Raw genomic sequence first — 230686 nt, forward strand, 5'->3', positions numbered from 1 at the left:
CCCCGACGCTCTGCGCGCCCGCGCGCCCCGACGCTCTGCGCGCCCGCGCGCTGCAGCAGGCTCCGCATGATGTATTGGGCACGCTCGGTGCCCTGTTCCCTGATCAACGCGTCCAGGGACTCAACCCACTCCGCAGTCTCTTCCGGATCACGATCAGGCAGCTGGTTAGTCAACCCGCTGAGGATATGGGAGGTATCTTCTCCTGCAGCCACGTCCAACCTCTCTTTGCGCGCATGAATCGGCGCACTCAGGCCAGGCAGGGTGACTGCCCGGCGTACATACGCCGTGTGCGACGTATCGGTTACAACAGCCCGGGCATGTGTGCCGGGCAGCTTCCTAGCGCTCCTATGCCTGCACGAAAGTCACAAGGTTGTCGTCCCGCAGCCATAGTTGTCATCAGCCACTCTAGCCCTGACCGCTGCACGATGCGTAGCTGCGGGCCAGGTGCTGCAGTTGTATTTCGTTCGTCATACTGGTTGTGTGGCAAAAAGCCCCTTCCACCGGGATGCCGCAGCCGGATGTGACGCAGAATATGCGCAGTCCCGGGGGCGGCAGCTTGAAGCGCAGGCACAAAGGGTGTTGGCTTGGGGAGTAATGGAAATCACTATGCGCACCGCATGTATGAGGTATTGGAGGAACACGTGAGCGAGGCCGACGCCGCCACTTCGGTAAATGTGGCGGAAAAATTGGGTTTCAAAAACGGGGATCTGATTCAGGAGTTCGGTTACGACGATGATGTCGATTTCGACTTGCGTGACGATATTGAGGACCTCACCGGTTCCGAGTTGCTGGACGAGGACGACCACGAGGTAGCGGACGCCGTCATCCTCTGGTGGCGCGACGGCGACGGTGACCTGGTGGACAGCCTGATGGATTCCCTCACTACCCTGAGCGAAACCGGCGTTGTCTGGGTCCTTACCCCCAAGTCGGGCAGGGACGGCTACGTTTCGCCCGCGGACATCCAGGAAGCTGCACCCACCGCCGGCCTGCACGTCACCACATCAGCGGGAGTGTCAAAGGACTGGAGTGCAACCCGCCTGGTCAGCAGGAAGAACAAATGACGGCAGCGGTTGAAGCCGCTTCTGCAGCTGCTCCTGCGCTGGGGACAACAGCGCCTGACTTTGAGCTTGCCAACCAGTACGGCGAGCCCGTGAAGCTGTCATCCTTCCGGGGCCAAAACGTTGCGCTGGTCTTCTATCCGTTTGCTTTTTCCGGGATCTGTACCGGCGAGCTGTGCGAGATTCGGGACAACCTGGGCACATTCGAGGATTCAAACGCAGTGGTCCTGGCGGTGTCGGTGGACAGCAAGTTCAGCCTTCGTGCCTACGCGGCACAGGAAGGCTACACTTTCGACCTCCTTGCCGACTTCTGGCCGCACGGAGCCGTGGCCAGCGCCTACGGTGTGTTCGACGCCGACAGCGGTATGGCCAAGCGGGCCACCTTCATCATCGACAGGGACGGCAGGATCCGCTACAGCGTTGTGAATCCCCGCGGCCAGGCCCGGGACTTTGGGGAATACCGCGCAGCCCTGGCGGATTTGAAGCAGGACTGACAGGACTGGGCGCATGGCGGAGCAGCGGCGGGGGACAGGCCTTACCGGCTTTGCAAGCATGCCGCCGGTAGCCCCTGCTCCGCCCTCAGGTGATGACCTGGAAGTCTTGGCCAGGATCCGCGACCTTCTTGCCGGCGCACCCTTCGCGTTGCTGACAGGCGCCGGCCTGAGCACTGATTCCGGCATCCCGGATTACCGTGGCCCGGACTCGCCGCCCCGGCGCCCCATGACCTACCAGGAGTTTATCCGGGATGCCGGCAACAGGCGTCGCTACTGGGCCAGGAACCATATCGGGTGGTCCCACATGCGGCACGCGGACCCGAACCAGGGGCACTATTCAGCGGCGGAGCTGGAACACCGGGGTTACCTCACCGGCCTGATCACCCAGAACGTTGACCGCCTTCACCAGGACGCGGGCAGCTCCAACGTCGTGGACCTCCACGGCCGGTATGACCAGGTGATATGCCTGGACTGCGGGCGCACCTACACCCGGCGCCTGCTGGCCGGTGTCTTTGAAGAACTTAACCCCGGATTCCTGGAACGGGCAGCGGCCTCCGGGCTGGTGGAAATGGCCCCGGACGCTGACGCTACCGTGGAGGACCAGGCCCTCATCGGCAGCTTCGTGGTGCCTGTCTGTCCTGCCTGCGGCGGGACCCTGAAGCCGGACTTTGTGTACTTCGGGGAAAATGTGCCCAAGGACAGGGTGGAGCGTTCCTACGCCATGGTGGACCGTGCGGCCGCGCTGGTGGTGGCCGGCTCATCCCTGACGGTCATGAGCGGCCTTCGGTTCGTGCGGCACGCCGCCAAGGAGTCCAAGCCGGTGGTGATCATCAACCGGGGCACCACGCGGGGTGATGACAAGGCGACCATCAAGCTCGAAACCGGAGTCAGCCAGGGGCTAAGGTACCTCGCCGCTGAGCTTCCCTCCCTATAGGGCCGCCCGAACCGCTTCGGGGCCACGGATTCGCGTTTCAGGTCCACTGTCGGGTAGAGTTTATGTTCGTTGGTTGCGGCGTTACCGCCGGAAACCGCGTGTTTTGGGTCTTTAGCTCAGCTGGTAGAGCGCCACGTTTACACCGTGGATGTCATCGGTTCGATCCCGGTAGGACCCACCAAAACACACCCCGCTGTCCCAGCCTTTCCGGCGCGGACGGCGGGGTTTTTTGTTGGGCGCCTCCTGCCCCGTTGTCAGACCCCTGCCATAGCTTTCAGGGATGGAACACGTCATAGTGCACACAGACAGCAACGGCATGCCGACGGCGGTGTTGAGCGGGGGCAGGGAATGGTCAGTGGGTGCCGAGCCGGTCAGATGGTTTGAGCGCATCAACTGGTGGGAAACCAGCCGGCGGATGCCGAAGGGCACCAGCGGTGTGGATGTCGAGGTCCTGCAGCTGCAGGTGAGGCTCGGTAGAAACAGCAATTCAGCTTTGACCACCCTGTACCTCCAGCGCGATGGACTGGGTGGGGGCTGGCGGCTCAGGGAAACGGCGGCGGGTGCGGCCTGACCAACCCGCAGCCGGGCTGTTTTCCCGGTCACCCTGGCTTTGGGTGCTGCTGTTTTCGGGCATTGGAAAACCCTCCACCGCGACTATTGGGGGATGCCGCGGTGGAGGGCCTGGGACGAATATACCGTGAACTGCCGGAAACAAAAAGTCATGCGGCGGATCGGAACGTCGCAATTCGTCCGCTTACGCAGGGCGCGAGTGGCCGGCGGGGATCTGCGGACCTGGGCGAGATTCACTTAATGGCAAGGACGCCGCTACCAGGAGGCAAGAGTTCACCATGCTGAATTGTGACTAGAATATTGAACGATTCGGTTTTGGGCACGATGATGTGGGGGCTGGGCATGGAGGACAAACGGGCAGGCTTCGTTGGCCTGGGGCTGATGGGCAACCTCATGGCCGCCAATGCCATCAGCGCGGGATGGCAAGTCAGCGGCTGGAACCGGTCGCCGGACGCGCTCACCCGGCTGCAGGACCTCGGCGGCGTTGCCGTGGCGCGGATCGCAGACATGCGCCACCTTCCCACCATCGTTTTCATGCTGCCAGACCTGCCCCACATCGAGGAAGCGGCACGTGGGCTCCTGGAAAGCTGGGAACAGAATCCGCCGGCGCCGCATACTGTCCTGCTGGTCATGAGCAGCGTCTCGCCCACCGGCATCCAGGAGTTCGGCCGCCGCGTCCGGGAGGTCAGCGCGGGCAATGCGCAGGTGGTGGATGCGCCCGTCAGCGGTGGCACCAAGGGCGCCGCAGACGGCACGCTGGCCATCATGGCCGGCGCCGATGACGAAGAGGCATTCCATCGCGTGGAGCCCCTGCTGGGGTCCATGGGCACCATGGTGCGTCACCTTGGCCCCCTCGGCGCAGGGTCACTTGCCAAGGCCTGCAACCAGTTGGTGGTGGGGACCACGACGGCGGCGCTTGCCGAAGCTGCCGAACTTGCCGAACGTTCAGGGCTCGACCCGGCGGCACTTTTCGAGGTCCTGGCCGGGGGCCTTGCTGCCAGCAGGGTCCTTGACATCGTGGGCCCGCGCCTCGCTGCCAAGGATTACACTCCCACCGGACCGGCAAAATTCATGCACAAGGACCTTTCCTTTGTGCTGGCCGCTGCAGGGGCGGTGGGCGCGGTGACCCCCATGGCGGCCGCATGCGTCGAACTCTACGGGGAGCTTAAGCGCCAGGGCCTCGGCGGCCAGGACCTCGCAGTGGTCCGCCAGGCAATTTCCAACCTCAGTCACGGAGCTGCGCAAGCGGCGGAAGGAACCCTTGCACCATGAGTTCTATGTTTGACCTAACCGGAAAGGTTGCCCTTGTCACGGGTTCCAGCCGGGGGATCGGTAACGCGTTGGCCAGGGCGTTGGCCGACGCCGGAGCAACAGTTGTGTTGAACGGCATCAGCGAGGAACGGCTTAAGGCCGCCGTGGCGGCGATGGCTGCGGACTTCGCACCGGGCAGGGTGCACAGCGTTGCCTTTGATGTCACTGACGATGCCGCGGCTGCCCGTGGGGTGGCGTGGGTGGAGGAGCATGTGGGTCCGTTGGAGATCCTGGTGAACAACGCCGGGATCCAGCACCGGGTGCCCATGCTGGACCTGGACGTGAAGGACTGGGAACGGGTGATTTCCACGGACCTCACCAGTGCCTTCCTGGTGGGCCGGGAGGCTGCCCGGTTCATGATCCCGCGCGGGCACGGGAAGATCATTAACATCTGCTCGGTGCAGACGGACCTGGCCCGGCCTACCATCGCGCCCTATGTTGCGGCCAAGGGTGGACTGCGGAACCTCACCCGGGCCATGACCGCGGAGTGGGCCGGGTCCGGGCTGCAGATCAATGGGATCGCACCCGGGTACATCCACACCGAGATGACGCAGAACCTGGTGGATGACGAGCAGTTCAATTCCTGGATCCTGGGCCGGACCCCGGCGAACCGGTGGGGGACCGTGCAGGACCTGGCCGGGCCGGCGGTGTGGCTGGCCTCGAGTGGGTCTGACTTCGTGAACGGGCAGACGATCTTTATCGACGGCGGAATGACGGTGGTGGTCTGATGGCACAGCAAAACCCGGTCCTTCCCGTAACCGGCCCGGCCGTGGTGGCCCACGCCAAGGGCGACCTGCGGATCGATGACGTGACCCTCGCCGCTCCGGCCCCTGATGAGGCCGTGGTGGAGGTGGGCTACGGCGGGATCTGCGGTTCGGACCTGCATTACTGGCTGCACGGCGCCGCGGGCGAGTCCATCCTGAAGGCCCCGCTGGTGCTGGGTCATGAGATTTCCGGGACCGTGGTCCGTGCCGCCGCTGACGGCAGCGGGCCGGCCGCGGGTATTCCGGTGGCGGTGCACCCGGCCACACCCGGGCCCGGTGCTGCCCGGTACCCGGCGGACCGGCCCAACCTATCGCCCGGCTGCACCTACCTGGGCAGCGCCGCCCGGTTCCCGCATAAAGACGGCGCATTCAGCAGGTACGTGAACCTCCCGGCCCGGATGCTCCGGCCTGTGCCGGACAGCATTGATTTGCGCACCGCCGCCCTGATCGAGCCGGCCTCCGTCGCCTGGCATGCGGTGGCCAGGGCCGGGGATGTGGCCGGCAAGTCCGCGCTGGTAATTGGCAGCGGCCCTATCGGCGCCCTGGCCGTCGCTGTCCTGAAGCGGGCCGGCGCTGCCCGCATCACCGCCGTCGACATGCACGACAAACCCCTGGACATCGCCCAGGCCGTGGGAGCGGACCAGGTGATCACCGCCGGCGACGCCGAGGCAATCGCCGCAGTGGAGGCCGACGTCGTGATCGAGTCCTCCGGCAACCACCACGGACTCGCCTCCGCCATCCAGGGCGCCGCCCGGGGCGGCACCGTCGTGATGGTGGGCCTGCTGCCCGCCGGACCGCAGCCGGTACTGATCTCCCTGGCCATCACCCGGGAACTCGAGCTCAAGGGTTCGTTCCGGTTCAACGACGAGATCGACGACGTCATCGCCGCCCTCGCTGACGGCTCGCTCCACATCAACCCCGTCATCACCCACGAATACCCGGTTCAGGACGCGCTGGAAGCCTTCGCCGTGGCCCGGAACTCCGCAGAATCCGGCAAAGTCCTACTCAGCTTCGGCGGCAGCTGATCACTGCCGAACAGGGATGAAGACACGTGGCTGCTCCGTCCAGGTGTCGGCCATCTGCGACATGGTCCGCCGCATGATCCGGTCCGAGGCCTGACGCGCAGAGACGGCATCGCCGCTGGCAATCGCCTGGGCCACATCCTCGTGCCACTGGAGTGCGGCCTGGTGCGGATGGTCCGGCATCAGCCCATGGACGGTGCGGCCCGTCAGGGTCTCGGCCACCTGCCCCATGAGGTTGGCGAACATCTCGTTGCCGGAGCCCGAAAGCAGCAGGGAGTGGAACCGGATGTCCAGTTCCAGGAAGCGCGCAACTTCACCGTTGTTGCCGGCCTCGCGCATTGCACGCGCCACGTCCACGAGCTCCATCCGCAGCGCGGCCGGGGCATTCTGGGCGGCCAGTTCGGCGGCTGCGGGTTCCACCGCAGCGCGCAGTTCGGCGAGGGAACGCAGCTGGGCGCCACGGGCGTCGCTCGCAAGCCGCCAGCGGATGACCTGCGGGTCGAAAGGATTCCAGCGGCTTGCCGGCAGCACCCGGATGCCCACCCGCTTGGTGGTTTCCACCAGGCCGAGCGACTGCAGGACCCGCACGGCCTCCCGGATCACGGAGCGGGAAACCTTCAGCTCATCCTCCAGCTGCTCGGCGAGCATGACGTGGCCGGCAGGGAGATCCCCCGAGATAATGCGGGTGCCAAGGTTCTCGATGGCACGGTGGTGGAGGCTGCTGGTCATGCTGCTAAGCCTAGTTGCTGGCACCCGCCCGGTTTCGCCTGTACCGCTGCCGGCGGGCTATCGGAGGGCCCAGCCCTAAACTGGCACCGACACAATATGTTCCATTACGCCGCCGTTACTTTCGCGTCACCGCGAGAATATATATGCTTTATTCCGACCCCCTGATACGTCCCGGCGTCTTCCCGCCTGTGGAACCGGCACCCGGGGCTAACAATGAATTGGAGTTATTGATGTCTGCACACATCGGTGTCACCGGCCTCGCCGTCATGGGCGCCAACCTTGCCCGCAACCTTGCCCGCAACGGATTCACCGTTGCCCTGCACAACAGGTCGGTGGAGAAGACGGACGCGCTGCTGGAGAAGCACGGCTCGGAAGGAGACTTCATCCGGACCGAAACCCTCCAGGAACTGGTGGACTCCCTGGAGAAGCCCCGCCGCGTGCTCATCATGGTCAAGGCCGGCAAGCCCGTGGATTCGGTCATCGAGCAGCTCGAGCCGCTGCTGGAGCCGGGCGACATCATCATCGATGCCGGCAACTCCCACTACGAGGACACCCGCCGCCGGGAAGCCGCGCTGGCCAAAAAGGACCTGCACTTCGTGGGCGTCGGTGTCTCCGGCGGCGAAGAGGGCGCGCTGAACGGCCCCTCCATCATGCCCGGCGGCTCCAAGGAGTCCTACAAGGCCCTCGGCCCGCTGCTGGAAAAGATCTCCGCAAAGGTCGACGGCGAGCCCTGCTGCGCGTGGATCGGCACCGACGGCGCGGGCCACTTCGTCAAAATGGTCCACAACGGCATCGAATACGCCGACATGCAGGTCATTGGTGAGGCCTTCGACCTGCTCCGCTCCGGCGCCGGCATCGAGCCCGCCGAGCAGGCAAAGATCTTCTCCGAGTGGAACCAGGGCGAGCTGTCCTCCTTCCTGATCGAGATCTCCGCCGAGGTCCTGGCACATGTGGACGCCAGGACCGGCAAACCGTTCGTCGACGTCGTCGTCGACGCCGCCGGCCAGAAGGGCACGGGCCGCTGGACCGTTATCTCCGCCCTGGAACTGGGCTCGCCGGTTTCCGGCATCGCCGAATCCGTCTTCGCCCGGGCCCTCTCCTCCCAGGCCGCGCAGCGCAAGCTGGGCCAGGAACTGCTGGCAGGCAACGAGGCCGACGTCGAAATCCCCGAGACGTTCGTTGAGGACGTCCGCCAGGCGCTCTACGCCTCCAAGCTGGTCTCCTACGCCCAGGGCCTGGACATGCTGACCTCGGCAGCCCGGGAATACGGCTGGGAGCTGAAGCTGGACGAGATCGCCTCCCTGTGGCGCGCCGGCTGCATCATCCGCGCCGAGCTCCTCAAGGACATCACCAAGGCATACGCCGCGGACGAGAAGCCGGCAAACCTGCTGTTCGCCCCGGCGTTCACCAAGGCCATCGCCGACGCCCTGCCGGCCTGGCGCCGCGTTGTTGCCACCGCGGTCCAGCTCGGCATCCCGGTGCCGGTGTTCTCCTCATCGCTGGCGTACTACGACGGCCTGCGCCGCAAGCGCGTGGCCGCCGCCCTGATCCAGGGCCAGCGCGACCTCTTCGGTGCGCACACCTACGGCCGCATCGACACCGAGGGAACCTTCCACACCCTCTGGGGCGAAGACAAGTCCGAAATTGAAGCGGTGGACACGCACTAGGTTCCGCTGCAGGTACGCAAGAGGCGGGCAGTTTCCGGTGATCCGGAAACTGCCCGCCTTTTGTTGTCATGCGCTTGCTGGACGGCCCCAAGCCTGATCAGCGCGGTTAGAGATGGTATTCGATCTCGTACTCAGCCGGGTCCACGGCGGGCTTGGTTTCCCGCTGCGCGTCCCGGTGCCTCCATTTGGCAGGAACACCGGTAAGGATCGATTCCGGCGGCGCGTCCTTGACCACGACGGCGTTGGCCCCCACGGCACTGTCCCGGCCGATGGTGATGGGCCCCAGGACCTTCGCACCCGCACCGATGGTGACCCGGTCCCCGATGGTGGGGTGGCGCTTGATCCTCGCCAGTGAACGCCCGCCAAGGGTGACACCGTGGTAGATCATCACGTCCTCGCCGATCTCTGCGGTCTCGCCGATCACCACACCCATGCCGTGGTCAATGAAGAACCGCCGGCCGATCGTGGCCCCGGGATGGATCTCAATGCCCGTCCAGGACCGGCCCAACTGGGACAGGAGGCGCGCCGGGAACCGCAGCGACGGGTTTTGCCACATGCGGTGCGTCAGCCGGTGGATCCAGATGGCATGCAGGCCGGAATAGGCGAAAAAGTTCTCAAAAGAACCTCGAGCCGCCGGGTCGTGGGACCGGGCGGCGTCGAGGTCTTCCTTCAGTCTTGCGAAAAAGCCCACAAAGTTCTTTCTACAGGAAACGGGCGGAGGGCGGTCTGATCAGCCGCGGATGTCGTCATAGAGCACGGTGGAGATGTAACGCTCACCGAAGTCGCACACGACCGCCACGATCAGTTTCCCGGCGTTTTCCGGGCGCTTGGCCAGTTCCAGGGCGGCCCAGACGATTGCTCCGGAGGAAATGCCGCCCAGGATGCCTTCCTTGATGCCAAGCTCGCGGGCTACGCGGACAGAGTCCTCAAGGGTGGCGTCGATGACCTCGTCGTAAACGTTGGTGTCCAGCAGTTCCGGGATGAAGTTGGCGCCCAGTCCCTGGATCTTGTGCGGGCCGGGGGCGCCGCCGTTAAGGATGGGGGAGTCCTTGGGCTCCACGGCCACGATCTGCACGCCGGGCTTGCGTTCCTTCAGCACCTGTCCGACGCCGGTGATGGTTCCGCCGGTGCCGATGCCTGCAACGAAGATGTCCACGGCGCCGTCGGTGTCTTCCCAGACTTCCTCGGCGGTGGTCCTGCGGTGGATCTCCGGGTTGGCTTCATTCGCGAACTGCTGGGCCCAGATGGAGTTCTCGGTGTTGGCCACGATTTCCTGGGCCTTTTCCACGGCGCCACGCATGCCCTCGGAGCCCGGGGTGAGAACGATCTCGGCACCGAAGGCGCGCAGCATGACCCGGCGCTCGGTGGACATGGTCTCGGGCATGGTGAGGATGACCTTGTACCCGCGGGCGGCACCCACCATGGCCAGGGCGATGCCCGTGTTGCCGGAGGTGCCTTCGACGATGGTCCCGCCGGGCTTGAGGGCACCTGACTTCTCCGCGGCGTCGATGATGGCAACACCGATGCGGTCCTTGACGCTGTTGGCCGGGTTGTAGAACTCCAGCTTCACGGCAACGGTGGCGTCCAGCCCCTCGCTGAGCCGGTTCAGCCGGACCAGCGGGGTCCCGCCCACCAGTTGCGTCACATCGTCATAGATCCGTGCCATGTACATACGCCTATCTCTAAGGGGTGGATACTGAGGTCAGCCTAACGAGGCCGTGTAACGACAGGCTAAGCGTTAAGCCATGCAGAGTAATATTTCCGGGCCTTGGCCAGCTTGGGGTTGATGATCACCTGGCAGTACCCCTGCTCCGGGTGCTTGGCGTAGTAGTTCTGGTGGAATTCTTCGGCAACGTAAAACCGCGGCAGGCGGCTGACCTCGGTGACGATCGGGTGCGGCCACAGGGCCTGGTTCCGTTCGATGGCTTCCTCGAACAGGATCTTCTCCTCGGTGGTCTCGTAGAACATCGAGGAGCGGTACTGGGTGCCCACGTCGTATCCCTGCCGGTTCAGCGTAGTGGGGTCATGCAGGGCGAAGAACATGTCCAGGATGACTTCCGCAGGGATGACCTCCTCGTCGAACGTCACCGCCACCACCTCGGCATGGCCCGTGGTTCCGTTGCAGACCGAGTAGTAGTCCGGGTGGGGATCGTGCCCGCCGGTGTACCCGGACACCACAGAGGTGACGCCTTTGGTTTTCTGGTAGACGGCGTCAAGGCACCAGAAGCAGCCTCCGCCAAGAACAAAAGTTTTCATGACCTCTTCAATGGTTGGCGGGCCCGGATGATTCCCGCGCCGGCCGGCGCAATGATCGCAAACTGCGGCGGCCGGAAGCCGATGGGGTAAAACTAAGACTATGGAACCTGTGGACACCGACGTTACCGGCCAGGCAGATCACGACGGCGAAGCCTCCCCGGACACGCCGGCTCCGGCCGGTTCCGCAGGCGCCCCCACCTTGGCCGAACTGCTTCTGGCGGTAGAGGAACTGTGGCCGGAGTCGCTGGCGGAAAACTGGGACGAGGTGGGGCTGGTGGCAGGACACCCGTCCGCCCCGGTGACCAAGGTGATGTTTGCGGTGGATCCCACACTGGAGGTCATCGACGAAGCCGTTGAGTGGGGAGCCGAGCTGCTCATCACCCATCACCCCCTGTTGCTGAAAGGCGTCACGTCGGTCGCCGCCACCTCCGCGAAGGGCCGCGCTGTCCACCGGCTCATCGAGTCGGGGACGGCACTGCTGACGGTGCACACCAACGGGGACTCCGCCGTCGGAGGCGTTTCCGATGTCCTGGCCGACGCCCTGGGCCTCCAGGACGTCGCGCCGCTCACGGTGGCGGCCAACGGACTGCCGGAGGAAGGCATCGGCAGGGTGGGCGACCTTGCGGACGCCATGAGCCTGGGCGACTTCGCGGCCCGGGTCTTCGGAATCCTCCCGTCCGTTGCCGGCGGAGTGCGGGTCTCCGGCGACAAGGACGGACTGGTGCGGCGCATAGCGGTATGCGGCGGTGCCGGCGATTCCCTCTTCAACGAGGTGCGGGCAAGCAACGCCGACGTCTATGTCACCGCGGACCTCCGCCACCACCCGGCATCGGAGGCGCGGGAGGCCGCCCTCAATGGACGGCCCTATTTGGTGGACGTCTCGCACTTTGCCAGTGAGTGGCTGTGGCTCCCGGCGGCCGCTGCAGCCCTGGGCAACGTCCTGGCCGACCAGGGCCATGAAGTGGAGATCCAGGTCAGCACCACCAACAGTGATCCGTGGGACTTCATCCTGACCCCCGGCTAATCGGACGGCGGGGATGCGGCACGGCGGGGGAGCAGGCCACGCGCTAGAGTCTAGGAAGCGCCGGTTCGGTGCCCGGCTGCGGCCGGAAGGGATTTAGCGGAGGTAACAGTGGCCAAGGCAGCACCGGCGGAACAGTTGAAGTTACTCGAACTGCAGGGGCTGGATGCCCGGCTGAAGGGCCTCGCCAACCGCCGCCGCACGCTGGAAAACGATCCCCGCATCACGGACCTTGAGGCCGCCCTGTCCGTTGCCAACGGGGAACTGGGCGCGGCCAAGGTGGCTGTGCACGACGCCGAGGCAGAGCTGAAGAGGGCCGAGGCGGACGTGGAACAGGTCGCCTCGCGCATTCAGCGCGATGAGGCCCGGCTGAACAGCGGCACGGGTCTGTCCAAGGACCTGGTGGCCCTCCAGAAGGACATCGCCTCACTCAACAAGAGGCGCTCGGACCTGGAGGACATCGAACTCGAGGTGATGGAGCGGCTCGACAGCCTGCGGGAACGGCAGGCAGCCCAGCAGCAGATTGTCGACGACATCCAGGGCTCCTTCGCCACCATCAGGGCAGAGCTGGACGCTGCCCTCGCCGAGGTCGAAACCGAAGCTGCAGGCCTTCGCGCCCAGCGTGCCGACTTCGCCGCGGCTTTGGATGCGGGCATGCTGGGAGTTTACGAAAAGACCCTCGCAAGACGCGGAGTGGGTGCCGCTCGCCTCTTCCACGGCACCTCCGAGGCCTCCGGCATGAAGCTCAGCCCCGGCGATCTCGCGGAGATCAAGGCCGCGGCCGCGGATGACATCGTGTTCTGCCCGGACTCAGGCGCCATCCTGGTCCGCTCCGACGAATGGTCCTGACCGGCTGATCAGCCCGGCAGGATGATGTTCAGGGCGTGCGGCTTGCGCGCTGTGCCCGGCACCAGTTCGGCGTCCCATTTCTCCCGGGCAGCCTTCAAAAGGTCCGACGGCGCCGCCGGGGCTTTCCCGCGCCGTGTCAGCAGGTGCCGCGCCAGTTCGCCCCGGGTGTGCTTGGCAAAGTGGCTCACCACTTTGCGGACCCCACCGGCTTCCGTGAATACATTCACCGTCACGGTCCGTTCCGGCGGCGGCGCCCAGGCGGCCGCGTAGGTGCTGGACCGGCAGTCCACCAGCAGGTGCCCCTGGGCCAGGGTGCCCAGTGTCTGACCAAGCTGTGCCTTCCAGAATGGAGCCAGCCGGCCGACGTCGGGCAGGGCGGTGCCCATGGAAAGCCGGTAGGCGGGGACGCTGTCGCCGAAGCGAAGGGCTCCCCACAGTGCGGAAATCACCAGGACGGACGCGTCCGCCTTGCGCCGCTGGGCCGGTGTCAGGCTCCGGTAGCCCAGCGCGTCGTAAAGGACGCCCGAGTAGATGCTGTGTGCAGGGGCGGCCGGTTCGGCATGCAGGCGGGTGTTGCGTTCAACATCTTCGCGCAGCGAGGCCCCCACGCCCAGCAGGGCCAGGGCGTCCTGGTGGGCGCTGGCCGTTCCCAACGCCTCGAGGACCTTGGCGCGGTACGGGTTGAGTTCCGGGAAGCCCAGCGAAGACCAGTCGACGGCGGGCCCACGGAGCGCGGGTGTCTTGCCTTCGGAAGGGGGAAGCAGAATCAGCACCGTCCGATCCTACCGGCGACAAAAGCGGCGTGCGGGCGCCGGTAGACTGGACGTGGATGGGACAGCCAGACGGCCGCGCGTCACGTAAGTGACTCGAGGAACGTCCGGGCTCCGCAGGGCAGGGTGGTGGGTAACGCCCACTCGGGGTAACCCGCAGGCCAGTGCCACAGAAAACAGACCGCCTGCATGTCCGGCTTTGGCCGGCAGGGCAGGTAAGGGTGAAACGGTGGTGTAAGAGACCACCAGCTTCCCGGGTGACCGGGAAGGCTAGGTAAACCCCACCCGGAGCAAGGCCAGACAGGACACGTTCGAGGGCTGCCCGCCCAAGTGTCCGGGTAGGCCGCTGGAGGGTGCCGGCAACGGTACTCGTAGATGGATGGCCGTCGCTCCCTTTTCCGGTAACGGGAGGGGAGAACAGAACCCGGCGTACCGGCTGTCCCATCCGCACACCGGGTTTGACCCTGGGCGCCGTGTTGGGGATGCTGGACCGTGCCCGTAATCCCTGATCCCCGTCGTGCGGCCCGGGCGGGCGTTCCCGGCGTCCGTTCCCAGATCTTTGCACTTGGTGGGTTCCTTGCGCTGTCCGCCGTTGCATGGCTTCTCGCATCGGTTCCGATCATCCTCAATTCCAACGGCTGGTTTGCCGGTTCGGTGAAAGCACCGTGGATGCCGCCGGCGTGGATGTTCCGGACCACCTGGATGCTGCTGTACATCGGAGTGGCAGTAGCCGCGTGGCTGGTTTGGCGCAAGGGCGGCCTGACCGGAGGCACCCGTGCGGGCTACGCTGTCCAGCTGGTGCTCAACGCGGCGTGGCCGATGGCGTTTTTCGCCCTGTATCCAATGCTCGGTGCTGCCGCCCTCTGGGCCGCCTTCATGGTCATCTTCGCACTCGCAGCAACCCTGGCCTTCCTGGTCCTGCGGTTCGGGCCGGTGGACGCCGCCGCCGGTTTCCTGGTGCTGCCGTACTTTTCCTGGGTTGTCTTTTCCGCCAGCCTGAACCTCTATTCAGCCGTCCACAACTGAGGCCCGGCAACGGCAGGGGCCTCTGCAGGTCTGCGGCCATGTGAGTGAATTCACGCAGCGCAAGCGTGTTCCCTGCAGCGGGCCAAATTAGAATAGTTCACGGACGCAGGAGTTCTACCGCCGAAAGTTGCGCCCGCAGCCGGCGGTTTTTCTTTGCACGCGATCCAGGCGCCTGGGGGCCATCCCTGCAGGCGCCGGTGCCCCTGGACATCATCAGGTGGCCTACATCCGTGTACGAGGACGTACACGGCTGAACCGAGGAAGGTATTTCTGTGAGCCAGACGTCTGATTCTTGTCTTGATACGTGGATGGGCCGGGAGGCCCTCGCCGAGGCCATGATCCCGGTTATCGGCAGGCTGTACCGCGAAAACAACGTGGTGACCAGCATCCACGGCCGGAGCCTGATCAACAAGTCCACCATGAACATCCTCAAGGCACACCGCTTCGCGCGCCGCATGAGCAAGGACGAACTGCTCCTGGAGGACACCGCACCCCTGCTGAACACGCTGGCCAACCTCGAGCTGGGCGCTGCCGCGATCGACATTGCCCGCCTGAACCAGAAGTTCAAGGAAGAAGGCAACGGCGCCACCCTTGAGGAATTCCTCCGCGCTGAGCTCGCCGAGATCGTTGGCAAGCGGGGCGGCGATGACCGCACCAGCACCGACGTCGTGCTCTATGGCTTTGGCCGCATCGGCCGGCTCCTGGCACGCATCCTCATTGAAAAGGCCGGTGGCGGCCACGGACTGCGCCTGCGCGCCATCGTTGTGCGCCGCGGATCGGACAACGACCTCTCCAAGCGCGCCAGCCTGCTGCGCCGCGACTCCGTCCACGGGTCCTTCGAGGGCACTATCCGGATTGACGAGGACGCCAACACCATTACCGCCAACGGCGTGCAGATCCAGGTGATCTACTCGAACGACCCCGCCACGATCGACTACACCGCCTACGGCATCAACAACGCCCTGGTGGTGGACAACACGGGCCGCTGGCGCGACGCCGAGGGGCTTTCCCAGCACCTGCAGAGCAAGGGCGTGGCACGCGTGCTCCTGACCGCGCCCGGCAAGGGCGAACTGAAGAACATCGTCCACGGCATCAACCACCGCGACATCACCGATTCAGACCGGATCGTCTCCGCGGCGTCCTGCACCACCAACGCCATCACTCCTGTGCTGAAGGCCATCAACGACAAGTTCGGCGTGGTGCACGGGCACGTGGAAACCGTCCACTCCTTCACCAACGACCAGAACCTGATCGACAACTTCCACAAGGGTGACCGCCGCGGCCGCTCCGCAGCCCTGAACATGGTCATCACCGAAACCGGTGCCGCCAAGGCCGTGGCCAAGGCCCTGCCCGAACTGCTGGGCAAGCTGACCGGCAGCTCCATCCGCGTCCCCACCCCGGACGTTTCCCTGGCCATCCTGAACCTCAGCCTGGAAAACGGCACCACCAAGGACGAGGTCAACAACTACCTGCGCGAAATGTCGCTGCACTCGGACCTCCGTAAGCAGATCGACTACATCGACTCACCCGAGGTTGTTTCCACTGACTTCGTCGGCTCCCGCCGCGCAGGGATCGTCGACGGACTCGCCACGGTCTCCACGGACAAGAACCTGGTCCTCTACGTCTGGTACGACAACGAATTCGGCTACAGCTGCCAGGTGGTGCGCGTCATGGAGGAAATGGCCGGCGTGAACCCGCCGTCCTTCCCCGCCAAGGAAAGCGCCGCCGCCCTGGCCGCCATCGCCGTCTGACCAATTCCGCCGCCGTCCCGCGAATTCCCGGCTGGTTCTCTGGAATCAGCCGGGAAACGGGACCACACTGGTGGCATGGACAACGAATCGACACTTCAGCACGACACCACCCTGGAACACGCCCTGGACGTCGCCAAGGCGAACCATAAGGAAGCAGTCCGGCTGCTCGAACGCGCCCGCGCCGCCCATAAGGCCGGCGATGTCAGCGAGGAACGGGTGCGCCAGCTCGAGGGACTGCTCGCCATTGCCGAGGAAGACCTTCGAAGGGTCACGAGGGAGCAGTAACCCAACGGCGTTGGGCACGGACGTGTGAGACATCACCGGTCCTCAACAGTGTGGATATCAGAGGCCGGGCAAGACTTTTATCCTAGGCTCTTGGGGTGCCTGAAATTCCCCTGCCGGCGTCAACGCCATGACCGTCAGCTGGTCTGCCTACCGCCGGGCACGCCGCCGTTCCCGCCAGGCGTGGGCGCTGCTCGTGACGGCTGCCGTCTGCATCGTCGCCGCCCTGTCCTGGTTCTTTACCGCAGGACAGTTCGCGGCTGCCGGGCCGGCGCCGGAGGGACCGACAGAGGCGCCCGTCTTCAACGCCGCCTGGATGAAACCGGTCCAGGAACCCAACCCCGTGCCGGCGGGCACGGCCCTCGCCGCCCTCGACGGCCTGGCCGTGAAGGGCCGTGCACCGAACACCGATTACAGCCGGGAGGCTTTCGGCCAGGCGTGGCTGGACGTTGACAGGAACGGCTGCGATACCCGCAACGACATCCTTCGCAGGGACCTCGCCGACGTGGTCTTCGCCGAAGGCTCCACGTGCAAGGTGACGGCGGGTCACTTCCGGGAGCCCTACACAGGCGCGGATGTGGACTTCCGCCGCGGTTCCGAGAGCAGCCGTGCTGTCCAGATCGACCACGTGGTGGCACTGGGTGACGCCTGGCAAAAGGGAGCCCAGGGCCTGGGGCCGAAGGAGCGCCAGAGCCTGGCCAACGATCCGCTGAACCTCATCGCGGCGGACGGCGCGGCGAACCAGCAAAAAAGTGCGGGTGACGCCGCCACCTGGCTGCCGAAGAACACCGCGTTGCGCTGCCACTACGTTGCCCGGCAGATCTCCGTGAAGGCCGCCTACGGGCTGTGGGTGACGGCGGCGGAGAAGGATGCCATGAAGAAGGTGCTGGGCTCGTGCCCCGGGCAGGAAACCATCACAGCCCGCTGACGGTCCGGGCCCGCGATGGGAAGGGGCAGTGACGCCTGGGGCCCTTTCTGAATGCGTCAGTGGCCGAACGGGTCCGGGTCCACTCCCGGCATCCACGTCAGCCCCGGCACGCCCCAGCCGTTCTTTTTGGCCTGCTTCATGGCCTTGCGGGAATAGCGGTCGATCAGCCGGTTGACATACAGTTTGCCGTCCAGGTGGTCGTATTCGTGCTGGATTACCCTGGCGAACCAGCCGGTTGCCTCGAACTTCACCGGGCTTCCAAAGCCGTCAAACCCTTCGACCCGCGCCCACTCGGCACGCTTGAGCGGATACTGCTCACCGGGAAAGGACAGGCAGCCCTCTTCCTCCTCGTCGGGGTCGGGGGCGGCGCCGGAAACCTTGGACAGGGTCAGGACAGGATTCACCAGCACCCCGCTTGGGGGAGCGCCGTCGTCGTTGGCGTACTTGTACACGAAGATTCTCTTGCCCACGCCGATCTGCGGGGCGGCGAGGCCCACACCATGGGCCGCCTCGTTGGTTTCGAACATGTCGGCAATAAGGGTGCGCAGTTCGTCGTCGAAAACTTCCACCTCGGCGGCGCGCCGGTGCAGGACAGGCTCGCCCCAGATGGTGATTGGCAGAACGGTCATATCAGTTGTCCTTCGAACTTTCGCGGTGTGCCCGGTTTTCCTGCGCGTACCCCCGGTGGGGCACAACAAAGGAGGCCGCACCGGATATCCGGTGCGGCCTCCTTTGTTGACGGCTGCATGTGCCGCCTCGTGAGGGTGAGCGACGGGGGTTGAACCCGCGACCTCCTGGACCACAACCAGGCGCTCTGCCAACTGAGCTACGCCCACCATGTGCCTCAAGGGAAATCCGCTTTACCGGCTCCCTGGAAACGCAACTCAAATAGCTTACCTGCTCGGAAGGGGTGCTTTGTCCACTTTCAGCGTTTTGAAGCAAAATTTCATGGGAACATGGCGCAGATCACTTGCCCGGCTCCTCAACGGACCCGCCGGCGGTGATCCCCCGGGCGATCTTCTGGGCCGTGGCACTGTCGGGTCCGGGCGCGGGCACGAACACGGCTTCACGGTAGTACCGCAGTTCATCGATCGAATCCTTGATGTCCCCGAGTGCGCGGTGGCCACCCTTCTTGGCGGGCGACTGGAAGTAGGCGCGCGCGTACCAGCGGCGCGACAACTCCTTGATGGTGCTGACGTCGATAACCCGGTAGTGGAGGTGTTCCACCACGGCAGGCATGTCCCGCGAGAGGAACACCCGGTCCGTCCCCACCGAGTTGCCGCCCAGAGGTGCTTTGCGCGGGTCCGGAACCCAGGCGGAGATGTACTCCATCACCGCGGCCTCCGCCTCCGCCATCGTCCTGCCGTGCGGAAGCTCCGCCAGCAGCCCCGACTTGGTGTGCATGTCCCGTACGAAGTCGGACATCTGGGCCACCGCTGCGTCGTCAGGTTTGATGACCACATCAACGCCGTCGCCCAGGATGTTCAGTTCCGAATCGGTGACCAGGGCTGCCACCTCGATGAGGGCGTCGTTCTTGATGTCCAGACCGGTCATTTCGCAGTCGATCCAGACGATTCGTTCGTTAGATATAGGCACCGGACCAGCCTACCGTTACACCTCCGGGCGCCCTGCCGATGCTAGGATTTCGGGTACGCGGCGGGTCGCCCCTCCGCCCTGAACCACCTTCCGCCGGCCCCGCCCGGTCCGCCGGGCAAACCGCGGGAAACGCAAACAAGATTGGACGATCCTGAGATGACGGCGCCTGTGCCCGCAACGGGGGAGATGGCGGCGGCCGGCATTGCCGGAACGGGCAGTGCCGAGGTGGACAATCCACGCTCATCCCTGCTTGCCGGTTTCCTGGGCTCCATGTTCATGGTCCTTGGGTCCTTCGGCGTGGGCTGGCTGGCCCCCGTCTCGGAACTGCGGCGAATGCCCTTGTTCATCTGGATGCGCACTGAGGCCCCCGGCGTGGCGCTCTCCATTGTCCTGGTGGCGGCTGGGGGCATGCTGCTGGTCCGCGCCTGGCTGCGGCTCGGCCAGAAAGTCCGCGTATGGGGACCGCAGTCCCGGCGGGTCACCTTGGCTGCATTGGTGGCGTGGGGCCTCCCCATGATGTTCACCGTGCCGCTCTTCAGCCGGGACGTTTACGCCTACATCGGGCAGGGCCGCCTGATGGTGGAGGGTTTCAACCCTTACGAGAACGGCATCTCCGCCCTGTCCAATTACTTCCAGCTCGGTGCAGACAAGATGTGGACCGAAGCCCCGGTTCCCTATGGGCAGCTGTTCCTGTGGATCGAGCAATTCGTGGTGTGGGCCACCAATGTCCAGCCCGAGGTCTGCGTCATGCTGTTCCGGCTGGTGGCAGTGGCCGGTGTGGTGCTGTGCGCCATTTACGTGCCCCGGCTTGCCGAGCTGCACGGGGTGAACCCGCACAGGGCCCTCTGGCTGACCGTGGCAAACCCGCTGTTCCTGACGAATTTCATCGCCAGCGTCCACAATGACTCGCTGATGATAGGGCTGGCCCTGGCCGGATTGTATTACTCCGCCACCCGGCGGGAGGTCCGGGGCATCGTGCTGGTGACCCTGTCCATCGCCGTCAAGCCCATCACCATCGTTTTCCTGCCGTTCATCGGCCTCCTGTGGGCCGGGAAGAACGCAGGCTGGCTGCGGAAGGCTGCCTTCTGGGCCTTGACGGCCGGCATCAGCCTGGCGCTCCTGGCCGCGATGAGCCTGGTCAACGGGTTCGGCTTCGGCTGGATCAACGGATTGTCCGCCCCGGGCAGCATCTCCATCTGGTACGCCCCGGTGGGGCTGCTCGGCATGGTGGTGGGGTCCCTGGCCAACGCGTTCGGACTGGACGGGTCCGTGCCCGCAGGCTGGGTGTTCGACGCCGGGAAGCTGCTCGCCGTGGGCATCGTCGCCTGGCAGATCTTCAAGGGTGACTACGACCGCCTCATGCGCCGCCTTACGCTGGCCCTGGCCGCGGTAGTCCTGCTGGCCCCCATCATCCAGTCCTGGTATGTCGTCTGGCTGATCCCGCTCTTCGCCGTGACCGGCATCCGCAACGACTGGCAGGTCAAGGCCCTGTACTTCGTGGTGTCCTTCTTCATGATCTACGCCATCTCGGACCAGCTGGACGTCTTTCCCTACCTGCAGACCCAGGATCTCGGCTTCGCCCTTGCCCTGGCCCGGATCGCCGCGGCACTGACGGCCCTCCTGTTCGCCCTGTACCTGATCTTCTGGGACCCCGGAACCCGTAGCCTGTTCCGCAAAACGCACGAGCCCGTCGTCGAACGCCCCGTGATCTAGCAGTAGCCTGCACAGCCGGCGTGCCTACTGCGGCGCCCGCCAGGCGGCGATCCTGCGCAAGGCCTCCCTGCGGGACAACGGGTTCATGGCGTCCCCGTGCCGGACGACGAAGGCTTCCACCCACCCCGGATCCGTCTTGGCGTATTCACGCAGGGCCCAACCGATGGCCTTCCGGATGAAGAACTCCCGGTCCGCCAGGTTCGGTTCGATCACGGCGGCGAGCAGCGTGGTGTCGGTGGCCCCTTTCGCGCACAGCTGCGAGGTGATGGCGGCTCTGCGCATCCAAAAGTCCGGATCGCGGCTCCACTGCCTGATGGTTGCCGATACCGCTACCGGGTGCGCCTGCAGCAGGCCGCAGATGCGGGCGGCCACGCCGTCCACAAAGTCCCACCACGCGCCGGTGCGGATGATTTCCACGTAGACGGGCAGCATGTCCGGATCCTTGGCCACCAGCCGGATTCCGGTCAGGTCGATGGCCGCATACCGCTCCTCGCGGAATGTGGAGGTGCGCCACAGCTCCAGCACCGTGGCGCGCAGCTGCCCGGGTGACGCGGGCGGGAATTCTGCTGCAGCCCGCGCAGCAATGCGCCGCACGTCGGGAACGCGGACGCCCAGGGAGGGAATCGCGGACTTCATGTAGGCCTGGGCGCCGGCGGCGCGTTGCGGGTTGGCGAGTTCCCGCAGGCCACCCCTAACGGCGGCGATGAGGTCCTGGTTGGCAGCCGTTTCCATAGCGCAACTCTAGCCATCCGTAACCGGTCAGGGTGGGGTACGCTAGTGAGCGCTAACACACACCAAACCTGGGGGAATGCATGCCCGGCACCGACGTCCATCTGGCCCACGGACCCTATTCCGCCGTCGTCACCCGGCGCGCCGGCGCCCTGCGCGAACTGCGCCACGGGAACCGGGACCTGGTGGTGGGCTTTGGGCCCGAAGGCGCTGTTCCCGATTACCGGGGCGTTATCTGCGCGCCCTGGCCCAACCGGCTGGCCGACGGTAGCTATACCTACGCTGGCAAGTCCTATTCCGCCGCCGTTAACGAACCCGAGCGTGGCGCCGCGCTGCACGGCCTGGCCATCCATCAACCGTGGGACGTGCTTGAGGCGGGAGCGGACAAGGCAGTCCTGGGTTGCCGGATTCCCTCCGGCCCGGATTATCCCGGCGAGCTGGAGCTTACCGTTACCTACTCGCTTTCCGATGACGGACTCCATGGCGCTGTCCGGGCCGTCAACACGGGTTCCGCCGCCGCGCCATACGGGGTGTGCCCCCACCCCTACCTGGTGGCCGGGCCGTCCGCGCTGGATGACTGGTCCCTGGAACTTCCGGCCGATGCCTATCTGGCGGTCACGCCGGACAGGCTCCTTCCCGTGGGCATGCGGCAGGTGGAGGGGGGAGTCTTCGACTTCCGCTCGCCCCGGCGCCTGGGGGACGTGAAGATCGACCACGCCTTCACCGACATCTCCCGGGATCATGCCGGCCTGGCGCGGGTTCGCGTGCTGGACCCATCGGGAACGGGGGTGGAACTGGAATGGGGCGCCGAGTGGCCCTGGGTCCAGGTGCATACCGGGGACAAGCCGGTGGGTCCGGACCGCCTGGGCCTGGCCGTCGAGCCTATGACCTGCCCGCCGGATGCACTGCACTCCGGCACCGACCTGGTCCACCTGCAGCCCGGGGCATCGCATTCGGCGGCCTGGACCATCCGGGCGTTGTCCTAGCAGCCCGGGTAGCCCGGCTGCGTACTGGACCTTCAGTTGCCTGCTGCTCCAGCAGCGGAATTGGCCCACCCCGCACGCTCCAGCCACGCTGCGCACAAAGAGGTCCACTGCGCCGGCCCCGGTTCGCCGCCCGCCAGTCCCAGCCCATGCCTTCCTTCCGGGAAGACGTGCAGTTCCGCCGGAACGCCCGCGGCAATCAATGCCCTGGCGTAGTTCAGGCTGTTGCTGACCGGGACTGCCTCGTCGTCGGCCGTGTGCCAGAGGAACGCCGGCGGCGTGCCGGGCGTGACGTTCAGCTCCGCGGAGAGTGCCGTGAGGAGGGCCGACGGCGGCGAGTCGCCAAGGAGGTTCGCCACCGATCCCTCATGGGTTTCGTGCGTCAGGGAAGCGACGGGGTAGCAAAGCACCGAAAGGTCCGGCACGGCCGCGGGAACGTCGAGGTCCCGGCTTCCGGTGGCCGCCGCCGTGCTGAGGGTGGCGGCCAGGTGCCCGCCGGCGGAGAACCCCAGGACGCCAACGCGGTCCGCGTCCACGGTGAGCCCATGCTGCCCGTTCCGGATGTGCAGCATGGCTTCCTTGGCGTCCTCAAGGGGGCCGGGGTGCCGGTCCGGGGCTACCCGGTAGCGGAGCACAAAGGCATGGATTCCAAGGGAAGCAAGCCACTCTGCCACCGGCTCCGCCTCATGGTCGGCCTGGCGGGCATAGCCCCCGCCCGGCAGCACCAGGATGGCAGGACGTGCTTCTGCGGCGTCCGGACGTGCGCGGACCGCTGTCAGCCCCCGTGGTGCCATCAGGCTGCCGCTTCGGTGCTGCGCCGCAGGGTGACCTCGCCGGTGATGCCGTCCGCAGCGGCGCCTTGCGCCTCTTCGGTGTGGTTCCCCGGCCCGGTGGACCGCGTGGCAATGCGCCCGATGTCCTCCAGGGGCAGCCGGACCGTGGAAAGCGCCGGCCGGAAGTCGCGGAGCGTTTCAATGTCGTCAAAGCCGGCGATGGCGGCATCGCGCGGAATCCGCAGCCCCTCGGACCGCAGCGCCGCCGCGGCACCAATGGCCATCACGTCGTTGACGGCGAAGATGCACAGCCTGGGTGCAGGCGCCTCCCCGGACCGGGCGGCCTTGATCCTGGCGGCCAGTTGAAGTCCGGCGTCATATCCACCGGACCGGTTGAATCCTGTCCGGAGCACCTCTGCCGGCCGGCGTCCGGCGCGCTCCAGTCCTTCCTGGAAGCCGCGGACCCGGTCATCCGATGTCAGGAGTCCCTCAGGGCCGCCCACAACGACGAAGTCACCGTCCCAGCCCTCCGCGAGCCCGCTGGCAAGCTGCCGCGCAAGCTCCTGGTTGGGGACTTTGACCACGTGGTATCCCTCCGTTGCGGTTGCACCCACCACGGGATGTCCCACCACGGCAACCTGCCCTCCGTTGCGGCAGTACCGGTCAAGTTCGGCCGCCAGCTCGGTGTTGCCGTCCCGGTCCTCGTCGCGGCAGGAGCGCGAGCCGGCGATCACAATGGAATCTGCGCGGCGCGCCGCGAAAGCAGCCACCGCTTCCTTTTCTTCGGCCGGGCCGCCGCCGGTAGTGGCGAGCAGCACCATTTTGCGTTGTTCCCGGGCGGCTTCCTGCACGCCCCTGGCGATGGCCGCGAAGTAGGGGTCGGCGATGTCGTGGACTATCAGCCCGATCAGGCCGGAACTGGACTTCGCCAGGCCCTGCGCCTGCGCGTTGGGGATGTAGCCCAGCGAATCCGCTGCCTGCCGTACGCGTTCGGCAATGTCCTTGCCCGGTTTACGGGCCGAGCCGTTCAGCACGCGGGAAGCGGTGGCGGGCGAGACTCCGGCCAGGCGCGCCACCTCGGTAAGGGTACTTGCAGCCACTGCATCTCCTGGTCGTCGAACGGGCTCAAAGGCTAAGCACATTATGGCAGTTCAAACTACTTCCGGAAAGCGCTTGCCAACTGAAAGCGCGCCGTGCATCATTGAAGCAGTGGGAACGCGCTTTCCCAGACAGCTTGAATACATTGCTCACTCACCGTGGAGGACACATGGGCTTCGAAACCAAAACAATCCGCATCGCCATGAACGGCATTACCGGCCGGATGGGCTACCGCCAGCACCTGCTGCGCTCCATCCTTCCCATCCGCGACGCCGGCGGCTTCACCCTCGAGGACGGCACCCGGGTCCAGGTTGAACCCATCCTGGTGGGCCGCAACGAGGCCAAGATCCGCGAACTGGCGGAAAAGCACAAGGTCTCCGAATGGACCACCGACCTGGACGCCGTGATCAGCGACCCCACTGTCGACGTCGTCTTCGATGCCTCCATGACCAGCCTCCGCGCCGCCACCCTGAAGAAGGCCATGCAGGCCGGCAAGCACATCTTCACCGAAAAGCCCACGGCCGAAACCCTCGAGGAAGCCATTGAGCTGGCCCGCATCGGCAAGGAAGCCGGCGTCACGGCAGGCGTCGTCCACGACAAGCTGTACCTCCCCGGCCTGGTAAAGCTCCGCCGCCTGGTGGACGAAGGCTTCTTCGGCCGCATCCTCTCCATCCGCGGCGAGTTCGGTTACTGGGTCTTCGAAGGTGACATCCAGGCGGCCCAGCGTCCGTCCTGGAACTACCGCAAGGAAGACGGCGGCGGCATGACCACGGACATGTTCTGCCACTGGAACTACGTCCTTGAGGGCATCATCGGCAAGGTCAAGAGCGTCAACGCCAAGACTGCCACCCACATCCCCACACGCTGGGACGAGGCAGGCAAGGAATACAAGGCCACCGCCGACGACGCCTCCTACGGCATCTTCGAGCTCGAAACACCCGCAGGGGACGAGGTCATCGGCCAGATCAACTCCTCCTGGGCGGTTCGCGTGTACCGCGACGAACTGGTGGAGTTCCAGGTGGACGGCACGCTCGGTTCCGCCGTCGCCGGCCTGAACAAGTGCGTTGCCCAGCAGCGCGCCCACACCCCCAAGCCCGTGTGGAACCCGGACCTGCCCGTCACCGAATCCTTCCGTGACCAGTGGCAGGAAGTGCCCGCAAATGCCGAACTGGACAACGGCTTCAAGCTGCAGTGGGAAGAGTTCCTCCGCGACGTGGTGGCAGGCCGCGAGCACCGCTTCGGCCTGTTGTCCGCCGCGCGCGGCGTCCAGCTGGCCGAACTCGGCCTGCAGTCCAGCGACGAACGCCGCACCATCGACATCCCGGAGATCACCCTCTAATGACCTCACTCATCCTTCCCTCCGAAGACGGCGGCACCAGGGAGTACCGCCTCCAGGGCGGCACCAGCTGGGCCCGGCCCGCCGCGCCCCTGACCGCACGGCGCGCTTACGCAGCCGCCCACGTCATCCCCGAGGTCCTGGCTGACAACACGCCCGGTGCCCCTGCCCGCCTGGACTGGGACGCCACCATGGCGTACCGCCACGAACTGTGGTCCTACGGGCTGGGCGTAGCCGACGCCATGGACACAGCCCAGCGCGGCATGGGCCTGGACTGGGCTGCCACGCAGCAGCTCATCAAGCGCACGGGAGTGGAGGCCGCCTCGGTGGTTTCCGCCAACAACCCCGCCACCGCCGGCAAATCGGTCCGGGACCTGGTCTCCTGCGGCGCCGGCACCGACCAGCTGGACATCGACGCACTGCCCTCCGGCGAAGCGGGCATCAAGGCGGTGCTCGAGGCCTACCGCGAGCAGATTGCCGTCATCACCGAGGCCGGTCCGAAGGTCATCCTCATGGCCTCGCGCGCCCTGGCCAGGGTGGCCAGCGGACCGGAGGACTACCTGAAGGTTTATTCCACCCTGCTGCAGGAGGTGGACCAGCCGGTCATCCTGCACTGGCTTGGCACCATGTTCGATCCAGCGCTGGCCGGCTACTGGGGCTCCGATGATGTTCCCGCCGCCACCGAAACCTTCCTTGGCCTCATCCGGGACAACGCTGACAAGGTGGACGGGGTCAAGGTCTCGCTGCTGGATGCAAGCCACGAGGTTGCCCTTCGCGCGGCCCTGCCCGGGGGAGTCCGCCTCTACACGGGCGACGACTTCAACTACCCGGAGCTGATCGACGGTGACGGCAGCCATCACTCGGACGCCCTGCTGGGCATCTTCGCGGCGATCTACCCGGCCGCGTCGGTGGCCCTGCAGAACTACGACGCCGGCAACCCCGGGAAGGCGCGGGAGATCCTGGATTCCACCCGGGAACTGGGCAAGCACATCTTCAGCGCCCCCACGTTCTATTACAAGACCGGCATTGCGTTCATGTCCTGGCTCAACGGCAAGCAGCCCGGCTTCCAAATGGTGGGCGGCCTGCACTCGGGCCGCTCGGTCTGCCACCTGGCCAGGACCTTTGAACTGGCCGACCAGGCGGGCCTGCTCAAGGACCCCGCCCTCGCTGCATTCCGGATGTCCGACTACCTGCGGATCAACGGGGTGGGAGTATGAGCGAGTTCTCCCGCCTGTCCATCAACAGCGCCACCACCAAGAAGTGGACGCTTGCCCAGGTGGTGGAGGGCTGCGTCAACGCCGGGATCCCTGCCATCGGCCCGTGGCGGGACCGGGTGGAGGAAGCCGGACTGGACAAGGCCGCCCGCCTGATCAAAGACGCCGGGCTCCGGGTCTCCTCGCTGTGCCGCGGCGGGTTCCTCACTGCGGCCGACGCCGAAGGCCAGGCCGCCGCGCTGGCTGACAACCGCGCCGCCATCCTCGAGGCAGTTGCGCTGGACACCAAGGAACTGTTCCTGGTGGTCGGCGGGCTGGCGCCGGGGGAGAAGGACGTGGTGGCGGCACGCCGGCGCGTGGCGGACCGGCTGGCCGACCTGGTTCCCTTCGCGCAGGAAAACGGGGTGCGGCTTGTGCTGGAACCGCTGCACCCGATGTACGCGGCGGACCGGGCGCTCATTTCCACCCTGGGCCAGGCCCTGGACCTCGCAGCGCCCTTCGACGCTTCAACGGTGGGCGTCGCCGTCGATACCTTCCACGTCTGGTGGGACCCCGAACTGAAGGCGCAGATCGAACGCGCCGGCAGGGAAAACCGCATCGCCTCCTACCAGGTGTGCGACTTCAACATGCCCATCGCTGCAGATCCTTTGCTGTCCCGCGGCTACATGGGCGACGGCGTGGTGGACTTCGCCACGATCGGCAGCTGGGTGCGCGACGCCGGCTACACCGGCGACATCGAAGTGGAAATCTTCAATCAGGAGATCTGGGACACGGACGGCAACACCGTCCTGGCCACAGTGAAGGAGCGCTACGCGGAGCTTGTCCTCCCGTACGCCTGACACGCCCTGGATGTCCTGTCCAGACCGCGGGCTCCTGCTACGTCACGGCAGGAGCCTGCGCCCCACATGGAAGGACCCGGACCTGCGGTGGATGCACCACCGCTGGTCCGGGTCCTTTTTACTCTCTGCTACTTATTGCCGTCCTGGGTGTACAGCGAGGCGAACCGCCGGTACCTGGCCAGCACGCCGCCGTCGTCCGTCCCCTGCGGAAGGTCGACGGCGTCAGCCGCCCAGGCGGGGAAACGTCCGGTGAGTGCCGCGGCTGCCTGGCGTGCGGCGCCGTCGGCAACATACTCACCCGGCTGCGGCACCGTGATGACGGTTCCCAGCAGGGCCCCTGCGGCTTCCTGCACGGCGGTGGACTGTGCCCCGCCGCCCACCAGGATGATGCGGCGGGCTTCAACGCCCTGGGCCTGCAGTGCTGCCAGGCCGTCGGCCAGGGAGCAGACCACGCCTTCGACGGCGGCGCGCGCCAGGTTGGCGGGGGTGTAGTTGGCCCGGGTGATGCCATGCAGGGAACCGGTCGCATCGGGCAGGTTGGGCGTCCTCTCCCCGTCCAGGTAGGGCACCAGGGTAAGCCCTCCGGCGCCGGGGCCGGCCGAAAGGGCCAGCCGGTTGAACTCCGGCAGGTCCACGCCCAGCAGGGCAGCCGTGGCATCGAAAACGCGGGTGGCGTTCAGGGTGCAGACCAGCGGCAGGTAATGCCCGGCAGCGTCGGCAAACCCCGCCACGAGGCCCGACGGGTCTGCCGCGGGCGTATCCGAGACGGCAAAAACGGTCCCGGACGTGCCCAGGGACATCACGACGTCGCCCAAGCCCGCACCGGCACCGAGCGCGGCTGCCGCGTTGTCCCCGGCTCCGGCAGCCAGGAGGGCGCCTGCCTTCGTCTTTCCCGCTGCTTCCAACGGCCCGAGGACCCTTGGGAGGACGGGCACGTGCCCAAGGGATGCGGTGAGGACGTCCGGAAGGTAGCTGCCGGACGCCGCCGAGTAATAGCCGGTGCCTGAAGCGTCGGAGCGGTCGGTGGCCAAGGCGGCCAATCCTTCTTCTCCGCTGCCTGGACCGTAGCCTGCGAGCCGCCAGGTAAGCCAGTCGTGCGGAAGGCAGACGGCGGCCACCTTTGCGGCGTTTTCCGGTTCGTGGGCTGCCAGCCAGCGCAGCTTGGTCACGGTCAGGGATGCGACCGGCACCGTGCCGGTGGCCTTGGCCCAGTACTGCGCGCCGACGGCGGGATCGCCCCCGCCGGCACTTTCGATAAGTTCCGCCGCTGCGCCGGCGCTGCGGGTGTCGTTCCAGAGCAGCGCCGGACGGATGACCGCACCGTCACTGTCCAGGCAGACCATCCCGTGCTGCTGGCCTCCGATGGAGACGGCGCTGACGTCGTCCAGCCCGCCGGCGTCGGCCACGGCCTTTTGCAGGGCAGTCCACCAGTGGTCCGGGTGGACCTCGGTGCCATCAGGGTGGGCGGCGCGGCCTTGGCGGACGAGCGCCCCGGTGTCCGCATCGCGGATGACTACCTTGCAGGACTGGGTGGAGCTGTCTACTCCGGCTACGAGCGGCATGGTGTTCTTTTCTTTGTGCAGGAATGGAAACGCTGCGGGGCCTGGATTGTCTCCCGGCCCCGCAGCGGGTCTTGGACGGCTAGCGGGCGCCCAGGAGGTGCTCGATGGCGAGCTGGTTGAGGCGGACGAACGCGAAGGAGCGTTCGGCGGCCTTGTCGGCGTCGAAGTCCTCAAATGCCGTGGTGTCGCCCAGCAGGTCGGCGGTGGTTTCGCCGGCGCCGAGGGTGGGCTCGCCGAGCTCGAAAACGCCGGAGGTCTTGAGGGCTTCCTGGACCTGGGGGTCCGCCCGGAAGGCCAGCGCCCGTTCCTTCAGCAGCAGGTACATGGCCATGTTGGACTTCGCGGATTCCCACACGCCGTCGTAGCCATCCGTGCGTGAGGGCTTGTAGTCGAAGTGCCGGGGGCCGTCGTACTTCGGGCCACCGCCCGGGAAGCCGTTCTCGAGGAGGTCCACGGTGAAGAAGGCGCTGGTGAGGTCGCCGTGGCCGAAGACGAGGTCCTGGTCGTACTTGATGCCGCGCTGGCCGTTGAGGTCGATGTGGAAGAGCTTCCCGGCCCACAGGGCCTGGGCGATGCCGTGGGTGAAGTTCAGCCCGGCCATCTGCTCGTGTCCGGTTTCGGGGTTCAGGCCCACGATGTCGCCGTGCTCAAGCTGGGCAATAAAGGCCAGGCCGTGGCCCACGGTGGGCAGGAAGATATCGCCGCGGGGCTCGTTCGGCTTGGGCTCCAGTGCGATCCGCAGGTTGTAGCCCTTGTCCTTGATGTAGCCGGCGGCGGTGTCCACACCTTCCTTCATGCGGTCCAGGGCGGCGGCGAGGTCCTTGGAGCCGTCGTATTCGCTGCCTTCCCGGCCGCCCCACATCACAAAGGTTTCGGCGCCGAGCTCAGCGGCCAGGTCGATGTTGCGCAGGACCTTGGACAGTGCGAACCGGCGGATCGACCGGTCGTTGGAGGTGAAGCCGCCGTCCTTGAAGACCGGGTGGCTGAAGAGGTTGGTGGTCACCATGGGAACTTTCAGCCCGGTTTCTGTCAGGGCTGCGCGGAAGTTCTTGAGGATGAGGTCGCGCTCCGAAGCGGAGGCCTCGAACGGGACCAAGTCGTTGTCGTGGAAGGTGATGCCGTAGGCGCCGAGCTCCGCCAGGCGGTGGACGGCTTCCACGGGGTCAAGCGGGGAGCGGGTGGCGACGCCGAACGGATCGGCGCCGGTCCAGCCGACGGTCCAGAGGCCAAAAGTGAATTTGTCGGCAGGGGTGGGCGAGAGAGTCATGATGCGTCCTTGCGATCGGGCGCTCCGCGGGGTTGCGAAGCTTTAGTTCATTGCCTGAACTATATGAGCGGACGTAGGCTGGGGTCAAGAGTCAAGGCTGGGATCAGCCGGAAAATGTGCGAGAAGCCTTACCTGTGGAGGTTTGTGATGGTGATGGCGGCGCCTGCAGTGGCGGGGCCGGGAGGCTCGGCCCCCGGAAGCGTGGGCGATGTCCGGCGCAGCAACCTCGCGCTGGTCCTGGGCGCGATCGCCGAGTTCCCGCCCGGGACCCACCCCAGCCGCGCCCAGGTGGCCGGTGCCACCGGCCTGACCAAGGCATCGGTGTCCAGCCTGGTGCTGGACCTCCTGGACGCAGGGATCATCCGGGAGATAGGCCTCAACCCGCAGGGGCGCGGCCGGCCGGGGGTGGGGCTGGAACTCAGCCCCAGCCGGGCCGTCATGGGGATGGAAATCAACGTGGACTACATCTCCGCAGCCGTGGTGGACCTCTCCGGGACCGTCCTGGTCAGGGAGGAACAGGAACGCGACAACCGCAACGGCCCCGACGGGCCCGTGCTGGCCGCGCTCGCAGCCCTGGCTGCCCGGGTCCGGAGTGGGGCGGGGGAGCAGGGCGTCGAGGTCCTGGGCGGCGGGCTGGCTGTGCCCGGACTGGTTGACCCTGCCCAGGCGCGGGTGCTCACCGCACCCAACCTGGGCTGGGTCAACGTGGACCTCGACCTTGAAGCACTGCTGCCCGAGGCTCCCCTGGGCGTGGAACTGTTCAACGAGGCCAATGCCGCAGCCCTTGCCGAACTGCGGCACCGGCCGGACGGCGCGTCTGACTTCCTCTTCGTCTCCGGCGAGGTGGGCGTCGGCGGCGGGATTGTCATCGGATCCGAGCTGTTCACTGGACCGCACGGCCACGCCGGAGAGGTGGGACATATCGTGGTGGACCCTAACGGAGGGCATTGTTCGTGTGGGGGAACCGGCTGCCTGGAAACGGTTGCCGGCCAGGACGCCATCTTCGCCGCAGCGGGACTGTCCCCGGATGGGGGTTCACGTTCGGCCCATATGTCCGCTCTTATGCGTGCGCTGCAGGCCGGGGAGCCCCGGTCAGTATCTGCGGTCGAACGGGCCGGCCGCTCCCTGGGGATAGCACTTGCCTCGGCCGCGCGGGTGGTCAACATAGAATCCGTGGTCCTTGGCGGACACTTCGCTGTCCTCGAGCCGTGGCTGCGCGCCCCGTTGCTGGCGGGGCTGGAGAAGTATGCGCCCGGCAAATATGACTCCAGCCAGGTGGCGGTGTCCCTGGTGGGCGAGTCGGGTGCCCTGCTGGGGGCCGCCGGCAGCGTGATCCGGTCCCTGGTGGAAGCACCGCACCGGCTGCACGCATAGCCGCCAACGCGCAGCGCCCCGGTCCAAAGACCGGGGCGCCAGGCACCGCGGTGCCCCAGGAGGGAATCGAACCCCCGACCGGCGGATTAGAAGGCCGCTGCTCTATCCCCTGAGCTACTGAGGCGTTGGCTTCCGGCCTTCAGGCCGGCGCCTCAAAAAGTTTACATTGCCCGGATGCGGGCCGTGTCATCCAGTGGCCACTCCTCCTCCACATTCGATGTCCGGATCGGCGTTGTCCACATAGGAAAACCCATACCTCCTGCCCGCTGTTGTCCCGCGCGATGCTGGTCTTGCCTGCTACAGGCGCCACCATCCAGACAGGACGTAGACATGAGCGAATCGATCACCATCCGGGGCTTCGTTGCCACCGAGATAACCAGTTCAACCACGCCGGGGGGAGTGGCAACCGCTTCCTTCCGCCTCGGCTCCACCACGCGTCGGTTTGACCGTGAATCCAGGACCTGGGGTGACGGACACACCAACTGGTTCACGGTGCAGGGCTACCGGCAGCTCGCGGGAACCCTGGGCTGCAGCATCAGGAAGGGCCAGCCGGTCATTGTGGTGGGCAAGCTGAAGATCCGTACCTGGGAGAAGGACGGGCGGGTGTACCACTCCACCATCATCGACGCCGATGCTGTGGGGCACGACCTCACCTTTGGATCGGCAAACTTCATCCGTACCGCTGCCAGGCCGGCGCTCTCCCTTGTGGAGCAGCCACCGGCCCCGGAGGACATCTCCGGAGTGGATCAGGAGCCGGACGAGCCGGAGGACCGCGAAGACGAAAACCCCGACGACCACGGGCATGCAGCCGTTGTCGTCGAGGACAACGACGGTGGCCTCGCCTCCCTTGACCTGGAAACGGGGGAACTCGCCGAAGTCTAGGAAAGAAGCATCAGGTATCAACGTTCCCATCCAGTCCCGGACGGGCGGAGCGGCGGCACCCCCGGCCGTCCTCCGCCCGCCCGGCCAATCCAGGACGCCGCCAAACCGGTTGCCGGCTTGCCGGCTGACGTGGAAATCCCAGCCGACGTTTCCCGGCGCTCGACTGGCCATCCACGCCCGCTGTACCCGCGGCCACTGCGGATCCCAGCCGCCCCGCCCCTCCGGCGGCACCATGGCACAATGACACCATGCATCCCACCCCTTACCGCTGGCAGAACAACCGCGCCGGTGCAGCACTGGCATGCGCCGTCCTGGCCAGTCTCCTGTCAGGCTGTGCTGCCGGTCCCTCCGGGGACGGAGCGGCAATCGAGGGCGGCAGCGGCGGGACATCGGCTCCCGCCACGGCTGCCGGCCCTGATGCGAACGGGCCAACCGTGCCGGCCACAGACCCTGCGGTGCAAGGCGCCGGCGCCAGTGGTGAACCGCTGGCCAACACATCCCACGGTGCGTCAGCGGCCGCTGCCGCAACCGACACGGTGAAACAAACGGTGACGGATACCCTGACCAAACTCGCCACGGGAACGCCGAAACCGGCCACTGCACAGGTCAGTGACGCCCTGACCGGAGCCGGCATCGCACCGGCAGTGCTGCAGGTCTCGCAAAGCCGGACTCCCACCGGGCTGGAGGCGGATGCCATCGAAGCGGCGGTGCTGCAGGGCAAGGACTGCATCATTGGGCAGGTGCGTGAAGGCGCGGTGACCGTTACAGTCCTTCCGGTACTGGCCAACGGCAAGTGCTTCGTGGGCTCCTGATCCAGCCCACCGGTCCGCTGCAAATGTGAGATCTGCCCGCCAACCCACTAGATTTGAGACCATGGCGGAATTTATCTACACAATGACCAAGGCCCGCAAGGCCGTTGGCGAAAAACTCATCCTTGATGACGTAAGCATGTCCTTCTTCCCGGGCGCCAAGATTGGTGTTGTGGGCCCGAACGGTGCCGGTAAGTCCACCATCCTCAAGATCATGGCAGGGCTGGACCAGCCCTCCAACGGTGAGGCCCGGCTCAGCCCCGGCTACAGCGTGGGTATCCTGCTCCAGGAACCGCCCCTGAACGAGGAAAAGACCGTCCTGGGCAACGTCCAGGAAGGTGTGGGCGAAATTTACGGCAAGATCCAGCGCTTCAACGAGATCTCCGAGGAAATGGCCAGCCCCGATGCTGACTATGACACCCTCCTTGAGGAGATGGGCAAGCTGCAGGAGGCCATCGACGCCGCCGACGCCTGGGATCTTGATTCCCAGCTGGAGCAGGCCATGGACGCCCTCCGGTGCCCGCCGGCCGATGCCGATGTCACCAACCTGTCCGGCGGTGAGCGCCGCCGCGTGGCGCTCTGCAAGCTCCTCCTGCAGAAGCCAGACCTGCTGCTCCTCGACGAACCCACCAACCACCTGGACGCCGAGAGCGTGCTGTGGCTTGAGCAGCACCTTTCCAGCTACCCCGGCGCCGTTCTCGCCGTCACCCACGACCGGTACTTCCTGGACCACGTCGCGGAATGGATCGCCGAAGTGGACCGCGGCCACCTCTACCCGTACGAAGGCAACTACTCCACCTACCTGGAGAAGAAGCGCGCCCGCCTGGAGATCCAGGGCAAGAAGGATGCCAAGCAGGCCAAGCGCCTCGCAGAGGAACTTGAGTGGGTCCGGTCCAACGCCAAGGGCCGCCAGACCAAGTCGAAGGCCCGCCTGGCCCGCTACGAGGAAATGGCCGCCGAAGCGGACCGTACCCGCAAGCTTGACTTCGAGGAGATCCAAATCCCGCCGGGACCCCGCCTGGGCGGCCTGGTGCTGGAGGCGAAGAACCTCCAGAAGGGCTTTGAAGACCGGACACTGATCGACGGGCTGTCCTTCACCCTGCCCCGCAACGGCATCGTGGGCGTCATCGGCCCCAACGGCGTGGGCAAGACCACGCTGTTCAAGACGATCGTCGGCCTGGAACCGCTGGACGGCGGCGATCTCAAGATCGGCGACTCCGTCAAGATTTCCTACGCCGACCAGAGCCGCGGCGGCATCGACCCCAACAAGACCCTGTGGGAGGTCGTCTCCGACGGACTCGACTTCATCCAGGTGGGCAACGTCGAAATGCCGTCCCGCGCCTACGTGGCCGCCTTCGGCTTCAAGGGCCCGGACCAGCAGAAGAAGGCCGGTGTCCTGTCCGGTGGTGAGCGGAACCGGCTGAACCTGGCCCTGACCCTGAAGCAGGGCGGAAACCTGCTGCTCCTCGATGAGCCCACCAACGACCTCGACGTCGAAACCCTCAGCAGCCTGGAAAACGCGCTGCTCGAGTTCCCCGGCTGCGCCGTGGTGGTCTCCCACGACCGGTGGTTCCTGGACCGGGTGGCCACCCACATCCTGGCCTATGAAGGTGACGAGGAGAACCCCTCCAAGTGGTACTGGTTCGAGGGCAACTTCGAATCCTACGAGGAGAACAAAGTGGAGCGCCTGGGTCCCGACGCTGCCAAGCCGCACCGCGTCACCCACCGCCGCCTGACCCGGGACTAGCCGACCGGCGACCGGCAGCGGCCGTAAAGCATATAGAGGAAGGCCGGCACTTGATCTGGACTGATCGGGTGCCGGCCTTTCCCGTGCAAGGATGCCCCGCCGGCGCCAGCCGTGGGGCCAGTGGCGGGGCGCGGGTCCTACGTGTCCGCCGGGTCGGCGGGAACGCGCACCATTCCCTCCTGCGCCACGGTGGCCACATGCTGGCCGTCCCGGCTGAAGATCCTGCCGGTGGCCAGGCCGCGTGCGCCCTGCGCGCTGGGGGACTCCTGGACGTAGAGCAGCCATTCATCCACGCGCGCCGGGCGGTGCCACCACATTGCATGGTCCAGGCTGGCAACGTTCATGCCCGGGGTGATCCAGCTCAGCCCGTGCCGCCGAAGGACGGACTCGAGCAGGGTGTAGTCGCTGGCGTAGGCCAGGGCGGCGCGGTGCAGGTTGGTGTTGTCCGGCATGGGGCCGAACGTCTTCATCCAGACGGCGTTGCGGGCCTCCCGCGGTCCCTCGGCCGAAACGTACAGCGGAGGATCGACGTGCCGGATGTCGAAGGGCCGCTCATAGGCCCAGTGCCGCGCCACGGGATGGTCGAACCTTCCCAGCAGGTCAGCGGTGCTGGGCAATGATTCGGGGTCCGGGATTCCTTCCGGCATTGCCAGCGAATGCTCAATCCCTGCGTCCTCGCCCTGGAAAGAGGCAATCATGGACAGGATGGGTACCCCGTCCTGGTAGGCGTGGACGCGCCGGGCGGAAAAGGACCGGCCGTCGCGCAGCCGCTGCACACCGAAGGTAATGGGCTTGTTGGCGTCCCCCGGCCGCAGGAAATACCCGTGCATGGAGTGGACAAAACGTTCAGGATCCACTGTGCGGATGGACGCCACGAGTGACTGTGCCAGGACCTGCCCGCCGAACACCCTGTGGTGCGGCTGCTGCTGTGAGGGGCCCAGGAAAATGTCCTCGTCCGTCCGGGCGCCCTCAAGCTCACCAAGGTCCAGCAGTTCGATCAGCGATGAGGTGGGGTCTCCGCTTGGCGGGGCCAGGAGTCCGGCTTCGGCTTCAGTCATGGTCCGACTCTAGACGGCGCCCGGGGAGCCACTCAACCGGAGCGCAGCCGGTAGTGTTTAGGTGTGTCTGAACTTCTCACCTCGTCCTTCCGTTTCGCCGATCCCCGGGATCTTGCCGACCTGAGGACGTTCGCCACCAGGGCCAAGGCCATCGACGACGGCGCCATCCGCCTGCAGGCCGCCGGTTCCGTGCTGGCCGCCTACGTGTGTGTCCTCCGGCCCCGGCTGCTGGGCGAATCGACCCCCACCATCCTGGGCCTGCGCACCATCGCGCTTGCGGAATCATCCGCAACGGATGTCACCGTTGCCCTGTCCGCCGTCCTGGACCGGCTGGCACGGGCGGGGGAGAACGACGTCGAATTGCCCGTTCCGCCCACCACCGTCACCGAATCGTGGACGGGAGTGGGCGCCCCACGGGGCGGATGGGAGTTGCTGGGGGCTGTCAGTGACGCTACCCTGCGGGCAGCGGCTGAAGGCGGCATCGCGGAAGTCGCGGGCATTGTGCCGGACAAACCGGGCGCACTCATCGTCAACAATGCCCGGGCTGCCGTTTGGGGCCGGGAACTGGACGGCACAGGCCTGCCCGCGGGAGCGGCTTTTGCAGCTTTCGCGCTGGGCTTCCTGGCCGACGGCGACCAGAAGCTGTACCGCGCCGGCCGCTGGTTCCGGCTGACCGGTTCACGCGGGCACGTCCTGGCACGGACCGGCAGCGGCCTGCTGTAGCTCAAGGCGGCCAGGACCATTCCAGGCCGCGGTCCGGGAGGGGTTCAGGCCTCCGAGGCGCTGTTCACCATGGACAGCGCCGCCCGCTCCATATACTCCCACAACGTGCCCTCGTACAGCGGCGGCAGCTCCAGGGCGTCCACGGCGGTGCGCATGTGGAAAAGCCAGCGGTCCTTGGCCTCGGGCGTCACCTTGAACGGCATGTGCCGCATGCGCAGGCGCGGGTGGCCGCGCTCCTCGCCATATGTGGTGGGACCGCCCCAGTACTGCTCCAGGAACATCAGGAACCGGCGCTTTGCCGGGGCCAGGTCCTCCTCCGGATACATCGGGCGGAGCAGCGGATCGGTGGCCACGCCGTCGTAAAAGACATCTATGAGCTTCACGAACGTCTCGTGGCCGCCCACTGCATCATAGAAGCTGTCGGTGTAGCCCGGCTTGCTGAAGGGATCGTTCTGCATCAACTGGGGCCGCTGCCCCGGGCGCGGTTCGATGGGAAGTGACATGCTATTCCCCGGCTTTCTGGTCTGTCTTCTTGGTATCAACATGGGCCGAGCCCTGGTCGGTGGTCCCGTCGTCGGACTCGTGCAGCGGAACATACCGTCCCTGCGAGCGGTTGCCCACCCGGAGGATCTCACCGTTGCGCAGGTACCAGATGGCGCCGTCGTCGGAACGGACGCGGGTGATCCGCAAACCCATGGACTCCACCACGCCCACCACTTCGCTGGTTTCGATAATGTCGCCGATCCCGTACTGGTCTTCAATGGTAATAAAGATGCCGGCCAGGAAGTCGCGGATCAGCTGCTGGGCGCCGAAGCCAATGGCAACACCCAGGATGCCCACACTGGTCAGCAGCGGAGTGATGTCGATGTCGAGGTTCTGCAGCACGTACATCCCGGTGATGATCACCACCAGCACGCCCACCACGCTGTTCAGCAGCGAACCGATGGTTTCGGCGCGCTGCACCCGCCGCTCATGGTCCAGGGCGCGGATGGCCGGCGCCACCCATTTGAACATGGGCTTCTTGAAGAAATTGCTGCCGGTAGCGATGCGCCTGGTGATGCGCGAGATGATGAAAGTGGCTACCAGCCAGACGGCGACGCCGATGCCCAGACTGATCACAATGCCCGGGACGCTGATGCCGTCCGGCTGGGTGTTGGCGGGGGGAAGGATGGACAACATGCTGACCATGGGTGGAAATAGCTCCTAGCGATATTGCTCTGTTCTCTTTCAACCCTAGCCCCCGTAGCGTAGGGCAATGCGCATTCTCATCCTCGGCGGAACCGCCTTCCTCTCCAGGGAAATCGCCGGCAAAGCGGTTACCGCAGGCCATGACGTGACGTGCCTGGCGCGGGGAACATCGGCCGAACCGCCGCAGGGCGCCCATTGGGTCAGGGCGGACCGCTCAACGGGTCCGGCCGCCTACTCGGAAGTCGCCGGCGAATGGGATGCGGTGGTCGAAGTGGCGCGGGATCCCGAACCTGCCCGGCAGGCACTGGCCGGCCTCGCGGAGAAAGCGGGGCATTGGACCTTTGTTTCCAGCTGCTCGGCGTACGCTGACCACTCCCTCCCGGGAGCGGCGGAAGACGCGGAGCTGCTGCCGGCGCTCGCTCCAGGGGAGACGTCCACCCCGGAAAACTACGGCGAGTCCAAGGTGGCCATCGAAGAGGCAACCCGCAATGCAACAAACGGCAGGGCGCACCTGTGCCGGGCGGGTCTGATCAGCGGCCCGGGCGATCCCACCGACCGCTACGGCTACTGGCCTGGCCGCTTTGCCTGCAACTCCGGGCCGGTGCTGGTCCCGGCTATCGGGCACCGCCCCACGCAGGTGATCGACGTCCGTGACCTGGCGGCCTGGATCCTGCTCGCGGCGGAGGAGGGGATCACCGGCCCCCTGAACGCCATGGGGGATCTAGTGCCTTTTGCCGAACTCATCAGCGCCTCCCACCAAGCGTCCGGCACGAACAGCACCATCATCACCGCCGATGAAGAGTGGCTGGTGGAACAGGGCGTCAACTACTGGTCCGGACCGGAGTCCCTGCCGCTCTGGCTCCCGCCCGGCCACGATGGCTTCATGGCCCGCAGCAACCGGAACGCCAAGGCCGCAGGAATGGTGCTTCGGCCCTGGCGGGAAACCCTGGCCGCCACGTTGGACGATGAATGCAGCCGCGGGCTGGACCGGCCCCGGAACGCCGGCCTGTCACCCGCCACGGAACGGCGCCTCGTGGAGATGCTCCACACCGGAGGCAGAGCCTAAGCAGCCACCGTCACCGGCTGGTGCTCCACCGGGAAATTCACGCTGCGCGCGATGAAGCAGACCTGGTTCGCCTCGTGGTGCAGGGACGCCGCCAGGCCGGCCTGGCCGGCGTCGGCCACCGTAACGTGCGGATGCAGCACCACCCGCTCGAACTGGCCGCTGCCGTCCCGGTTCAGCCGCATCAGCCCGGTGGCCTCGTCCCGGTAGTCCGTGACCACTACCCCGTGCTTCACCGCCACATGCAGATAGGACAGCATGTGGCACTGCGCCAGCGCGGCCAGCAGGAGCTGTTCGGGGTTGTAGCGTTCCCCGTCCCCGTGGAACGTCGGATCCGCGGAGCCCCGAAGGACCGGCAGGCCCGGAATGAGAACGTCGTGGTCCCGGGAGTAGGCCCGGTAGGACGAGGTACCGTCACCCCGGTTGCCGGTCCACTGGACCGTCAGCGCATACCGGTGCTGATCAAGACTCACTGCGGACTGCCGTCCTGGACAACATCGGCGGCCCGGGCACGCAGGGCGCGCGCAACGCCGTCGCGGTTCTCCAGCATCATCCGCCGCAGCGCGGCGCTTTCCGCCGGCAGCGACGCCAGGAACCCGTCCGTCCGGTCAATGGTGGCCTGCGTGGTCAGCAGCGCCGGGTAGAGGCCGACGACGATCTGCTGGGCGAGTGCGTGGGTCCGGGTTGCCACGATGCCCGGCACGGCCGCGAAGTACTTTTCCGAGTACGGTTCCAGCAGCGTGCGGTCCAGCACGCGCATGAAGCCCGCTACCGCCGATCCCTGCAGCGCGTTGGACAGCTCGCCCTTGACCACGATGGACTCCCAGGCCGCGGCCTTCGCCTCCGGGGTGGGGATGGCCGCCTTGGCCAGCGCCGCCGCATTCTGACCGCTGGAGGTGTTGTCCCGCGCCAGCTCGGCATCGATCCCGTCCTGCCCCATCCGGCCGCCAGCCACCAGGGATGCCACGAGTTCCCACCGCAGGTCCTGGTCCACGGCCAGCCCGTCCAGGACTACCGAACCGTCCAGGAGGCCTGCCACCCGGTCCAGCTGGGACGCGCTCCGCGCCAGCAGCGCAAAGGACTTGATGAACTGCAGCTGGGCGTCGGACCCGCCGGGAACCGTCGAAGCCAGGTCCCACAGCCGATCCACGGCGGCAACCGCCGTGGCTTCCCGGTGGTCTTCGGCCACATAGAAGTTGAGGGTTGTGGCCAGCTGGCGCAGCTGGACCAGGATCACGGAGGAGTCCGTTTCCGCGGCGACGTTGGACAGGATCAGCTCCACGTACTTCCGGGCAGGAGTCTCGCCGTCACGGGCGGCGTCCCAGGCGGAGTTCCACACCAGGGTCCGGGGCAGGCTGTCACCGAAATCCTTGAGGTGGGCGGTGGCGGTGGCCAGGGACTTCGGATCAAGCCGCACCTTGGCGTAGGCCAGGTCGTCGTCATTGATGAGGATGAGGTCCGGCTGTGCCATGCCGGCCAGTTCCGGCACTTCGGTGCGTTCGCCGTCGACATCCAGTTCCTCACGGTGCACCCGGGTGAGCTTGCCGCCGTCGTCCAGGTTGTAGAAGCCCACGGCAAGGCGGTGGGGGCGGATGGTGGGCCACTCGGGCACCGCGGACTGCAGGATCGCGAAGGACCGCAGCGCGCCAACCGGGTCCACGTCCAGCTCCGGGCTCAGCGTGTTGACGCCAGCGGTTTCCAGCCACTGCCGGCCCCAGTCGTCCAGGTCCCGGCCGCTGGCCTTCTCCAGCTCCACCAGCAGGTCCTGGAGTTCGGTGTTCTGCCAGGAGTGCTTGGCGAAATACTCGCGGACGCCGGCCATGAACTGTTCGGGGCCAACCCAGGCCACCAGCTGCCGGAGCACTGAGGCGCCCTTGGCGTAGGTGATGCCGTCAAAGTTAACCTCAACGTCCTGCAGGTCGTTGATCTCGGCGAAGATCGGGTGCGTGGTGGGCAGCTGGTCCTGTCGGTACGCCCAGGACTTCTCCACCGAGGCAAAGGTGGTCCAGGCGCTGGTGAAGGAGGTGGCTTCCACCGCTGCCAGGTGGGACATGTACTCGGCGAAGGATTCGTTGAGCCACAGGTCGTTCCACCACCGCATGGTCACCAGGTCGCCGAACCACATGTGCGCCAGTTCGTGGAGCACGGTGATGGCGCGGCGCTCGATCTGGGCGCCGGTGACCTTGCTGCGGAAAACGTAGCCTTCCAGGATGGTCACGGCCCCGGCGTTCTCCATGGCGCCGGCATTAAATTCCGGCACGAACAGCTGGTCGTACTTTTCGAAGGGGTAGGGGCAGCCGAACTGTTCCTCGAAGAACCCGAAGCCCTGCCGCGTGAGTTCGAAGATGTTCTCTGCATCCAGGAACTGCATCAGCGACTTCCGCGCAAAGACGCCGAGCGGGATGACGCGCCCGTCCGAGCTGGTGACCTCGCTGCGGACGGACTGGTACGGACCGGCAATCAGGGCCGTGACGTAGGAGGACAGGCGGGGTGTCGGCGCGAACGTCCACACGGACCTGGCCGTGCCGTCCTCGCCGGGAGTGGCCGGCACGGGCTCCGGGGTGGGGGAGTTGGAGACAACGTCCCAGTGGGACGGCGCCGTGACGGTGAAGGCGAAGCTTGCCTTCAGGTCCGGCTGCTCGAAGACGGCGAACATCCGGCGCGAGTCGGGAACTTCGAACTGGGTGTACAGGTAGACCTCGTTGTCCACCGGGTCCACGAACCGGTGCAGGCCTTCGCCGGTGTTCATGTAGGGCATGTCGGCCACCACGGTCAGTTCGTTGTGCTCCGCCAGGTCCGGAAGCTGGATCCGTACTCCGTCGGACACGGTGGCGGGATCGAGGCTGGTGCCGTTCAGGGTCACGCTGTGCACGGCCCGGGTCACGGCATCGATGAAGCTGGCTGCGCCGGGCGATGCCGTGAATTTCACGGTGGTGGTACTGCCAAAGACCTCTCCGCCGCGGGTCAGGTCCAGGCTGACATCGTAGGACTCGACGGTGATCAGTTCGGCGCGCTCACGGGCTTCGGCGCGCGTCAGGTTCATACCTGGCAAAGGAGGGCCTCCAGAAAAGTTCGGCTGCCGGCCGGTGGTCCCGGTTCCGGCACTGTGATGCATTCTTTCATCCTTGGGATCCTTGGCAAGTTGCGCAGCTCACAGCCGCCTCCGTTGCCCTCAGGACGGTTGGCCGGGCGGCCGCAGGGGTAGCGTTAAATACATGGGAAAGCTGCTGGATTCGGTGGATACCAAGGCCCTGCGCTTCGCCGTCGGGTTCCCCCTCGTCCTGGCCGCCGCCTTCGTCTACTGCGCGTCGCTGCTGCGCCCGGACCTTCCGGAGCCGCTCGCCATCCAGTGGACGGACGACGGCGGTGCCAACTTCGCGCCCTTCGGCGCCTACGTGGGCGTCGGCGCCGCATTCATTGTGCTCGCGGGCTGGCTGGTCCTGCTGCAGGCCGTCCCGCTGGGCAGGCCGGTGATGATGCGCAGGATCATGATGGGGGCCGGGCTGTTCCTGAGCCTGTTCATTACCTCCGCCCTTGCCGCAGGGCTGATCGGCCAAACCGGGCTGGACGACGCCCGGCAGTCCCACGTGGACATGACAGTCCTCGCCCTCGGCAGCGGCGCGGCCGTGTCGCTGGGCGTCGCCATGGCCATGGTCTACAAGGCCGACCGGCAATGGTCGCCTGACGACGACCGGGCGCTGCAGGCCGCCATCACCAGGGAACTCGATCCCGACCTTGCCCGGGACAGTATCCGGCTCTGGGTCCACGCCAGGAGTTCGGTCTTTGTCATGATCGCCATTGCCTCTCTCTTCCCGGCGGCCCTCATCGCCCTGGCGGTGCCGTGGCTGGGAATCCTGCTGGTGGCCCTGGCCCTCATCGGGGCCGCGTTCCTCTTCGCCCGGATCCGGGCGGACCGGCGCGGGCTGAAGGTCCTGCTGGCCGGAGTAGTCCCCGTCATGGATGTGCCGGCCGGTGCCATTTCGGATGCCAGCGCCGCTGAAGTGCGGGCTGCGGACTATGGCGGGTGGGGCTACCGGCACCACCGCGGGACCGCCGCCATGCTGGTCAGCAGCGGCCCCGCCGTCGTCGTGAGCAAGACCGACGGCCAGCGCCTGGCCGTCAGCGGCGGCAGCCGGGACTCCGCCGCGCGGCTGGCCGAAGTCCTCACCCGGGTGGCCGCCCGGGCCCGCGGCGGCGGGAACACTCCACCCGCCGCAGGGCTTCCGGAGTCCTGAGCGGGGCCGTTCCTAGTATCCTTATCGGTGTCGTTCCGGCCTCCACACGGCGGGCCGCCAGCTCCCACAACCGAACGGACTTTGCACGTGACTTCTTCCCCTGCCTTCCCGCGGGTCCACATCGCCACCGACCACGCAGGCATGGAGCTCAGCGCCCATCTGGTGTCCCACCTGACCGGCAAGGGATACGAGGTGGTGGACCACGGGCCCAAGGTGTACGACGCCCAGGACGACTACCCTTCCTTCTGCATCAACGCTGCCCTCGCTGTGGTCGCAGACCAGCAGGCGGGTGTCCACGCCCTTGGCATCGTGCTGGGCGGTTCGGGCAACGGTGAGCAGATCGCGGCCAACAAGGTCAAGGGCGTCCGCGCAGCCCTCGCGTGGAACCTTTCCACCGCCACACTGGCCCGTGAACACAACGATGCCAACGTGGTGGCTGTTGGCGGACGCCAGCACACGGTGGAAGAAGCCACCGAGCTGATCGAGGCGTTCCTGTCCGAGCCGTTCAGCAATGACGAGCGCCATGTGCGCAGGATCGGCAAGATTGCGGCCTACGAGGCAACCGGCGAGGTCATCGAGTAGTGCCTGAGGGCCATTCCGTCCGCAGGCTCGCGCGCCAGTTCGGCGACGTCTTCGCGGGTGACACGCTTGCCGTTTCCAGCCCCCAGGGCAGGTTCAGCGGGGGAGCGGCGCTGCTGGACGGGCATACCCTGCTCGGTGCCGAGGCGCACGGAAAGCACCTGTTCCTGCATTTCGACAACGCGTTGGTGCTGCACGTCCACCTTGGCCTGTACGGCGCCTGGAGCTTCGGCGGCGACAGCACCTTCACCGGGGCCTCCAGCATTGGTGCGCCGCGGCGCGTCGGCGAGCAGGAGGCCTTCGCTGACGGGGACGACGGCGGGGGCGCGCCTTACGCGGGCCCGCCGGCGCCCGTCGGGGCCGTGCGGGTCCGGCTCGCCGGGAGCCACGGCTGGGCAGATCTTCGGGGGGCCACTACCTGCGAAACCATCACTGCGGCAGAAGCCGGAGCCGTGCTTGCGCGGCTGGGACCTGATCCGCTGCGCAACCTCCGCGGCGACGCGGGCCGCTTTGCTGCCAACGTCCAGGCGCGGAAGACGCCGCTGGCCGCCCTGCTGATGGACCAGAAGGTGATTGCCGGCGTCGGGAACGTCTACCGCGCGGAAGTCCTGTTCCGCCGTCGGCTGGACCCCTGGCTGCCCGGAACGTCACTCCCGGACAGCGACGCCCGGAAGCTGTGGCGCGACATTGTTGCCGTTATGGGCGACGGCGTGGCGGACGGCCGCATCATCACCACGCCACCGAAATACTGGGCCCTCGATGGCACCACCGCGGCCAAGGCCGCCGCAGCCGGGGCGCCGGTGCCGGCCAAAAGCGCCCACTTCCCCGGCCGGGATGACGCCCACTTCGTCTACAAACGGCACGGCCTGCCCTGCAGGGTGTGCCGCACCATCGTGCTCATCGCCGACCTGGCCGGGCGGAACCTCTACTGGTGCCCGTACTGCCAACAGCCGCGGGACTAGCCAATCTCCTTCATGCACGCGGAAACGGGGCACTTCGACACGGACACGCCGCCCGCCGTCGTACATTCTTGCCCTGGCGCTGCCAAAGCGCCCCACGACGGCTCCTGCCTGAACACGAAAAGGCCCCTCCGCGGAGGGGCCTTCATGTTCTCTATGGAGGGGACGACGGGAATCGAACCCGCGTAATCAGTTTGGAAGACTGAGGCTTTACCATTAAGCTACGTCCCCGAAGGAAGATCCGTTTTTCGCGGAAACTCCGGGCTGGCTGTTCAAGCCGGATACAACTAAACCTAATCCATGGCCTACGTGTCAAATGTGCATTCGCGGCGCGTATCACCGTAGACTTGCCTGTGCACTTACGGGGTGTAGCTCAGCTTGGCTAGAGCGCCTGCTTTGGGAGCAGGAAGTCGCAGGTTCAAATCCTGTCACCCCGACTCTGCGTGACCAGGTCCGGTAGGCCTGGAGATCCATTGCGTTAGCAGAAACCAATCCCACAACCCAGGAGTACTTAGACCGTGAAGAGCGCTGTCGAGAACCTCACCCCCACGCGGGTCAAGCTCAATGTTGAGGTCCCCTTTGAGGAACTGAAGCCCAGCATCGACTCGGCCTACAAGACTGTTGCGTCGCAGATCCAGGTTCCCGGGTTCCGCAAGGGCAAGGTTCCTGCCAAGCTCATCGACCAGCGCGTCGGTCGCGGCTACGTCCTGGAGACGGCCATCAATGACGGCCTCAACGGCTGGTACCAGGCCGCCGTGCAGGAGTCGGGCATCCGCCCCCTCAGCCGCCCCGAGGTTGAGATCACCGAGGTTCCCGATCCCTCCGCGACCGACGGCGGCCTGAAGTTCGCCGCTGAGGTTGACGTCCGTCCCGAGATCGAGCTCCCGGACTACGCCGGCATCGAGGTCCAGGTTGCGGCTGCGGAATCCTCCGAAGCCGACGTGGACAAGGCCCTGGATGAACTGCGCGGCCGCTTCGGCACGCTGAAGTCCGTGGACCGTCCCGCAGCCGACGGTGACTTCCTCACCATCGACATCACCGCCACGATCGACGGCGAGGAAGTGGACTCCGCTGCCGGACTGTCCTACCAGGTTGGCGCCGGAACCATGCTCGAAGGCATGGACGAGGCCGTGACCGGCCTCAGCGCCGACGAGGACGCCATCTTCGACACCACCCTGGTTGGCGGCGACCACGCCGGCGAAGCCGCCCAGGTCAAGGTTGTGGTGAAGGCCGTCAAGGAGCGCGAACTGCCCGAGGCGAACGATGACTTCGCCCAGCTCGCCTCCGAATTCGACACCCTCGCCGAACTCCGCGAGGACCTGGCCAAGCAGGCCGCCGACTCCAAGATCGTGGAGCAGGGCGTTGAGGCCCGCGACAAGGTCCTGGACAAGCTGGTTGAACTGGTTGAGGTTCCCGTTCCGGACTCGGTGGTCGAAGAGCAGCTCGAAGCCCACTTCCAGGAGGGCAACGGCCACGGAGACGGCGAGCACGACACCGAGGAGCACCGCGAAGAGGTCCGCGCCAACACGGCCCGCGCTTTCCAGAACGAGATCATCCTTGACGCCATCGCCGAAAAGGAAGAAGTCAACGTCAGCCAGAACGAGCTGATCGACTACATCGTCACCACCGCCAGCCAGTACGGCATGGACCCCAACCAGTTCGCCCAGATCATCGACCAGAGCGGCCAGGTCCCCATGATGGTTTCCGAGGTCCGCCGCCGCAAGGCACTGGCTGTTGTCCTGGGCCAGGCCACGGTGACCGACACCGAGGGCAACACTGTTGACCTCAGCGACTTCGTCCGCCCCGGCGGCGAGGAAGCCCCCGCTGCAGAGGCAGCCGACGCTGACGCAACCGAAGCCCCCGAGGCCGAGGTTGTCGAGGCTGAGGACGCCACGGCAGAGGCCAAGGCCTAGTCCTTAACACCCGCAGTGGCGGCCCCCGGATCCTTCCGATCCGGGGGCCGTTCGCGTTGGACCTGAAACCGCACGGTGGGGATTCGGCCATCGTGCGCCGTCAGCGAACAGCCGTCGGTGCGCGAACAAATCGCCGGGGAAACCGGTTAGTGTCCAAGTAGTGATTTTCAGTGATGTCACCGTCACCAGTGAGAGGTAAGTAAACATGTCACAGCACTCAGAGGCCCCCCGGATGGCGACCGTCGATCCTGCAGCCCAGGACAACTACATTTACAACCGCCTTCTCAAGGAGCGGATCATCTGGCTGGGCTCGGAGGTGCGTGATGACAACGCCAACGCGATCTGCTCGCAGCTGCTCCTGCTTTCGGCCGAGAACCCGGAAAAGGACATCTACCTCTACATCAACTCGCCCGGCGGCTCCGTCACCGCGGGCATGGCCATCTACGACACCATGCAGTTCATTCCCAACGACGTCGTAACCGTCGCCACCGGCCTGGCCGCTTCCATGGGCCAGTTCCTGCTTTCTTCGGGCACCAAGGGCAAGCGGTACGCCACGCCCAACGCCCGCGTCCTGATGCACCAGCCCTCCGGCGGCATCGGCGGCACGGCCTCGGACATCAAGATCCAGGCCGAGCTCATCCTGCACATGAAGAAGGTCATGGCGGAACTGACGGCGGAACAGACCGGCCAGTCTGTTGAGACCATCCTCAAGGACAACGACCGCGACAAGTGGTTCACCGCTACAGAGGCCCTCGAATACGGCTTCTTCGACAAGATTGCCGCACACGCCGGCTCTGTGTCCGGCGGCGGCGGAACGTCCAACGGATCGTCCGGCGACTCAGCCTCCCAGAACTAACCGGCAACCAGAACACTTCGATCAGGAGCAAAGACAATGAACTACAACTTCGGGTGGTCCGCCGGCAATCTTCCGTCCAGCCGCTACGTCCTGCCGCAGTTCGAGGAGCGCACGCCCTACGGCTTCAAGCGCCAGGACCCGTACACCAAGCTGTTCGAGGACCGCATCATCTTCCTCGGAGTGCAGGTTGACGACGCCTCGGCCGACGACATCATGGCCCAGCTGCTGGTCCTTGAGTCCACCGACCCGGACCGCGACATCACCCTCTACATCAACTCCCCGGGCGGGTCGTTCACGGCCATGACGGCGATCTACGACACCATGCAGTACATCCGTCCCGAAATCCAGACCGTCTGCCTGGGCCAGGCCGCCAGCGCCGCTGCTGTCCTGCTGGCCGCCGGTACTCCGGGCAAGCGCCTGGCACTGCCCAACGCCCGCGTCCTGATCCACCAGCCGGCATTGTCCGGCGGCCAGGGCGGCCAGGCCTCCGACCTGGAGATCCAGGCGGCCGAGGTCATGCGCATGCGGTCCTGGCTCGAGGACACGCTGGCCCATCACTCCGGCCGCACGTCGGAGCAGGTCAACAACGATATTGAGCGCGACAAGATCCTTACCGCCGAAGAGGCACAGGCCTACGGCCTGATCGACCAGGTGCTTGATTCACGCAAGATCAAGCCCCAGGCAATCACGAGGTAGCAGTACCCAAAGCCGGTGCGGCCCAGTTCATTTGGCCGCACCGGCCTTTTCTTTCCACCCTTGAGGGCGAATGTGACCTAGAGTGGATGTTGTCACAAACCGGCTCACTGGGGCCGGTCAACGATTTCAGCAACGGTGCAGGGCTGCCTGGCAGCAGGATACTAAGGGGTTCACATATGGCTCGGATTGGCGAGAGCACGGATCTGCTGAAGTGCTCTTTCTGTGGAAAGAGCCAGAAGCAGGTGCGCAAGCTCATTGCCGGGCCCGGTGTCTACATCTGTGATGAGTGCATCGAGTTGTGCAACGAAATCATCGAAGAGGAGCTCGCGGAGGTCGCAGACCTCGGCAGCTTTGAACTGCCCAAGCCGCGTGAGATCTTCGACTTCCTGCAGGAATACGTCATCGGGCAGGAGCCCGCTAAACGCTCCCTCGCCGTCGCGGTCTATAACCACTACAAGCGGATCCAGGCGGGCCACGCACCCAAGTCCGGGAGCCTGGGGGACGGCGCGCACCACGACGACGTCGAAATCGCCAAGTCGAACATCCTCCTTATCGGCCCCACCGGCTGCGGCAAGACCTACCTGGCCCAGACACTTGCCCGGCGCCTGAACGTGCCGTTCGCCGTCGCGGACGCCACCGCCCTGACCGAGGCCGGCTATGTGGGCGAGGACGTGGAGAACATCCTCCTCAAACTCATCCAGGCCGCTGACTATGACGTCAAGAAGGCCGAACAGGGCATCATCTATATCGATGAGATCGACAAGATCTCCCGCAAGAGCGAGAACCCCTCCATCACCCGTGACGTTTCCGGCGAAGGAGTGCAGCAGGCGCTCCTGAAAATCCTGGAGGGCACCGTTGCCTCCGTCCCGCCCCAGGGCGGACGAAAGCACCCGCACCAGGAATTCATTCAGATCGACACCACGAACGTACTGTTCATCGTGGCCGGGGCTTTCGCAGGCCTCGAAGAGATCATCGGCTCCCGCTCCGGCCGCAAGGGCATCGGCTTCGGCGCGCCACTGAACGAGGCCAGCAAGAAGATAGACTCCTACGGCGAAGTCATGCCTGAGGATTTGCTGAAATTCGGCCTGATCCCGGAATTCATTGGCCGCCTCCCGGTGATCACCACGGTGTCCAACCTGGACCGGGACGCCCTGATCCAGATCCTCTCCACGCCCAGGAACGCGCTGGTGAAGCAGTACCAGAAGATGTTCCAGATCGACGGCGTGGAGCTGGTGTTCGACGACACCGCGCTGGAAGCCATCGCCGACCAGGCCCTGGAGCGCGGCACCGGCGCCCGTGGCCTCCGCGCCATCCTGGAGGAAGTGCTGCTTCCCGTCATGTTCGATCTGCCCAGCCGCGAGGACGTGGCCAGCGTGGTGATCACTGAGGACGTGGTCCTGCGCGGGGCCGAACCTACCATGATTCCGCACGTGGCCAAGCGCCGTAAGTCTGCCTGACCGAGAGGACCTTCGTGACTGCACCTGTAAAGAACAAAGCCGACTTCTGGTTCGATCCCCTCTGCCCGTTCGCCTGGGTCACCTCCCGCTGGATTGGTGAGGTGGAAGCCGTCCGCGATATCGAGACGGAGTGGCACGTCATGAGCCTCGCCGTCCTGAATGAGGGACGCGACCTGGAGCCCGCCTACCGGGAGTCCATGGACAACGCCTGGGGCATGGTCCGCGTGATCATCGCCGCCAGGGAAGAGCATGGCCCGCAGGTCATCAAGCCGCTTTACGACGCCATGGGCACGCTGATCCATAACCAGGGCGAAAAGGACCGCACACAGGTCATCACCAAGGCCCTGGCTGAGTGCGGCCTGCCCGCCTCCCTGGCCGATGCCGCCACCACCGATGCCTATGACCGGCAGCTGCGGGCCAGCCACGATGAAGGCATCTCGCTCGTGGGCCAGGACGTAGGCACGCCAGTGGTCGCGTTCAACGGAACCGCGTTCTTCGGGCCCGTGCTGACCCGCATTCCCCGCGGCGAGGAAGCCGGCAGGATCTGGGACGCCACCACGGCCATCGCCGCGTACCCGCACTTCTTCGAGCTGAAGCGCAGCCGCACGGAGAGCCCTGAATTCGACTGATCACCTACCCGCCGCTTGGCGGGTGAGTCCACAAGGGCCCCGGAAGAAGTACCAGCGTGTAGTTCCTCCGGGGCCCTTGTGCATGCCATGGGGCAGGAGAACAATGGTTCTTACCCACTTCGAAAGAAGCGGGACGCAGGAACCAAAGATCCAGTGATATGTAATTTGACGCAGCCATCGGCAAAGTTGAATGCAAGCTACCAGTGACGGTGTAGCAAGACCTGGAGTTCAGAGGATCTTGCCAGACCATCGAGATAACGTCACAAGATGGCCGAAAGTCGAAGCCCCACCAACGGCAAAACGCTGATGGGGCTTCCCCTTTGCCCGGAAATGGGACTTGGCTGAATCCGTACGGCTGTCAGGCCTTGGCGGGTTCGTCGCTCGGAGCGAGGGCGACATCGGTCACCGACAGGTCCCCGTCACCCACCACCAGCGTGATCTCGCGCGCGTTGGACGCCGCCTTCAAGTCAGCCAGCCCTGCCTGCAGCTGCGCTGTCAGTGCCTCCGGGGCCGTGATGGTTGCGGACAGAACCTCCGTGCGCTGCTTGACCTTCGCCTCGGACTTGGCCTTGCGGACACCGCTGAGGGCCACGCCCACGGTTGCCAGCATGGTGGTGTCCCCGCCCGGGATCTCCAGCGCAGCCGGCCAAGCGGCCCGGTGCACCGACCCGTTGCGCCACCAGCTCCAGACTTCCTCGGTGGCGAACGGCAGGAACGGCGCAAAGAGCCGCAGCAGGGTGTCCAGGGTGGTGGCCAGGGCAGCCAGCACGGATGCCTGTTCGGCTTCGCCGGCCGCTCCGTAGGCGCGGTCCTTGATCAGCTCCACGTAGTCGTCCGTGAACTGCCAGAAGAACGTCTCCGTAAGCTGCAGGGCACGGGCGTAGTCGTAGTTGTCGAACGCCTTGGTGGACTGGGCCACGACGTCGGCGAGCTGGGCCAGCAGCGCCCGGTCCAAGGAGTTGGTGAGGGCGGAGAGGTCGCCGCCGAGCACCGAGTTCTCGGTGGCGCCCAGGTTCAGCACGAACTTGGAGGCATTGAGCAGCTTGATGGCCAGGCGGCGGCCGATCTTCATCTGCGCGATCTCGTAGGCGGTGTCGGCGCCGAGGCGTGCCGAAGCGGCCCAGTAGCGGACCGCGTCCGAACCGTACTCGTTCAGCACATCGGTGGGGACCACCACGTTGCCCTTGGACTTGGACATCTTCTTCCGGTCCGGGTCCAGAATCCAGCCTGAGATGGCCGCGTGCTTCCACGGGGCGCAGTCCTGCAGGGCGTCGGCGCGCACCACCGAGGAGAAGAGCCAGGTCCGGATGATGTCGTGGCCCTGGGGGCGGAGGTCGAACGGGTAGACCTTGGCGAAGAGGTCCTCGTCACGGCTCCATCCGCCCACGATCTGCGGGGTCAGCGAGGAAGTGGCCCAGGTGTCCAGGACGTCGGCGTCACCAGTGAAGCCGTTGGGCTGGTCGCGCTGTGCCTCCTCGAATCCGGGGGCAGCGTCCGCTGCGGGATCCACGGGCAGCATCGCGTCGGAGGGCAGGATGGGATTGTCGTAGTCCGGGTTGCCCTCCGCGTCGAGCGGGTACCAGACGGGGATGGGCACGCCGAAGAACCGCTGGCGGGAGACCAACCAGTCACCGTTCAGGCCTGCGATCCAGTTTTCGTAGCGGGAGCGCATGAAGGTCGGGTGGAAGTCGATCTCCTTGCCCCGGCCGATCAGGCGTTCGCGGCGGTCCTCGTCGCGGCCGCCGTTGCGGATGTACCACTGGCGGGAGGTGACCACTTCCAGGGGCTTGTCGCCCTTCTCGAAGAAGTTTACCGGGTGGGTGATCTTCTTGGGCTCCCCGTCCAGCAGGTCGGCTTCCTTGAGCAGTTCCACCACGGCTTCCTTGGCGGAGAAGGCAGTCTTGCCTGCGATCGCGGCGTACGCTTCCTTGCCGGCGTCGCTGGTGATCCATTCCGGGGTCTCGCCGATGATGCGGCCGTCGCGGCCCATGATGGCGCGGGTGGGAAGCTGGAGTTCACGCCACCAGGTGACGTCCGTCAGGTCGCCGAAGGTGCAGACCATGGCGATGCCGGAGCCCTTGTCCGCCTTGGCCAGCGGGTGCGCTTTGACCTCGAGCTCGACGTCGAACAGCGGGGACTTCACGGTCTTGCCGAACAACGGCTGGTACCGCTCGTCGTCGGGGTTCGCCACCAGTGCGGCGCATGCGGCCAGCAGTTCGGGGCGCGTGGTCTCGATGAAGACCTTGTCCCCGTCTTCTGTGAAGAAGGGGTACCGGTAGTAGGCGCCGGGAACCTCGCGGTCCTCGAGCTCAGCCTGCGCCACCGCGGTGCGGAACGTGACGTCCCACAGCGTGGGCGCCTCGGCCATGTACGCGTCGCCGGCGGCCAGGTTGGCCAGGAAGGCGCGCTGGGACACAGCGCGGGAGGTGTCGTCGATGGTGCGGTAGGTCAGGTCCCAGTCAACGGACAGGCCCAGGGTCTGGAACAGGTTTTCGAAGACCTTCTCGTCCTCAACAGCCAGTTCCTCGCAGAGCTCGATGAAGTTCTGGCGTGAGACGACGTCGAAATCGCGCTGGTTCTTTGCCGGCTGGGCGGGCGGCTGGTAGTCGGCGTTGTAGGGAATGGCGGGATCGCAGCGGACCCCGTAGTAGTTCTGGACGCGGCGTTCGGTGGGAAGGCCGTTGTCGTCCCAGCCCATGGGGTAGAAGACGTTCTTGCCGGTCATGCGCATGTAGCGCGCCTGGACGTCCGTCTGGGTGAAGGAGAACATGTGGCCTACATGCAGGGATCCCGACGCGGTGGGCGGGGGAGTGTCGATCGAGTAGACCTGCTCCCGCGTGGTGTCGGGGTTGAACTTGTAGGTTCCCTCGGCCAGCCAGCGCTGGGTGAGCGCTGTTTCGAGGCCTTCGAGGGCCGGCTTGTCCGGAACGTTGATGGGGGCGGTGGTGGGCGTGTCTGTACCCTGCGTGTCTTCAGCCATTGGGCAATTCTTTCATGCCTGCTTCCATCCCACCCAACCCGTCCCGCCCCGCCGGATGTGAAGGCGGGTAGCATGCGGCGTATGGTCCAACGGCACGGCACTTTTGGCATCAAGCGCATCTACAATCCACCGGCGGACGACGACGGCTGCCGGGTGCTGGTGGACCGGCTCTGGCCGCGGGGGATGCCCAGGCAGGATGCGGCCATCGACCTCTGGCTCAAGGACGTGGCCCCGTCCGCAGGGCTGCGCAAGGACTTCAACCACCGCCCCGAACGGTTCGCCGAATTCAGCGAACGCTACCGGCAGGAACTGGATTCAAATCCCGCGGTGGAGACGCTGCTGGAGCTGGCCGCCGGACACCCCAGGGTCACCCTGCTCTACGCCGCCCGCAACACCGAAGTGAACCATGCCCTCGTCCTGCTCGATTACCTCCGGGGACGTCCTGCCGGCTGATCCCGTTAGGGTGGTGCCATGACGAAGGACTTGCAGAAAAAGGCAGCACTTGTGACCGGCGCGAGCAGCGGAATTGGTGAAGCGGCGGTACGTGCGCTGCGCGCCGACGGATGGACGGTCTTCGCCGTGGCGCGCCGCGCCGAACGCCTCGCGTCCCTCGAAAGCGAAACGGGCGCCGTCGCGCTTCCAGCTGACATTGCAGAGGACGACGACGTGTCCCGGCTTGTGGCGCAGGTTACCGGCGCCGGCGGCATCGATACCCTCATCAACATCGCCGGCGGCGCCCGCGGCGCCGACAGGATTGGTGACGCCAGTACGGCTGACTGGGAATGGATGTACCAGGTCAATGTCCTGGGCACCATGAAGCTCACCCGCGCCTTCCTGCCCATGCTGCGCGCCACCGGCGAAGGAACAGTCCTGAACCTCACGTCCACCGCCGGGCTGGACGCCTACGAGGGCGGCGGCGGCTACAACGCCGCGAAGTTCGCCCAGCACGCCATGACCAACGCGCTCCGGCTTGAAGAGGTGGAGAACAATGTCCGCGTCATCGAGGTGGCGCCGGGCCTGGTGCAGACCGAGGAATTCGCCCTGAACCGCCTGGGCGACGCGCAGGCGGCGGACAAGGTCTACCAGGGCGTTGAGAAGCCGCTGACCGCAGAGGACGTTGCCGATGTTGTCCGCTACGCCGTCACGGTTCCGCACCACGTCAACCTGGACCAGATCGTCATCCGGCCGGTGGCGCAGGCCGCCAACCACAAGCTGATCAGGAAAGGCTGAGCCGCCAAGGAGGTGCTAGGGGACCCGTACGTTAAGCGTGGCCGCCACTGCGGCGTGGTCCGTCCCGCCAATCCGGTGGACCGAGTAGCCGGAAGCGCTGATGTCCGGGCTGGTCACCAGATGGTCCAGCGCGATGCCCGGCAGGCGGTAGCCGCGCATCGGCCAGGTAGGCGCCAGCCTGCGGCCAGCGGCAGCCGCAACGTCCACCAGGGGCCGGGTGCCGCCCTGTCCGGACAGCAGCCTGCGGAACTCCCGATGGTCATAGGTGGCGTTGAAGTCGCCCGCCATCAAGACGGGACCAGATCCGTTATCTGCCCTCGCCACTGCAGCCAGGTCGCTGCGCCATTGATCGAGGCCGTCCCCCACCGGGGCCAGGGCATGGACGGCCATCACCCGCAGGCTGGTGCCGTTGGCGTCGCCGAGGTCGAGGCGCGCCACCGGCATGGCGAACCGGGTGTCCGGGAGCACTCCGCTGGCTGTCAGCTTGTATGAGGAGTAGATGGCGGAGCCGCCGGCGCGCTCCCTGGCATGGGCAACGCGGTGGGGGAGCAGTCCGTCCAGTCCCGCCGCCGTGAGTTTTCGCGCCAGGTCAGGCGTGTACTCCTCAACCGCCAGCAGGTCCACCTGCAGGTGACGCACCAGCGCCACGATGTCGCCTGCGTCCGCGCCGCCCAACTCAGCGTTGACGCTCATGGCAACCAGGGAGGCGGACGTTCCGGCGGCCTCGGCGGCAGGTTCGCGGATGTCCAGCGGGAAAAGCCAGAAGACCTGGCAGCCCGCCAGGACTGCGGCCAGGACCTGCTGCCATCGGCTCCGCCCCGCGAAGGCCAGGAACAGGGCAGCGGCGGCGGGCACCGCGAGCCACGGCGTGAAGGCCACCAGCTGGACACCCAGCACAGGCCAGTCGGCAGGGACCGCCCGGACCGTTGACACCGCTGCCACCGGCAGGGCAAGAGGAATGAACAGCCACCTGCACACTGTCGCTGCACGCCGCCGGCCGGGGGGACGTCCGGAAGCTGTCATGACGCGAGTCTAGGCAATGCGGCCCCGCGGCGTCAGCCCGGGACTGGCCCGGTCCGCTGAAAGCGCCCACATCCCTGGAATGGCACTGGACCCTGCGGCGATAGTAGACTCTGGAGTGGCTATGACCCGGCAATCACCGGTGAGCTTCCGGAAGAACGCGCGGCCGCGCCTTGCAGGGCGGTGGGCGTCAGTAGAACCGGACGGGTAAGCCCGTCACAGCAGTAATGAGAGGCCGGAGCCAGCGGCCGTTCCCCAGGGAACACGCAGCGCCGGTAAGTGAGGTGGTACCGCGGTCAAGTGCAGTCTTCGGACGGCACGGCAGCCGTCCTCGCATCCTGAACGGAACGTCCGGCCCTGCCGGGAGTTCACCCACGCTCAACCCAGGATGTCGAAAATGACGTTTTACCCCAAGGCCTCAGCCTCCAGCACCTCTTCCAACGGCAGCAGCGCCGGTGTTACCGCCTCCGTGAAGTTTCCGGAGATCGAAGAGCGCATCCTGAAGTACTGGGACCAGGACGGCACCTTCCAGGCCAGCATCGACCAGCGCAGCGCCGACGTCCCCGGCGGTGAGCCCGGCAGCAACGAATTCGTGTTCTACGACGGACCTCCCTTCGCCAACGGCCTGCCGCACTACGGCCACCTGCTCACCGGTTACGCCAAGGACCTGGTGGGCCGCTACCAGACGCAGCGCGGCAAGCGGGTGGAACGCCGCTTTGGCTGGGACACCCACGGCCTGCCTGCCGAGCTGGAGGCCATGAAGCAGCTGGGCATGACGGACAAGACCCAGATCGAGGCCATGGGCATCGACAAGTTCAACGACGCCTGCCGCGCCTCGGTGATGAAGTACGCGGATGAGTGGCGCAGCTACGTCACCAGGCAGGCCCGCTGGGTGGACTTCGACAACGACTACAAGACACTGAACGTCGAGTACATGGAGTCGGTCCTCTGGGCATTCAAGCAGCTGCACGACAAGGGCCTGACGTACAACGGCTACCGGGTGCTGCCGTACTGCTGGAAGGACGAGACGCCGCTGTCCAACCATGAGCTGCGCATGGACGACGACGTCTACAAGAACCGCCAGGACCAGACCGTCACCGTCACGTTCCCTATCCTTGCCGGGGACTCGGAACTGTCCAAGGAGCTTGCCGGCGTGCAGGCGCTGGCCTGGACCACCACCCCCTGGACGCTGCCCACCAACGCCGCGCTCGCCGTCGGGCCTTCCATCACCTATGCCGTGCTGCCGGCCGGCCCCAACGGCATCAAGGCCGCCTCTGCGGACGCCCCGGTCACGGGCAGTTTCCTGCTCGCGGCGGACCTCCTGGGTGCCTATGCGAAGGACCTCGGATACGGGAGCTTCGAAGACGCGGAAGCCGCGGTGGTGTCCACCCACACCGGCGCCGAACTGGAAGGGCTTGAGTACCAGCGGCTCTGGGACGACTTTGCCGACAACGAAAAATACGGCATGGAGAACGCCTGGCGCTTCGTGGTGGCCGACTACGTCACCACCACCGATGGCACCGGCATCGTGCACCAGGCGCCGGCCTACGGCGAAGACGACCAGAAAGTCTGCGAGGAGGCAGGCATCCCTGTGGTGCTCTCCGTGGACGAAGGCGCCAAGTTCCTGCCATTGTTCAAGCACGGCGACCTCCACGACATCGTGGGCCTGCAGGTCTTCGAGGCCAACAAGCCCATCACCCAGGTGCTGCGCGCCCAGGGTCGGCTGGTCCGGCAGGCCAGCTACGAGCACAGCTACCCGCACTGCTGGCGCTGCCGCAACCCGCTGATCTACCGTGCGGTGTCCTCCTGGTACGTGGAGGTCACCAAGTTCAAGGACCGGATGTCCGAACTGAACCAGGAGATCAACTGGATCCCCGGCAACGTCAAGGACGGCCAGTTCGGCAAATGGCTGGAGAACGCGCGCGACTGGTCCATCAGCCGCAACCGTTTCTGGGGCAGCCCCATCCCGGTGTGGCAGTCAACCGATCCCGAATACCCCCGCACCGACGTTTACGGCTCCCTGGCCGAGATCGAGGCGGACTTCGGGCGGCTCCCGCTGAACAAGGACGGCGAAGTGGACCTCCACCGGCCCTTCATCGACGAACTGACCAGGCCCAACCCGGATGATCCGCGCACGCCCGAAGAGGGCCAGTCCGTCATGCGCCGCGTGGAAGATGTCCTGGACGTGTGGTTCGACTCCGGCTCCATGCCCTACGGCCAGGTGCACTACCCGTTCGAAAACGAGGCCTGGTTCAACACCCACAACCCCGCGGACTTCATCGTGGAGTACATCGGCCAGACCCGCGGCTGGTTCTACATGCTGCACATCCTGTCCACCGCGCTGTTTGACCGGCCCGCCTTCCGCAACGTCATCAGCCACGGCATCGTGCTGGGCTCCGACGGCCAGAAGATGTCCAAGAGCCTGCGCAACTACCCGGACGTCTCAGAGGTCCTGGACCGCGACGGTTCCGACGCCATGCGCTGGTTCCTCATGTCCAGCCCCATCCTCAGGGGCGGCAACCTGATCGTCACCGAGCAGGGCATCCGCGACGGCGTCCGCCAGGTCATCCTGCCGCTCTGGAACGTGTACAGCTTCTTCACCCTGTACACGAACGCCGCGAACGGTGGCGCCGGCTACGACGCCAAGCTCCGCTACGAGGGCTACCGGGACACCCTTGACCAGTACCTGCTGGCCAACACCGGTGACCTGGTCCGCACCATGACGGCGCAGCTGGACACCTATGATATTTCCGGCGCCTGCGACTCCCTGCGCAGCTACCTGGACATGCTCACCAACTGGTACGTCCGCCGCAGCCGCCAGCGGTTCTTTGACGAGGACCAGGACGCCTTCGACGCGCTGTTCACCGCGCTGGAGACCGTGACCCGGGCGGCGGCATCGCTGCTGCCGCTGGTCTCCGAGGAAATCTGGCGCGGCCTGACCGGCGGCCGGTCCGTGCACCTTGCCGACTGGCCGGACGCGGACCTCTTCCCCGCGAACCCGTCCCTGGTGGAAGCCATGGACCGGGTCCAGCAGATCTGCTCCACCGGTTCCTCGCTCCGCAAGGCAGCCAACCTGCGGGTCCGGCTGCCGCTGCAGGAACTGACAGTCGTGGCACCCGGCGCGGACGCCCTGCAGGGGTTTGCCGCCGTCGTCGCCGATGAACTGAACCTCCGTTCCGTCCGCCTGCTGGACGCCGCCACCGCTTCACCGGAGGAGTTCGGGATCCAGCAGAAGCTGGTGGTCAACGCCCGCGCTGCCGGGCCGCGCCTGGGCAAGAACGTCCAGGTTGCCATCAAGGGGGCCAAGTCAGGGGACTGGTCCGTAAACGACGACGGCGTGGTCACCTCCGGGGGGCTCCAGCTGGAGCCCCAGGAGTACACGCTGGAGACAGTGGTGGCCGAGTCCGAGGGGGCCTCGGCAGCTGTCGCCGTGCTGCCCGGCGGCGGGTTCGTCGTCCTGAACACGGAAGTCACCCCCGAACTTGAGGCCGAAGGGCTGGCCCGCGACATGGTCCGGGCCATCCAGCAGGCCCGCAAGGATGCCGGGCTCAACGTCAGCGACCGGATCCGTACCACGGTCACCGCACCGCAGAACGTCGTGGATGCCCTGCTGGCCAACGCCGAACTGGTCAAGGGCGAGACCCTCACCGTGGACCTCACGGCAGAACCGGGCACAATGTCTGAACCCGCCGTCGCGGTTGAAAAAGTGGAGGCCTAGGACATGACTGACGAATTTTCCGTGGAGAGCGTCTACGCCGAACTGCTGGGACGGGCGCCGGAAAACAAGATGGAGCCCCGTCTGGCTCCGCTGTTCCGGGCAATGGACGTGCTGGGTGAGCCCAACAAGGCGTTCCCGATCATCCACGTGACCGGAACCAACGGCAAGACGTCCACGTCCCGGATGATCGAATCGGTGCTCCGCGCCCACGGCCTGAGCACCGGACGCTACACCAGCCCGCACCTGTCCAAGGTCACCGAGCGGATCAGCATTGACGGCCATCCGGTATCCGACGAGACATTCGTCAGGATCTGGGACGAGATCAGGCCCTATCTGCAGATCGTGGACTCCGAGCTCGAAGCCGAGGGGCAGCCGCGCCTGACCTACTTCGAGTGCCTCACCATCCTGGGCTTCGCCATCTTCGCCGACCAGCCAGTCAACGTGGCCATCATCGAGGTGGGCCTGGGCGGGATCACCGACGCCACCAATGTGGGTGATGGGCAGGTATCAGTCGTCACGCCGATCTCGCTGGACCACACCGAGCTCCTGGGGGACACCACCGAGGACATCGCCCACGAAAAGGCAGGCATCATCAAGCCCGGCGGCTACCTCATCAGCGCTGCCCAGCCCCTCGATGCAGCCCAGGTGCTGCTGGAGAAGGCGAAAGAGGTGGGCGTTCCGTTCCGCTTCGAGGGCGTGGAGTTCGGCGTCGAGTCGCGGACAGTGGCTGTTGGCGGGCAGATGGTGACCATCCAGGGCATCGCCGGCCGCTATCCGGACCTCCTGGTGCCGCTGCACGGTGCACACCAGGCGCAAAACGCTGCCGTGGCGGTGGCCGCTTTGGAGGCATTCTTCGGCGGTGAAAAGGAGCTCGACCTCGAAGTGCTGCAGGAAGGCTTCGCGGAGGTAACGTCGCCCGGCCGCCTGGAGGTGGTCCGGACCGCGCCCACCATCATCGTGGACGCCGCCCACAACCCCGACGGCATCAAGGCCTCCGCCGCCGCACTGCAGGAAGCGTTCACGTTCACCAGGCTGGTTCCGGTGGTTGGCGTCCTCAAGGAGAAGGATGCCGAGGAGATCCTGCGCGAAATCAGGGAATCGCTCGGGGACATGGCGGTGGAGTACTGCTTCACCCAGTCCAACTCTCCGCGGGCGGTTCCGGCTGCGGAGCTCGCCGAACTGGCGATCGACCTGGGATTCGGTGAGGACAACGTTCACGTCGCCGAAAAGCTGGATGATGCGCTCGAATGGGCCGTGGAACGCGCCGAAGCCAATGACGACCTTTCCGGCGGCGTCCTGGTCACGGGTTCCATCACCCTGGTGGCAGAGGCGCGGATCCTGCTCGGAAAAACGGAGGCGTGACCGTGGCCAGACTGACCAAAGCCCAGCGCGAGTGGCGCCCCGGGATGCCAAAGAAGCGCCGGTCCACCAAGGTGATGTTCGCCTCCACCGTGCTGCTCCTGGAAGCGTTCGTCATGTTCTTTGCCACCCTGGTGGTGTTTGGCCTGCGCCGCGGAGAGTTCCCGCCGGCCCTGATCCTGGGCGTGGGCATCGCCCTCAGCGTGGTCATGATCTTCGCCTGCGCGGTCCTCAACAAGCCCTGGGGGATCGGCCTGGGATGGATCCTGCAACTGGTCCTGATCCTCACCGGCATCTTCGAGCCCGCCATGTTCCTGGTGGGGGCGCTCTTCGCGGTGGCCTGGTGGTACGGAATCCGGACCGGCATCCGCCTGGACCGGGAGGCCGCGCAGCGCGCCCGCGAACAGGCAGAATGGGAAGCCGCCCATCCGGACGGGGCCGCTGGTCCCGCCCAGCCGCAGTCCCCGTAGCCTGTCCCTTTAGACTTATCCCGAAACCCCACCAACGCATTGGAGCAGTTGTGACTATTGAGCGCACCCTCGTCCTGATCAAGCCCGACGGCGTCGCCCGTAACCTGACCGGCGCCATCCTGGCCCGGATCGAAGCCAAAGGCTACAGCCTTGTTGAACTGAAGAAGGTTGACGCCACCCGCGAACTGCTGGAGCAGCACTACGAGGAGCACGTGGGCAAGCCGTTCTACGAGCCGCTGGTGGAGTTTATGCTGAGCGGAACCGTAGTGGCGGCCATCTTCGAAGGCCACCGCGTCATTGAGGGCTTCCGGTCTCTGGCCGGTACCACGGACCCCACGACGGCGGCCCCGGGCACCATCCGCGGCGACTTCGGCCGGGACTGGGGCCTGAAGGTCCAGCAGAACCTGGTGCACGGCTCCGATTCGACCGACTCCGCCGAGCGCGAGATCAAGATCTGGTTCCAGGGCTGAGCCCACCGAAATGACAGATAAGGCCAATGTTCTTCGCGAACATTGGCCTTATCTGTCATGTGGCGGTGTGGGCTAGAAGCCGGAGGTTCCCGCAAAGACCTGGATGAACGCGAAGAAGATGGTGGCCACGACGGCAACGTACAGCAGTGCCGTGATGATCCAGCCGGAATCACCCAGCACCCGGGCGGCCCCCGCGGGCATGGGAATCACTCCGGCAGTGATGTTCCTGATGGTGGTCCACACGAAGAGCGGAATCATGGCCGCCCAGACGATCATGCAGAACGGGCACAGGATGTGGATGGAATACAGCGCCTGCGACCACAGCCAAACGACGAACGCGAAGCCGAGCGTGACGCCCACCTGCAGCCCCACCCAGTACCAGCGGGCGAAGGCGGCGCCTGACAGCAAGGCCATGCCCACCGTGATGGTGATGGCGAAGGCCACGATGCCAATAAACATGTTGGGGAAACCGAACAGGGAACTCTGCCACGTCTGCATGACCTGGCCACAGGAGATCCAGGGGTTCACGTCGCACACTGTGGTGTGGTTGGGGTCCTTGAGCACCTCGAGCTTTTCCAGGACCAGGGTTCCGGAGGCCAGCCAGCCCACGATTCCGGTAATGACCAGGAGCCAACCGAACGGCCGGTTCCGGGCCATCCGCGGAACGCCTGCGGCAGCAGTGGTCTGCGGATTCGTGGCCCTTTCCTGCTCATGGGCGCTGACGGGGGAGATGCTGGGCATGGGTGTTGCGTCCTTTTCGTCCGGTGCTCCTGTGCCTGATTGTAACGCCGCAGGCTGGAGCCACTACACAGCAACGGGATCAGCATCCCCTGCTTCCGCGGCGATCCGGCCCGGATGTGAGAGAATGAACGTGGCTGGAAGCCGATCCACATTCGGACTCCGGTCCGGTGGTATGTTCCCAAGACCGCCAATGATGGGCAGGGCAGGCTTCGGATTCTTCCGGCACTCCCGCCACTCCATTGGGCGGCACCTGGTTGTGGCACGCAGAACAACGGGTTTTCAGAACATCCGCCGGCTCCCACGGGCTGCCGCACCCCACTGACGGTGCGAACCTGGGAGTATCCACTTGACTTCTGTCAACGCCTGCGGGTTTTGACAATATGTGCCCCAATGGGTGCCGGATGTGGCGGTACGTCAGGGGCAGGAGTGTTGCCACATATGGACAATGATCAGGAACTGGCCGTTAACGAAGATGCAGCGGCTGCCGGGGCTGCCGCTCCCAAGAGGGCTGTACGCACCCGCCGCAAAGCGGCTCCCAAGACCGACGATGCGGTGACGGATGCAGTGGCCACGGCCCCGGAGGCCGCTGTCCCCGAAGCAAGCGGCGACGCGCCGGTGGAGGAAGCGGCCAAGGCGCCGGCGCGGCGCACACGCGCCCGCAGGAAAGCGGACGCAGCAGAACCCCTGCCAGCCTTTGCTGAGGAACCAGAAGCGGTGTCCGCCGATGCTGCGGCCCCCGACACTGTTGCAGTGGAACCGGCCGCAACCGCTGAAAGCCCTGCCGCAGCCCTGGCCACTACCGCCACGGCAGAGGCCGAAACCAGGCCCGTTCGCCGCCGTCGGGTAGCCACCCGCAAGGCTGCGTCCCCCGCCGCCGCGACTGCAGCGGAATCCGGAGCAGCGGACTCCGCGGGTGCAGAATCAGCGGCTCCGGAAGCCGCAGCCCAGGTCGCCGCCCCGGAACAGGGTGCGGTACAGGAAGACGTTGCAGCGCAGGAGCAGGTCGCCGGGCAGGAAGCCGTTGCCGCCGCCAAGCAGACCCAGGAGCCCAGCGCGGCCCCGGACATTGCGGCCCCGGAAGCTGCCGGCACCCACGAGCCTGCCCAGGAAACCCCGGCCGGGGACAAGGGCGAGGCCGCACCTGCCGCGGCTGCCAGCCCCTTTGGTTCCCTCTTCCTGGAACCTGCATCCCCCACGTCCGTGCTCTTCCAGGCACCGGACCTCAGCACCGTGGTCCGTCCCGCAGCCCCCGCCGTCGAGGAGCCTGAAGAGGAAGAAACCGAAGACGGCGACGATGCCTCCGGCCGCCGCCGGCGCCGCAGCCGGGGCCGCAGGGGCCGCAGCCGCATCGGCGACGGTACGGACCAGGACAGCGAGGGCGGCAGCGCCGAAGCTGACGCCGAGGACGAGGCGGACGAGGACAACGCCACGCAGCCGGAGGACGGTGTGACGTCCCGCCGCCGTCGGCGCCGCCGCCGCGGGGACCAGGACCTTGAACTCACCGGCGGCGGGGATGACGATCCGCCCAACACGGTCACGAGGGTCCGTGCGCCCCGTGCCGTCACTGAAGCACCGGTCAGCAACCGCGTCACCAGCGTGAAGGGCTCCACCCGTTTGGAGGCCAAGAAGCAGCGCCGCCGCGAATCCCGCGACACGGGCCGCCGCCGCACGGTGATCACCGAGGCCGAGTTCCTGGCCCGCCGCGAATCCGTTGACCGGCAAATGATCGTCCGCCAGCGCGACGACAGGATCCAGATCGCCGTCCTCGAAGACGGCGTCCTGGCCGAACACTTCGTGTCCAAGACACAACAGGACTCACTCATCGGCAACGTGTACCTGGGCAAGGTCCAGAACGTGCTGCCGTCCATGGAGGCGGCGTTCGTTGACATCGGACGCGGCCGCAACGCCGTGCTGTACGCCGGTGAAGTGAACTGGGAAGCGGTCAACCTTGAGGGCAAGCAGCGCCGGATCGAGAATGCGCTGAAGTCCGGCGACACCGTCCTGGTCCAGGTGACCAAGGATCCCGTGGGCCACAAGGGCGCCCGGCTCACCAGCCAGATCTCCCTTCCGGGCCGCTACCTGGTGTACGTGCCCGGCGGCTCGATGACCGGCATCTCCCGCAAGCTGCCCGACGTCGAACGCAACCGCCTCAAGCGGATCCTCAAGGACCGCCTGCCCGAGCACGCGGGCGTTATTGTCCGCACCGCCGCGGAAGGCGCATCGGAGGAAGAGTTGACGCACGACATCAACCGGCTCCGCGCCCAGTGGGAAGGCATTGAAAGCCAGTCCGCATCCACCAAGATCCTGGCGCCCGAGCTGCTCTACGGCGAACCCGACCTGACCATTAAGGTGGTCCGCGACGTCTTCAACGAGGACTTTTCCAAGCTCATCGTGTCCGGTGAGGAAGCCTGGGACACCATCGAGGCCTACGTCACCTACGTGGCGCCGGACCTGGTGGGACGCCTGGAGAAGTGGACCAAGGACCAGGACATCTTCTCCGCCTGGCGCATCGACGAGCAGATCCACAAGGCCCTTGAGCGCAAGGTCTTCCTGCCCTCCGGCGGCTCCCTGGTGATCGACCGCACCGAGGCCATGACGGTGGTTGACGTCAACACCGGCAAGTTCACCGGCAGCGGCGGCAACCTTGAGGAAACCGTCACCAAGAACAACCTGGAAGCTGCCGAGGAAGTGGTCCGGCAGCTGCGGCTGCGTGACATCGGCGGCATCATCGTGATCGACTTCATCGACATGGTGCTCGAATCCAACCGTGACCTGGTCCTGCGCCGCCTGGTGGAGTGCCTGGGCCGCGACCGGACCAAGCACCAGGTTGCCGAGGTCACGTCGCTGGGCCTGGTCCAGATGACCCGCAAGCGGATGGGTACGGGCCTGCTGGAAGTCTTCGGCGAGCAGTGCGAGGCCTGCGCGGGCCGCGGGGTAGTTACCCATGACGATCCCGTGGAGCACCGGCGTGCCAACATCGTGGCGGCCGAGCACCACGTCCAGCGCACGGACAACCGCCCCGAAGCCCGCGGGGAAGCCCACCGCACCGAGACGCAGCGGCCCGACGCCGGCCAGCCCGGAGTCCGTCCCGAGCGGAAACGGCGGCGCGGACGCGGCGGCCAGCAGCCCGAGGCTGTGCCGGCGCCTGCAGTGCACGTCCACACCGTCCTGCCGGACGCTGCGGATGCTGAGCGGCACGCCAAGGCAGAGGCCACCCGGCTTGCCCTGGCGAATATTGCGGCTGCGGCCCACGCCGCGCACCTGCATGACGATGAGGTGGCAGCAACCCGGCAGGCACCGCAGGCTGAGCCTGCGCCGGCTCCCGCAGAGGAGAAGCACGACGCCGATGCCCCGGCACGTCCTGCAGCTGTCCTGACCTTCGGCGGCGAGGAAGTCCCGCTTCCGTTCGTGGAGCACGCCGAGGAGCAGCATCCCAAGCCCGCCCTCACCCTGGACCGGCTGGCGGAAGCGTTCGCCCACCTGGGCCAGCCGGCTTCGCCCATGGTGGATGCGCCGGCCAAAGCCGCAGAGGACGTAAAGGCAGCCGAACCGGCAGCGCCCCAGCAGGCAGGGGGAGCGGCAACCCGCGCCACCGTGGAAGCGCCGGCGGACAAGGACTACTCCGACCACACCCTGGAGCAGTCCCGGCAACGCAGGCCGCGGCGCCACCGCGCTGCCAGCCGTGCCCAGGGCGCAGCCAACGAGACAGCTGTCCAGCACCACGAGAACGTCCAGTCGACGGGGGCGGGGCATTCACACGCAGCCAAGGCCCCCGACACCGCCAAGGCTGAAGCCGCCAAGCCGGCAGATGAACCCATCATCCTCGGCGTCGGAGTCCCTGCCTCGGAGCTCTAAGCCAAGACAGGACCAACGTGTCACCAAGGAAGTCCCCGCCATGTGGTCCATTCCCCCCGAAATTCGCGGGGGAGTGGACCACAAGGCGGGGACGTCCTGCATGAACAGGTGCTGTCACCTTTCCGCCGCGTAGGCCCCAGCAGCTACGCTGGACAGCGACACGGGGTGCCGCGCATAAGGCCGGCTGAGATCCAGACCCGTTGAACCTGTCCGGCTAGTACCGGCGAAGGGATGTCTCTTGTCTTCGACCCTTTCCATGCCCCTGCCAACCGCGTCCCGCGTTCCTTTCGGGCTTCCCGCGGGCCGTGACGTCCCGCGGGTCCTCTCCATCGCCGGTTCCGATCCGTCCGGGGGAGCCGGAATCCAGGCGGACCTCAAAAGCATTGCCGCGCATGGCGGATACGGCATGGCAGCGATTACTGCCCTCACCGCCCAGAACACCCGCGGCGTGCAGTCCGTCCACGTCCCTCCCGCCGCGTTCCTGGCCCAGCAGCTGGATGCAGTCAGTGATGACATCAGTATCGACGCCGTCAAGATCGGCATGCTGGGCGACGAATCGGTGATCCGCGCCGTCCGCGAGTGGCTCGGAAAAGTCCGGCCCGCCGTCGTTGTCCTTGACCCGGTGATGGTGGCCACCAGCGGGGACCGGCTGCTGCAGGAGTCCGCCGAAGCCGCGCTCCGGGAGCTCCTCCCGCTTGCCCACCTCCTCACCCCCAACCTGCCCGAGCTCGCGCTGCTGCTTGGCACGGAGCCGGCCCAAATCTGGGATGCCGCCCTGGACCAGGGCAGGCGCCTGGCCGATGCCACCGGAGCCACCGTGCTGGTCAAGGGTGGCCACCTGGCAGGCCTGGACTGCCCGGACGCGCTGGTGAACACCGCGGGCCTTCTCGGCCAGGAGGTGGTGGAAGTGCGGGGGAAGCGGATTTCAACGCGCAACAGCCACGGCACGGGATGTTCCCTGTCCTCCGCCATGGCAACCGTCCAGGCCCGCCTGGGTGACTGGGAGGCGTCGCTGCGGACCGTTAAGCCCTGGCTGGCCGGCGCGCTCGAGAACTCCGGCCAGCTGGAGGTGGGGCAGGGGAACGGACCCGTGCACCACTTCCACCACGTGCCGCCGGTCCTGGCGGAAGGCATCTTCGCGGCCCGGCTGTGGGCCGAAGCCCGGCAGGACCTCGACGACATCTATGCGCTGGACTTCATCGGCGGACTGGCCTCGGGCGATCTTTCCGAGAAGGACTTTGCCTATTACCTGGCGCAGGATGCCCTCTACCTGAACGGCTATTCCCGCGTGCTGGCACGGGCCAGTGCCCTGGCCCCCTCGGAGGCCGAGCAGCTGTTCTGGGCACGGTCCGCGCAGCAGTGCCTTGAGGTGGAAACGGAACTTCACCGCTCGTGGCTCAGCACCCGCCCGGCCCCGGACGGGCTGGGCCCCGTCACCAGGTCTTATGTGGACCACCTCACCGCAGCGTCGGCGTCGGGCAGCTACGCGGTCCTCGCCGCCGCCGTCCTGCCCTGCTTCTGGCTCTACGCAGAGGTTGGTGCCACACTGCACGCCCGGTTCCTTGCCTCCGGGGAACCGGCCGGGCATGCTTACGCGGACTGGCTCCGCACCTATGCAGATGAAGGCTTTGCCGAAGCCACGCGCCAGGCCATTGCCATCGTGGATGCGGCCGGACGGCGGGCTTCCGACCATGAGAAGGCCGCGATGGTGACGGCGTTCAAGCAGTCCTGCCGGCTCGAGGTGGACTTCTTCGACGCACCGCGCCTGCACTCCTGAACCCGGGCCGGCGGGTGTGCCGGTACTATGGTGGGGCATGGTGCGGACGCCGGACCTGAGCTGTGGTACCTATCACAGCAACCCGCCGGGAACCAGCCTCATTTGCGGCCGAAGACAAAATTAGCGTAATCTAGATCTTCGGTGCTTACGCCAACACTTGGGTTATGACCCCACGGCGTTGAGGCACAGCGAGAAACCAGGCTTTTGATAGTCGGTTCCGCACGCAAATTTAGTTATAAACGTCGAGAGAAGTGAGTTCCCAAGTGGTGTACGCGATTGTCCGCGCAGGCGGCCGCCAAGAGAAGGTTTCCGTTGGAGACTTCGTTACCCTGAACCGCGTCGCCGGTGGAGCCGGCAGCACCATTGAGCTGCCCGCACTGCTCCTGGTTGATGGTGACAAGGTCACCTCCGCCGCCGCCGACCTGGCCAAGGTAACTGTTACGGCTGAAATCCTCCAGGACCTGCGTGGTCCTAAGATTGTCATCCAGAAGTTCAAGAACAAGACCGGCTACAAGAAGCGCCAGGGTCACCGCCAGGAACTGACCAAGGTCAAGATCACCGGCATCAGCTAACCTCTGGTTAGTGTTCAGGCATTTCAACAGATTCCCCAGAATTTAGAGGCAGGCATTTCAGATGGCACATAAAAAGGGCGCGAGCTCCACTCGCAACGGTCGCGATTCCAACGCTCAGTACCTCGGCGTCAAGCGCTTCGGCGGCCAGGTTGTCTCCGCAGGCGAGATCATCGTCCGCCAGCGTGGCACCCACTTCCACCCGGGCGCCGGCGTTGGCCGTGGCGGGGACGACACCCTGTTCGCACTGACCCCGGGCGCCGTTGAATTCGGTACCCGCCGCGGTCGTCGCGTGGTCAACATCGTTGCTGCTGCAGCTGCAGAGTAACAACAAGTTCTGAAGCGGTGGAGCGGGCCTGAGGGTCCGCTCCACTGTTCTTTTAACCGCATTACAATCGATGTGGCGCCCCGCGGTGCCAGGTAAACAGTTTCTGAGGAGATCCACGTGGCCAGCTTTGTAGACCGGGTAGTACTGCATGTATCCGGCGGAACCGGCGGCCACGGTTGCGTCTCCGTCCACCGTGAGAAGTTCAAGCCCCTGGGCGGGCCCGACGGCGGCAACGGCGGCAATGGCGGCGACGTGATCCTTCGCGTTGACCACCAGACCACCACGCTCCTTGACTACCACCACGCACCGCACCGGCACGCCAGCAACGGCGGGCCCGGCATGGGTGACTGGCGCGGCGGCAAGAACGGCGAAACCCTCATCCTGCCCGTCCCGGACGGCACCGTGGTCAAGTCCAAGGACGGCACTGTACTGGCTGACCTCGTGGGTGAGGGCGCGGAGTTTGTGGCAGCTGCCGGCGGCATCGGCGGCCTGGGCAACGCAGCCCTCTCCTCGCAGAAACGCCGTGCCCCCGGCTTCGCGCTGCTGGGCATCGAGGGCGAATCCCGCGACGTCGTCCTGGAACTGAAATCCATCGCCGATATCGCCCTGGTGGGCTTCCCGTCAGCCGGCAAGTCCAGCCTCATCGCTGCCATGTCTGCCGCCCGCCCCAAGATCGCCGACTACCCCTTCACCACCCTGGTTCCCAACCTCGGCGTGGTGCAGGCCGGCGACGTACGGTTCACCATCGCCGACGTTCCCGGCCTCATCGAAGGCGCCAGCGAAGGGCGCGGCCTGGGCCATCACTTCCTGCGGCACGTGGAGCGCTGCGCAGCGCTGGTCCACGTGCTTGACTGCGGCACCCTGGAGTCCGAGCGCGACCCCCTGTCGGACCTCGCCATCATCGAGGGCGAACTGGAAAAGTACGCCGTCGACATGAGCTACGCGGGCCAGGACGGCGAAGTGGTCCCACTGAACCACCGGCCCCGGCTGGTCGCCCTGAACAAGGTGGACCTTCCCGACGGCAAGGACATGGCCGAATTCGTGCGCCCGGAACTGGAATCGCGCGGCTACCGCGTCTTCGAGGTGTCCGCCACCAGCCATGAGGGCCTGCGCCAGCTGGGCTTCGCCATGGCGGAAATCGTCAAGGCCGCCCGTGACGCCGTGGCTGCCGCCCCGCCCAAGGTCCAGCCCGCGGTACTGCGTCCGCGCGCCGTCAACGAAACCGGCTTCAAGATCCGCCGCGAGGAAAAGAACCTGGAGCCGCTGTTCCGCGTCCTGGGCGAAAAGCCGGTGCGCTGGGTCAAGCAGACCGATTTCACCAACGAGGAAGCCATCGGCTACCTGGCAGACCGGCTGGCCAAGCTCGGCGTGGAAACCGAACTGTTCAAGCAGGGCGCCAAGCCCGGCGACACCGTGGTCATCGGCGAGGACGACGGCGTGGTCTTCGACTGGGAGCCCACCATGATGGCAGGTGCCGAACTTCTCGCGTCGCCGCGCGGCACCGATGTCCGGTTCGCCGATATCGGTGACCGCCCCACCCGCAGCCAGAAGCGTGAAGAGCAGCAGGAGCGCCGGGATGCCAAGGCAGCCGCCCGGGCCGAGCTTGAGGCGGAGCGGAAAGCCGGTATCTGGACCGAATCCGTCAGCGGCCGCCGCGCCGCACACCCGGTGAAGGAGAGCGGACTGGAAGCGGACGATGACCTCTAGGGGCATGACCGCGGAACCCGCTGAACGCGCCCCCGACAGGAGCGCCCTGGCCGGTGCCCGCCGGATCGTCGTGAAGGTGGGGTCATCCTCGCTCACCAGCATCAAGGGCGGCATTTCGGAGGAATCCCTGACCGCCCTGGCCGACGCGCTTGCAGCCAAACGCAACGCGGGCGCCGAAATCATCCTGGTGTCCTCAGGCGCCATCGCCGCCGGGCTTGCCCCGTTGGGGCTGGCCAAGCGGCCCCGCGACCTTGCCACCCAGCAGGCGGCAGCCAGCGTGGGCCAGGGACTGCTGATGGCCCGGTACACCCAGGCTTTCGGTGCGCATGGCGTCACCGTCAGCCAGGTCCTGCTCACAGCCGAGGACCTGATGCGCCGCAGCCAGCACACCAACGCCCTCCGCGCCATGGACCGCCTGCTGAACCTGGGCGTGGTCCCCGTGGTCAACGAGAACGACACCGTGGCTACCCACGAAATCCGCTTCGGCGACAACGACCGGCTCGCGGCACTGGTGGCGCACCTGGTGCGCGCCGATGCACTGGTGCTGCTGTCCGACGTCGACTCCCTCTATGACGGGCCGCCCGCCCAGGGTGCCAGGCGCATCCCCCTGGTCACCGGGGCGCACGACCTCGAAGGGGTTTCCATCGGCAAAGCCGGCAAGGCCGGCGTGGGCACCGGCGGAATGATGACCAAAGTGGAAGCTGCCACCATGGCGGCCGGTTCGGGCATCCATGCCCTGGTGACCTCCACGGCCAACGCCGCCGCGGCCCTGAACGGCGAGGACGTTGGCACGTGGTTCTCCGTCAACGGTTCCCGCAAGCCGGTCCGCCTCCTGTGGCTGGCCCACGTTGCCTCCGTCCAGGGCCGCCTTGTCCTGGACGACGGGGCAGTGCGGGCCGTACGGCACCACCGCACCTCCCTGCTGCCGGCAGGCATCTCCGCCGTGCATGGGGACTTTGAAGCGGGTGACGCCGTTGAGCTGGCGGGAGCCGACGGCACCGTTGTTGCCCGCGGCCTGGTGAACTACTCGTCGGAGGAGCTGCCCCGCATGCTGGGACGTTCCACGCGGGAGCTGGGCCAGGAAATGGGAAGCGGCTACGACCGCGAAGTTGTTCATGTTGACGACCTGGTGCTGGTCTGAGTCCAGGGCTCGCCTAAACTTGGATCATGACTGAAGCCCTGATCCATACTGCTGACACCACCGGAACCACTGCTGCGCAGGCGCAGCCGGGTCCCGCGGCAGAACCGGGATCAGCTGGGGCGCCGCTTTCCGCTGCAGAAGTTGAAGCCGCAGTCCACGCCATCGCTGACCGGTCCCGCCACGCAGCCCGCCGGATGGCCACCGCCAACCGGGCCTGGAAGGACCGTGCCCTCCGCGCCGTCGGGGCCGCCCTGCAGGAGAATGCACAGGCCATCCTCACGGCCAACGCCATGGACGTGGACAAAGGCAAGGCCAACGGCACCTCCAAGGCGCTCCTGGACCGCCTCACCCTTACCGAAACACGCATTTCCGGGCTGGTGGCCGCCCTTGAAAACCTGGCAAACCTTCCGGACCCCGTGGGCAACGTAGTCCGCGGCCAGACGCTTCCCAATGGGCTCCGCCTTCGCCAGGTCAACGTCCCCATGGGCGTCGTGGCAGCCATCTACGAGGCAAGGCCCAACGTCACGGTGGACATTGCCGGGCTGGCGCTCAAGAGCGGCAACGCCGTCATCCTGCGCGGCGGCAGTGCCGCTGAGGCCACCAACCAAGTGCTGGTGCGGGTGCTCCGCGAAGCACTCGAATCCGTTGGCCTGCCCGCCGATGCCGTCCAGACCGTGGACCAGTTCGGCCGTGCGGGCGCCAACGTGCTGATGAAGGCCCGCGGCCGGGTGGACGTCCTGATTCCCCGCGGCGGCCGGGACCTGATCCAGACCGTGGTCACCAATTCCGCGGTCCCCGTCATCGAGACGGGGGAGGGGAACGTCCATATCTTCATCGACGAGTCCGCTGATGAAAACATGGCCGTGGAGATCCTGCTCAACGCCAAGACCCAGCGCCCCAGTGTCTGCAATACGGTGGAGACACTGCTGGTCCACTCGGGCTCAACGGTCCTGCCCTCGGTCGCCGCCGCCCTGCGCGCCGCCGGCGTCCGCCTGCACGTCGACGAACGTATCAGCGCCGCACTGCCCGGGATCGAAACCCAGCCGGCCACGGACGTGGACTGGGGCACCGAATACATGGACCTGGACCTCGCCGTGGCCATGGTGGACAACCTTGATGAAGCGGTCCAGCACATCCGCACTTGGTCCACCGGCCACACCGAAGCCATCCTCACCAACAGCCTTGCCAACGCCGAACGGTTCATCGCGGAGGTGGATTCAGCAGCGGTGATCGTCAACGCTTCCACGCGGTTTACCGACGGCGGGGAACTGGGCCTGGGCGCGGAGGTGGGCATTTCCACGCAGAAGCTGCACGCCCGCGGCCCCATGGGCCTGACCGAGCTCACCACCACCAAGTGGATTGTCCAGGGCGAAGGCCAGGTCCGCGGGTAGCAACGCGGTAACATAGACCAGAACCCGGAAAGCAGCGGTAGGTTCCGCTGCCCATAAAGCCTTGAACATAGGGGAGAAAATGCTGCTCCAGCAGATTGCCACGTCCGTCGCCGCCGCAGGTGAATCAGGCCATGAGGAGCTTGCGCCGCTGTGGGCTGAGCCGTGGGTCTTTGGCGTGTCCATGTTCGCCATCCTGCTGGTCCTGATGTTCATTGCCTGGTCCTACAACAACCTGGGCAACCGGCACGCGGCCACGGACGAGCACGCCGATCCGCACCGCCAGCACCCCAATAAGCACGATCGCGGGCAGGGCCACTAAGATTTCCCACAACCTGCACCGCAATGGTGCCCGGGGACGGCTGCGGCTTGGAGTGATGGGCGGGACATTCGATCCCATCCACCACGGCCACCTTGTCGCAGCCAGCGAAGTCGCGGCGGAGTTCGACCTCGACGAGGTGGTCTTCGTCCCCACCGGGCAGCCATGGCAAAAGTCCCATAAACAGGTCAGCGAGCCCGAGCACCGCTACCTGATGACCGTCATCGCCACGGCGTCCAATCCGCGCTTTACCGTCAGCCGCGTCGACGTTGACCGTCCAGGTCCCACCTACACCATCGACACCCTCCGCGACCTCCGGGCCCAGCGCCCCGACGCCGACCTTTTCTTTATCACCGGCGCGGACGCCCTGGCACAGATTTTGTCCTGGAAGGACATTGACGAACTGTGGTCGCTGGCCCACTTCGTGGGTGTTACCCGCCCCGGCCACGTCCTGGACGGCATGGGCCGAGACGACGTCAGCCTCCTGGAAGTTCCAGCCATGGCCATCTCGTCGACGGACTGCCGGGCCCGCGTGGCAGTGAACCACCCGGTCTGGTACCTGGTCCCCGACGGGGTGGTCCAATACATCGCCAAGTACGGCCTGTACTCGGACCCGCCGCCTGCAAGCGCGGATGAACCAACTTCCGAAGCACGCGAACCAGCCAGTACTGAATGAGTTCACAATGAGTCAGGAACAGCCCCCAATCCGCAGCCGCCGGGAACTCCGGAAGGCCAGGGATGCCCAGCAGGCCACCCTGCCTGCCGCTGGGCTGCGCCCGCCTGCCGCGGACCGGCCGGCCAGCCCAGCATCCGCGCCCGCAGGGCAGGACGTGGCGGCCAACTCCCGCTCCGCAGGCACCGCATCGCCCGAGCGGGCCCCCGCAACAGGCCAGGCTGCCGCAGAACAGACCGCCACCCAGCGTTCCTCCCAGATCCGGGCCCGCGACCGGGCCGCGCTCCGCACCATCAAGGAACTCGAGGAAAAGGAAGGCCAGCTTGCTGCGGGCGGTCCGCCCACCCGGCGACAGTTGCGGCTGCAGCAACTCAAAGAGCAGGCGCTGACCGCTGCCAACCCCATAGTTCCCCCCGCTGCCGCCCCGGCAAGTACGGCAACGCCCGCGCGGAATGCCGCTGCACCGGCAAAGACGGACAGCCCTGCGAAAACTGACGGCACAGCGAAGGCAGGCGACACAGCAAAGACGGCAGGCCCGGCAAAGACTGACCGGCCCGCGGCATCGGACGCCGCAGCCGCCGCTGAACGTCCGGAACCGGCTTCCGGAAGCGTCCCGGAAGGGATGACGGTGGAACAGGCCCTGGAAGCGCGGGCGCTGATTGCCGCGCAGGCCAGGAACCAGATCGCCAAAATGGAGCATATTGCCTCCACGGATCCGGAAGCCGTGGATCCGGAGATCCTGGCGGAGCAGATTGCCCTGGCGGAACGGGCCGCGGTCCTTAACCGCAGGGCCATGGCCCGGCAGAAACTTGCCGAACAGGCCGGCAATCCTGCAGGACCGGTCAGGGAGGCGTCTCCCAAGGATGCCGCTTCAAAGGACGCTGCACCGCAGGACAAACCCGGCCCCTCCACCGCCAACAACCTGGCAATGGTGACGCCCCTCGAGTTCGTCCAGGTGCCCGGCGTCGAACGTCCGGTGATGAAGCCGCCGGCAACGTCGCATGTCCCGGTGACCACCAGGCCCGGCACCAAGGTTCCGGGTAAGCGGAAACCGGCCGCCCGTCCCAAGGCGCCGGCGCCTGATTCCGCGGCGGGGCGGTCCCAGGTCATTGCCCGTGCTGAGGCAGCGGCCAAAGCAGCCAGCCGTTCCAAGCGGGTGTCCATTCCGGATAACCAGGAAGAGAACCACCCGGAGGATCTCTTCGAGGACCTTCCCCGCGTTCCTGCCCGCTCCGCTTATGGCCTCGACCCCCTGGACGCGGCAACTGCCGGCCTGACAAGGGCCCGCCGGAACCGGATCCTCCAGTTCTGCATCCTCGCGTTCGGGATCCTGGCCCTCGTTGCCGGCATCATCCTGATCGTCAGCGGCATGTCCCGCTGACCCGCACCGGCATCAACACTTAACCAAACAAGGAGTCCCGTGACTGCAACAGAATCGTCCATCGCCATAGCCCGCACGGCCGCAAAAGCCGCTGCCGACAAGATCGCGCAGGACATCGTCGCCATGGATGTGAGCGAGCGACTGGCCCTGGCCGATGTCTTCCTCATCGCGTCCGCACCCAGCGAACGCCAGGTCAACGCCATCGTTGACGGTATTGAGGAAGAACTCGCCAAACAGGACCTGCGTCCGGTGCGGCGCGAGGGCCGCTCCGGCGGCCGCTGGGTCCTGCTGGATTACGCCGACGTTGTCATCCACGTCCAGCATGAGGAGGACCGTGTGTTCTACGCGCTGGAGCGGCTCTGGAAGGACTGCCCCGTGGTGGACCTGCAGCTTGGGGATGACGCATCCGCCAAAGCCGGGGCAATCGCCGACACCGAGTAGGCGCCGCAACCTGACGGTGTGTGGAAAGTGAATATTCCCGATTTGGAATTTTCGGAATTGCTGTTCTAAGATGTTTGAGTTGCTTCGGGGGAGACCCTGAAGAAAGCTTCTTGGAGCAGCAACAATCCGGGGCTGTGGCGCAGCTGGTAGCGCACCTGCATGGCATGCAGGGGGTCAGGGGTTCGAGTCCCCTCAGCTCCACCGGCAAGTCCGCCGGAACCACTTTGGTTCCGGCGGACTTTTTCGTTTCCAGCTGGTTTCGTGCACCTCCCAAAGGCCGGGAGGAATGGCAGGACGGGGCTGCGGAGTGGCCGGTTTCGGTGTGGGCGGTGGCCGATTGGCGTCCAGCGGAAAAGTGCATTACTCTGGTCAGGTTGCTCCGGCCGATTCGACCGGAAGGAACAAAAGTACGGGGCTGTGGCGCAGCTGGTAGCGCACCTGCATGGCATGCAGGGGGTCAGGGGTTCGAGTCCCCTCAGCTCCACCGTTATATGGAAAAGGGAACCATCACACGTGTGATGGTTCCCTTTTCCATTGGTCTCTGTGACCCTTCTTTTTCTCACGCCGGGATAAGGCCTGTCGCGGTGAAAAACCCTTCCCGCGCAGGTCAAAGCGGGGTACAACTGGAGGGTGAGGGCACATCGTCCCGCCGCCCGGCCGTTTCCACCCAAGAAACGGGGACGCGGGACAGGCTGACGAGGAGGTCACAGATGTCCCATGCAGATGGTTCCGGCTACAGCCCGAACGGCGATGCATTTCCGGAGGAATCGCGCCTGACCCGTGATACCGCCATCCGGGGCCCGGCCAGACCCGCCCCCTATATCGGCGCCGGCATCCTGCTGGCCGCCGCCATCCTCCTCCCGCTCATGCCGCAGCTCTACTCCTTTGATGCGCCCAGGCTGGCCGGGATGCCCTTCTTCTACTGGTACCAACTGCTCTGGGTGCCGATTTCGGCGATCCTGACCGGCACGGCCTACTGGCTGGTGACCAGGGAAGACCGACGACGGCGGGCCGAGGTACGTGCCGGCGGCCCACCCCGGGCAGGCACCGCCTCCGCCGATACAGGGTTGGGAGGGGACCGGCCATGAACGGACGCGAGATCAACTGGACCGCCCTGGTCATTGTCGTGCTGCTCTTCGTCGTCGTCGCCATCATGGGCTTCCTGGCCGCCAGATGGCGCCGAAGCTCAGAAGTGGAAGGCCTGCACAGCCTGGACGAATGGGGCCTGGGCGGCCGCGGCTTCGGTACGTGGATCACCTGGTTCCTGCTCGGCGGGGACCTTTACACCGCCTACACGTTCGTGGCAGTGCCGGCGGCCATGTGGGCTACGGGTGCGGTCAGCGGCTTCTTTGCCGTCCCGTACACCATCGTCCTGTATCCGATCATCTTCATCATCATGAGCCGTTTGTGGTCGGTGTCCCACCGGCACGGCTACGTCACCTCGGCGGACTTCGTGGGCGGACGCTACGGCAGCCGCTGGCTCTCACTGGCGGTCGCCGTCACGGGCATCGTGGCCACCATGCCCTACATCGCGCTGCAGCTGGTGGGCATCAAGGCGGTACTGACGGTCCTGGGGCTGGGCAGTTCCGGCAATGTGTTCCTCACCGACCTGCCGCTGATCCTGGCCTTCGTGGTCCTCGCCGCCTACACCTACACGTCGGGGCTGCGGGCGCCGGCGATGATCGCCGTCGTCAAGGACCTCCTGATCTACCTTGCCGTGATCGTGGCGGTCATCTACCTGCCCATCAAGTTCGGCGGCTGGGACACCATCTTCAGCTCTGCGCAGACCAAACTGGGCACGGTGAACCAGGCCACGGGTAAGCCCGCCGGGGTGTTCATCCCGGGGGCTGCCAACTACTCCGCCTACTGGTCGCTGGCGTTGGGCTCGGCCATGGCCTTGTTCATGTATCCGCACTCAGTGACGGCAGTGCTGGCATCAAAGGCCCGCAACACCATCCGCCGCAACGCCGCCATCCTGCCGCTGTATTCGCTGATGCTTGGATTCCTGGCGCTGCTGGGCTTCGTGGCCATCAAGGCGGGCACCAAGCCCATCGACCTGGACGGATCGGTCAACCCGCAGCTGGTGGTTCCGCAACTGTTCCTCGACCACTTCCCCGCCTGGTTCGCGGGAATAGCGTTGGCTGCCATCGCCATCGGGGCGCTGGTACCCGCGGCCATCATGTCCATCGCGGCGGCGAACATGTTCACCCGCAACATCTACCGCGACTTCATCCGGCCCGACGTCGACCCCAGGACAGAGGCCAAGGTGTCAAAGATCGTCTCACTGGTAGTGAAGGTGGGCGCACTGGTCTTCGTGATCGCCATGGACCAGTCGGCGGCCATCAACATGCAGCTGCTGGGCGGCATTTGGATCCTGCAGACTTTCCCGGCCGTGGTGGCAGGCCTCTACACCCGGTGGTTCGACCGCTGGGCGCTGCTCATCGGTTGGGCCGTGGGCATCGTCTTCGGAACAATCTCCGCCTACAACGTGATCAACCCCGTGACAAAAGCCCACTTTGGCGGCTCCGTGGCCCCCATCCCGGGGACGGAGTTCAGCGTCTACATTGCGGTTTCGGCGTTCGCGCTGAACCTGGTTGTCGCTGCCGTCCTGACCCTGGTGCTGAGGGCCCTGAAGGTCCGCACGGGCAAGGACCTCACGCGGCCCACGGACTACGAAGCCGACGAAACGGACCCGAAGGTGGTGCAGATCGAAAAGACCCAGCACTTCACCCAGCCAGGCGGTCCTTCTCCGGTGGCCTGAGGCAGGGCCTGCTCACATCCAGGCGGTGCGCCGCAGCGGCGGTTCCTCCCCACCGGGGCGGCGCACCAGCACCTGGTTGACTCCCGTGAGCCCATTGTCGAAGCCTATGGCGCTGCTTGCCATGTAGAGCCGCCACACACGGGCACGTCCCGCACCGGCCAGCTTTACCGCCTCGTCCCAGTTCTGCTCAAGCCGGTTTACCCACGCCCGGAGCGTCAGGGCGTAATGGCGTCGCAGGGCCTCCACGTCCAGGACTTCGAACCGTGCCGATTCCAGGGCGGCCACCATCTCGCCCAGGCTGATCATTTCGCCGTCAGGGAAGACGTACCGGGGGATGAAGGAATCCGGGTCCGGACTGGTGGGACCCGCGTTCCAGGAAATGGCATGGTTCAGCAGCCGCCCGCCAGGCCGGAGCAGCCCGAAGAGGGCCGCAGCGTAGGCAGGCGTCTGCGCCCGCCCCACGTGTTCGGACATTCCGATGGAACTGATGGCGTCGAACGGTCCGTCCCGCACATCCCGGTAATCCTGCACCCGGATGTCCACCCTGTCCGTCAGGCCGGCCTCCGCTGCACGCTTCCTGGCCAGGCCTGCCTGCTCCCTGGAGAGTGTGACCCCCACCACCGATACTCCGTACTTGGCGGCGGCATGCAGGGCGAAACTGCCCCAGCCGCAGCCCACGTCCAGGACCCGCATCCCGGGCTTCAGGCCCAGTTTGCGGCAGACCAGGTCCAGCTTGGCTTCCTGCGCACCCTCCAGGCCGTCCGCCGGCGGTTCCGTAGCCCCGGGGCCGTCGTCCGGCCACACTGCACAGGAATAGACCACTGATGGACCCAGCACCAGGGCGTAGAAGTCGTTGCCGACGTCGTAATGGTGCGAGATGGCAGCCGAATCGCGGCGCCGGGAGTGCATCCGTCCTTTTTTGGCGATGCGTGCCTCTTCCGGCGGCGGGGCAGGGTTGGGCCCGATGGCGCCAAGCCGGACGGCGGTGCGCAGCAGCAGCCAGAGCTCGCTGGCGGAAAGCGGGCGGAAAGGTCCGGGCTCGGCGAACTTGCCCGCCGAGCTCAGTGCAGTGAACGCCGCGAAGATGTCGCCGGGGGTGTCGATTTCACCTGCCACGTAAGCACGGCTCAGACCCAGCTGGCCCGGTGACCAAAGGATGCGCCGCAGGGCCCGCCGGGACTTGAACTCCAGGACCGGCGCATCAGGCGGGCCGGCTTCCGAACCATCCCACGCACGCAGGCGCAGGGGTATCTGCGCCGTCCCAAGCACCACCCCCAGTGCCTTTTCCAGCCGGGCGGCATGCCCGGTGCTTCCGGTTCCGGTCTGTGCGGCTGCTCCAGTGTCCATGCGCCCACCCTAAGGCCCGGCCACCCTCCGCGACTATCATGGGCAGGTGATTCCTCACCCAACCGACGTGGTGGTCATCGGGGCAGGCCAGGCGGGCCTGTCCGCCGCGTACCACCTCCAGCGCCGGGGCCTTGACTATGCCGTGCTCGACGCCGAGGAAGGTCCGGGCGGGGCGTGGCGGCACCGCTGGCGGAGCCTGCGGATGTCCACTGTCAACGGGATCAGCGATTTACCGGGCATCGCCAAGCCTGAGGTGGACCCGGCGGAACCAAGCTCGGAGTTCCTCACCCGCTACTTCGGAGGCTACGAGGCCGAACTGGGGTTGTCCGTCCGCCGGCCCGTGAAGGTGCGGGCTGTCAGGCGTGAAGATGACAACCCGGCCGGGCGCTTGCGGGTGGAAACCACAGACGGGGACTGGAGCGCCAGGGCAGTCATCAACGCCACAGGGACGTGGACCCGTCCGTTCTGGCCCATCTACCCGGGCCAGTCCTCGTTCCGGGGCAGGCAGCTGCACGTTGCCGATTACGTCTCCGCGGAGGAGTTCCGCGGCAAACACGTGATCGTGGTGGGCGGCGGCATTTCCGCCGTCGGCCTGCTGGAGGAGATTTCCCGCGTCACCACCACCAGCTGGTTCACCCGCAGGGAACCGGTGTGGCGCGATGCTCCATTCGATACCAAAGCCGGCCACGATGCCGTGGCGCTCGTGGAGGACCGCGTCCGCCAGGGACTTCCACCGCAAAGCGTCGTGTCGGTGACAGGCCTTATCTGGACACCTGTCCTGCGTGCGGCCAGGGAACGGGGCGCCTTGGACCGGCAGCCCATGTTCACGGCCATCGAACCGGACGGTGTCCGCCGCGCGGACGGCAGCCTGCTCAAGGCGGACGTGATCCTCTGGGCCACGGGCTTCCGGGCGGAACTGGAACACCTCGCGCCGCTGCACCTGCGGGGGCCCGGCGGCGGAATCGCCATGGACGGAACGCAGGTGGCAGCCGAGCCGCGCGTCCACCTGGTGGGTTACGGGCCGTCGTCGTCCACTATTGGTGCCAACCGTGCAGGCCGCGCAGCCGTGGCCGCCGTCCTGAAACTGCCTGGAATGGCGGCGGCGTCGGAAACGGTAACGTGGGGGTGACGCTCCGGGACGCGGTGCGGGCACGGGGCAACAGAAGGCGGCAGGACACCGGTGGCAGCAGATACGTTGGCGGGCATTTTCCAGGTCCTGCGGCGCCGGCCCGATGTCGAAGCCCCGAATCTGCAGGCCTGGGACGCAACGGACCGGCTGCTGCTGGAGACCGCCGTGCAGCTTGGGCGGGCGGGCAGCACCGTGGCGGTCATCGGTGACCGTTACGGGGCCCTGACGCTCGGGGCTTCGGCGGTGCTGGCCCCGGCGTCGCTGCGGGTGCACCAGGACCTGATCACCGGGGAAAGGGCGCTGCGGCTCAATGCGGAAGAACTGGGCGCCGGCATACCATTCGTGCAGCTGCCCCTGGGGGAGGAGCTGCTGGCGGGAGCAGACACCGTCCTGCTGCAGCTTCCCAAAACCCTCGCGGAACTGGAGGAAATTGCCGCCGCGGTGGCCCTGCACGCCGCACCGGATGTCCGGCTGCTGGCAGGAGGCCGGGTGAAACACATGTCACTGGGGATGAACGCGGTCCTGGAACGGTACTTCCTGTCCGTGCAGCCGCAGCTCGCACGGCAAAAATCCCGGATCCTCCTTGCCGCCGGCCCCAAACCCCCAACCACCGCCGCACGTTTCCCTGTAGTGGAGCACCTCGCGGAACTGGACCTGGACGTGGCTGCGCACGGAGCTGTTTTTGCCGGCCCCCGGCTGGACATCGGCACCCGTTTCCTGCTGGCGTTCCTGCCGGCCATGAAACCGGCGCGGCTTGCCGTGGACCTGGGCTGCGGCACCGGAATCCTTGCCGCGATGTATGCACGGCAGTTCCCGGCAGCGGCCGTGACGGCGACTGACCAGTCCGCGGCCGCGGTGCAGTCCGCCCTGGCCACCGCCCGCGCCAACGGCCTGGCTGACCGGATCAGTGTCCTGCAGGACGATGCCCTGGGCACCTTCTCCGATGGCTCCGTGGATGCGGTGCTGCTCAACCCGCCCTTCCATGTCGGTGCAGGCGTCCATGCCGGCGCCGGCCTCAAGATGATCGAAGCGGCGGGGCGGGTACTGGCTTCCGGGGGTGAGTTGTGGACGGTGTACAACCGGCACCTGGCCTATCTGCCCGCTCTGGAACGGCACGTGGGACCCACGGTGGTGGAGGGCAGGAACGCCAAATTCACCGTCACCCGCAGCACCCGCAGCCCCCGCTGACTGGAACAGCCCGTCCGGCCATCAGGGACTGCGCCGTGGACGAAAGGCAACCCTCCGCCGCGCCGCTGCCCAACATATGGGCGGCGACGCGCCGGTAACGTACGATTCAAAGCATCACCATCACGAGGTAGCCGAAGACGTTTAGGGGACACAGTGTCTGAGATGCGCCAATCTTCTCCGAGACGCGGAACCAACTTGCCCAGGATGGGGGATTTCAACCTCACCGTCATCCTTGATGCGATCCGCCGGACGGCCGGCGGCCTGAGCCGGGTGGAGCTGGCCCAGATCGTGGGCCTGTCCCCACAGACCATTTCAAATATTTCGCGCCGGCTGCTGGACCAGAACCTGATTGTCGAGGCAGGCAAGGAAGGCAGCGGCCCGGGCAAGCCGCGCACCATCCTCCGCCTCAATCCCGGGGGCATGTACGCCCTGGGTGTGCACCTGGACCCGGCAGTGACCACGTTCGTGGTGCTGGACCTGGTGGGCTCGGTGGTCCGCCACTCGCGGATCAAGACTCCCGGCGGAAATGACCCGTCCGCCGTGATCACCACCATCGCCGCGGAAATCGACCAGCTCGTCGCGGATTCGGGCGTGGACCGCAGCCGTATCGCCGGCCTGGGCGTGGCGGCCCCCGGGCCCATCGACCTGGACAACGGCACCGTGGTGGATCCGCCGCTGCTGCCCGGCTGGGACAGGGTGGAACTGCGCGAAGCGCTGGCCGCGGCCACCGGCTACTCGGTACTCGTTGACAAGGACGTCACCAGCGCCGCAGTGGCGGAAACGTGGGCGGGCGGCCCCAGCGGCGCCGGCAGCTTCATCTTCATGTACATGGGTACAGGCATCGGCTGCGGCATCGTCCTGAACGACGAAGTGGTCCGCGGCACGTCCGGCAATGCGGGCGAGATAGGCCACATCATCGTGGATCCGGACGGGCCACCCTGCGACTGCGGCCTCCGCGGCTGCGTGAAGTCCTCCTGTATCCCACAGGTCCTGGTGGCGGAGGCGGAAGCAGCAGGAATCCTGGATGGTTCCCGCGCAGGAAACAGCGCTGCAGAAGTCCAGCAAAGCTTCTCCCGGCTGTGCGCACTGGCCGACGGCGGGGACGAACGTGCCGCGGCCATCCTGGACAACTCTGCCGTCCTGGTGGCCCGGGCCGTCTCGGTTGTCACCAACACCCTCGACGTGGAACGCGTTGTTTTCGGCGGCCCCTTCTGGAGCGGGCTGGCTGAGCGTTACCTGGAGCGGATTCCGCCGCTGCTGGATGCCAACAGCGACGTCCGGCTGATCCACCCCGTCGAGGTTGTCGGTACGGGCGTTGGGGAGGACGTTGGAGCCATCGGCGCCGCATCCCTGGTCCTTGAACATACCCTCGCGCCCCGGGCCCAGCGGCTCCTGCTGGAAAGCTGACCGGACATGCTTCGCCGGGCATCGAAAACAGTCTCCCTGCTGGCCGCCGCAGTGCTCGCGCTCGCGGCCTGCACTCCCGGAAATCCGGCCGAGGGAAACAAGACCATCAAAGTGGCCTACCAGAAGACGGACTCCTTCACGGCCCTGGACACCATGTTCCAGGACGCGAAGAAGGAGTTCGAAGCCGCGAACCAGGGCGTCACCGTGGAGCTGCAGCCCATCCAGGGCAACGACGACGACTACGGGACGAAGCTGGCCCTCGCCTTGCGGTCACCCTCCACGGCGCCGGACGTCTTCTACGAAGACACCTTCAAGGTCCGCTCGGACGTGGATGCCGGCTACCTCCTGAACCTTGACGGCCGACTGGCTGGATGGGGGGAGTGGGACAAGTTCGACGACGCCGCCAAGGAGGCGGGGAAAGCGGACGACGGCGGCACGTACGCCGTCCCGCTGGGCACCGACACGAGGGCCATCTGGTACAACAGGAAAGTTTTTGAAGCCGCAGGCGTGGCGCTTCCATGGCGGCCGTCCAGCTGGCAGGACATCCTGGACACGGCCAGGAAGATCAAGGCCGCCAGCCCTGACGTGATCCCCTTCAACATGTATGCCGGCAAGGGCACCGGTGAAGGGACTGTCATGCAGGGGTTTTACGAACTCCTGTATGGAACCGGAGCCGGCCTCTATGACCCTGACTCGAAAAAGTGGGTTGTTGGCTCCACCGGTTTCAAGGACTCCCTGACATTCCTCAAGACGCTCTACAGCGAGAACCTCGCCGTGGCACCTGCCGAGGCGCTGGACCCGAACGTCTGGAAGAAGGTGTTCGGGGAATGGTTCCCGAAAGCAAAACTCGGGGCAGCCGTGGAAGGCTCCTATGCGCCGTCGTTCTGGCAGGACGGCGGCAGCTATGCCTGGCCGGGGTACGAACAGGAGATGGGTGTGGCGCCGTTCCCGACGCAGAACGGCGGCGCCCCCGGCGCGGTCAGCATGTCCGGTGGCTGGACCCTGGCCGTCGGGGCGGAAACCAAGCAGCCCGATCTTGCCTTCAATTTCCTCACCACGGCGCTCAACGCGAAGAACTCGCTGGCGTTCACGGTGGCCAGTTCACAGATCGCCGTCCGGTCCGACGTGGCCGCTGACCCTTCCTACCAGTCCGCCAACCCGTTTGTGAAGGACGTATCCGGCCTGGTTGCCGTCACCAGGTTCCGGCCCGCCACCTCCGACTATCCACGCATTTCCGCTGCCGTCCAGGAAGCCACCGAGGCGGTGATCACCGGCAGCCGGACCCCGGAGCAGGCCGCGGCCGACTATGACACAGCCGTGGCCGGCATTGTGGGTGGCGACAAAACCATCCGGAAGTAGCGGTGGCGGCCAACCACCGGACACGGCAATTGCTCCGGTACCTGCCCGTCCTGCCTGCCGTCCTGCTGCTGCTCGTGTTCCTTGCCGGCCCTGTGCTGTGGGCGTTCCACTCCTCGCTGACCAACGCCGGGCTGACCGGCCGCTACGCCAGGAACCCCGAGTGGGTGGGGTTGCAGAACTACCAACGGCTTCTGCAGGACCCTGTCTTCCCGCTCTCACTGGCGCTGACGGTCCTGTTCGTCGCGGGCTCGGCCATCGTTGGCCAGAACGTGCTGGGACTGGCCCTTGCCGTCCTCATGCGCCGCGCACGTCCCGTTGTCTCGGCAACTGTTGGCACCGCCGTCGTGGCCGCCTGGGTCCTGCCCGAGATCGTGGCCGCGTTCGCCGCCTATGCGTTCTTCAGCCGTGACGGCACGCTCAACCAACTGCTGGGCCAATTCGGGGCGGCGGAAACCGACTGGCTCTATACCGTGCCCATGGCCGCCGTGATCCTGGCCAACATTTGGCGCGGAACCGCTTTTTCCATGCTGGTGTACCGGGCCGCGCTCGACGGAGTCCCGGCGGAGCTGACCGAGGCCGCGCACATGGACGGTGCCGGGCCCTGGCAGCGGCTGGCCTTCATCACGCTGCCGGTGATCCGGGGCAGCATCGCCACCAACCTGATGCTGGTCACGCTGCAGACCCTGGCGGTCTTCACCCTGATTTGGGTCATGACCGCGGGCGGACCGGCCAATGGCAGCACCACACTGCCTGTCCTGGCCTACCAGGAAGCCTTCAAGTTCGGCGACATCGGCTACGGCACCGCCGTGGCGTCGGTCCTCATCCTGATTGGCGCCGTGTTCGGGGCGGCCTATCTCCGCCTCCTCAGGGAGCGGAAGCCGTGACAATTCCGAAACAGGCGGCACGGCGACGCCCCGGCCGGCAGCTCCGCCGCCGGCCCGCACCCGGCCACACGCGGGGCAGCGCCTGGGCAGATGGCGCCCTGCTGCTGATTGGTGCCTGTTTCCTGCTGCCGTTGTTGTGGCTGGTGCTGGGTTCGCTGGATCCGGCCGCCGGTCACGGTACCAAGGTTCCGCAGCAGCCCGGCCTGGAGAATTTCGCAGCCGTGCTCACCCCGGAGCTGCTGTTCCGTCCGCTGTGGAACAGCCTGTTGCTGTCCGCGGGGACGGGGATGGTCACCCTGGCGGCGGCCGTGCTCGCCGCATACCCCCTGTCCCGGTACCGGTCCCGCTTCAACACCCCGTTCATGTACGGCATCCTCTTTGGCACCTGTCTTCCCGTCACCGCCATCATGGTGCCGGTCTACGGGCTCTTCGTGCAGCTGCGGCTGCTGGATTCGCTGCCCGCAACGGTGCTTTTCCTGGCCGCCACCAGCCTGCCGATGGCCATCTGGATGACCAGGAACTTCATGGACGCCGTGCCGCTGGCCCTCGAGGAAGCTGCGTGGGTGGACGGCGCCTCCAGGCTGGCCGCCCTGCGGTCGATCGTGCTGCCGCTGATGCGGCCGGGCCTGGGCGTGGTCTTCATCTTCGTGTTCATCCAGGCGTGGGGGAACTTCTTCGTTCCGTTCGTGCTCCTGCTGTCGGAGGCAAGGCAGCCCGCAGCGGTATCGATCTTCAGCTTCTTCGGCCAGCACGGGGCAGTGGCGTACGGCCAGCTGGCCGCATTCTCGATCCTCTATTCGATCCCGGTCCTGGCTCTTTACGTCATCGTGGCACGCGGCTCCGGCAACGCGCTTGCCCTGGCGGGGGCCGTCAGGGGCTAATCGATGTCCTCAAGCACCACGCCGAACGGAAGGCTGTCGTCAAGATGGGCCTGGTGGCCGGTGGAACCAGGGTTGTAGACCACCCGGACGCCGTGCAGCTTCTCTGCTGCAGACTGCATCAGGATCGGCCTGACCGTATCGATGAACATCTGGCTCTTATCGGCGAGATATTCCTTGTAACTGGCTGGAAGCTCGATCATGGCAAAAGGATAGACCTGCAGGGCCCGCATGGGGAGGGGTACCCATTGCCGGGATGCGGCCCGCGGGCTTGGATGGGATGGCGGACGGGACACGGCCTTCCGGACCGCGGGCCCATCACCGTCCTCAGGGGGAGAACCAGTGCTTTCGACCAGCGTGCCCGCAAGAATCCAGCCTGCGGAGCTGGCCAGGGCGCAGCAGGTGGCGGCCAACATTTCACGCAGTTTCGAGGCCAAGGTGGTGGGGCAGTCCCGGTTGCGGGAATCGTTGCTGGTGGGCCTGCTGACCGGCGGCCACATCCTGCTCGAGAGCGTCCCGGGACTGGCCAAGACCACTGCGGCCCAAACGCTGGCAGACGCCGTCAGCGCCGAATTCCGCCGGATCCAGTGCACGCCCGACCTGCTGCCCAGCGACATCGTGGGAACCCAGATCTACGACGCCGCCAAGGGAACGTTCCACACCCAGCTGGGCCCGGTCCACGCCAACATCGTGCTGCTCGACGAAATCAACCGCTCCAGCGCCAAAACCCAGAGCGCCATGCTGGAGGCCATGCAGGAACGCCAGACGTCCATCGGCGGCCAGGACTACCGCCTCCCGTCGCCGTTCCTGGTCCTGGCCACCCAGAACCCCATCGAGCAGGAGGGCACGTACCAGCTGCCGGAGGCGCAAATGGACCGCTTCATGCTCAAGGACGTCCTTGACTACCCCAGTCCTGCGGAAGAGGCCCGGATCATCGCCCGGATCGACGCCGGCGTCTTCATCCCGGAGCAGAAGCCGCCGGCGGCCGCTTCCCTCGAAGCCATCCGGGAGATCCAGGACCTGACCCGGCGCATCTACATCGATCCGGCCGTGATCAACTACATCGTGGGGTTGGTGTACGTGACGCGGAACGCGTCCCGGTATATCGATGCCAGGCTTGCCGGGTTCATCGAGTTTGGCGCCAGCCCCCGTGCCAGCATCGCCTTCAGCCAGGCGGCCCGCGCCGTGGCACTGCTGGACGGCCGTGACCATGTCATCCCGGAAGACGTCAAGGTGCTGGCCCACCGGGTGCTGCGGCACCGGCTGATCCTGAACTTTGACGCGGTGGCAGAGCAGGTCCCGGTGGAATCGGTGATCGACGCCGTCGTCGCCGCTATCCAGACCCCCTGACGCCCCGTGGCCGGTCTCCTCCAGCGCGTGAAGTCGAAGATGGCCATCTTCGCGCACCGCAAAGCCCGCGGCATGCTCGACGGCGAATACGGTTCCGTGTTCAGGGGCCGCAGCCTGGACTTCGATGACCTTCGCGCCTACGTGCCCGGTGACGAGGTCCGCGACATCGACTGGAAGGCTTCAGCGCGCCACGGCTCACCCCTGATCAGGCGGTACGTCGCAGTCCGCCGGCAGACTGTCCTGCTGGTCACTGATACGGGGCGCAACATGGCGGCCGAGGCGCTGTCAGGGGAAGTGAAGAAGGACATCGCCGTGCTGGCACTGGGGGTCCTTGGCTACCTGGCCCACCGGCACGGCGACCTGGTGGGCCTTGTCTGCGGTGATACAGCGGGCACCCGTTCCCTGCCGGCCAAGGGAGGCGAAGCCCACCTGGAACGGCTGCTGAGGGTTGTGGACTCACACACGAACCTCGCGGCGGCATCCAGCAGGATCCAGGACCAACTCGAGTACACGGCGCGCAGCATCAAGGGACGCCACCTGCTGTTCGTTGTTGCGGACGAAATTGCCGCGGACGCTGCCACCGGCCAACTCCTGCGCAGGCTCAGCGCCCAGCACGAGATCCTCTGGCTGACCATTCGGGACGCCGGGCTGGCACCATCGCCCGGGACCGAACGGATCTCCGGCGCCGGCACCGACTCCTACGCCGGCACCGACTCCTACGCCGGCACGGACTCCTACAGCGTGGCTGATTCCGCGCTGCTGTCCTGGCAGCCGGCAATGTCGGCGGGGGTGAGGGCCGCGTACCTGCAGGCCACGGACGAGCGCGACGCGGCGCGGAGGGCAATGTTGCGTGGCGCGGGGATCACTGAGGGGGAAGTGGGGGGCAGCGCGGATGTCATCACGGGTCTCTTCGCCCTCCTGGAGAGGCACCGGCGTGCAGGCTGATCCCGGATTCTATGGCCCGCTGCAGTACGGTTCCGCCTGGCTGTGGTGCGGCGCGGCACTGCTGGCCCTGGTGGCCGGCTGGTACGTGTTCGTGCTTGCCTCCACCCGCGTCCCCAAACGGTCCAGGCAGGGCAGCTCCACGCCGGTCCGGTCCGCCCTGACCGACCTGCCGGCCCTGAAAGCCGCATGCCTGCAGCGCATCAAGGATGTGGAGGATGCGGTGGCTGCCGGACATCTTGAGGAACGCACGGCGCACCAGCACATCAGCCTGCTGCTGCGCGGGTTCGTCCGCGATGCCACCGGAGTGGACGCCACCAGGATGACGCACCAGGACCTGGCGCGTCACCCGCTCCCGGCGGCGGCCGCGGCCGTTCAAGCCCTGTACCCCGCGGAATTCGGCCCGGGCCCGTTGCCGTCCGTGGCTGCGTCAGCAGCACGAGCCTCCGCGGCGGTGCGCGCGTGGAACTGATGTTCTGGTGGCTGCTGCCGGTTGCGGCCGCTGCCGCAGGAGTGGCGGCATGGGTTGCGCTGCGCAGCAACCGGTTGTCCAACGTACGACGCCGGCCCGTGGCGCACGCCGACAGGCTCACCGCGCTGCCCGAGTACCAGGCAGCCCTCCGCCTGCACCGGCGGCGGCTGCTCCTGGCCGGCGCCGCCTGCGTTCTGCTGCTGGCCTCCACGGCGGTTGCGGCGGCACGGCCCGTTGACGTGTCCACCATCAGGCCGGAGCAGCACAACCGGGACATCATGCTCTGCCTGGACACCTCAGGTTCCATGAGCAGCGCCGACGCGGCAGTGGCGGATGTCTTTGCCGGCCTGGCCAGGACATTCGACGGCGAGCGGATCGGCCTGACCATCTTCGACAGCACCGCCATCCAGGTCTTTCCGTTAACCGACGACTACGCCTACGCCCAGGAGCAGCTCCAGCTCGCGAAGGATGCGTTCGACGGCAAACCGGGCAGCTCCGGATTCCTCGACGGCACCTGGAGCGGCAGGGGGTCGTCGCTGATTGGCGACGGCCTGGCATCCTGCCTCAACAGCTTTCCGGGCGAAGCCGGACAAACCCCCAGGGAAGCCGGCGGAGAAGCACGGCAGGGAGACGCAGCGCAGCGCTCGCGGTCAGTGGTGCTGGCAACGGACAACTTCCTCTCGGGCGAGCCCATCATGTCTCTTGAGCAGGCCGCGCAGCTGGCCCGGGACCGGTCCGTCCACGTTCACGCACTGAATCCTGGTGACCTGGACTACGGCAGCGGTCCTGACCAGCCGGGGGCCCAACTGCGTGCTGCCGCGGAATCAACCGGGGGCCTGTACTACGCCCTGGACAACGCTGATGCGGTGGCGGGAATCGTCGCCGCCGTGGAGCAGACCGAAACGGCGGCGGTCCAGGGAGCGGTGCGCGCAGTGTTCTCGGACGTACCCGGCCTGCCGCTGGCTGTAGCGCTGTTGTCCGCCCTGGCCCTGTGTGCGGTTTTGTGGCGGCTGCAAGGATCCCGGCCCCGGGGAAGGGCGTGGCTGCGGCGGGGAGCCGTGGTCCTGCTGGTCCTGGTGGCGGCCCTGAGGCCAGGCCTGCCGGGCGGATCGGCGCGGGCTGCCACCTCGGACCTCAACGTGTTCTTTGTGGTGGATACCACCACCAGCATGGTGGCCGAGGACTACGGCAACGGCAACCCGCGGCTGGAGGGCGTCCGGAAAGACATCATGGCCATCGCCGAACAACTGCCCGGCGCGCGCTTTTCGGTCATCACTTTCGACACCACGGCGCACGTCCGCATGCCGCTCAGCACGGACACGCTGGCCCTGGAAACCATCACGGATGTCCTGGAACCCCAGGTCACCGCCTACGCCAAAGGCAGCAGCATCACGGCAGCCCGGCAGGTGCTGTCCGAGCGGTTGAGCGCCGCCCGCGACAGCAACCCCGGCAGGCCCTGCCTGGTGTACTACCTGGGGGACGGCGAACAGACCAGCGCCAGGGATCCCCAAACCATGACTCTCGACGGCGGGCTGGTGGCCGGGGGAGCGGTGCTGGGCTACGGCACGGCCGGGGGCGGCCAGATGAGAGAGAATACCGGCCTGCAGGGCGCCGCACCCAAGGAAGACGCCGCGCAGGAGAGCGACGGCGGCACGTACGTGCAGGACAACAGGGCCGGCAGCAGTGGTAATGCAGTGTCGGTCATCGACGAGGAGCGGCTGCGGAACCTTGCCGCCCAGCTCGGCCTGCCCTACGTGCACCGCGCCGCCGGCGCACCGGTGGCGGAGATGATGCAGCAGGCACGTCCGGGCAATGTGGAACGGGCGGATGGAGAGGACCCGCTGGCGGCTGGAGCCGAACTGTACTGGATTTTCGCCGCCGGCGCCTTCCTGCTGGCCTTGCCGGAAGCGGTGGCCATCATCCGGCAGCTCCGGGGGTTACCTGGCCGGCCGGGAAAGGAAGGGGTCCGGTGAACACCAAGGCCCACAGGCGCCGCCTGCTGCTCTGGTCAGCGCTGCCGGTTCTCCTGGTGCTGCTTCTCGCCGCCAAGCTCCTCAGCCTTGGCTTGCTCGCTGACCGTGCCGCCTCCGGCTTTGCAGCAGGAAACGCATCCGCCGTGGATGCCGCAGCCCGTGGCCTGGGAGTGGCCAACGTGGTGGAACCCCATAAAGCGCCGTTTGCCGCCGGTGACGCCGCAGTGCTGGCAGGGGATTACGGCACGGCACGGCAGCTGTTCGACCAGGCACTGGGCATGGTTCCCGCCGGCTCAGGGGACGAATGCCTGGTCAGGGTGAACCTTGTCCTGGTGATCGAACGCCTGGGCGACTTGCGGCTCCAGGCCGGGGACCCGTCGTCGGCCCTTCCGTTCTTTAAGGAAGCCCTGGCAACCGCAGGCCAGGCGCCGGAAGGTTGCCTGTCTCCGGATGCGGAAGCGGGAGCGGCCGGGCGGTTGGCGGAAGCCCGGGAACGGCTGGAGGGAAAGATCGCCGCCGGCCAGCCCGCAGGCCCAGAGGGCGGAGCGGGTGAGGAATCCCCCGAGGACGGGCCGGCCGAGACCCGGCAGAGCCAACTGGACCAGATCCAGGACAGTTCGCGGCAGGCCCAGCGGGAGCGGAACAGCGGGCGCGAACGGGAAGAATACCTGGACAGCAACGGTGGGTCGGCCCCGGACCGCCCCTGGTAGCAAGCCCTTCCGGCGAAGGAAATTCTGCTGCCGCACAAAACAACCCGTAAAAGTGCGTCTTAATTCGGCACGGACTTGCACCGCCCCCGCCCGGCACCCTAGAGTCGTAGACAAGTTACCGCGGTAACGTGTCAGCGATCCTCCGTTCCGGAGGGTGTGGGTGCCCCCATGTGGGCCTGACATTTGCTCACGGACTACTTCATTCAAGGCGTAACAGTCGCGGCTGCGTCCTCGTGGAGTCCCTCCGTGTTCCCAAACTCAAAATCATTGCCGGTTCTCTGTCCTGTTTCGCCGGGCGGAGACCCCAATGGCCCAAAGCCAAGGACGCAAATGTCACCACCAAGCCTTATTGACGCACACCCCAACCTGTCCGACACCGCTCCGGTAGCGCTTTCCTATGAGCTCTTCCCCCCGCGTTCTCCTGCGGCAGCGGAGACGCTGTGGACCACCATCCGCGAGTTGGAAGCAACTGAACCGGACTACGTCTCCGTCACGTACGGCGCCAGCGGATCCAACCGGGACACCGCCGTCGAACTCATCAACCGGCTCCTGCTCGAAACCACGCTGCGGCCGCTGGCACACCTCACCTGCGTGGGCAACACGCCGCAGGAACTCGCCGGCATCGTCGGGGAACTGCTGGACACCGGGGTCCGGGGCATCCTTGCCCTGCGCGGCGATCTTCCCAAGGACGCCAGTGCCCCTGCCAGCGGGTCGCTCCGGTATGCCCAGGATCTGATCGAACTCATCCGCCGTGTGGAGCAGCGCCGGTCGGCCCTGCTCTGCGCCGGAAAGATCGCAGTGGGTGTGGCAGCGTATCCAACCCGGCATCCGGAGTCACCCAGTGAAGAGCACGACGTTGAGGTGCTGCTCGCGAAGCAGCGTTCCGGCGCCGATTTCGCCATCACCCAGGTGTTTTTCGAGACCAGGCAGTATGCCGACCTCCTCACCCGGGCACGCCGTGCCGGTGTGACCATTCCGATCATCCCCGGCGTCATGCCGTTGACCAGCCTCCGCCGGCTCAACCGGCTGGGCGAACTGACCGGAGTGGAGCCGGCGCCGCAACTGATGGCCCGGCTGGCTGCGGCCGATACCGACATCGAACGCCTCCGCATTGGGGTCGACGCCACCGTTGACCTGGCCAACGCCGCACTTGATGCGGGTGCTCCCGGCATCCACATCTACACCTTCAACGAACACCAGAGTGCGCTGGAGGTGCTGGACAAGCTGGCCCTTCCGCGGCGCAGCCGTCCCGGCATCCGGCCCGGGTCCAGTGCCCGCGGCCAGCTGGCCAGCTGACCGGCCTGCACCCCCAACAGCTTCCATTCATCCGCGCAGCGTTCGTACACGCCGCGTTCATCCTTCGTGCGCTGATGCGCGCACGCCCTCGACACTTACTCGACCTCCAGGAGTACCCCATGACTGAACAGAACACCGCCCGCACCCCCTTCCCGGCAGCCTCGCTCCTCGGCTACCCCCGCATCGGCCGGCGCCGCGAGCTCAAGAAGGCTGTCGAGGCCTACTGGGCCGGGAAGATCGACGCCGCCGCCCTGGACGCAGCGGCCAAGGACATCCAGCTGGCCATCGCCCGGCGCCTGCAGGAACTGGGCCTGACCGAAGCTGCCGCTGTCCCGGGCACCTTCTCCTACTACGACCAGGTCCTGGACACCACCGCCCACCTCGGCGCGGTGCCCGCCCGCTTTGGCAAGCTCCTCAACGGTGAAGGCCAGCTGGACATTGACGGCTACTTCACCCTTGCCCGCGGCAACAAGGAACAGCAGCCGCTGGAAATGACCAAGTGGTTCGACACCAACTACCACTACCTGGTGCCGGAAATCGGTCCGGAGACCGACTTCACCCTGGCCTCCACCGCGAAGGTTGACGAGTTCGCCTTCGCCCTGGCCAACGGCATCGAGACCCGCCCTTACGTCGTGGGCCCCGTCACCTACCTGCTGCTGTCCAAGGCTTCCGACGACGCCCCCGCCGGCTTCGCCCCGCTGTCCCGCCTGGAGGACATCCTGCCCGTCTACGTGCAGCTGCTGGAAAAGCTCGCGGCTGCGGGTGCCGGCTGGGTCCAGCTGGACGAGCCCGCCCTGGTGGTGGACCAGGACACCCCGGCCGCCGAAATCGAGGCAGCCGTGGCCCGCGCCTACGAGGTACTGACCGCTGCAGCCAACCGCCCGCAGATCCTCGTCTCCACCCCCTACGGCTCACTGGACGGGCAGCTGGGCACCCTCGCAGCCACCAACATCGATGCCCTCCACATCGACGTCTTCAAGGGCGCCGTTCCGTCCGCCGCTGCCCTGGCGGGCCTGGGCAACAAGACCCTGGTTGCCGGCGTCGTGGACGGCCACAACATCTGGCGCAACGACCTCGCTGCCTCCGCCGCCAAGCTGGACGAACTGAAGGCAGCGGCCGCAAAGGTGGCTGTCTCCACGTCCACCTCCACCCAGCACGTCCCGCACGACGTGGCCGAGGAAACCCAGCTCTCCGCTCAGCTCCGCAGTTGGCTGGCGTTCTCGGACCAGAAGGCCGTGGAAGTCAAGGCCCTGGCCGCTTACCTGGCCGATCCCGCTTCCGCCCAGGATGCGATCGACGAGGCAACCGCCGTCATCGCTTCCCGCGCCACCGCCGAGGGCGTCCGCCGCGCAGACGTCCGTGCCCGCACCGAGGCCCTCACAGCGGCTGACTTCTCGCGCTCCGAGTATTCGGCCCGCGAAGCCGCCCAGGAGGAGGCGCTGCACCTGCCGCCGCTGCCCACCACGACGATCGGATCCTTCCCGCAGACCGCTGAAATCAGGTCGGCCCGCGCCCGGAACAACAAGGGTGATCTCACCGACGAGCAGTACGCGCAGCTCATGAAGGACGAGATCAAGCGCGTGGTGCAGCTGCAGGAAGAGCTTGGCTACGACGTCCTGGTGCACGGTGAGCCGGAGCGCAACGACATGGTCCAGTACTTTGCCGAGAACCTCGAAGGGTTCGACGTCACGGTCCACGGCTGGGTCCAGTCCTACGGCTCACGCTGCACCCGGCCGTCCATTCTCTGGGGCGACGTCACCCGCAGCGCTCCGATCACGGTGGAATGGGCCAAGTACGCCCAGTCCCTCACAGCCAAGCCGATGAAGGGCATGCTGACCGGTCCCGTCACCATCCTGGCCTGGTCCTTCGTCCGCGACGACCAGCCCCTGGGCGAGACCGCCAACCAGGTGGGCCTGGCCCTCCGCGACGAGATTGCCGACCTCGAAGCTGCCGGCATCAAGGTCATCCAGGTGGACGAGCCCGCCCTGCGCGAACTGCTTCCGCTGCGCAAAGCCGACCAGGCGGACTACCTGAAGTGGTCCGTTGACTCCTTCCGCCTGGCCACCGCCGGCGCCGCCGATTCCACGCAGATCCACACCCACCTCTGCTACTCCGAGTTCGGCGTGATCATCGACGCGATCGACGGGCTGGACGCGGACGTCACCTCCATAGAGGCTGCCCGCTCCCGGATGGAGGTTGTCCACGACCTCGAGTCCCACGGCTTCGGCCGCGGGGTGGGCCCGGGTGTCTACGACATCCACTCACCCCGAGTGCCCGGCGAGCAGGAGGTCACCGAGCTGCTGGCAACCGCCGTCAAGCACGTCCCGTCCCGCCAGCTCTGGGTCAACCCGGACTGCGGCCTGAAGACCCGCGGCTACGCCGAGACCGAAGAGTCCCTGCGCAACCTGGTCAGGGCCACGCAGACGGTCCGCGCGGAGCTGCTGGAAACGGCGAAGTAGACGAACAGGGCTAAGAGAGCCCGCAGAGGCTCCAGGTCCGGTGCGCCCAGCGCACTGGACCTGGAGTAGCGGGCGAACGGGCGGGCCACTGGGGAATTCCTGGTGACCCGCCGTCGTCGTGCTTTAACCATCGATTGCTCCGTAACTGCCGTTTTGAGTGTCCAAAAGGGCATTTACGGAGCAATCGATTCAGGACTCCCAGACGATCTCGTCGTCCACCACGCCGTCCTGGTCGGCGGAGGCCACCAGGACCTCATCCGTGAAGTGCTCGCCCAGGGTGAAATCCATGACGAAGTAGCGTTCGGGCTGGCCGGGATAGATGGCTACGTGGCCGAGTTTGAGTGCCTTGAGGAAGACCTCGTTGGTGAGCTGTTTGCGGTCCTGGACGCCGAACACCTTGTGCAGGTGCTCGTCCTTGAGCGCATTGCAGTGGAAGTGCAGGTACTCCTGGGGACTGGTGCCCTCCTGCTCAAGTTCCTCGGCGATCATCTCGCGGACCTCGTCCACCAGTTCCGGAAGGAAACGCAACCGATAGTCCACCTTGCGAAGCGCGGCTTCGTCAAAGTTGTCGTGGGCGGTGATGTTCAGGTCGAGTTCCAGCGGGTGGCCTCGCAGCTCATGTTTGGCGGCAAAGAGATGATCCATGCCGTGGTTGAGCTCGATCTCCCCAAAGTGCTGGCTCGCTACCTTGTTCATATTCTCAACATAGACCCGAAGGGCAGACCATTCCAGCGTTCTGCCCTAATTGACCGCGGTGCGCATCCCCGCGAGTGTTTCGGCCAGCAGGTCGACGAAGAGCTGCACCCGCGCCGTCTTCCGGTCATTGATCAACAGGGCAAACACGTTCCGGGCCAGCCGGATCTCCGGGACGTCCAGCACCACCACGCCCGCCGGCTTGTTCCGCAGGGCAAGCTCCGGAACCAGGGCCGCCCCCAGGCCTGCGGCGGCCATCTCCAGGCTGGCATGGAAGTCATCACTGTGCGCCACCACCCGCGGGTGCAGGTTGCAGCCCGCGAACAGCCGCTCGATCACCATCGCATCGCTGGTGCCGGGATGGTGCATGATCCAGGGCATCTCGGAGAGATGGTCCGCGGCCACCTTCGCGTCCGCCCGGAAACCCCAGCCGGCGGGCAGCACCACCCGGAAGTCGTCGTCGCCAATCCATTGCCTGTTGATGGTGTTGGGCCACGCGAAGCCGGTCTGGCCCACCTGGAACACCACGGCCAGGTCCAGGTCGCCGCCGGTGCGCAGCCCCTGGATGGTTTGGCCCGGCTCCGCCACAGACACCCGCAGGTCGATCCCAAGTTTCTTCCACGCCGGGTTCTTCAGGATCCGCGGCAGGACGTACGTGGCCAGGCTGGGAAAGATCCCCAGCCGCAGTTCCTGGCTTTCCGAGTCCTGCGTCCTTGAGGCGGCGGCCATCAGTGCCTCGATGTCCGTGAGCACCTTGGCAGCGTGCCGGGTCATGACGACGGCGGCTTCCGTGGGAATCACGGCGCGCGCCGAACGCTGGAAGAGGGTAACGCCCGTTTCCCGCTCCAAAGCCGACATCTGCTGGGACACGGCGGAGGCCGTGTAGCCGAGTGTTGCGGCTGCTGCAGCGAATGAGCCCAGCCGCGTGACTTCAAGGAGGGTCTTCAGGTGCACCGGATTTACCACGAGCCCACAGTACTGCACCCATCCGCCGGCCGTACCGCACCGAACAACCCTCTGTATACCCAGCCCAGCGGCAAATGTTCAGCAGAGGAGCATGAATTGTCACTTGACCCAGCAGGAAGTGTAGGCGGCCGGCGCCGCGTTGCCGTGATCGGCAGCGGCGTGGCCGGATTGACGGCGGCCTACGTTTTGAACCGGCAGGACGACGTCACCCTGTTTGAGGCGGATTCGAGGCTGGGCGGCCATGCCCACACCCACGACATGCCACAACCCGACGGCAGCACCATGGGGGTGGACACCGGTTTCATCGTGCACAACGAACGGACCTATCCCACCCTGCTGCGGTTGTTCGCCGAGCTGGGCGTCGAAACCCAGGACTCGGAGATGAGCATGTCCATCCGCTGCGACGGCTGCGGGCTGGAATACGCGGGGGCGCGGGACGGCGCCCGCGGCATTATCGCCAAACCCTCCAGCCTGCTGCGCGGCCGCTACCTGCTGATGCTGCTGGAGGTCACCCGTTTTTACCGGAAGGCGCGGGAACTGCTCAGGACCGCGCCGCCGTCGGCTGTCAGCGGCGAGGTGGAGGTGCCGGACCTGACGCTGGGGGCATTCCTGGAACGGGAGAAGTTCAGCCCCTACTTCATCTCCCACTTCATGACCCCCGTGGTCAGCGCAGTCTGGTCCTGCGACCCCACCACGGCCCTGGCTTATCCCGCGCGGTACCTCTTCACGTTCCTGGGCCACCACGGCATGCTGGGCATCAAGGGCTCGCCGCAGTGGCGCACCGTCACCGGCGGCTCAGCCCGGTACGTCGAAAAGCTCGCCGCTACGCTGGCCGACGTTCGGCTCAACAGACCCGTCACCGCCATCCGGCGCCTGCCCGACGGCGTGGAGCTCGCCACGGACAGCGGGCTGGAACACTTTGACGCCGTCGTCATTGCCACCCATCCTGCGCAGGCGCTCGGGTTCCTGGCCGACGCCACCCCTGAGGAGAAGGAGGCGCTGGGCGGGATGCCGTACTCGGTAAACCAAACGGTATTCCACCGGGACCCTGCAGTCCTCCCGGCGGCGGACAACGCCAAGGCGTCCTGGAACTACCGGCTCCCGGCCTGCGACGCCCGCCCGGACAAGGTCCTGGTGAGCTACGACCTGACCCGGCTGCAGCGGCTGAGCCCTGCGGATGGCAAGCCCTACCTGGTGAGCCTGGGGGAGTCGGACCTGATCGGCGACACTGCAGTGCTGGAGCGCATGGTCTACGAACACCCGCAGTACACGCCCGAATCCCTTCAGGCCCAGCAGGCCATCACCGCGCTGAGCAACAGCCGGATCGCCTACGCCGGGGCGTACCTTGGCTGGGGATTCCACGAGGACGGCGCCCTCTCCGGTGCGCGCGCCGCGGAGAAACTTGGCCGCAGCTGGCCGGTGGTCCGCGCGGAGGACTCCACGGAGTCCTTCGGCGAGGGGGAGCGGGAACTGCTCGCCCCGGAACCTGCATGACCATGGACGCCTCGATCTACAGCACATCCATCTCCCACGTGCGGCGCAGTCCCTTAAAGAATGCGTTCACCTACCGGAGCTACAGCTGGTTTGTGGACGTGGACAAGCTTCCGCGGCTGCCGTTCCTGCTCCGGCCGCTGGCAGTGTTCCACGCCGCAGACCACCTTGGCGATCCCGACGCCGGCATCCGGGCCAACGTGGAGCGGTACCTCCGCACGCAGGGCGTGGATCCCGACGGCGGTCCCATCCACATGCTCACCAGTGCCAGGGTCTTTGGCTACGTCTTCAACCCGCTCACCCTGTTCTGGTGCTACCGGTCCACCGGCGAACTGCAGTGCGTGGTGGCCGAGGTCCACAACACCTACGGGGAGCGGCACTGCTACCTGCTGCGGACCGATCCCTCCGGACGCGCTTCTGTGCCGAAGGCGTTCTACGTTTCACCCTTCAACGATGTGGACGGCGAGTACCGGATGAAGCTTCCGGCGCCGGGGGACCGGCTGGCCGTTTCCATCATCCTGGACCGGGAGGGGCACCGGCCCTTCGTCGCCACCATGGATGGCCGGCGCAGGCCTGCCACCAGCCGCAACATCCTGGCAGCGGCTTTCGCGGCTCCTGCCGCGCCGCTGCTGGTATCCGCCCTGATCCGGGTGCAGGGCATTAAACTCTGGGCAAGACGCCTGCCCGTCGTCGCCAGACCACACCACACCTCACAGGAGGCAGTTCAATGACCATGACGGACGATAACGGCACCACCGCAGGCCGTCTGGAAGACAAGGCCGGCAGCCATTCCACCGGAAGCGTGCCCGAAGCCTGGACCGCAACCGGGGTACCGGCGGCGCCGGCCACCATCGACCCTGACCTGTGGCCCGGTGTTGCCCAGCCGCCGTCGGGCGTCAAGGCCGAAGTGGCCGGAAAGGCCGCCGGGCTGCTGTTCAAGGGTGCGGTCAAGCGGCTGCCGCTGCGCGTTGAATACCCGGACGGCTCGGTTCTGGGGACCGGCGGACCGGAAGCCCCCGTGATGACCATGCTGCGCCCCGCCGCCTTCGAGGCGCGGATCGGCGACAACGGCCTGATCGGCCTGGGCGAATCCTTCATGGCCGGCGACTGGGAAGCTTCGGACCTCGCCGCGCTGCTGGAAGTCTTCGCCGCCTCCGTGGACACGCTGATCCCCATGCCGCTGCAGAAACTGCGCTCGCTGTACCTGCCCCGGACCCCCCGCCAGGAACGCAACGCCGAACAAAACACCCGCAGCAACATCTCCCGGCACTACGACCTGTCCAACGACCTGTTTTTCAACTTCCTGGACGCCACCATGAGCTACTCCTCCGCGCTGTTCCCGGAGAAGGCGGGGCCGCTCTCCGACGTCCCATGGGACTTCCTGGCCGAAGCGCAGCGGGCCAAGATCGACCGGTTGCTGGACAAGGCCGGGGTGGGCGAGGGTACGCGGCTGCTGGAAATCGGTACCGGCTGGGGCGAGCTTGCCCTGCGTGCCGCCGCTCGCGGTGCCACCGTCTACAGCGTCACGCTGTCCAGCGAACAGCAGGCGCTGGCGCAGGAACGCATTGAGGATGCCGGATACGCGGACCGGGTAACGGTGGCCCTGCAGGACTACCGCGCCGTGGAAGGCGAGTACGACGCCGTGGTGTCGGTGGAAATGATCGAGGCCGTGGGGTACGAGTACTGGCCCATCTACTTCCAGACCATCGACCGTGTCCTGGCACCCGGCGGCAAGGTGGCCATCCAGGCCATCACCATGCCGCACGGGCGCATGCTGGCCACCCGCAACGCCTACACCTGGGTGCACAAGTACATCTTCCCTGGCGGCTTCCTGCCGTCCGTCCGCGCCATCGAGGGCGTGACCCAGCAGCACACCACCCTGCGGGTTCGGGAGCGGATGGGAATGGGCGACCACTACGCGGCCACATTGCGGCTGTGGGAGGAACGGTTCCTGTCCCGCTCCCGGGAGGTGGGCGAGCTCGGCTTTGACGCGGTCTTCCAGCGGATGTGGCTGTTCTACCTCTGCTACTCGCGCGCCGGCTTCCAGTCCGGCTACCTGGACGTGCAGCAGATCGTGCTGGACCGCCGGGAGGCACAGCTCTAGCATTCGGGAGGGGCAAGAGGGAGGATTCGGGCATGAAACTGAAGACACTGGCATGGACGACGGCGGCGACGGCCGCCACAGCAGCGGCCGGCGGAGTTGCCACGGATCCACAGAGCAGCTGGTACCTGGGACTGCGCAAACCGGACTGGCAGCCGCCCGCCATCGCCTTCCCGGTGGTGTGGACAGCCCTGTATGCGGACCTTGCGGTGACGTCCGCGGTGGCACTGGACAGGGCAGCTGAACTGGATAGGTCCGCTGACAGTCCCGGCCCCGTCAGGAAGGACCAGCGCCGCGAGCTTCGCGCGTACCGCGGTGCACTGGCGGCCAACCTGGTCCTTAATGCCTCGTGGAGTTGGTTGTTCTGGCGCTCCCGCCGGCCGTGGCTGGCAGCAGCCGAGGCTGCGGTGCTGGCGGCCAGCAGTGCCGACCTGGTGCGCCGGACGTACCGGCTGAACCGTGCCGCAGGGGTATCGCTGGCTCCCTATGCAGCGTGGTGCGGCTTCGCCACTGCGTTGTCCACGGCAATCGCCAGGCTTAACCACTCCGGCAGGTAGCAGGTCCGGAGCCGATGCCGGTCTTGCCGGCCGGCGGCGCCGGACCATGGGTCCTTCATCACTATATGTAGTGGTGAAGGACCCTTTTTGTTGGGGCCGGACGGGCGTGCGACACGCCGAGGATCACGACACGCTGATTGTGCATATGTGTCCAACCCCATCCACAGGGTGTGGACCCAGAGGGCAAAAAACCCGCGATCACGGGCATTTTTACGGCTCATGCCTGTGGATTAAAGGTGCATTAAATGACATACTTGTAATACATCATCTTGGGGTTCCAAAGAGGCGTCTGCACTACATGTAGTATCTACATACAGCTGGACGGGGACACCGAACCAGCAAAGATTTCAACTAAGGGGACAGGGACAATGACCGTAACGGTTTACACGAAGCCTGCTTGTGTTCAGTGCAACGCCACCTACCGCGCGCTCGACAAGAAGGGCATCACCTACCAGAGCGTTGACATCTCCCAGGATGCCGAGGCACTCGAGCGCCTGAAGGCACTGGGCTACATGCAGGCTCCCGTTGTTGTCACCGACCAGGACCACTGGTCAGGCTTCCGCCCGGACAAGATCGAGGAACTGGCACTTTCCGCCGTTTCCTCCGTGGCCTAGGAGTTCTGCTTTTCCTGCCGGCAACCATCAACCAGCTGAGGTGACTCACGTGGCAGCACCAGCAGCACAGCATGACCACGAGGCCTTACCAGTTCACCAGGTTGTTCCGATCCACGCGGCTCAGCGCGTGGAGGTGTCCCCGCCGGCCGGGCCACAGAAAGAGGCTGCACCGGTTTCCACCGGCAGCCAGCTCATCTACTTTTCCTCCTCATCCGAGAACACCAGCCGCTTCGTCGCGAAGCTTGGCCGTGAGGTGGCCCGGATCCCGCTCTATCCAAAGGACGCACCCCTCCTCGCCACCCGGCCGTTCGTGCTGGTGGTGCCCACATATGGTGGCACCGGGGGAGAGGGTTCGGTTCCCAAGCAGGTCATCCGGTTCCTCAACAACGCGCAGAACAGGAAACTGCTCCGCGGCGTGATCGGTGCCGGAAACACAAACTTCGGGGACAACTACTGCATGGCCGCGGACATCATCGCCGCCAAATGCCAGGTACCCCACCTCTATCGATTCGAACTTATGGGAACGCCGGAAGACGTTACCCGGGTCAACCAAGGATTGGACACATTTTGGACACGACTGTCGCAGACACAGAAGTAACCAGGTCCCAGAAGCCCGAGATGCCCGCCGCCTACAAGGGGCTGGGCTACCACGAGCTGAACGCCATGCTGAACCTCTATGGTCCCAACGGCGAAATCCAGTTCGGCGCCGACCGAGAGGCCGCCCACCAGTACTTCCTGCAGCACGTGAACAACAACACCGTGTTCTTCCATGACCTGGAAGAGAAGCTCGACTACCTGGTGAAGAACCAGTACTACGAGCGCGAGACGCTGGACCAGTACACGATGAACTTCATCCGTGAGCTGTTCAACCGCGCGTACAAGAAGAAGTTCCGCTTCGAGACCTTCCTGGGCGCCTTCAAGTTCTACACCTCGTACACACTGAAGACGTTCGACGGCAAGCGTTTCCTGGAGCGCTACGAGGACCGTGTCTGCATGGTGGCCCTGCACCTGGCGCGCGGCAACGAGCAGCTTGCCCTGCAGATGGTGGATGAGATCATCGAAGGCCGCTTCCAGCCGGCCACCCCCACGTTCCTTAATGCGGGCAAGAAGCAGCGCGGCGAGCTGGTCTCCTGCTTCCTGCTCCGTATCGAGGACAACATGGAGTCGATCGGCCGCTCCATCAACTCCGCACTGCAGCTGTCCAAGCGCGGCGGCGGCGTGGCGTTCGCGCTGACCAACATCCGCGAGGTGGGCGCGCCCATCAAGCAGATCGAGAACCAGTCCTCCGGCGTCATCCCCGTGATGAAGCTCCTCGAAGACAGCTTCTCCTACGCCAACCAGCTCGGTGCCCGCCAGGGTGCCGGCGCCGTGTACCTGCATGCGCACCACCCGGACATCTACCGGTTCCTGGACACCAAGCGGGAGAACGCGGACGAAAAGATCCGCATCAAGACCCTCTCCCTGGGCGTCGTCATCCCGGACATCACCTTCGAGCTGGCCAAGAAGGACGAGGACATGTACCTGTTCTCGCCGTACGACGTCGAACGCGTCTACGGCATGCCGTTCTCGGACGTCTCGGTCACCGAGAAGTACTACGAGATGGTGGACGATTCCCGGATCAAGAAGACCAAGATCAAGGCGCGGGAGTTTTTCCAGACCCTCGCCGAGATCCAGTTCGAGTCCGGCTACCCGTACATCATGTTCGAGGACACCGTGAACCGGGCCAACCCGATTGACGGCAAGATCATCATGTCCAACCTGTGCTCGGAGATCCTCCAGGTCTCCCAGCCCACCACGTACAACGATGACCTGTCCTACGCCGACACCGGCAAGGACATCTCCTGCAACCTTGGTTCGCTGAACATCGCCAAGACCATGGACAGCCCGGACTTCGGCCTGACCATCGAGACGGCCATCCGCTCGCTCTCGGCTGTCTCGGACATGTCCAACATCACCTCGGTGCCGTCCATCGCCAAGGGCAACGACCAGAGCCATGCCATTGGTCTGGGCCAGATGAACCTGCACGGCTACCTGGCGCGTGAGCGGGTCCACTACGGCTCCGAAGAGGGCTTGGACTTCACTAACATCTACTTCTACTCGGTGGTGTACCACGCCGTCCGGGCCTCCAACCTGCTGGCCATCGAAACCGGCCAGACGTTCGGCGGCTTCGAGAAGTCCAAGTACGCGTCGGGCGAGTTCTTCGACAAGTACACGGAGCACGAGTGGGTGCCTCAGACCGAGAAGGTCCGCGAGCTGTTCAAGAACGTCCACATCCCCACGCAGGCTGACTGGCTGGCTCTGAAGGCTTCGGTCATGGAGCACGGCATCTACAACCAGAACCTGCAGGCCGTTCCGCCCACCGGATCGATCTCCTACATCAACAACTCCACCTCCTCGATCCACCCGGTGGCGTCCAAGATTGAGATCCGCAAGGAAGGCAAGCTGGGCCGTGTGTACTACCCGGCGCCGTACCTGACCAACGACAACCTGGAGTACTACCAGGACGCGTACGAGATCGGCTACGAGAAGGTCATCGACACCTACGCCGCTGCCACGCAGCACGTGGACCAGGGCCTGTCGCTGACGCTGTTCTTCAAGGACACCGCCACCACCCGCGACATCAACAAGGCCCAGATCTATGCCTGGAAGAAGGGCATCAAGACCATCTACTACATCCGTCTCCGCCAGCTCGCGCTGGAAGGGACTGAGGTTGAGGGTTGCGTTTCCTGCATGCTTTAGGCTTCAACTAAACGTGCCAGTACGACGGCGGGTGCCCGCCCGCCGTCGTACGCTTTAACTTAGAGAAAAACCACCCAACGCATAGGGGATGACATGACCGAGAAGGTCAAGCTGCTGAGCCACGTCGAGGCCATCAACTGGAACCGTATCCAGGACGACAAGGACGTGGACGTCTGGAACCGCCTGGTCAACAACTTCTGGCTGCCGGAGAAGGTGCCGCTGTCCAACGATGTCCAGTCGTGGAACACGCTGACGCCCGCTGAGCAGCAGCTCACCATGCGCGTGTTTACCGGCCTCACCCTGCTGGACACCATCCAGGGCACGGTGGGCGCTGTCTCCCTGATCCCGGATGCGCTGACCCCGCATGAGGAAGCCGTCTACACGAACATCGCGTTCATGGAGTCCGTGCACGCCAAGAGCTACTCCTCCATCTTCTCCACGCTGGCCTCCACCAAGGAGATCGACGAGGCATTCCGCTGGTCCACCGAGAACGAGAACCTTCAAAAGAAGGCCCAGATCGTCATGGACTACTACCAGGGCGACGACCCCCTGAAGCGGAAGGTCGCTTCCACCCTGCTGGAGAGCTTCCTGTTCTACTCGGGCTTCTACCTGCCCATGTACTGGTCCTCCCGGGCCAAGCTGACGAACACGGCTGACCTGATCCGCCTGATCATCCGCGATGAGGCCGTGCACGGCTACTACATCGGCTACAAGTTCCAGCGCGGCCTGGAGGCTGTTTCGCCGGAGCGCCGCCAGGAAATCAAGGACTACACGTTCGAGCTGCTCTTCGAACTGTACGAAAACGAGGTCCAGTACACGCACGACCTCTACGACGGCGTCGGCCTGGCCGAGGACGTCAAGAAGTTCCTGCACTACAACGCCAACAAGGCGCTGATGAACCTGGGCTACGAGGCCATGTTCCCGGCGTCCGTCACCGACGTGAACCCGGCCATCCTTTCGGCGCTGTCGCCGAACGCCGACGAGAACCACGACTTCTTCTCCGGGTCTGGCTCCTCCTACGTGATCGGCAAGGCAGTCAACACCGAAGACGAGGACTGGGACTTCTAAGTCCGGCTTTCATCATCACCAAAGGCTGCTGTTCGAAACGGCCCCGCACGTCCAGTGCGGGGCCGTTTCAGCGTGGAGCATGTTTCAGAGCCAGGGGCTGTGATTCCCCTAGAACAGCGGCGAGGACACCGCGGGCATGTCGCCGCGTGGAGCCGGGAACCGCCCTGCCAGCCGCAGCCGGGCGCTGCGCGCGGCGAGTGCGGCGATCTCTTCGGTGCTGAGCAGGTCCGCCAGGTTCCGCCGTAGCTTGCCGGTCATCGGACCCAGCCATCAAGTCGTCCAGTCCGCCCATCCGTCACCCCTTGCCTACTCACGCTAATGCTTGGCCGGCGGGAGCAAGAGAGTTGAGCGAACCTTCACGGCTGTATCCGGCCAGCTGGCTTTGCAGGAGCCGGCGGGTAGTTGAAGTCTCGATCAAGGCTGGTTGAATCCCTTGCTCCGGGAGGACCACCCCGCTTGGATCGGTTCATGAGGACACCCCCGGGCAACCATCTGACTGTTGGCGCCGTGACCATCGAGGCCGCGAAGATCCGCAGAGTGAATATGAACTCCATCATCGACCTAGGATTCTTCTGCGCCCCTGCCCCGGGCTCTGCGCTGCCCGCTGTTGCGGACGTCAACGACCTCATTGCGGGGATTTCTCTTCCTTCGGTGCCCCACCAGCGGTTCCATGCCGTACAGGTCAGCCAAGGAATTGCGATTTATGTGTCTCCGATTTCTCCCAGCTACGCTGTTCGGATCGCGCAGACCATCGCCGAATTGCTACAGCCTTTGGGCTTCACTGGGAGTATCACGGCATGCGCGGACAGGCCCGGTCCCCGGCCCCGCAAGCGGCCGCGGTTTGCCTACAACGCCTCCATCTGCGCACCTGACGCCGCGTTCGACAACGACTGGATGCCGCTGGCATCCCGGGCCGTGAAAGACAACCAGTCGTGTTGGGCCGTTGGATCGCCGGCGTTCCCGGCCTTGGTGGATCGCCTGACCAGGTGGGCTGCGGACAACACCACAGGCCCGATCCTCGCGGGCCTCCACTTCACGATGACTCGGTGCGAGCCCGATCAGGCCGCCGCAGTACTCAAACAGTGCTGTGGAGATGTCGGATGGGCCAATCTGCTCTTTCCCACCAAACACGGTGACTGGTACGCGAACTTTTCACGCGAGGGGTGGATTCATGTCGGAGTCGAGTACAAGGACGGGGCACCGGACGGCCTCAACGTTCTCACTGCGTTGCTCCAGGACCTGGCGCCGTTGTACGACTACGCCGCAGTCACGCTCAACCATTTCGGGGCCGTCACACCGAACAGCGTGATGATAAGCCCGCATGTTCCAGGCCCCTCAGACTCCGAGTTCGCAGCTGATCATTCCTTCGTGAAGACGCTGGTACCCGGAATTTTTGCCTTTCAGGTTCTCGGACAAAAGGATGGTGATCTCCCGGACCCCGAAGGCCTGGTGGGGGCGCCGCGAGCGCTTCCCCGACACTGGCTTCGATGCCCTACGAGAGGCAAACAAGGACCTGCTTGGTAAATGGGCCGGGCCGGTCGCACGGCCCGACCCTGCATGACGGCCATGCAGCCGCGACTAGCGAATAAAGCGAGCATGACAAGGGTTGCCAGGGTCGAACTATTGGCCGTGGAAGGGCGCGTTTCCAGCCGCATGCCGGGCGCGAATCTGCAGCTTTGGGGATACGTCTACGTGCCCCTTGACAAGCACCCCTCTTTGTCCTTATTGGACACGCTGCGTATCAAGTTCGGACGTATTGATAGTTCCCACGCGCCGAACACGGCGAATGACCGAGCGGGATCAGCTCGCGCTATTTGCGGCATGCGCGTACGGGTTATCCTTGCGAAAACTGGCGCCCGGCTTGCTCCGCTGATGGCCTGACGTCCAGCCTTGAGTCTGCTGCGCGATGGAGGTAGTGGTTGTGACGGAATATGACGTGCTTGCCGAGGTGTACGAATGGCTCATCTGGGATGCAAAGTTGCCTCCCGCCGAGTTTGCTGCGTCGTTCGATGACGTCCTCAGTCTCCTGCCGTCGAACGCTCACGTCCTCGACTGTTCGTGCGGAACTGGACAGTTGGCGGTTGGCCTCGCCGGTCGTGGCATGCAGGTTGTCGCAACTGACGCCAGCGAAGCGATGGTTCGCCGGACTGCAGAGTTGGCTGAGGAGTTCGAGGCCACCGTCCGGGCCGTGCGGGCGAACTGGGAAGAGTTGCCCGACCATTTCGAGGACGAGACGTTCGACATGGTGTTCTGCGTTGGCAACTCGCTTCACCATGCCGCGGGCGCGACAGGCAGGGGTGCTGCTTTGAAGTCGATGTCACGGCTTCTGCGCCCTGGCGGGCGCTTGGTGCTGACATCCCGCACTTGGGAACTCGTGAGGGCCAGAGGGTCCCGGCTGGACATCTGGGACCGACTCGTCCGCCGGAACGGTCGCGATGCCCTCGTGGTCTACCGCTGGGAGATTGCGCCGCATTGGGAGGATAAGCACCACATCGAGATTGCTATCGCCCAAGTTGATGCGACTGGGCTGGTTCTTGTCCGCTCGGAACTGCTGTCCTGCTGGCCCTATCGGTACGAGGAGCTCGAAGTCGAGCTGCACCGGGTTGGACTCCGGACGGAACTGAGCACGTTCGATCTTGAGGCCGAGAACTACATGGTGGTCGCGGGCAAGGTATAGAAGCCGGGGTCTTGGTCCCTGGCCGGTCCGCGCGGTTGCTCACAGGACGCTTGCGCCCTCTCATCGGCGTGGGCTCAGGTGATCAACGCTACGCCTCGGACGAGGAGTCCTGCTGAGTGCATTACGGCGAGCGGACACGGCATTCTTTCATGGCGTAGGAAATCAATCTCGACAGCGAGATCGTGGCAACGAAAGTTCTTCAGCAGCGAAGCGCAGGCTCAAGGCCTCGGGAAGAGGATCATGATCACAACGTCCCGCCTTACTCACAGATGCCTCGAATGTGTCAGTCATGGAGGCCGGCTGGGCCAAAACGCACGTCCCTCACACCCAGCAGCTACCCAAGATAAGAGGGGCATGTGGCGCATTGGCCGGCAGGATCTTGAGGACTACATCGCGGAGGCGTACCGGCGCACCGCTGAACGCATCGCTGCCGGCGAACTGCAGATGACGGGTCTGAGGCTGAGGCAGACTAACGGTGACTGGTTCAATTGCCGACCGGCCCGAACCCCTCTCGGTGGGAGTCATCGTCGGCGGGTTTACTGTCGAGAGCAGGATATGGCGGGACGCTCTCGTGCGGCTATCGCGGGCCGTGTCAGGTATACGAAATCACCTTGATTCAAGCTTGAACATCAACGTCGAGTTCCAAATACCTGGACATCTCATCGCTCCTGATTTCCAGGGAATTCGCACCGGAATGTTCCGGAAAGCCGATCGCCTCCTAAAGATTCAGGTAGCCGTACCGGTTAATCCACCGAATGACCCGTATGCGTATGGCGTGCAGGCCATGAGAGATGCCGTTGACATCGCTGAAGCCTGGTCCGTGTGACGGCATGTCGAACTCGACCCTTCACCGTTACGGTCACTGCTCGCCATGCTGCGAATCAATGGCGAGCAGAATTACTCAGACTGCAAACGCATGACCGCCGGTAACCCCGGAGGGTGATCTGCCGTAGCGGAAGCTTAGGTCGGCCCCTAGACTCTCGCCATGAATGGCGGCAACTGCCTTCGGGCCTACGAATTGGAGTGCTTGGCGTCGTCGCCTTTGCCTTCTACGTTGGAGTGCTCCTGCTCATCTTTCGGGAGGGCATCGACGATGCGCTGTTTAGCGGGTTGTTCTACGCGCTGATCTTTGTTGTAGGCGCCTACTTCACCCAGAAACGTTTCCGTAGGACCGCGGCGAGGCTAGATGAGCACGGCCAGTCTCTGATGTTCCTGCGGTATCCAAACAGTTTGCCGGGTTCCCTGAGCGGCGGCTGGCAGATGGGTATCCCAACGCCGGCTCCAGGCCGGGTCGACTTCCAGCCGGCCGTGGACGACGAGCTAATCCCCTGCGGCCGCAGCCGGGCCCTCACCGGGCCGCGTATCGCCGAACTGCCGCCACGAATAGCCAGCCGAAATGACAACAAGCAGGCTGTCCCATTTGGCTTCCAGATCATCACGCTGGACTCCGATGGCGGAGTTATCGAGATAGCCGCCAGTCCAGCGACGCTTCAGAAGATCCAGGACACCGTCGAACCGGTATCCTCGTAGCCAGCCCGCCACAAGATCCGGTCAAGCACCTTGCCTGGGCCGGGAGTCGGTGGTTCATTTCAGGCATGCAAGCCGCGCAGAAAGATCCTCAGGCAAGGAAGTCTGCGGCCTCCACAGAGGAAGCCCGACGAAGGCTGATACGCATCGCGTACTGGTCCCTGCCGTTCATGATCATCTTCGCGGTGTGGAACTTTATCCCAAACATCTCCTTGCCTTGCCTGATCGCAAAAGTGGCCGTCCAGACCATATTCGTCATCGTTCTCGGAACGGCTGCGATCCGGTTCTCGCTCTGGCAGCGCGACGAATACGGGCGGGAACGCGGCAGGGATCCGAAGCACCCGGAGCGGTTTCCGAAGGACCGACGGAACGATGGTCGCCAGTAGCGGCGCTACGCTGAGCCTGTGGAACGCGTGCTGCTGGACCAGATGATCCAGACCGAAGACCGATTACGGACAGCTGGACCTGGTGTGGGACGAGGACGGCTGCTTCGATGGCGACCGAGACAGTCGTACGGTGGGCGGGTCAAAGGTCTCGTGCCGTGGTCCACTCGAGGGATGTCGTTGTCCTGTTCGTGGACACCCAGCCGGCGGGCGCCATTGCCTTCCACCACGACTTCCTGGTCGCCGACGACCCGAAAACCTTCTTCAGGCTGACCGGGACTAGGGGCAAGCTGGATTAGGCCTTACTGATTGGCTCTTCTTCTGGTGCTTCGCGGAGGCCATGATTAGCTTTACGGCCCTATGCGCTGGCCAGCAGAAGACGGCTGGGCAATTCCAGAAGAGAACATCATATGATCCGGAAACTGCTTTGCAGATGGGGGGTGGCCATCGTTGGCTAGCCCAAATGAATGACGGTGAGTACCGCCGTCAATGTAGCTATTGCGGGAAGAAGGATCCCAGTAATGCCCGCTGGTCGGGGAGGCTCTCCAGCCGCGACCACCCCCAAGATCCCCATAGCCGCGACTACTTCTACTAAGCAGTGGATCGCGGTTTTTCCCGGGATCATCGGCTCGTCCAATCGGAGTTCGTCATGTTCTCAGACTTAATGTGCAAGCTCAACATCCATCACCAGTGGCACACAGAACACTCCGACGATGGAGACCTGTACAGACGCTGCCTTCATTGCGGCAAGGATGGAGCCGACTGGGACGGTGCCTCAGACAACTGGGCGCTAAGGCGCTGGTGGTAGGACTGTGCAGAGGAATGCAGAGCAGGCAGGGTTACTTAGGACGTCGATCGCATATCTAACGATTGACCATCCCCCTCGGGTCAAATGAAGGCCCTCATGGAGATTTGAATTGGAATCGACCTGATCCAGGCCCTGCTGTGCAGGCTCTGGACATACGGCATGAGCGATGCGACGAACACACCGAGGACGGCAGCCTGTACAGGGGCTTTCTCCGCTGCGGCAAAGACGATGCTTAACGGACAAGGGCAGCTTTGGTGCTTGGTCAGACGGATGAAACTGGGTACGGCAGTTCAGGTCACGCCCGCCGTCGGCGGTAGCGAATATCCACTGCTCCAAAACAAGCAAAGAGACGCCCCCAGTTCCTACAGGCCTATGCTGGCCCTCCACTTTTACGGCCCACCAGCACCCCCCTTCGCTCCCCGAATGCCTTACCCGCAGCGGCCCAATCTGCCATCTTGGTGCCGGCACGGGACCACAAACCGAGAGGGACAAATGATCGGTGCATGGGGCTACTTGCCATTTGAGAACGACGACGCGCTGGACTGGCTCGACGAACTCGAAGCCGGCGAAGCGGAAGTCGTGCGGAAGCACCACAAGCCAGTCGTGGAGCGGACGTCCGTGATCGTCTGAAGGCGCAGCGCCGGGTTCCAAGCAGCACACGCGCAGTAGATTGCTGCGGCGCTGCAGGGCTTCTATCATGGTTCCACCGGTTCCTCTCTGCGCCAAACAGGGACGGTATTGAAGGTCGCGAGTGCCATGGTGAAGAAACCTCTCAGGCACCGGACGGATGAAGCGACAAAGTCAGAGAACGGCAGCGAGCATCACAGGCTGCATCTGACGGAGTGGCTGCGGCGCGAGGACGAGGGCCTAGAGCGCGGATACAGCAGCATCTTTCTCAGTTACCACGACCGGCCGCTCGCGCCTGAGGCGACTTGCATCCAGGGGCACGAGATCCAGCCGGGGCAGGACCACTGCAAGCAGGGGCACCCTGTCGGGTAAGGACGCCCCTCAGCGCAGCACCCAACCGGGACCGGTGCTTTGTCAGCTGGCTGGCTTGCAGATGCGGTCCAGGGCCTCGTTCAGGGTTGACTCGATCTGGCCGTGCAGGAGGTCACGCTTGTCCTGGGTAGAAGGATCTTCGAGCCCCGTGGGCATCGGTGGTGTTGTGACGGTCATCGCCGCCTGGTACTGCCCGTCTCCGCTGCTGACTGCTACCGTCTGGTAGTCATCGAATGCGCCTAGGCCCTCGTGCCGGGACTCTTTCGAACATCCATCCGCGTGCTCCCACAGGCCCAGCCCGTACGGGCTAAAGCCGGGGCTGGTCTTCATCTCGTGCAGTGACGCCGCAGAGACCGCTCGTCCCTGGAAGAGTCCGGCCATGAGGAGGTTCAGGTCTTCCATGGTCGAAACCGCGCCGCCTGCCGGGCTGCCGTCCGCGAAGGGGATGTCTGTGGTGTCGATTCGTTCACCGCGGAGGGTTACGTAGCCGTGCAGCAGTCCGGCCTCGTGCGGGTCGACGTGATCCAGGCTGGTGTGCCTCAAGCCAAGGGGGTCAAAGACCTCCTCCTGCATGACCTGGACATAGGGCTTGTGCCGCAGCGTCTGGACCAGGAGGCCGAGTGCAAGGTAATTAGTGTTCGAGTACTTGAAAGACCCCACACTGGCCGAGGTCCAGGGAAGGGTCCCTGCTAACTTTAGGCCCCGCTCCATCGTGAGTGTTTGGGAGAAGACAGAGCGAATGTCAGCATCCTTCGGCAGTGCATCGTTGACTTCGGGCATTCCGGACGTGTGGCTCAGCAGTTGCCTCACGGTTATTGGTCCCGGAGGCTTAAGTGTGGATGTAAAGCCTGGAATGACGTCGTTGACGGGATCGTCGAGGCCGATCAGGTGATCGTCGACGAGCTTCAGCACCGCTATGGCTGTCATCGTTTTGGTGACGCTTGCGACCGCCACCCGGTCCGTGGGCTGAGCCTGCGTCCTGGACTCAAGATCGCGCACACCGTAGGCCCTGGACCACTCACCCCCGGGCCAGCGGATCTGGACCACTGCGGCTACCGCGCCCTCATCCAGGAACAGTTGGACCTGATTTTCCAAGGGAGCGAAGGGACTGGGCGAAGGTGATGGCGGTGCGGGCTCATCGGTGGAATAGGTACAGCCAGACACAAGGAGGATGACTGCGAGCGACGCCCGCCTCCACACCTCATTCTTCGTGTTCATTGCCGCATCCGCTCGGGACGAGATGACAGGTTAGCGGCCGCCCACGGCACCCCGTCCGGCCAAACCTGTGGCGGCACCGTCGCCCCAGCCCCTCAATCTTAGGACTGACCGGCGCGGTGGGGAACCCTTCGCGCACTAGCCCAGCCTCGTGGCGACCCGTAGATTGCGGCCAAGAGGCGGGTCGCGTCACCACCCACTGATGACTTCCTGCCATCGCTACCCGGTCAGTTATCTTTCCTTACTTCCAGCAGGTGCGATCCGACGACGTCTCCCTTCAACTTTTGCCGGTACACCCGGGGCCATGCAGAGGCCATCATTGAAGGGCCAGAGCGCTGCGATTTGAATCGGAGACTGTCATGGCCAGGCCATGCTCGGGGCCGGTGTTCTCTGAGCAGGGACGAGACCAATTCACTCGGAAAGTGTAGCTTTGAGCACTTCACCAACAGCCCCCTAGTGCGTCTTTTCGGGCACGTGGGGCCGAGGCTTTGGCGCACTAGCGGGGATGACCGCATTCGCCCGACGGGGGGATTCACCATCCGTTCCCCGTTGTCCAAAAAGGGGGAGCATTTGCTCCTGGCATCTCTTGTGGTCATTGTTGGCTGGGCGTAACGTCCGCAGCATAAGGGTTGCCTTTGGAGGCCTCCATGCGTGTGTTGCTACGCCGTTTCATCTCCATGACATCAGTCTTGTCCGTTTGCCTGGGCCTTTCGGCGTGCACTGCCAGCGTGGCGCCAGCCCCCGCACCGACAACGGAGGCTCGCACAGTCCCACCGATGCCCACGCTCCCAGCGCAGCCGGACAGCGGCGACATCGACCCCGGTACATACCTCGTCACCAGCTTCAAAGAGAATTTCGAGATCACCGTCCCAGACGGCTGGGTGAGTGAAGACGGCGATGGCCTGGGAAAGGACGACCCGGATCAGCCGGATGACTTGGGGGTCTTCGTCGGTTGGTGGCCCTCCAACCATGTGCCGACCGACGCATGCAAGTGGCAGGGCGCACTCGTCGAGGTCAATCCGTCGGCCAAGGCCTTCGTCGACGCGATGACGGCGCAGACGTCAACGGCCAGCACCCCTCCCGTCGAGGTCATGGTGGGCGATTACTCCGGCGTCGAGTTCGACCACTCCGTGGAGGGCGACGTGAACATCAAAGCCTGCGACAACGGTCAGTTTTGCGTTCACTCAGAATATTCGAACCTATGCACCCGCTGGTACTCGAGCACCGCTGAGCGCGAAACCTACCGGGTTGTCAACCTGCACGGCCAGCGCGCTATGTTCTGGGTGGTCCAATTCCACGAATCGATCAATTCGGAGTTGGCAAGGGAGGCACGCGCCGTCTTCGACTCGATCGTGTTCAAGCTGCGAGAAGTGTCCAGCTGATGCGATAGGCGGCGATCACAAGCCGAACATTCGGCACGATTGGCATGTCGAACACGCCGAAGACGGCAGCCTCTACAGCCGCTGCCGTCGATGTGGCAAGGACGACGATGACCGCTACGGCGGGCGTCGCGGCGCCGAGTTCAGTAAATGGCTGGGGCCGACCGGAGGAGGCGGATTCGGTTAGCGGACAGCCCGCCATCTCCTTCAAGCTTTGAGTAGGCGGCTGAAGGCCAGGTGGAGGGGCCGAATCCGCCGCAGCCAGAGCGACCTCGACTTGCGCATAAATGGGTCCCGGCGTTGGGCCGATGCCGGATGCTCCTCGGCCCAGGCCACGACGATCGTTGACATGTCCATAAATTCGCGGGCGTCGGCGATCACGGCCGACCATTCCGGGGACTGCGTCGCTGCCGCAGCAGCCTCACGGCTTTCGAACCAAACTTCGCCCAGGCCTGCATATGGAGGGTCGGCTCCATCGAGTGCCGGGATACAGCGGTTCTGAACATACGCCTGCACCCCCGGAACGGCCAGCACTAGGGGGACATGGCGCGTTAGCCACCGCTGCACGGCCTCTTCATGGTCCAGTTCCCTTTGGACCTGCCAACTCGTCAGCCTCTTGATCATGAACGCCTCGCATACACCGGATAAGAGCGGAGCCTCAAAGTATCAACTGACCATGAACAGGTCCATACGTCGTTAGCCGGCACGTCCAGAGTTAGGCGCTGAGATGTCATCCTGAAAGATACTGTCCGGGCGGGTCAGGGCCTGTCATAGTGGTGCCAGTACGCCGGAAGCCGAGCGGGGCAATTGATGGAATCAGTTGGCCGGGCTGCAGATGTGGTCAAGGGCCTCGTTAAGGCTGGACTCGATCCTGCCGTTCAGGTAGTCGCGCTTGTCCTGGGTGGAGGTGTCCTCGAACTCCGTGGGCATTGGTGGGGTTGTGACCGTCATCGCGGCCTGGTACCGCCCGTCTTCACTGCTGACGGTAACCGTCTGGTAGCCCCAGAACGAACCCCGGCCCTCAAGCCGCGCCTTGGCCGAACATCCATCCCCATGCTCCCACACGCCCAGCCCGTATGGGCCAAAACTGGGCCTCGTCACCATCTCCTGCAGGGTCGCCGAAGAAACGGCACGCCCCTGGAAGATTCCCGCCATGAGGAGGTTCAGGTCTTCCATGGTGGATACAGCGCCGCCAGCCGGGTTGCCGACCGCGAAGGTGTTGTCCGTGGTGTCCACGCGCTCACCGCGCAGGGTTGCGTAGCCGTGCAACAGTCCGGCCTCGTGCGGGTCAACGCGGTCCAGGCTGGTGTGCTTCAAGCCAAGGGGGGCAAAGACCTCCTCCTGCATGATTTGCACGAAGGGCTCGTGCCGCAGCGTCTGGAGGAGGAGGCCGAGTGCAAGGTAATTAGTGTTCGAGTACTTGAAAGACCCGACGTCGTCAGAGGCCCAGGGGAGAGTCCCCGCCAGTTGCAGACCCCGTTCCATGGTGAGTGTTTGAGTGAGAGCCGGACGGAAGTCGACCTCGCGTGGCAGGGCATTGTTGACTTCGGGCATTCCGGACGTGTGGCTCAGCAGTTGCCTCACGGTTATTGGTCCTGGAGGCTTAAGTGTGGATGTAAAGCCCGGAATCACGTCGTTGACGGGATCGTCGAGGCCTATCAGGTGATCGTCGACGAGTTTCAGCACCGCTATGGCCGTCATCGTTTTGGTGACGCTTGCGACCGCCACCCGGTCCGTGGGCTGAGCCTGCGTCCTGGACTCAAGATCGCGCACACCGTAGGCCCTGGACCACTCGTCCCCGGGCCAGCGGATCTGGACCACTGCGGCTACCGCGCCTTCGTCCAGGAACAGTTGGACCTGATTTTCCAAGGGAGCGAAGGGACTGGGCGAGCTCGACGGCGGTGCGGGCTCATCGGTGTAATAGGTACAACCTGAGACAAGGAGAATGACTGCGAGCCACGCCCGCCTCCACACGTGATTCTTCGTGTTCATTGCCGCATCCGCTCGGGACGAGATGGCAGGTTAGCGGCCGCCCACGGCACCACGTCCGGCCAAACCTGTGGCGGCACCGTCGCCCCAGCCCCTCAATCTTAGGACGGAGCGGCGCGGTGGGGAACCCTTCGCGCACTAGCCCAGCCTCGCGGTGGCGAACCCGTAGATTGCGGCCAATAGGCGGGTGACGTCACAGTCCTCAGATTGTTGACTGCCTCCATGCTGTGCCCGGGTCAGCGATCCTCTGTTGTCACATTCAAGTGCGCTTCGAGGACATCCCGGACCGAGGTCCACTCATGCGTGCCGTAGCGGTCGTTGTTGACGTGATGGAGTTCGGCTTCGCCGCTGAACATGCTGACGAAGTACTGCATACCCTGCCACGCGGGGAAAGCCTGGTCTTTGTCCTTCGACACGCGCCGGCCGATTCTGCTCACGGCCCCTAAGAGACTGGTGGTACCGGCCCATTGCAGGGAAAAGGGTGTCCTCGTGAGTTCGGTCATGGTCCGGGCGATACTTCGTGCCGTGACTCGGTCGCCGGCTACCTCGACGACCCGTGGTGCGTCCTCGTCGAGGGCGACAAGCGCGACGACGCGTGCGACGTCGTCCTTGGCCGTGAAGTCGAGAATCTGGTCCGGTGAGGACCAGAACAGGACCCGGTGACGCTTGAACAAGATCATGGGCGCCTGCCCGGTGAGCATGTCGGCGAACGCCCCGTTCAGTACTGAAGTCACGCGGATGGGGGCGGCGTCGAGTTCGGCGGCGAGCTCGCGACGGAGCTCGAAGTTGCGGTTGCTGCCCGGGGTGATCCGGCGGTAATCCGCAGAGTAGTCCGACGGGATAAACCGTGCCACCCCTGCTTCGACGGCGGCCGCGAGGAGCGCCCGCTGCGCGTCAACAACGACCGGCCGTGCACCGCTGACGGCCGAAATGACCGTGTCGACACCGGACAGTGCTGAGGCGAGGCCAGCCCGATCCGTGTAAGCGACCTCGTGGATCTCCACGCGGCCGTTCCCGGCGTAGATGCCGTGGGCCAACCCGGTCCCGGGGCGCGTCAGGACCCGGACCAGGGAGTCGCCGCGTAGGAGTTCGCTGACAATGCGCTGGCCGAGGTCACCGGTGGCTCCGGCGACGAGAACGGTGATGGCAGTGATGATGTGCTCTTCTCGGTGGGGATGGGCGCTGCAGCCCGATAGGAGCAGCCGCCCCCAGGTTGTCCAGGTAGACGCCGTTCGAGCCGGGCCCTCATGCAGAAATGGTACTCGGCGAAGAAGCAGTGGACTGCCCCGTTGAATTGGCCGGCAAGAGCTAGTCCGTTGCCCTGATGTCCTTAGAACAGCGGCCAGGGCACCGCGGGCATGTCACCCCTTGGAGCCGGGAACCGCGCTGCCAGCCGCAGCCGGGTGCAGCGCGCCGCGAGTGCTGCGATCTCTTCGGCGCTGAGCAAGTCCGCCAGGTTTCGGCCCAGCTCACCGTCCAGGCCTTCGATGACGCGGTCGACGCCGTCGATTTCCTCGTCGGTCAGTCCGTCTCCCAGCCACCCCCACAGCACCGTGCGCAGCTTGTGCTCACGGTGAAAGGTAAGCCCATGGTCCACGCCGTGCCGGTGTCCGCCTGGCATGGCAAGGATGTGGCCGCCTTTGCGGTCGGCGTTGTTGACGAGGACGTCGAACACAGCCATGCGCCTGAGCTCCGGCGTGTCCTCGTGGATGAGAGCGACCGTCCGCCCCATCTCATCCTGACCTTCGAGGACGTGTTTCCACCCGGTCTCCGGTTCGTCGTCGGCGGCAACGAGATCCACGGCGTTCTGGTCGGGATCAGTCTCCTGCCACAGCTGCACCATTCCCTTGCCTAAGGGACCATCGCGGAGCCAGGTGCGCGGCACGACGTTCCAGCCCAAAACCTCAGAAACCAGGTATGCGGCCACCTCCCGGTGGGCAAGGAAGCCCTCGGGGAAATCCCACAGCGGTTTCTCTCCGGCTACCGGCTTATAAACCACCGTGGTGTCGCCGATGGAAGCAAGGAAGGTGGCATTCGACGCCGTTGTGATGCGCCCGGTGAGCGTCAGCTCGGCAGTCAGGAGGTCGGGTGCCGGCATCAAACCTCAGGCAGGGTACAGACGTGTCCGTCGGGGTCCACGGGATAACCGCAGAGCGGGCACGCGGGACGTCCGGCTCCCACCACCTCCCGGGTCCGCTTGGCGAACGCGCGGGCGGTGCCAACCGGCATGCGCACCAGCAACATCTCAGCCACCTCAGCGCCGTTCCCATCGAGCGGTTCGTCGTCATCGTCAGCATCGACATCGCTGAGCGGGTATGCCTCGATGACCACCTGCGCCGTCGTCGGGTCCCAACCCAAGGTCATGGCCCCGGTTCGAAACTGTTCCTCGACCGCCTCGAGCGGGTCATTGTCCACGAGTTCGATGGGAGTACCCGTGGGAATGCTGAAGGGATTGCCCTCAAGGGCGATGAGCTGATCGAGGATTTCGTCAATCTTCCCGGCGAGCTCAGCCGACTGTTGCTTCTCAAGGGCGATGCTCACAATTTGCTTGCCTATGCGCACCTGCAGGTAAAACGTGCGGGCCCCTGGAAGGCCGACGGTGCCGATGACGACCCGGTCAGGCCAGGCAAACTCGTGAACTTGTGTGGGCATGTGAGTATTTTAGGCACACGAGGTTCACTTCGCCGTTTGCCCCGCACCGCCGCCCACCGGTGCATCGCCGGAGTTGATGCCGTTCGACAGCCACGACAAATCCCCTGCGTCCGTGTTTGTCGCATAGACGGTGGGCCGACCAACACCATAGTGCACGATCGATACGGAGGCGGGGCCCACGTTAATGCGCTGGAACAGATCGAGGTGCATACCGAACGCGTCGGCGAGGATGGATTTGATGATGTCACCGTGGCTCACAGCCGCCCACACGGCCCCCGGCCCGTACGCGGCTTCGAAGGCCGCATCATGCCGCCGGATTGCCGCTACCGACCGGGCCTGCATCGCAGCCATGGATTCACCGCCGGGAAAAACGACGGCGGACGGCTGCGACTGCACAGCCGCCCACAGGTCTTCGGCCGCGAGATCGGCGAGCAAGCGGCCCTGCCACTGGCCGTAGTCGCACTCGGTAAGATCCGGATCGGTCGGCGCAGAAGGATTACCAGCCTGGCGGTCGAGGATGAGTTGGGCGGTTTGCCGGCAACGCTCAAGGGGGCTCGATACCACCCCGGCCAAGGGCACGGCAGCGAGCCGGTCCCCGGTCATAGCTGCCTGCTCACGGCCGATCTGGTCCAAACTGACGCCGGCCGCCCGGCCCGCCAGCAGCCCAGCGGCGTTGGCTGTGGTGCGGCCGTGCCGCACGAGGATAACTGTTGCCATCCCTACAGCCTAACCAGCCTCCTGCGCCGAATCCCGGCGTCGAACGGGTTGTTCGAAATCCGCGGCTACCGGTGCAGGAGCTCCCGCCAGTCCGCCGGTACCTTGTCTGCCGGTGCAGGTGACGGTTGCTCCAGAGGTCTGGACTGGGGATCCGGAAGCCGCGGGCCGCGGAAGAACTTCTTTGTGGTGTGCTCGTAGAACCAGTTCTCGCCGGGTTCAAAGGATCTCATGACGGGGTGTCCGGCGGTGCGGGCATGGGCACTGGCATGCTGCGAGGGTGATGAATCGCAGCAGCCGATGTGGCCGCATTCGGCGCAGCGGCGAAGATGCAGCCACCAGCCCGGACCATCACCGCTCAGGCACTCCAAACAGCCGGTTCCACTGGGGGTGGCGGTGAGGCTGATTCCCTGAACAGGGCGATTCTCCATGGAGTCCTCCATGTCCATCCCTCCGGTTCTGCTGACGTTCATGTCATCCCGATTGCCACTGATTGGAGCAATTCTGGCACTATCTCCGCGCCCGTGGAATGACTCTGGCTCCCGGGCGAAGGACCGTCCCGGAGGGTAGACAGCACCCCCTGTTGCCGATCACAAAGCGCGAGTATCGTGAGCGCCACCGAACCATTGAACCGGAAAGACGGCGGCCATGGATGACCCGGTTCCGATCATGCTGATTGCCACCACGGACGCGACCTCGCGGCGCATTCTTGGGGATGAGTTACGCCGACGGTACGGTGCCGACTACGAGGTGGTGGTCTGTGACGGCCACGCGCACGGGCGTGCGGTGCTGGAGGGGCTCCGCCGCTGGAATCGCCAGGTGGCCCTCATCCTCGGGTGCTACGGACCGGCCGACCGCGGGGGCCTTGATTTCCTGCGGCGTGCCTATGGCTTTCACCCGGCCGCCAAGCGTGGTGTCGTGGTGACATGGGGTGACTTCGCAAGCGCCCCGACTGTCTTCCGCGCCGTGGCACAGGGGTACGCCGAACTGGTGATCATACGTCCCGAACGATTGCGGGACGAGGAATTCCATGGGGCTATTACCGACGCCCTCGACGACTGGCACCTGGCCCAGGGGGTCGGGTTCGAGGCGGTCCGGCTGATCGGGGAAGTAGGCGACGAAAGGACGCACACGTTGCGGGACTCCTTGAGCCGGAACCACATCCCAGCAGTCTTCCACCCCGTCGGGTCCGAGACGGCGGAACGGACGTTGGAGGGCCTGGACCTGCGTGATCCCGTGCTGCCGGTCATGGTGCTTGAGTTCACTGCTCCGCCCATTGTCCTTGAGAACCCCACCGACCTGGAGATCGCCGAAGCGATGGGGGTGACCCGGCCGCCTCCGGCGGACAAGATCTTCGACGTGGTGGTGGTGGGAGCCGGTCCCTCCGGTCTCGCGACCGCCGTTTATGCTTCCTCCGAGGGCCTCTCCACCATGGTGGTGGAGGGTGAGGCTGTGGGCGGCCAGGCGGGCACCAGTTCGCTGATCCGGAACTACCCGGGCTTCTCCCGCGGTGTGAGCGGCGCCCACCTGGCCTACCGCTCCTTCCACCAGGCCTGGACCCTGGGCACCGATTTCCTGTTCCTGCGGAAGGTCGAGGGGCTCCGCGTGGACGGAGCACTGTACGCCGTCTCGATCTCCGATGGCAGCAAGGTGCATTGCCGCACAGTGGTGGTGGCCACCGGAGTGGATTACCGCCGGCTCGGCATACCCCAGTTGGAAGACTTGGTTGGCAGAGGCGTCTTCTACGGGGCAACAGTCTCCGAGGCGCCGTCCATGGCCGGGAAGCATGTTTGCGTCGTGGGCGGCGGCAACTCGGCCGGACAGGCGGTTCTGCACCTTGCCAGGTATGCGAAGAAGGTGACGCTGCTGGTACGCGGGCCCACCTTGGCAGCCAGCATGTCCGAGTACCTCATCTCCCAGCTCGAGGCCACCCGGAATGTGGCGATCCGCTTTGGCACCGCCATCGTCGGGGCCCGTGATCAGGACGGGTTCCTTGCCGCCGTCAAGGTAGCGGCATCCGGAGCGGGCGATGCAGTCCCCGGCGAGGAGATCGAGGCGGGCGGCTTGTTTGTTTTGATCGGTTCCATGCCGCGGACCTCCTGGCTGCCCGAAACGGTCGAGCGGGATCCAGCCGGGTTTCTGCGCACGGGCGGCAGGGACGTCAGTTTCGGCGGGTCCGCTGGGGCGGACAGAATCCCATTGGCGTTGGAAACCAGCATGCCCGGCATCTTCGCGATTGGCGACGTGCGGGCGGGTTCCATCAAGAGAGTGGCTACCGCAGTGGGGGACGGTGCCACCGTGGTCTCAATGCTTCATGCCTACCTGGCCGAACACCCTTTGCCGGCCGCATCCGCTGCCCCGGGTGGGGCAGCCGCGCGCGAGGAACTGCCACGGTGATGTCTGCTACAAGTGAAGCTGCACCGTTGATCCCGCCGATGCGGCGGCTGCTCTATGTCGCTGCGTTCCTCGTGTTTCTGGCCGGGCTCGTGCTGTTCGTCTTTCCACTCCAGACTGATGAATTCTTCGCGTGGACCGTCAATCCGCCCATGACCGCGGTCTTCCTCGGCGCCGCATACTGGTCGAGTGCCGGCCTGGAGATGACGGGAGCCCGGTCGGCGGGCTGGGCGTCAGCGCGGCTGGCAGTCTGGCCGGTGTTCATCTTCACTGCATTAACTTTGGGCGTCACCCTGCTCCACATCGATCGCTTCCACCTGTCTTCAAATGCAGCCCCCACTGCCCGGATAGCCACCTGGGCGTGGCTGGCCATCTATGTCCTGGTGCCGGTGGCGATGCTTATCATCAGCAGGATCCAGATCCGGTCGCGGCGTCCCGATCCCAAGTCCGTGACAGCGGGACAGCCAGTGCTGCCTCCTGCGCTCCGGCTTCTCCTGGCGGGAATCTCCGGGGTACTGCTGTTGTATGGCGTGGCGCTCCTGGCGGTGCCCACTCTGGCCGCGCGGTGGTGGCCGTGGGCATTGTCCGAACTGACAGCGCGGGCCATCGGGGCGTGGCTGGTCGGTCTGGGGTGGGCGGCCGGTCAGGGCCAGTTCAGCCGCGACCTCCGAACCGTCCGCCCCGTGGCCCTCACCTCCGTTGCGTTCGTTCTTCTTCAGGCGCTTGCACTGCTGCGGTATGGCGGCGCCCTGGCGTGGCCGAGCGGACCGGCGATCGCCTTCGTAGCCGTATTGGTCGCCATTGGAGTGGCCGGCGGGTGGGCACTCGTGCTCTCGGGTTCGAAGACTTCCAGAGGTCCGGCTGCCGCTGCTTGACCGGCAAGGTTCCTGGGCTGCTCATATGGCGGCGGGGGAGGTTAACCGCAGCCTTGGTAGGCTCCGGGCATGGAGAGATGGGACCGGGGCTGCCTGTCTGCGGCGCAGGCCGAACTGGTGGCAGGATGGCTGGGCGCGCCGGAACTCGTTGAGGATTTGTCGTGGGGGCTGACGGACACGAAGGTTCTCAAGGTCCGTGTCGGCGGCCTAACGAGAATTGTGAAGGCTGCCGGCCCGGATAATCATCACCTCCATCGCGAGATCACCGCTCATGCCACTTATACCCGCCCGCTCCTGGCTGCCGGCCTCGCCCCGCTTATGCTGCACTCGAGTCGGTCCGCGAACGTTCTGGTCCTTGAATATCTCGACGGGGACCTGGTGGAAGACACTGCCAAGGAATTGGACAGGGGACTGCACCGCCAGGCCGGGAAGCTGTTGAGCATGCTCCACGCAGAGGATCACCGGATGGATGATCAATATGAAGCCCGAGCCACGCAGAAGGCCCTGAGCTGGCTTGACCGCCACCACAGGATTGATCCGAGGCTGGAACGGGACGCCCGGCGGCACCTGATGGACTACAGTCCTTCGCCGGTCAGGGTGGTTCCGACCCACGGTGACTGGCACCCGCGAAACTGGATCAGTCATGAAGGCCGGCTCAAGGCAATAGATTTCGGCCGCTTTGACTTCCGGCCGGCCGCGAGCGACTTCTGCCGGCTCTCAGCGCAGCAGTGGCAGAAGGACCCGGCCCTGGAATCAGCATTCCTGGACGGGTACGGCGGGGATCCACGGGCACAGCATCCCTGGCGGATCGAAGTGCTGAGGGAAGCAGTCGGCACGGCCGTGTGGGCTTTTCATGTGGGCGACACGGCCTTCGAAGCCCAGGGCCACCGGATGCTGGGCCAAGCCCTGCAGAATTTTCCAGCCGGCAAACCCCGGGGCTGAATGAACGCACAGAGCCAACCCCCAGGGCTGGGAAAACAGAGCTACTTTGCCAAGGAGTACGAAGAGCCCGACGGCGTCCGCTCCAGTAGCCCAAAGTCGACCAGGTAGCGGCGCAGCAGCACAACGTCGTCGGTGTAGCTGAGGAGCCGTTCGTTGACTTGCCTCTCTGAAAGCTTTTCTCCGGGCGCAATGACCTCACCCGCAATCCTGGCAAGGAGCTCCCGCCGTTCCGCCACGTTTGCCGGGTATCTTTCGATCCGGCCGAGCCGCATGAACCTGTCGAGTCCCATCCGGGGCTGCCGGTGTGGCTGCTGGGCGAGCAGGTCGCGGAATATCGAGTCCGACGCCACCAACTCGCCTGAAACGCTCTGGTCCACGAGTCCGGCTTCCAGAAGGCCGGCGATGGCCCGGTTCCGCCGCTGTTCCTTTACTTCAGGCAGGATGTCCGCAGGCGCAGCCCCGAGCACAATCCGGGCGTAGGCAATCCGGGCGTCGCCGTTGCCGAGCGTTGCCAGGACCCGGCGCCAATGGGGTCCGCCCATTCTCCTGCTTCCGGCCACGTCAGTTTCCCTCGGCCTAGAAGCTGGTCACCAGTTCGCCGAGCACTTCTTCGAGCCTGCTCGGATCTGTGGCGTCATAGTAGTGGGCCCCGCTGGACCTGGCGATTTCCCGGAGAGTGGCGACATCGGCGCCGGGCCCGTAAGCGAGGGTGAAGACGAGCACCGGCGTCGAGTGGTTCTGGTGACTCAACTGCTCCGAGAGCCCGCCCAGGTCCCCAGGGTGCCTGGTATCGTTCTTGCCGTCACTCAACAGCACAATCGAGTTGATGAAGGTGTCTTTGTATTCCTTCGCCTGATCACTGGCGAACCGGCTCACTGCTTCGAACAGGGGCGTTGCCTCCACAGCCTGCAGCCCGTTGAGCTTGCTGATGAGGTCTTCCTTATTGGACTTCAGCGGAGCTACCGGGGTCACGATGCCGGGTTGCAGGGGACCATCGCCTTCATGGGAGAAGGCGGCCAGCCCGATCTCATCGTCGCCGGCAAAATGCTCCAGCGCCTTGGCAACGGCATCCTTGGCCCGTTGCAGTTTGGTCACCCCGGGCTCCTGCACCATTGAGTCCGAGACGTCCAGCAGGAACAAGGCCCTGGCCCGCTTTCGGACCTCGGGGAAGCTGTCCTTGATGGCTGCAAGCGCCTCCGCTGCGGGCAGCGGCAGCGGCTGCAGTGTTTGGTCGTATTGTCCGGTTGACGCCACCCCGGCATCCACGGCCCCCTGCGCCGACCGGTAGCCTGAGGCCTTCACGACGTCCTGCCCCTGTTGGGTCACTGCGAACGCAAGGAAATCCTGGGCCGCCGATCGCAGCTGGCTCCCCACCCAGTCTCCCTCGAGAACCGCCGCAGGGTTGTCCGCGATGTACACCCCGTCCTGGGGGTAAATCGCTTTGAGCGGCTCCTTGGGCGGGGGCCCCGAGTGCTTCGTCTTGCCGTCCTCGCTGACGACTCCCCGGTTGTAGTCCCACACCGATTTTTCATCAACGATCACGGCGGAGAGGAATTCCGAGACCCTGCCGGCGTCGTCGGCCTGCCTGGCGTGCCACAGGAAGTGTTCAGGGGTGGCCATGTAGTGGCTGGTGCCCAGTTCAACCGCGCGGACTTTATCCACCAGCGGCGCCGCGTGGAGGTCCATGCCGTCCACACCTCCTGCGCTGCCGCCGGCAGCACCATAGGAAGCAGTAAGGGCCATCAGGCCCGCCGTTGAGACGAGTGGACTGGCCTTCCCAAACTTGAATTTCCCCCAGTCGCCATGGCCCAGGCGTGCCCAGATGTCCTGCTCCCCGGCCATTTTGAAGACTTCGGACCACGACGGCGCCTGCTTGTCCCAGCCGAGCGCGGCAGTCATGGTCTCCGGCATGGCGACAACGATGGCGCTGCGGGCCACGCTGGTTCCTTCCTGCCGGACAGGGCTTCCGCCGTCAGCTGCAGCCGCGATCCGCAACCATGCTGAGGAGTCCGGCAGCCAGATGGACGGCTTGTCACCGGCGGCCATGCCGGAAAACTTCCCGGCAACCTTGCCGGCGGCCGCTCCTGATTCTTCCTGGGACACCGCCGGAGTCACGCATTTGCCGTCAACGCTCCGCGGTTTCGCTGTATATCCGGCCGCCAAAGCCCGCACCATGTCGGCGTTCTCGAGTGAAGTAAGGATGTTCAAGGAAATGCACGGCGGGTTTCCGGGGACTGATGCCGGGCTGTCCTGCGTGAGGGGTGGGCCCGCCGGGGGAGCACCACCAGCATCGCGATTGCCCTCCGGGCCGGCGGGGAAGATCAGCATTCGCAACACGAACGCGCCGCCCAGGATGAGGAGTACCACGGTGCCCGCCGCAACGATCCAGATCCAGCGTGGATAGCTGACGTCAGCTGCTGCGTGTCGGCGGCCCATGCTCGTTTCCTTTGAAATCCGCCGGGTTCCCCCGGTGTGAATGCAAATGATGAAACTGACCCGCGGCGGTCAGACCGCAGTTGCGCCTTGCCCGGATGCCCCAACAACTGGATACGCCCTTTGAGGATAACCCCGAAGGATGTGATCTGTGGGTGCCCTCCCAGAATTTCGATGAGCCTTGTGGTGTTCCGCATAATTCAAAGGATTACCGGGGAGACCGCAGGCCTTCCACGGAGTCAGCCGACGACGTCGAGCCCCACAAGGTGCGCGCCCTCACCCTGGGCAAAAACCGCCAGCGCCGTGCCCGCCGGGGAGGGGAACACCAGGTCCGTTACCGTGGCCAGGCCGTCCTGGGCGAACACCTCCACAGAACAGCGGTCCAGGTAGACACGCAGCCTGAGGTGGCCGTCCTGCAGGGGAACCGCCACGGCTTCAATAGACGGGAAAGCATCATGGAACCTGACGTTCCCTGACTCCCGGCGGTCCAGCCTGAGGATTCCCTCAGCCACGTCATAGCTGATGATGGTTCGTTCGTCACCCGCCGACCGCACCAGCAGCCCCACGCTGTTCGCAGTGCCGGGCCGGAACTCAACATCGATCCGTGCCACCCCTGCCTCAGCGGGCAGTGCCAAAACACCGGGTGCCAAGGCCTGCGGTCCAGGCTGGTACTGGACGGCCCCGAGCCCGCAAAACGGGTCGATGGCCTGTTGCCGCAGCGCCGGCTTCCCGTCCACGCGGATGAGCGAGACTTCCCGCGGCAACGACATTGCGCTGCGCCAAGCCCCGGTGGGCGTCTCCCGGGCATAGTCCCAGTTGTTCATCCAGCCGATCATGACGCGGCGCCCACCGGGCATGTTGCTGAACGAGACGGCGGCGTAATAGTCCCGTCCCCAGTCCAGCCAGCCGTACTCGCGCATGCGCGAACCGTCGGTCTGGAGGCCATCGGTGACAGTCGAATCGGACCGGAAGGCCACGCCGTCGAACGTTCCCAGGAAGTACTGCCCGGCTGATCCGCCGGCGATTCCGCCCGGGTTGCGGTTCACGATGAGGACCCACCGGGTGTCCTGCAGGTTTCCGTCGACGGGCAGCTCGAAAAGGTCCGGGCACTCCCAGACACCTCCGGTGGCGTTGGCGGGCCCGAAAGTGCTCAGGTGTTCCCACGACTTAAGGTCGGCGGACTTGTACAGCACCACCTGCCGCTGCACCGCTTCGACGGCGACCATCACCCAGTAACTGCCCGCGCCGCCGTCGTACCAAAAGACCTTGGGGTCACGGAACTCTGCTGATTCGCGGTCCAGGACGGGGTTGCCGTGGTATTTGGTCCAGGTGCGCCCCTCGTCCAGGCTGTACGCCAGCGACTGTGCCTGCCGGCCCGCCAATGGGGAAGCATCCGAATAGGCGCTGGTGTAAACGGCCACGAGCGGGGGATTGACGGCTGTGCCCAGTCCGCTGGTATTGAACTCATCGAACACAGCCGAACCGGAGAAGATGGCCTCGTACTCATCGCACGCAATCGCCACCGGCTGCTCGTCCCAGTTCAGCAGGTCCCTGGAGGTGGCGTGCCCCCAGGACATGTTCCCCCAGTCCGGGCCGAAAGGATTGTGCTGGTAGAAGAGATGGTACGTGCCGTTGAGGTACACCAGCCCGTTGGGATCGTTGAGCCAGTTCCGTCCGGCGGTGTAGTGGAAGGCGGGCCGGAACGGATCGCCGGTAGCGGCACCGGTGGCGCCCGCCGCCGTCGTCAATGTCTTCATGCTCAGCCCTTCACGCCGCTGGAGGCGATGCTGTTGACGAACGAACGCTGGAAGGCGATGAAGAGCACCACCACCGGGACCGTGATCAGGGAGGCGTAGGCCATCACTTCACCCCAGGAGACGTTCAGCTGGAAGAAATACTGGATGCCGATCATGACAGGCCGCAGCTCCTCGGACTGGACCACCATGAGCGGCCAGAGGTAGGAATTCCAGGCCGGCAGGAAGGTCAGGATCGCCACCGTCGCCGTTGCAGGGCCGGCCAGGGGCATGACCACCTGCCGGTAAATCTTGAACCAGCCGGCGCCGTCGATCCGGGCTGCTTCATCGAGTTCCTTGGGGATGGACTCAAAATACTGGTGGTACAGATAGATGGAGAACGCGTTGGCGATGAAGGGGATGATCTGGACCTGGTACGTGTCCAGCCAGCCCTTGGAGAACTCAAGGCTGAAACCGTTCAGCTCGAAGTAGGGGAGCTGGTTGACCCACCACACCAGGGGCAGGGCCAGGGTCTGGAACGGCACGATCAGGGTGGCCAGGATCGCGGTGAAGACGATCTTCTTGCCCTTGACCTGCATCCGGGACAGGGCGAACGCGCAGAGGCTGTTCACGAAGATCCCCAGGACCACGGTGACGGCGGAGACGCCCACGGAGTTGAGCAGGAAGCGTGCGGCCGGGACGCGGTCGAAGACGGCTGCGTAGTTGTCGAAGGAGATGTTGCCCACCGGCAGGAACGCCGCCAGGGAGGACATGTCGCCGAAGATCTGCTGGTCCGGCTTCAAGGAGGACACGAGCATGAAGACGATGGGGAAGGCAGCGACGACGGCGAAGAGGACGCGCACCAGCATGGTGCCGGCGCTCCTGAGAAGCAGTTGGTTTTTCATGTCAGTCTTTCTCCCGGGTGAGGTAGCGCTGCACCGCGGAGACGATCAGTACAAGGACAAAGAACACCAGCGAGATGGCGGATGCGTAGGACGTTTCCTGCTGCCGGTAGCCCGACCGGACGGCCTCGTAAACGATGGTGGTGGTTGAATCCATCGGCCCGCCCTGGGTCATCACGCTGATCTGGTCGAACAGGCCCAGGGCCTGGATGGTGATGGTGACCAGGACCAGGCTGCGGGTGTGGAACAGCCCCGGCCAGGTGACGTACCGGAATTGCTGCCACCGGCTGGTGCCGTCCAGCTGGGCCGCCTCGTACAGCTCACCGGAAATGCCCTGCAGCCCTGCCAGCCAAATGATCATGTGGAAGCCGGCGGCCTGCCAGATGGACAGGATGATGATGGCCGGCATGGCGGTGTTGGGATCGCCCAGCCAGTCGGGTCCGTTGATGAGGCCGAAGCTGACCGTGGAGAGGATCTCGTTAATCAGGCCGTCCTTGCGGTACATGAACAGCCACAGCAGCGAAACCACCACCATGGAGGTGACCACCGGCAGGAAGTACACGGTGCGGAAGAAGTTCACGCCCCGGAACTTCTTGTTGATCAGGAGCGCCATCACCAGGGCCAGGCCGGACTGAACCGGGACGATGACTACGGTGAAGTAGGCCACGTTGAGCAGTGCGCGGTAGAACGTGGGGTCCATAAAGAGCCGTGCGAAGTTGTCCATTCCCACGAATTCGACGGGACGGGGTGAAATGAGCCTGGCGTTGGTGAAGGCCAGGCCGAAGCCGAGGATGGCCGGGATGAAGACGAAGGCCAGCAGCAGCACTGCTGCCGGGGCGATCATGCCCCAGCCGCTGAGCTGGTCGCGGCGGAAGCCTGGGCGGCGGCGTGCGTTGGTTTTGGCGTTCGACGGCGGCAGGGCGGGGTTTGGTGCGTCCGGAACGCGGGGACGGGTGGGGAGGGGAACAGTTGCCATGGGATTCTCCGATCGACCGGGCCTGGGAGGCCTGCACCGTTGGGTACGGGCCTCCCGCGGGTCCGGCTATTTCTTATAGCCGCCGTTGGACTTGATGTTGGCGTCGATCGCCTTCACGGCCTTGTCCAGGGTTGGCTGGGCGTCTGCCCCGTTGAGGATGTCCTGCGTGGCTTTCCCGAATTCGGTGGCGATGAAGGGGTACGCGGGGGTCTCCGGCCGCATCACGGCGTACTGGCGGGAGAAGTCCATGAAGATCCGGTTGGCCCCGCCTTCGGCGAAGGCCGGGATCTGGGCGGCAGCCTCGTTGCTGGCGGGAATGGCGCCGGTTGCCTTGGCCACCGCCGCGATGTTCTCCGGTTTCAGTGAATAGGAGAGGTAGTCCATGGCTGCTTCGGAGTTGCTGCAGCCGCTGGTGACACCCCACTGCCAGGAGGCGCCGCCGATCTTCGGGCCCTTGCCCAAGTCCACCGGCGGCATGACCACCAGGTCATCGCCCAGTGCTGCCTTCGCTTTGTCCGCAGCCCAGGAGCCGGTGTACACGATGGCGCTCTTGTTGTTCAGGAAGTCCTGGGTGGAGTCCTTTCCGCTCTTCTTGGCCATGAAGCCCTGGTCGGCCAGGCCGCGGAACCAGCCGGCCCACTCCACCGCCTTGTCGCCGTTCAGCACGCCATCGGCGCTCTGGAAGCCGTCCCTGTTTACCAGGTCGCCGCCGAAGGACTGCAGGAAAGGGGAGTAGGCATAAGGCAGCCACTCGCCGGTCCCGGCAGTGCCGATGTCCAGCGGGTAATCCCATTTGCCCAACGCCTTGAGCTTGGTAAGGGCGTCCTGGAACTCTGCCTTGGTCCATGGCTGTTCGATGGTGGCAACACGGACGCCGGCAGCCTTCAGGTCCGAGGCGCGGGCCATCATGGCCAGCGCGACGTCGTAGTAGCCAACCGCGTAGGGTTTTCCGTCCCATTCGGCCACCGTGCTGGGCAGCTGCTTGGAAAGGTCCGTGCCCAGTTCCAGCGGCTTGAGGTAGCCGGCCCAGGCCCAGTTGGGAACGTTGGGGCCGTCGATGTCCACAATGCAGGGCAGCTTCCCGGCCGCGGCTGCCGAGACCACGGAGTCGTTGTAGGAGTCCTGGGGGAAGGCCTGGACATTGATCTTCACCTTGTCCTGGCTGCCGTTGTAGGAGTCGACGACCTTTTGGACCGCGGCCAGTTCTTCCGGGTTGCCTGCGTTGTGTGTCCACAACGCGATTTCGCCGGATCCTTCCGTGGAGGAGGAGGCGCTGCCCTTGCCGCAGCCGGCGAGGGTAGCAGCGAGTGCGGCGGCGGCTATGCTGGTCGCGAGGACCTTGGTGAGCGTCTTGTTCATGGGTCGGTCTTTCTGCTTGGACACGGTGGAGGGATTGATGGGGTCCTGCCGGGAACGCGGCCGCTGCAACGGCTGCGTTCCCTTTTTGCGGGTTTACTGAGGGCCGGGTCCGCTGTGCGGATCCGGTTCAGGCGTTGGATGGTTCAGTCCTGGGGTGGAGCCACAGACGCCCGCTCAACGAGCGGGCAGGAGATCTTTTCCTGGATGCGGGCGGCGTCCGGGTCATCAAGTTCGGCGAGGAGCTTGAGGACGGCCCACCGGCCCATTTCGTAGTGCGGGAGGGCCACGGTGGACAGCCCGGGCCACAGGGCATCCGCGATCAGTTCGAGGTTGTCCACCCCCACAATCGAGAGCTCCTGCGGCACCTTGATGCCGAGGTGTCCGGCGGCCTGGTAGGCGCCCATGGCCATTTGGTCGTTGAAGCAGAACAGCGCTGTGGGCCGCTCCGTTCCGGAGAGCAGCTGCAGTGCCGCTTCCCGCCCTCCGGCCGTGCTTGGATGTGCAGCCACCAGGTTCTCTTCCGCCAGTTCCAGTCCGGAACGGAGCAGGCGTTCGCGGAAGCCTGCAAGCCGCCCGTGGGCCGCCGGAATGTCGTCCTCGTTGTTGATCATGGCGATCCTGCGGTGGCCCGCTGCCACCAGGAGTTCGGCAGCTGATTGGCCGGCGCCGAATTCATCCGGTACCACAGAGGACATCCTGGGATCGTCCGTGGCCGCATCCAGCACGACCGTCGGCAGACCGTTCAGCTCGCCTGGAGCGGATACCAGCTGGTGGAACATCCGGGCGTAGATGACGCCGTCCACCTGGTGCTGTTGCAGGGCCCGGATTTCCTGTCGTTCGAGTTCATTGTCCAGGCCGGAGTTGACCACCATCAGCAGGTGTCCGTGCTCGGAGGCTGCGTCCTGTGCACCCTGGATCATGGCACCGGCAAAGGGGGTGGTGGTGATCTCATCGCTGACCAGGCCGAGGATCCGGGAGCGCTGGTTGCGCAGTCCACTGGCCAGCCGGTTGGGGGCGTAGCCGAGTTCTCCGGCCACCGCCTTGATGTGCTCCACAGTCCGGGCGTTGACCCGGGAGCTGTGCGCCTCGCTCAGGGCATGGGACACGGTGGTGACGGAAACGCCGGCAGCTTTCGCCACGTCCCGGATGTTTACCTTGGTCGCCATTGACTTCTTCCTTTGCAAAACGTTTTGTATGTCGCTTGCATCACTATATGCAAAACGTTTTGCTGCGGTCAAGGCCTTCCGCGGTCTTTAGCGGCTCAAATGCTTGGATTACCCCTCGTCCGCTTTGGCATAAAGGGCCAAAAGATCGCGGCTGAACTGGTGCGGCGATGTTTCGCACGGACTGTGCCCGCCCCTGTACACCCCGATGCGGGCGCGGATGGCCTGTGCGAACAGCCGGTGCAGCTGAAGCGGCCACAGGTCGTGTTCGCCCACCGCTACGAACTTGGGAATCGGCGCCTCCGCCAGCTGCTGTCGAAGATCCGGAACCTTCTGCATGAGGGTGTAAATGTCGCGCACGGCCGCGCGGCGCGTGAAGCGGAAACGGTAATTGACGAACCGCTGCCGTCCTGGCGGCACATGGACCATCCGGCCGTTGCGGATACCCCAAATAAGGAGGGCAGCGCCTGCCCGTCCATTCACCCAGGTGCTCAAGCGGCCCAGATGGTTCACGCCCCTGAAACCCTGGCCGGGCTCCGGCGGGCAGCCCAGCAGGGTGAGGGACCTGAAAAGCTCCGGGCGTTCCACATAGGCCATTTGGGCGATGATTCCGGCGAAGGAGTAAGCCACAACGTGGACGGGGGTGGCAACGATTTTCATGACCGCCAGGAAGTCATCCGCGAAAAGCCGGTAGTCGTAGTGCTTCCGGGGCGGCTCCAGGTTCTCCGGGCCTGCGCCTGCTGACTGGTACTGGCCTGCCAGGTCGTAGGACAGCGCGAAGTAACCGGCGTCAGCCAGGTCAGGCATCATGAGCGAGAAATCCTCTTTCGAACCGGTGGCCCCGGGTACCAGTAGCACACAGGGACTGTCCGGATCACCCAGCGCCAGGGCCGCCAGCCTGCCGCTGGGAACATCGATGGCGAAACGCACGGAGCCCGGCGGCGGGACAGACCAATCGACGTCCCCCAACTCCGCATCCAGGAGCGCGGCCGCATCCACCAGGGCAGAACCAAACTCCTCAGGATCAACCCCGTACTCTTTCCGGTCCGGCTCCGCCATGGTCCCAAGATAACCCGGCAAACCCTAGGCCTGGCCGCTCCCGAGGATCCGCCGCGCATCCTCCTGCGCCTGAAGGGCCGGATCGCTGACCACTTCACCTCCCAGATGGCCGGCGGCGGAGGTGATGCTCCGGAGTTCGGACACCGTGAGGGCCGGGTTGGCGCCATGGGCCACGGCGTGGCAGTTATGGCAGAGGGGAGTGAGGTCGGCGATGGGGTCAAGCTGGTATCCGCTGGCAAGCATCGCCGGCGGCACCACGTGATGCACGGCAATTGCTCCTGCGCCGGCCTCGCCGTAGGCGGACTCGAAGGTGAAGCCGCAGGCTGCGCACGACGTGCCATGGAAGGCCAGGCAGGCCCGGCGGGCGTCAGGGTCCCGCTCAAAGCGGTTCACCTGGACATGGCTGACGGCGCCCGGCGGCCAGGTTCCGGGCACCACCTCGGTGGGATCCGCCGTCGTGGGGCCGTATTGCCGCCACAAGCGTTGCAGAACGGGCCCGGACGACGGCGGCAGGGCCACCAGGGAGGGCGGATTCGCCATATCCCAGAGGCCGCCGGGGAAAGCCTCCCGAAGGGTCCCGGGACGTATCTGTTCACCCAGCGGCAGCAGTGAATCGAAGGCCACAGCAATGTACCAGTCCGCGGCACCGGCAACCTCGCCTGTTGCAGCCTGGTACGGCTCGGACGCCACCCACCCGTGGCCGATCAGTCCGCTGCCCGCATCATTGCTTCCCCGCAGCAGGAGCCACGCGTCGCTTCCAGGGAGGATGTCAGAGCGGGAGCCGATGCGCCAGCGGTCCAGGTACCTGCCGGACTGCGCCACCTGCCCGACGACGGCCTCATAGTCCCAGCGGCGCAGCCGCCCCAAGCCGCAGCCAAGGATTACTGCCACTACCCACCGAACCCGGCCATGCGTCGTCGACCCCCAAGCCCTTGCAGCGGAACCTAGATCGGTTCCTTGGCCAGGGCCTTGGTCTTGGCGGGCGTTTCCCGGCCCAGGCGTTCATCAAGCGTGACGCGCAGCCTGGCCGCAGCAACCTGGACCCGGTGTTCGGCGCGGGTGGCTTTTTTCCCGGCAGGCTTGGCAGCGCTGTTCCGGGGAGGGTGGACAAGGCGGCGTTCAGGCGATGCTGCACTCATGGTTCAACCTCCCTGGCATTGTCTTTATCCGTTGTTCCATTCTCGCCTAAGTTCCCACCGTCGTCCACGAAGGCCGTCTCCTGCCCCGGCGCTGCGCCAGCTTCCTCATCGTCCCCGTTCTCGTCACCGGACACACTCTTCCAGGCGATGTCGAACAACTCGAGTTCCTCGGTGCGGGCCAGTTCACTCCTGGCCAGGACTTCCAGCGTGGCCAGGCCCAGCGCCTTTGTCCCTTCATCGGGATCCAAAGCCCGGTCCAGCGCCCACTGGGTACGGCGCCACCACTCAGCGCGGCTGTCTGCTTCGGTCTTTTGCCGGAGGGCGTTCGCGTCCGCTTCGCGTTTTTGGTCCAGCGCCGTCTGGTCCGCAGCCGTACGCTGCTTGAGCGTCCGCCAGTTGATGTAGAAGGCAAGCAGGGCTGCGACAAGGACGGCCAGCGGTCCCAGCCCCGCGAGGATGACCCACCAGTCCGCCGGCCCGGAATGGACGACGACGTCCAAGGGGCCGGGGGAGGGGACAGGTGTCACCACACCAGCTTAGGCGCAGGTCCCGCGGCAGCCGGGCCAACACTCCTGCCGCAGCCCTGTTCAGGCACCGTGCCGGGAAACGAGGACCGGCCCGTGGGCGTGGTGCAGTACTGCGTGCGCGGTTGACCCAAGGGTCTCCCGGAGGACTCCACGGCCCTGGGAACCCACCACCACTATCCGGGCTTCCCGTGCGGCCTCGAGAATGGCGTGCGGGACAGAAACGTCCGCGGGCAACCTGCCGTCAACGGCAACATCCGGAGCCAGGGTCCGCGCGTGGGCCAGCGCGGATTCAAGGACTTGGCGGGCATCAGCCGCAACGTCCTGCCCGTCCTGCCGCAGGTAGCCGACGGGCTCGTGGCGGACGTGGACCACCGTCAGGGGCGCGTGCCATGCGGACGCAAGGCCGCAGGCGTCTTCCAGGGCTGCGGGCGAACCCGATGAATCGACGGCGGCGACGACGGGTCCGGCGGGATGGGTGTCCTCCCGGATCACAGCCACCGGGCAGGCAGCAGTAGCCGCCAGCTCCAGGCTCACGGACCCCACCAGGAGGCCCAGGAAACCGCCCAGCCCGCGGCTGCCGACTACCAGCATCCTGTCACCGGCGGAAAATTCTGCCAGCTGTTGTGCGGGCAGCCCATGGAGCAGGGTGCTGCGGATTTCAAGGCCAGTTACTTCCTCTGCCGCATGCGAGACGCCCTCCTCCAGGACGGACTGGGCAAATTGTTCCAGGCCACTGCCGGACACGCCCGGGACGGGACCCAGGTGCCTTGTCAGCAACGGCCACATTGAACAATGCACCACATGGAGCGGCAAATGGATGGCCCGGGCATGGCGCGCCGCCCACCGGACGGCACCCGCCGCCTCGTCCGAGCCGTCATAACCGGCCACAATGTGCACCGAACCGTGTGTCATGTGGCAGCGCTCCTCTCAGGCCGATCTTCGCCGGCGGGACCTTCGCCCCTTTGGCGCGCCGGGCCACTGGTTCCATGCTGAATCCAGGAATCCTTCTGATTCTAGGAAGCGGGGAGGGATATGGGCAGCATGGTTGGCCGGATAGCCGTGATCATGCTTGCCCTGGCTGCCACCCTGCTGGGGGCTGCGGCCCCAAGCGTTGCCACGGCGCCGGCAGCCGTCGTCGTGGAAGACACAGCCGGTGTCCTGGACCGGAACACGCTGGTTCCAGCGATCGAGAAGATCCAGTTCTACGAGCCCACGCGCGTTGCCGTCTTTACGTACAACGGAAAGCCTGAGGACAACCTCAATGAAGAGGTCCTGAAGTTCGCCCGTGACAGGCACCCTGAGTGGATCAGCGCGGATGGACAGAAATGGGCAGATGGGCTGTTCATTTTCGCGCTCGACCCGGTGGGACGCCACGTGGGCACCTACATGGGCGAGGACCGGAAAGTGTCGCTTGAACAGCGCAGCGACATCCAGGACGCCTCGAAGGACCTGTTCCGCGACGCGCAATGGACCGACGGCACGGTGGCCGGAATCCGGCGCGCAGCCGAGCTCATCAACCAGCCCTGGTACAGGTCTGCCGCCTTCGTGATCACGGCCTGGATCACCGGCGGCCTTGCGGTCCTGGGCGCGGCGGCGTGGCTGATTCTCCGGGCCGTGACCAGGACGTCCTGCCGTAAGCAGATCGAACGCGGTGACCGGAGCTACTCCAACGTCAGCATGGACCTGGACGTCACGGAACTGAATGCCGGCACCATCCCCGAATCATCCCGATACGGCAGCCGCGTCCTGGAAAAACACCGCACCTTCCTGAGCCGCTATGCAGCCGCTACGGAGCTCTCCAACCAGGTGCACGCGCTGGGCAAACGGGCGCTCAGCCGGCGGAAGAACCTCAAGCTCGCCCGCCAGTTTGCGGACGCCGCAGCAGAGCTGGATGCCCTGGATGACGTCATCGCCGACAGCAACGCCCTGCTCAACCGCGCCGACACCTGGCCTACCGCCTGGGACCGGCAGCTCGCCCCGTTCCGCAAGGATCTGGCCGGGCTTGAGCAACTCCTGGCCAAACGCCACGGGCAGGGGGACTCGGCCACCGCCGCGGCGCTTCGTTCCTTCCGCGACGCGAGCCTGCGGGACATCGAACGGTGGACGGCGGAACTGGCCGACGGGAGCATCAGCCCGGAAAAGGCCCTGGACCGGCTCTATGAGGCACGCTCACGGCTCTCGGAGCTGTTGGAGAACCATGCAGAAACCGTCATCCAGGGCTTCGCAAAAAATGAGCGCGAGGCCCGCCTGATGCGCGAGCAGATGGAGACGGCACACGGGGGCCTGGACCACCACAGGCAACGGACCTACGAACCCAGCATCCTGGGCACTGTCTACCCGTCGTACAACTTCTTCTCCGTGGCCACATTCAGCTCCGGCTTCAACACCGGGGTCAGCAGCGTCAACTCCGCCAGGGGCGGCGGCAGCACCACGGGGTACGGGAGCAGCGGGGGCAGTTTCTCGGGCTCCGGCAGTTCGTCCAGCTTCTAGCCGCAATTCCACCACCGGTGCAGGCACAGCGCTGGCCGCCTGCAGCCCTGCGGGTTTCGTTAGCGCCGGTTCAGAGCGCGCGTCCAAGACTGCGCCGCAACAGGAATGACCCCAGAACCAGCAAAGCCGCGGCCATCGCTGCCAGAACGCCCAACTGCGGCAGGATGTCCGTCAGCGTGCCGCCGTGCCGCTGCACTTCGGCGAAAGCGTCATAGGCCCAACGGTGCGGCGTCAGGAGGGATACCTGTTGAAGCGCTCCGGAAAAGAACTCCGGAGGCACCATGGACCCGCCCAGGCCGGCCAGCACCAAACCGAGTCCTACCCCCACCCCGGAGGCTGCCGCGTCATTGTCCAGGACGGAGCCGATGACCATTGCCGCCGCAGCGGAAACCGCGCAGAACACAGCGAGGATGACGCCGGCGAGCACGGGGTTTCCCCACTCCACGCCGAACAACAGCGCTGTCCCGGCCATGATGTAGACCCCCTGCACGGCCGCGATTCCGAACCGTCCCAGTGCCTGGCCGCCAACTGCCTGCCAGCTGGCTACGGGCGCGGCCATGACCCGGGCAATGACGCCCAGGCGCCTGGCTTTGATGAGGGTGGCAGCCCCTGTAAGCGAGCTCAGGAAGACGAACAGCAGGAGCTGCTGGACGGCGCCGAGATCGAACTTGCCCAGGCCCCGGAATTCCTGCGTGACATCATTCGTATCCACCAGTTCCATGGTGGGCCGTTTCACCGATTCGCTTGCCTGCTCCAGTACGGCGTCCGCTTCCGCGGCACCGATGCCCGCTCCTTCCAGAAGCTTGCGCTGCCGCTGTTCTGTGCTGACCGCCTGGACAGAACCGCGCACTTCCTGCAGGACTGCCTGCGCCGAGGACTGTGATGCCGCCACAGCCTCGATCCGGGCCGGACGCCCAGCGGAGAAATCGGCAGCGTCAGCATCCGCCAGGAAGATCCCGACGTCGATCCTTCCGCGGCTCAACTGGTCCCGTACCGTTGCCTCGCCTGCCGTTGCCACCTCCAGGCCGTCTGCCTGCAGCTGCTGGACCAGGGCCTTCGCCAGCCCGCTGCCGCCGTCACCGGCCAGTCCCACCCGTGCCTGGCCGCTGTTGGCCCCGAACTGCGAGCCGAGCAACAGGATCAGCAGCAGCGGGAAGATGAACACGAAAAAGATGTTCGACCGGTCCCGCAGGAAGCGGCGGACTTCCACCAGCGCAATTCCCGCCAGGCTTTTCATCCGCGGGAACCCCGGTCCGGTACCAGGCGTGAGGCGAGTGCTGCCACGGCGGCGAAACCCAGCATTATTACCAGGGGGACGGCGACGTCAGCCACGCCGCCGCCACCGGCGGATATCCCCAGGCCCCGGATGAACGCGGCCACGGGATTCAGATCCATGAGGCCGGCCAGGAAACCCGAGGTTTGGATGGGAAAAAAGGCCCCGCCGGCGATGCCGAGGACCATGCCCAGGATGGACTGTGCAATGTTGGCCTGCTCCGCGGTTCGGACAAGCCGCGCCACAATGAAGGTAAGACTGGTGGCTGCTGCAGCGACGGCAAGGACGAGGAGCGCCACAACGGCAGGCGAACCGAAGGAGACCCCGAACAGCAGGCTGCCGACGCCCAGCAGCACCGCTGTTGCGGCCACGCCCAGGATGAATCCCACCAGCGCTTTCGCCGTGACGATGCTGCCGCGCGTCACCGGGGCAGATTGCAGCCTGGCAAGTGTTCCCCCTTCGCGCTCGGCCAGCAGTCCCAAAACTCCGAAACCGACAGTGAACAGCAGGAAAAGCCCGGCCTGGCCGGCTACCAGACTGCCCTTCAGCGAGAGCTGCCCTGATGCTGCCTGCCCTTCAGAAAGGCTGAGGGCAGGGGTGCCGGAAGCGGTTTGACGGGCAAGGTCGCCGAGCACCTGGTGGGGGAGCCCGGCACGCTCGCCTGCCGTCGCCGTGACGGTTCCGGCCGAAAACTGCTCCAGGAGGCCGTCAACGACCGAAACCAGTACGTTCGTCTCCATGCGGGCAGCATCGCCTTGCACCAGCTGCACGGCAACTGGACGGCCGGCCGTTACCGCCGTCGTAAAATCCGCCGGCAGCACGATGCCCAGATCCGCGCCGGAATCCTTCGTCTCCCGGCTGACGTCACCGGCAGGAACTGTCCTGATGGTCACCTCCATGACGGGAAGCGTGTCGAGGGTTTCCAGCAAGGCGGAGCCCAGCTGTCCGCCGTCGCCGGAATTTGCGACGACGACAGCCGGCTTCAGCTCCACGCTGTCAGTTCCGAAGCTGCCGAAGGAAAGATTCAGCACCCCCATCAGGGCCAACGGGACGATGAGGGAAAAGATGAACACCGACTTGTCCCGGATCCGCAGCCGCAGGTCGTTGGCAACCATGGTCCAGAGGCCGCGCATGTCAGTCCCGGAGCGCTTTGCCGGTCAGGTGCAGGAACACTGATTCGAGGTCGGGGCGCACAATTTCGACGGCGGTCAGGGCCATTCCCGCTGAACCGGCCCTTTCCACGATGGGGGCAAGCAGGCCGGGTCCGTTGTGGACGGTCAGGATGATGCCGGATGACCCGGCATCCACTTTCTGCACACCGGGGAGCAGGCGGAGTGCTGCGGACGCAGAAGCAACATCACCGCTGCCCCGCAGGTCTATGCGGTCCACCCCTCCGGTCAGCTCCACCAACTCGTTCCTGGTGCCCTCTGCCTGGATCCGGCCCACATCGATGATCGCGATCCGGTTGCAAAGGCGTTCGGCTTCTTCCATGTAGTGGGTGGTGTAGAGAACGGCCATTCCTTCGGTGGCGAGGACCTCAACGGATTCGAGGATGGAATTGCGTGATTGGGGGTCCACGCCGACAGTGGGTTCATCCAGGATCAGAAGGGTGGGACGGTGAAGGAGGCCGATGCCGATGTTCAGCCGGCGTTTCATCCCGCCGGAGAATTTCTTGGTTTGCTCACCCGCCCGGTCCGCCAGACCGATGAGCTCCAGGACCTCCGCGGTGCGCAACTTCAGCTCCTGCCCGCCCATGCCCTGCAGCTTGCCGAAGAACCGAAGGTTCTCTTTCGCCGTGAGATCGGGGTAGATCGCCAGCTCCTGAGGGACCAGGCCGAAGTGCCGCCTGGCGCGGATACTCGAGGGTGCCATCACTTCACCCGCGATGCGGATAGATCCGGCATCGGCTGGAATCAGGCCTGCAACCATGGAGATGATCGTGGTTTTGCCGGCACCATTCGGACCCAGCAGCCCGTAAGTCTCCCCGGAACGGATCTGGAAGGAGACGTCCTCCACGACGGTGCGGTTGCCGTATTTCTTTACGAGCCCTTCGGCGCCAAGGACCTCCGCCCTCTGGATCTGCAGGCCCGTTGTCACGGCGCCCGGGCCTAAGCGGCGCCGAGGGAGTTCAGCCTGCGAACCCCTCGCCGGGCGGGGTGGCGGTGGTGGGGACCAGGGACAATGGCCCGGCTGGGCGACGGCGAAACCACGTCCCTGATGAGCCCGGTTCCGGCGCATTCCCGCACCTCTTCGATGGCTGCGGCCGCCGCCCGTTTGTCAGTGAATTGTCCGGAGACCGCCAGTACGTGCCCATCCGGCATCACCAGCCGGAACCGGATCTGTGAATCTTCATCGACAAACAGTTCGAACCTACCTGCCATAAGCCTTGCTCTCCTCTAGCTCCCGCCCCCGTTGATGAGGGTGCATGCCGGCCGACACCGGCCCCGCAAAACCGGATGCACAACCCCAGCGTGGTGAATCCGGCCTGGACCACCATCTCAAATGACGAGCGGGCTTTTTAGGGACCAAAGACCTTGAACGCCGGCACCGGGCTTCAGGTTGGCACGCGGGACAGCCGGATGAGTGCCGTTCCTGTGGCGATGAACCACACCCACAGCAGGATGCCGTAGCCCCAATAAAACTCGGGTGCAGCGTGCCGGAGGACCTCGCTGACCACACCCAAAGCTCCCGTGCCCGCACCGAGCCAGCCCAGGTACCGCGGGAAGATTGCGGCGCTTCCGTTGAGCATCGCCAATCCCATCAGGAGGATTCCGAGGGCAGAGAGGGCGCCGACGATGGCAGGAGTGTTGTTCTCCGCAATGATGGCCTCAGCGGCGGTGGCGTAGGCCCTGCGTTCTTCGTCCGACCCGGCCGCCGTGAATCGGTCGCTGAGGTACACCAGGTTTAGTGAACCCCGGCTGCTGACCGGTACGGCAAGCAGGAGTGCCCAGGGCAGGGCACCGAAAACAAGCGCAATCAGGGGAAGGCTCTTCTGATCGGGCGAGAGAGCGACGAAAAGTGCTGCAAAAACAAGGACCGGGAGGATGTTCGGCAGGATCCACAGGACCTGCTCGGCCACGTAGACCTGCTTGTTGGCGGCGATGAACTCCAGGGTGGCGGCTCCGCCGTGCACGGGCGGGGGAGCCATGAAGTCGAGTACCAGTGCAGCTATCAGCAGGAGCACAAACAGGATCGACGACGCACCGGCGGCCAGATACAGGAGCTGCCAGCCGTGCCGGTCCCCGGTGTCTGCCGCAGTACCGCCGGCCTGCGGACGATGCCGGGCGCCCGGATGCCGGCCGGTCACGGGGAGTGCCTTGTCATGGCTGGACTCTGCCATCCGCCTGCCGGGTGGGGTAGTGCCTTTGGACCCGGTGAGAAGCACAGCCCACCCTCCAGCGCACCCGGTGACCAAGGGCCCTGTTCCATCGAGCCGATCCTTGGAAGACTGCGGGACCTAACCCATGATCACGTTTCCCTGGAGGACGCCATGACCGCAGATGCCCCGCAGCCAGCCCACCCCGGGCGTGAAGAGCGGCTCCGCGTAGAGCTGGAGGACGCCGCGTCCCGGAAGTGGTGGGCGCGCATCCTGTACACGCTCGGCTCACAGTACGGACGCACGCAGCTGCGCTTCGTGGGCAGGACGGAGGAGGGCCGCCGCCTTTACACCAGCGATACGTTTCCCGGACCACCGCTGAACAAGACACCACCGCAAGAGGCCTGGGCTCCCGGCCTGGAAGCAAGCCTGGGCCAGCTCCGCCAGGAAATTGCACGCGATGGATGGTCTGAAACCAGCCACGGCACCCAGCCGTGGGATCTCACCTTCAGCCGTCGCAACGGCTCATAGCCCTCCGGCTCCTCAGGCTTGGGCCAACCTCAGGCGACCGGCCAGACCACCCTGGTCTGCCATGTCGCCGGATCGGGTTGTGCTTCCGGATCCGTCAGGTAGTACTCCCACATGGTCTCCGAGGGTGCGGCGCCGTCATTCTTTATGTGCTCAAGAATGGCATCGTAGGTAGTGCCCAGGGTGTCATAAGGGCCGGTGTGGATGGCTTCGACTGCGTCGGTATCGGGAAGCATTCCGCTGGCCACTTCCGTGGTTCCCTGGAAATTTCCGGCCACGGGAAATCCTGCTTCAACATCCACCGTCTGGTCCGGCATTCCGTGGTACAGCGCGAACGGCGGGCCTGCCGGGCTGGCGTCCTGCAGTTGGACCGCTGCCATGACTGTGCCAAAGGCGCGGCCAAAGAAGCTTGTCAGTTCGTTCATGGGGACGCGTTCGCGGACCACAGCGACTGGTTGCGCGGTGAGGTGGATCCTCCGCGGCTGCCGGCCCTGTTCATTCATGGGATCAGCTTTGCCCTCAACGCAGCGGTGTGACAGGGCCATAGGACTCTAGGGCAAGGAGTGGTCAGCCCGCGGCCTCATACGCTTCCTGCATCCAACGGCGGACCTCGGCATCGAGTTGGGAGCTGTCTGTGAGCTCGAGGTGATGCATCCAGGTTCCGGCCGCGGGATGGACGGTTTGCTTGAACCGCGGCGACTCCAGGTTCCGGGGCAGCGCGAGGGACAGGACCAGCGGAACCGCTGATTTCACGTACACCCCCGGCCGCCAAAGGTAAGCGTAGCCGCGGCGCCGGCGAAAGGAGATTTGGCTTTTGCTGACCCGCACGTCGTGCGGACCCAGTTCCGCGGCCACCTGCTCCACCGCCCGGTAAAGCCTTAGGGCCGACGGTGCGCCGTCGAAGAACCGCTCCACCGTCCACTGCTGCAAGGTTGACGGCCCTGCCTATTCATTGCCGCTGCCAAGCGAGGCCGCAAGACCGGCGGCCCACGCTGCTGCCCGCTCTGCCTCGCCGTCGATGAGGGGGCCTTCACTGCCTTTGACGTAAAAAGCCATGGGCTCGCCAATGATGCCGGCACCTGCGGCCGCGAGCGCCTCGGCTATTTTCCTGGCGGCATCGCCATGGATGAACATTTTCACCCTGGTATCAAAGGCGGCGGCCTTCACCCCGGTCAGCCCGCGGCGACCGAGCTCTGCCAGCGCCTCAGTGATCCGGGCGGTGGGCTTCCAGCCGTTGATGGGACTGCCGACGACGAGCAGGTCCCCGGGGTGCAGGGCGCCTGGGTCGAAGCCGCCCACCGGAACCGCGGCCGCGCCGCGCCCCAGACCGGATGCCACCGACTCCGCAATGGTCCTGGTGTTCCCATACGCGGTGTCGTAGAGGACAACTGCTTTCATGTGGAACTCCCGGTCTGTGTTCGGCGGCATGCTGCCCTCAACCATGCTCCTGGTCCGGCTGCCGCGGCAGGGTCAAAAGTCACGGCAGGTCCAAAGGTCCGTGGATCGACTTTGCCGGGAGGGGTTGGGGCCAAATGCCCTAGCCCGGCTGCCGGAGCCCGGGTAGGTTCGGTTTTATGTGCGATCACCGCCAAATACTTCCCGGGGTGCCTTGATGAGGAACCAGGCCGCCCTGCCCGCGGCAACCAGGGGGAGTCCCGGCAGCCTCGACGACGGGGCATCCCCCACGTCGCCGGCACGAAAGGCATGGGGTTTTCTCAGGCGTTATCCCGTCGTCGCACTGACCTGCCTTGTCCTCGTCGCCACGCTGGTGCTGCTCCAGGCCGGCGCGGACCTGCAGGTCCGCGTCCTCGCTTCCGCGTACGCCGCGGTCATCGTGGTGGCGCGTGCGCCTGGCATGGTCCGGTCCCTGCGGGAGGGACGCTGGGGGATCGACCTCCTGGCGCTGACGGCGATTGCCAGCACGGTGGCCGTGGGTGAATATCTCGCCGCACTGGTGGTAATCCTGATGCTGACCGGGGGCGAGGCGCTTGAGAACTTTGCCCAGGGACGCGCGGCACGCGAACTGCGGTCGCTGCTGGACAGGGCGCCCCGGTTCGCGCACCGGGAAGGGACTGGCGCGATACTCGGAGACATCCCTATTGGGGAGGTAGCACCTGGGGACATCCTGGTGGTCCGCCCGTCCGAGCTGGTTCCTGTGGACGGCGAACTGCTGTCCGGCTCTGCCACCCTGGATGAGTCATCGCTGACGGGTGAGAGCCTGCCGGTTGAGCGCAGCAAGGGGGAACAATTGCTCAGCGGTGCGGTCAACGGTGAGGCCGCCATCCGCATGCGGGCCGCGGCCGCCGCAGCCGATTCCCAGTACAGCCGCATCATCGCCCTGGTGGAGGAGGCATCCAACAGCCGGGCTCCCGTTGTCCGGCTCGCTGACCGTTACGCAGTTCCCTTCACCCTCCTGGCCCTGGCCATGGCCGGGGCCGCCTGGTTCTTCTCGGGTGAGCCGCTCCGCTTTGCCCAGGTCCTGGTGGTAGCCACGCCCTGCCCGCTCCTGATCGCTGCCCCCGTGGCATTCCTGGCCGGCACCAGCCAGGCAGCCCACAAGGGGATCATCATCAAGAACACCGGGACGCTTGAGCAGCTTGCGAAGGCCCGGACCGCCGTCTTTGACAAGACCGGAACGCTCACGTCCGGGCGGCCCGTCCTGGATGGCATCCAAGTGGCGCCAGGCCCGGGTGAGGCCTTGGGCAGCCAGCGAATCCTGCAGTTGGCTGCCTCGGCGGAGCAGTACTCCTCGCATGTGCTGGCGGCCTCCGTGATCGAAGCGGCAGACTCGGCCGGCCTGGGACTCCTCCCGGTACAGCAGGCGACGGAAAGCGCCACGCAAGGGGTGGAAGCTGTCTGCGACGGCCAGCAGGTGGTGGTGGGAAAAGCCGGCCTGGTCCGCAGTTCGTCCACCGGGTTCCGGGAAGCAGCAGTCCGGAGCGGCCAACTGGCGGTTTATGTGGCGGTGAACGGCGAGTACGCCGGGGCGCTGATCATGAAGGATCCACTGCGCCGCAATGCCGTGGATACCCTTGACCTGCTGCGCGGCCTCGGCGTGCGGAACACCATGCTGCTCACCGGGGATGCCCGCGCTACGGCGGCACATATCGCCGAGGAAGCGGGGATCGGGCACGTCCAGGCTGACTGCCTTCCCGAGGACAAGGTCAATACAGTTGCCGGGATCCGGGAACGGCCGGTACTGATGGTGGGGGACGGCGTGAATGACGCCCCCGTCCTGGCCGCGGCGGATGTGGGAATCGCCATGGGCGCCAAGGGGGCCACCGCGGCCAGCGAATCCGCGGACGTGGTGGTCATGCTTGACGACCTTTCCAAAGTGGCCCAGGCCGTGGCCATTGGAAAGCGGACCGTGGCGGTTGCGCTGGTGAGTATCTGGACCGGGATAGGACTCAGCGTGGTGTTGATGGCCATCGCCATGACCGGATACATTCCCGCCGTCGCTGGAGCCCTCCTGCAGGAACTGGTGGACCTGGCCACCATATTGAACGGCCTGAGGGCGCTGCGCGGTGCTGAGCCCAAGAGCGGTGCTGACCTGAAAAGCCGTACTGATCTGAACAGCGGTGCCGCCCTGCAGAGCCGTCCCGATCCGAAACATACGGGCTAAGCCGGCGGCCGGCATGACTTTTGGCCCTTCCGGCCTCAGCCGCCAGCCGGGATCGTGGTGTCCATGAACGCAGAAACAGGGGCCAAACCAGTCATCGTGGGCGTGGATGGTTCAGAATATTCCTCCGCAGCCCTCCGCTACGCCGGCACCCTGGCAGCCCGCCTGGGCACCCGGCTTGAAGTCATCTCCTGCATCGGGATGCCGGACTACCTGGTCATGTCCCGCCTGGAAGGGGCGGACCGGCAGTTCACTGCGAGGCTTGAAGACGCCGCCGGCCGCCTGGTGGAGGACGCGCTGGGCCGGGCATTCTCCGGAGAACGGCCGGAAAACATCGACGTTACCGTCAAGTTCGGACCACCGGCGAAAGTGCTGGTGGAGGAGAGCGGGCGGGGGCAGATGCTGGTGGTCGGACGGCACGGAGAAGGTGGCTTGCTGAAGTCCTCCATGGGCTCGGTCAGCAAGGCATGCGCGGCCCACTCGAAATGCCCTGTGCTCCTGGTGGGGCAGGAGGCGGACGCTGTGTGAGGACTGCGGAGGGCCTGAGCTCTGAACGGGCCGCGCAGCTCCTGAAGCAGGCAGGCCCCAACCAGCTTCCCCCGGAAAAAACCGTCCCGCAATGGCGGAAGCTCTGGGGGGAGATGACGCATTTCTTCGCCCTCATGCTGTGGTGCGCCGCCGCTCTGGCCTTCATCGCGGACATGCCTCAACTGGCGGTGGCGATCATCGTCGTCGTCATTGTCAACGGGGTGTTCGCACACATCCAGCAGGAACGCGCCCAGCATGCCGCCGCGAGGCTGCGCAGCCTGCTGCCCGCGGACGTGGTGGTGTGGCGGGACGGGAAGGTGCGCAAGGTCCATGCCAGCGAGCTGGTGGTCGGGGACGTGGTGCTGCTCGCATCCGGCGACCGCGTGCCTGCAGACATGGATCTGCTGTCGGCGTCCGCCTGCGACGTGGACGAATCCATGCTCACGGGCGAAAGCGAGCCCGTGCCCAAAGCCGCAGGCGACCCTGTATGGGGCGGAACCTTCCTGGTCAACGGCTACGGAGAGGCCGCCGTGTCCGCCACCGGTGCCGGGACCAGGCTGGCCGGGATCGCCGCCCTGACCAGCGGAGCTGTTCCACCTCCCACGCCGCTGTCCTTGGAACTGCGGCGGATTGTCCGCGTCACCGCAGGCATGGCGCTGGGCATAGCAGCGGTCTTCTTTCTGGCATCGCTGCTGGTGGGCTTTCAGTGGCGTGATTCCTTCCTGTTCTCCATTGGCGTTGCCGTGGCGCTGGTTCCGGAAGGGCTCCTGCCCACGGTCACGCTGTCCCTGGCGATGGGCGCCCAACGCATGGCATCCCGCAATGGGCTGGTCCGCAACCTCGAGGCAGTGGAAACGCTGGGCTCAACCACCTTCATCTGCACCGACAAAACAGGGACCCTGACTCAGAACCGGATGAACGCCGTCGAGGTCTTCACCACCGAAGGGACAGTCCAGGTATCAGGCCAGGGGTATGACCCGGACGCGCTCATCGAGGGCCCGGGCGTGGACAGGGCGGCCCAGGCGGCGCTCGCAGCCCGTACCGCTTCACAGGGCAGGACCGAACTGCACAACGGTCAGTGGCATGCCCAGGGGGACCCGATGGAAGCAGCCATGGACGCCTTGGCCCGCCGGCTGACGGGCACCGGACCAGGGCCTTCCCCGTCGCGCCGCTTGCCGTTCGACCCCGTCCGGCGCCGGGAGTCCGCCCTCGTGGGTCCTGAACTGTTCTGCAAAGGTGCCCCCGAAACCGTCCTCCCGCTGTGTGAGTCCGTCCCGGGAGCGGTCAAGGAGCAGGTGGAGATCATGGCGACACGGGGCCTGCGTGTCATTGCCGTGGCACGGCGGAGCCTCGAAGGAGCACCCGGTGGCTGGGACACCAGCCCGGCAGCCGAACTTGAAACGGGGATGGAGCTCCTGGGCCTGATCGGGTTGCAGGACCCGCCCCGGCCGGATGTGGGCGAGGTGATCCGCACCGCCCGGCAGGCCGGCCTGAAAGTCGCCATGATCACGGGGGACCACCCGGCTACCGCAGCGGCGATTGCCCGCCAGATCGGCCTGGCAGGCACACCACAATATGTACTGGAAGGCGCTGACCTTCCGGAGGACGAGCAAATACTCGGTGCACTCCTGGACCGTGATGGAGTGGTGGTCAGCCGGGTCTCGCCTGAGCAAAAGCTTCGCGTCGCCAAGGCCCTGCAGGCCCGCGGCCATGTGGTGGCCATGACCGGGGACGGCGTCAACGACGGCCCTGCCCTTCGCGAGGCTGACATCGGCGTGGCCATGGGGTTGAGCGGGACCGACGTGGCGCGGGAAGCCGCGGACCTGGTCCTTCTCGATGACCACTTCGGCACCATCGTGGCGGCCATTGAACAAGGCAGGGCCACCTACGCCAACATCCACCGGTTCCTCACGTACCACCTCACTGACAACGTGGCGGAACTGACGCCGTTCGTGATCTGGGCGCTTTCGGGCGGCCACTTTCCGCTCGCCCTGGGCGTCCTGCAAATCCTCGCCCTGGACATCGGCACCGACCTGCTGCCGGCGCTGGCCCTCGGCGCCGAGCCGCCCGGCAGGCACGTCCTGGCCCGTCCGCCCGAACGCCGCCACCTCATGGACCGGCGGCTGGTCATCCGGGTCTTCTGCATCCTGGGTCCCGTGGAGGCGGCCATGGAGATGGCCGTGTTCTCGGCGGTCCTGGCCGATGGAGGCTGGACACGGGGAGAGGTTCCCGAAACAGGGCTCCTGATGGCTGCCTCCGGTGCCGCATTCACCGCCGTGGTCCTGGGACAGCTCGCCAACGCGTTCGCGTGCCGGAGCGCCACCCTGCCGCCCTGGTCGCTGGGCTGGGGCACGAACAAGCTGCTGGTGTGGGCTGTGCCGGCTGAACTGGCCGTCCTGGCGGTGTGCCTGTTCGTGCCCTACCTCGCCGCATTGCTGGGCCAGGCACCGCCGACCCCACTGGGCCTGTTCCTCGCGCTGCTGGCTGCTCCCGCCGTCCTGCTTGCGGACTGGATCCACAAATCGGTCCGCGGCCGGCTGCGGCGCGGCTAGGACCAAAGACTCTGCCTGCCCCGGTGGGCGGAGGCCAGAATCGAGCCATGAGTGCCGCCGCTGAAACCTCCCTTACCGACATCAACGTCAAGTGGATCCAGGACACGGGGATCGCGGACATCCCATCAGTGGGAGGAAAGAACGCTTCCCTGGGGGAGCTGAGCCGTGCACTGCAGTCGGCAGGGGTCAGGGTTCCCGAAGGATTTGCCACGACGGCCGCTGCCTACCGCGCATTTGTTGCCGCCAATGACCTTGAACCGCGGATCAGGAAGCACATCGCGGAACAGCGCGCCGGGACCCTGACGCTGCGCCAGGCGGGGGCAGCGATCCGTGAACTGTTCCTGCAGGCCGCGTTCCCGGAAAGCATCGCCGCTGACATCCAGGAACACTACCGGGCACTGTGCCACCGTGCCGGACAGGCCGAGGTTGCCGTCGCGGTGCGCAGCAGCGCCACGGCCGAGGACCTGCCCGATGCCAGTTTCGCGGGGCAGCAGGAAACCTTCCTGAATGTGGCCGGCGCGCGCGCGGTCCTTGAGGCGTGCCGGCGCTGTTACGCCTCCCTGTTCACGGACCGCGCCATCAGCTACCGCGAAATGAAGGGCTACGACCACCTGGACGTTGCCCTGTCCGTCGGGGTGCAGCGGATGGTCCGCTCTGACCTGGGTGCATCAGGGGTGATGTTCTCGATTGACACCGAGTCCGGCTTTCCGGACGTGGTGGTCATCAGCGCGGCGTGGGGGCTGGGTGAAACCGTGGTCCAGGGAACCATTAACCCGGACAAATACCAGGTGTTCAAGCCGCTCCTGGCAGACCAGCGCTTCAGCCCCGTCATTGAACGCCAGCTTGGGGCCAAGGAACGCAAGATGGTGTACAGCCACGGCGGGGATGCCAGGACCCGGACCGTTGAGACGACGGACCGTGAGCAGCGCTCGCTGGTGCTGGAGGACCCCGAGGTGGTCCTGCTGGCGCGCTGGGCCGTGGCCGTGGAGGAGCACTACGGGCGGCCAATGGATATGGAGTGGGCCAAGGACGGTGCCACGGGCGAACTCTTCATGGTGCAGGCAAGGCCGGAGACAGTGCAGGCCCGGCGGAGCGCCACCACCTTCCGCACCTACCACCTGGCGCAGCCCGGGCGGGTTCTGGTCACTGGTGCCGCCATCGGTGACTCCATAGCCCGGGGCCGGGCGTGCGTGGTCCGGGATGCCAAGGACATTGAATCCTTCGTTGACGGCTCCGTGCTGGTCACCCGTATGACGGACCCGGACTGGGTGCCCATCATGAAGCGGGCTGCAGGCATCATCACCGACCACGGCGGCCCTACCAGCCACGCGGCCATTGTCAGCCGGGAACTGGGCGTGCCCGCGGTCGTGGGCACGCGCAACGCCACCGAGGTCCTGCCCGACGGCGGCCAGGTCACCTTGTCCTGCGCGGAAGGCGAGGAGGGGCGCGTCTATGAAGGGCTGCTGGAGTTCACCGTGGAAGACGTGGACATGCACGCCCTGCCGGCCACCCGCACCAATGTGATGATCAACATCGCCAGCCCCGCAGCGGCGTTCAAGTGGTGGCGCCTCCCCGCGGCCGGGGTTGGCCTGGCCCGTATGGAGTTCATCATCAACAATCTGATCCGCATCCACCCCATGGCCCTGGTCCATCCCGAAAGGGTGGCGGACCCGGAGGAGGCGGCACTCATCCGGCAGCTCACCAGCGGCTACCAGGACCCGCAGGAGTACTTCGTCGACGTGCTGGCCACAGGGATCGCCAAGATCGCCGCCCCGTTCCATCCCAAACCGGTGATTGTCCGGCTCAGCGACTTCAAGAGCAACGAGTACAGCCACCTGGTGGGCGGCAGCGCCTTCGAGCGACCTGAGGAAAACCCCATGCTCGGCTTCCGCGGCGCTTCACGGTATTACAGCAGCCACTACCGGGAAGGATTCGCACTGGAGTGCAAAGCCCTCAAACGCGTACGTGAGCAGGCCGGATTCGGGAACGTGATTGTCATGGTCCCCTTCTGCCGCACCGTACGGGAAGCGGACCAGGTCATCGAGGCGATGGAAGAGCACGGACTGGTCCGGGGCCAGGAAGGACTGCAGCTCTACATGATGTGCGAGATCCCTTCCAACGTGGTCCTGGCCGGGGAGTTCGCCAAACGCTTTGACGGGTTCTCCATCGGTTCCAACGACCTCACCCAGCTGGTGCTGGGGGTGGACCGCGACTCGGAGGAACTTGCAGGCCTGTTCGACGAACGGGACCCCGCGGTGAAGTCCATGATCGCCGAGGCCATCACCAAGGCCCATGCTGCCGGCATCAAAATCGGAATCTGCGGACAAGGCCCCAGCAACCACCCCGACCTCGCAGAGTTCCTGGTGGGCCAGGGGATCGATTCGGTGTCCCTGAACCCCGACACCTACGTGCGGACGCTTCCGGTTATCGCGGCAGCGGAAGCAGCCCTGGCCAAGGGACAATAAAGCGCCTGGCTCTCACAGGGCCAGGCGCCGCCGTCGTACTTTAAATGTCTTCAGCCCCTGGTGACCGGGATCTTGGAGGGCCCGGTGCCCTGTCCCTGCTCCGGAATCGGGGCACGCACTTCAAGGACGCCGTCCTTGTATGAAGCCGTGACGTCGTCCTGCTGCACTCCGCTGGGGAGGGGAATCCGCCGGACGAAGGAACCGTAGCGGAACTCGGACCGGTAGCCGTCCTTGTCTTTGTGCTCCTTCTTCTCCTGCCGCTCGCCCTTGATGGTCAGGACGCCGTCCGTGACCGTCACGTCCACGTCCTTTTCCGGGTCGACGCCGGGCAGCTCAGCCCGCACCACGAGGGTGTTGCCGTCCACCATCTCTTCAACCCGGATGGCGGAGGACCCCATGTCACCTTCGAAAAGCCGTTCGATGACATCCATGGGGGAGCGGCGGTTATCAAACCATTTCATCAGGTCAGTCATTGTTGCCTCCTGCTCAGGTGGAAGCCGGACCTTCGCGTCGCCCGGCAATTCCACCATCCCCTTCCCATGGATCCGGTTCCAGAGGCAAAGGTCCCAGCCCGGTTTCGCCGGCGGGCGCCGGTGGCCTGCGGGTCAGGCGGCCCACCAGTTCGATGGCCCCGCACCCGGCCATGGCAATTGCAACCGACACAGCAAGCAGGCCGGTGGGCGGCCACTCCACCCGGAAAAACTCCTGTGTCAAGGGAACGGTGAACAACAGGACCAGTCCCGCGTACATCCCGGCAAGGATCAACACCTTGACCCGGTTGAGGGGACGTGACGCCATCACCAGGATCCACGCTGCCACCAGGCCCAGGGTCATGGTGGCCGCAGACTGCGCGGACTGAAGGCTGTGCCCGCCCCACAGCTGCCCATAGGCGCTGACCGCCAGGACGCACACCGCCGTGCAGATGCCGGCCGGGACCGCGAAGGCCAGGGAACGCCGCAGGAACCCGGGGGCATAACGCTGGCCGCCGGGCTGCAGGGCCAGGAAAAACGCCGGCAGGCCGATGGTCAGTCCGTCCAGGGCGGAGAGCTGGCGCGGCAGGAACGGAAAGGCCAGCAACAGGATGCCGGTGACCACCGAGATGACCGTGGCATAGACAGTCTTGCTCAGGAAGACCAGGGAGACGCGTTCAATGTTGCTGATGGCCCGGCGTCCCTCGTCCACCACCGCCGGGAGCCGTTCGAAGCGCCCGTCAAGGAGGACCAGGCGCGCCACGGCCTTGGTGGCAGGTGATGCCGAGTCCATGGCGATGCCCAGGTCCGCCTCCTTGAGCGCCAGGACATCGTTCACTCCGTCCCCGGTCATGGCCACGGTGTGCCCCCGCCGCTTCAGCGCCTGGATCAGGTCCCGCTTTTGGGAGGGCGTCACACTTCCAAAGAGGCTGTGGGCCTCCACCGTTTCTTCCAGCAGGACGGGATCATGGGGAAGCGTCCTGCTGTCATAGGCAATTCCGCCGCCAAAGCCCACCTCCCGGGCAAGGGCTGTTACGGTCCGGGGATCGTCGCCGGAAATGATCTTGACGGTGACCCCTTGCTGGCGGAAGTAGTCGAGCGTGGCGGCGGCGTCGCTGCGAATGCTCTCGCGGAAGGTCAGCAGCAGGACCGGCACCAGCCCGGGAGGCAGCCCTGCCTCCGCGGCGTCCGGCGGCATTGGTGCCGGCAGGTGCGCCAGGACCAGCGTCCGGAGGCCGCTGGAGGCGAGGGCTGCTGCCCTTTCGTGTGCCTCAGCACAGCCGGGGGAGCCGGCTACGGAATCGGGGGCTCCGAGGATCCACGAACCGGAAGCGGCGGACTGCGGCGCGAAGGTCACCGAACTCCACTTCCGCGCGGAGGAAAACGGGACTGACCCATCCTCCCCGGGAGGCTCCTGCACGGGGAAGGCCGCCCCGATCGCCGCGGCGGTACTGCTGGCATCCGCGTGGGCGCCAAACCATTCCAGCGCCTGCCGCCACCCGGCCGTGCGGGCGGTCCCGGCGTCGTGGATGGCATCGAACACGATGGCGCCGGAGGACAGGGTGCCGGTCTTGTCCAGGCAGAGGACGTCGACCCGTGCCAGTACTTCCACGGCGGCGAGCTCCTGGATCAGGACCTTCCGGCGGGCAAGGCGGAGGCCGCCCACGGCAAAAGCCACGCTGGTCATCAGCAGCAGGCCGAGCGGAATCATCGCCATGATGCCCGCCACGGATCCCACGACGGCTGGTATCCACCGTCCCGATCCCATGGCTCCGGCCCACCCGCCCTGGTCCTGCATCTGCGCGTTCGTGAGCAGCAGGGCTGTGGGCAGCAGCAGCCAGGTGATCACGGTGAACACCCTTTCGAGCCCCCTGCGGATTTCCGATGTGACCAGGGAGAAGCGCCGCGCCTCGGCTGCCAGCCGGTATGCGAAGGTCTCCGGCCCTACCCGGAGCACTTTGGCCCGGCCGTTGCCTGCGAGGATCAGCGACCCAGACAGCAGCACCGCGCCGCCCTGTTTGGGGACAGGCTCGGATTCGCCCGTCAGCAGGGACTCATCAACCTCAAGCCCGCCTCCGCCGAGCAGCACCAGGTCCGCCATGACCTGGTCTCCGGCATTGAGCACAACCAGGTCCTCGGGAACCAGGTCCTCCGAGGAGATGACCTCCCTGGCCCCGTTCCTGATCACGGTGTTCCTGGCTGCCTGCAAGATGGACAGCCGGTCAAGGGAACGCTTGGCCCGGTACTCCTGGACGATCCCGATCAGTGAATTGCTGACAGCGGACAGGCCGAAAAGCGCGTCACGCCACTGGCCAAGGACCAGCAGCAGGATGAAGCAGCCTCCCACCACGCCGTTGAAGAGCGTGAACACGTTCGCCTGGACAATTTCGCCGACGCTCCTGCTGGTGGCCGTCGGGACGCTGTTGATGCGTCCCGCGGCCGTCCGCTCGCGCACTTCGGCGGTGGAGAGCCCGTTCCGGGCATGGCTGATGTCCGTGCCCGGAACCGATGCTCCATTCTCCCCGGTTATTGACATCCCGCCAGGCAGCCTGCCCCGGTCAGTCCTGGTGCTGCTGCTTGTGCAGGCGGGTGACGACGGTGGGGCACGGCGGCTGGGTCAGGACCGCATGTGCCGTGGACCCCAGGACGAACCTTTCAAAGCCACCCTTTCCGCGGCTGCCCAGGACCAGCAGCCGCGAACCCGCGGCGGCGCGGATCAGGGCGTCCGCCGGCTCCAGGACGGTTTCCATCACGGTGTTGACCGCAAGATCCGGGTAGTCCTGGCGGAGGCCTGCCTCGGTTTCGGACAGCACAATCTGCTCTTCCTCCATTACATGGGTGGCAAAGCTGCTCTGCGGGAGGCCGGCCGCGATCCACCGGCTGGGGCCGGTGAAGGCGTACAGGACGGCGAGTTCCTCACCGAGCGCGTCAGCTTCGGCGGCCGCAAAGGCCACCGCCTGTGTCGATTCCCGTGATCCATCCACGCCCACCACGACGCCCCGGCCCGGCTCCTGGCCGTCCCCAATGACCGCCACCGGGCACTCTGCGGTGGCTGCTGCCTGGAGTGCCCGGTCCGTCAGCGCACCCCGCGCGTGGCCGCTGGTGCCAAGGACAAGCATGGAGGCGTTCCTGGAATAGTCACCCAGCGCCGCACCAACGCCTCCTTCGAGCAGTTGGAGGGTAACCTGCAGGCCCGGTTCAGCCGCGGTGGCCTTTTCGCCGGCCTCCTTCAACAGGGCCAGTCCTGATTCACGAAGGATCTCGAGGTAGGGCAGGACTTCGGCTGCCATCCAGCGGTCGTCAACGACGTTCACGACGGCGAGGGGACACTTGAGCCTGTTGGCCCGGGCGGCTGCCCACAACAGGGCGGCGTCGGACGCAGACGTATCAGTGATGCCGACGGCGATTGGCTTGGCAGGTGCCATGGGAATCCATCCTTTGGAGTGCTTGGAAAGGGTCGGGGTTGGTGCCGGTTTTGGGGCGTTGGCCTAACCGGCGGCGGGCTCCCTGGGCGGCCACCAATGGGTGGGGGCCGCAATCACGAACTTCCGGCCGCTGATTTCCTCCGGCGTAATCCGCAGCAGGACGTTCTTCTGGCCCGGCTGCCAGGGGGACAGGCCCGCCTCCATTGCGTCCCGTGTTTCCTCTTCATCGGACACCACCAGCGCATGCCCCTTGAGGATGACGCTCCAGGCGATAGTGCCGTACTGGTTCATCCCGTCGGCCTCAACCGTTACGGCTTTCCGGTCCGTCAGGGAGGCAAGCTTTGTGCCCTCGCCGGTACGGATGAGCAGGGTGCCGTTGCTGGGAACGAAATTCACGGGGTAGTTTTCCACGGCGTCCCCATCGGTGAAGGCGATCCTGCAGATGGACGTGGACCGGAGGTACTTCCAGCAATCGTGGACGCCGAGTTCCTTGATTTCCGGTTCTGCCGCTGCTGTGTTCATGGCCGTAGCCTAGGGCCGGGAATTGCTCCCCGGTAGGGAAGAAGGTCCCGCGGGCTGTTGACGGGGGCTTCTACAATGAACCCAGGACATGTCTTCATGCTCATGTGAAGGCGGACTTGCGGGCGGGGGCAGGCACTTCCGTTCCGGACACTTGGATCGCGACAAGGACCCGCAGCGCCGCAGGCTCTTGCCGCAGGAGGTGGAACGTGAGCATTGAGGAACCCCGGCGGCCGCCGATGAGGGACAACCTGGAAGATCCGGTGCGGGGCCTTACCGGCCGGGACGAGCTGCTGGATACCGAGGAGCGCATTAATGCCCTCCTGGCCGCAGTGATGGCCCTCGCCGGGGATCTGAGCCTGGAGGCCGTGCTGGACCGCCTCGTCCGGTCTGCCTGCGCGCTGGTTGGCGCAGGCTACGGCGCTTTGGGCGTGATCGGTGAGGACCGGACCCTGAGCCACTTCATCACGGTGGGAATCGACGAAGAAGGGATCCGTTCCATTGGCGACCTGCCCACCGGGCACGGCGTCCTTGGCCTGCTCATCCGCGAGCCACGGCCCCTGAGGCTCCATGACCTTGGCCGGCATCCCATTGCGTCCGGGTTCCCCGCGAACCACCCGCCCATGAAGACCTTCCTGGGGGTCCCGGTCCGTGTCCGCGATGAAGTGTTCGGCAACCTCTACCTGACGGAAAAGCAGGGTGCCGAGGATTTCACCACCGACGATGAGGAACTTGCCGTTGCCCTTGCAGCCGCGGCTGGTGTCGCCATCCAGAACGCCCGCCTTTTTGAAGACAGCAACCGCCGGCAGAAATGGCTGGAGGCAGGGATGGAGCTGAGCAGCCGGCTGATCATGGCGCCCCATCCCGGCAACGCGGACATCCTCGACCTTGTTGCCGACACAGCATTGAAGGTATCGGACTCGGCTCTTGCAGTGGTGGCCGTGCCGGCCAGTGACGGTACGCTTCGCTGCCGTTCATGCCTTGGCGTGCAGGGTCTCCAGGCGGGTCAGGAGTTGATGTCCTCAGGTGCGGTGTCGGGCGTTATTGACGACGGCGGGTCTTTCGTTGCCAGGGACCCGCGGCAGGTGTTCGACGAGGAGGTGGCGGGAAAGCTTGGCTCTGTCCTCGTCTGTTCCTTGGGGCACGCCGGCAGCGGTAACGGCGTCCTCCTGCTGGCCCGCGCCCAGGGAGCGGCGGTCTTCACCCAGGCTGAGGCAGAGTCCAGTGCCATCTTTGGAAGCCGGATCGGCCTGGCCCTGGACCTCGCGCGCGTGAATGCCCTGCGGGAACAGAATCTCCTTATCAGCGACCGGGAAAGGATTGCCCGCGACCTGCACGACCTGGTCATCCAACGCCTGTTCGCTGCCGGCCTGAGCATCCAGAGCCTGCGCCGCTACACAATGGACCCCGTGGCGCATGAACGCATCGCCGCTGTGACCACCGAACTTGACGACACCATCCGCAAGCTGCGGGATACGATCTACTCCCTTCGCACCGCCGACGAGGAACGGGAACCGCTGACGGGCCAGATCCTGCGCGCAGTCCGGGAAAATTCGCGCAGCTATGCCATCACCCCCAAGGTTTCCCTCAACGGAGCGGTGGACTCGATCAGGGACGACGTGGCGGTCCATCTGCTGTCCGTGCTCTCGGAGGGCCTCAGCAATGCGCTGCGGCATTCCGGCGCTGAGGACATTGAGGTCCTTGTCGACGTGGGGCAGGACCAGGTCCAGCTCCTCATCAGCGACAACGGCCGGGGCTTCGCTGAGCCGTCCCGCCTCAGCGGCCTGGCGAACATGCGGCATCGCGCCGAATTGTTGAAGGGCAGCTGCATCATCGAGAGTGCGCCAGGTGCCGGAACGTCGGTGACGTGGTCCGCCCGGCTCGCTTGATGCCTCTGCCAGGCGGAACCGGTTGTCAGGCAGTGTCCGATGCGCTTTTGGTGACGTAGACGGCGGCCTGCGTCCGGCGCTCAAAACCCAGTTTGGCCAGGATGGACGACACATAGTTCTTGACCGTCTTTTCGGCCAGGAACAGTTCGTCACCGATCTGCCGGTTGGTCAGCCCCTGGCCGATCAGGGCCAGCACTTTCTTCTCCTGCGCGCTCAGGCCATCCAACCGCGGATCGGTGGGTACCGTGGAAAGGCCTGTGATGACCTGCTGCTCGACTCCCGGTTCAAACAGGGATTCGCCCGCAGCCGCTTTGCGGATCCCCGCCAGGAGGTCATCGCTCCTGATCTGTTTCAGGATGTATCCCGAGGCGCCGGCCAGGACTGCGCCGCGGAGGGCCTGTTCGTCGTCGTAACTGGTAAGGATCAGGCAGCGCAGGCGGGGATCGAGGGAACGCACGTCCCGGCACACCTCGATGCCCGTGCCGTCGGGAAGCCTCCCGTCCAGGATGGCGATGTCCGGGTGGAGGGCCGGAATCCGGCGGGTGGCCTCGGCCGCGGATCCACTCTCGCCCACCACCAGGAACCCTTCGCCCTCCAGCAGGTCCTTCAGTCCCTGCCGGACAAGTTCGTGGTCATCAAGGATGAACACGCGGACCTGCCCGGATGCTCCTGCCGCTTCATCAGACCCAGCTTCATGCATGTGCACAGAACGCTCCCAAAATCTCCAGGACCAAAACCCGCATCCGTGCGGGGCGGCCCCCGGGGAGGGCCTGACCCCATTGTTCCCCAGCGGGCGTCATGCCGGGAAGGGACCTAAGTCCGCCGGTGGGTGGCACTATGGCGGACGCAGCCCCGGTGCTGTTCCCGCCATGACTTTCGGCCCTACCCCGGCACCCGGCTCTGCGCCATTGTGGGACGACGCCCCAGGAGGGAACCCTGGAGGGGAATGTGCCAACAACAGTGAATGGAGCCGGCATGACTGCCCCCGAACCGCACCCCCGGATCATCGTTGCGGTGGACGGATCCGACGCCTCCATCGCCGCCCTCCGGGTAGCCCGCGCCATGGCGGAGCCCCTGTCCGCGACGGTGGAGGCATGGGCCTGCTGGGACGTGCCGGCCGGCTACGGGGTGTATCTCGCGGTAGGGATCGAGGGGTTCAAATATGCGGCCCACCAGGTACTGCAGCAGGCGCTGGCAGATGCCTTCGAGGAGCTGCCACCCTTTGTGCACGCCAAGCTGGTGCGGGGCAAACCAAGCCCGCTGCTGATTGACGCGAGCCGTAACGCCTCCCTGCTGATCGTGGGCAGGCGGGGGAATGGGAGCTTCGTTCTTGGCTCGGTCAGCTCCGCGTGCGTGAGCCATGCCCACTGCCCGGTGCTGGTGGTGCACGCCCCGGAGGAGACGGAGGCGGGCCACCTCGACGGGATGCAGTCGCAGGCATCTGCGGCGCCCTGATCCACACGGCGTGCCATGGCTGACAGACCCGGCACGCCGCCGTCGTACCCGCGCTTTTCTTGGTCCGGTATTAGTGGCTGTGGTGACCCTGCCCGTGATGGTGGGCGGCGCCCTGTCCCACCAGTTCGTGGAGTCCTTCAACGGCGCGGGCGAGTGACAGCTCCGGGGATTCGATAACGAAGGGCATCAAAAGCCGGTTTTCCTTGTCCAGGTGCAGGGCAAAAATCCGCTGGATGGCACCCGCGGCCACTGCGGCAGCTACCCCGTCCGCCGTCCTGAGTTCGTCGACCAGGCCCACGATCACCTGATGCTCGGCCAGCATCCCGTCCACCAGCAGCCTGGCCTCCGGCATGGCGTGTGGCCCGCTGTAGAGGGGTCCCTCCTCTGCCAGGGCGTGCGGCACCAGTTCCCGGTCACACCAGTCCAGCAACGCAGCCTGCGTTTCCTGGCCGGCGGCAGGGTCCCGCGCCTCAACAGCCTCGGTCAGCAGTCCAACCAGCGCGTTCAACTGCCGCAGCATGTCCGCATGGTGGGCTTCGACGGCCTGCAGCGCCCGCGCCTCGGCCATGGCGTCCTTACCTGGTCCAGTGTTCATTCGTTGTTGCCTTCCACTTGGGTGACCTGACGGTTTGTGGTCCGCGACGACCAGCGCAGGTCCTTGACGGCCCAGTACCCGGCACCGTTCATGATGGCGAATCCTGCAATGCCCAGCCAGGGAACCCGGACCACCAGGCCAAGCAGCAGGACGCAGATTCCTGCCGCGACAAGAAGCAGGCCGCGCCTGAACCGGGCCCGAAGGGACAGCGCAAAGGCATCCCGGCCAAGCAGGGCGGCGAAGCCGGGGTCGTCCTCGGCCAGTCCATGGCTGATCTGGTCAAGTTCGCGTTTTTCAAATTCAGAGAGCGGCACAGCTGCACCCACTGTCCATCGCCTGCGGGAGCCGGAACTCAGGTACCCGGCTGGCCGCGCAGGACAGCCAGCCTGTTCTGGTATTCCGCGACGTCGATTTCGCCGCGCGCAAAACGCTCGGCCAGCACGTCCTCTGCCTTTCGGGGCGACGGGGGCTGGGGTGCATTCGGGGAGGGCGCCCGCAGGGAACGGGCCAGCAGGACAATGCCGGTGATGATCGCTCCCCAGACCACCACCATGCTGATGCTCATCAGGACATAGCCCCAAAGGCCCATGCCGTCATTCCAGCCGTACACTTCACGACCTCCGGTCATGTGGAGGCGGACGCCAACCGTCCGCCTTCCACTTTCAGTATCGAATGCTGCGGGTGCCCGGGGCAGAGCCATTAGTCCCGTCCCGCGGCGGGTGGCAGGCATTAGAAACCGCGGCGCCGCAAACGTTTGTCCACCGCGACGACCAGGGATGCAAGCAGCGCCAGGCCAAGGATCCGCAGCCAGGCGTCCCCGCTGATGGGGGCGGTATGGAAGAGTCCGTTCATCAGCGGCGCGTAGGTCAGGGCCGCTTGTCCTGCCGCCTGTACCGCAACGCCCACCAGGAGCCATCGGTTGCTGAACGGGCTGATCCGCCAGGCCGGCCGGGTCAAGGACCGGCAGCTGAAGAGGTAGGCAACCTCCACGGCGACGAACAGGTTGACGGCGGACGTGCGGGCCTGGGCAACGGATGCACCTACGGCCAATTCGTGTTCGAACAGCCACCAGGCTCCCGCGACCAGCAGCGCCGAAACGAGGAGGATCCGGACGGTAAGGGCCAATGTCAGGAGGGGCCGGTCGGGTGGCCGTGGCGGACGGGACATCAACCCTGGTTCCTTCGGCTCAAAGGCGAGCATCAGTCCAAGCGCCACGGCGGTGGTCATGTTGATCCACAGGATCTGGGTGGGCAGGATGGGCAGCTTTGCCCCCAGAAGGATGGCCACGAGGATTACCAGCCCCTCGGCCATGTTGGTGGGCAGGGTCCACACAATGAATTTGGTGAGGTTGTCGAAGACGTTGCGGCCCTCTTCAACGGCGGCCTCAATGGTGGCAAAGTCGTCGTCGGTCAGGACGATGTCCGATGCCTCCTTGGCCACTTCCGTTCCGGTCCGCCCCATGGCAATGCCCACGTTCGCCTGCCGAAGGGCGGGGGCATCGTTGACGCCGTCCCCCGTCATGGCAGCCACGTGTCCGCGGGACTGGAGGGCCCCGATAAGGCGGAGTTTCTGTTCCGGCGAAACCCGGGCGAAAACTGTTGCCCGTTCCACCGCGCCCGCAAACTGGTCCGCTGGAATGGCGTCCAGCTCGGTGCCCGTCAGGGCCGTCCCGGTGTCATGGTCGGCAGCCAGGCCCACGGCGGCGGCCACGGTGATTGCAGTCCGTACATGGTCGCCGGTGATCATCTTGACCCCCACACCCGCGCGCTGGCAGGCCTTCACGGAAGCTGCGGCCGCTTCCCGCGGCGGGTCGTGCATGGCCTGGAGCCCCGTCAGGGTCATCCGGCCCCGTAATTCGATGGCGGACAGAGGCCCGCTGCCGGCGGGAAGGCGCATCATGGCGGTGGCCAGGACCCGGAGTCCGCTGTCCGCGAGCGCGTGCGCGGCACTGAGCGCTGCATGCCTGCGGACGGGTCTGCCGGCGCCGTGCGCGTCCATTTCGGAGGAGCATAGGTCAAGGATGCGTTCCACGGCACCTTTGACGAACACCACGCCGCCGCCTTCCGGGAGCGTGGAAACATGCAGGGTGGCCATGAACTGCCGCTCCGATGTGAACGGCAGTTCCTGCTGCCGTGGATTGGCAGCCAGGAAACCGGCGGCGTCCTTGCCGCCTTTCCCTGCCGCCACCAACATCGCGGCCTCGGTGGGGTCGCCCCGCACCTGCCACGTGGATCCCTCCCTGTGCACCTTGGCGTCGTTGCATGCTGCGCCACCCAGGAGGGACCAGTGCAGCGCTGCATCCCCGCCCGCCGGATGCTCCGGCGTGTCCGTCACCTGCTGCTGAATGCCGCCTGGATTCCGCGTTGCCGACGGGGTGATGTGTCCGGCAGGCCCGTAGCCTGAACCACTGACGTCATAGGTGCCGGAGGGCGTCCAGAGCGCCCGGACCGTCATCTGGTTCTCAGTGAAGGTGCCGGTCTTGTCAGAGCAGATCACCGTGGTGCTTCCCAGCGTTTCCACCACCGGCAGCCGGCGGACCACGGCACGGCGGCGCGCCATCCGGCGGACACCAATGGCAAGCGTCACCGTGACGGCGGCGGGAAGGCCTTCCGGAATGGCTCCCACAGCCAGTGCGACGGCGGCAGTGAACATCTGCCCCGGCGGCTCGCCATGCGCCAGGCCGGCGACGAACGCCACGGCGGCGAGGGCAAGGATGGCGATGGTGAGGGTTGAGCTGAACCGTGCCAGTTTCAGGGTCAGCGGCGTGGCCACCGGCCGGACCGCCCCCATAAGGCGGTGGATCTCGCCAAGCTCGGTTTCGCCGCCGATTGCGACGACGATTCCTGCTCCGGTGCCTGCGGTCACCAGGGTGCCGCTGTAGAGCATGTTCCTCCGGTCTGCCACCGGCGTGACCTGCGGGAGTACTACCTCGTCCTTGGACACCGGGTCCGATTCTCCCGTCAGCGCGGATTCGTCCACCCGCAAGGCGGACAGCCGCACCAGGCGCAGGTCAGCCGGTACCTTGTCCCCGGCCTCCAGCAGCACAAGGTCGCCGGGGACCAGGTCCTCGGAGGGAACCTGCCGCCGTTCGCCGCCGCGCACGACCGCGGCATGTGTGCGGACCAGCGAGTGCAGTGCGTCCAGGGCCGCTTCTGCCCGGACTTCCTGGATGAAGCCGATCGCCGTGTTGACCAGGACCACCGCGAGGATGACGCCCGCGTCCAGGAATTCGCCAAGGAACACGGTCACGGCTGCGGCGGCCAGCAGGACATAGACCAGGGGGTTATTGAATTGCCGTCCCAGCTTGCGGGCAATGCCCCCGCCTTTGGACCGGGGAAGCTGGTTCGCGCCAAACTGGGCGCGCCGGCGCGCTACCTCTTCCTGGCCCAGGCCCCTCGCAGCATCCGTTTCCAGCAGCAGGACCACTTCGTGGACGGGGAGCCCATGGTGTGCCGGATCAGGGGCATCATCCGGCCGGCGCCACGTGGGGGGTTCCGGCCGCCGGGAACGCACTTCCCCGCTCCGGGAGGGCCTGGTCTTCGCCATGATGCCGGGCTTTCACTGCCCCAGCAGGGCGTCGAGGGTGGCGAAGCCGTACCCGCCGGCTGCTATGCGGTCAATGACTTGCGGGAGGGCGTCGGCGTCGAGGGTGGAGCCGTCATCCGGGTTTGACCCGATGTGCATGAGGACGATCTCACCGGGCTGCAGCCCCGCCTGGACGCGGTCGGCCACCGCCTGGAGGCTGGCACCTCCACTGGTGCCTTTCCAGCCGAGGGTGTCAACGGTCCACCTCACCGCCACGTACCCCAGCGAGTTCACCGCTGCGATGGTTCGGGCGTCCCGTTCGCCGTAGGGGAAGCGGAACAGCGGCCTCGGATCGGCCCCGGCTGCCAGGATTGCCTCCTCGGCGCCCCGCACCTGTTGGATGATCTGCTCGTTGCCCAGTCCGGTAAAGCCGGGATGGGTCATGGAATGGTTTGCCACCCTGTGCCCGGCAGCCACGATCCGTGCCACCGACTGCGGGTTGTTGGCGGCCCAGTTGCCGGTCAGGAAAAAGGTCCCGGTAACGCCTTTGGCGGAGAGCGTGGACAGGATACTTGGCAGTCCCGCAGCGTTGGCGCCGGCATCGAACGTGAGGGCAACCACGCGCCCCGCCCCCGGGATGACGGTCAGATCCTGCCCCCGGAGGGAGTCCGGGAACGGCGCAGGCTGCGGGGGAGCGGCGGGCTCCTCCGGAGCCTGAGTAGGCTGCGGTCCGGGAACGGGAGGGACCGTGATGGGCGGCTCCACCGGTATCTGGCCGGCTTCCGGCGTCTCCGTTTCCTGTGGCCCCTGCTGGCCGGAAGGGGAAATGGCCGGGACCGGCGGGCTGGACTGGCTCGGAAGGGCGGATGGGCTGGGAGGTGCGGAAGACGGTGACGGTGATGCCGCCGGCGGACCCGCCGTGAGCGCCGGCAGCAACAGGGCCAGGGCGATGGCAAGGACCACCAGGGCGGCGGCGAGCGCTATGGCGAGCGTCCGCCGTCGTGCTTCACTGAGCGGCAATGCCATCACCCGCCCTGGACGTCAGTAGCTTCCGCCGATGCCAGGCTGGTCAGGAACCCTCTGCTGCGTGGGCCCGGCCCTCGGGCGTGTGGACAACCAGCACGGGGCAGTGGGCATGGGCCACGACGGCGGAGCTGACGGAGCCCAGGAGCAGTCCGCCGAATCCGCCGTGCCCGCGGCGCCCCACCACGATCATGTCGGCATCGCGGCTGGCGTCGATCAGTGCCTCGCGGGGATGGCCCCTGACGAGGCTTGCGGTGACATTGGCCGGCAGTTCGGTACCGAAGGCCTGCTCCATTGCCTCGTCCAGGATTTTCTTCGCGCCTTCCTCGAAGCCTTCAATGCCCATCATGACGTAGCCGGAGTACACCTGCGGGTACTCCCAGCAGGCGATGGCCTGGACCTTGGCGCCGAGGGGAGTGGCAAACCGTTGGGCCTGGCGGAGCGCCTCCAGGGATGGCTCCGATCCGTCGACGCCTACCACGATCCTGGCAATTGGTGCCCCGGCAATGCTCATGTCTGCTCCCTCGTCCGACCCTCGCTGTCCCGCCCATCATGCCTGCACCCCCGCGGCGGGGCTAGGGCCGAAGGTCACGGCGCGCCGGCGGGCGGGCCGCCCGCGGACGGCGGTGCGGCCTGTGGTGCTGCCGCCGGGGGAGTTAACCCTTGGGGCCACTCAGGTTCCGTGGGCCCCTGGTCAAGCCGGAACGGTGGATATTCATCGCGCATCAGCGCGGTGTACACCAGGACCCGGTAAATCCAGCGGTTGACGCCCAGGATGAAATCAAACAGCGGGCGCTGGTAACGGCCGGTGAACAGCAGGATCACTGCCGCGATCAGGACCAGCAGCCCCAGCAGGGACGGGCCCGCACTCTGTTCATAGGTCGTGCCGAAGTAGTTGTTGTCTGCGCGCCACCGCCACGCAGTGTTGGTGAACGCGGCCACGACGAGGAGGTGCGGGATCGCCAGGAGCCACCATTTCACCAGCACCAGGCCCCGGGAGAGCCGCTCCGGGTAGTCCACCTCGAAGTCGGCGGGGTAATTGGTGCGTTTGAGCGTGAACGGCGGGTAGAGGTCGGTGCCAACGGCGGCGTAGGCGTAGAACGCCACCCGCCAGTTCCAGCGCATGACGCCCACATTGAAGTCGAACAGGGCCCTCGGGTACCGGCCGGTGAACAGGATGGCGAAGCCCGCCACGATGGTGGTGATGACAAACGCGAACCAGAGGAAGAAGAGAAGGATGAAATGGGGGATGGCCAGGAACCACTTGACCAGCCACATCCAGCGGGACAGCGCGGGATCGATGGTGCCGAACAGCCGTGCGGGGTATCCGCGGCGGTCTTCGGCCGCAGTAAACGGTTGCGGCGGGGGGGCCACGCCCGGTGCTGCCGGCGCGGCGTGCACTCCTGGCTGGCCCCAGGAAGCCGGTGCTGCCCCCTGCCCTTCCGGCACCTGTCCTCCTGGTACCTGTCCAGGCGGCTGGCCGCCCGGTACTTGCCCCGGCCCGGCCATCCCGGACCCCGCCATCCATGTCCCTCCGGCTGGCGGCCCGCCGGTTAATGTCCCTCCGGCTGGGGGCCCGCCGGACGGTGGCCCGCCGGACGGTGGCCCGCCAGCCGGCCGCGCGGCGTGCCGGCCCAGTCCCATGGCGCCGAAGATGATGAGGGGAATACCAATCACCAGGGCGATGAGCCCGCCCACCAGCAGGCCGGTGGCTGCCGGCCGGATCAGGTCCGAGCGGAATCCGGCCTGCGCCTGGACATCGATGCCGGAGGAGGCATCGGCATTCATCACCACCACTTCCCACGTGCCCGGGGTGATGTTCCAGGTCAGCTCCTGCTCTCCTGGGCCTGCGACGGATGCGGTCCAAAAGCGCTGGTCGGCCGGTGGTGATGCGGGGTTTCCACCCGGAACGTCGCGGTATTCTGCCCGGAAGGGCCGCTGGCGGATGTTGAGCAGCTCCGAGTGGTGCACGCCTGACAGGTACTGTTCGACGTCGGCCTGCGGGCCGATCCCGATGAACACCGGTTTGTCTGGGCTCACTGAATTAACCCGCAGGCGCAGGGTGCCGATGTCGAAGGGAAGCCTGCCGGGAACATCCTCGCCAATGGCATCTGCCCGTGGAGATGTAAGGGCAAAGGAATTGACGGAAAAACGGGATGTGCCGGAGGTCAGGAAGCCGTCTCCCTGAACGGATCCCACCGCCGAGGCCACGGCTCCTCCCGCCAGCGCAGCCAGCCCCGGAAGGGTGATCAGGATCCCGAGGACCAGCATGATGATGGCGGCGGGCTTTTTCATGGCATGGATCTTTCCGCTGGGGGATGCATGAAACGGGGAGAAGGACCGGCAGGCGGTCCCGGCCTAGATGGTGCCGCGTACGGCCTCAGTACGCGTGATGATCGTGGGGCACGGGAGGTGCTTCAGCACCCCGTGTGCGGTCGAACCAAGCAGCAGGCGTTTGAAGGCGCCCCTGCCGCGGCTGCCCACCACCAGCAGCCGTGCTCCGGCCGCGGCCTCCACAAGGGCGTCCACCGCACCCTTGTCGCTGTCGAGCCGCTGGTGCACGGTCAGGTCCGGGTAGTCTTCCTTGAGCCCGGCAACAGTTTCAGAAAGCACAACCCGTTCCTCGTCCACGATGAGGTCCGCGAGCCCACCCGGCGTCAGGCCGGCGTCGATGACGGGATCGGGCGCATTGACGGCGTAGACGACGGTAAGTTCGTCTCCGCCGCGGTCCGCTTCGGCGGCGGCGAAGGCGACGGCCTGTGTTGCCTCGGCGGATCCGTCAACACCGACCACCACACCGGACCGGCCTTCCAGGTCCTGGGTCCCAACGACGGCGACCGGGACCTTGGCGGCGGTGGCCACCTGGAGTGCACGGTCTGCGAGGGCACCGCCCAGGTGGCCGCTGCCTGAGCCGATGACCATCATCGAGGTCTTCTTCGAAAACTTGGCCAGCTGCCCGCCCACGCTTCCGGTGAGCAGTACCGTGTCCGGGGTAACGGACACGCTTCCTTCGAGCCGGCCGGCGGCGGTCTTGAGCAGTTCCTCACCGGCCTGCTGGAGTGTGCCGAACCAGGGGTAGGGTTCGGCAACCCACCGGTCGTCGACGACGTGGACGACCACCAGCGGCAGGCCTGCCTGGTGGGCACGCCGCGCTGCCCAGAGGACCGCAGCCTGGCTTTGCGCTGAATCGTTGGTGCCCACGGCGATGGGTTTCTGGGATGTCATGGCTGCACTTCCTGCTCATCGTGACTGGTCTTCCTGCTGTTCCAGAGTGGCCCGGCCGCCACGGGCACTCTAGGGCCAAAAGTCACGGAAGCGCTGTTCAGCGCACCCTGCTGCCCCGCCAACCCCATCGATTGCTCCGTACGTGTCGTTTTGAGGCCTGAAAACGACGGTAATGATGGTATTAGTCCTGAACCGGCGTGACCCATCGTGCACCTGACGCGCTTTTGCGCTGTCCTTCACATGTCTTGTCCGCCGGTTCACGACCTTTCGCGTGGGCTGGGCGGTCATGACTTGATAGGAGCTTGACCATGATCCCCTTACCGTGTTGTCTGCCCACCCAGACCACGTGATACTCACTTCGTCAGGAAAGGCGCCATGCCGGAAAAGGAAGAAGTGCGTGTCATTGTTGGTGTGGATACTCATGCGGACACCCACCACGTTGCAATAATCACCGAGCACGGGCGCCCCCTCGTCGACGGTCAGTTTCAGGCAACGGGCCATGGCTATCGCAGTATCATCGACTTCGCCCGCTCTCACGGCGAGATTATTGCGGTGGGCGTTAAGTGCACGGGCAGCCGTCGTAGAAGTCAATCGCCCAACCGCCAGCAACGTCGGCGCCGCGGCAAGTCCGATCCCTTGGATGCCTATGCGGCGGCCGAAGCCGTCCTGGCAGAACGCTGCACAGCTGTCCCAAAGGACAAGGACGGCCCTGTGGAGTGTCTGCGCGTGCTGCGGGCCTCACGCACCTCGGCCATGAAGGCGAGAACTGCCGCCATTAATCAGATCAAGGACCTGCTGATCTCAGCACCGGAAACGATCAGGGCAAAATTTCGGGGCATCGTGACTTCGGCCATGATCGCCACGTTGGCACGCGCGAAGCCAGCTGGCCACCTCGCTGACCCTTCGCACGTGACTGCTTGGACTCTAAAGAAACTGGCCAGGAGGTACCAGTCTCTTACCGATGAGATAGCTGAAGCCGATGCAGCATTGAAAGAGATTCTGGATGCCTACGCGCCACTACTCTGCGACCTCCCAGGAGTCGGTGTCGAGGTTGCCAGCCAGCTGTTGGTAACGGTGGGCGACAACTCGGAACGAGTGGGCAGTGAAGCCCAGTTCGCCGCCCTGGTGGGAGTCGCACCAGTTCCTGCTTCATCGGGCAAAACAAACCGCCACAGACTCAGCCGCGGTGGCGACCGGGATGCCAATAAGGCTCTCCATCATGTGGTGCTCGTGCGGATGGGATCAGATGCCAGAACAAAGGAGTACGTGGCCAGACGAACTTTGGAAGGTAAGGGTAAACGAGAAATCATGCGCTGCCTCAAGCGCTACGTCGCCCGTGAAATATACCGGCAGATCATGAATCCAACCGCAGCTCCGTCAATAGACGACCTGCGGCCGCTACGGATCCGCCTCGGACTGACGCTTCAGGGCGCAGCTCAGGGCCTTAACCAATGGCCGTCATACCTTTCACGGCTGGAACGGGGCCTCACGAGAAACGACCAACTCGTCACCGCGTACCGGCATTGGCTCGACCAACAAGTCTCAACGGTAAGCAGCACCCCGGGTTTGTCAGCCTGACCAGATTCCTCGTTCATCGTCTACGCTCAGGGCATGGGCGGACGCAACGAACGACCGTTGAGTGCCGGCTCGAAGGGCAGTAAGCCGCCCTTCGAGGTCTATTTCGCTGTTTGGGCGCTGATGCTGGCCGTCGCCGGGGTTGACGTTCTGGGCGTCTTGGCCATTTTGGCCATGGTGCGAGAACAAGGACCCGCGTGGGTTCCGTGGTTTGCCGGCTTCATTCTGCTGCTGCTGTCGGTCATTGCGGTCAGCTACATTCAGACACTCAAAGACGGCGATCGAGGCATGCGCGATTACGTGAGTTACAGCGTGCTGATATGTGGGTTTGGCTTCTCTTGGCCGCCTTCTTGGAGATGGTTGCTCTTCCTTGTCCCGGTTATTCTCATAGTCCCGTTATGGTTGCCACGATCTCGACGCTTTTTTGACGAAGCCGAGGGCAACTCATCCTCGACGGACACAGCGCCTGGTCCGACCCTGTGAAGCCGTCGACGGAAGGTGGGAAGACGACGGCCGCGATATATGGAGGTAGTGACGTGTACTTGCCGGGAGCGGTTCTCGCGCTATTTGGGGCGCTATTCATGATCATGGGGATCGGGGTAGCGGCCTTCCGGCTTCCTATCTCGAGGGGGCACCAGAGGTGGATGGAGATGTTTGCTGGCCGCCGGGGCCGTGACGCTGCCGACGCAATGACGCCCGGCACATGGCTAAGCATTGGAGTGATCAACGCACTCATAGGTGCCGGCCTTATGTTTGCCGGATTCAATCTAATGCTTCGGCACTGACGCTCTACGCGGCGGAGTCACAACCAGACGTCACAGGGATAGGTTGGCATCGCTTGTCCTTCCCCAGGACGCAGTTCATCGCAACCCTAAAGCTGTCCACAATTGGGGGCAATTTGGGTTATCCACGGCTGGTCCTTTTGGGAGCCGTTGGGTAGCTCCCTCGGCCGCAGTAGCGGTGGATAACCCAATGGAAATTGTCCCCGGTTGTGGACAGCGGCAACACAGCAGCCACGGCTACGGGATAGCGCCCCGCACCTAACGTTTGACAGCTATAGGAGCGTCACCTATGGAGCAATCGATGGATGATCCAGGGGGCTGGGCGAGGTGCCCGGGAGCGTCGACGGTTCACAGGCGGCACAGTTCCTCAGTATGCTTACTATTGTCCGCCGGACTTAAAGAGAAAGGCATCATCATGACTGAACAGAACCTCCCCGACGATGAGCTGGAAGTCGTGCAGGAAGACGACATACTTCTCGACGAAACTCCGGGCGCGGCGTCGTCACTGGAGCTCGACCCTGTCATGGGGGAACCGGACAGCTACCCGGGGGCAGCCGAAAACAACCCGGACCGCTGGCAGGAAGACCCATTGCTGCAGGACGAGGCAGTCTCGGGCGAAGAACAGGACTTCCTGAGCGACCAGACGCTGCGCGACGAAAGCGCCCAGGCGCGGTACCGGGCCGGTGACGAGCAGGTGCCGCCGGACACCCCCACGCTGGGCGAAGCAGCAGCCGACGTCGATTTCGGCGAAAACCCCACAGGGCTGGAAGCTGACGCCAGTGACGACGAGGAGAACTTCGGCGGCTCACCCCTGAGCGAGTTTGAGCCCGACGACCTGGAACGCTGACAGGCCGGGAGGCGGAACCGCCAGGCGCGGCCGCCGGGGAGGGGAACCATGGAATCCAAGGAACTGCTGCTGGAGGCCTTTGACCGTCTCCCGGGCCTGGTAAGGCAGGTGCTGGACGGGTTGGATGAAGGGCAGCTGCAGCGCCGTCCCGCAGGTAACGGCAATTCCATCGCCTGGCTGGTCTGGCACATGGGCCGGGTGGAAGATGCCCAGGTTGCTGCCGCGTCGGGACTGGAACAAATCTGGACGGCGGAGCGATTCGTTGCCCGCTTTGGGCTCCCGCTGGCGGACAGTGACACCGGCTACGGCCATTCCAGCAAGCAGGTAGACGCCGTCCGCGCATCCCGGGTACTCCTGCAGGAGTACTACGACGCCGTCCACCGGCAGACGGCAAAGGTCCTGGAAGGAATCAATGATTCCGCCCTGGACCGTGTGGTTGACCGGCATTGGGACCCACCCGTCACCCTCGGGGTGCGGCTGGTCAGTATCCTGGGGGACTGCCTCCAGCACGCCGGTCAGGCCGCCTACGCCAAGGGGCTGCACAGCACATCGGCGGACACCAACAGTGCGTGAACTCGTTGTGCTGGGCACCGCATCACAGGTTCCCACCCGGACCAGGAACCACAACGGCTACCTGCTGCGCTGGGACGGCGAGGGGCTGCTTTTCGACCCCGGCGAGGGCACCCAGCGCCAAATGATCCATGCCGGAGCAGCGGCAAGCAGTATCACCAGGATTTGCCTCACGCACGTGCACGGGGACCATTGCTATGGCCTGCCCGGAGTCCTTTCCAGGATGGTTCTGGACGGAGTGGGGCACCCCGTCCACCTGCATTATCCGGCGTCCGGCGACGATGTGGTCCGGGCCCTGGTGGCCGTCAGCTCTCCCGGCATCGACCTGCGGCTGCACCCGCATTCCGGCGCCGGGCCCGTGGCCGAAGGCCTCGAGGTCCGGCCCCTGAACCACCGCATCGAGACGTACGGTTACCTGCTCACAGAGCCCGACGGCCGCACCTTCCTGCCGGAACGGCTCCGGGCGGCGGGCGTCGAAGGGCCCGACGTCCGCCGGCTGCAGCGGGAAGGGGTCGTCGGGACAGCCCGCCTGGAGGACATGAGCATTCCCAGGCCGGGCCAGCGGTTTGCCTTCATCATGGACACCGCACCATGCGCCGGTGCCGAAGAGCTGGCAGCAGGCACCGACCTGCTGGTCACGGAGTCCACGTTCAGTGACGACGACGCCGGCCTGGCCCGGCAATACCTGCACCTGACCGCCGGGCAGGCCGGTGAACTGGCGGCGTCGGGGAAGGCCCGGACGCTGGTGCTCACGCATTTTTCCGCCCGGTACGGGAACGACGTCTCCCGTCTCGCGGAGCAGGCAAGGGCCCGGGCTCCGGAATCCATGGTCATTGCCGCTGAAGACCTGCAGCGCATTGCCGTTCCCCGTCGGCGGCAACCGATGCGGGAAGCGGCGGACGAAACTACGGCGATAGGGTTAAACCATGACGGCAGCAGCTGAATCCACGGTCACTTTTGACGGCCGCTTCGCCCGGGAACTGGCAGAACTCGCCGTTCCCTGGCAGGCCGAGGAAGCACCGGGTCCTGAGCTCCTGGTCCTGAACGACAAGCTCGCCTGGGACCTGGGCCTCGATCCGCAGTACCTCCGCAGCCGCGAAGGGGTCCGGCTGCTGGTGGGCAATCACGTTCCCGCCGGCGCCACCCCGGTGGCGCAGGCATATGCGGGGCACCAGTTCGGCGGTTACTCACCCCTGCTGGGTGACGGACGTGCGCTGCTGCTGGGGGAGGTCACGGACCAAAGCGGCCGCCTCCTGGACATCCATCTCAAAGGCTCGGGGCGCACGCCTTTCGCCCGCGCCGGGGACGGCCGTGCCGTCGTCGGCCCCATGCTCCGTGAGTATGTGGTCAGTGAGGCCATGCACGCCCTGCACATACCCACCACCCGCTCGCTCGCCGTGGTGGCAACCGGGCGGCAGGTCCGCCGGGACGGCATGCTGCCCGGTGCCGTCCTGGCACGCGTGGCAAGCAGCCACCTGCGCGTTGGCAGCTTCCAGTACGCGCGGGCCACCGAAAACCTGGACCTCCTGAAGCGGCTGGCGGACCATGCCATCAGCAGGCACTATCCGCACGCCGCCGAAGCCAAAAACCCCTACCTGGCATTGTTCGGTTCCGTCGTCTCCGCCCAGGCGGAGCTGGTGGCCAGGTGGATGCTCGTGGGATTCGTGCATGGTGTCATGAATACGGACAACATGACCATCTCAGGGGAAACCATCGACTACGGCCCGTGCGCGTTCATGGACGCGTTCAATCCCGCCGCCGTCTACAGTTCCATCGACGTCAGTGGACGCTATGCCTATGCCAACCAGCCGGTGCTTGCCGAATGGAACCTTGCCCGGCTTGCCGAGGCGATGCTGCCGCTCATCGACCAGGACCAGGAAAAGGCGGTTGCCCCGGCCGTGGAGGTGCTTGGCGGGTTCCGCGGACAGTACAGCAAGTCGTGGTCCGGCGGCATGAAACGCAAGCTGGGCCTGGGAGGCGGCGGGGAGAGCGCTGATGACGCCTCAGCCCTGGTGGACGATGCAATCGCCATCCTGAAGGACGGCCCGGTGGACTACACCCTCTTCTTCCGCAACCTGGGCAAGGCCGCCCGGGGCGACCTCCGTCCCGTTCGCGGGATGGTCCTTGACCTGGCCGCGTTCGACGCCTGGGCGGAGCGGTGGCAGGCCATGAAACCGGACGCGGACCTGATGGACAGCGTGAACCCTGTGTACATTCCCCGGAACCACCTGGTGGAGGAAGCTCTGTCAGCTGCCACCGAAGGAAACCTCGCACCCCTGCAGCAACTGCTCGAGGCCATCGGTGCACCCTTTACCGAACGTCCGGGACTGGAACGCTACGCCGAGGGTGCCCCTGAAGACTTCGGCAACTACATGACCTTCTGCGGGACCTGACGGCTCGCGCCAGGGGAAAACGACAGGAGGGCGGCGGCCGGGAATACCCGGCTGCCGCCCTCCTGTTTTGCGACCGGCTCCGCTGGTTGCGAAGCGCCGCGGAGACTAGGCTACGCGGACTGCGGAGTAGCCGCCGAGCCAGCTGATGGAGTGGACCTCGGTGCTGTAGCCGTTGACGCCGCCGCTGACAACCTGGCCGTCGCCGGCGTAAACGCCCACGTGGCCGGAGGTGATGATCAGGTCACCGGGGGCGGGGGCGCTGACAACAGTGCCGTACTGGAAGAACTGGGTGGGGGCCAGGTCGCCGACGGACTTGCCGACGGAGCGCAGGGCCTTCTCAACCATTGCGGTGCAGTCCTGGCCCACGCCAACCTGGCTGTAAGCGGATGCCAGGATCGCAGCGCCGGTTCCCGTGCCGGTGGAGGCCAGCGGGGTGGCGGAGGCGTAGGACATGTTCATGCCGGTGTTCGCCGGTGCAGTTGCGGCTGCAGCCTGGACCGGAGCTGCGGCAGGAGCCGGAGCCGGTGCTGCAGTGTAGCCTGCACCGGGGATCTGGATCTGGTCACCGGGGTAGATGATTGAGGACAGTCCCAGTCCGTTGGCGGACAGGACGTCATTAAGGCTGACGCCGTAGGCAGCCGCGATGGCCCCGATGGTGTCGCCAGAGACGACGGTGTGGACGTTTCCGGCTGCCGCAACGGGTGCTGCTGCCGGTGCCGAGTACGCCTGGACGCTGGTGTTCTCAGTGGTGTCCGGACCGGTCACACCTGCATGGGCCGGGGCTCCGACGCCGAACGCAATGCCGGACGCTGCAGCAACTGCGAGCGCCGGGCGGCCCAGCGAACGGGCCTGGGTCTTGGCGGTTACGGCGAGGCCCTCGAGCACAATGGAGCGGGCCGGAGTCGCGCGGTGACGGGCAGTAATGGAATTTTTTGACACGGTTGATCGCCTCTCCCATGCCTGCGGGGTGAGCTGTCGGGTTCGGGCTGGAGATGCCCGGCCGGTAGCGGGCTCCGCGGGCGGAGCGCTATCGACTTAACCCCAAGGCCACAAGTGGCCGTGGAAACTTGGTTCCCCCGTCCCTGCCATCGGAAAACGGTTGAATCCCATGATCAGCGGCAGGGCTCGGCATGCTGATGGGAATGTCCCGGCTGAGAGGGACACCCAAAGACCATAACCCGCGCTCACTGTCATTGTCACATTTGAATAACATACGAGGTTTCCCTCTCAATTCAGCAAACGTCTTGATGTACGTCGGATCTCGGGGCTGACCTGGGGAGAGATTCGAACTGGGAAACGGCGCCGAAACGGTAACAATACGGCCTCGGACCCCTGCTTTGCCGCGATACCCGGCGGTAAGCTTCGGGACTATGCCCCTGTTCGTTACCAACCGGTCCTTCCCGATATTCGCGGGCCTGATGGCGATCGCCCTGGCCGGCGCCACCGCGTTGCCGGCCGCGGCGGAGGAGCCGCCCGGCGGATATCCCTCCTGGGCCGACGTGCAGCAGGCGCAGTCCTCTGAAGCGGCGAAGGCCGCAGAGATCACCAGCATCAACGGGCTCCTGGATGGACTGCAAGCGCAGTCGGAGGCGGCCGGGGATGCGGCGGTCCGCTCTGCCGCCGATCACGCCGCAGCCGATGCGGAGCTTCAGGCGGCAACAGCCCGGGTGCAGACTCTGTCTGCGCAGGCGGCCCGTGCAGACGACCAACTGGCCCGGTACCGGAAGGATATCGGCGCCCTGGCCGTCCAGTCCTACAAGGCCGGCGGGACCAATACCGGATTCTTCGTGGCGCTCTATGCGCTGGGGACCAACAGCGCCCAGGGGCTCAACCTGGTCAAGCTTGTAGGGGACAAGACTGCTGCCTTGGTGAATAAGGCTGCAGCGGCAGGAAAGGTTGCCGCTGCGCTCACGGAACAGGAACAGGTTGCCAGGGGCGAGCGGGAACGACTGGCCGGGGAGGCGAAGGTTAAATCCGAGGCCGCCCGTTCCGCCCGGGACGCACTGGCACGGCAGGTCACCGAGGAACAGCAGCACTGCGGCGAGTTGACTGCCCAGCTTGCCGCCCTGAAGGGTACGACGGCGGCACTTGAGGGGGAGTATCGCCAGGGCAAAGCGGCGCTGGCCGCCTACGAGGCGGCCCAGGCGGCCAAGCGCGCCGCCGCGGAGGAGCAGGCCCGCCGCCAGGCCGCAGCTGCCGCCAAGGCCGCAGCGGCTGCCGCCCAGCAGCCCAAGCAGCCGCCGCCCCCCGCCCCAGCCCCGGTCGGGGCCAACCCGGCCCCGGCCGCGCCTGCCAACAATCCAGCTCCTGCCGTTCCGGTTGCGCCGCCACCGCCACCGGCGCCGGCCCTGCCAAGCCCGCCCGCCGTCGTCGTTCCTTCCGTTCCCGGTGGAGCTGTTAACGATCCCGGCGCGGCGAAAAGCTACGCGTCCGGACGCCTTGCTGCCTTTGGGTGGGGCCAGGACCAGTTCCTTTGCCTGGCCCAGCTGTGGAGCAAGGAATCAAACTGGCTGACCACCGCCACCAACGCCTGGTCCGGGGCCTACGGGATCGCCCAGGCGCTGCCGCCGGGCAAGTATGCCAGCGCCGGCAGCGACTGGCTGACCAGCTATCGGACGCAGGTCGATTGGGGCCTGGGCTATATCCGTGACCGCTACGGTTCGCCCTGCGGGGCGTGGAACCATTCCGTGTCCCTGAATTGGTACTGACTGACGCGCTAGGCTTTCCCCATGCCAGATTTCGAACGGTTCCGTGTGCTGCTCGAAGAGGAGCGGGCGCGGCGGGTGGCGCTGCTGCCCGCCCTGCAGGCGGATATCGCCGCGGCAAATTCGGCCCGCCAGGATTCCAACGTCGACGACGAACATGATCCGGAGGGCGCCACGATCGCCTTCGAACTTTCGCAGGCATCGGCGCTCCTGAAGCAAAGCTCGGCCGGCCTGGTCCAGATTGAAGCGGCCCTGGCAAGGCTGGCCCGGGGAACCTATGGAACCTGCGCCGTCTGCGGGGAACCCATCACCGAAGGAAGGCTGGAGGCGCGGCCATGGACCCCGTTCTGCATCCGGCACGCCTCCTCGGGGCGCGGACGGTGACGGGCGCCGCTGACGTTGTGTCCGCTGCGGCGGACTTTGTTGACCGGACCCTGCAGAACGAGGGCGCCTGGTACCGGGCAGACGACGTCGGAAACCGGCTGGGCGGCGTGCTGGCCTCCTACGGTTCCTCCATTGGGGCCGTCCGCGGCACGGTGCGCGACACCCTGCGCAAGTTCAGGGACCTGGACCACGACGGAACCGTGATGCTCGCCTCCGCCCTGTGGGGGCAGCCCAAGCCAGGATCCCGCCCGGTTTTCGAGCGCCGCCTTGCCGCCGTGGTGCTGCTGCAGACAAAGGTGCGCCTGCTCCGGCATTCGGATCTCACGCGCCTGGAAGGCTTCCTTCGCTCAGCCCAGGCAGCGGAACTCACGGAGCCTCTGCTTTCCGACGTCCTGGTGCCGTTGCTGTCAGGGCTGGGGGAGCGTGAACGGCAGCGGGCCGGCGTTGTGCTGGCACGGTGGCGGGAGGACCCGGACCCCGGACTGCGGGCTGCGGCCGGTGCACTCTCGAAGGAATTGACCCCGTAAAGTGGCCTCTTATCAGGCCAAACAAGGAGATCCACATGAATGAGCCGTTTGACCTTGAGCGCTTTGTTGCCGCCCAAAACGCGGGCGGAGCCTATGAGCAGGCGTTGGGGGAGTTGCAGGTCGGCAGGAAGTCCGGGCACTGGATGTGGTTCATCTTCCCGCAGATTGCCGGGCTGGGGCAGAGTGCCATGTCGCGCAAATACGCCATCTCGTCACTCGCTGAAGCCCGGGCCTACCTGGACCACGAGGTGCTGGGCCCGCGGCTGCTGGAGTGCGCTGTGGTGCTGGCCAACCACGCCGACCAGTCGGCCGAGGACATTTTTGGCGGCATCGACGCGAAGAAGCTCCGCTCCTCGATGACACTGTTTCTCCGGGCAGCACCCGGAGAAACAGTGTTCAAGACGGTCCTGGCCCAGTTCTTCAACGGCGAGCCCGACCCCGCCACGGACGATCTCCTGGCGGACCGGGACGCGGCCGGCTGACCGCGCCCGGCTGACCGCGCCCGGGGATGCCGGGTGGGCATCCCCGCGCCCGGCTGACCGCGCCCGGGGATGCCGGGTGGGCTGCTACGGTGTGGGGCTGCCACCGTTGACGTTCAACGTTTCGCCCACCACATAGCTGGACTCCGGCGACGCCAGGAAGACGTAGGCGGGGGCCAGCTCGGCAGGCTGGCCGGCACGGCCCAGCGGCGTGGACTGGCCGAACTCCGGCAGCTGCTCCTTCGGTTGGCCGCTGCTGACCTGCAGGGGCGTCCAGATAGGACCGGGAGCCACGGCGTTCACCCTGATTCCCTTGGGGGCCAGCTGCTGGGCCAGTCCCTTGGTGAAGTTGTTGATGCTCGCCTTGGTGGTGGCATAGTCCACCAGGGTGGGGGACGGATTGTAGGCCTGGATGGACGTGGTGTTGATGATCGTCGAGCCTGCGGGCATATGCGGCACGGCGGCCTTGGTCACCCAGAACATGGCATAGACATTGGTCTTCAGGGTGTGGTCGAACTGCTCGTCGCTAATGTCCTCCAGGTCCTCCTGGGCCACCTGCTTCCCGGCGTTGTTGACCAGGATGTCCACTCCGCCCAGGACGGCCAGCGCCGTGTCCACCAAATCACGGCACGCGGCGGAATCCTTGAGGTCGCCCGGCACCTTGACGGCCTTGCGGCCGGCGGCTTCGATGATTCCGGCAATGCGCGAGGCATCCTCCTCTTCCTGCGGCAGGTAGGAAAGGACGACGTCGGCGCCTTCCCGCGCAAAGGCGATCGCCGTCGCAGCCCCGATGCCGGAGTCCGCGCCGGTCACGATGGCGCGGCGGCCTTCCAGCCGGCCGGTGCCGCGGTACGTTTCCTCGCCGAGATCAGCCTTGGGCTCCAGCTCGGCATCAAGGCCCGGCTCGGGCTGGTGCTGCTTGGGAGGGGAGATTTTTTCGTAGGCAGTCACGGGATTGCGGAAGGTGTACTGGTCAGTCATGGTGGTCCTCCAGTTCGTGCGGACGCGGGCTGGTTTGTCGCCCCTGATGCTGAAGCAGGCTGCGGTTTCGCCTTTATGGGAACAAAAAGCTAAGCATGCTTACGGTTCCTAGCCTAGGCAAGACTCCGTTTCCTGCCAAGCGGCGGGCGGGTCAGCCGCGCTGGACCTCCACAAGCCGGACCTCCACCAACTGCCCCGCGTCAACCGTGGCCTCCATGTAGGTGCACGCGGGCTGGCGCCTGCGGTCCGTCGGCGAACCCGGGTTCAGCAGCCGCAGCCCATTCGGCGCCAACGTGTCCCAGGGAATATGGCTGTGGCCGAACACCAGGACGTCGGCATCCGGGTAGAGCGCCTCGCACCGCAGTTCGCGGCCCTTGGCCGGCCCCGTCTCGTGGACTATCGCGAATCGGACACCGCCGAGGGTGGCGGTGGCGGTTTCGGGCAGGCGGCGGCGCAGTTCGGGGCCGTCATTGTTGCCATAAACGCCCATGAACCGCCTGCTGCGGCTTTCGAATTCGTCCAGCAGCGATGACTCCACCCAGTCGCCTGCGTGGAACACGGCGTCGGCGTTGTCGACGGCGTCCCACACCTGCCCGGGCAGGTTCCGGGCGCGTTTTGGGACATGGGTATCGGCAATCAGGACCAGGTTCAACGCCATAACGGAATCCTGCCACGGGGCCCTGTTCGCGTGCGTTCATGAGTCGTAATCTGGGGGCTTGGAGGTGATTGCCATGGAGGCAGCCCAAGGCGACCGCATCGTGGTGCATGGAAGGACTGTTGGGTCCTCGGACCGGCACGGGGTGATCCTGGAAGTCCGTGGAGAGGGCGGCAGCCCGCCCTACGTTGTCCGCTTTGACGACGGGCACGAAACGGTCATGTACCCCGGCGGCGACTTCGCCGTCGACCACGGACCCAAGACCTGACGGTCCGGGGTGCAGATGCCGGTGCTTCACGCTTAACCTGCCGGTGCTTCTCTTCACCAGTCCTTGCTTCACCTGTCAGACTGGAGCAATGGATTTCTTCCCGTCCGCCAGTACGTCCTCCACGCCGCCGCCCCGCACCGGTCCCCGCGACCCCGGCGACGCCTGGGTGGAAGGGGAGCGCGGCCGGTACTGGGGCAGGTTCGGCGCAGCCGGCGTCCTGGCCTACGACCCCGCAAAAGGCGTGCTGCTGCAGCACCGTGCCGTCTGGAGCCATAACGGTGGAACCTGGGGCCTGCCGGGCGGGGCGCTGCACGAGGGCGAGGAACCGGTGGACGGCGCCCTCCGCGAAGCCTACGAGGAGGCTGCCGTCCCGTCCGAAAGCGTGGAGGTGCTGTTCACCTCGGTGCTGGATCACGGCTACTGGTCCTACACCACGGTGGTAGTGCGGGTGCGGGAATCCTTCGAACCTGTCATCAGCGATCCTGAAAGCATCGCCCTGCTGTGGATCCCGGTGGCCGAGGTGGATGCCCTGGAGCTGCACCCCGGGTTCGCGGCCTCCTGGCCGGACCTGCTGGCGCGGCTGGATACCGACGCATCCTGGTAGGCCGGCCCTGGCCTTGACCCCTGCGTGAAAGTCGGATTGCGGGCAGAGGCCGTTTCCCCCCTACCAGCGGCCCTCAATTCTAGGTAGAGCTGGCGCCAAATTAGGTACCTACTACTGGTGCCCGCCGCCTGACCAGCCCGTATGCTCCAAGCTACGGCGAAGTAAAGGCCACTCAATGCTGGGGAGGTGACCGTCCCGCGCCGCAGCAGCCCTGACGTTTCGCATTTTTGGCGCCATGACCCTTTGGCTGAACATAAATCCACGCAACGAAGCAAGGTGGGTGAGCCAGTTGTCCGTTCCTCCCCTGTCACCCAGTGCACCATCAAGACCAGGAGTCCCGGTATACGGGCAGCGTGAGGACCAAGATGACGCGCTCCGCCGGTAGTGCTTTCGCCCGCCTCCGCGGGACCCGGGCCCAGGATGGCGGCCGTGTTCCGGCGCCCCAGTCAGGAGACGCGATAGCCGGCGCGGTCGACGCCCCCGGCCGCGACGAGGGAGGCGTGAGGCCCCGCGACCTGGGATTCGCACTGGCAGGCGCCGTGTCGTTGGTGCTTACCGCGGGGGCGGCTTCCACCGTGTCCGTGCCCGTCACCAGCGATCTCGGCCTCGTTGCCGTACTGCCCTACCCGTATTGGGTGGGGCTTGCGCTTCTTAACATCACCTTCGTCATGGCATTGCGGGGAGGTGCCGGGGGCCCGGCGAGCCGCCCGGTCATGCTGTGGCTCCTCGCGGTGCTTGTGGTGGAGCTGTTTGGCACCGCGGCGTTTGTCACCGACATACCCCGGGGCGAAGTGGCCTTCCGTCACCTCGGGATCGCCGACGCCCTATCGGGCACCAGGGTGATCGATCCGGACATTGACGCGTACTTCAACTGGCCTGGCTTCTTTGCCCTCCTTGCCACGGTCATCAAGGCAACAGGACTCGAACCGGTCAGCATAGCCCTGTGGGCTCCGGTGCTTGACGTAGGTTTGTGGCTCGCGGCTCTGGGGGTCCTTACACGGTCCCTGACCGCTGACCGGCGGCGGCTCTGGCTTGTGCTCTGGCTTTTCTGCCTCGGCAACTGGCAGGACCAGGACTACCTGTCGCCCCAGGCCTTCGCCTTCTTCCTGTACCTGGTCGTGATCGCCCTGCTCGTCGGCCCGTTGGCCGCACACCCCGGTACGTTCCGCGGCTTCCGCCCCTCGGAACTCGCGGTTTGGTGGCGGGGAAGGTCACCCCGGGAAAACCGGCCAGAGCACCGGGTGGCCGCATTCGTCGTCGCCCTCCTGCTTGTCACGGTCATCTCTGCAAGCCACCAACTGACTCCCTTCATGATGCTTATTGCCATGACCGCGGTCAGCCTCAGCGGTCGTCTCTGGACCAGCCGGTTGCCCCTGATCACGGCTGTGGTGCTTGCACTCTGGCTGGTTTACCCCGCCAGTGCCTATCTCATCGGACACCCGCCCCTCGAGGATGCAGGATTTCAGGGCGCGATCGCGGCGAACGTCGTTAACCGCGTGACCGGGACCCCCGGCCACTCGCTGGTGGTGAAGGTGCGGATGATCCTGACCCTCGTACTGTGGGCCCTTGCTGCGGCAGGGGCGGTACGCGACTGGCGCAGGAAGCGCCTCGACATCCGGCTGGTCCTTCTTGCTGTCACGCCGCTGTTGCTCTTCCCGATGCAGTCATACGGCGGAGAAATGCTCATCCGCGTCTCGTTGTTCGCGCTGCCCTTCATCGCCCTGCAGGCCTCAGTTGTCCTGCTGCCAAGGGACGGCGGCACCCGTCTTCGGTTCCCGGCCGTGATGGGCCTGATTACCACTTTCCTGCTGCTGTCCGTGCTGATCGAGACCAGCAGGTTCGGGAACACAAAGTTCGACATCTTTACCGACAGTGAGACGGCCGCGGTCGCCGAAGTCGAGCGGCTCGCACCGCACGGGGCGGCGATCATTTCCGCTGCCCACCCCACCCCGTGGCGAAGCGACGCCTACCTGGAACACCGGTACCGCACCATGGACGAGTTGTGCCGGCGGGACTTCGCGGCAGCGACGTGCGGTCCAATCTTCTACAACTACGCCCGGCACAACCCTGCAGGTGGCTTCGTGCTGCTCATGCGGTCAACAGAGGCAAGCCTTGAGCTCCAAGGCCAAAGCACACCGGGCAACTATGCGGAACTGGAAGACTGGCTGAAGGCCCAGGACGGCGTGGAGCTCGTCTTCAGCAACGCCGACGCACGCATCTACCGGTTGCCCACGCCGTAACTCCTAACTGCTGAGCATGGGCGTATTCCCGGGGCCGCGTTTCGGGCTAGTAGCCCTCGCCGTACTCGGCGGTCACGAGGATGGGCAGGTGGTCAGAGTTGCCGCGCGGCAGCGTTTCCACGCTGGCGATGTCCAGGCCAAGTGATGTGGCGAAGTCGAAATGGCCTTTGAATACCTTGTACCGCGTGTAGGTCCGCCTGTTGCTGAGCGAGAGGGCATACCCTGAGTTCTTCATGTGCATGTCCAGGTTCTTGGTGAAGAACGGGTAGTTGAAGTCGCCCACCATAAGCGTCATCAGGCCCTTGCCCATGCTCAGCAGTTCGGCGTGCGCTGCATGGATCTGCTTCCTGCGCAGCGAGTTTGATGCCGTCAGCGGCGCTGCGTGGAATGAGCCGATCACCAACTCATGCTGGGTTTCGTTGTCCATGACCCGCGTTCCGATGAGCCGCTCATGGGCCGGGGCCAGGACCCGGTCATGCATGGATTTCTTCAGGGCGAAGGATTGGGTGTCCAGCGCGGTGAAGCGGCTGGTCCGGTAGTAGATGGCAAGCCCCAGCCGGTTGCCCTTGGTGACATCTGCCAAATGCAGGGGGCCAAGGGTCTCCGGAAGGTCACTGGAATCCACTTCCTGGAGGCACAGGGCATCGATGTCATGGTTCCTGGCCAGGGCGAGGAGCTCGCCGCTGGCCTTGTGCTTGCGGAGGTTGTAGCTGATGACGCGCATGGAACCTCTTTTGAGGGTTGCTGACAGGACCAGTTCCTTACTCTAGTCCGATTGCCCGGCTCACCCTCCAACATTTCGTTGCCTGCTGCAGCGCGTCCTCCACAGCCCGCTCGGGATAGAGTTAGTGCCAATTCACTGACTTTCCGTAAGGGGCCAGCCTTGACTGCAGACCTGCCCGAGCTCGCCGAAGGCAATTTCTACTACCAGGAACTCGGCGGTGGCCGGTTCCGGTCCACCATCCATGCCCAGGGTGCCTGGAACGTCCACGAACAGCACATGGCTCCCGCTTCAGGACTTATGGCAGATGTCCTGGAACGACACCAGCCGCGTGAGGATATGCGGATGGGCCGGATCAGCTATGAAATCCTCGGGCTGATCCCGGGCGGCGAGTTCCGCATCGACACCACCACGCTGCGGCCCGGCAGGACCATCGAGCTGGTGCAGGCGGAGCTGGTGGCTGGGGGCAGGACCGCGATCCGGGCTACAGGGTGGCGGCTGCAGACCAGTGACACCGCGGAGGTGGCCGCCATCGAGGATTCTGCGATACCCGGCCCTGACGAATGCAAGCCGTACGATGGGGCTGCCGTATGGCCCGGAGGCTACATCCGGTCCCTTGAGATGCGGGTGGCCGAAGGGCACAGGCCGGGGGCCGGAAAAGTGTGGCTCCGTACCGACCACCCCCTCACCGACCGTGCGGACAGCGGGGACTTCGCGCGGCTCATGGGCCTCGTGGACACCGCGAACGGCATCGCCGCCCGCGTGCCGCCGGGCAAGGACAGCTACTCGTTCCCCAACCTGGACCTGCAGATCCACATGTACCGCCGGCCGGAGGGCGAATGGCTGGGACTGGATAACGCGGTGTCGTTTGGCCGCGACGGAATCGGTCTCACGTCCACCGTCCTGCACGACCGGCAGGGCCCGTTCGGGCGGACTGAACAGATCCTGACGCTGCGCAGGTCCTGACGCTGCATCACTCCCGACGCTGCGCAGATCCTGCCACTGCCGCCGCCTGTGCCGTTGTCCCAGGCTATGGCGCGCGGCATATATCGCTGAGTATCGTTGTATATCGTTCGCGATCGGCAAAGGAGTTCAATCATGCGTGCTTCACACCCTGTGGGGGGATTCGGCGGGAACAACCTCGATGGCATGTGGCAGGCCGTTGAGGAGCTGCGCTCCCGGTTTGAAAAGCGGGTTGGAACCCGTGCCGGGAAAGGCGAGGTGCGGGCAGCGGTGCTGGCCCTCCTTGCGGAACGGCCGATGCATGGCTACCAGATCATCCGGGAGATCGAGGAGCGCAGCGGCGGCAGCTGGAAGCCGAGCGCAGGTTCCGTCTATCCCACGCTGCAGCTGCTGGCCGATGAAGGATCCATCAGCGCCGAGGAATCCAACGGGCGGAAGATCTATTCGTTGACCGAAGCCGGCCGCGAGGAGGTGGCGGCCCAGCATGGATCTGCGCCTTGGGACCCCGCGGCTGGCATGGGCAGCGGCGGAATCGGTTCCCTCCCCAAGGCCGGGATTGAACTGGCACAGGCGGCTGCGCAGGTAGGTCGGACAGGCTCACCCGAACAGGTGCAGCAGGCAGTGGCGGTATTGGACGAGGCCCGCCGCCGGCTCTACTCCATCCTCGCCCAGGACTGACCGGGTGTCCCCGGTCGTCCATGCCAGGGCAAACCCGCCATCCGCAGTGCGGGAGCACCGCGGGCGCTACCGGCGGATCCTGCGCTTCGCCGCCGCGAACCTTGCTGCCACGTGGTGGTTCGAGCTGTTCCTGCCGCGGATCGGTCTTGGCGGGGTCGCCGCCCGGACGCGTTCGCGGCGGATGCAACGCTTTGCGCGGCGGTTCCATGACCTGGCCGTGGAGCTCGGCGGCCTGATGATCAAGGTGGGCCAGTTCCTGTCCTCCAGGCTTGACGTCCTGCCTCCGGAGATCACGAAGGAGCTCGAAGGGCTGCAGGATGAAGTGCCGCCGGTAGCCTTCCCGGGAATCGCTGCCCTGGCTGCAGGGGAACTGGGCGCGCCCCCGGATCGGGTGTTCGCCTCGGTGGACGAGTCGCCGATTGCAGCCGCTTCGCTGGGCCAGGCCCACCGGGCGCGCTTGAACGCCCTGGACGCCGGGGACACGGGCCTGGACGCCGTGGTCCTGAAGGTGCAGCGTCCGGGCATCGGTGCCATTGTCGACGTCGACCTGGCCGCACTGCGGAAGGTGGCCGGCTGGCTAAGCCACATCCGGCTGGTCTCCCGCCGCGCCGACATGCGCGCGCTGGTGGAGGAATTCGCGCAGATCAGCCTGCAGGAGATTGATTACCTGCACGAGGCCGTCAACGCCGAGCGCTTCGCGGCCGATTTTGCCGGGGATGAGCGGGTGGCTGTACCTGAAGTTGTCTGGGAACGGACAACCCGCCGCGTGCTGACACTCGAGGACGTTACGGCCATCAAAATCACCGATGTCCGCGCACTCCGCGCTGCCGGCATCGATCCCGCCGCGGTTGCCCCGGTGTTTGCCGCCATTATGTTTGACCAGCTGTTCACCAACGGCTTCTTCCATGCCGACCCGCACCCGGGGAACATTTTCGTCACCCCGGCCCCTGCGGGCGCAGGCGGACTTCCCTGGAAACTGACGTTCATCGACTTCGGCATGATGGGGGAGGTTACTGCCTCCACACGCAGCGGCCTGCGGAAGCTCCTGATCGCCGCAGCCGCCCGCGACGGCAAGGGACTGGTGGCGGCGATCAACGACGTGGGCGTCCTGATGCCCTCAGCGGACAGCGTGGGCCTGGAACGCGCCATGACCCAGCTTTTTGCCCGCTTCGGCGGGATGGGCTTTGCCGAGCTCCGCGAAGTTGACCCCCGGGAGTTCCGCGATTTCGCGGTGGAGTTCGGTGATGTGGTCCGCTCGCTGCCGTTCCAGCTGCCGGAGAATTTCCTGCTGATCATCCGTGCCATGTCCCTGACATCCGGGGTGTGCAGCGCCCTGGACGAACGCTTCAACCTTTGGGACTCGGTGGAACCCTATGCGGCGCAGTTGCTGCGCACCGAGCGCGGCAACCTTGTCCAGGACGTGGCCAGGCAGGCGGTGGACGCCGCCGGTGTGGCTCTCCGCCTGCCAGGCCGGCTGGATGCCCTGGCCGGCCGGCTTGAGGAGGGTTCGCTGCAGGTGGCTGTTCCGCGGCTGGAGCGGCAGGCAGCGCGGCTGGAACGGGCGGGAAGGCGGATCGGCTCCGCCGTGGTTTTCGGTGGCCTGCTGGTGGCCGGCGCCATCGTGCGCGCCGACGACCTGGCGTTTGGTAACGTGCTGATGGCCACGTCATCCCTTCCCCTGCTGCACGCCCTGTGGGCGGGGCGCCGGGGGCGTTAAGGCCGCTGCCGCCGTCGGGCGTAACCTAAGGAAGGCCCGTCCGCCCTCAACCCAGGAGCCTTCCAACAATGCACCCCACCGGTACTGGACTCCGCACGCTCACCGTGGTGCGCCAGGACGTGTCCCTTGGCGCGGGCCGCGACCTCGAATTCGGCCTGGAACTGTTGGCCCGGGCCAGGAACGGCGGCATCGGCCCCACCCTGCGGCTGTACCGCCCCGCTCCCACCGTTGCGTTCGGGCAGCGGGACACCCGCCTGCCAGGCTTCGACGCGGCAGCCCGGGCCTGCCGGGACAACGGCTTCGAACCCCTGGTCCGGCGGGCAGGCGGACGCGCTGCCGCGTACCACCAGGGCACCCTGGTGGTGGACCACATCGAACCGGACGCCGACGCCGTCGCCGGTTCCAAAACCCGGTTCGGCCACTTCGGCGAGCTGTTCGCGGAGGCGCTGCGGAGCGTCGGGGTGCAGGCGGCGGTGGGGGAAATCCCGGGGGAGTACTGCCCCGGTGAATACAGCGTGCATGGAACGGACCCTGCGGACAACTCCCGGCGGGTGAAACTGGTGGGTACAGCGCAGCGGGTGGTCTCCGGCGGCTGGCTCTTCAGCTCAGTCATTGTGGTGGAGGATTCCGCCCCGATCCGCAAGGTGCTTACCGACACCTATGCTGCACTCGGCCTGGACTGGGATCCTGCCACCGCCGGAGCCGCCAACGACCTGGTCCCCGGCCTGGACGTGGCAGCCGTGGAGCAGGCCCTGCTGGAAACATATGCGGGCCATGCCACCCTAAAAACTGCTTCGTTCAGCAGCCTGGGGGCATGACCCGCACTGGGTTGCGGCGACGCCGCGGGTTAATGTGGCCGTTAGGCAGCCAGGCGGCTCTTGACCTCGGCGGCCGACGGGTTGGTGGCCGCGGAACCGTCAGGGAACAGCACCGTGGGAACCGTGCGGTTGCCGCCGTTCAGCTGCTCCACGAGGTCGGCCGTACCTTCCACCTCTTCGATGTTGATTTCCGTGTAGCCGATGCCCTGCGCGTCCAGCTGCTTCTTCAGCCGGTTGCAGTAGCCGCACCAGGTGGTGGAGAACATGGTGATGGTGCCGGATTCGGGAGTGAAGTCCACAGGGATCTCCTAAACGTCGTTTGAAAGGTTTCCTTCCCGTCAACCGTAGCGCGGCCGGCGGTATTCCCCGGTGTTGGCGGCCCGCGGTGGCGTGTGGATGACAGTACGTGGCGGGCGGTGGCAAGCTGGTTCCATGTGTGGACGCTACGTAATGGCACGTGCCGTGGGGGACCTCCTGGCCGAATTCGATGCCGAGCTGGAGAACGAGGTCACCATTCCGCCGTCGTGGAATGTGGCCCCGACCGACGCCGTGCCGATCGTGCTGGAACGCCTGGTGGAAGACACTGCCGCGCCCCGGCAGGTACGACAGCTGCACGTGGCACGCTGGGGCCTTGTCCCGTCCTGGGCCAAGGATCCCGGCATCGGCTCCCGCATGATCAACGCCCGGAGCGAATCGGTGCTTGAAAAGCCGGCGTTCCGGAAGGCGGTCCAGTCCCGGCGCTGCGCGGTCCCGGCTGATGGCTATTACGAATGGAAGCAGGGTCCGGGAAAGTCCAAGCAGCCCTACTACGTGCACCCGGGCAAGGACCACGGGGTGGTCTTCGCGGGTCTTTACGAGTGGTGGAAGGATCCGTCCGTTCCCGAAGGGGAGCCGGGCCGCTGGCTGCTCTCAACTTCCATCCTCACGGCAGACACACCGCCGCCGGGCTCGGAGTCCACCATCTTTGGGAAGCTGACGGAGCTGCACGACCGTGTCCCCCTTCCCATGGACAGGGACACGATGGAAGCCTGGCTGGACCCGCAGGCGGATGACGCCGCCGGGCTCGTGGACCTGGTGCGGTCCGGGGTCAAGAATGCGGCCGCCGACTGGACGGTGGATTCCGTCGGCAAGGAAGTGGGCAATGTCCGGAACAACGGCCCGGAACTGATCCGCCCGGTGGAAGCCCTGTTCTAGCAGCCGCCGCCCATGGTGCGGCAGGCGTCACACGGTGACCCGGCCGGCGTCGTCCACTCCCCAAGTGGGGTTGTACGCCACCTCCCAGCGGAATCCGTCGGGGTCGGCGAAGTAGCCCGTGTAGCCGCCCCACGGCTTGGTGACCGGCTCGGCAATGATGGCGGCGCCTGCCTCCGCCGCCTCTGCCATGATCCTGTCCACTTCCCCGGGGCTTCCGACGTTGTGGCTGAGCGTGATGGAGGGGACGCCGACGGGCGGGCCGGTGATAGCTTCGGCCTGCATCTGGCGTACGTCCCAGAGGGAGAGCACCAGGCCGTTATTCACCTGGATGAACAGCACCTCCCCGGCAACCTCCCGGTGCACCGGCCAGCCGAGGCCGTCAACGTAGAAGGCGCGCGACTCCGGAACATTGCGGACTCCGAGGGAGATAAAGTCGACTCTGGGCTCCATGCTTCGATACTGTCAGATGATGGCGACAATTCAAGGAAACGATAGGGATGCCCGGGCCGACAAGGAACAGCTCGCTGCCGTTCGGGTTGCCGTTGACGAGGTGGATGAACAGATTGTCACCCTGATCGCCCGCCGCGAACGGCTGATCAGGATCGCCGGGACGCTCAAGGGCGACGACGCCGAGGTGCGCGCCCCGGGCCGGGTGGAGCGGATCATTGAACATGTCCGGTCCGCCGCGGAGAAAAAGGACATCGATCCGGACATCGTCGAATCAACCTACCGGGCGATGATCTCCGCGTTCATTGAACTTGAACTGCGGATCCACAACAAAAACAGCTGATGTACAGGATGCGGTGGAGGGAGCCCCTAAAGGGTTTCCTCCACCGGCACCCCGTGCTGGAACTCCCGTCCGTCTGCCTCGCTGAAGGCTGACAGGACATGCCCCTGCCCGAGCCCGTTCAGGGCGGTGAGGGGAAAGCTTCCGGTGATGCTGTTTTCCGAGTGGGACACTCCGGACAGGTCGTAGTCTTCCTCGATTCCCTGGTCCCGGTTGAACGAGTAGCAGGCAATTGCCTCCCCGTTCATGAATTCAATGCACAGCCGGCGTTGCATTGAATAGTCCGGCGAGGCTCCCATCAGGCCCACCACGTAGGCGCCGGAATCCGGAATGGCGCCGTCGATATCGAACCTTGCAACGAGGGTGGAGTCCTGCGTCTTGATGCTTGCCTGCTTCAGGAGTGCGTCATCGGTACTCATGCCATCATCCTGCTACCTGCCGCACGCTCCGTCCACCCCCGCCTATGTTTTGCCGGCCTCCCGGCGTAGACTGGATTTATTCGAATACATATTCGAATACATGTCAGGGAGTACGGTCAGGGAGGCGCGCATGGGCATGTTCAGCGAGTCCGTTGACGTGGTGTGTTCTGCTGCCGGACAGCCTGAATCCTTGACCTGGTCAGGAAAGGCGTACCTCGTCTGTGCCGAACCCGTCCGGTGGTATGAACGCCGGCAATGGTGGGCGGAGGACAGCCGGGCTCCGCTGGGAAGCGGACCAGGCGTAGTGGACCACGAAATCTGGCGGGTCCAGGTGCAGCCTGCCCCGGTGGCATCACGTTTCGCAGGACAGGGGGAACCTGGCGGCTCGGATCCCCTCACCCTTGACCTGACCCGCCATATCCGCAGTGGCCGTTGGCGGCTGCTGCGGATCCATGACGCTCTTCGCCCTAAAACAGCATGACCATAGAACAGTCTGAACCTCGAACAGCATGAGCTTTACCCACCTCCACGTTTCCACGGCATTCAGCGCCCACTACGGCGTCTCCTGGCCTGAAGAGCTGGCAATGGCGGCCGCGGCAGACGGCGCTACTGCCCTTGCCTGCACCGACCGGGACGGACTGTACGGCACCATCAAGCACCTCAAGGCATGCATGGCGGCGGGCATCGACCCCATTGTGGGGGTGGACCTTGCGGTTTTTGACGACGACGGCGATCACCGCACGCAGGTAGCCGGCAGGGTAGTGGTGCTTGCGCGCGGCAACAATCATGGTGCCGGGTACCGTGCGCTGTGCCGGCTGGTGTCCGATGCCCACGCCAGGACCTCAGGCAAAGCCGGAGGCGCCGTGCCGGCCGCCGTCACCCGGGCCGAACTCGCTTCCCGCACCCTTGACCCCCAAACCCTCAAGCCGGTGCTGACCGTCCTGATTGGACCGGATTCCGACGTCGGACGGGCCATGGGAGGCCGGCGCTACCTTCGTCCCCGGACCCTGTTCAAGCAATGGCTCGATGCCATGCCCGAAGGAACTGTGGTGGCGGAGATCGTCTCCCAGCTCAGCGCTCCGGGGACTCCGTTCAGCACCGCTCATGCGGTCCGCATGCTCAGGCTCGCCGAGGAACACCATGTACCCGCAATCCTCACCAACGCGGTCAGGTACTGCGCCGCGGACGGCGCACCAACCGCCGATGTCCTGGACTCTGCCCGGACGCTGAAGTCCCTTCCCGAACTGGCAGGCGAACCGCTTCTGCAGCCAACCGGGCAGGGATGGCTGAAATCCCCGGAACAGATGCTGGGGCTGGGAAAGGAGATCATTTCCGCTGCCGGGTATGGTGCCGCAGACCTCAAGCAGCTGATGGCGCAGACAGAAGCGCTCGCCGACCTCTGCCGGATAGACCCCACCACTGATATGGGGTGGAAGCAACCCGTGGTTCCTGAAGCCTCTGTGATTGGCATCAGCCAGGATCCACACTCTGAACTGATCCAGCGCTGCCATGCAGGGATCAGCAGGCGTTTCCCGGGAATCACCGGCAAGCGGGAACAGGAGATGCTGTCCCGGCTGGAGCATGAGCTTGGCATCATCAACAACCTCGGTTTTTCCTCCTATTTCCTGACGGTGGCGGAGGTGTCCCGGATGATCCAGGACATGGGGGTCAGGGCGGCAGCCAGGGGATCCGGTGCCTCCAGCCTGGTCAACTACCTGATCGAGGTCAGCCATGTGAATCCCCTCCAGCACGACCTGATTTTTGAACGGTTCCTGTCCAACGACCGTGCCACGCTGCCGGACATCGACATTGATGTTGAGAGCGCCGAACGCCACAACGTGTACCGCAGGATTTTTGACCGGTTCGGTTCAGAGCGGGTCACCCTGATGAGCATGCAAAACGGATACCGGGCGCGGGGGGCGGTCCGCGACGCCGGGCTGGCGCTGGGCATGGACGATGGCGAGGTGGGGGAGATCGCCAAGCAGTTGTGGCGCTTTTCCGCCCGGAAGTTCCGTGAAGCCCTGCAGGAAAAACCCGAACTCCGTGAGTTCGCCGGCAGGGTGGAGCAGCGCGACACTGACGGGAACCAGCAGCTTGACCTGCTGGTGGACCTCACCGAACGCCTGGACCGGCTGCCCCGTCACATCTCCATGCACCCGTGCGGGGTGATCCTGGGCGATGCCACGCTCCTGGACCGCACCCCGGTCCAGCCAAGCGGCCTCGGGCTGCCCATGAGCCAGTTCGACAAACACGACATGGACCCCATGGGCATGCTCAAACTCGATGTCCTGGGCGTGCGCATGCAAAGCGCCATGGCCTTCGCGGTCCGTGAGATCATCCGCATCCATCCCAGCAAGGAAGAGGTGGTGGCAGCGGGAAAGCATCCGGCAGGGCCTGACGGCACAGGCCCTGACTACATCGCCGGGGACGGCCGGATCGACCTCAACGCCGTCCCCCTCGATGACGAACCCACTTATGAACTGATCAGAAGCACACATACCCTTGGCTGCTTCCAGATTGAATCCCCGGGGCAGCGGGAACTGATTGGGAAGATGGCGCCCCGGGAGTTCAACGACCTCATCATCGATATTTCGCTGTTCCGTCCCGGACCCATGAAATCCGACATGGTGCGGCCCTTCCTGGAACACCGGCACGGGTTCGCCCCCGAGGTCTATCCCCACCCGGACCTTAAACCGGTGCTGCAGGAAACCCATGGCGTCACGGTGTTCCACGAACAGATCCTGAAGACCCTCGACATCATGACCGGCTGCGGGCTGGCCAAGGCCGACGAGTTCCGCAGGGCGTTGAGCAACGAGACCGGTGAAGCGCAGGTGGAGGAGTACTTTAGGCGGAACGCCAAGGCCAGGGGGTACACCCCTGAGGTGGTAGACAAGGTCTGGGGGACTTTGAAGTCCTTTGCCAGTTTCGGTTTCTGCAAAGCCCACGGGGCAGCATTCGCCGTCCCCACCTACCAGTCCGCATGGCTGAAGACACACCACCCTGAAGCGTTCCTTGCCGGCTTGTGGGAGCACGATCCCGGGATGTATCCCAAGAGGCTGCTGGTGGCCGAAGCCCGCCGGCTGGGCATTCCCATCCTTCCCCTGGACATCAACAGGAGCAAAGCCGAATACCGGGTGGAGCGGATCGGGTCCGGCCGGGACGCCGGCAGGCTCGGGATCCGGCTCAGCCTGAACGGGATCTACGGGCTGTCGGCTGCCGAATTGAAGCGGACAGTGGCCGGCCAGCCGTATGACTCACTGGCGGACCTCCGCGCGCGCTCGCGGCTCAGCAAGCCAAGCATCCGGCGGCTCGCGCAGCTTGGAGCCTTTGATGCCCTGCACAAGGAAGCAGGGGGAGTGGCAAACCGGGCTGACCTGGTTCACCACCTGCAGCAGCTCCAGTCGGCCAACGGCGCCCGTAAAGGGGTGGACGTGCTGGAAGGGCAATTGTCCCTTCCCCTGGGCGATATTGAACTGCGCAACATCAAGCCCGGGCTCCCAGCCCCGACGCTGGTGGAAAACGTCCGGGCAGAACTTGACCTCATGGCCGTGGATGTCAGCACGCACTTGATGGACAGCCACCGGCCCCTGCTGGGCAGGCTGGGCGTCACCACTGCCGACAAACTCCTCAGCCTGCGCAACGGGACAGAAGTGCTGGTGGCAGGAGTACGGGTTGCCACCCAGACCCCGCCCATGCGTGGTGGCAGGAGGGTGGTGTTCATCAGCATCGACGACGGCACGGGCTGCGTCGATTCCGTCTTCTTCCATGAAGCCCAGGAAAGTGCCGGGCCGCTCCTGTTCGGAACCCGCCTGTTGTTGATCCGCGGCACCACCCGAAGGACCGGCCCCCGGGGGATCAGCCTGAGTGCAAGCATGGCCTGGGACCTGAGCCGGACGGAGACATTGCCCTTCCCGGAAGCCACACCGGCCGCTGCCCAGGACGGCCCGCATCCCCTGGACGGCATCAGCAGGACACTGGCCATCACCGGTTTTAACGGCTAATGGTGCTGTGTGCCGCGTTGGTCGGCCCTTACCTGAACCGATAGCATTGACGGTGGCTGGCTGTGGTCCCCGTATGCCACAAGCTATGAAGCCTTAACTTTGAATAGGAGACACCCGTGTCAGATGCCCAGCAGATCACCCTTCTCGTCGATGGCGAAGAGACCAAGGTGACTACCGGGACAACCGCTGCGGAACTCTTCTTTGAGCGCCGTGACGTCGTTGTGGCCCGCGTTAACGGTGAACTGAAGGACCTTGACCAGGAACTGCCCGAAGGCGCCGAGGTGGAAGGCGTCACCATTGATTCCCCCGATGGCCTGAACGTCCTCCGCCACTCCACCGCCCACGTCATGGCCCAGGCCGTGCAGCAGCTGCGTCCCGACGCCAAGCTTGGCATCGGCCCCTACATCACCGATGGTTTCTACTTCGACTTCGACGTTGCCGAGCCCTTCACTCCCGAGGACCTCAAGACCCTCGAAAAAATGATGCTCAAGATCGTCAACCAGAACCAGAAGTTCGTCCGCCGCGTCGTCTCGGAGGACGAGGCCCGCGAAGCCATGAAGAACGAGCCCTACAAGCTCGAACTGCTGGGAAAGAAGAACGACGCCGCCGAGGCCGGCGAGGGCGTCAACGTGGAGGTCGGCGCCGGCGACATCACCATCTACGACAACGTGGAGCGCAAGGAAGGCACCACCGTCTGGTGCGACCTTTGCCGCGGCCCGCACCTGCCCAACACCAAGATGATCTCCAACGCCTTCGCGCTGACCCGGTCGTCGTCGGCCTACTGGCTGGGCAACCAGAAGAACCAGCAGCTGCAGCGCATCTACGGCACCGCCTGGCCCACCAAGGACGCCCTGAAGGCATACCAGGAGCGCATCGCCGAGGCCGAGCGGCGCGACCACCGCAAGCTCGGTTCGGAGCTGGACCTCTTCTCCTTCCCGGACGAGCTGGGCTCCGGCCTGCCCGTCTTCCACCCCAAGGGCGGCATCATCCGCAAGGAGATGGAGGACTACTCGCGCCAGCGGCACGTTGAGGCCGGCTACGAGTTCGTCTACACCCCGCACATCACCAAGGGCCACCTGTACGAGGTCTCCGGGCACCTGGACTGGTACAAGGACGGCATGTTCCCCGCCATGCACGTCGACGCCGAACTCAATGAGGACGGCACCGTGCGCAAACCCGGCCAGGATTACTACCTGAAGCCGATGAACTGCCCCATGCACAACCTCATCTTCCGCTCCCGCGGCCGGTCCTACCGCGAACTGCCGCTGCGGCTGTTCGAATTCGGATCGGTCTACCGCTACGAGAAGTCCGGCGTGGTGCACGGCCTCACCCGCGTCCGTGGCATGACACAGGACGACGCCCACATCTACTGCACCCGCGAGCAGATGAAGGACGAGCTCACCAAGACCCTGACCTTCGTCCTGGACCTGCTCAAGGACTACGGGCTGAACGACTTCTACCTGGAGCTGTCCACCAAGGACCCGGAGAAGTACGTTGGCGACGACGCCACCTGGGAGGAAGCCACCAGGACCCTTTCCGAGGTGGCCCAGGAGTCCGGGCTGGAACTGGTGCCGGATCCGGGCGGAGCCGCTTTCTACGGTCCCAAGATTTCCGTGCAGGCCAAGGACGCGCTGGGCCGTACCTGGCAGATGTCCACCATCCAGCTGGACTTCAACCTGCCCGAGCGCTTCGAACTCGAATTCCAGGCCGCCGACGGCAGCCGGCAACGCCCCGTGATGATCCACCGTGCCCTCTTCGGCTCGGTGGAGCGGTTCATGGGCGTCCTCACCGAGCACTACGCCGGGGCGTTCCCCGCGTGGCTGGCTCCGGTCCAGGTGGTGGGCATCCCCGTAGCGGAGGCGTTCAACGAGTACATGTTCGACGTCGTCGACCAGCTTAAGGCGGAGGGTATCCGCGCCGAGGTGGACACCACTTCGGACCGGTTCCCCAAGAAGATCCGCACCGCCAGCAAGGACAAGATCCCGTTCGTGCTGATCGCCGGCGGCGACGACGCGGAGGCGGGCGCAGTTTCATTCCGTTTCCGCGACGGCAGCCAGGACAACGGCGTGCCGGTTGCGGAAGCAGTCAAGCGGATCACCGACGCCGTCCGCAACCGGACCAGCTAGCCGAACGGAAGCAGCACAGTGCAGGAGAACACAGGCGCAGGATATCCAGGCGATGCCGGCGTTACCGACGACTTTGCCCTCGCCGGTGTCCCCGACGCCTTCCAGCGCCTGTGGACTCCGCACCGCATGGCCTACATCAAAGGCGGGCAGCACCAGTTCAAGAACGAAAACGACTGCCCGTTCTGTGTAGGCCCGAACAGGACTGACGAAGAGGCCCTCATCGTCTACCGCGGCCGGACCTGCTATGTGGTGCTGAACTTGTTTCCCTACAACCCTGGGCATCTTCTGGTCTGTCCGTACCGGCACATCCCGGACTACACGGACCTGACGGTTGAAGAGACAGCTGAATTCGCCGACCTGACCCAGACCGCCATGCGGGTCCTGCGCAAGGTGTCCAACCCCGGCGGGTTCAACCTGGGGATGAACCAGGGGGTGGTGGGGGGAGCCGGCATCTCCGCACACCTGCACCAGCACATCGTTCCCCGTTGGGGCGGTGACGGTAACTTCTTCCCCATCATCGCCCAGACCAAGGCCATCACCCAGACCCTTGATGAGGTCCGGCGGCAGGTGGCTGAAGCCTGGCCCGGGGAGTCGGATGCTGAATAGGCACGCCCGCGGATTCTTCACCGCGCTGTTTACCCCGCTGGCCCGCTGGCTCCTGAAGATCGGTGTCTCCCCGGACGCGGTGACCATCCTCGGCACCGCAGGGGTCGCTGCCGGGGCCCTGGTTTTCTACCCGCTGGGCCAGCTCTTCTGGGGCACCCTCTTCATCACGGCTTTCATCTTTTCCGACGTCCTGGACGGCATCATGGCGCGGATGCAGGGCGTGAAGAGCCGCTGGGGGAACTTCCTCGACTCAACCCTGGACCGGATTGCCGACGGTGCCCTGTTCGCGGGGGTGTCCATCTGGTTCTTTACCGGCGGCAACAACATGGCCATCGCCGTATCAGCCCTGCTCTGCCTTGTCCTGGGCATGGTGGTCTCCTACGCCCGGGCCAAAGCGGAGTCCCTGGGCTTCACGGCGAACGTGGGGGTCGCAGAGCGGGCCGAACGCCTGGTCTCCGTCCTGGTCATCACCGGGCTGACCGGCCTTGGGCTCCCGCCCGTGGTGCTCCTGGTCACCCTGGTCCTCCTGGCCGCAGCCAGCCTCATTACCGTGGTCCAGCGCGTCCTCTCGGTGCGCCGGCAGGCGCTGGCGGAACCGACGCCGGCTGATTAGACATGATTAAGCCGGCCGGGCGGCAGGGGACTAGGATATAAGTGCCCGGTCAATGGACCCGGCAATCCGTGCGTGCACGTCCGGCAGCTGCCGCCGCATGCCCGGCGAAGATCATCTAGCTACCCATAGGGGTTTTTGTGTCTACACCTGATGTAAGCAACGAGGCCGGTTCGCCCGCGAACAGCGTCACGGGCAGCAGCCGCGTGAAGCGCGGCATGGCCGAGATGCTCAAGGGCGGCGTCATCATGGACGTCGTCAACGTCGAGCAGGCCCGCATCGCCGAAGATGCCGGTGCCGTGGCAGTCATGGCGCTCTGAAGACCAGCGGAATCCGGGCGCCGGGTGACGTGAAGCGCGGCATGGCCGAGATGCTCAAGGGCGGCGTCATCATGGACGTCGTCAACGTCGAGCAGGCCCGCATCGCCGAAGATGCCGGTGCCGTGGCAGTCATGGCGCTGGAGCGTGTCCCGGCCGATATCCGTGCCCAGGGCGGCGTGTCCCGCATGTCCGATCCCGACATGATCGACCAGATCATTGATGCCGTCTCCATCCCGGTCATGGCAAAGGCCCGCATCGGCCACTTCGTCGAAGCCCAGGTTCTGCAGTCCCTCGGCGTCGACTACATCGACGAGTCCGAGGTCCTGACCCCGGCCGACTACGTCAACCACATCGACAAGTGGAACTTCAAGGTTCCCTTCGTCTGTGGCGCCACCAACCTCGGTGAGGCCCTGCGCCGCATCAACGAAGGTGCGGCCATGATCCGGTCCAAGGGCGAGGCCGGCACCGGCGATGTCTCCAACGCCACCGGGCACATGCGCAAGATCCGCTCCGAAATCGCCAAGCTCGCCGCCCTGCCCGAGGACGAGCTCTACGTCGCGGCCAAGGAACTGCAGGCCCCGTACGAACTGGTCAAGGAAGTCGCCGCCGCCGGCAAGCTTCCCGTGGTGCTCTTCACCGCCGGCGGCATCGCCACCCCCGCTGACGCTGCCATGATGATGCAGCTCGGCGCCGACGGCGTCTTCGTCGGCTCCGGCATCTTCAAGTCCGGCAACCCCGCCCAGCGCGCCGCCGCCGTCGTCAAGGCCACCACCTTCTTCGACGACCCCGACGTCATCGCCAAGGCCTCCCGCGGCCTGGGCGAAGCCATGGTGGGCATCAATGTCGACGAGATCCCCCAGCCGCACCGTCTCGCCGAGCGCGGCTGGTAGCTCTCCGTTCTGGCGCGCCCTGGGTGGGCGCCGGGCGGCGCGATCCTCTGCGTGCTATTCCCCGCGCTTCGTTGGCAGCTTTCGTGGCTTGCTGGGGGCGCGGGGCCCCTTTTACGCACGCTGCCGGACCGCACCGTCCGGCGCCGGGTGCCCGCTCGTTTTGTTTAGGTAGTAATGACGCCGGTTCCTCACCTTTTCCTGGTGGGGGACCGGCGTCGTCCGTTTTTAAGCTTTTGGAACCATCGATTGCTCCGTAACTGCCGTTTTGGGGCCTGAAAACGGCAGTTACTCAGCAATCGATGGGGGTTACTCCAGGCCGCGGCGCTTTAGCAGCGGCTCCAGGCGCGCGTCGCGGCCCCTCAGGATCCGGAACGAGTCCAAGGGGTCGCGGCTGTTGCCGCGGGAGAGCAGCTCCTGGCGGAACCGTTCGCCGTTGGCACGGGTCAGGCCGCCGTTCTCGCGGAACCAGTCCACGGTTTCGGCGTCCAGCACCTCGCTCCAGATATAGGAGTAGTAGCCCGCCGCGTATCCGGCCCCCGCGAAGATGTGCTGGAAGTATCCGGTCCGGTACCGCGGCGGAATCAAGGGGTGGGCAATTCCGGCGGAAGCCAGGGCCTTGGCCTCGAACTCCAACGCGTCCCCGGGAACGCCGCCCGGCTCCAGCACATGCCATGCCAGGTCAAGAAGGGCAGCTCCCAGGTACTCCGCGGTGGCAAAACCCTCACCCCAGAGCCGGGACTCCTCCAGCCGGTCGACGATGTCCTGCGGAAGTGGCTGGCCGGTGAGATGGTGGCGTGCGTAGTTGGACAACACCTCCGGCCACATGATCCACATTTCGTTCACCTGCGAGGGATACTCCACGAAGTCCCGCGGCACGGCAGTCCCCGAGAAGCGAGGATAGGTAACGTTGGAGAACAGGCCGTGCAGCGCGTGGCCGAACTCGTGGAACAGGGTCCGCAGCTCGTCCAGGGTGAGAAGAGTCGGCTCGCCGGCGGGCGGCTTGGAAATGTTGAGGGTATTGACCACCACGGGCTGGGTGCCCAGCAGGTCCGACTGGTCAACGAGCGAGTTCATCCACGCGCCGCCCCGCTTCGATTCACGCGCGTAGTAGTCGCCCAGGAACAGCCCCAGTGCACTGCCGTCCTCATTGCGTACTTCCCAGATGCGCACGTCCGGGTGGTAGCCCTGGAGATCGGCCCGCTCGTGGAAAGTGATCCCATACAGCGACGTGGCTGCAAAGAAGACGCCGTCGGTGATGGTGCGGTTGAGTTCAAAGTAGGGCCTGAGTGCCTGTTCGTCGACGTCGTATTTTTCCCGCCGCACCTTCGCAGAGTAGTAGGCCCAGTCCCAGGCTTCCAGCGGGTGGCCGGCAACCTCGGCCAGCGCTGCCGCCTCGGCGTCGGCGTTGCGGATCGCGGCCGACGCCATCCGGTTCAGCATGGTCCGGACGGCTTCGAAATCCGGGGCGGTCTGGCGGTCCGCCACCAGCTCTGCATAGTTGTCGAATCCCAGCAAACTTGCCTTCTCCGCCCGCAGCTCCGCCATTGACCTGGCGAGGTCAAGGACATCCAGGCTGCCGCCGTCGCTGCCCCTCGCTACGGAAGCTTCAAACAGTCGACGGCGGATGTCCCGGTTCTCGAGGGCGGCCAGTGCAGGCTGGTTGCCGGGCTGGATCAGGGTGAGCAGGTATTTTCCGTCGTGACCGGCGGCGCGGGCTGCTTCTGCAGCACTGGCGACGTCGTCGGCCGGCAGTCCGGCCAAGTCGCTTACATCGTCCAGCAGCAGTGCGGCGGACTTCATCCCTTCCTTGACCCGCTGGCCGAACTCGGTGCCCAGCCGGGCCAGTTCGGCGTTGATGGCGCGCAGCCGTTCCTGGCCCGGTGCTTCAAGCTGGATGCCTGATTGGCGGAACTCCTTGAGGTATTCCTCCACCAGGCGGGCGGACTCGGGATCGCAGTTTTCCGTACCAATGGCGGCAAAGCGCTCATAGAGACCCCTGTTGAGGTACACCTCGTCCTGGTGGGCGGAGAACCGCGGGGACAGCTCCGTTTCGAGCTCCCGGATCTGCTCTGTTGCGTCGGCAGACACCAGGGTGAAGAACGCCGCGGCCGCGCGGTTCAGCAGCTGCCCGGAGCGTTCCATGGCCAGGGCCGTGTTCTCGAACGTGGCTGGCTGGGCATTGCCGGTGATGGTCCTGATCTCGTCCAGGTGGGCAGACAATCCTGCCTCGATTGCTTCCCGGTACTCCTCCGCAGTGAGGGCCTCGAAGGGCGGCAGGCCGTAGGACAGGGGACTGGCGGCAAGAAGCGGGTTGGTCATGGGCTAAACCTTTCACAGCGGGACAGGCTTCTCAATTGCGGGCTGGGCGCGTCCTCCCAGCTGGTAACCCTACAATGGCCGCTATACGGTCCGGCCCGGACCGCATTCACCGCGTCCTGCAGGGGACGCGCAACGGTTTGTCAATGATGAAAGGACCGTGGCCCATGACCAAGGGTGGCACCGGGCAGGGGGCCTTCTTCCGGGGAATGCCGTTCCGGTGGGTCGGCCCGGGCGCAATCGTGGTGCTGGCGATGGCCTACGGCATCTTCTGGTTCCTTGCACGGCCGGCGGGCGAACCCGTCCTGGGGCATGTAGGGCAACTCTTCGGCGGCGAATCCGTCCTGCTGTATTCGATCGCGCTGGTCCTGGTCAGCACCCTGCCCCACGTTGAACCTGTTTTCGGCGGCATCGACCACGCAGCCATCTGGCACCGCAGGGCGGCGATGACGGCAACCATCCTCTTGCTGCCGCATATCGAACTTGCCGCCAATCCAGAGGCAACCAGCGTGGGCAAGACGTTGGCCGTGATTGCCATCAGCGGGCTCGCCGCGTTGGTTGTATGGGCAGTCCTGCCACGCTGGCGGACCATACTTCCCGCGCCTGTCCGCAGGCTGGTCCGCACCTCGTTGGAGACCAGGCCGGTCCAGCTGGCCGCCCGCCTGCTGGGTGGCTACGAGCGGTGGCGCGGCTTCCACCGGCTGACGGGCCTGTTCCTGGCCGCCGGATTCCTGCACGGCCTGCTCGATGCCAGTGCGTTCGAGGCTGTGCCCGCACTTCGCTGGAGCTACGTGGCCATCGGTGGAACCGGGTTGGGCTTCTATGCCTACCGCGAACTGCTGGCACGGCATTTCCTGCCCCACCACGACTACCAGGTGGCAGCGGTTCGGCCGGTTGCGCCGGACCTGGTGGAAGTAGCACTGCGGCCCCTGGGCCGGCCGCTGGCCTTCAAGCCCGGGCAGTTCGCCATGGTCTACCTGGAAACAGCGGATGGCTGGCAGCGGCACCCCTTTTCCATTTCGGGGCCGGCGCTGGAAGGCGGAATCAGCATTACGGTCAAGGCGCTGGGCGACCATACGGCCAGGCTTCCGGACATGGTCCAGCCGGGTATGCCGGCCGTGGTTGGCGGACCCTACGGACGCTTTGACCGGCACCGCGGAACAGCGCATCAGGTCTGGATTGCCGGCGGTGTGGGAATCACGCCCTTCCTCAGCTGGCTGCGGTCCCTGGACGGCGGGCTCCAGGACGATGTCCATTTCTTCGTCACCTCAGCGGGCCCGTCCCCCTTTGCCGATGAGATCTTAGCCATCGCCCGGGACCAGCCACGGCTCACGGTCCACTTGGTGGACACCGTGAAGGATGGACGGCTGACCCCGGAGGCGGTACTGGCCGCCATAGGTACCGGACCCCGCGCGCTCTCGGTATTCATGGGCGGACCGGACGCCATGCTGCGGCAGTTCCGCAAAGCCTTCCGGGCCGCGGGGGTCCGCAGGGCCAACATCCACCGGGAGTATTTCCAGTGGCGGTGACCTGCGATACGGCAGTCCGGCAGGATTGCCGTTCAGCGGTGGTTAAGGTCAGGAATGTCCCACGTCAGCGGGGCCGCCGGGCAGCGTGCTCACGGGCCAGGACGGCGTAGGTGTCGTCCGGGTTGCCCGGGGAGAAGCTGCCGAACTTCCGCTCCGCCGCGGTGCGGATCAGGAAGTCGGCAATGGCGGGGTTCTTGGGCAGCAGCGAGCCGTGAAGGTAGCTGGCAACGATGTTGCGGTACCGGGCCCCTTCATGGCCGTCGTTGCTGTTGTTTCCCGTTCCCTTGGCCACGGTACCGAGAGGCCGCACACCGCTGCCCAGCGTGGTCTGGCCGCTGTGGTTTTCGTAGCCCAGGACTTCGCCGAACTCCGTGGTGGAGACCTTGACGTTGCCGATCAGGCGCTCATCGCTGCCGTGGGTTTCCACGTCCAGGATGCCGATGCCGGGAATGACGGCGCCGGTGCGGGTTTTGAAGTACCGGCCAAAGAGCTGGTAGAGACCGCAAATGACCAGCATCGGCGCACCGTCCTCGGCCAGTTCCTTGAGCTGGCCGGCCCGTGCCTGCAGATCGTCCTGGATCACCAGTTGCCCGCTGTCCTGGCCTCCGCCGCCGACAATGATGTCCACGTCCTCGGGGAAGGGGTCGCCCACGTTGTACTCCAGCAGTTCCGGGGTGTACCCGTGCCAGTCGATCCGGCGCTTCAGGACCAGGGCGTTGCCCCAGTCGCCGTAAATGTTCATGTCTCGCGGGTAGAGCTGGACCACGCGGAGGATTCCCTTGGATTGGCCGCCGGCGGCCGCTGCTTCTGCCGGATTCACGAGACAACCTCCACGGTGGTGATTTTGGCCAGCTCGCGGCGGATGGCCAGCATAGCGGTGTAGGTACAAAAGATGCGTTTTGGCTTGTCCCGGCCTTCCCGGATAAAGGCCGCCAGTGCGGCGGAGATATCGGTCTGCACCGCTCCGACCCGGACGTCGTCGTACTGGAGCCGCAGCGCCATGTCGTAGGCGCGTGATCCGGTGAGCACGTCCACGCCGCCTTCGCGCAGGGAGTCGAATTCCACGTCCCAGAGCCAGGACATGTCCCGTCCATCTGCGTAGTTGTCGTTGATGGCGATCATGGTGGCGTAGCCCTCGGCGGGGAAGGATTTCAGTCCAAGCCGGAAACCGCTGGGGTTCTTCACCAGCACAAGGTCCAGCGGACGGCCATCGACGGTAAGGCTTTCACCGCGGCCAAAGGCCGGCGCCACCTTGGACAGGGCTTCGAGCAAGGTGGCATGGTCTGCGGCGGCGGCACCTCCGCCGCAGATGCTGCGTGCCAGCGTCAGAGCCGCGGCAGCGTTGAAAATGTTGTACACACCGCGCAGCTTCATCGCCGTGGTGACCGTACCGCCGTCGTACTCAAACTCGGCGCTGTCCGCGCCCACTTTGCGGAGTACGACGTCGGCCGCGGGCTTTTCCGGCAGGCCCGCCGGGGCGGGGGAGCCTGGGGCGGCGCGCATGTCATCGTCGTTGGGAAAGGTGCCCAGCAGGGAGTCGTCAAGGCCGAAGTACTTGACCTCCTGTCCCGTGAGCGTGTCCGCGATCCTGGCAACCCTTGGGTCCTCGCGGTTCAGGACAACCGTTCCGGTGGTTTTGGCAGCGATGTGCTGCAGGAGCTGCGCCGTTTTGTCGATCTCGCCGAAGCGGTCCAGCTGGTCGCGCAGCACGTTGAGGAGCAGACAGTACCGGGGCGGGACGCTGTTCACGAAATGGACAGCATGGGCTTCGTCCAATTCCAGCACTGCGATGTCCGCGTCCAGCCGGCCGCGGAGGTCCACTTCGCCCAGCAGGGCCGCCGCCACACCCCGGGTGAAGTTGCTGCCGGTGCGGTTGGTGAAGACCTTCAGGCCCTGGCTTTCCAGCAGTTCAACCACCATTTTGGTGGTGGTGGTCTTGCCGTTGGTGCCGCTGACCACCGCCACGCCGTGGGGCAGCGTGGTGAGTGTCCGCCGCATGAAGCCGGGGTCGATTTTCTCAACCACGAGTCCTGGAAGGGCGGACCCGCCGCCCCGCAGCCGGGACACCCTGCGGACCAGCTTGCCGAGCGGAACACTGAAGAAGACCATGTTTTGAATATATCCCAGCAGCGGCATGCAACCTTTGCCGGCCGCGTCCGCACGGCAGCAGCGAAGGGGTTGTGGCACGTATGCTGGAGGGATGACAAACCCCCCTTCTGCTGCTCCTGCGCGCGTGGGATCGGGCCTGCGGATTGGCGTCCTGGCCCTCCAGGGAGACTTCCGCGAGCACCTGCGCGCCGCCGAAGCCACCGGTGCCCGGGGTGTGGCTGTCCGCCGCCCCGGGGAGCTGGACGGCCTGGACGGCCTCATCATTCCCGGTGGCGAGTCCACCACGATCGACAAGCTGGCGCGGGCTTTTGACCTTGCCGACCCGCTCCGCAAGTACATCGCCGAGGGCCTGCCTGTCTACGGCTCCTGCGCAGGGATGATCCTGCTGGCCTCTGATATCGCCGATCCCGCCACCGATCTTTCGGGTGCCCCCCAGCAGACGTTCGGCGGCCTGGACATCACTGTCCGCCGCAATGCCTTCGGCCGGCAGCGCGAGTCCTTTGAAACCGACCTGGACTTCAAGGGACTGGACTTCAGCGCCACCGAATCGGGCGTTGAACCCGTGCACGCCGTATTCATCCGCGGCCCCTGGGTGGAGCGGGTGGGCGCGGACGTGGAGGTCCTGGCCCAGGTGGAACCGGCGGACCCCGACCAGGCGTCCCACGCCGCATCGCTCCCGGGGACGGCTAGAATTGTCGCAGTGCGTTCCGGCCAGCTGCTGGCCACCTCCTTCCATCCGGAAGTGACCGGCGAGAAACGCGTACACGAACTTTTTATCCGCATGATCAGAGGAGAAGCGTAAAGCATGTCAGGCCACTCCAAATGGGCAACGACCAAGCACAAAAAGGCGATCATTGACAGCCGCCGCGCAAAGTCGTTCGCCAAGCTGATCAAGAACATCGAAGTTGCCGCCAGGATGGGCGGCCCGGACCTCGCCGGCAACCCCGGCCTGGAACTTGCCGTCACCAAGGCGAAGAAAACCTCCGTCCCCAATGACAACATCGACCGTGCCATCAAGCGCGGCGCCGGCCTCACCGGCGAAGTGGTGGACTACACCGAGATCATGTACGAAGCCCGCGGTCCCCAGGGCTCCGCGCTGCTGATCGAGTGCCTTACCGACAACAAGAACCGTGCAGCTTCCGAGGTACGCCTGGCCATTTCCCGCAATGGGGGGACCATCGCCGACCCCGGCTCCGTCAGTTATCTTTTCACCCGCAAGGGCGTCGTGAACCTGCCCAAGAACGGCCTCAGCGAGGACGATGTCCTGATGGCCGTCCTCGAGGCAGGCGCGGAGGAAGTCAAGGACAACGGCGAGACGTTCGAGATCCACTCGGAACCGGGTGATCTTCCCGCCATCCGCGAGGCCCTCAAGGAAGCCGGCATCGAGTACGACACCGACGAAGTCGAGTTCGTGCCCTCCATGCAGGTGGAGCTGGATGTGGACGGCGCCCGCAAGTTCCTGAAGCTTGCCGATGCCCTCGAAGACCTCGACGACGTCCAGAACGTCTACAGCAACGCCGACCTCAGCGACGAAGTCCAGGCTGCCCTGGAATCCGAGTGACGCCCGGCGGTGCCAGCTGAAACTGCACGCCTGTGACGCTGCGCGTACTCGGGGTTGACCCGGGACTGACCCGTTGCGGCATTGGCGTGGTGGACGTCGAGCGGAACAGGCGTGCCACCATGGTGGCTGTTGGCGTGGTGGGCACCTCGCCCGAGGAGTCGCTGGACCAGCGGCTCCTGGTGATCGCCCTGGCCATCGACGAGTGGCTGGACCGCTACGAACCCCAGGTGCTCGCCGTCGAACGCGTCTTTTCCCAGCTCAACGTCAGCACGGTCATGGGCGTGGCCCAGGCCTCCGGCGTGGTCATTGCCGCCGCCGCACGCCGCGGAATCCCCGTAGCGTTGCACACGCCGTCGGAAGTCAAAGCCGCGGTGACCGGAAGCGGATCCTCCAACAAGGACGCCGTGACCAAACTGGTCACCAAGATCCTGCGCCTTGACGCACCGCCGCGCCCGGCCGACGCAGCGGACGCCCTGGCGCTGGCCATCACGCACGCGTGGCGCGCGGGAAGCGGTGCGGCCGTAGCCACCACGGGTCCCGGCAGTTCATCACTGACGCCTGCCCAGCGGGCCTGGGCCGATGCTGAGGCCAAGGCGCGCCGTGCACGGTGATGTCCCTGCCGCTTGCTAGGGTATTCGTAGATATGTTCGGATAGCCGGGTCCTCACTGTGAGGCCGGCGGTACAACGGGAGCCCGGCCTTGATCAGTTTCCTCCGCGGAACCGTAGCGCATGTTGGCCTGTCCACGGCCGTGATCGACCTCAACGGTGCGGGGATGAGCGTCAATGCCACGCCGCAGACGCTCAGCCGGCTGCATGTTGGCGAACAGGGCCAGCTGTTCACGTCCCTGATTGTCCGGGAAGATTCGCTGACGCTCTTTGGCTTCGACTCCGACGACGAACGTGAGGTTTTTGACATCCTGCTCAGTGTCAGCGGGGTGGGTCCAAGACTTGCCCTTGCAGTCCTGGCCGTCCACGATCCCGAAGCCATCAGGGTTGCAGCGCACACAGGGGACAGCAAGACCTTCACGAAGGTGCCGGGGATCGGTCCCAAGGTGGCCGGCAGGATCGTGCTGGAGCTGGCCGGAAAGCTCGTCCCGCACGGAACTGCCACTGCCCCTGGGGCCGCTACCCCTGCAGAAGCCGCCTGGAAGCCCCAAGTGGTGGCGGCCATGACCAGCCTGGGCTGGTCCGAGAAGGATGCCTCCAGCAGCATCGACAAAGCGCTGGCCGAGGACCCCGAAGTGTCCTTCCGCGGCAACGTGCCTGAAATCCTGCGCACCACGCTCCGATGGCTGGGCCAGGACGGCGCACGGGCAGGCAACCGCGTAGGCAGCCGTGGCTGAACCGTCCCTGGTTGCAGCGGGGGAGGAGCCGGAGGAGCGTGCCATTGAGGCAGCCCTTAGGCCAAAGAACCTGGACGACTTCGTTGGCCAGCACCGGGTGCGCAAGCAGCTGTCGCTGGTGCTCCAGGCTTCCCGGATGCGCGGACGGACCGCTGACCATGTGCTCTTCTCCGGCCCTCCCGGCCTCGGCAAGACCACCCTGGCCATGATCGTTGCCGCTGAGATGAATGCCCCGCTCCGGCTCAGCAGCGGACCTGCCATCCAGCACGCCGGGGACCTCGCAGCAATCCTGTCCTCGCTCTCCGAGGGTGAGGTCCTGTTCCTCGACGAGATCCACCGGATGTCCCGGCCTGCTGAAGAAATGCTCTACATGGCCATGGAAGACTTCCGCGTTGACATCGTGGTGGGCAAAGGCGCCGGTGCCACGGCCATCCCACTGGAGCTTCCGCCATTCACGCTGGTGGGCGCCACCACCCGCGCCGGCCTGCTCCCGGGACCCCTGCGCGACAGGTTCGGCTTCACCGGCCACCTCGAGTTCTACTCGGTCCCGGAGCTGGAACTGGTGCTGCGCCGTTCTGCCGGCCTGCTGGACCTGAAGGTCAATTCGGCCGGATTCGCTGAAATCGCCGGCCGTTCCCGCGGCACACCCCGTATCGCCAACCGGCTGCTGCGGCGTGTCCGGGACTGGGCGCTGGTGCACGGCGTCGAACAAATCGACGCCAGGACCGCCTCCGCTGCCCTGGATATGTATGAAGTGGACAAAAAGGGCCTGGACCGGCTGGACCGCGCAGTCCTCGATGCCCTCATCACCAAGTTCGGCGGCGGGCCCGTCGGTCTGTCCACCCTTGCCATCGCCGTCGGGGAAGAAACCGAAACGGTTGAGACTGTTGCCGAGCCCTTCCTGGTCCGGGAGGGCCTGCTGGGCCGCACGCCGCGCGGCAGGATCGCCATGGCGCCGGCCTGGACGCATCTGGGCTACGCCATCCCGTCCGGCGTGTTCGCACAGGAGCAGCTTGACCTTTTCGAACCCGAAGACGCCGCTTCAACCGCGGAGGACTGGGCCCCGGAGAGCCAATAGCAGGCTGCCTCCAGCTTTTCCCTTTAGACTGGTATGACGCCCGGCACGTTCGGGTCTTTGTTTCGCGGGTGGCCCTGACGCCCCCGTCGCTTGGGGAAGGAAAAGTCAGGCATTCTGCCTGCACCGCACATCCGCCCCGGCCGAAGCGAAGCCGACGTCGCCGGAGAAACCCGGCTACACCACGCTAAAGAACGGAAATCCCCTTGGATCCAATGTCAATTCTCCTGTTCGTCATGCTCGGCGTCTTCATCTTCATGATGTTCCGCCGCAACAAGAAGACGCAGCAGCAGCAGGCAGAGCTCCAGTCGAAGTTTGCCCCGGGCGTGGAGGTCATGACCAGCTTTGGCCTTTTCGGCCGGATCGTGGACATCGACGAGGCCGAGAACAAGGTCATCCTTGAACTTTCCCCCGGCAACCTGGCCACGGTGCACCGCCAGGCCGTGACGAAGGTCGTGGAGCCTGCCGCGGAAACCGCCGCAGAGCCGGCCGAGGCCTCCCCGGTGGTTCCCGACGATGCGTCATCCCTCACCACTACGGAGACCGGCAGCACCGCTGTCGGCACCGAGACTCCCGAAGAAACCCTGAAGCGCCTCAACGATGAGGGCAAAAAGGACAGCTAGGCCCGCTGGCCCCTTCCTCCCTCTACCGCTGCGGCTCGCCGCCGGCGCGGGCAACAGCCTGCTCCGGCGGTTTCTCCGCGAATAAGAGAAAGATCGACAATGGCACGAACTGGCCGCAAGACACCAGGGCTCCGCGTCCTGGTCTGGCTCGGTGTAATCCTGGCAGCGCTGACCGCCGTCCTGGCCGGCGGCACCATCGCCGGACAGGCCAGCTGGGCACCCAAACTGGCGCTTGACCTTGAGGGCGGCACCCAGATGATCCTGGCGCCGAAGGTGGAGGGCGGTTCGGACATCAACGAACAGCAGCTCAACCAGGCCGTGGCGATCATCCGCCAGCGCGTTGACGGCTCCGGCGTCTCCGAAGCGGAAATCAGCACCCAGTCAGGGCGCAACGTGGTGGTCAGCCTTCCGGGCACACCCTCTGCCGAAACGCGCAACCTGATCCAGGCCTCCGCGGACATGAATTTCCGCCCCGTCCTCCTCAATGGCGACGGCGCACCAGTTCCCCCGGAGTCGCAGACCCCCGAGGACCAGCTGCCCAAGCCGACCGCCGAGCCGGCCAACAGCAGTGACACCAACTGGATCACCCCGGAGATCTACAAGCAGTTCGAGGCATTGGACTGCAACAGCGCCGCGGCTGAGAAATCCGAGCGGTCGGATCCGGCCAAGCCGCTGGTGACCTGCGAACCGGCCACGGACAAGTCGCCTGCCATCAAGTACATCCTGGGTCCCGTGGAGGTGAAGGGCAGCAACATCGTCACCTCGTCCTTCCAGCTCCAGCAGGGCGCCCAGGGCGCTGTCACCAATGACTGGGCGGTCAACATCCAGTTCGACGCCGACGGCACGGCAAAGTTCAAAGAGGTCACCGAACGGCTGAACCAGTTCTACGTGGCTGCCGGCGGGGAGTCCGGCACCGACCCCAAGTCCCAGTTCGCCATTGTTCTGGACGACCAGGTCATCTCCGCGCCGCGTTCGCTGGCTGTCATCACCGATGGCCGTCCGCAGATCACCGGTGGTTTCACCGAGCAGACCGCCAAGGCGTTGTCGGACCAGTTGAAGTTCGGCGCCCTTCCGATCAGTTTCGACATCCAGAGCGAACAGCAGATCTCCGCCACGCTCGGTGGCGAACAGCTGCGCATGGGCCTGCTGGCCGGCCTGATCGGGCTGCTGCTCGTTGTGGTTTACTCGCTGTTCCAGTACCGTGCCCTGGGCTTCGTTACCATCGCATCGCTGGTGGTGGCCGGTGCCCTGACATACCTGGCCATCGCGATCCTGGGGTGGACGGAGAACTACCGGCTGTCCCTGGCAGGTGTGGCCGGCATCATCGTGGCCATCGGCCAGACTGCCGACTCCTTCATCGTCTACTTCGAGCGCATCAGGGACGAACTGCGTGAAGGACGCGGCCTGGTATCCGCCGTCGAAAACGGCTGGAAGCGTGCCAAGCGCACCGTCCTGGCCTCCAAGGCAGTCAACCTCCTGGCCGCACTGGTCCTGTACTTCGTGGCAGTGGGCAACGTCCGCGGGTTCGCCTTCACCCTGGGCCTGACCGCCATCGCCGACCTGATCGTGGTGTTCATGTTCACCCACCCCACGCTCCAGCTCCTGGCCCGCACGCGGTTCTTCGGTGAAGGCCACAAGTTCTCCGGGCTCGACCCCGAACGGCTTGGCGCCGTGCCGCTGTACCGCGGTGCCGGCCGCATCCGTACGCCGGAGGACCGGCCCGTCGCCGTCCGCAGCAAGAACGCCGGTGCTGCGGCCGAGGCCGAACGCCGCATGACCATCGCCGAACGGCGCCTGGCAGAGAAGCAGGAACAGCTGGCCGGCTCGTCCAAGACCTCCGCGAAGGAGAACAAGTAATGTCAGGCTTCGCCACATTCGGCAACGAGCTCTACACCGGAAAGCGCTCCTACGACTTCGTGGGCGCCAAGAAAATCTGGTTCATCATCGCCGCGGTGGGCGTGGCCCTGTCCATCATCATCCCGGCGGCCAAGGGGGGCTTCAACCTCGGCATCGAGTTCCGCGGCGGCTCCGAATTTACGGTGTCCAACGTCAAGACCACCGATGCCGCCATCGGCGAGAAGGCAGTCACGGACGTGGTTTCCGGCAGTGTGCCTCGCGTGGCCAACGTGGCCGGCAACACCATGCGGATCCAGACCGACAAGCTGACCGATGACGAGACCCTCCGGATCAAGCAGGGCCTCACCAGCGCCTACGGCGTTACCGACAATGAGGTAACCTCCACGTTCGTTGGACCCACCTGGGGTGCAGACGTGACCAAGCAGGCACTGATCGGCCTGGTGGTGTTCGTGCTGCTCGCGGCCCTGCTGATGGCCCTGTACTTCCGCACCTGGAAGATGTCCCTCTCGGCGCTTGCCGGCATGGCCGTGACCATGTTCATCACGGCCGGGGTGTACGCCCTCAGCGATTTCGAAGTCACCCCGTCGGCGATCATCGGATTCCTCACCGTCCTCAGCTACTCGCTGTATGACACTGTGGTGGTCTTCGACAAGATCCGGGAAAACACGAACGGAATCGACGCCTCCACCCGCCGGACCTTCGGCGAGGAGGTCAACCTCGCCGTCAACCAGACGCTGGTGCGCTCCATCAACACCATGATGGTGGCCATCCTCCCCGTGGGGGCCATCCTGTTCATCGGCGCCGGCCTCCTGGGCGCAGGCACCCTCCGTGACCTGTCCCTGGCCCTGTTTGTTGGAATCCTCATCGGTACAGCGGCCACCATCTTCGTGGCTGCGCCCATGTATGCGTGGCTCCGCCAGGGTGAACCGGACCTCGTGAAGCAGGCAAGGCGTGTTGAGCAGCGCCGCGCCGGAGCAGCGGAACGGGCAGTTCCGGCATCGCCGGCCAAGGCCTGACAGGCCCCCAAATCCAGCCCTGATTCACCAAAAGGCCGGGCGGCGCACACTGTGCGCCGCCCGGCCTTTGGCCTGTGCAGGCCCGGTTATAAAAGTCGCTGCCCGGAGGAATAGACTGGGGTAATTAAGTCGGTGGTGAGGGGTACTTCATTGGAAGAACGTTCGGCGTCAGCGCCAACGGCACAGGAGGAAAAGAATCCTGCCGGTATGCAGACCGGTGCGGCGCCTTCCGCGCGCCCGGGCTCATTGGTTCCCGTCGATAACTCAGGATCACGCCCCACGTTTCCCGGCCGCCGGGAGCGCACCCGCTCCCGGCTTGCCCGTCTGACCGGCCGGGGACCTGCCACCTATTCGCCCATCCTCGAGCCCTTGCTGCGGACCGTACGCGCCAACAATCCAAAAGAGGATTTCGACCTCATCCAGCGTGCGTTCGATGTCGCCGAGCGCTGCCACCGCGGGCAAAAGCGCAAGAGCGGGGATCCGTACATCACCCACCCGGTGGCAGTGGCCACCATCCTCGCCGAACTGGGCCTCAGCGGCACCACCCTGGCCGCGGCCCTGCTGCACGACACGGTTGAGGACACCTCCTACACCCTCGCTGACCTGAAGCGGGACTTCGGGCCTGAAGTGGCCATGCTGGTGGACGGCGTCACCAAACTGGACAAGGTCAGCTTTGGCGAGGCCGCGCAGTCCGAGACCGTCCGCAAGATGGTCGTGGCCATGGCCAAGGACATCCGGGTCCTGATGATCAAACTGGCGGACCGGCTTCACAATGCCCGGACCTGGCGCTTCGTATCGGCAGAGTCCTCCGCGCGAAAAGCCCGGGAAACCCTGGAGATCTTCGCGCCGCTGGCCCACCGCCTGGGCATGAACACCATCAAGTGGGAACTTGAGGACCTGTCCTTCGCTGCGCTGTACCCGAAGGTGTACGAAGAGATCGTCCGGATGGTGGGGGACAGGACACCGGAGCGGGAAAAGAGCCTTGGCGTCATCCGCGACCAGATCACCGAGGACCTGCGTGCCGCCCGGATTAAGGCCACCATCACGGGCCGGCCCAAGCACTACTACTCCATCTACCAAAAGATGATCGTCCGTGACAAGGACTTCGACGACATCAACGACCTCATGGGCGTCCGTGTCCTGGTGGACTCCGTCCGGGACTGCTACGCCGCCCTGGGCACCATGCACTCGCGCTGGAACCCGCTGCCCGGCAGGTTCAAGGACTACATCGCGATGCCCAAGTTCAACATGTACCAGTCCCTGCACACCACGGTGATTGGCCCTGGCGGCAAGCCGGTGGAAATCCAGATCCGGACCCACGAAATGCACCGCCGCGCCGAGTATGGTGTCGCGGCGCACTGGAAGTACAAGGACCAGCCCAACCGTACAGCGGTGGGTCCCGGAAGCCCGCGTGATGGCGATATGGGATGGCTGCGTTCCCTGGTGGACTGGCAGCAGGAAACGTCCGATCCCGGTGAGTTCCTGGATTCGCTCCGCTTTGAGATCAACGCCCGTGAAGTGTTCGTGTTTACGCCCAAGGGCGAAGTCATGGCGCTTCCCGCGGGATCGACGCCGGTGGACTTTGCGTACGCCGTGCACACCGAGGTGGGCCACCGCACCATCGGCGCCAGGGTCAACGGAAAACTGGTCCCGCTCAACAGCGAGCTGAACCACGGTGACTGGGTGGAAATCTTCACCTCCAAGGCCGAAGGGGCCGGGCCCAGCCAGGACTGGCAGCATTTCGTCAAGAGCGCCAGGGCGCGCAACAAGATCCGCCAGTGGTTCAGCAAGGAACGGCGCGAAGAAGCGATTGACCGGGGCAAGGAGCTGCTGACCCGCGCCATGCGAAAGCAGAACCTTCCGCTGCAGCGGTTGATGACGCACGAGGCACTGGCTGCCGTGGCCGAGGAATTCAAGTACGCTGACATCTCCGGCCTCTATGCCGGCGTGGGCGACGGGCACACTTCCGCCCAATCGGTCATGGAGAAGCTCATTGAGAGCCTCGGCGGCAACGAGAGCGCCGATGATGACGTCGAGGAAGTCAGCATCCCCACGCAGGTCAGCAAAGCCCGCTTCTCCGACTCCGGTGTTGTGGTCCGCGGCGTTGGTGATGTCTGGGTGAAGCTGGCGCGCTGCTGCACGCCGGTTCCGCCGGACCCGATCCTCGGTTTTGTGACCCGGGGATCCGGTGTGTCCGTGCACCGCACCGACTGCACCAATATCTCGGACCTGAAGGACCAGCCGGACCGGATCGTGGACGTTGACTGGGCGCCCACGCAGTCCAGTGTGTTCCTGGTGGAAATCCAGGTTGAGGCCCTTGACCGGAAATCCCTGCTCTCGGACGTGACAAAGGTCCTGTCGGACAACCACGTCAACATCCTCGCTGCCAGCGTCCACACGTCCACGGACCGGGTGGCCATCTCAAAGTTCGCTTTCGAGATGGGGGACCCCAAGTACCTCAGCCACGTCCTCAGTGCCGTCCGGCGGATCGACGGGGTGTTCGACGTCTACCGCACTACCGGGAACAAGCGCCGGAGCTAGCAGGGCAAGCTTTTCCAAGGCAGCCCGCTTGTGCGGGACCCGTGGGGTAGCCTCGATGGCGCGCACCAGAAAGCGGAGCCTGACATCCTGCTGCGGCCGGGCGAGCAACCCGGCCAGCGCGGGGACTGCGCGTTCGGCCTCCACGTGCAGGGCGATGTCAAGGGCGGTGCGTAAAGGGCTGGAGACCATCAGTCCGCCCAGGCTGATCACGTCGAACGGTCCCAGCTTCACCTCGTGCAGCGTGCAGCCGCGTGTATTCCGGAGGCTGGACACCCTCCGCTTCGCATCCACCAGCAGCGCCAGCCTGTCCGGTTCCCCGGCGCAGCCGTAGATCCATGCCGCCGTCAGCCGCCCGGCCACAACACGCTGCCGGATGGCCGGTGGCACAGCTCCAGCGGCGGCCCTGGCCCGCAGCTGCGGCGATGCCTGAATTCCGGGGAGGGTGTAGCCATGCTGGTGGAAGCGGGCCAGCAGCCCGTCGGCTGCCAGTGACTGCAGTTCAGGGCCGGCGAAAGGCGCGCCGGGTGCGTACAGGTCGGGAAAGCGCGGCGGCGCAGCCGGCTCCCCGCCGTTTGCCTGGCGGCCCGCCTGGAAACCGGTAGTTGAGGCTTCCCTGCCCGGTCCGGCGGAGGAAGCTGGAGGTGTTGCCATACCCCCATCCTGCCCGGACGCCATTAACAGGCACAGGCCCGGTCCGGATCATGTGGATAACCGGGACCGGGCCTGTGCCCATCAGTTCAGGACAGGAACGTCAGGCAAGCTCGCTGGCTGAACGCTGGATCTGGTCGAGCCAGGCCTGGCGGGCCTCGAGTGCTTCCTGGGCAGCCTTGATCTTGCGCTGGTCGCCGCTCTTCTCAGCCTTGGCAAGGTCGTCCTGGAGTCCGGCGATGGCGGATTCCAGCTGCGAGAGTGCGCTGTTGGTACGAGCCTTGCGCTCGGGGTTTGACCGCTGCCACTGCTCTTCCTCCGCATGGCGCACGGCGTCTTCAACCTTCCGCAACCCGGCTTCGATCCGGCCCATGTCTGCGCGGGGAACCTTGCCGGCTTCCTCCCACCGGTCACGGACGGACTGGAGCGCCTTCTTGGCTGCTGCCAGGTCCTTCACCGGCAGGATGGCGTTGGCCTCGGCCAGCAGGGCCTCCTTCACCGTGAGGTTGGCGGCGTATTCCTGGTCGATCTCCTCGTTGGCGGCCTGGCGGGACGTGAAGAAGACATCCTGGGCGGCGCGGAACCGCGCCCAGAGGGCGTCGTCGTCCTTACGGCTTGCCCGCGGCGAGGCCTTCCACTGGTCCATCAGCCGGCGGTATTCACCGGCAGCATAGCCCCAGTCGGTAGACGTGGAGAGTGCCTCGGCCTCGGCAATCAGTTTCTCCTTGGCGGCCTTTGCGGCGGAGTTGTTGCTGTCCAGCTGGGAGAAGTAGGCCCGGCGGTGCCGGTCGAAGACGGTGCGGGCGGCGCGGAAGCGCTTCCACAGGGCGTCTTCGTTGCTGCGGCCCAGGCGGACGCCGCTCTTCTGGGCTGCCTTCCAGTTCTCGAAGAGCTCATTCATCCGCGCGCTGGAGGTCTTCCACTGTGTCTGGGCGGGATCCTGGCCGGAGATTTCCTCTGCTTCCGCCACGATGGCTTCACGGGCTGCTAGCTCAGATGCGCGCACGGCGTCGTGCTCGGCCTTTTCAGCCTTCTCCAGTTCGGTGATCTGGCCTGCCAGCTTGTCCAGGCGCGCCTCGGCTGAGCGGAGGTCACCCACCATGTTCCGTTCGGCAAGCTGCTCGCGCAGGTGCGTTACGGTCTTCTGCATGTCGGTGCTGGGGGCCTTGGAGCTGACGCGCTGCTCCAGGAGCACGATCTGGGCCACAACGTCATCGTATTTCCGCGCGAAGTAGAGCAGCGCTTCGTCGTCGCTGACACCCGGGTACTGGCCCACGGAGTGTTCCTCGCCATCGATGGTCAGGTAGACGTGGCCGTCCCCCTCCACCCTGCCCCATTTGGAGGCCTCGGCAACAGACGTGCCGGGCGCAGCAGGAACCGTGGTTGCGGCGGGAGCGGCGGCAGCAGGCTTGGGGCGCGATGCGAATGCTGCAGGCGACGGAGCGGAAGGCCGCGGTCCGGGAGCCGGGGCGTTGGCAGCGGCCGCGGCAGGCGCGGACTCTTCAACGGCGGTCCCGTTGTCCCGGTCCCCAGCGCTCTGGTCCTCGCCCTGGTTCTCAACGCTCTGGTTTTCGGCTTCCTGCCCTGCACCCTCGTCGGAAGCCGCGGCTTCAGGGGTTACGGGGGACTGCCCGGCATCGGCACCAGTGCCGCCAACCTCGGCCGGAGCCGCTGTTTCGGTCACGTCTGTTGCTGTTTCGTCGGATTTCTGACTGTCTGTCACCGCTAAAAGTCTTTCGCTTGGAGGGAAATACTCACGTGCTGCACCGTGGCCTGTCCGGCCCGGCTTCCTACTTCAGAGAGAACGAGTCTATCGTGACTGGTTGTTTTGGCGCGCCGTCCGTGTCGCCGGCCGCGGGGGTGATGCCTGCGGCGGCGATCTTGGACACGACATCAAGCCCCGACGTCACCTTCCCCACCACGGTATAGCCGCCTGCCGTGTCTGCAGGAATGACGGTGTCCTTGTAAACAATGAAGAACTGCGTTCCATTGCCGTATGCGTTGTTCCCCGTACGGGCCACGGCGATGGTGCCTGCCGGATAAGTGTTGTCGGCGGGCGTGTTTTCCAGCGGACCCCACGTGTAGTTCGGGTCGCCCTGCCCGTCGCCGTTGGGGGAGCCGCACTGCAGCACGCCGAACTGGTCCGCGGTGGTGAGCCGGTGGCATGACTTGCCATTGAAGTAGCCCTCGTCGCTGAGCGACTTGAAGACGGCGGCCGCCTGCGGAGCCTTGGTCCCGTCCACTTCCACGCCCAGCGGGCTGCCGTTCAGCAGCAACTCGCCAGTGAACGTTTTGCCCGCTGCCGTGTCCGCGGACGGAATGTTGGGTCCGTTGGTCGGCGGTGCCGAGGGTGTGGCCGGGGCGCTTGCAGATGCCGACGGATCCGTCAGCCCTGCCTGCGCGGCGGCATATTCGTCCTCGGTGGGGTTTCCAGCGAACGCCGTCAGTTGGAGGACGACGGCGAGCAGCACGGCGGCGGTTCCGGCGCCGGCGGCTACGAGGTTGTCGCGCTTCCGGCGCTTCTCCTGGGTGCGCCGGAGCTCACGCTTGGCCTCCATCTGCTGGATGCGCCGCTTTATCTCGCGTGCGCTGCGTGAACTGGCCGCCAAGGGTCCTCCTCGTCGTCGGGCTGCTGGTGCCCGGCGGGTGGCCGCGGGGCGCAGGTATCAGGGCCAGGCTTTGCGCGTCCGCCGCATTAGAGATGCACACAGATGACGCATAAACTGGCTGCCGCACATAGTTTATGCATGGCTGGCTGTTCTGCCGCCGTATACCCGCCGTTGCGCGGGCCGGGCCGGCAGCTCCGGCGCACCTTCCATTCCTAAGGAGAACCTTCCCCATGGCACGCACCGCCTCCCTGTCCGGATTCCCCGAGTGGCTTCCCGAGGAGCGGCTGGTGGAGCTGCATGTGCTCGATACCCTGCGCCGGGTCTTTGAACTGCATGGGTTCTCCTCGATCGAAACCCGCGCCGTGGAAACGGTGGGGCAGCTGCTGCGCAAAGGCGAGATCGACAAGGAAGTGTACGGACTGAGCCGGCTCCAGGAGGACGAGAGCGATAACCCCGTCAAGGGCGGCAAAGCCGACCCCCACGCGCTTGCCCTGCATTTCGACCTGACGGTGCCCTTCGCCCGATACGTGGTGGAAAACGCCGGCTACCTGGCCTTTCCCTTCCGCCGCTACCAGATCCAAAAAGTGTGGCGCGGCGAGCGGCCCCAGGAAGGCCGCGCACGCGAGTTCACCCAGGCGGACATCGACGTGGTGGGCGACGGCGAGCTTCCGTTCCGTTACGACGTCGAGATCGCGCTGGTGATCGCCGAGGCACTCAGCGCCCTGCCCATCCCCGATTTCCGCCTCAGGATCAACAACCGCAAACTCGCTGAAGGTTTCTACCGGGGCATCGGCCTCGACGACACCGCAGGCGTCCTGCGCAGCATCGACAAGCTCGAAAAAATCGGCCCCGCAAAGGTGGCCGGGCTGCTGAAGGAAGAACTCGGCGCCACCGACGAACAGGCGCAGAAAGCCTTGCAGCTTGCCGCCATCCGCACCGAAGACACGTCCTTTGTGGCCCAGGTCCGCGCGCTGGGCGTCACCAACGAACTCCTTGATGAAGGCCTGGACGAGCTGGAGCAGGTCATCGACGCCGCCGTGCAGCGCGCTCCCGGAAAGGTGCTGGCGGACCTCAGCATCGCCCGCGGCCTTGACTACTACACCGGCACAGTGGTGGAGACCGTGCTGGTGGGCCACGAACAGCTGGGATCCATTTGTTCCGGCGGCCGGTACGATGCCCTGGCGTCGAAGGGGAACCGGAAGTTCCCGGGGGTTGGACTTTCCATCGGCGTCACCCGCCTGGTGTCCCGGATCCTGAGCCAGGACCTCGCCAAAGCCTCCCGCTCCGTTCCCACCGCAGTGCTGGTGGCCCTGAACCATGACAACAGCTGGGGTACAGCCCAGGACGTTGCCGCACTGCTGCGCAGCCGGGGCATTCCCACCGAAGTTGCGGCCAAGGCGGAGAAGTTCGGCAAGCAGATCAAGTTCGCAGACCGCAGGGGAATCCCGTATGTGTGGTTCACGGACGAGGACGGCACCCACCAGGTGAAGGACATCCGCACCGGCGAGCAGGTGCTGGCGGCGCCTGAGACCTGGATGCCACCCCTGGAGGACCTGGCGGTTCAGGTGGAGACAACCGCGGCCGCAGCCTCGGTCTAGGCGGACGTTTACGGCGCTGGCTGGTGCTGCCGGAACCGCAGCACCAGCCAGCGCCCGGCCACCCCGGCGGCAAGGACCGCCGCCATGGTCAGGACCGACGCGGGCGGCAAAGTGAAGGCAAGCACCACGCACCCCAGGAAGCCCAGCGCGTTCAGCCAGCGGGGCGCATAACCGGGGTGGGCGGCAAGGGTAAAGGCGGACGCGTTGGCGATTGCGTAGTAGACCAGTACGCCGAAGCTTGAAAAGCCCACGACGGTTATCACGTTGGTGGTCAGGAGCAGCAGGATGACGACGGCGGCCACGGCCAGTTCGGCGACGAACGGAACGGTGTGGGCGCCGCCCACCTTGGCCAGCAGTCCCGGGAGATCGCGTTCCCTCGCCATGGCCAGGGTTGTCCTGCCCACGCCCGTGATCAGTGCCAGGAGGGCGCCGAGACACGCCGCGGCAGCTCCTGCCTGCACCAGCGGTGCCGCCGCCGCCAGCCGGCTTTCCAGCACTGCGTCCAGCAGGGGAGTGCCGGTGGACCCGAGCCGGGCTCCGAGGTGCGCCTGCAGGAGCAGGGCCAGCAGCAGGTAGATGGCGAAGGCGGCCGCCAGGGCCGCGAGGATGGCACGCGGGATGGCACGTGCGGGATTCCTGACCTCTTCGCCGAGCGTGGCAATCCGCGCATACCCCGCAAAGGCGAAGAACATCAGGCCGGCGGCAGGGAGGACACCCGCCGCACCCCCGGAGGGCAAGCCTGCAGGCTCCGCCGCCGGGTGTGGACCCAGCACGGCCGCGGTGCCAACGAACACCAGTGTCGCCAGGACCATGCACAGCAGGATCCGGGTCAGCAGGGCTGTCCGGGTGATGCCCAACAAGTTAACGCCGGTCAGGGCCACGACGGCGGCCACGGCGACCGGGACCGCGTAGTCATGCGCCACATAGCTGCCGAACGTCAACGCCATGGCTGCACAGGACGCGGTCTTGCCGGTCACGAAACCCCAGCCGGCCAGGAAACCCGGCCATTCGCCGAGCTGTTTCCGGCCGTACACGTAGGTTCCACCGCTGGTGGGGTACTTCGCCGCCAGGGCTGCGGAGGCCACGGCGTTGCAGTACGCCACAATTCCGGCAACGGCCACGGACAGGACCAGGAGATTCCCGGCAAGCGCTGCGGCCGGGGAGAACACCACAAACACTCCGGCGCCCAGCATGGAACCCAGGCCGATGGCGGTGGCGTCAAAGGTTCCCAGCCTGCGTTGCAGTTGCTGCGGTTCGCTCATGCGGCGGCAGTCCCTTTCCAACGGGTAAACTCGGACGGGATCGTTCCCGCAACGATCATATTGACTTCCCACTGTTTTCCCGCAGAAAGGCGTGCTGTGCTGCGCACACATGACCTCGGATCCCTTCGTTCCGAGCACATTGGACAAACCGTAACCCTGGCCGGCTGGGTGGGCCGCCGCCGTGATCACGGTGGTGTGGCTTTCGTGGACCTGCGCGATGCTTCCGGCGTGGCCCAGGTGGTGGTCCGCGAGGAAGAAGTGTTCCACGGACTGCGCAACGAGTACGTCCTGCAGGTCAAGGGCACCGTGTCCAGGCGCCCGGAAGGCAACGAGAACCCCGCGCTGGCCACGGGCGACATCGAGGTCATCGCCGAGGACGTCACCATCCTCAACACCTCGGACCCGCTGCCGTTCCAGATCGATGAGCACGTGGAAGTCGGCGAGGAAGCCCGGCTTAAGCACCGCTACCTGGACCTCCGCCGTCCCGGCCCCAGCCGCAACCTGCGCCTCCGTTCCGAGGCGAACCGGGTGGCGCGCGAGCTGCTCCACCATGAGGGCTACGTGGAGATCGAGACGCCCACACTGACGCGTTCGACGCCGGAAGGCGCCCGTGACTTCCTGGTTCCGGCACGCCTGGCCCCGGGTTCCTGGTACGCGCTGCCGCAGTCCCCGCAGCTGTTCAAGCAGCTGCTGCAGGTGGGCGGCTTCGAAAAGTACTACCAGATTGCCCGCTGCTACCGGGACGAGGACTTCCGTGCGGACCGGCAGCCGGAGTTCACGCAGCTGGACATCGAGGCGAGCTTCGTGGACCAGGACGACATCATCCGGCTGGGCGAAAACATCGTCAAAGCGGTGTGGCAGCTCATCGGCGCCGACATCCCCACGCCCATCCAGCGCATCACCTACGCCGATGCCATGGCGCGCTACGGCTCGGACAAGCCCGACCTGCGCTTCGGCCAGGAACTGACCGAGCTCACCGACTTCTTCAAGGACACCAACTTCGGCGTCTTCAAGGCGCCCTACGTCGGCGCCGTCGTCATGCCTGGTGGTGCCTCGCAGGCACGCCGCGCCCTGGATGCCTGGCAGGAATGGGCCAAGCAGCGCGGCGCCAAGGGGCTGGCTTACGTCCTCTACAAGGAGGACGGCGAGCTCGCCGGACCGGTGGCCAAGAACCTGACGGAAATCGAGCGCGCCGGCCTGGCTGACGCCGTTGGTGCCAAGCCCGGCGACTGCATCTTCTTTGCCGCAGGCGAGAAGACGCCGTCGCGTGCCCTGCTGGGTGCTGCACGCGTCGAGATCGGCCACCGCACTGGCCTGATCGATCCCACCGCCTGGGCCTTCTGCTGGGTTGTGGACGCGCCGATGTTCGAGCCTGCCGCAGCCGCTGTTGCCTCTGGCGATGTCGCCGTCGGCGGAGGACAGTGGACCGCTGTCCACCACGCCTTCACCTCACCCAAGCCGGAGTTCCTTGACACTTTTGACAAGGATCCCGAGTCGGCGCTTTCCTACGCCTACGACATTGTCTGCAACGGCAACGAAATCGGCGGCGGCTCCATCCGTATCCACCAGCGCGACGTGCAGGAGCGGGTGTTCGAGCTGATGGGCCTGGACAAGGACGACGCCCAGACCAAGTTCGGCTTCCTGCTGGAGGGCTTCAAGTACGGCGCCCCGCCGCACGGCGGCATTGCCTTCGGCTGGGACCGCGTGGTGTCGCTGCTGGCGGGCGTTGAATCCATCCGCGATGTCATCGCCTTCCCGAAGTCCGGCGGCGGCCACGACCCCCTCACGGATGCTCCGGCCCCCATCACGCCGCAGCAGCGCAAGGAGGCAGGCGTGGACTTCAAGCCTGAGGCCAGAAAGCCGGAAGAGAAGAAGCCCGAAGAGAAGCTGTAGCAGCACGGACGCTGCCGTAAGGCGGCGGCCAACGGAGGCTCCCCGGATCACCGGGGAGCCTCCGCTTTTAACAAAGGAGCTGTCCGTTGTCCGCTTTGGGCACCATCGAACCCGCACCCCTGGACCTCGAAGCCGCCATGGATGCCGCCTGGCCTGCCCTGGAACGGCATGACGCCGGCGGCTGGGTCCTTCGCGCAGCCGGCGGCGTGACCCAGCGTGCCAACTCCATCTGGCCGCGCGCCCTCACGGCCGGCCAGTCCGGTGTCGACCTCCCCGGCCTGCTCCGCGAAGCCCGGTCCTGGTACCGCGGGCGGCGGCTGCCTGTCATCTTCCAGTTGTTCGACAACCGTGCTGCCTCGGCGCTCCACGATCTTCTCGACGCCGAAGGCTTCACCCGCCAGTCCGAGACCCTGGTCATGACCCTCAGCGCCTCGGCGGATCCAGTTCCGGAAGCCATCACGGGTACCCCCAAAACAGAACTTTCGCCAATCGAACTGTCCACGGAGCCGTCCCCGGACTGGCTGCGGGTCTGGTGGGAGGTGGACGGCCGTGGAGGGGAGGATGCCCTGGCAACTGCACAGGCAATTCTCGAAGGATGCCCGTCAGTGTACGCGCTGCTTCGCGATGGCGATGGCCGGGCCGCCGCCGTCGGACGCCTTGCCCTTCCCGGCGGCACCGGGCATGGCGGCCTCTACTGCATGGCCACCCTGCCGGACGCCCGCCGCCGTGGCTTCGGGACAGCCATCATGCGGGCCCTGCTGCAGGCCGGTGCCGCTCAGGGGCTCCAAGGCTACTGGCTGCTCGTTACGGCGGCGAACCAGGGAGCCCAGGAGCTGTACGCCAGCACCGGATTCCGGGAGGCGGGCCGCTACCTGTACCGGCAGGAACGGCCCCGCCGGGCCCTGACTGGTTGTTAAGCCTCCGCTGGCTGCGCTAGCCATGTGGGTCGGTCACCGTGACCCGGACCGAGCAGGCGTCCGCCGCTGCTTTCTTCAGGACGGCGGCCCGGGGTTCGGCGACATCTAGGTAGGCGAGGCGCGGCAGGCGGGCGTAATCACGGAGGGCTGGTTCCGCCAGGACCTGGTCCGCCAGGGTCCGGTCGCCGCCCGGCACCAGGTACTCGAAGGCCGCTGCAGCAAAGACTTCAGCCGCCTGCTGTGCCACTGCCGACACCAACGCATCCGCCTGGTTGGAACGGCGGCGCGCGAACCGCTGCTGGGACTGGCCGCCTGCAGCGGTGCGTGACTGGACGTACCTGGTGCCTGCCTTGGACGCCAGCAGCGACCCCTCGCTGGCCACCCCGATGCCGTAGCCGCCCCGCCGCACCAGCAGCAGTCCCAACCGGCGCGGCTGGGACGCCAGGGCGGCGAGCCGCTCCAGGGGCCCGCTGCCGCGTCCCGGCCGTCCGTCCGCCGGCCACGGCCCCTGCAGCAGCGCCTCGGCGCCGTCGGCCGCCACAAGGCGGAGGCCGTCGTCGTCATCCTGCAGCGTGTACCCTCTGTGTGAGGCGCCGAACCTTTCCGCCCAGCCGGGCAGCCGGGTGCCGGGCACGAACGCAGTCCGGACGGAGGGCGGACCGCCGGCGGCTGCGGGGGCAGGCATGGGGGTTCCTTCGGTGTCAGGGCCCCGACGAAAAGGACGGGTCAACTGGAAGTAGCCTATCTACGTGGATGATCTCTTCGGGCACGGGCCGGAAAACGACGACGATGACGGTCCGGCCGCCGGGGTAAGCGCCGGTTCCCGGGGCCAGGGTTCGCGGGGCAAGGGTTCGCCACGCAGCCCGCTGGCCGTCAGGATGCGCCCGCGCACCCTGGATGAAGTGGTGGGCCAGCAGCACCTGCTGGGCCAGGGGTCCCCGCTGCGGCAGCTGGCGGCAGGCGCCGGGGCGGATGCCGCCGGCCCTGCCGGTCCCACCTCCCTCATCCTGTGGGGACCGCCCGGCACGGGCAAGACAACGCTGGCGCATGTCATTGCCCGCGGTCCCGGCCGGAAGTTCGTTGAGCTGTCCGCCATCACCGCAGGCGTCAAGGATGTCCGCCGCGTGATGGACGACGCCCTGACCGCCAGGGACCTGTACAAGACCACTACGGTGCTGTTCCTTGACGAGATCCACCGCTTCAACAAAGCCCAGCAGGACGCGCTGCTGCCCGGCGTCGAAAACAGGTGGGTGGTCCTGGTCGCTGCCACCACGGAAAATCCCTCCTTTTCGGTGGTCTCGCCCCTGCTGTCCCGCTCCCTGCTCCTCACGCTCAAACCCCTCACCGACGCCGATATCGAGGGCCTCCTGGTGCGCGCCGTGGAGGACCCGCGCGGGCTGGGCGGCAAGGTCCGGCTCAGCGACGACGCTTTGGATCACCTGGTCCGGCTGTCCGGCGGGGACGCGCGGAGGGCGCTTACCGCGCTGGAGGCCGCGGCCGGCGTGGCTTTCGGTGACGCGGACGACGTCGAACGTTCCGTGGGGGAGGACAGCGCAGCTGAGGTGCCGGTCACCGCGGAGCCGGTCATCGTTGAGCTTCGCCACACCGAGCGCGCCCTGGACGCCGCCGCCGTCCGCTATGACCGTGCCGGCGACCAGCACTACGACGTCATCAGCGCCTTCATCAAGTCCATCAGGGGCTCGGACGTTGACGCCGCCCTGCATTACCTCGCCCGGATGCTGGAAGCGGGGGAGGATCCGCGGTTCGTGGCCCGGCGGATCGTCATTTCCGCGGCAGAGGACGTGGGCATGGCTGACCCCACCGCGCTGCAGACCGCCGTGGCCGCGGCGCAGGCAGTGCAGCTGATCGGGATGCCGGAGGGGCGGATCATCCTGGCGGAGGCCGTGGTCCACCTGGCCACCGCACCAAAATCGAACGCGGCCTACATGGGCATCAACAAGGCCATCGCGGACGTGCGGGCGGGCCTCGGCGTCGGAATTCCGGCGCACCTGCGGGATGCGCACTACCCCGGATCCAAGCAGCTGGGACACGGCGTGGGCTACAAGTACGCCCACGACGCCCCGCATGCAGTGGCCACCCAGCAGTACCCGCCGGACGACCTGGTGGGCCGGGACTACTACCAGCCCACCGGCAACGGCGCGGAAAGGGACATCGCCCAGCGGTTGGAGCGCCTGCGGAAGATTGTGCGGGGCAAGTAGCTGCCGTGGTAGGCTGGATGTTTGTCTGGCAAGGCACGGACGCAAAATCTCCCCAATTCACGTTGGGAAGGCTATGCCCTGGGCCCAGTAGCAAAAGGCGGCGGTTGGCCGATGCTCTCCATCCTGGAGGCCAGTAACACTGACAACCGCAGATATTGGAAGGACACCAGTGGCTAACAACACTCGTGCTCGCCGTCAGGCCCGCCTCTCGCGGTCCCTCGGCATCGCCCTGACCCCCAAGGCCGCCAAGTACATGGAGCGCCGCCCGTACGGCCCCGGTGAGCATGGCCGTGCCCGCAAGAAGCAGGACTCCGACTACGCCGTACGTCTGCGCGAAAAGCAGCGCCTGCGCGCCCAGTACGGCATCCGCGAAGCACAGATGACCCGTGCTTTCGAGGAAGCCCGCCGCACCAAGGGCCTGACCGGTGAAAACCTCATCGAACTGCTCGAAATGCGCCTCGACGCCCTGGTCCTGCGTGCCGGTTTCGCCCGCACCATCGCCCAGGCCCGCCAGCTGGTTGTGCACCGTCACATCATGGTTGACGGCATCCGCGTTGACCGCCCGTCGTTCCGCGTCGGCGAAGGCCAGCTGGTCCACGTCCACAGCCGCAGCGAGACCATGGTTCCGCTCCAGGTTGCCGCAGCCGGTGCACACCGCGATGTCCTGCCTGCCGTTCCGGCCTACCTGGACGTCAAGCTGGAAGCCCTGCAGGCACGCCTCGTGCGCCGCCCCAAGCGCTCTGAAATCCCGGTGACCTGCGAAGAGCAGCTCGTCGTCGAATTCTACGCACGCTAAATCCCAGCAGCGTATCCAAAGAAGCCCGTGGCAAGCGCCGCGGGCTTCTTTGTATGTAAGGTACTTGGGGGACATCTGCGCAACGGGCCTTCCGTGCATGCGGCGGATGTGGCTCAACCACAGAATTTCAAGGAGATGAACGTCTATGTCTGGTGGCGATATTGCCGGCCTGATCGCTGCCGGGGTGTTTGCACTCCTGGTGCTGCTGCTCGCGGTCCCTATCCTGAAACTGGGTAAAGTCTTCGACGAGGTGCGGACCGCCATCAGGTCCATCAGCGACGGCGCCACGCCCCTGATGGACGAGGTCACAGCTACCGTCTCCACCACCAACCAGCAGCTGAAGAAGGTGGACGGTATCTCGTCCAACGTCTCAGATGCGTCCGCCAACATTTCGGCCCTGTCCTCGCTGGTAGCCGCCACCGTCGGTTCGCCGCTGATCAAGGTCGCGGCGTTCAGCTACGGCGTGCGCAGCGCCTTCGCCAACCGCCGGAAGCCCGCTGCCGGCCGCCGCAGCCGCTAGATTCGAAGAGAACGAACATGAAAAGAATTGTTTGGATGGGAATCGGCGTGGCCATCGGGGTCATTGCCTTCCGCAAAGTGAGCCAGGCCCAGTCCGCGCTGGGGCCGGAAGGCCTCAACCGCGCTGTGGGGCAGCTCGCCGACGGGGTGTACGACTTCGCCGACGCCGTCCGCGCAGGAATGCGTGAACGGGAAACCGACCTGCGGACCGCCCTGGGTGTGGAGTCCGCGGAACTGGTCCGCCGCTGACCCCGCGGGGACTGCACCGGCATCAGCCAACAACCGGCAGGAACCCGTTCCGGGAACCGTGCCACCTGAACGAAATTTTCGCGCCGCCCGGCGGTGCGGACCAAGAAGGGTAAGAAAACAGCTCATGAAGTCGCAGGAGATCACAAAGCGCTGGGTGGACTTTTTTGTCAGCAAGGGCCACACCGCGGTTCCCTCCGCATCGCTGGTCTCCAGCGACCCCTCCCTGCTGTTCACGGTGGCCGGCATGGTCCCGTTCATTCCCTACCTCACTGCCCGCGAGGAAGCGCCCTACTCCCGGGCCACCAGCGTGCAGAAGTGCATCCGCACCGGCGACATCGAGGAAGTGGGCAAGACAGCCCGCCACGGCACCTTCTTCCAGATGTGCGGCAACTTCTCGTTCGGCGACTACTTCAAGGAAGACGCCATCAAGTTCGCCTGGGAGCTGCTCACCACGGGCGTTGACGACGGCGGCTACGGCCTTGCGCCGGAACGCCTCTGGGTGACGGTCTACGAAGAGGACGACGAGGCCGAGGAGCTGTGGCTGAAGAACACCGGCGTCCCGGCTGAACGAATCCAGCGGATGGGCAAGTCGGACAACTACTGGCATACCGGCCAGCCCGGCCCCGCGGGTCCCTGTTCCGAAATCTACTACGACCGCGGCCCTGCGTACGGGGTTGAGGGCGGTCCCCTCGCCGACGAGACCCGCTACATCGAGATCTGGAACCTGGTGTTCATGCAGTACCAGATCGAGAATGTGCGCTCCAAGGTGGACTTCGATGTGGTGGGCGAGCTGCCCAAGAAGAACATCGACACGGGCCTCGGCATGGAACGCCTCGCCATGATTCTGCAGGGCGTGGAAAACATGTACGAGACCGACCAGGTGCGGCCCGTCATTGACAAGGCCGCGGAACTGTCCGGCAGGGAGTACACCTCCGCGGAAACCCCGGATGACCCCCACCACACAGATGACGTCCGCATGCGCGTGGTGGCCGACCATATCCGTTCGGCCCTGATGCTGATTTCCGACGGCGTGACCCCCTCGAACGAAGGCCGCGGCTACGTCCTGCGCCGGCTGATCCGCCGGGCCGTGCGTTCCATGCGCCTCCTCGGCGTGGAACAGGCCTGCCTGCCGGAACTGCTGCCCGCTTCCCGGGATGCCATGAAGGGCGTCTACCCGGTGGTGGATACCGACTTCGCCCGCATCAGCCGGATCGCGTACGCCGAAGAGAAGGCCTTCCTGCGCACCATCGCGTCGGGCACGGCACGCCTTGAGGATGCCGTCAGGGAATCCAAGGCGGCCAACAAGCCGCTGTCCGGTGAAGACGCCTTCACCCTGCACGACACCTACGGTTTCCCCATCGACCTCACGCTGGAAATGGCAGAGGAAGCCGGGCTCAGGGTTGATGAGGCGGCCTTCCGCAGCCTCATGCAGGAACAGCGCCAGCGCGCCCAGGCCGACGCCAAAGGCAAGAAGGGCGGCCACGCGGACCTCACCGTCTTCCAGGACATCCTGGCCCAGGGCGAGACGGTCTTCACCGGCTACAGCGAGCTTGAAGGGCAATCGCGCGTGCGCGGCCTGCTCAGCGCGGGCCGCCAGGTCCAGCAGGCAGCCACCGGCGACGAGATCGAACTCGTGCTGGCGGAAACCCCGTTCTACGCCGAAGCCGGCGGCCAGGCCGCTGACACCGGCCTTATCACCGGCGACGGATTCGTTGTCGAGGTCCTGGACGTCCAGCGCCCTG

The 230686-nt window shown here is 65.8% G+C and carries 216 protein-coding genes, 7 tRNA genes, 1 other RNA gene, 1 pseudogene and 2 riboswitches (1 of these 227 cut by a window edge); of the genes and pseudogenes, 140 read left to right on the forward strand and 85 right to left on the reverse strand.

What is annotated here, in order from left to right; genetic code table 11:
* A partial coding sequence (locus ASG86_RS20270) for a hypothetical protein (protein WP_156386199.1) occupies positions 1–212 on the reverse strand: 212 nt, incomplete at its 3' end.
* Between the two features lie 429 nt (positions 213–641).
* Here ASG86_RS20270 and ASG86_RS15275 point away from each other — a divergent pair.
* The 8 genes from ASG86_RS15275 (at position 642) to ASG86_RS15310 (ending at position 6156) form a co-directional block, all read left to right on the forward strand.
* Complete coding sequence (locus ASG86_RS15275) at positions 642–1061, forward strand: DUF3052 domain-containing protein (RefSeq protein WP_056336822.1); 420 nt, start codon at positions 642–644, stop codon at positions 1059–1061.
* Positions 1058–1552: a peroxiredoxin gene (locus ASG86_RS15280; protein ID WP_056336138.1), complete on the forward strand. Its 495-nt coding sequence runs from the start codon at positions 1058–1060 to the stop codon at positions 1550–1552. Before ASG86_RS15275 ends, ASG86_RS15280 begins: the two co-directional genes overlap by 4 nt.
* A 13-nt stretch (positions 1553–1565) precedes the next feature.
* On the forward strand, positions 1566–2486 hold the full coding sequence (locus tag ASG86_RS15285; protein WP_056336141.1) for an NAD-dependent protein deacetylase: 921 nt from the start codon (positions 1566–1568) through the stop codon (positions 2484–2486).
* A gap of 105 nt (positions 2487–2591) precedes the next feature.
* Positions 2592–2667, forward strand: a tRNA-Val gene (locus ASG86_RS15290).
* A gap of 99 nt (positions 2668–2766) precedes the next feature.
* Positions 2767–3057 (forward strand): hypothetical protein, encoded by a 291-nt coding sequence (locus ASG86_RS15295; RefSeq protein ID WP_056336143.1) that lies wholly within the window; start codon positions 2767–2769, stop codon positions 3055–3057.
* Between the two features lie 341 nt (positions 3058–3398).
* Entirely contained in the window at positions 3399–4328 is a 930-nt protein-coding gene (locus ASG86_RS15300; protein WP_056336825.1) for an NAD(P)-dependent oxidoreductase, read from the forward strand.
* Positions 4325–5095 (forward strand): SDR family oxidoreductase, encoded by a 771-nt coding sequence (locus ASG86_RS15305; protein ID WP_056336145.1) that lies wholly within the window; start codon positions 4325–4327, stop codon positions 5093–5095. Before ASG86_RS15300 ends, ASG86_RS15305 begins: the two co-directional genes overlap by 4 nt.
* Positions 5095–6156, forward strand: a complete 1062-nt coding sequence (locus ASG86_RS15310; RefSeq protein WP_056336147.1) for an L-idonate 5-dehydrogenase — start codon at positions 5095–5097, stop codon at positions 6154–6156. Before ASG86_RS15305 ends, ASG86_RS15310 begins: the two co-directional genes overlap by 1 nt.
* Here ASG86_RS15310 and ASG86_RS15315 read toward each other — a convergent pair whose 3' ends face one another.
* Positions 6157–6882 carry a FadR/GntR family transcriptional regulator gene (locus tag ASG86_RS15315; protein WP_056336150.1) on the reverse strand — a complete coding sequence of 242 codons (726 nt, stop codon included), beginning with the start codon at positions 6880–6882 and terminating at the stop codon, positions 6157–6159.
* Positions 6883–7112: 230 nt separating this feature from the next.
* Here ASG86_RS15315 and gndA point away from each other — a divergent pair, with 230 nt between their 5' ends.
* Positions 7113–8549 (forward strand): NADP-dependent phosphogluconate dehydrogenase, encoded by a 1437-nt coding sequence (gndA, locus tag ASG86_RS15320; protein WP_056336151.1) that lies wholly within the window; start codon positions 7113–7115, stop codon positions 8547–8549.
* A 106-nt stretch (positions 8550–8655) separates the two neighbouring features.
* Here gndA and epsC read toward each other — a convergent pair whose 3' ends face one another.
* The 3 genes from epsC to msrA form a co-directional block, all read right to left on the reverse strand.
* Positions 8656–9240 carry a serine O-acetyltransferase EpsC gene (gene epsC / locus ASG86_RS15325; protein ID WP_056336154.1) on the reverse strand — a complete coding sequence of 195 codons (585 nt, stop codon included), beginning with the start codon at positions 9238–9240 and terminating at the stop codon, positions 8656–8658.
* A gap of 39 nt (positions 9241–9279) precedes the next feature.
* Entirely contained in the window at positions 9280–10215 is a 936-nt protein-coding gene (cysK, locus tag ASG86_RS15330) for a cysteine synthase A (protein WP_056336829.1), read from the reverse strand.
* Between the two features lie 65 nt (positions 10216–10280).
* Positions 10281–10805, reverse strand: a complete 525-nt coding sequence (gene msrA / locus ASG86_RS15335) for a peptide-methionine (S)-S-oxide reductase MsrA (RefSeq protein WP_056336157.1) — start codon at positions 10803–10805, stop codon at positions 10281–10283.
* A 100-nt stretch (positions 10806–10905) separates the two neighbouring features.
* Here msrA and ASG86_RS15340 point away from each other — a divergent pair, with 100 nt between their 5' ends.
* Both ASG86_RS15340 and ASG86_RS15345 read left to right on the forward strand, forming a co-directional pair.
* On the forward strand, positions 10906–11829 hold the full coding sequence (locus ASG86_RS15340; RefSeq protein ID WP_200946277.1) for a Nif3-like dinuclear metal center hexameric protein: 924 nt from the start codon (positions 10906–10908) through the stop codon (positions 11827–11829).
* 108 nt (positions 11830–11937) lie between these two features.
* Positions 11938–12675, forward strand: coding sequence for a zinc ribbon domain-containing protein (locus tag ASG86_RS15345; RefSeq protein ID WP_056336163.1), 738 nt, complete (start codon positions 11938–11940; stop codon positions 12673–12675).
* Between the two features lie 8 nt (positions 12676–12683).
* Here ASG86_RS15345 and ASG86_RS15350 read toward each other — a convergent pair whose 3' ends face one another.
* A complete protein-coding gene (locus ASG86_RS15350) occupies positions 12684–13448 on the reverse strand; it encodes a YaaA family protein (RefSeq protein WP_056336166.1) in 765 nt (254 codons plus the stop codon).
* 57 nt (positions 13449–13505) lie between these two features.
* On the opposite strand from ASG86_RS15350, the gene rnpB reads away from it, so the two are divergent.
* From rnpB to ASG86_RS15370, 5 genes are all read left to right on the forward strand, one after another.
* Positions 13506–13893, forward strand: an RNA gene (gene rnpB, locus ASG86_RS16750) — RNase P RNA component class A.
* A gap of 44 nt (positions 13894–13937) precedes the next feature.
* Positions 13938–14471 (forward strand): TspO/MBR family protein, encoded by a 534-nt coding sequence (locus ASG86_RS15355; RefSeq protein WP_056336169.1) that lies wholly within the window; start codon positions 13938–13940, stop codon positions 14469–14471.
* Positions 14472–14743: 272 nt separating this feature from the next.
* A complete protein-coding gene (locus ASG86_RS15360; RefSeq protein ID WP_082566809.1) occupies positions 14744–16222 on the forward strand; it encodes a glyceraldehyde-3-phosphate dehydrogenase in 1479 nt (492 codons plus the stop codon).
* Between the two features lie 75 nt (positions 16223–16297).
* Complete coding sequence (locus tag ASG86_RS15365) at positions 16298–16507, forward strand: hypothetical protein (RefSeq protein WP_056336175.1); 210 nt, start codon at positions 16298–16300, stop codon at positions 16505–16507.
* 127 nt (positions 16508–16634) lie between these two features.
* Entirely contained in the window at positions 16635–17432 is a 798-nt protein-coding gene (locus ASG86_RS15370) for an HNH endonuclease family protein (protein WP_056336178.1), read from the forward strand.
* Positions 17433–17488: 56 nt separating this feature from the next.
* Here the strand turns inward: ASG86_RS15370 and def are convergent, their stop codons facing one another.
* From def to orn, 3 genes are all read right to left on the reverse strand, one after another.
* On the reverse strand, positions 17489–18061 hold the full coding sequence (gene def / locus ASG86_RS15375; protein ID WP_056336181.1) for a peptide deformylase: 573 nt from the start codon (positions 18059–18061) through the stop codon (positions 17489–17491).
* 134 nt (positions 18062–18195) lie between these two features.
* Positions 18196–18268: transfer RNA gene (locus ASG86_RS15380), tRNA-His, on the reverse strand.
* 130 nt (positions 18269–18398) lie between these two features.
* A complete protein-coding gene (orn, locus tag ASG86_RS15385) occupies positions 18399–19028 on the reverse strand; it encodes an oligoribonuclease (protein WP_082566810.1) in 630 nt (209 codons plus the stop codon).
* A gap of 156 nt (positions 19029–19184) precedes the next feature.
* On the opposite strand from orn, the gene mptB reads away from it, so the two are divergent.
* Positions 19185–20741, forward strand: a complete 1557-nt coding sequence (gene mptB, locus ASG86_RS15390) for a polyprenol phosphomannose-dependent alpha 1,6 mannosyltransferase MptB (protein WP_200946278.1) — start codon at positions 19185–19187, stop codon at positions 20739–20741.
* Between the two features lie 24 nt (positions 20742–20765).
* On the opposite strand, the gene ASG86_RS15395 is transcribed toward mptB, so the two are convergent.
* Entirely contained in the window at positions 20766–21473 is a 708-nt protein-coding gene (locus ASG86_RS15395; RefSeq protein WP_056336186.1) for a DNA alkylation repair protein, read from the reverse strand.
* Positions 21474–21553: 80 nt separating this feature from the next.
* On the opposite strand from ASG86_RS15395, the gene ASG86_RS15400 reads away from it, so the two are divergent.
* Positions 21554–22456 (forward strand): aldose 1-epimerase family protein, encoded by a 903-nt coding sequence (locus tag ASG86_RS15400; protein ID WP_056336189.1) that lies wholly within the window; start codon positions 21554–21556, stop codon positions 22454–22456.
* Between the two features lie 32 nt (positions 22457–22488).
* Here ASG86_RS15400 and ASG86_RS15405 read toward each other — a convergent pair whose 3' ends face one another.
* Positions 22489–23247 carry an alpha/beta hydrolase gene (locus ASG86_RS15405; protein WP_056336192.1) on the reverse strand — a complete coding sequence of 253 codons (759 nt, stop codon included), beginning with the start codon at positions 23245–23247 and terminating at the stop codon, positions 22489–22491.
* The gene (locus ASG86_RS15410) at positions 23247–24326 is read right to left on the reverse strand and encodes a LacI family DNA-binding transcriptional regulator (RefSeq protein WP_056336195.1); all 1080 of its coding nucleotides are present in this window, start codon (positions 24324–24326) and stop codon (positions 23247–23249) included. The genes ASG86_RS15405 and ASG86_RS15410 overlap by 1 nt, the downstream gene beginning before the upstream one ends.
* Positions 24327–24493: 167 nt before the next feature.
* Between ASG86_RS15410 and ASG86_RS15415 the strand changes: the two genes are divergently transcribed.
* From ASG86_RS15415 to ASG86_RS15425, 3 genes are read left to right on the forward strand one after another with little or no spacing between them, the layout of a single operon-like run.
* A complete protein-coding gene (locus tag ASG86_RS15415; protein ID WP_056336199.1) occupies positions 24494–25663 on the forward strand; it encodes a Gfo/Idh/MocA family protein in 1170 nt (389 codons plus the stop codon).
* Positions 25663–26877 carry a dihydrodipicolinate synthase family protein gene (locus ASG86_RS15420; RefSeq protein ID WP_056336202.1) on the forward strand — a complete coding sequence of 405 codons (1215 nt, stop codon included), beginning with the start codon at positions 25663–25665 and terminating at the stop codon, positions 26875–26877. Before ASG86_RS15415 ends, ASG86_RS15420 begins: the two co-directional genes overlap by 1 nt.
* Positions 26874–27713, forward strand: a complete 840-nt coding sequence (locus ASG86_RS15425; RefSeq protein ID WP_056336205.1) for a sugar phosphate isomerase/epimerase family protein — start codon at positions 26874–26876, stop codon at positions 27711–27713. The genes ASG86_RS15420 and ASG86_RS15425 overlap by 4 nt, the downstream gene beginning before the upstream one ends.
* A 128-nt stretch (positions 27714–27841) precedes the next feature.
* Here the strand turns inward: ASG86_RS15425 and xylB are convergent, their stop codons facing one another.
* A complete protein-coding gene (gene xylB / locus ASG86_RS15430; protein ID WP_056336207.1) occupies positions 27842–29275 on the reverse strand; it encodes a xylulokinase in 1434 nt (477 codons plus the stop codon).
* A gap of 79 nt (positions 29276–29354) precedes the next feature.
* Positions 29355–30542 (reverse strand): xylose isomerase, encoded by a 1188-nt coding sequence (xylA, locus tag ASG86_RS15435; protein WP_056336211.1) that lies wholly within the window; start codon positions 30540–30542, stop codon positions 29355–29357.
* Between the two features lie 147 nt (positions 30543–30689).
* On the opposite strand from xylA, the gene ASG86_RS15440 reads away from it, so the two are divergent.
* Positions 30690–31916 carry an ROK family protein gene (locus ASG86_RS15440; protein WP_056336214.1) on the forward strand — a complete coding sequence of 409 codons (1227 nt, stop codon included), beginning with the start codon at positions 30690–30692 and terminating at the stop codon, positions 31914–31916.
* Positions 31917–31967: 51 nt separating this feature from the next.
* Here the strand turns inward: ASG86_RS15440 and ASG86_RS15445 are convergent.
* A tRNA-Arg gene (locus ASG86_RS15445) sits at positions 31968–32040 on the reverse strand.
* A 206-nt stretch (positions 32041–32246) separates the two neighbouring features.
* Between ASG86_RS15445 and ASG86_RS15450 the strand changes: the two genes are divergently transcribed.
* From ASG86_RS15450 to ettA, 3 genes are all read left to right on the forward strand, one after another.
* Positions 32247–32798, forward strand: a complete 552-nt coding sequence (locus ASG86_RS15450) for a single-stranded DNA-binding protein (protein WP_056336218.1) — start codon at positions 32247–32249, stop codon at positions 32796–32798.
* 248 nt (positions 32799–33046) lie between these two features.
* Positions 33047–33610 carry a DUF6993 domain-containing protein gene (locus tag ASG86_RS15455; RefSeq protein ID WP_056336221.1) on the forward strand — a complete coding sequence of 188 codons (564 nt, stop codon included), beginning with the start codon at positions 33047–33049 and terminating at the stop codon, positions 33608–33610.
* Between the two features lie 61 nt (positions 33611–33671).
* Positions 33672–35354 (forward strand): energy-dependent translational throttle protein EttA, encoded by a 1683-nt coding sequence (gene ettA, locus ASG86_RS15460; protein ID WP_056336225.1) that lies wholly within the window; start codon positions 33672–33674, stop codon positions 35352–35354.
* Positions 35355–35491: 137 nt separating this feature from the next.
* On the opposite strand, the gene ASG86_RS15465 is transcribed toward ettA, so the two are convergent.
* Positions 35492–36412: an acyl-CoA thioesterase gene (locus ASG86_RS15465; RefSeq protein ID WP_056336227.1), complete on the reverse strand. Its 921-nt coding sequence runs from the start codon at positions 36410–36412 to the stop codon at positions 35492–35494.
* A gap of 63 nt (positions 36413–36475) precedes the next feature.
* On the opposite strand from ASG86_RS15465, the gene ASG86_RS15470 reads away from it, so the two are divergent.
* Positions 36476–37135 carry a hypothetical protein gene (locus tag ASG86_RS15470; RefSeq protein WP_056336228.1) on the forward strand — a complete coding sequence of 220 codons (660 nt, stop codon included), beginning with the start codon at positions 36476–36478 and terminating at the stop codon, positions 37133–37135.
* Between the two features lie 44 nt (positions 37136–37179).
* Here the strand turns inward: ASG86_RS15470 and ASG86_RS15475 are convergent, their stop codons facing one another.
* Both ASG86_RS15475 and ASG86_RS15480 read right to left on the reverse strand, forming a co-directional pair.
* On the reverse strand, positions 37180–37638 hold the full coding sequence (locus tag ASG86_RS15475; RefSeq protein WP_056336229.1) for a globin: 459 nt from the start codon (positions 37636–37638) through the stop codon (positions 37180–37182).
* 1 nt (position 37639) lies between these two features.
* Positions 37640–38323, reverse strand: a complete 684-nt coding sequence (locus ASG86_RS15480; RefSeq protein WP_056336230.1) for a mechanosensitive ion channel family protein — start codon at positions 38321–38323, stop codon at positions 37640–37642.
* Positions 38324–38390: 67 nt separating this feature from the next.
* Here ASG86_RS15480 and ASG86_RS15485 point away from each other — a divergent pair, with 67 nt between their 5' ends.
* On the forward strand, positions 38391–39389 hold the full coding sequence (locus tag ASG86_RS15485) for an NAD-dependent epimerase/dehydratase family protein (RefSeq protein WP_056336231.1): 999 nt from the start codon (positions 38391–38393) through the stop codon (positions 39387–39389).
* Here the strand turns inward: ASG86_RS15485 and ASG86_RS15490 are convergent.
* Both ASG86_RS15490 and pepN read right to left on the reverse strand, forming a co-directional pair.
* Positions 39386–39859 (reverse strand): OsmC family protein, encoded by a 474-nt coding sequence (locus ASG86_RS15490; RefSeq protein ID WP_056336232.1) that lies wholly within the window; start codon positions 39857–39859, stop codon positions 39386–39388. The two genes, ASG86_RS15485 and ASG86_RS15490, sit on opposite strands and share 4 nt — an antisense overlap.
* Positions 39856–42429, reverse strand: a complete 2574-nt coding sequence (pepN, locus tag ASG86_RS15495) for an aminopeptidase N (RefSeq protein ID WP_056336233.1) — start codon at positions 42427–42429, stop codon at positions 39856–39858. The genes ASG86_RS15490 and pepN overlap by 4 nt, the downstream gene beginning before the upstream one ends.
* Before the next feature lie 172 nt (positions 42430–42601).
* On the opposite strand from pepN, the gene ASG86_RS15500 reads away from it, so the two are divergent.
* The 3 genes from ASG86_RS15500 (at position 42602) to ASG86_RS15510 (ending at position 45162) form a co-directional block, all read left to right on the forward strand.
* Positions 42602–43621 carry a hypothetical protein gene (locus ASG86_RS15500; RefSeq protein WP_056336234.1) on the forward strand — a complete coding sequence of 340 codons (1020 nt, stop codon included), beginning with the start codon at positions 42602–42604 and terminating at the stop codon, positions 43619–43621.
* A gap of 87 nt (positions 43622–43708) precedes the next feature.
* Positions 43709–44203 carry a ribose-5-phosphate isomerase gene (locus ASG86_RS15505; protein ID WP_056336236.1) on the forward strand — a complete coding sequence of 165 codons (495 nt, stop codon included), beginning with the start codon at positions 43709–43711 and terminating at the stop codon, positions 44201–44203.
* The gene (locus ASG86_RS15510; protein WP_056336237.1) at positions 44203–45162 is read left to right on the forward strand and encodes an Fpg/Nei family DNA glycosylase; all 960 of its coding nucleotides are present in this window, start codon (positions 44203–44205) and stop codon (positions 45160–45162) included. The genes ASG86_RS15505 and ASG86_RS15510 overlap by 1 nt, the downstream gene beginning before the upstream one ends.
* A gap of 154 nt (positions 45163–45316) precedes the next feature.
* Here ASG86_RS15510 and ASG86_RS15515 read toward each other — a convergent pair.
* Positions 45317–45390: transfer RNA gene (locus ASG86_RS15515), tRNA-Gly, on the reverse strand.
* A gap of 131 nt (positions 45391–45521) precedes the next feature.
* Here ASG86_RS15515 and ASG86_RS15520 point away from each other — a divergent pair.
* The 6 genes from ASG86_RS15520 to ASG86_RS15545 all read left to right on the forward strand — a co-directional run bounded on the left by ASG86_RS15520 (position 45522) and on the right by ASG86_RS15545 (position 50710).
* Positions 45522–45596: transfer RNA gene (locus ASG86_RS15520), tRNA-Pro, on the forward strand.
* An 81-nt stretch (positions 45597–45677) separates the two neighbouring features.
* Positions 45678–47072 carry a trigger factor gene (gene tig, locus ASG86_RS15525; protein WP_056336240.1) on the forward strand — a complete coding sequence of 465 codons (1395 nt, stop codon included), beginning with the start codon at positions 45678–45680 and terminating at the stop codon, positions 47070–47072.
* A 232-nt stretch (positions 47073–47304) separates the two neighbouring features.
* Complete coding sequence (locus ASG86_RS15530) at positions 47305–47928, forward strand: ATP-dependent Clp protease proteolytic subunit (protein ID WP_056336241.1); 624 nt, start codon at positions 47305–47307, stop codon at positions 47926–47928.
* Between the two features lie 36 nt (positions 47929–47964).
* Positions 47965–48624, forward strand: a complete 660-nt coding sequence (locus ASG86_RS15535; RefSeq protein ID WP_018769476.1) for an ATP-dependent Clp protease proteolytic subunit — start codon at positions 47965–47967, stop codon at positions 48622–48624.
* Between the two features lie 176 nt (positions 48625–48800).
* A complete protein-coding gene (gene clpX / locus ASG86_RS15540) occupies positions 48801–50081 on the forward strand; it encodes an ATP-dependent Clp protease ATP-binding subunit ClpX (RefSeq protein WP_056336242.1) in 1281 nt (426 codons plus the stop codon).
* A gap of 14 nt (positions 50082–50095) precedes the next feature.
* Positions 50096–50710, forward strand: coding sequence for a mycothiol-dependent nitroreductase Rv2466c family protein (locus tag ASG86_RS15545; RefSeq protein WP_056336243.1), 615 nt, complete (start codon positions 50096–50098; stop codon positions 50708–50710).
* Positions 50711–51068: 358 nt separating this feature from the next.
* On the opposite strand, the gene valS is transcribed toward ASG86_RS15545, so the two are convergent.
* A complete protein-coding gene (gene valS / locus ASG86_RS15550) occupies positions 51069–53690 on the reverse strand; it encodes a valine--tRNA ligase (protein ID WP_056336244.1) in 2622 nt (873 codons plus the stop codon).
* A gap of 72 nt (positions 53691–53762) precedes the next feature.
* On the opposite strand from valS, the gene ASG86_RS15555 reads away from it, so the two are divergent.
* On the forward strand, positions 53763–54143 hold the full coding sequence (locus ASG86_RS15555; protein WP_082566811.1) for a DUF488 domain-containing protein: 381 nt from the start codon (positions 53763–53765) through the stop codon (positions 54141–54143).
* An 18-nt stretch (positions 54144–54161) separates the two neighbouring features.
* Positions 54162–54920: an SDR family oxidoreductase gene (locus tag ASG86_RS15560; RefSeq protein WP_056336246.1), complete on the forward strand. Its 759-nt coding sequence runs from the start codon at positions 54162–54164 to the stop codon at positions 54918–54920.
* A gap of 15 nt (positions 54921–54935) precedes the next feature.
* Here the strand turns inward: ASG86_RS15560 and ASG86_RS15565 are convergent, their stop codons facing one another.
* Positions 54936–55943: an endonuclease/exonuclease/phosphatase family protein gene (locus ASG86_RS15565; protein ID WP_056336247.1), complete on the reverse strand. Its 1008-nt coding sequence runs from the start codon at positions 55941–55943 to the stop codon at positions 54936–54938.
* Between the two features lie 394 nt (positions 55944–56337).
* On the opposite strand from ASG86_RS15565, the gene ileS reads away from it, so the two are divergent.
* The 4 genes from ileS to ndk are packed head-to-tail and all read left to right on the forward strand — an operon-like array spanning position 56338 to position 61957.
* Entirely contained in the window at positions 56338–59658 is a 3321-nt protein-coding gene (gene ileS / locus ASG86_RS15570; protein ID WP_056336248.1) for an isoleucine--tRNA ligase, read from the forward strand.
* A 3-nt stretch (positions 59659–59661) separates the two neighbouring features.
* The gene (locus ASG86_RS15575) at positions 59662–61020 is read left to right on the forward strand and encodes a bifunctional folylpolyglutamate synthase/dihydrofolate synthase (RefSeq protein WP_056336250.1); all 1359 of its coding nucleotides are present in this window, start codon (positions 59662–59664) and stop codon (positions 61018–61020) included.
* A gap of 2 nt (positions 61021–61022) precedes the next feature.
* Positions 61023–61487, forward strand: coding sequence for a DUF4233 domain-containing protein (locus ASG86_RS15580; protein WP_056336835.1), 465 nt, complete (start codon positions 61023–61025; stop codon positions 61485–61487).
* A gap of 50 nt (positions 61488–61537) precedes the next feature.
* A complete protein-coding gene (ndk, locus tag ASG86_RS15585; RefSeq protein WP_056336253.1) occupies positions 61538–61957 on the forward strand; it encodes a nucleoside-diphosphate kinase in 420 nt (139 codons plus the stop codon).
* A 72-nt stretch (positions 61958–62029) separates the two neighbouring features.
* On the opposite strand, the gene ASG86_RS15590 is transcribed toward ndk, so the two are convergent.
* Positions 62030–62698: a vitamin K epoxide reductase family protein gene (locus ASG86_RS15590; protein ID WP_056336256.1), complete on the reverse strand. Its 669-nt coding sequence runs from the start codon at positions 62696–62698 to the stop codon at positions 62030–62032.
* Between the two features lie 438 nt (positions 62699–63136).
* Here ASG86_RS15590 and ASG86_RS15595 point away from each other — a divergent pair, with 438 nt between their 5' ends.
* The 15 genes from ASG86_RS15595 (at position 63137) to mctP (ending at position 79038) form a co-directional block, all read left to right on the forward strand.
* Positions 63137–66553: an Rne/Rng family ribonuclease gene (locus tag ASG86_RS15595; protein ID WP_056336257.1), complete on the forward strand. Its 3417-nt coding sequence runs from the start codon at positions 63137–63139 to the stop codon at positions 66551–66553.
* A 151-nt stretch (positions 66554–66704) separates the two neighbouring features.
* A riboswitch (TPP riboswitch) is annotated at positions 66705–66802 on the forward strand.
* Between the two features lie 7 nt (positions 66803–66809).
* Positions 66810–68330: a bifunctional hydroxymethylpyrimidine kinase/phosphomethylpyrimidine kinase gene (gene thiD / locus ASG86_RS15600; RefSeq protein WP_056336261.1), complete on the forward strand. Its 1521-nt coding sequence runs from the start codon at positions 66810–66812 to the stop codon at positions 68328–68330.
* Between the two features lie 263 nt (positions 68331–68593).
* Positions 68594–68902, forward strand: coding sequence for a 50S ribosomal protein L21 (rplU, locus tag ASG86_RS15605; protein ID WP_056336264.1), 309 nt, complete (start codon positions 68594–68596; stop codon positions 68900–68902).
* A gap of 61 nt (positions 68903–68963) precedes the next feature.
* Entirely contained in the window at positions 68964–69227 is a 264-nt protein-coding gene (gene rpmA / locus ASG86_RS15610; RefSeq protein ID WP_009372867.1) for a 50S ribosomal protein L27, read from the forward strand.
* A gap of 117 nt (positions 69228–69344) precedes the next feature.
* The gene (gene obgE / locus ASG86_RS15615) at positions 69345–70934 is read left to right on the forward strand and encodes a GTPase ObgE (protein WP_056336265.1); all 1590 of its coding nucleotides are present in this window, start codon (positions 69345–69347) and stop codon (positions 70932–70934) included.
* A 4-nt stretch (positions 70935–70938) separates the two neighbouring features.
* Positions 70939–72075, forward strand: a complete 1137-nt coding sequence (gene proB, locus ASG86_RS15620; protein WP_235565201.1) for a glutamate 5-kinase — start codon at positions 70939–70941, stop codon at positions 72073–72075.
* Positions 72076–72101: 26 nt separating this feature from the next.
* Complete coding sequence (locus ASG86_RS15625; protein WP_056336269.1) at positions 72102–73466, forward strand: glutamate-5-semialdehyde dehydrogenase; 1365 nt, start codon at positions 72102–72104, stop codon at positions 73464–73466.
* Positions 73467–73545: 79 nt separating this feature from the next.
* The gene (locus ASG86_RS15630) at positions 73546–73785 is read left to right on the forward strand and encodes a hypothetical protein (RefSeq protein ID WP_056336270.1); all 240 of its coding nucleotides are present in this window, start codon (positions 73546–73548) and stop codon (positions 73783–73785) included.
* Between the two features lies 1 nt (position 73786).
* Positions 73787–74458 carry a nicotinate-nucleotide adenylyltransferase gene (nadD, locus tag ASG86_RS15635; RefSeq protein WP_440151930.1) on the forward strand — a complete coding sequence of 224 codons (672 nt, stop codon included), beginning with the start codon at positions 73787–73789 and terminating at the stop codon, positions 74456–74458.
* A gap of 7 nt (positions 74459–74465) precedes the next feature.
* Complete coding sequence (locus ASG86_RS15640; RefSeq protein ID WP_056336273.1) at positions 74466–75836, forward strand: hypothetical protein; 1371 nt, start codon at positions 74466–74468, stop codon at positions 75834–75836.
* A 39-nt stretch (positions 75837–75875) separates the two neighbouring features.
* A complete protein-coding gene (gene rsfS, locus ASG86_RS15645; protein WP_056336274.1) occupies positions 75876–76277 on the forward strand; it encodes a ribosome silencing factor in 402 nt (133 codons plus the stop codon).
* Positions 76278–76405: 128 nt separating this feature from the next.
* Positions 76406–76478: transfer RNA gene (locus ASG86_RS15650), tRNA-Ala, on the forward strand.
* A gap of 210 nt (positions 76479–76688) precedes the next feature.
* Positions 76689–76761, forward strand: a tRNA-Ala gene (locus ASG86_RS15655).
* A 226-nt stretch (positions 76762–76987) separates the two neighbouring features.
* Positions 76988–77365: a DUF3311 domain-containing protein gene (locus tag ASG86_RS20670; protein ID WP_056336277.1), complete on the forward strand. Its 378-nt coding sequence runs from the start codon at positions 76988–76990 to the stop codon at positions 77363–77365.
* Entirely contained in the window at positions 77362–79038 is a 1677-nt protein-coding gene (mctP, locus tag ASG86_RS15665; RefSeq protein WP_056336279.1) for a monocarboxylate uptake permease MctP, read from the forward strand. The genes ASG86_RS20670 and mctP overlap by 4 nt, the downstream gene beginning before the upstream one ends.
* Before the next feature lie 12 nt (positions 79039–79050).
* Here mctP and ASG86_RS15670 read toward each other — a convergent pair whose 3' ends face one another.
* The gene (locus ASG86_RS15670) at positions 79051–80385 is read right to left on the reverse strand and encodes a class I SAM-dependent methyltransferase (protein WP_056336282.1); all 1335 of its coding nucleotides are present in this window, start codon (positions 80383–80385) and stop codon (positions 79051–79053) included.
* Positions 80386–80431: 46 nt separating this feature from the next.
* Between ASG86_RS15670 and ASG86_RS15675 the strand changes: the two genes are divergently transcribed.
* The 6 genes from ASG86_RS15675 to ASG86_RS15700 all read left to right on the forward strand — a co-directional run bounded on the left by ASG86_RS15675 (position 80432) and on the right by ASG86_RS15700 (position 87233).
* Positions 80432–81514 carry an FAD-dependent oxidoreductase gene (locus tag ASG86_RS15675; protein ID WP_056336284.1) on the forward strand — a complete coding sequence of 361 codons (1083 nt, stop codon included), beginning with the start codon at positions 80432–80434 and terminating at the stop codon, positions 81512–81514.
* A gap of 51 nt (positions 81515–81565) precedes the next feature.
* On the forward strand, positions 81566–82702 hold the full coding sequence (locus ASG86_RS15680; protein ID WP_056336285.1) for a class I SAM-dependent methyltransferase: 1137 nt from the start codon (positions 81566–81568) through the stop codon (positions 82700–82702).
* A 204-nt stretch (positions 82703–82906) separates the two neighbouring features.
* On the forward strand, positions 82907–84109 hold the full coding sequence (locus ASG86_RS15685; RefSeq protein WP_056336286.1) for an ROK family transcriptional regulator: 1203 nt from the start codon (positions 82907–82909) through the stop codon (positions 84107–84109).
* A 6-nt stretch (positions 84110–84115) separates the two neighbouring features.
* Entirely contained in the window at positions 84116–85468 is a 1353-nt protein-coding gene (locus tag ASG86_RS15690; RefSeq protein WP_056336289.1) for an extracellular solute-binding protein, read from the forward strand.
* 2 nt (positions 85469–85470) lie between these two features.
* On the forward strand, positions 85471–86352 hold the full coding sequence (locus ASG86_RS15695) for a carbohydrate ABC transporter permease (protein WP_056336290.1): 882 nt from the start codon (positions 85471–85473) through the stop codon (positions 86350–86352).
* A complete protein-coding gene (locus tag ASG86_RS15700; protein ID WP_156386200.1) occupies positions 86349–87233 on the forward strand; it encodes a carbohydrate ABC transporter permease in 885 nt (294 codons plus the stop codon). Before ASG86_RS15695 ends, ASG86_RS15700 begins: the two co-directional genes overlap by 4 nt.
* Here ASG86_RS15700 and ASG86_RS15705 read toward each other — a convergent pair.
* On the reverse strand, positions 87230–87433 hold the full coding sequence (locus ASG86_RS15705; RefSeq protein ID WP_440151848.1) for a hypothetical protein: 204 nt from the start codon (positions 87431–87433) through the stop codon (positions 87230–87232). The two genes, ASG86_RS15700 and ASG86_RS15705, sit on opposite strands and share 4 nt — an antisense overlap.
* Before the next feature lie 139 nt (positions 87434–87572).
* Between ASG86_RS15705 and ASG86_RS15710 the strand changes: the two genes are divergently transcribed.
* The 7 genes from ASG86_RS15710 to metE all read left to right on the forward strand — a co-directional run bounded on the left by ASG86_RS15710 (position 87573) and on the right by metE (position 96432).
* A complete protein-coding gene (locus ASG86_RS15710; protein ID WP_056336295.1) occupies positions 87573–88580 on the forward strand; it encodes an AAA family ATPase in 1008 nt (335 codons plus the stop codon).
* A gap of 6 nt (positions 88581–88586) precedes the next feature.
* Positions 88587–89525: a DUF58 domain-containing protein gene (locus ASG86_RS15715; protein ID WP_156386201.1), complete on the forward strand. Its 939-nt coding sequence runs from the start codon at positions 88587–88589 to the stop codon at positions 89523–89525.
* Positions 89515–89994 carry a hypothetical protein gene (locus ASG86_RS15720; protein WP_056336297.1) on the forward strand — a complete coding sequence of 160 codons (480 nt, stop codon included), beginning with the start codon at positions 89515–89517 and terminating at the stop codon, positions 89992–89994. The genes ASG86_RS15715 and ASG86_RS15720 overlap by 11 nt, the downstream gene beginning before the upstream one ends.
* The gene (locus tag ASG86_RS15725) at positions 89994–91967 is read left to right on the forward strand and encodes a VWA domain-containing protein (RefSeq protein WP_056336300.1); all 1974 of its coding nucleotides are present in this window, start codon (positions 89994–89996) and stop codon (positions 91965–91967) included. Before ASG86_RS15720 ends, ASG86_RS15725 begins: the two co-directional genes overlap by 1 nt.
* On the forward strand, positions 91964–92677 hold the full coding sequence (locus ASG86_RS15730; protein WP_056336301.1) for a hypothetical protein: 714 nt from the start codon (positions 91964–91966) through the stop codon (positions 92675–92677). The genes ASG86_RS15725 and ASG86_RS15730 overlap by 4 nt, the downstream gene beginning before the upstream one ends.
* A 330-nt stretch (positions 92678–93007) precedes the next feature.
* Positions 93008–93973: a methylenetetrahydrofolate reductase gene (locus tag ASG86_RS15735; RefSeq protein WP_056336304.1), complete on the forward strand. Its 966-nt coding sequence runs from the start codon at positions 93008–93010 to the stop codon at positions 93971–93973.
* Between the two features lie 119 nt (positions 93974–94092).
* Positions 94093–96432 (forward strand): 5-methyltetrahydropteroyltriglutamate--homocysteine S-methyltransferase, encoded by a 2340-nt coding sequence (gene metE, locus ASG86_RS15740; RefSeq protein ID WP_056336307.1) that lies wholly within the window; start codon positions 94093–94095, stop codon positions 96430–96432.
* Positions 96433–96621: 189 nt separating this feature from the next.
* Here metE and ASG86_RS15745 read toward each other — a convergent pair whose 3' ends face one another.
* Positions 96622–97128 (reverse strand): DUF2004 domain-containing protein, encoded by a 507-nt coding sequence (locus tag ASG86_RS15745; RefSeq protein WP_056336310.1) that lies wholly within the window; start codon positions 97126–97128, stop codon positions 96622–96624.
* Positions 97129–97173: 45 nt separating this feature from the next.
* The gene (locus ASG86_RS15750) at positions 97174–98091 is read right to left on the reverse strand and encodes a LysR family transcriptional regulator (RefSeq protein WP_056336315.1); all 918 of its coding nucleotides are present in this window, start codon (positions 98089–98091) and stop codon (positions 97174–97176) included.
* A gap of 96 nt (positions 98092–98187) precedes the next feature.
* Here ASG86_RS15750 and ASG86_RS15755 point away from each other — a divergent pair, with 96 nt between their 5' ends.
* The 8 genes from ASG86_RS15755 (at position 98188) to nrdF (ending at position 106661) form a co-directional block, all read left to right on the forward strand.
* Complete coding sequence (locus tag ASG86_RS15755) at positions 98188–99585, forward strand: NAD(P)/FAD-dependent oxidoreductase (RefSeq protein WP_056336316.1); 1398 nt, start codon at positions 98188–98190, stop codon at positions 99583–99585.
* A complete protein-coding gene (locus ASG86_RS15760; protein ID WP_056336319.1) occupies positions 99582–100313 on the forward strand; it encodes a DUF1365 domain-containing protein in 732 nt (243 codons plus the stop codon). Before ASG86_RS15755 ends, ASG86_RS15760 begins: the two co-directional genes overlap by 4 nt.
* A complete protein-coding gene (locus tag ASG86_RS15765) occupies positions 100310–101686 on the forward strand; it encodes a class I SAM-dependent methyltransferase (RefSeq protein ID WP_200946280.1) in 1377 nt (458 codons plus the stop codon). Before ASG86_RS15760 ends, ASG86_RS15765 begins: the two co-directional genes overlap by 4 nt.
* Before the next feature lie 32 nt (positions 101687–101718).
* Positions 101719–102240: a TspO/MBR family protein gene (locus ASG86_RS15770; protein ID WP_056336324.1), complete on the forward strand. Its 522-nt coding sequence runs from the start codon at positions 101719–101721 to the stop codon at positions 102238–102240.
* A gap of 368 nt (positions 102241–102608) precedes the next feature.
* Entirely contained in the window at positions 102609–102854 is a 246-nt protein-coding gene (nrdH, locus tag ASG86_RS15775; RefSeq protein WP_013601222.1) for a glutaredoxin-like protein NrdH, read from the forward strand.
* A gap of 127 nt (positions 102855–102981) precedes the next feature.
* A complete protein-coding gene (nrdI, locus tag ASG86_RS15780; protein ID WP_056336327.1) occupies positions 102982–103452 on the forward strand; it encodes a class Ib ribonucleoside-diphosphate reductase assembly flavoprotein NrdI in 471 nt (156 codons plus the stop codon).
* A gap of 20 nt (positions 103453–103472) precedes the next feature.
* Positions 103473–105593, forward strand: a complete 2121-nt coding sequence (nrdE, locus tag ASG86_RS15785; protein ID WP_056336331.1) for a class 1b ribonucleoside-diphosphate reductase subunit alpha — start codon at positions 103473–103475, stop codon at positions 105591–105593.
* Positions 105594–105686: 93 nt separating this feature from the next.
* Complete coding sequence (gene nrdF, locus ASG86_RS15790; protein ID WP_013601219.1) at positions 105687–106661, forward strand: class 1b ribonucleoside-diphosphate reductase subunit beta; 975 nt, start codon at positions 105687–105689, stop codon at positions 106659–106661.
* 108 nt (positions 106662–106769) lie between these two features.
* Here the strand turns inward: nrdF and ASG86_RS20565 are convergent.
* Positions 106770–106913 (reverse strand): annotated as a pseudogene (locus ASG86_RS20565) (SCO1664 family protein); the annotation flags it as partial.
* A gap of 255 nt (positions 106914–107168) precedes the next feature.
* Between ASG86_RS20565 and ASG86_RS15795 the strand changes: the two are divergent.
* The 6 genes from ASG86_RS15795 (at position 107169) to ASG86_RS20675 (ending at position 112686) form a co-directional block, all read left to right on the forward strand.
* The gene (locus ASG86_RS15795; RefSeq protein ID WP_156386202.1) at positions 107169–108185 is read left to right on the forward strand and encodes a hypothetical protein; all 1017 of its coding nucleotides are present in this window, start codon (positions 107169–107171) and stop codon (positions 108183–108185) included.
* A 397-nt stretch (positions 108186–108582) separates the two neighbouring features.
* Positions 108583–109338 carry a class I SAM-dependent methyltransferase gene (locus tag ASG86_RS15805; RefSeq protein ID WP_056336847.1) on the forward strand — a complete coding sequence of 252 codons (756 nt, stop codon included), beginning with the start codon at positions 108583–108585 and terminating at the stop codon, positions 109336–109338.
* 1023 nt (positions 109339–110361) lie between these two features.
* Positions 110362–110868, forward strand: coding sequence for a hypothetical protein (locus ASG86_RS15810; RefSeq protein ID WP_056336340.1), 507 nt, complete (start codon positions 110362–110364; stop codon positions 110866–110868).
* Between the two features lie 65 nt (positions 110869–110933).
* Entirely contained in the window at positions 110934–111251 is a 318-nt protein-coding gene (locus ASG86_RS20570; RefSeq protein WP_156386203.1) for a hypothetical protein, read from the forward strand.
* A gap of 155 nt (positions 111252–111406) precedes the next feature.
* Complete coding sequence (locus ASG86_RS15815; RefSeq protein ID WP_156386204.1) at positions 111407–111547, forward strand: hypothetical protein; 141 nt, start codon at positions 111407–111409, stop codon at positions 111545–111547.
* A 1001-nt stretch (positions 111548–112548) separates the two neighbouring features.
* Positions 112549–112686 (forward strand): DUF4259 domain-containing protein, encoded by a 138-nt coding sequence (locus tag ASG86_RS20675; RefSeq protein WP_268760614.1) that lies wholly within the window; start codon positions 112549–112551, stop codon positions 112684–112686.
* Between the two features lie 411 nt (positions 112687–113097).
* Here ASG86_RS20675 and ASG86_RS15825 read toward each other — a convergent pair whose 3' ends face one another.
* Positions 113098–114150 (reverse strand): serine hydrolase domain-containing protein, encoded by a 1053-nt coding sequence (locus ASG86_RS15825; RefSeq protein ID WP_235565202.1) that lies wholly within the window; start codon positions 114148–114150, stop codon positions 113098–113100.
* An 896-nt stretch (positions 114151–115046) separates the two neighbouring features.
* Between ASG86_RS15825 and ASG86_RS15830 the strand changes: the two genes are divergently transcribed.
* Positions 115047–115652, forward strand: a complete 606-nt coding sequence (locus tag ASG86_RS15830) for a hypothetical protein (protein ID WP_235565203.1) — start codon at positions 115047–115049, stop codon at positions 115650–115652.
* A 204-nt stretch (positions 115653–115856) separates the two neighbouring features.
* Here the strand turns inward: ASG86_RS15830 and ASG86_RS21230 are convergent, their stop codons facing one another.
* The 7 genes from ASG86_RS21230 to ASG86_RS15865 form a co-directional block, all read right to left on the reverse strand.
* Entirely contained in the window at positions 115857–116273 is a 417-nt protein-coding gene (locus ASG86_RS21230) for an EthD family reductase (RefSeq protein ID WP_056336357.1), read from the reverse strand.
* 192 nt (positions 116274–116465) lie between these two features.
* The gene (locus ASG86_RS15840; protein WP_235565204.1) at positions 116466–117518 is read right to left on the reverse strand and encodes a serine hydrolase domain-containing protein; all 1053 of its coding nucleotides are present in this window, start codon (positions 117516–117518) and stop codon (positions 116466–116468) included.
* Positions 117519–117874: 356 nt separating this feature from the next.
* Positions 117875–118795, reverse strand: a complete 921-nt coding sequence (locus tag ASG86_RS15845) for an NmrA family NAD(P)-binding protein (RefSeq protein WP_235565215.1) — start codon at positions 118793–118795, stop codon at positions 117875–117877.
* Between the two features lie 173 nt (positions 118796–118968).
* Positions 118969–119736, reverse strand: coding sequence for an SCO1664 family protein (locus ASG86_RS15850; protein WP_056336367.1), 768 nt, complete (start codon positions 119734–119736; stop codon positions 118969–118971).
* Positions 119736–120290, reverse strand: a complete 555-nt coding sequence (locus tag ASG86_RS15855; protein ID WP_056336369.1) for a DUF3090 domain-containing protein — start codon at positions 120288–120290, stop codon at positions 119736–119738. The genes ASG86_RS15850 and ASG86_RS15855 overlap by 1 nt, the downstream gene beginning before the upstream one ends.
* Before the next feature lie 24 nt (positions 120291–120314).
* A complete protein-coding gene (locus ASG86_RS15860; protein ID WP_056336372.1) occupies positions 120315–121007 on the reverse strand; it encodes an MSMEG_4193 family putative phosphomutase in 693 nt (230 codons plus the stop codon).
* Positions 121008–121072: 65 nt separating this feature from the next.
* Positions 121073–121435 (reverse strand): UBP-type zinc finger domain-containing protein, encoded by a 363-nt coding sequence (locus ASG86_RS15865; protein ID WP_056336850.1) that lies wholly within the window; start codon positions 121433–121435, stop codon positions 121073–121075.
* Positions 121436–121652: 217 nt separating this feature from the next.
* On the opposite strand from ASG86_RS15865, the gene ASG86_RS15870 reads away from it, so the two are divergent.
* From ASG86_RS15870 to ASG86_RS15880, 3 genes are all read left to right on the forward strand, one after another.
* Complete coding sequence (locus ASG86_RS15870; protein WP_056336375.1) at positions 121653–123401, forward strand: FAD-dependent oxidoreductase; 1749 nt, start codon at positions 121653–121655, stop codon at positions 123399–123401.
* On the forward strand, positions 123401–124273 hold the full coding sequence (locus ASG86_RS15875; protein WP_056336853.1) for a hypothetical protein: 873 nt from the start codon (positions 123401–123403) through the stop codon (positions 124271–124273). Before ASG86_RS15870 ends, ASG86_RS15875 begins: the two co-directional genes overlap by 1 nt.
* A 69-nt stretch (positions 124274–124342) precedes the next feature.
* Entirely contained in the window at positions 124343–125215 is an 873-nt protein-coding gene (locus ASG86_RS15880) for a phosphotransferase (RefSeq protein WP_056336378.1), read from the forward strand.
* Positions 125216–125256: 41 nt separating this feature from the next.
* Here ASG86_RS15880 and ASG86_RS15885 read toward each other — a convergent pair whose 3' ends face one another.
* The 12 genes from ASG86_RS15885 to ASG86_RS15940 all read right to left on the reverse strand — a co-directional run bounded on the left by ASG86_RS15885 (position 125257) and on the right by ASG86_RS15940 (position 137418).
* The gene (locus ASG86_RS15885; RefSeq protein WP_056336381.1) at positions 125257–125757 is read right to left on the reverse strand and encodes a DUF2087 domain-containing protein; all 501 of its coding nucleotides are present in this window, start codon (positions 125755–125757) and stop codon (positions 125257–125259) included.
* A 34-nt stretch (positions 125758–125791) separates the two neighbouring features.
* Positions 125792–127651: a vWA domain-containing protein gene (locus tag ASG86_RS15890; RefSeq protein ID WP_056336384.1), complete on the reverse strand. Its 1860-nt coding sequence runs from the start codon at positions 127649–127651 to the stop codon at positions 125792–125794.
* 236 nt (positions 127652–127887) lie between these two features.
* Positions 127888–129405, reverse strand: coding sequence for a glycoside hydrolase family 32 protein (locus ASG86_RS15895; RefSeq protein WP_056336387.1), 1518 nt, complete (start codon positions 129403–129405; stop codon positions 127888–127890).
* Between the two features lie 2 nt (positions 129406–129407).
* Positions 129408–130286 carry a carbohydrate ABC transporter permease gene (locus ASG86_RS15900; protein WP_056336391.1) on the reverse strand — a complete coding sequence of 293 codons (879 nt, stop codon included), beginning with the start codon at positions 130284–130286 and terminating at the stop codon, positions 129408–129410.
* A gap of 1 nt (position 130287) precedes the next feature.
* Positions 130288–131259, reverse strand: coding sequence for a carbohydrate ABC transporter permease (locus tag ASG86_RS15905; RefSeq protein WP_056336394.1), 972 nt, complete (start codon positions 131257–131259; stop codon positions 130288–130290).
* 66 nt (positions 131260–131325) lie between these two features.
* The gene (locus ASG86_RS15910) at positions 131326–132618 is read right to left on the reverse strand and encodes a sugar ABC transporter substrate-binding protein (protein ID WP_056336856.1); all 1293 of its coding nucleotides are present in this window, start codon (positions 132616–132618) and stop codon (positions 131326–131328) included.
* A gap of 143 nt (positions 132619–132761) precedes the next feature.
* A complete protein-coding gene (locus tag ASG86_RS15915) occupies positions 132762–133784 on the reverse strand; it encodes a LacI family DNA-binding transcriptional regulator (protein ID WP_056336398.1) in 1023 nt (340 codons plus the stop codon).
* A 108-nt stretch (positions 133785–133892) separates the two neighbouring features.
* The gene (locus ASG86_RS15920) at positions 133893–134840 is read right to left on the reverse strand and encodes an alpha/beta fold hydrolase (RefSeq protein ID WP_082566816.1); all 948 of its coding nucleotides are present in this window, start codon (positions 134838–134840) and stop codon (positions 133893–133895) included.
* Positions 134841–134864: 24 nt separating this feature from the next.
* On the reverse strand, positions 134865–135731 hold the full coding sequence (locus ASG86_RS15925; protein ID WP_056336401.1) for an HNH endonuclease: 867 nt from the start codon (positions 135729–135731) through the stop codon (positions 134865–134867).
* Between the two features lie 53 nt (positions 135732–135784).
* Positions 135785–135979, reverse strand: a complete 195-nt coding sequence (locus ASG86_RS15930; protein WP_056336403.1) for a hypothetical protein — start codon at positions 135977–135979, stop codon at positions 135785–135787.
* Positions 135976–136506: a hypothetical protein gene (locus tag ASG86_RS15935; protein ID WP_056336406.1), complete on the reverse strand. Its 531-nt coding sequence runs from the start codon at positions 136504–136506 to the stop codon at positions 135976–135978. Before ASG86_RS15935 ends, ASG86_RS15930 begins: the two co-directional genes overlap by 4 nt.
* A 60-nt stretch (positions 136507–136566) precedes the next feature.
* Positions 136567–137418 (reverse strand): universal stress protein, encoded by an 852-nt coding sequence (locus tag ASG86_RS15940; RefSeq protein WP_056336409.1) that lies wholly within the window; start codon positions 137416–137418, stop codon positions 136567–136569.
* A 120-nt stretch (positions 137419–137538) separates the two neighbouring features.
* On the opposite strand from ASG86_RS15940, the gene ASG86_RS15945 reads away from it, so the two are divergent.
* On the forward strand, positions 137539–138996 hold the full coding sequence (locus tag ASG86_RS15945; protein ID WP_056336412.1) for a DUF5129 domain-containing protein: 1458 nt from the start codon (positions 137539–137541) through the stop codon (positions 138994–138996).
* Positions 138997–139066: 70 nt separating this feature from the next.
* On the opposite strand, the gene ASG86_RS15950 is transcribed toward ASG86_RS15945, so the two are convergent.
* From ASG86_RS15950 to ASG86_RS15970, 5 genes are all read right to left on the reverse strand, one after another.
* Positions 139067–140233, reverse strand: a complete 1167-nt coding sequence (locus ASG86_RS15950; protein ID WP_056336415.1) for an ABC transporter permease — start codon at positions 140231–140233, stop codon at positions 139067–139069.
* Complete coding sequence (locus ASG86_RS15955; RefSeq protein ID WP_235565205.1) at positions 140230–141402, reverse strand: ABC transporter permease; 1173 nt, start codon at positions 141400–141402, stop codon at positions 140230–140232. Before ASG86_RS15955 ends, ASG86_RS15950 begins: the two co-directional genes overlap by 4 nt.
* Position 141403: 1 nt before the next feature.
* Positions 141404–142366 (reverse strand): ABC transporter ATP-binding protein, encoded by a 963-nt coding sequence (locus ASG86_RS15960; protein ID WP_056336418.1) that lies wholly within the window; start codon positions 142364–142366, stop codon positions 141404–141406.
* Positions 142367–142377: 11 nt separating this feature from the next.
* The gene (locus ASG86_RS15965) at positions 142378–142650 is read right to left on the reverse strand and encodes a YegP family protein (protein WP_056336420.1); all 273 of its coding nucleotides are present in this window, start codon (positions 142648–142650) and stop codon (positions 142378–142380) included.
* Between the two features lie 173 nt (positions 142651–142823).
* Complete coding sequence (locus ASG86_RS15970) at positions 142824–143576, reverse strand: DUF4386 family protein (protein ID WP_162253500.1); 753 nt, start codon at positions 143574–143576, stop codon at positions 142824–142826.
* Between the two features lie 183 nt (positions 143577–143759).
* On the opposite strand from ASG86_RS15970, the gene ASG86_RS15975 reads away from it, so the two are divergent.
* A complete protein-coding gene (locus ASG86_RS15975; RefSeq protein ID WP_056336425.1) occupies positions 143760–144116 on the forward strand; it encodes a hypothetical protein in 357 nt (118 codons plus the stop codon).
* Positions 144117–144145: 29 nt separating this feature from the next.
* On the opposite strand, the gene ASG86_RS15980 is transcribed toward ASG86_RS15975, so the two are convergent.
* From ASG86_RS15980 to ASG86_RS15990, 3 genes are all read right to left on the reverse strand, one after another.
* Entirely contained in the window at positions 144146–144616 is a 471-nt protein-coding gene (locus tag ASG86_RS15980; protein WP_056336865.1) for a GyrI-like domain-containing protein, read from the reverse strand.
* Between the two features lie 64 nt (positions 144617–144680).
* Positions 144681–145043 carry a DUF5655 domain-containing protein gene (locus ASG86_RS15985; RefSeq protein WP_056336428.1) on the reverse strand — a complete coding sequence of 121 codons (363 nt, stop codon included), beginning with the start codon at positions 145041–145043 and terminating at the stop codon, positions 144681–144683.
* Between the two features lie 15 nt (positions 145044–145058).
* Complete coding sequence (locus tag ASG86_RS15990) at positions 145059–145511, reverse strand: flavodoxin family protein (RefSeq protein WP_056336868.1); 453 nt, start codon at positions 145509–145511, stop codon at positions 145059–145061.
* A gap of 214 nt (positions 145512–145725) precedes the next feature.
* Here ASG86_RS15990 and ASG86_RS15995 point away from each other — a divergent pair, with 214 nt between their 5' ends.
* The 4 genes from ASG86_RS15995 to ppsA all read left to right on the forward strand — a co-directional run bounded on the left by ASG86_RS15995 (position 145726) and on the right by ppsA (position 153277).
* The gene (locus ASG86_RS15995; RefSeq protein ID WP_082566817.1) at positions 145726–147735 is read left to right on the forward strand and encodes a heavy metal translocating P-type ATPase; all 2010 of its coding nucleotides are present in this window, start codon (positions 145726–145728) and stop codon (positions 147733–147735) included.
* Between the two features lie 63 nt (positions 147736–147798).
* Positions 147799–148260, forward strand: coding sequence for a universal stress protein (locus ASG86_RS16000; protein ID WP_056336874.1), 462 nt, complete (start codon positions 147799–147801; stop codon positions 148258–148260).
* Positions 148257–150812 (forward strand): cation-translocating P-type ATPase, encoded by a 2556-nt coding sequence (locus ASG86_RS16005; protein ID WP_082566818.1) that lies wholly within the window; start codon positions 148257–148259, stop codon positions 150810–150812. The genes ASG86_RS16000 and ASG86_RS16005 overlap by 4 nt, the downstream gene beginning before the upstream one ends.
* A gap of 47 nt (positions 150813–150859) precedes the next feature.
* The gene (ppsA, locus tag ASG86_RS16010; RefSeq protein ID WP_056336434.1) at positions 150860–153277 is read left to right on the forward strand and encodes a phosphoenolpyruvate synthase; all 2418 of its coding nucleotides are present in this window, start codon (positions 150860–150862) and stop codon (positions 153275–153277) included.
* Between the two features lie 50 nt (positions 153278–153327).
* Here the strand turns inward: ppsA and ASG86_RS16015 are convergent, their stop codons facing one another.
* The 4 genes from ASG86_RS16015 to ASG86_RS16030 all read right to left on the reverse strand — a co-directional run bounded on the left by ASG86_RS16015 (position 153328) and on the right by ASG86_RS16030 (position 157694).
* Complete coding sequence (locus ASG86_RS16015; RefSeq protein WP_056336435.1) at positions 153328–153750, reverse strand: Hsp20/alpha crystallin family protein; 423 nt, start codon at positions 153748–153750, stop codon at positions 153328–153330.
* 13 nt (positions 153751–153763) lie between these two features.
* The gene (locus tag ASG86_RS16020) at positions 153764–156283 is read right to left on the reverse strand and encodes an HAD-IC family P-type ATPase (RefSeq protein WP_082566819.1); all 2520 of its coding nucleotides are present in this window, start codon (positions 156281–156283) and stop codon (positions 153764–153766) included.
* Positions 156284–156305: 22 nt separating this feature from the next.
* Positions 156306–157172, reverse strand: coding sequence for a universal stress protein (locus tag ASG86_RS16025; protein ID WP_056336438.1), 867 nt, complete (start codon positions 157170–157172; stop codon positions 156306–156308).
* A gap of 63 nt (positions 157173–157235) precedes the next feature.
* A complete protein-coding gene (locus ASG86_RS16030) occupies positions 157236–157694 on the reverse strand; it encodes a pyridoxamine 5'-phosphate oxidase family protein (RefSeq protein WP_056336441.1) in 459 nt (152 codons plus the stop codon).
* A gap of 236 nt (positions 157695–157930) precedes the next feature.
* Here ASG86_RS16030 and ASG86_RS16035 point away from each other — a divergent pair, with 236 nt between their 5' ends.
* Positions 157931–159580: a GAF domain-containing sensor histidine kinase gene (locus tag ASG86_RS16035; protein ID WP_056336444.1), complete on the forward strand. Its 1650-nt coding sequence runs from the start codon at positions 157931–157933 to the stop codon at positions 159578–159580.
* 25 nt (positions 159581–159605) lie between these two features.
* On the opposite strand, the gene ASG86_RS16040 is transcribed toward ASG86_RS16035, so the two are convergent.
* Positions 159606–160280 carry a response regulator gene (locus tag ASG86_RS16040; RefSeq protein ID WP_056336447.1) on the reverse strand — a complete coding sequence of 225 codons (675 nt, stop codon included), beginning with the start codon at positions 160278–160280 and terminating at the stop codon, positions 159606–159608.
* Positions 160281–160555: 275 nt separating this feature from the next.
* On the opposite strand from ASG86_RS16040, the gene ASG86_RS16045 reads away from it, so the two are divergent.
* A complete protein-coding gene (locus tag ASG86_RS16045) occupies positions 160556–161035 on the forward strand; it encodes a universal stress protein (protein ID WP_056336452.1) in 480 nt (159 codons plus the stop codon).
* Positions 161036–161105: 70 nt separating this feature from the next.
* On the opposite strand, the gene ASG86_RS16050 is transcribed toward ASG86_RS16045, so the two are convergent.
* The 8 genes from ASG86_RS16050 to ASG86_RS16085 form a co-directional block, all read right to left on the reverse strand.
* Positions 161106–161630 carry a hemerythrin domain-containing protein gene (locus tag ASG86_RS16050; protein WP_056336454.1) on the reverse strand — a complete coding sequence of 175 codons (525 nt, stop codon included), beginning with the start codon at positions 161628–161630 and terminating at the stop codon, positions 161106–161108.
* A complete protein-coding gene (locus ASG86_RS16055; RefSeq protein ID WP_056336881.1) occupies positions 161627–161944 on the reverse strand; it encodes a DUF3040 domain-containing protein in 318 nt (105 codons plus the stop codon). The genes ASG86_RS16050 and ASG86_RS16055 overlap by 4 nt, the downstream gene beginning before the upstream one ends.
* 38 nt (positions 161945–161982) lie before the next feature.
* Entirely contained in the window at positions 161983–162258 is a 276-nt protein-coding gene (locus ASG86_RS16060; protein WP_056336459.1) for an SHOCT domain-containing protein, read from the reverse strand.
* Positions 162259–162359: 101 nt separating this feature from the next.
* Positions 162360–165176, reverse strand: coding sequence for an HAD-IC family P-type ATPase (locus tag ASG86_RS16065; protein ID WP_235565206.1), 2817 nt, complete (start codon positions 165174–165176; stop codon positions 162360–162362).
* 12 nt (positions 165177–165188) lie between these two features.
* Positions 165189–166181: a polysaccharide deacetylase family protein gene (locus ASG86_RS16070; RefSeq protein WP_056336465.1), complete on the reverse strand. Its 993-nt coding sequence runs from the start codon at positions 166179–166181 to the stop codon at positions 165189–165191.
* A gap of 43 nt (positions 166182–166224) precedes the next feature.
* Positions 166225–166692 (reverse strand): universal stress protein, encoded by a 468-nt coding sequence (locus ASG86_RS16075; protein WP_056336468.1) that lies wholly within the window; start codon positions 166690–166692, stop codon positions 166225–166227.
* Positions 166693–166766: 74 nt separating this feature from the next.
* Complete coding sequence (locus ASG86_RS16080) at positions 166767–168473, reverse strand: DUF4389 domain-containing protein (protein ID WP_056336471.1); 1707 nt, start codon at positions 168471–168473, stop codon at positions 166767–166769.
* Positions 168474–168536: 63 nt separating this feature from the next.
* Entirely contained in the window at positions 168537–169403 is an 867-nt protein-coding gene (locus tag ASG86_RS16085; protein ID WP_056336474.1) for a universal stress protein, read from the reverse strand.
* 375 nt (positions 169404–169778) lie between these two features.
* Between ASG86_RS16085 and ASG86_RS16090 the strand changes: the two genes are divergently transcribed.
* The 6 genes from ASG86_RS16090 (at position 169779) to ASG86_RS16120 (ending at position 175570) form a co-directional block, all read left to right on the forward strand.
* A complete protein-coding gene (locus ASG86_RS16090; protein ID WP_156386205.1) occupies positions 169779–170981 on the forward strand; it encodes an IS110 family transposase in 1203 nt (400 codons plus the stop codon).
* Between the two features lie 33 nt (positions 170982–171014).
* Positions 171015–171461 carry a hypothetical protein gene (locus tag ASG86_RS16095; RefSeq protein ID WP_156386206.1) on the forward strand — a complete coding sequence of 149 codons (447 nt, stop codon included), beginning with the start codon at positions 171015–171017 and terminating at the stop codon, positions 171459–171461.
* Positions 171462–172175: 714 nt separating this feature from the next.
* Entirely contained in the window at positions 172176–172607 is a 432-nt protein-coding gene (locus ASG86_RS16105; RefSeq protein ID WP_056336482.1) for a hypothetical protein, read from the forward strand.
* 48 nt (positions 172608–172655) lie between these two features.
* Positions 172656–173180 (forward strand): mycothiol transferase, encoded by a 525-nt coding sequence (locus tag ASG86_RS16110; RefSeq protein WP_056336486.1) that lies wholly within the window; start codon positions 172656–172658, stop codon positions 173178–173180.
* Positions 173173–174120 carry a ribonuclease Z gene (locus tag ASG86_RS16115; protein WP_056336489.1) on the forward strand — a complete coding sequence of 316 codons (948 nt, stop codon included), beginning with the start codon at positions 173173–173175 and terminating at the stop codon, positions 174118–174120. Before ASG86_RS16110 ends, ASG86_RS16115 begins: the two co-directional genes overlap by 8 nt.
* Complete coding sequence (locus tag ASG86_RS16120) at positions 174104–175570, forward strand: protein adenylyltransferase SelO (RefSeq protein ID WP_056336492.1); 1467 nt, start codon at positions 174104–174106, stop codon at positions 175568–175570. Before ASG86_RS16115 ends, ASG86_RS16120 begins: the two co-directional genes overlap by 17 nt.
* A gap of 105 nt (positions 175571–175675) precedes the next feature.
* Here the strand turns inward: ASG86_RS16120 and ASG86_RS16125 are convergent, their stop codons facing one another.
* A complete protein-coding gene (locus tag ASG86_RS16125; protein ID WP_056336495.1) occupies positions 175676–176509 on the reverse strand; it encodes a LysM peptidoglycan-binding domain-containing protein in 834 nt (277 codons plus the stop codon).
* A 3-nt stretch (positions 176510–176512) separates the two neighbouring features.
* A riboswitch (cyclic di-AMP (ydaO/yuaA leader) is annotated at positions 176513–176681 on the reverse strand.
* 259 nt (positions 176682–176940) lie between these two features.
* Between ASG86_RS16125 and ASG86_RS16130 the strand changes: the two genes are divergently transcribed.
* The 4 genes from ASG86_RS16130 to ASG86_RS16145 are packed head-to-tail and all read left to right on the forward strand — an operon-like array spanning position 176941 to position 179668.
* Positions 176941–178278 carry a hypothetical protein gene (locus ASG86_RS16130; protein ID WP_056336498.1) on the forward strand — a complete coding sequence of 446 codons (1338 nt, stop codon included), beginning with the start codon at positions 176941–176943 and terminating at the stop codon, positions 178276–178278.
* 21 nt (positions 178279–178299) lie between these two features.
* Positions 178300–178659: a TraR/DksA family transcriptional regulator gene (locus ASG86_RS16135; RefSeq protein WP_056336501.1), complete on the forward strand. Its 360-nt coding sequence runs from the start codon at positions 178300–178302 to the stop codon at positions 178657–178659.
* Positions 178611–179186, forward strand: coding sequence for a DNA alkylation repair protein (locus ASG86_RS16140; protein WP_442854307.1), 576 nt, complete (start codon positions 178611–178613; stop codon positions 179184–179186). The genes ASG86_RS16135 and ASG86_RS16140 overlap by 49 nt, the downstream gene beginning before the upstream one ends.
* 35 nt (positions 179187–179221) lie before the next feature.
* On the forward strand, positions 179222–179668 hold the full coding sequence (locus ASG86_RS16145) for a DUF1810 domain-containing protein (protein WP_056336503.1): 447 nt from the start codon (positions 179222–179224) through the stop codon (positions 179666–179668).
* Between the two features lie 84 nt (positions 179669–179752).
* Here ASG86_RS16145 and ASG86_RS16150 read toward each other — a convergent pair whose 3' ends face one another.
* Together ASG86_RS16150 and ASG86_RS16155 are read right to left on the reverse strand one after the other, a co-directional pair.
* Entirely contained in the window at positions 179753–180646 is an 894-nt protein-coding gene (locus tag ASG86_RS16150; RefSeq protein ID WP_056336507.1) for a glucose 1-dehydrogenase, read from the reverse strand.
* A 151-nt stretch (positions 180647–180797) separates the two neighbouring features.
* Positions 180798–181304 carry a metallophosphoesterase family protein gene (locus tag ASG86_RS16155; RefSeq protein WP_200946281.1) on the reverse strand — a complete coding sequence of 169 codons (507 nt, stop codon included), beginning with the start codon at positions 181302–181304 and terminating at the stop codon, positions 180798–180800.
* Between the two features lie 73 nt (positions 181305–181377).
* On the opposite strand from ASG86_RS16155, the gene ASG86_RS16160 reads away from it, so the two are divergent.
* The 3 genes from ASG86_RS16160 to ASG86_RS16170 all read left to right on the forward strand — a co-directional run bounded on the left by ASG86_RS16160 (position 181378) and on the right by ASG86_RS16170 (position 184413).
* Positions 181378–181569, forward strand: a complete 192-nt coding sequence (locus ASG86_RS16160; protein WP_056336892.1) for a DUF1918 domain-containing protein — start codon at positions 181378–181380, stop codon at positions 181567–181569.
* A gap of 88 nt (positions 181570–181657) precedes the next feature.
* Complete coding sequence (locus ASG86_RS16165; protein ID WP_056336510.1) at positions 181658–182173, forward strand: NUDIX domain-containing protein; 516 nt, start codon at positions 181658–181660, stop codon at positions 182171–182173.
* A gap of 353 nt (positions 182174–182526) precedes the next feature.
* The gene (locus ASG86_RS16170; protein WP_235565207.1) at positions 182527–184413 is read left to right on the forward strand and encodes a glycosyltransferase; all 1887 of its coding nucleotides are present in this window, start codon (positions 182527–182529) and stop codon (positions 184411–184413) included.
* A 46-nt stretch (positions 184414–184459) separates the two neighbouring features.
* Here the strand turns inward: ASG86_RS16170 and ASG86_RS16175 are convergent, their stop codons facing one another.
* Positions 184460–185137 carry an endonuclease/exonuclease/phosphatase family protein gene (locus tag ASG86_RS16175; RefSeq protein ID WP_056336513.1) on the reverse strand — a complete coding sequence of 226 codons (678 nt, stop codon included), beginning with the start codon at positions 185135–185137 and terminating at the stop codon, positions 184460–184462.
* Positions 185138–185296: 159 nt separating this feature from the next.
* Here ASG86_RS16175 and ASG86_RS16180 point away from each other — a divergent pair, with 159 nt between their 5' ends.
* The 4 genes from ASG86_RS16180 to ASG86_RS16195 all read left to right on the forward strand — a co-directional run bounded on the left by ASG86_RS16180 (position 185297) and on the right by ASG86_RS16195 (position 189310).
* Positions 185297–186100 carry a thioesterase family protein gene (locus tag ASG86_RS16180; RefSeq protein ID WP_056336516.1) on the forward strand — a complete coding sequence of 268 codons (804 nt, stop codon included), beginning with the start codon at positions 185297–185299 and terminating at the stop codon, positions 186098–186100.
* 132 nt (positions 186101–186232) lie between these two features.
* The gene (locus ASG86_RS16185) at positions 186233–186775 is read left to right on the forward strand and encodes a PadR family transcriptional regulator (protein WP_056336519.1); all 543 of its coding nucleotides are present in this window, start codon (positions 186233–186235) and stop codon (positions 186773–186775) included.
* A gap of 4 nt (positions 186776–186779) precedes the next feature.
* Positions 186780–188492 (forward strand): ABC1 kinase family protein, encoded by a 1713-nt coding sequence (locus ASG86_RS16190; protein WP_056336522.1) that lies wholly within the window; start codon positions 186780–186782, stop codon positions 188490–188492.
* 68 nt (positions 188493–188560) lie between these two features.
* A complete protein-coding gene (locus ASG86_RS16195) occupies positions 188561–189310 on the forward strand; it encodes a lipoate--protein ligase family protein (protein WP_056336525.1) in 750 nt (249 codons plus the stop codon).
* Positions 189311–189351: 41 nt separating this feature from the next.
* Here the strand turns inward: ASG86_RS16195 and ASG86_RS16200 are convergent, their stop codons facing one another.
* Complete coding sequence (locus ASG86_RS16200) at positions 189352–189609, reverse strand: mycoredoxin (protein ID WP_056336530.1); 258 nt, start codon at positions 189607–189609, stop codon at positions 189352–189354.
* A 151-nt stretch (positions 189610–189760) separates the two neighbouring features.
* Here ASG86_RS16200 and ASG86_RS16205 point away from each other — a divergent pair, with 151 nt between their 5' ends.
* A complete protein-coding gene (locus ASG86_RS16205; protein WP_056336533.1) occupies positions 189761–190504 on the forward strand; it encodes an SOS response-associated peptidase in 744 nt (247 codons plus the stop codon).
* 27 nt (positions 190505–190531) lie between these two features.
* Here ASG86_RS16205 and ASG86_RS16210 read toward each other — a convergent pair whose 3' ends face one another.
* Positions 190532–190954 carry a VOC family protein gene (locus ASG86_RS16210; RefSeq protein ID WP_056336536.1) on the reverse strand — a complete coding sequence of 141 codons (423 nt, stop codon included), beginning with the start codon at positions 190952–190954 and terminating at the stop codon, positions 190532–190534.
* A gap of 16 nt (positions 190955–190970) precedes the next feature.
* Here ASG86_RS16210 and ASG86_RS16215 point away from each other — a divergent pair, with 16 nt between their 5' ends.
* The gene (locus tag ASG86_RS16215; protein ID WP_082566821.1) at positions 190971–191294 is read left to right on the forward strand and encodes a chorismate mutase; all 324 of its coding nucleotides are present in this window, start codon (positions 190971–190973) and stop codon (positions 191292–191294) included.
* 26 nt (positions 191295–191320) lie between these two features.
* On the opposite strand, the gene ASG86_RS16220 is transcribed toward ASG86_RS16215, so the two are convergent.
* Positions 191321–191710, reverse strand: coding sequence for a hypothetical protein (locus tag ASG86_RS16220; RefSeq protein ID WP_056336538.1), 390 nt, complete (start codon positions 191708–191710; stop codon positions 191321–191323).
* A gap of 130 nt (positions 191711–191840) precedes the next feature.
* Here ASG86_RS16220 and ASG86_RS16225 point away from each other — a divergent pair, with 130 nt between their 5' ends.
* From ASG86_RS16225 to pdxS, 7 genes are all read left to right on the forward strand, one after another.
* Entirely contained in the window at positions 191841–192191 is a 351-nt protein-coding gene (locus tag ASG86_RS16225; RefSeq protein ID WP_056336541.1) for a DUF6504 family protein, read from the forward strand.
* A 28-nt stretch (positions 192192–192219) separates the two neighbouring features.
* On the forward strand, positions 192220–195711 hold the full coding sequence (locus ASG86_RS16230) for a DNA polymerase III subunit alpha (protein WP_056336544.1): 3492 nt from the start codon (positions 192220–192222) through the stop codon (positions 195709–195711).
* Between the two features lie 116 nt (positions 195712–195827).
* Positions 195828–197837 (forward strand): threonine--tRNA ligase, encoded by a 2010-nt coding sequence (thrS, locus tag ASG86_RS16235; protein ID WP_056336546.1) that lies wholly within the window; start codon positions 195828–195830, stop codon positions 197835–197837.
* 18 nt (positions 197838–197855) lie between these two features.
* Positions 197856–198443: an HIT family protein gene (locus tag ASG86_RS16240; protein WP_056336549.1), complete on the forward strand. Its 588-nt coding sequence runs from the start codon at positions 197856–197858 to the stop codon at positions 198441–198443.
* Positions 198433–199056, forward strand: a complete 624-nt coding sequence (pgsA, locus tag ASG86_RS16245) for a phosphatidylinositol phosphate synthase (RefSeq protein ID WP_056336552.1) — start codon at positions 198433–198435, stop codon at positions 199054–199056. The genes ASG86_RS16240 and pgsA overlap by 11 nt, the downstream gene beginning before the upstream one ends.
* Before the next feature lie 137 nt (positions 199057–199193).
* Entirely contained in the window at positions 199194–199373 is a 180-nt protein-coding gene (locus tag ASG86_RS20575) for a hypothetical protein (protein WP_442854308.1), read from the forward strand.
* Positions 199370–200263: a pyridoxal 5'-phosphate synthase lyase subunit PdxS gene (gene pdxS / locus ASG86_RS16250; RefSeq protein WP_056336555.1), complete on the forward strand. Its 894-nt coding sequence runs from the start codon at positions 199370–199372 to the stop codon at positions 200261–200263. Before ASG86_RS20575 ends, pdxS begins: the two co-directional genes overlap by 4 nt.
* 306 nt (positions 200264–200569) lie before the next feature.
* Here pdxS and ASG86_RS16255 read toward each other — a convergent pair whose 3' ends face one another.
* Positions 200570–202582 (reverse strand): M3 family metallopeptidase, encoded by a 2013-nt coding sequence (locus ASG86_RS16255; RefSeq protein ID WP_056336558.1) that lies wholly within the window; start codon positions 202580–202582, stop codon positions 200570–200572.
* Between the two features lie 164 nt (positions 202583–202746).
* On the opposite strand from ASG86_RS16255, the gene ASG86_RS16260 reads away from it, so the two are divergent.
* Positions 202747–204108 (forward strand): ferredoxin reductase family protein, encoded by a 1362-nt coding sequence (locus tag ASG86_RS16260; protein WP_235565208.1) that lies wholly within the window; start codon positions 202747–202749, stop codon positions 204106–204108.
* 64 nt (positions 204109–204172) lie between these two features.
* Here ASG86_RS16260 and ASG86_RS16265 read toward each other — a convergent pair whose 3' ends face one another.
* Positions 204173–204928, reverse strand: a complete 756-nt coding sequence (locus ASG86_RS16265; RefSeq protein ID WP_056336564.1) for a type 1 glutamine amidotransferase — start codon at positions 204926–204928, stop codon at positions 204173–204175.
* Entirely contained in the window at positions 204925–206217 is a 1293-nt protein-coding gene (locus ASG86_RS16270; protein ID WP_200946282.1) for a Mur ligase family protein, read from the reverse strand. Before ASG86_RS16270 ends, ASG86_RS16265 begins: the two co-directional genes overlap by 4 nt.
* Before the next feature lie 91 nt (positions 206218–206308).
* Between ASG86_RS16270 and pdxT the strand changes: the two genes are divergently transcribed.
* From pdxT to ASG86_RS16315, 9 genes are all read left to right on the forward strand, one after another.
* Positions 206309–207019 (forward strand): pyridoxal 5'-phosphate synthase glutaminase subunit PdxT, encoded by a 711-nt coding sequence (pdxT, locus tag ASG86_RS16275; RefSeq protein ID WP_056336570.1) that lies wholly within the window; start codon positions 206309–206311, stop codon positions 207017–207019.
* A gap of 3 nt (positions 207020–207022) precedes the next feature.
* Positions 207023–207778: a YebC/PmpR family DNA-binding transcriptional regulator gene (locus tag ASG86_RS16280; RefSeq protein WP_056336573.1), complete on the forward strand. Its 756-nt coding sequence runs from the start codon at positions 207023–207025 to the stop codon at positions 207776–207778.
* A gap of 32 nt (positions 207779–207810) precedes the next feature.
* Positions 207811–208389 (forward strand): crossover junction endodeoxyribonuclease RuvC, encoded by a 579-nt coding sequence (ruvC, locus tag ASG86_RS16285; protein ID WP_056336577.1) that lies wholly within the window; start codon positions 207811–207813, stop codon positions 208387–208389.
* Between the two features lie 88 nt (positions 208390–208477).
* Positions 208478–209122, forward strand: coding sequence for a Holliday junction branch migration protein RuvA (ruvA, locus tag ASG86_RS16290; protein WP_056336580.1), 645 nt, complete (start codon positions 208478–208480; stop codon positions 209120–209122).
* Complete coding sequence (ruvB, locus tag ASG86_RS16295; RefSeq protein WP_056336583.1) at positions 209115–210200, forward strand: Holliday junction branch migration DNA helicase RuvB; 1086 nt, start codon at positions 209115–209117, stop codon at positions 210198–210200. The genes ruvA and ruvB overlap by 8 nt, the downstream gene beginning before the upstream one ends.
* A gap of 212 nt (positions 210201–210412) precedes the next feature.
* On the forward strand, positions 210413–210820 hold the full coding sequence (gene yajC / locus ASG86_RS16300; RefSeq protein ID WP_056336586.1) for a preprotein translocase subunit YajC: 408 nt from the start codon (positions 210413–210415) through the stop codon (positions 210818–210820).
* 99 nt (positions 210821–210919) lie between these two features.
* Positions 210920–212677, forward strand: coding sequence for a protein translocase subunit SecD (gene secD, locus ASG86_RS16305; RefSeq protein WP_056336588.1), 1758 nt, complete (start codon positions 210920–210922; stop codon positions 212675–212677).
* Entirely contained in the window at positions 212677–213693 is a 1017-nt protein-coding gene (gene secF, locus ASG86_RS16310; RefSeq protein ID WP_056336591.1) for a protein translocase subunit SecF, read from the forward strand. The genes secD and secF overlap by 1 nt, the downstream gene beginning before the upstream one ends.
* 150 nt (positions 213694–213843) lie before the next feature.
* Positions 213844–216234, forward strand: coding sequence for a RelA/SpoT family protein (locus tag ASG86_RS16315; protein WP_056336902.1), 2391 nt, complete (start codon positions 213844–213846; stop codon positions 216232–216234).
* On the opposite strand, the gene ASG86_RS20300 is transcribed toward ASG86_RS16315, so the two are convergent.
* The 3 genes from ASG86_RS20300 to ASG86_RS16325 all read right to left on the reverse strand — a co-directional run bounded on the left by ASG86_RS20300 (position 216115) and on the right by ASG86_RS16325 (position 219491).
* Positions 216115–216885: a hypothetical protein gene (locus ASG86_RS20300; RefSeq protein ID WP_235565209.1), complete on the reverse strand. Its 771-nt coding sequence runs from the start codon at positions 216883–216885 to the stop codon at positions 216115–216117. The genes ASG86_RS16315 and ASG86_RS20300 overlap by 120 nt on opposite strands.
* 100 nt (positions 216886–216985) lie before the next feature.
* Complete coding sequence (locus ASG86_RS16320; protein ID WP_056336594.1) at positions 216986–218605, reverse strand: DUF349 domain-containing protein; 1620 nt, start codon at positions 218603–218605, stop codon at positions 216986–216988.
* 67 nt (positions 218606–218672) lie between these two features.
* Positions 218673–219491: a peptidylprolyl isomerase gene (locus ASG86_RS16325; protein ID WP_056336597.1), complete on the reverse strand. Its 819-nt coding sequence runs from the start codon at positions 219489–219491 to the stop codon at positions 218673–218675.
* Between the two features lie 230 nt (positions 219492–219721).
* Between ASG86_RS16325 and hisS the strand changes: the two genes are divergently transcribed.
* Positions 219722–221089 carry a histidine--tRNA ligase gene (gene hisS, locus ASG86_RS16330; RefSeq protein ID WP_056336600.1) on the forward strand — a complete coding sequence of 456 codons (1368 nt, stop codon included), beginning with the start codon at positions 219722–219724 and terminating at the stop codon, positions 221087–221089.
* 8 nt (positions 221090–221097) lie between these two features.
* Here the strand turns inward: hisS and ASG86_RS16335 are convergent, their stop codons facing one another.
* Positions 221098–222351, reverse strand: coding sequence for an APC family permease (locus ASG86_RS16335; protein WP_056336603.1), 1254 nt, complete (start codon positions 222349–222351; stop codon positions 221098–221100).
* Between the two features lie 96 nt (positions 222352–222447).
* Here ASG86_RS16335 and aspS point away from each other — a divergent pair, with 96 nt between their 5' ends.
* Together aspS and ASG86_RS16345 are read left to right on the forward strand one after the other, a co-directional pair.
* Positions 222448–224244: an aspartate--tRNA ligase gene (gene aspS, locus ASG86_RS16340; protein WP_056336606.1), complete on the forward strand. Its 1797-nt coding sequence runs from the start codon at positions 222448–222450 to the stop codon at positions 224242–224244.
* 86 nt (positions 224245–224330) lie between these two features.
* Positions 224331–225161, forward strand: coding sequence for a GNAT family N-acetyltransferase (locus ASG86_RS16345; protein ID WP_235565210.1), 831 nt, complete (start codon positions 224331–224333; stop codon positions 225159–225161).
* Between the two features lie 16 nt (positions 225162–225177).
* Here ASG86_RS16345 and ASG86_RS16350 read toward each other — a convergent pair whose 3' ends face one another.
* Positions 225178–225846, reverse strand: coding sequence for an acVLRF1 family peptidyl-tRNA hydrolase (locus tag ASG86_RS16350; protein WP_056336609.1), 669 nt, complete (start codon positions 225844–225846; stop codon positions 225178–225180).
* A 64-nt stretch (positions 225847–225910) separates the two neighbouring features.
* On the opposite strand from ASG86_RS16350, the gene ASG86_RS16355 reads away from it, so the two are divergent.
* The 5 genes from ASG86_RS16355 to alaS form a co-directional block, all read left to right on the forward strand.
* Positions 225911–227380 (forward strand): replication-associated recombination protein A, encoded by a 1470-nt coding sequence (locus ASG86_RS16355; protein WP_056336612.1) that lies wholly within the window; start codon positions 225911–225913, stop codon positions 227378–227380.
* Between the two features lie 169 nt (positions 227381–227549).
* Entirely contained in the window at positions 227550–228176 is a 627-nt protein-coding gene (gene rpsD, locus ASG86_RS16360; protein ID WP_043454433.1) for a 30S ribosomal protein S4, read from the forward strand.
* A gap of 145 nt (positions 228177–228321) precedes the next feature.
* Positions 228322–228696 carry a DUF948 domain-containing protein gene (locus ASG86_RS16365; RefSeq protein ID WP_056336614.1) on the forward strand — a complete coding sequence of 125 codons (375 nt, stop codon included), beginning with the start codon at positions 228322–228324 and terminating at the stop codon, positions 228694–228696.
* 17 nt (positions 228697–228713) lie between these two features.
* On the forward strand, positions 228714–228944 hold the full coding sequence (locus ASG86_RS16370; RefSeq protein WP_235565211.1) for a DUF6167 family protein: 231 nt from the start codon (positions 228714–228716) through the stop codon (positions 228942–228944).
* A gap of 124 nt (positions 228945–229068) precedes the next feature.
* Positions 229069–230686, forward strand: the 5' portion of a protein-coding gene (gene alaS, locus ASG86_RS16375) for an alanine--tRNA ligase (RefSeq protein WP_056336619.1). 1061 nt of this gene lie beyond the right edge of the window; 1618 of the gene's 2679 nt are visible here — the first part of the coding sequence; its start codon is at positions 229069–229071; its stop codon lies beyond the right edge, outside the window.

The sequence above is a fragment of the Arthrobacter sp. Soil764 genome (genome assembly GCF_001428075.1).
Lineage (GTDB): Bacteria > Actinomycetota > Actinomycetes > Actinomycetales > Micrococcaceae > Arthrobacter.

Coding starts and splice junctions, on each gene's coding strand:
- metE (WP_056336307.1), top strand. CDS start 94,093: ATGACTGAACAGAACACCGCCCGCACCCCCTTCCCGGCAGCCTCGCTC.
- ASG86_RS16140 (WP_442854307.1), top strand. CDS start 178,611: ATGGACCCCGTTCTGCATCCGGCACGCCTCCTCGGGGCGCGGACGGTG.
- pdxT (WP_056336570.1), top strand. CDS start 206,309: ATGACAAACCCCCCTTCTGCTGCTCCTGCGCGCGTGGGATCGGGCCTG.
- ASG86_RS15400 (WP_056336189.1), top strand. CDS start 21,554: ATGCCCGGCACCGACGTCCATCTGGCCCACGGACCCTATTCCGCCGTC.
- ASG86_RS15995 (WP_082566817.1), top strand. CDS start 145,726: ATGAGGAACCAGGCCGCCCTGCCCGCGGCAACCAGGGGGAGTCCCGGC.
- ASG86_RS15565 (WP_056336247.1), bottom strand. CDS start 55,943: ATGACAGCTTCCGGACGTCCCCCCGGCCGGCGGCGTGCAGCGACAGTG.
- xylB (WP_056336207.1), bottom strand. CDS start 29,275: ATGCCGCTCGTAGCCGGAGTAGACAGCTCCACCCAGTCCTGCAAGGTA.
- mptB (WP_200946278.1), top strand. CDS start 19,185: ATGACGGCGCCTGTGCCCGCAACGGGGGAGATGGCGGCGGCCGGCATT.
- xylA (WP_056336211.1), bottom strand. CDS start 30,542: ATGACTCTCTCGCCCACCCCTGCCGACAAATTCACTTTTGGCCTCTGG.
- ASG86_RS16050 (WP_056336454.1), bottom strand. CDS start 161,630: ATGAACACTGGACCAGGTAAGGACGCCATGGCCGAGGCGCGGGCGCTG.
- nrdE (WP_056336331.1), top strand. CDS start 103,473: ATGCCCGCCGCCTACAAGGGGCTGGGCTACCACGAGCTGAACGCCATG.
- ASG86_RS16185 (WP_056336519.1), top strand. CDS start 186,233: ATGCGTGCTTCACACCCTGTGGGGGGATTCGGCGGGAACAACCTCGAT.
- ASG86_RS15685 (WP_056336286.1), top strand. CDS start 82,907: ATGGGGGATTTCAACCTCACCGTCATCCTTGATGCGATCCGCCGGACG.
- ASG86_RS15920 (WP_082566816.1), bottom strand. CDS start 134,840: ATGGCGGAGCCGGACCGGAAAGAGTACGGGGTTGATCCTGAGGAGTTT.
- ASG86_RS15370 (WP_056336178.1), top strand. CDS start 16,635: ATGACCGTCAGCTGGTCTGCCTACCGCCGGGCACGCCGCCGTTCCCGC.
- ASG86_RS16060 (WP_056336459.1), bottom strand. CDS start 162,258: ATGACCGGAGGTCGTGAAGTGTACGGCTGGAATGACGGCATGGGCCTT.
- pepN (WP_056336233.1), bottom strand. CDS start 42,429: ATGAACCTGACGCGCGCCGAAGCCCGTGAGCGCGCCGAACTGATCACC.
- secF (WP_056336591.1), top strand. CDS start 212,677: ATGTCAGGCTTCGCCACATTCGGCAACGAGCTCTACACCGGAAAGCGC.
- proB (WP_235565201.1), top strand. CDS start 70,939: ATGACCGCGGAACCCGCTGAACGCGCCCCCGACAGGAGCGCCCTGGCC.
- ASG86_RS16205 (WP_056336533.1), top strand. CDS start 189,761: ATGGCACGTGCCGTGGGGGACCTCCTGGCCGAATTCGATGCCGAGCTG.
- rpmA (WP_009372867.1), top strand. CDS start 68,964: ATGGCACATAAAAAGGGCGCGAGCTCCACTCGCAACGGTCGCGATTCC.
- ASG86_RS15735 (WP_056336304.1), top strand. CDS start 93,008: ATGTCACCACCAAGCCTTATTGACGCACACCCCAACCTGTCCGACACC.
- ASG86_RS16080 (WP_056336471.1), bottom strand. CDS start 168,473: ATGAAAAAGCCCGCCGCCATCATCATGCTGGTCCTCGGGATCCTGATC.
- ASG86_RS15475 (WP_056336229.1), bottom strand. CDS start 37,638: ATGTCACTTCCCATCGAACCGCGCCCGGGGCAGCGGCCCCAGTTGATG.
- ASG86_RS15875 (WP_056336853.1), top strand. CDS start 123,401: ATGTCTGCTACAAGTGAAGCTGCACCGTTGATCCCGCCGATGCGGCGG.
- ASG86_RS15630 (WP_056336270.1), top strand. CDS start 73,546: ATGCTGCTCCAGCAGATTGCCACGTCCGTCGCCGCCGCAGGTGAATCA.
- ASG86_RS15850 (WP_056336367.1), bottom strand. CDS start 119,736: ATGCCGGCACCCGACCTCCTGACTGCCGAGCTGACGCTCACCGGGCGC.
- ASG86_RS15575 (WP_056336250.1), top strand. CDS start 59,662: ATGACTGACGAATTTTCCGTGGAGAGCGTCTACGCCGAACTGCTGGGA.
- ASG86_RS15880 (WP_056336378.1), top strand. CDS start 124,343: ATGGAGAGATGGGACCGGGGCTGCCTGTCTGCGGCGCAGGCCGAACTG.
- ASG86_RS16000 (WP_056336874.1), top strand. CDS start 147,799: ATGAACGCAGAAACAGGGGCCAAACCAGTCATCGTGGGCGTGGATGGT.
- ASG86_RS15705 (WP_440151848.1), bottom strand. CDS start 87,433: ATGATCGAGCTTCCAGCCAGTTACAAGGAATATCTCGCCGATAAGAGC.
- ASG86_RS15770 (WP_056336324.1), top strand. CDS start 101,719: ATGAAACTGAAGACACTGGCATGGACGACGGCGGCGACGGCCGCCACA.
- ASG86_RS15315 (WP_056336150.1), bottom strand. CDS start 6,882: ATGACCAGCAGCCTCCACCACCGTGCCATCGAGAACCTTGGCACCCGC.
- ASG86_RS15455 (WP_056336221.1), top strand. CDS start 33,047: ATGCATCCCACCCCTTACCGCTGGCAGAACAACCGCGCCGGTGCAGCA.
- ASG86_RS16065 (WP_235565206.1), bottom strand. CDS start 165,176: ATGGCGAAGACCAGGCCCTCCCGGAGCGGGGAAGTGCGTTCCCGGCGG.
- ASG86_RS15745 (WP_056336310.1), bottom strand. CDS start 97,128: ATGAACAAGGTAGCGAGCCAGCACTTTGGGGAGATCGAGCTCAACCAC.
- ASG86_RS16025 (WP_056336438.1), bottom strand. CDS start 157,172: ATGGCACCTGCCAAGCCAATCGCCGTCGGCATCACTGATACGTCTGCG.
- ASG86_RS15395 (WP_056336186.1), bottom strand. CDS start 21,473: ATGGAAACGGCTGCCAACCAGGACCTCATCGCCGCCGTTAGGGGTGGC.
- ASG86_RS16255 (WP_056336558.1), bottom strand. CDS start 202,582: ATGACCAACCCGCTTCTTGCCGCCAGTCCCCTGTCCTACGGCCTGCCG.
- nrdH (WP_013601222.1), top strand. CDS start 102,609: ATGACCGTAACGGTTTACACGAAGCCTGCTTGTGTTCAGTGCAACGCC.
- ASG86_RS15415 (WP_056336199.1), top strand. CDS start 24,494: ATGGGCTTCGAAACCAAAACAATCCGCATCGCCATGAACGGCATTACC.
- ASG86_RS15295 (WP_056336143.1), top strand. CDS start 2,767: ATGGAACACGTCATAGTGCACACAGACAGCAACGGCATGCCGACGGCG.
- ASG86_RS15480 (WP_056336230.1), bottom strand. CDS start 38,323: ATGGTCAGCATGTTGTCCATCCTTCCCCCCGCCAACACCCAGCCGGAC.
- ASG86_RS15865 (WP_056336850.1), bottom strand. CDS start 121,435: ATGGAGAATCGCCCTGTTCAGGGAATCAGCCTCACCGCCACCCCCAGT.
- ASG86_RS16145 (WP_056336503.1), top strand. CDS start 179,222: ATGAATGAGCCGTTTGACCTTGAGCGCTTTGTTGCCGCCCAAAACGCG.
- ASG86_RS15465 (WP_056336227.1), bottom strand. CDS start 36,412: ATGACTGAAGCCGAAGCCGGACTCCTGGCCCCGCCAAGCGGAGACCCC.
- ASG86_RS15285 (WP_056336141.1), top strand. CDS start 1,566: ATGGCGGAGCAGCGGCGGGGGACAGGCCTTACCGGCTTTGCAAGCATG.
- ASG86_RS20670 (WP_056336277.1), top strand. CDS start 76,988: ATGTCCCATGCAGATGGTTCCGGCTACAGCCCGAACGGCGATGCATTT.
- ASG86_RS15855 (WP_056336369.1), bottom strand. CDS start 120,290: ATGCCCACACAAGTTCACGAGTTTGCCTGGCCTGACCGGGTCGTCATC.
- ASG86_RS16135 (WP_056336501.1), top strand. CDS start 178,300: ATGCCAGATTTCGAACGGTTCCGTGTGCTGCTCGAAGAGGAGCGGGCG.
- ASG86_RS15975 (WP_056336425.1), top strand. CDS start 143,760: ATGACCGCAGATGCCCCGCAGCCAGCCCACCCCGGGCGTGAAGAGCGG.
- ASG86_RS16195 (WP_056336525.1), top strand. CDS start 188,561: ATGCACCCCACCGGTACTGGACTCCGCACGCTCACCGTGGTGCGCCAG.
- ASG86_RS20675 (WP_268760614.1), top strand. CDS start 112,549: ATGATCGGTGCATGGGGCTACTTGCCATTTGAGAACGACGACGCGCTG.
- ASG86_RS15440 (WP_056336214.1), top strand. CDS start 30,690: ATGGTGATGGCGGCGCCTGCAGTGGCGGGGCCGGGAGGCTCGGCCCCC.
- ASG86_RS15905 (WP_056336394.1), bottom strand. CDS start 131,259: ATGGCAACTGTTCCCCTCCCCACCCGTCCCCGCGTTCCGGACGCACCA.
- ASG86_RS15690 (WP_056336289.1), top strand. CDS start 84,116: ATGCTTCGCCGGGCATCGAAAACAGTCTCCCTGCTGGCCGCCGCAGTG.
- ASG86_RS15830 (WP_235565203.1), top strand. CDS start 115,047: ATGCCCACGCTCCCAGCGCAGCCGGACAGCGGCGACATCGACCCCGGT.
- ASG86_RS16130 (WP_056336498.1), top strand. CDS start 176,941: ATGCCCCTGTTCGTTACCAACCGGTCCTTCCCGATATTCGCGGGCCTG.
- gndA (WP_056336151.1), top strand. CDS start 7,113: ATGTCTGCACACATCGGTGTCACCGGCCTCGCCGTCATGGGCGCCAAC.
- ASG86_RS16270 (WP_200946282.1), bottom strand. CDS start 206,217: ATGGTCTTCTTCAGTGTTCCGCTCGGCAAGCTGGTCCGCAGGGTGTCC.
- ASG86_RS16175 (WP_056336513.1), bottom strand. CDS start 185,137: ATGCGCGTCATCAGCTACAACCTCCGCAAGCACAAGGCCAGCGGCGAG.
- ASG86_RS15280 (WP_056336138.1), top strand. CDS start 1,058: ATGACGGCAGCGGTTGAAGCCGCTTCTGCAGCTGCTCCTGCGCTGGGG.
- ASG86_RS15760 (WP_056336319.1), top strand. CDS start 99,582: ATGACCATGGACGCCTCGATCTACAGCACATCCATCTCCCACGTGCGG.
- def (WP_056336181.1), bottom strand. CDS start 18,061: ATGACCGTTCTGCCAATCACCATCTGGGGCGAGCCTGTCCTGCACCGG.
- ASG86_RS15305 (WP_056336145.1), top strand. CDS start 4,325: ATGAGTTCTATGTTTGACCTAACCGGAAAGGTTGCCCTTGTCACGGGT.
- ASG86_RS16365 (WP_056336614.1), top strand. CDS start 228,322: ATGTCTGGTGGCGATATTGCCGGCCTGATCGCTGCCGGGGTGTTTGCA.
- ASG86_RS15485 (WP_056336231.1), top strand. CDS start 38,391: ATGCGCATTCTCATCCTCGGCGGAACCGCCTTCCTCTCCAGGGAAATC.
- hisS (WP_056336600.1), top strand. CDS start 219,722: ATGGCACGCACCGCCTCCCTGTCCGGATTCCCCGAGTGGCTTCCCGAG.
- ASG86_RS15300 (WP_056336825.1), top strand. CDS start 3,399: ATGGAGGACAAACGGGCAGGCTTCGTTGGCCTGGGGCTGATGGGCAAC.
- ASG86_RS16040 (WP_056336447.1), bottom strand. CDS start 160,280: ATGCATGAAGCTGGGTCTGATGAAGCGGCAGGAGCATCCGGGCAGGTC.
- ASG86_RS16070 (WP_056336465.1), bottom strand. CDS start 166,181: ATGGCATTGCCGCTCAGTGAAGCACGACGGCGGACGCTCGCCATAGCG.
- ASG86_RS15625 (WP_056336269.1), top strand. CDS start 72,102: ATGACTGAAGCCCTGATCCATACTGCTGACACCACCGGAACCACTGCT.
- ASG86_RS15890 (WP_056336384.1), bottom strand. CDS start 127,651: ATGGGCCGCCGACACGCAGCAGCTGACGTCAGCTATCCACGCTGGATC.
- secD (WP_056336588.1), top strand. CDS start 210,920: ATGGCACGAACTGGCCGCAAGACACCAGGGCTCCGCGTCCTGGTCTGG.
- ASG86_RS16335 (WP_056336603.1), bottom strand. CDS start 222,351: ATGAGCGAACCGCAGCAACTGCAACGCAGGCTGGGAACCTTTGACGCC.
- ASG86_RS15950 (WP_056336415.1), bottom strand. CDS start 140,233: ATGAAAAGCCTGGCGGGAATTGCGCTGGTGGAAGTCCGCCGCTTCCTG.
- ASG86_RS16020 (WP_082566819.1), bottom strand. CDS start 156,283: ATGTCAATAACCGGGGAGAATGGAGCATCGGTTCCGGGCACGGACATC.
- ASG86_RS16120 (WP_056336492.1), top strand. CDS start 174,104: ATGACGGCAGCAGCTGAATCCACGGTCACTTTTGACGGCCGCTTCGCC.
- ASG86_RS16230 (WP_056336544.1), top strand. CDS start 192,220: ATGAGCTTTACCCACCTCCACGTTTCCACGGCATTCAGCGCCCACTAC.
- ileS (WP_056336248.1), top strand. CDS start 56,338: ATGACGTTTTACCCCAAGGCCTCAGCCTCCAGCACCTCTTCCAACGGC.
- ASG86_RS15940 (WP_056336409.1), bottom strand. CDS start 137,418: ATGACACACGGTTCGGTGCACATTGTGGCCGGTTATGACGGCTCGGAC.
- ASG86_RS15500 (WP_056336234.1), top strand. CDS start 42,602: ATGGGAAAGCTGCTGGATTCGGTGGATACCAAGGCCCTGCGCTTCGCC.
- ASG86_RS15420 (WP_056336202.1), top strand. CDS start 25,663: ATGACCTCACTCATCCTTCCCTCCGAAGACGGCGGCACCAGGGAGTAC.
- ppsA (WP_056336434.1), top strand. CDS start 150,860: ATGAGTGCCGCCGCTGAAACCTCCCTTACCGACATCAACGTCAAGTGG.
- cysK (WP_056336829.1), bottom strand. CDS start 10,215: ATGGCACGGATCTATGACGATGTGACGCAACTGGTGGGCGGGACCCCG.
- ASG86_RS15405 (WP_056336192.1), bottom strand. CDS start 23,247: ATGGCACCACGGGGGCTGACAGCGGTCCGCGCACGTCCGGACGCCGCA.
- ASG86_RS16280 (WP_056336573.1), top strand. CDS start 207,023: ATGTCAGGCCACTCCAAATGGGCAACGACCAAGCACAAAAAGGCGATC.
- ASG86_RS15930 (WP_056336403.1), bottom strand. CDS start 135,979: ATGAGTGCAGCATCGCCTGAACGCCGCCTTGTCCACCCTCCCCGGAAC.
- ASG86_RS16150 (WP_056336507.1), bottom strand. CDS start 180,646: ATGACTGACCAGTACACCTTCCGCAATCCCGTGACTGCCTACGAAAAA.
- ASG86_RS20300 (WP_235565209.1), bottom strand. CDS start 216,885: ATGGCAACACCTCCAGCTTCCTCCGCCGGACCGGGCAGGGAAGCCTCA.
- nrdF (WP_013601219.1), top strand. CDS start 105,687: ATGACCGAGAAGGTCAAGCTGCTGAGCCACGTCGAGGCCATCAACTGG.
- ASG86_RS16110 (WP_056336486.1), top strand. CDS start 172,656: ATGGAATCCAAGGAACTGCTGCTGGAGGCCTTTGACCGTCTCCCGGGC.
- ASG86_RS15885 (WP_056336381.1), bottom strand. CDS start 125,757: ATGGGCGGACCCCATTGGCGCCGGGTCCTGGCAACGCTCGGCAACGGC.
- ASG86_RS16075 (WP_056336468.1), bottom strand. CDS start 166,692: ATGAGCATTGCCGGGGCACCAATTGCCAGGATCGTGGTAGGCGTCGAC.
- ASG86_RS15595 (WP_056336257.1), top strand. CDS start 63,137: ATGGACAATGATCAGGAACTGGCCGTTAACGAAGATGCAGCGGCTGCC.
- ASG86_RS15530 (WP_056336241.1), top strand. CDS start 47,305: ATGGCGACCGTCGATCCTGCAGCCCAGGACAACTACATTTACAACCGC.
- ASG86_RS16045 (WP_056336452.1), top strand. CDS start 160,556: ATGACTGCCCCCGAACCGCACCCCCGGATCATCGTTGCGGTGGACGGA.
- ASG86_RS15590 (WP_056336256.1), bottom strand. CDS start 62,698: ATGCCCAGCATCTCCCCCGTCAGCGCCCATGAGCAGGAAAGGGCCACG.
- ASG86_RS16260 (WP_235565208.1), top strand. CDS start 202,747: ATGACCAAGGGTGGCACCGGGCAGGGGGCCTTCTTCCGGGGAATGCCG.
- ASG86_RS20570 (WP_156386203.1), top strand. CDS start 110,934: ATGCAAGCCGCGCAGAAAGATCCTCAGGCAAGGAAGTCTGCGGCCTCC.
- ASG86_RS15915 (WP_056336398.1), bottom strand. CDS start 133,784: ATGGCGACCAAGGTAAACATCCGGGACGTGGCGAAAGCTGCCGGCGTT.
- msrA (WP_056336157.1), bottom strand. CDS start 10,805: ATGAAAACTTTTGTTCTTGGCGGAGGCTGCTTCTGGTGCCTTGACGCC.
- ASG86_RS16035 (WP_056336444.1), top strand. CDS start 157,931: ATGAGGGACAACCTGGAAGATCCGGTGCGGGGCCTTACCGGCCGGGAC.
- ASG86_RS21230 (WP_056336357.1), bottom strand. CDS start 116,273: ATGATCAAGAGGCTGACGAGTTGGCAGGTCCAAAGGGAACTGGACCAT.
- ASG86_RS16165 (WP_056336510.1), top strand. CDS start 181,658: ATGGATTTCTTCCCGTCCGCCAGTACGTCCTCCACGCCGCCGCCCCGC.
- clpX (WP_056336242.1), top strand. CDS start 48,801: ATGGCTCGGATTGGCGAGAGCACGGATCTGCTGAAGTGCTCTTTCTGT.
- thiD (WP_056336261.1), top strand. CDS start 66,810: ATGCCCCTGCCAACCGCGTCCCGCGTTCCTTTCGGGCTTCCCGCGGGC.
- ASG86_RS15910 (WP_056336856.1), bottom strand. CDS start 132,618: ATGAACAAGACGCTCACCAAGGTCCTCGCGACCAGCATAGCCGCCGCC.
- ASG86_RS15955 (WP_235565205.1), bottom strand. CDS start 141,402: ATGCGCGGCCTCTGGACCATGGTTGCCAACGACCTGCGGCTGCGGATC.
- pgsA (WP_056336552.1), top strand. CDS start 198,433: ATGCTGAATAGGCACGCCCGCGGATTCTTCACCGCGCTGTTTACCCCG.
- ASG86_RS15870 (WP_056336375.1), top strand. CDS start 121,653: ATGGATGACCCGGTTCCGATCATGCTGATTGCCACCACGGACGCGACC.
- ASG86_RS16095 (WP_156386206.1), top strand. CDS start 171,015: ATGGGCGGACGCAACGAACGACCGTTGAGTGCCGGCTCGAAGGGCAGT.
- ASG86_RS15765 (WP_200946280.1), top strand. CDS start 100,310: ATGACCATGACGGACGATAACGGCACCACCGCAGGCCGTCTGGAAGAC.
- ASG86_RS16225 (WP_056336541.1), top strand. CDS start 191,841: ATGGGCATGTTCAGCGAGTCCGTTGACGTGGTGTGTTCTGCTGCCGGA.
- ASG86_RS15990 (WP_056336868.1), bottom strand. CDS start 145,511: ATGAAAGCAGTTGTCCTCTACGACACCGCGTATGGGAACACCAGGACC.
- ASG86_RS16090 (WP_156386205.1), top strand. CDS start 169,779: ATGCCGGAAAAGGAAGAAGTGCGTGTCATTGTTGGTGTGGATACTCAT.
- ASG86_RS15425 (WP_056336205.1), top strand. CDS start 26,874: ATGAGCGAGTTCTCCCGCCTGTCCATCAACAGCGCCACCACCAAGAAG.
- ASG86_RS16015 (WP_056336435.1), bottom strand. CDS start 153,750: ATGACTGACCTGATGAAATGGTTTGATAACCGCCGCTCCCCCATGGAT.
- ASG86_RS15860 (WP_056336372.1), bottom strand. CDS start 121,007: ATGGCAACAGTTATCCTCGTGCGGCACGGCCGCACCACAGCCAACGCC.
- ASG86_RS16370 (WP_235565211.1), top strand. CDS start 228,714: ATGAAAAGAATTGTTTGGATGGGAATCGGCGTGGCCATCGGGGTCATT.
- ettA (WP_056336225.1), top strand. CDS start 33,672: ATGGCGGAATTTATCTACACAATGACCAAGGCCCGCAAGGCCGTTGGC.
- ASG86_RS16210 (WP_056336536.1), bottom strand. CDS start 190,954: ATGGAGCCCAGAGTCGACTTTATCTCCCTCGGAGTCCGCAATGTTCCG.
- ASG86_RS15365 (WP_056336175.1), top strand. CDS start 16,298: ATGGACAACGAATCGACACTTCAGCACGACACCACCCTGGAACACGCC.
- ASG86_RS15980 (WP_056336865.1), bottom strand. CDS start 144,616: ATGAATGAACAGGGCCGGCAGCCGCGGAGGATCCACCTCACCGCGCAA.
- valS (WP_056336244.1), bottom strand. CDS start 53,690: ATGGCTGAAGACACGCAGGGTACAGACACGCCCACCACCGCCCCCATC.
- ASG86_RS16220 (WP_056336538.1), bottom strand. CDS start 191,710: ATGAGTACCGATGACGCACTCCTGAAGCAGGCAAGCATCAAGACGCAG.
- ASG86_RS15340 (WP_200946277.1), top strand. CDS start 10,906: ATGGAACCTGTGGACACCGACGTTACCGGCCAGGCAGATCACGACGGC.
- ASG86_RS15670 (WP_056336282.1), bottom strand. CDS start 80,385: ATGGACACTGGAGCAGCCGCACAGACCGGAACCGGAAGCACCGGGCAT.
- ASG86_RS15895 (WP_056336387.1), bottom strand. CDS start 129,405: ATGAAGACATTGACGACGGCGGCGGGCGCCACCGGTGCCGCTACCGGC.
- ASG86_RS15640 (WP_056336273.1), top strand. CDS start 74,466: ATGAGTCAGGAACAGCCCCCAATCCGCAGCCGCCGGGAACTCCGGAAG.
- yajC (WP_056336586.1), top strand. CDS start 210,413: ATGTCAATTCTCCTGTTCGTCATGCTCGGCGTCTTCATCTTCATGATG.
- ASG86_RS16350 (WP_056336609.1), bottom strand. CDS start 225,846: ATGCCTGCCCCCGCAGCCGCCGGCGGTCCGCCCTCCGTCCGGACTGCG.
- ASG86_RS15945 (WP_056336412.1), top strand. CDS start 137,539: ATGGGCAGCATGGTTGGCCGGATAGCCGTGATCATGCTTGCCCTGGCT.
- ASG86_RS15725 (WP_056336300.1), top strand. CDS start 89,994: ATGTTCTGGTGGCTGCTGCCGGTTGCGGCCGCTGCCGCAGGAGTGGCG.
- ASG86_RS16105 (WP_056336482.1), top strand. CDS start 172,176: ATGACTGAACAGAACCTCCCCGACGATGAGCTGGAAGTCGTGCAGGAA.
- ASG86_RS16085 (WP_056336474.1), bottom strand. CDS start 169,403: ATGACATCCCAGAAACCCATCGCCGTGGGCACCAACGATTCAGCGCAA.
- ASG86_RS15560 (WP_056336246.1), top strand. CDS start 54,162: ATGACGAAGGACTTGCAGAAAAAGGCAGCACTTGTGACCGGCGCGAGC.
- ASG86_RS16030 (WP_056336441.1), bottom strand. CDS start 157,694: ATGAACACAGCAGCGGCAGAACCGGAAATCAAGGAACTCGGCGTCCAC.
- mctP (WP_056336279.1), top strand. CDS start 77,362: ATGAACGGACGCGAGATCAACTGGACCGCCCTGGTCATTGTCGTGCTG.
- ASG86_RS15310 (WP_056336147.1), top strand. CDS start 5,095: ATGGCACAGCAAAACCCGGTCCTTCCCGTAACCGGCCCGGCCGTGGTG.
- ASG86_RS15450 (WP_056336218.1), top strand. CDS start 32,247: ATGAGCGAATCGATCACCATCCGGGGCTTCGTTGCCACCGAGATAACC.
- ASG86_RS16160 (WP_056336892.1), top strand. CDS start 181,378: ATGGAGGCAGCCCAAGGCGACCGCATCGTGGTGCATGGAAGGACTGTT.
- ASG86_RS16155 (WP_200946281.1), bottom strand. CDS start 181,304: ATGGCGTTGAACCTGGTCCTGATTGCCGATACCCATGTCCCAAAACGC.
- ASG86_RS15555 (WP_082566811.1), top strand. CDS start 53,763: ATGCGGCGTATGGTCCAACGGCACGGCACTTTTGGCATCAAGCGCATC.
- ASG86_RS16215 (WP_082566821.1), top strand. CDS start 190,971: ATGATGGCGACAATTCAAGGAAACGATAGGGATGCCCGGGCCGACAAG.
- ASG86_RS15965 (WP_056336420.1), bottom strand. CDS start 142,650: ATGGCAGGTAGGTTCGAACTGTTTGTCGATGAAGATTCACAGATCCGG.
- ASG86_RS15900 (WP_056336391.1), bottom strand. CDS start 130,286: ATGAAAAACCAACTGCTTCTCAGGAGCGCCGGCACCATGCTGGTGCGC.
- ASG86_RS15535 (WP_018769476.1), top strand. CDS start 47,965: ATGAACTACAACTTCGGGTGGTCCGCCGGCAATCTTCCGTCCAGCCGC.